This is a genomic window from Bradyrhizobium sp. Leaf396 (assembly GCF_001424605.1).
Lineage (GTDB): Bacteria > Pseudomonadota > Alphaproteobacteria > Rhizobiales > Xanthobacteraceae > Bradyrhizobium > Bradyrhizobium japonicum_C.
Map to the genome: position 1 here is coordinate 1 of NZ_LMQJ01000034.1, position 229,012 is coordinate 229,012.

General features: G+C 64.6%; 210 protein-coding genes, 2 tRNA genes, 1 other RNA gene, 1 pseudogene and 1 riboswitch (1 of these 215 cut by a window edge). Of the genes and pseudogenes, 104 read left to right on the top strand and 110 right to left on the bottom strand.

Going from position 1 to position 229,012, the window contains the following annotated elements; translation table 11 throughout:
• Window positions 1–888: 888 nt before the first annotated feature.
• From ASG57_RS24750 to ASG57_RS24780, 7 genes are all read right to left on the bottom strand, one after another.
• Window positions 889–1,824, bottom strand: a complete 936-nt coding sequence (locus tag ASG57_RS24750) for a DUF2493 domain-containing protein (protein ID WP_024336875.1) — start codon at window positions 1,822–1,824, stop codon at window positions 889–891.
• A 337-nt stretch (window positions 1,825–2,161) separates the two neighbouring features.
• Window positions 2,162–3,208 carry a DUF7146 domain-containing protein gene (locus ASG57_RS24755; RefSeq protein WP_024336876.1) on the bottom strand — a complete coding sequence of 349 codons (1,047 nt, stop codon included), beginning with the start codon at window positions 3,206–3,208 and terminating at the stop codon, window positions 2,162–2,164.
• A 68-nt stretch (window positions 3,209–3,276) separates the two neighbouring features.
• Window positions 3,277–5,400 carry a ParB/RepB/Spo0J family partition protein gene (locus tag ASG57_RS24760; protein ID WP_024336877.1) on the bottom strand — a complete coding sequence of 708 codons (2,124 nt, stop codon included), beginning with the start codon at window positions 5,398–5,400 and terminating at the stop codon, window positions 3,277–3,279.
• 152 nt (window positions 5,401–5,552) lie between these two features.
• A complete protein-coding gene (locus ASG57_RS24765; RefSeq protein WP_024336878.1) occupies window positions 5,553–6,749 on the bottom strand; it encodes a hypothetical protein in 1,197 nt (398 codons plus the stop codon).
• A 496-nt stretch (window positions 6,750–7,245) separates the two neighbouring features.
• Complete coding sequence (locus ASG57_RS24770; RefSeq protein ID WP_024336879.1) at window positions 7,246–8,829, bottom strand: hypothetical protein; 1,584 nt, start codon at window positions 8,827–8,829, stop codon at window positions 7,246–7,248.
• Between the two features lie 130 nt (window positions 8,830–8,959).
• Window positions 8,960–9,559: a hypothetical protein gene (locus ASG57_RS24775; protein ID WP_024336880.1), complete on the bottom strand. Its 600-nt coding sequence runs from the start codon at window positions 9,557–9,559 to the stop codon at window positions 8,960–8,962.
• Window positions 9,560–9,696: 137 nt separating this feature from the next.
• Window positions 9,697–10,551, bottom strand: coding sequence for a hypothetical protein (locus ASG57_RS24780; protein WP_024336881.1), 855 nt, complete (start codon window positions 10,549–10,551; stop codon window positions 9,697–9,699).
• A 354-nt stretch (window positions 10,552–10,905) separates the two neighbouring features.
• Between ASG57_RS24780 and ASG57_RS24785 the strand changes: the two genes are divergently transcribed.
• The 10 genes from ASG57_RS24785 to ASG57_RS24830 all read left to right on the top strand — a co-directional run bounded on the left by ASG57_RS24785 (window position 10,906) and on the right by ASG57_RS24830 (window position 19,035).
• Window positions 10,906–11,262 (top strand): glyoxalase superfamily protein, encoded by a 357-nt coding sequence (locus ASG57_RS24785; RefSeq protein WP_024336882.1) that lies wholly within the window; start codon window positions 10,906–10,908, stop codon window positions 11,260–11,262.
• Window positions 11,263–11,276: 14 nt separating this feature from the next.
• The gene (locus tag ASG57_RS24790) at window positions 11,277–11,708 is read left to right on the top strand and encodes a hypothetical protein (protein ID WP_024336883.1); all 432 of its coding nucleotides are present in this window, start codon (window positions 11,277–11,279) and stop codon (window positions 11,706–11,708) included.
• 15 nt (window positions 11,709–11,723) lie between these two features.
• Window positions 11,724–12,146 carry a hypothetical protein gene (locus ASG57_RS24795; RefSeq protein WP_024336884.1) on the top strand — a complete coding sequence of 141 codons (423 nt, stop codon included), beginning with the start codon at window positions 11,724–11,726 and terminating at the stop codon, window positions 12,144–12,146.
• Between the two features lie 37 nt (window positions 12,147–12,183).
• Window positions 12,184–12,747: a hypothetical protein gene (locus ASG57_RS24800; protein WP_155248203.1), complete on the top strand. Its 564-nt coding sequence runs from the start codon at window positions 12,184–12,186 to the stop codon at window positions 12,745–12,747.
• A gap of 58 nt (window positions 12,748–12,805) precedes the next feature.
• A complete protein-coding gene (locus tag ASG57_RS24805) occupies window positions 12,806–13,711 on the top strand; it encodes a hypothetical protein (protein ID WP_024336886.1) in 906 nt (301 codons plus the stop codon).
• Between the two features lie 212 nt (window positions 13,712–13,923).
• Window positions 13,924–14,502 carry a hypothetical protein gene (locus tag ASG57_RS24810; protein ID WP_230646547.1) on the top strand — a complete coding sequence of 193 codons (579 nt, stop codon included), beginning with the start codon at window positions 13,924–13,926 and terminating at the stop codon, window positions 14,500–14,502.
• Between the two features lie 68 nt (window positions 14,503–14,570).
• Complete coding sequence (locus tag ASG57_RS24815) at window positions 14,571–15,842, top strand: hypothetical protein (RefSeq protein WP_024336888.1); 1,272 nt, start codon at window positions 14,571–14,573, stop codon at window positions 15,840–15,842.
• Between the two features lie 139 nt (window positions 15,843–15,981).
• Entirely contained in the window at window positions 15,982–16,824 is an 843-nt protein-coding gene (locus ASG57_RS24820) for a hypothetical protein (RefSeq protein WP_024336889.1), read from the top strand.
• Window positions 16,817–17,188: a hypothetical protein gene (locus ASG57_RS24825; protein ID WP_024336890.1), complete on the top strand. Its 372-nt coding sequence runs from the start codon at window positions 16,817–16,819 to the stop codon at window positions 17,186–17,188. Before ASG57_RS24820 ends, ASG57_RS24825 begins: the two co-directional genes overlap by 8 nt.
• A 17-nt stretch (window positions 17,189–17,205) precedes the next feature.
• Window positions 17,206–19,035: a type IV secretion system DNA-binding domain-containing protein gene (locus ASG57_RS24830; protein WP_024336891.1), complete on the top strand. Its 1,830-nt coding sequence runs from the start codon at window positions 17,206–17,208 to the stop codon at window positions 19,033–19,035.
• A gap of 282 nt (window positions 19,036–19,317) precedes the next feature.
• Here the strand turns inward: ASG57_RS24830 and ASG57_RS24835 are convergent, their stop codons facing one another.
• Both ASG57_RS24835 and ASG57_RS37115 read right to left on the bottom strand, forming a co-directional pair.
• A complete protein-coding gene (locus ASG57_RS24835; RefSeq protein ID WP_024336892.1) occupies window positions 19,318–21,192 on the bottom strand; it encodes a phospholipase D-like domain-containing protein in 1,875 nt (624 codons plus the stop codon).
• Entirely contained in the window at window positions 21,189–24,761 is a 3,573-nt protein-coding gene (locus ASG57_RS37115) for an AAA domain-containing protein (RefSeq protein ID WP_024336893.1), read from the bottom strand. Before ASG57_RS37115 ends, ASG57_RS24835 begins: the two co-directional genes overlap by 4 nt.
• A 272-nt stretch (window positions 24,762–25,033) precedes the next feature.
• Between ASG57_RS37115 and ASG57_RS24845 the strand changes: the two genes are divergently transcribed.
• The 7 genes from ASG57_RS24845 (at window position 25,034) to ASG57_RS36315 (ending at window position 35,858) form a co-directional block, all read left to right on the top strand.
• Window positions 25,034–25,369, top strand: coding sequence for a helix-turn-helix domain-containing protein (locus ASG57_RS24845; protein ID WP_024336894.1), 336 nt, complete (start codon window positions 25,034–25,036; stop codon window positions 25,367–25,369).
• The gene (locus tag ASG57_RS24850) at window positions 25,362–26,609 is read left to right on the top strand and encodes a type II toxin-antitoxin system HipA family toxin (RefSeq protein ID WP_024336895.1); all 1,248 of its coding nucleotides are present in this window, start codon (window positions 25,362–25,364) and stop codon (window positions 26,607–26,609) included. Before ASG57_RS24845 ends, ASG57_RS24850 begins: the two co-directional genes overlap by 8 nt.
• On the top strand, window positions 26,606–27,730 hold the full coding sequence (locus tag ASG57_RS24855; RefSeq protein WP_024336896.1) for a hypothetical protein: 1,125 nt from the start codon (window positions 26,606–26,608) through the stop codon (window positions 27,728–27,730). Before ASG57_RS24850 ends, ASG57_RS24855 begins: the two co-directional genes overlap by 4 nt.
• A 67-nt stretch (window positions 27,731–27,797) precedes the next feature.
• Window positions 27,798–30,422, top strand: coding sequence for an AAA family ATPase (locus ASG57_RS24860; protein WP_024336897.1), 2,625 nt, complete (start codon window positions 27,798–27,800; stop codon window positions 30,420–30,422).
• Between the two features lie 129 nt (window positions 30,423–30,551).
• A complete protein-coding gene (locus tag ASG57_RS24865) occupies window positions 30,552–31,043 on the top strand; it encodes a hypothetical protein (RefSeq protein WP_024336898.1) in 492 nt (163 codons plus the stop codon).
• A 110-nt stretch (window positions 31,044–31,153) separates the two neighbouring features.
• Window positions 31,154–33,838, top strand: a complete 2,685-nt coding sequence (gene mobF, locus ASG57_RS24870; RefSeq protein WP_024336899.1) for a MobF family relaxase — start codon at window positions 31,154–31,156, stop codon at window positions 33,836–33,838.
• Between the two features lie 340 nt (window positions 33,839–34,178).
• Window positions 34,179–35,858 (top strand): recombinase family protein, encoded by a 1,680-nt coding sequence (locus ASG57_RS36315; protein WP_082529045.1) that lies wholly within the window; start codon window positions 34,179–34,181, stop codon window positions 35,856–35,858.
• On the opposite strand, the gene ASG57_RS24880 is transcribed toward ASG57_RS36315, so the two are convergent.
• Window positions 35,814–35,890: transfer RNA gene (locus ASG57_RS24880), tRNA-Arg, on the bottom strand. The genes ASG57_RS36315 and ASG57_RS24880 overlap by 45 nt on opposite strands.
• Window positions 35,891–36,199: 309 nt before the next feature.
• Complete coding sequence (locus ASG57_RS24885; RefSeq protein ID WP_024337182.1) at window positions 36,200–37,699, bottom strand: ATP-binding protein; 1,500 nt, start codon at window positions 37,697–37,699, stop codon at window positions 36,200–36,202.
• 350 nt (window positions 37,700–38,049) lie between these two features.
• Between ASG57_RS24885 and rpmH the strand changes: the two genes are divergently transcribed.
• The 10 genes from rpmH to dapE all read left to right on the top strand — a co-directional run bounded on the left by rpmH (window position 38,050) and on the right by dapE (window position 46,671).
• The gene (gene rpmH / locus ASG57_RS24890; RefSeq protein WP_008542748.1) at window positions 38,050–38,184 is read left to right on the top strand and encodes a 50S ribosomal protein L34; all 135 of its coding nucleotides are present in this window, start codon (window positions 38,050–38,052) and stop codon (window positions 38,182–38,184) included.
• A 27-nt stretch (window positions 38,185–38,211) separates the two neighbouring features.
• Entirely contained in the window at window positions 38,212–38,598 is a 387-nt protein-coding gene (gene rnpA / locus ASG57_RS24895; protein ID WP_057197904.1) for a ribonuclease P protein component, read from the top strand.
• A gap of 16 nt (window positions 38,599–38,614) precedes the next feature.
• On the top strand, window positions 38,615–40,468 hold the full coding sequence (gene yidC / locus ASG57_RS24900; RefSeq protein ID WP_024337180.1) for a membrane protein insertase YidC: 1,854 nt from the start codon (window positions 38,615–38,617) through the stop codon (window positions 40,466–40,468).
• A 117-nt stretch (window positions 40,469–40,585) separates the two neighbouring features.
• Window positions 40,586–41,239 (top strand): ribosome biogenesis GTP-binding protein YihA/YsxC, encoded by a 654-nt coding sequence (gene yihA, locus ASG57_RS24905; protein ID WP_057197906.1) that lies wholly within the window; start codon window positions 40,586–40,588, stop codon window positions 41,237–41,239.
• Entirely contained in the window at window positions 41,239–41,604 is a 366-nt protein-coding gene (locus tag ASG57_RS24910) for a DUF423 domain-containing protein (RefSeq protein ID WP_029673862.1), read from the top strand. Before yihA ends, ASG57_RS24910 begins: the two co-directional genes overlap by 1 nt.
• 97 nt (window positions 41,605–41,701) lie before the next feature.
• A complete protein-coding gene (argB, locus tag ASG57_RS24915) occupies window positions 41,702–42,589 on the top strand; it encodes an acetylglutamate kinase (protein ID WP_057197908.1) in 888 nt (295 codons plus the stop codon).
• Between the two features lie 218 nt (window positions 42,590–42,807).
• A complete protein-coding gene (locus ASG57_RS24920; protein ID WP_057197910.1) occupies window positions 42,808–43,794 on the top strand; it encodes a DUF1036 domain-containing protein in 987 nt (328 codons plus the stop codon).
• 13 nt (window positions 43,795–43,807) lie between these two features.
• Window positions 43,808–44,500 (top strand): pyrimidine 5'-nucleotidase, encoded by a 693-nt coding sequence (locus ASG57_RS24925; RefSeq protein ID WP_057197912.1) that lies wholly within the window; start codon window positions 43,808–43,810, stop codon window positions 44,498–44,500.
• A gap of 148 nt (window positions 44,501–44,648) precedes the next feature.
• Window positions 44,649–45,494: a 2,3,4,5-tetrahydropyridine-2,6-dicarboxylate N-succinyltransferase gene (gene dapD, locus ASG57_RS24930; RefSeq protein WP_024337174.1), complete on the top strand. Its 846-nt coding sequence runs from the start codon at window positions 44,649–44,651 to the stop codon at window positions 45,492–45,494.
• 10 nt (window positions 45,495–45,504) lie between these two features.
• Entirely contained in the window at window positions 45,505–46,671 is a 1,167-nt protein-coding gene (gene dapE, locus ASG57_RS24935; RefSeq protein ID WP_057197914.1) for a succinyl-diaminopimelate desuccinylase, read from the top strand.
• 75 nt (window positions 46,672–46,746) lie between these two features.
• Here dapE and truA read toward each other — a convergent pair whose 3' ends face one another.
• The 3 genes from truA to def form a co-directional block, all read right to left on the bottom strand.
• On the bottom strand, window positions 46,747–47,484 hold the full coding sequence (gene truA, locus ASG57_RS24940) for a tRNA pseudouridine(38-40) synthase TruA (RefSeq protein WP_057197916.1): 738 nt from the start codon (window positions 47,482–47,484) through the stop codon (window positions 46,747–46,749).
• 113 nt (window positions 47,485–47,597) lie between these two features.
• Window positions 47,598–48,533 carry a methionyl-tRNA formyltransferase gene (gene fmt, locus ASG57_RS24945; protein WP_057197918.1) on the bottom strand — a complete coding sequence of 312 codons (936 nt, stop codon included), beginning with the start codon at window positions 48,531–48,533 and terminating at the stop codon, window positions 47,598–47,600.
• 122 nt (window positions 48,534–48,655) lie between these two features.
• Entirely contained in the window at window positions 48,656–49,183 is a 528-nt protein-coding gene (gene def / locus ASG57_RS24950; RefSeq protein ID WP_024337170.1) for a peptide deformylase, read from the bottom strand.
• 170 nt (window positions 49,184–49,353) lie between these two features.
• Between def and ASG57_RS24955 the strand changes: the two genes are divergently transcribed.
• On the top strand, window positions 49,354–50,553 hold the full coding sequence (locus ASG57_RS24955) for a DNA recombination protein RmuC (RefSeq protein ID WP_024337169.1): 1,200 nt from the start codon (window positions 49,354–49,356) through the stop codon (window positions 50,551–50,553).
• Between the two features lie 193 nt (window positions 50,554–50,746).
• Entirely contained in the window at window positions 50,747–52,108 is a 1,362-nt protein-coding gene (locus ASG57_RS24960; RefSeq protein ID WP_024337168.1) for an AmpG family muropeptide MFS transporter, read from the top strand.
• Between the two features lie 127 nt (window positions 52,109–52,235).
• Here the strand turns inward: ASG57_RS24960 and ASG57_RS24965 are convergent, their stop codons facing one another.
• From ASG57_RS24965 to ffs, 5 genes are all read right to left on the bottom strand, one after another.
• Entirely contained in the window at window positions 52,236–52,670 is a 435-nt protein-coding gene (locus ASG57_RS24965) for a hypothetical protein (RefSeq protein WP_024337167.1), read from the bottom strand.
• Between the two features lie 28 nt (window positions 52,671–52,698).
• On the bottom strand, window positions 52,699–53,304 hold the full coding sequence (recR, locus tag ASG57_RS24970; protein ID WP_024337166.1) for a recombination mediator RecR: 606 nt from the start codon (window positions 53,302–53,304) through the stop codon (window positions 52,699–52,701).
• Window positions 53,304–53,624, bottom strand: coding sequence for a YbaB/EbfC family nucleoid-associated protein (locus ASG57_RS24975; protein ID WP_024337165.1), 321 nt, complete (start codon window positions 53,622–53,624; stop codon window positions 53,304–53,306). Before ASG57_RS24975 ends, recR begins: the two co-directional genes overlap by 1 nt.
• 24 nt (window positions 53,625–53,648) lie before the next feature.
• A complete protein-coding gene (locus ASG57_RS24980) occupies window positions 53,649–55,487 on the bottom strand; it encodes a DNA polymerase III subunit gamma/tau (protein WP_024337164.1) in 1,839 nt (612 codons plus the stop codon).
• A 95-nt stretch (window positions 55,488–55,582) separates the two neighbouring features.
• Window positions 55,583–55,679: signal recognition particle sRNA small type (gene ffs / locus ASG57_RS36320), an RNA gene on the bottom strand.
• A gap of 188 nt (window positions 55,680–55,867) precedes the next feature.
• On the opposite strand from ffs, the gene ASG57_RS24985 reads away from it, so the two are divergent.
• From ASG57_RS24985 to ASG57_RS24995, 3 genes are all read left to right on the top strand, one after another.
• The gene (locus ASG57_RS24985) at window positions 55,868–56,287 is read left to right on the top strand and encodes an HIT domain-containing protein (RefSeq protein WP_024337163.1); all 420 of its coding nucleotides are present in this window, start codon (window positions 55,868–55,870) and stop codon (window positions 56,285–56,287) included.
• Between the two features lie 10 nt (window positions 56,288–56,297).
• A complete protein-coding gene (nudC, locus tag ASG57_RS24990) occupies window positions 56,298–57,236 on the top strand; it encodes an NAD(+) diphosphatase (RefSeq protein WP_024337162.1) in 939 nt (312 codons plus the stop codon).
• Between the two features lie 258 nt (window positions 57,237–57,494).
• The gene (locus tag ASG57_RS24995) at window positions 57,495–58,004 is read left to right on the top strand and encodes an Lrp/AsnC family transcriptional regulator (protein WP_024337161.1); all 510 of its coding nucleotides are present in this window, start codon (window positions 57,495–57,497) and stop codon (window positions 58,002–58,004) included.
• 65 nt (window positions 58,005–58,069) lie between these two features.
• Here ASG57_RS24995 and ASG57_RS25000 read toward each other — a convergent pair whose 3' ends face one another.
• Window positions 58,070–59,419, bottom strand: a complete 1,350-nt coding sequence (locus tag ASG57_RS25000; protein ID WP_057197920.1) for a sensor histidine kinase — start codon at window positions 59,417–59,419, stop codon at window positions 58,070–58,072.
• Window positions 59,419–60,141 carry a response regulator gene (locus ASG57_RS25005; protein WP_024337159.1) on the bottom strand — a complete coding sequence of 241 codons (723 nt, stop codon included), beginning with the start codon at window positions 60,139–60,141 and terminating at the stop codon, window positions 59,419–59,421. The genes ASG57_RS25000 and ASG57_RS25005 overlap by 1 nt, the downstream gene beginning before the upstream one ends.
• Before the next feature lie 183 nt (window positions 60,142–60,324).
• Here ASG57_RS25005 and ASG57_RS25010 point away from each other — a divergent pair, with 183 nt between their 5' ends.
• The 3 genes from ASG57_RS25010 (at window position 60,325) to ASG57_RS25020 (ending at window position 61,786) form a co-directional block, all read left to right on the top strand.
• Complete coding sequence (locus ASG57_RS25010) at window positions 60,325–60,546, top strand: hypothetical protein (protein WP_024337158.1); 222 nt, start codon at window positions 60,325–60,327, stop codon at window positions 60,544–60,546.
• A 73-nt stretch (window positions 60,547–60,619) separates the two neighbouring features.
• Window positions 60,620–60,937 (top strand): cysteine rich repeat-containing protein, encoded by a 318-nt coding sequence (locus ASG57_RS25015; protein ID WP_024337157.1) that lies wholly within the window; start codon window positions 60,620–60,622, stop codon window positions 60,935–60,937.
• Window positions 60,938–60,946: 9 nt separating this feature from the next.
• Window positions 60,947–61,786 (top strand): sterol desaturase family protein, encoded by an 840-nt coding sequence (locus tag ASG57_RS25020; protein ID WP_024337156.1) that lies wholly within the window; start codon window positions 60,947–60,949, stop codon window positions 61,784–61,786.
• A 14-nt stretch (window positions 61,787–61,800) separates the two neighbouring features.
• Here the strand turns inward: ASG57_RS25020 and ASG57_RS25025 are convergent, their stop codons facing one another.
• The 4 genes from ASG57_RS25025 to ASG57_RS25040 form a co-directional block, all read right to left on the bottom strand.
• Entirely contained in the window at window positions 61,801–63,300 is a 1,500-nt protein-coding gene (locus ASG57_RS25025) for a phosphomannomutase/phosphoglucomutase (protein WP_024337155.1), read from the bottom strand.
• A 192-nt stretch (window positions 63,301–63,492) separates the two neighbouring features.
• A complete protein-coding gene (locus tag ASG57_RS25030; protein ID WP_029673858.1) occupies window positions 63,493–64,005 on the bottom strand; it encodes a TIGR02281 family clan AA aspartic protease in 513 nt (170 codons plus the stop codon).
• A gap of 128 nt (window positions 64,006–64,133) precedes the next feature.
• Window positions 64,134–66,608, bottom strand: a complete 2,475-nt coding sequence (hrpB, locus tag ASG57_RS25035; protein WP_057197923.1) for an ATP-dependent helicase HrpB — start codon at window positions 66,606–66,608, stop codon at window positions 64,134–64,136.
• A gap of 121 nt (window positions 66,609–66,729) precedes the next feature.
• A complete protein-coding gene (locus ASG57_RS25040; RefSeq protein ID WP_024337152.1) occupies window positions 66,730–68,046 on the bottom strand; it encodes a UDP-glucose dehydrogenase family protein in 1,317 nt (438 codons plus the stop codon).
• Window positions 68,047–68,248: 202 nt separating this feature from the next.
• Here ASG57_RS25040 and ASG57_RS25045 point away from each other — a divergent pair, with 202 nt between their 5' ends.
• The 3 genes from ASG57_RS25045 (at window position 68,249) to ASG57_RS25055 (ending at window position 73,382) form a co-directional block, all read left to right on the top strand.
• Window positions 68,249–69,313: an acyltransferase family protein gene (locus ASG57_RS25045; RefSeq protein ID WP_024337151.1), complete on the top strand. Its 1,065-nt coding sequence runs from the start codon at window positions 68,249–68,251 to the stop codon at window positions 69,311–69,313.
• Window positions 69,314–69,499: 186 nt separating this feature from the next.
• The gene (gene polA / locus ASG57_RS25050; protein WP_057197925.1) at window positions 69,500–72,601 is read left to right on the top strand and encodes a DNA polymerase I; all 3,102 of its coding nucleotides are present in this window, start codon (window positions 69,500–69,502) and stop codon (window positions 72,599–72,601) included.
• 145 nt (window positions 72,602–72,746) lie between these two features.
• Complete coding sequence (locus tag ASG57_RS25055; protein WP_057197926.1) at window positions 72,747–73,382, top strand: LysE family translocator; 636 nt, start codon at window positions 72,747–72,749, stop codon at window positions 73,380–73,382.
• Between the two features lie 136 nt (window positions 73,383–73,518).
• On the opposite strand, the gene ASG57_RS25060 is transcribed toward ASG57_RS25055, so the two are convergent.
• A complete protein-coding gene (locus tag ASG57_RS25060; protein WP_057197928.1) occupies window positions 73,519–74,145 on the bottom strand; it encodes a glutathione S-transferase family protein in 627 nt (208 codons plus the stop codon).
• 170 nt (window positions 74,146–74,315) lie between these two features.
• Here ASG57_RS25060 and pyrE point away from each other — a divergent pair, with 170 nt between their 5' ends.
• Both pyrE and ASG57_RS25070 read left to right on the top strand, forming a co-directional pair.
• A complete protein-coding gene (pyrE, locus tag ASG57_RS25065; protein ID WP_057197930.1) occupies window positions 74,316–74,879 on the top strand; it encodes an orotate phosphoribosyltransferase in 564 nt (187 codons plus the stop codon).
• Window positions 74,880–75,071: 192 nt separating this feature from the next.
• Window positions 75,072–75,848, top strand: a complete 777-nt coding sequence (locus ASG57_RS25070; protein WP_057197932.1) for a DUF2865 domain-containing protein — start codon at window positions 75,072–75,074, stop codon at window positions 75,846–75,848.
• 54 nt (window positions 75,849–75,902) lie between these two features.
• Here ASG57_RS25070 and ASG57_RS25075 read toward each other — a convergent pair whose 3' ends face one another.
• The 7 genes from ASG57_RS25075 to ASG57_RS25105 all read right to left on the bottom strand — a co-directional run bounded on the left by ASG57_RS25075 (window position 75,903) and on the right by ASG57_RS25105 (window position 83,681).
• Window positions 75,903–76,334, bottom strand: coding sequence for a hypothetical protein (locus ASG57_RS25075; RefSeq protein ID WP_057197934.1), 432 nt, complete (start codon window positions 76,332–76,334; stop codon window positions 75,903–75,905).
• Between the two features lie 295 nt (window positions 76,335–76,629).
• Entirely contained in the window at window positions 76,630–77,328 is a 699-nt protein-coding gene (gene pdeM / locus ASG57_RS25080) for a ligase-associated DNA damage response endonuclease PdeM (RefSeq protein WP_024337144.1), read from the bottom strand.
• Between the two features lie 119 nt (window positions 77,329–77,447).
• Window positions 77,448–80,024 (bottom strand): ligase-associated DNA damage response DEXH box helicase, encoded by a 2,577-nt coding sequence (locus ASG57_RS25085; RefSeq protein WP_024337143.1) that lies wholly within the window; start codon window positions 80,022–80,024, stop codon window positions 77,448–77,450.
• Window positions 80,025–80,102: 78 nt separating this feature from the next.
• Complete coding sequence (locus ASG57_RS25090; RefSeq protein ID WP_024337142.1) at window positions 80,103–80,468, bottom strand: nuclear transport factor 2 family protein; 366 nt, start codon at window positions 80,466–80,468, stop codon at window positions 80,103–80,105.
• A 150-nt stretch (window positions 80,469–80,618) separates the two neighbouring features.
• Window positions 80,619–80,969 (bottom strand): RidA family protein, encoded by a 351-nt coding sequence (locus ASG57_RS25095; protein WP_024337141.1) that lies wholly within the window; start codon window positions 80,967–80,969, stop codon window positions 80,619–80,621.
• A gap of 132 nt (window positions 80,970–81,101) precedes the next feature.
• Window positions 81,102–82,007, bottom strand: coding sequence for a CE1 family esterase (locus ASG57_RS25100; RefSeq protein ID WP_029673855.1), 906 nt, complete (start codon window positions 82,005–82,007; stop codon window positions 81,102–81,104).
• 15 nt (window positions 82,008–82,022) lie between these two features.
• Window positions 82,023–83,681, bottom strand: a complete 1,659-nt coding sequence (locus tag ASG57_RS25105; RefSeq protein WP_057197936.1) for an FAD-binding dehydrogenase — start codon at window positions 83,679–83,681, stop codon at window positions 82,023–82,025.
• 266 nt (window positions 83,682–83,947) lie between these two features.
• Between ASG57_RS25105 and ASG57_RS25110 the strand changes: the two genes are divergently transcribed.
• From ASG57_RS25110 to ASG57_RS25130, 5 genes are all read left to right on the top strand, one after another.
• Window positions 83,948–84,469, top strand: coding sequence for a Clp protease/crotonase-like domain-containing protein (locus ASG57_RS25110; protein ID WP_057197938.1), 522 nt, complete (start codon window positions 83,948–83,950; stop codon window positions 84,467–84,469).
• Window positions 84,470–84,577: 108 nt separating this feature from the next.
• Window positions 84,578–84,772, top strand: a complete 195-nt coding sequence (locus ASG57_RS25115) for a hypothetical protein (protein ID WP_024337137.1) — start codon at window positions 84,578–84,580, stop codon at window positions 84,770–84,772.
• 24 nt (window positions 84,773–84,796) lie between these two features.
• Window positions 84,797–85,387, top strand: a complete 591-nt coding sequence (locus ASG57_RS25120; RefSeq protein ID WP_024337136.1) for an SCO family protein — start codon at window positions 84,797–84,799, stop codon at window positions 85,385–85,387.
• Between the two features lie 165 nt (window positions 85,388–85,552).
• Complete coding sequence (locus ASG57_RS25125; RefSeq protein ID WP_024337135.1) at window positions 85,553–86,476, top strand: transporter substrate-binding domain-containing protein; 924 nt, start codon at window positions 85,553–85,555, stop codon at window positions 86,474–86,476.
• A gap of 218 nt (window positions 86,477–86,694) precedes the next feature.
• Window positions 86,695–88,335: a lysine--tRNA ligase gene (locus tag ASG57_RS25130; RefSeq protein ID WP_024337134.1), complete on the top strand. Its 1,641-nt coding sequence runs from the start codon at window positions 86,695–86,697 to the stop codon at window positions 88,333–88,335.
• A gap of 9 nt (window positions 88,336–88,344) precedes the next feature.
• Here ASG57_RS25130 and ASG57_RS25135 read toward each other — a convergent pair whose 3' ends face one another.
• Complete coding sequence (locus ASG57_RS25135) at window positions 88,345–89,001, bottom strand: S24 family peptidase (RefSeq protein ID WP_024337133.1); 657 nt, start codon at window positions 88,999–89,001, stop codon at window positions 88,345–88,347.
• 190 nt (window positions 89,002–89,191) lie between these two features.
• Between ASG57_RS25135 and ASG57_RS25140 the strand changes: the two genes are divergently transcribed.
• Together ASG57_RS25140 and ASG57_RS25145 are read left to right on the top strand one after the other, a co-directional pair.
• Window positions 89,192–89,536, top strand: coding sequence for a DUF952 domain-containing protein (locus ASG57_RS25140; protein WP_024337132.1), 345 nt, complete (start codon window positions 89,192–89,194; stop codon window positions 89,534–89,536).
• On the top strand, window positions 89,533–90,630 hold the full coding sequence (locus ASG57_RS25145) for a quinone-dependent dihydroorotate dehydrogenase (protein WP_024337131.1): 1,098 nt from the start codon (window positions 89,533–89,535) through the stop codon (window positions 90,628–90,630). The genes ASG57_RS25140 and ASG57_RS25145 overlap by 4 nt, the downstream gene beginning before the upstream one ends.
• Window positions 90,631–90,637: 7 nt before the next feature.
• Here ASG57_RS25145 and ASG57_RS25150 read toward each other — a convergent pair whose 3' ends face one another.
• From ASG57_RS25150 to ASG57_RS25170, 5 genes are all read right to left on the bottom strand, one after another.
• Window positions 90,638–91,963: an MATE family efflux transporter gene (locus ASG57_RS25150; RefSeq protein ID WP_057197940.1), complete on the bottom strand. Its 1,326-nt coding sequence runs from the start codon at window positions 91,961–91,963 to the stop codon at window positions 90,638–90,640.
• Window position 91,964: 1 nt separating this feature from the next.
• Window positions 91,965–92,699, bottom strand: coding sequence for an MBL fold metallo-hydrolase (locus tag ASG57_RS25155; protein ID WP_057197942.1), 735 nt, complete (start codon window positions 92,697–92,699; stop codon window positions 91,965–91,967).
• Between the two features lie 27 nt (window positions 92,700–92,726).
• The gene (locus tag ASG57_RS25160) at window positions 92,727–93,032 is read right to left on the bottom strand and encodes a DUF6460 domain-containing protein (RefSeq protein ID WP_024337128.1); all 306 of its coding nucleotides are present in this window, start codon (window positions 93,030–93,032) and stop codon (window positions 92,727–92,729) included.
• Between the two features lie 262 nt (window positions 93,033–93,294).
• The gene (locus tag ASG57_RS25165; RefSeq protein WP_057197944.1) at window positions 93,295–94,956 is read right to left on the bottom strand and encodes an ATP-dependent DNA ligase; all 1,662 of its coding nucleotides are present in this window, start codon (window positions 94,954–94,956) and stop codon (window positions 93,295–93,297) included.
• Window positions 94,953–95,990, bottom strand: a complete 1,038-nt coding sequence (locus ASG57_RS25170; protein WP_057197946.1) for a ligase-associated DNA damage response exonuclease — start codon at window positions 95,988–95,990, stop codon at window positions 94,953–94,955. The genes ASG57_RS25165 and ASG57_RS25170 overlap by 4 nt, the downstream gene beginning before the upstream one ends.
• A gap of 133 nt (window positions 95,991–96,123) precedes the next feature.
• Between ASG57_RS25170 and ASG57_RS25175 the strand changes: the two genes are divergently transcribed.
• Both ASG57_RS25175 and ASG57_RS25180 read left to right on the top strand, forming a co-directional pair.
• On the top strand, window positions 96,124–97,050 hold the full coding sequence (locus ASG57_RS25175) for a class I SAM-dependent DNA methyltransferase (RefSeq protein ID WP_057197948.1): 927 nt from the start codon (window positions 96,124–96,126) through the stop codon (window positions 97,048–97,050).
• A 115-nt stretch (window positions 97,051–97,165) separates the two neighbouring features.
• On the top strand, window positions 97,166–98,395 hold the full coding sequence (locus ASG57_RS25180) for an ABC transporter substrate-binding protein (RefSeq protein ID WP_024337124.1): 1,230 nt from the start codon (window positions 97,166–97,168) through the stop codon (window positions 98,393–98,395).
• Between the two features lie 67 nt (window positions 98,396–98,462).
• Here the strand turns inward: ASG57_RS25180 and ASG57_RS25185 are convergent, their stop codons facing one another.
• The 8 genes from ASG57_RS25185 to ASG57_RS25220 all read right to left on the bottom strand — a co-directional run bounded on the left by ASG57_RS25185 (window position 98,463) and on the right by ASG57_RS25220 (window position 107,207).
• Complete coding sequence (locus ASG57_RS25185; protein ID WP_057197949.1) at window positions 98,463–99,314, bottom strand: amidohydrolase family protein; 852 nt, start codon at window positions 99,312–99,314, stop codon at window positions 98,463–98,465.
• A gap of 3 nt (window positions 99,315–99,317) precedes the next feature.
• Complete coding sequence (locus ASG57_RS25190) at window positions 99,318–100,295, bottom strand: aldo/keto reductase (RefSeq protein ID WP_057197952.1); 978 nt, start codon at window positions 100,293–100,295, stop codon at window positions 99,318–99,320.
• Window positions 100,296–100,396: 101 nt separating this feature from the next.
• Entirely contained in the window at window positions 100,397–101,329 is a 933-nt protein-coding gene (locus tag ASG57_RS25195) for a sugar-binding protein (protein WP_057197954.1), read from the bottom strand.
• A gap of 93 nt (window positions 101,330–101,422) precedes the next feature.
• Window positions 101,423–102,505 (bottom strand): ABC transporter permease, encoded by a 1,083-nt coding sequence (locus ASG57_RS25200; protein ID WP_057197956.1) that lies wholly within the window; start codon window positions 102,503–102,505, stop codon window positions 101,423–101,425.
• Window positions 102,505–103,263, bottom strand: a complete 759-nt coding sequence (locus tag ASG57_RS25205; RefSeq protein ID WP_057198209.1) for an ATP-binding cassette domain-containing protein — start codon at window positions 103,261–103,263, stop codon at window positions 102,505–102,507. The genes ASG57_RS25200 and ASG57_RS25205 overlap by 1 nt, the downstream gene beginning before the upstream one ends.
• 13 nt (window positions 103,264–103,276) lie before the next feature.
• On the bottom strand, window positions 103,277–104,599 hold the full coding sequence (gene xylA / locus ASG57_RS25210; protein ID WP_057197958.1) for a xylose isomerase: 1,323 nt from the start codon (window positions 104,597–104,599) through the stop codon (window positions 103,277–103,279).
• On the bottom strand, window positions 104,600–106,054 hold the full coding sequence (xylB, locus tag ASG57_RS25215) for a xylulokinase (RefSeq protein ID WP_057197960.1): 1,455 nt from the start codon (window positions 106,052–106,054) through the stop codon (window positions 104,600–104,602).
• 82 nt (window positions 106,055–106,136) lie between these two features.
• On the bottom strand, window positions 106,137–107,207 hold the full coding sequence (locus tag ASG57_RS25220) for a LacI family DNA-binding transcriptional regulator (protein ID WP_057197962.1): 1,071 nt from the start codon (window positions 107,205–107,207) through the stop codon (window positions 106,137–106,139).
• A 225-nt stretch (window positions 107,208–107,432) separates the two neighbouring features.
• Here ASG57_RS25220 and ASG57_RS25225 point away from each other — a divergent pair, with 225 nt between their 5' ends.
• Window positions 107,433–107,960: a DUF1003 domain-containing protein gene (locus tag ASG57_RS25225; protein WP_024337115.1), complete on the top strand. Its 528-nt coding sequence runs from the start codon at window positions 107,433–107,435 to the stop codon at window positions 107,958–107,960.
• Between the two features lies 1 nt (window position 107,961).
• On the opposite strand, the gene ASG57_RS25230 is transcribed toward ASG57_RS25225, so the two are convergent.
• The 3 genes from ASG57_RS25230 to ASG57_RS25240 all read right to left on the bottom strand — a co-directional run bounded on the left by ASG57_RS25230 (window position 107,962) and on the right by ASG57_RS25240 (window position 109,291).
• Complete coding sequence (locus tag ASG57_RS25230; protein ID WP_024337114.1) at window positions 107,962–108,435, bottom strand: GNAT family N-acetyltransferase; 474 nt, start codon at window positions 108,433–108,435, stop codon at window positions 107,962–107,964.
• 18 nt (window positions 108,436–108,453) lie between these two features.
• Complete coding sequence (locus ASG57_RS25235; RefSeq protein WP_057198211.1) at window positions 108,454–109,035, bottom strand: helix-turn-helix domain-containing protein; 582 nt, start codon at window positions 109,033–109,035, stop codon at window positions 108,454–108,456.
• 182 nt (window positions 109,036–109,217) lie between these two features.
• A tRNA-Gly gene (locus ASG57_RS25240) sits at window positions 109,218–109,291 on the bottom strand.
• 170 nt (window positions 109,292–109,461) lie between these two features.
• Here ASG57_RS25240 and ASG57_RS25245 point away from each other — a divergent pair.
• From ASG57_RS25245 to ASG57_RS25255, 3 genes are read left to right on the top strand one after another with little or no spacing between them, the layout of a single operon-like run.
• Window positions 109,462–110,040 carry a methylated-DNA--[protein]-cysteine S-methyltransferase gene (locus tag ASG57_RS25245; protein ID WP_024337112.1) on the top strand — a complete coding sequence of 193 codons (579 nt, stop codon included), beginning with the start codon at window positions 109,462–109,464 and terminating at the stop codon, window positions 110,038–110,040.
• 9 nt (window positions 110,041–110,049) lie between these two features.
• Complete coding sequence (locus ASG57_RS25250) at window positions 110,050–110,889, top strand: helix-turn-helix transcriptional regulator (RefSeq protein ID WP_057197965.1); 840 nt, start codon at window positions 110,050–110,052, stop codon at window positions 110,887–110,889.
• 56 nt (window positions 110,890–110,945) lie between these two features.
• A complete protein-coding gene (locus ASG57_RS25255; protein ID WP_024337110.1) occupies window positions 110,946–111,305 on the top strand; it encodes a VOC family protein in 360 nt (119 codons plus the stop codon).
• Between the two features lie 150 nt (window positions 111,306–111,455).
• Here the strand turns inward: ASG57_RS25255 and ASG57_RS25260 are convergent, their stop codons facing one another.
• The 4 genes from ASG57_RS25260 to ASG57_RS25275 all read right to left on the bottom strand — a co-directional run bounded on the left by ASG57_RS25260 (window position 111,456) and on the right by ASG57_RS25275 (window position 115,870).
• Entirely contained in the window at window positions 111,456–112,901 is a 1,446-nt protein-coding gene (locus ASG57_RS25260) for an MATE family efflux transporter (protein WP_057197967.1), read from the bottom strand.
• A 157-nt stretch (window positions 112,902–113,058) separates the two neighbouring features.
• On the bottom strand, window positions 113,059–114,111 hold the full coding sequence (locus ASG57_RS25265) for a hypothetical protein (RefSeq protein WP_057197969.1): 1,053 nt from the start codon (window positions 114,109–114,111) through the stop codon (window positions 113,059–113,061).
• A 104-nt stretch (window positions 114,112–114,215) separates the two neighbouring features.
• Window positions 114,216–114,629 carry a PAS domain S-box protein gene (locus ASG57_RS25270; protein ID WP_057198212.1) on the bottom strand — a complete coding sequence of 138 codons (414 nt, stop codon included), beginning with the start codon at window positions 114,627–114,629 and terminating at the stop codon, window positions 114,216–114,218.
• Between the two features lie 104 nt (window positions 114,630–114,733).
• Complete coding sequence (locus ASG57_RS25275; protein WP_156402812.1) at window positions 114,734–115,870, bottom strand: 2'-deoxycytidine 5'-triphosphate deaminase; 1,137 nt, start codon at window positions 115,868–115,870, stop codon at window positions 114,734–114,736.
• Between the two features lie 80 nt (window positions 115,871–115,950).
• A riboswitch (SAM riboswitch) is annotated at window positions 115,951–116,030 on the top strand.
• Window positions 116,031–116,104: 74 nt separating this feature from the next.
• Between ASG57_RS25275 and ASG57_RS25280 the strand changes: the two genes are divergently transcribed.
• Window positions 116,105–117,292 (top strand): O-succinylhomoserine sulfhydrylase, encoded by a 1,188-nt coding sequence (locus ASG57_RS25280; protein ID WP_057197973.1) that lies wholly within the window; start codon window positions 116,105–116,107, stop codon window positions 117,290–117,292.
• A gap of 71 nt (window positions 117,293–117,363) precedes the next feature.
• Here ASG57_RS25280 and ASG57_RS25285 read toward each other — a convergent pair whose 3' ends face one another.
• From ASG57_RS25285 to ASG57_RS25295, 3 genes are read right to left on the bottom strand one after another with little or no spacing between them, the layout of a single operon-like run.
• Window positions 117,364–118,344: an SGNH/GDSL hydrolase family protein gene (locus tag ASG57_RS25285; protein WP_057197975.1), complete on the bottom strand. Its 981-nt coding sequence runs from the start codon at window positions 118,342–118,344 to the stop codon at window positions 117,364–117,366.
• 12 nt (window positions 118,345–118,356) lie between these two features.
• Complete coding sequence (locus tag ASG57_RS25290) at window positions 118,357–119,136, bottom strand: SGNH/GDSL hydrolase family protein (protein ID WP_057197977.1); 780 nt, start codon at window positions 119,134–119,136, stop codon at window positions 118,357–118,359.
• Complete coding sequence (locus tag ASG57_RS25295) at window positions 119,136–120,392, bottom strand: OpgC domain-containing protein (protein ID WP_057197978.1); 1,257 nt, start codon at window positions 120,390–120,392, stop codon at window positions 119,136–119,138. The genes ASG57_RS25290 and ASG57_RS25295 overlap by 1 nt, the downstream gene beginning before the upstream one ends.
• A gap of 193 nt (window positions 120,393–120,585) precedes the next feature.
• Between ASG57_RS25295 and apaG the strand changes: the two genes are divergently transcribed.
• Window positions 120,586–120,978, top strand: coding sequence for a Co2+/Mg2+ efflux facilitator ApaG/CorD (gene apaG / locus ASG57_RS25300; protein ID WP_024337101.1), 393 nt, complete (start codon window positions 120,586–120,588; stop codon window positions 120,976–120,978).
• Between the two features lie 121 nt (window positions 120,979–121,099).
• Here the strand turns inward: apaG and ASG57_RS25305 are convergent, their stop codons facing one another.
• From ASG57_RS25305 to ASG57_RS25315, 3 genes are all read right to left on the bottom strand, one after another.
• Window positions 121,100–122,107, bottom strand: a complete 1,008-nt coding sequence (locus ASG57_RS25305) for an Hsp33 family molecular chaperone (protein WP_057197980.1) — start codon at window positions 122,105–122,107, stop codon at window positions 121,100–121,102.
• Window positions 122,108–122,259: 152 nt separating this feature from the next.
• Window positions 122,260–123,195 carry an ornithine carbamoyltransferase gene (gene argF / locus ASG57_RS25310; protein ID WP_024337099.1) on the bottom strand — a complete coding sequence of 312 codons (936 nt, stop codon included), beginning with the start codon at window positions 123,193–123,195 and terminating at the stop codon, window positions 122,260–122,262.
• Window positions 123,195–124,403: an aspartate aminotransferase family protein gene (locus ASG57_RS25315; protein WP_057197982.1), complete on the bottom strand. Its 1,209-nt coding sequence runs from the start codon at window positions 124,401–124,403 to the stop codon at window positions 123,195–123,197. The genes argF and ASG57_RS25315 overlap by 1 nt, the downstream gene beginning before the upstream one ends.
• 457 nt (window positions 124,404–124,860) lie before the next feature.
• Between ASG57_RS25315 and ASG57_RS25320 the strand changes: the two genes are divergently transcribed.
• Complete coding sequence (locus ASG57_RS25320) at window positions 124,861–125,373, top strand: GcrA family cell cycle regulator (protein ID WP_024337097.1); 513 nt, start codon at window positions 124,861–124,863, stop codon at window positions 125,371–125,373.
• A 260-nt stretch (window positions 125,374–125,633) separates the two neighbouring features.
• On the opposite strand, the gene phoB is transcribed toward ASG57_RS25320, so the two are convergent.
• The 10 genes from phoB to ASG57_RS25370 all read right to left on the bottom strand — a co-directional run bounded on the left by phoB (window position 125,634) and on the right by ASG57_RS25370 (window position 135,552).
• Window positions 125,634–126,341 carry a phosphate regulon transcriptional regulator PhoB gene (gene phoB, locus ASG57_RS25325; protein ID WP_008143479.1) on the bottom strand — a complete coding sequence of 236 codons (708 nt, stop codon included), beginning with the start codon at window positions 126,339–126,341 and terminating at the stop codon, window positions 125,634–125,636.
• Between the two features lie 22 nt (window positions 126,342–126,363).
• Window positions 126,364–127,080: a phosphate signaling complex protein PhoU gene (phoU, locus tag ASG57_RS25330; RefSeq protein WP_024337096.1), complete on the bottom strand. Its 717-nt coding sequence runs from the start codon at window positions 127,078–127,080 to the stop codon at window positions 126,364–126,366.
• Between the two features lie 11 nt (window positions 127,081–127,091).
• Window positions 127,092–127,913: a phosphate ABC transporter ATP-binding protein PstB gene (pstB, locus tag ASG57_RS25335; protein WP_024337095.1), complete on the bottom strand. Its 822-nt coding sequence runs from the start codon at window positions 127,911–127,913 to the stop codon at window positions 127,092–127,094.
• Window positions 127,910–128,755: a phosphate ABC transporter permease PstA gene (pstA, locus tag ASG57_RS25340; protein ID WP_024337094.1), complete on the bottom strand. Its 846-nt coding sequence runs from the start codon at window positions 128,753–128,755 to the stop codon at window positions 127,910–127,912. The genes pstB and pstA overlap by 4 nt, the downstream gene beginning before the upstream one ends.
• 4 nt (window positions 128,756–128,759) lie before the next feature.
• Window positions 128,760–129,749 (bottom strand): phosphate ABC transporter permease subunit PstC, encoded by a 990-nt coding sequence (gene pstC / locus ASG57_RS25345; RefSeq protein ID WP_024337093.1) that lies wholly within the window; start codon window positions 129,747–129,749, stop codon window positions 128,760–128,762.
• Window positions 129,750–129,932: 183 nt separating this feature from the next.
• A complete protein-coding gene (gene pstS, locus ASG57_RS25350; protein ID WP_024337092.1) occupies window positions 129,933–130,946 on the bottom strand; it encodes a phosphate ABC transporter substrate-binding protein PstS in 1,014 nt (337 codons plus the stop codon).
• Between the two features lie 144 nt (window positions 130,947–131,090).
• Window positions 131,091–132,389, bottom strand: a complete 1,299-nt coding sequence (locus ASG57_RS25355) for an ATP-binding protein (RefSeq protein WP_057197984.1) — start codon at window positions 132,387–132,389, stop codon at window positions 131,091–131,093.
• 45 nt (window positions 132,390–132,434) lie between these two features.
• On the bottom strand, window positions 132,435–133,490 hold the full coding sequence (locus ASG57_RS25360) for a lysylphosphatidylglycerol synthase domain-containing protein (protein WP_024337090.1): 1,056 nt from the start codon (window positions 133,488–133,490) through the stop codon (window positions 132,435–132,437).
• A gap of 362 nt (window positions 133,491–133,852) precedes the next feature.
• Window positions 133,853–134,155: a hypothetical protein gene (locus tag ASG57_RS25365; protein ID WP_024337089.1), complete on the bottom strand. Its 303-nt coding sequence runs from the start codon at window positions 134,153–134,155 to the stop codon at window positions 133,853–133,855.
• 2 nt (window positions 134,156–134,157) lie between these two features.
• A complete protein-coding gene (locus ASG57_RS25370; protein ID WP_057197986.1) occupies window positions 134,158–135,552 on the bottom strand; it encodes an OmpA family protein in 1,395 nt (464 codons plus the stop codon).
• A gap of 164 nt (window positions 135,553–135,716) precedes the next feature.
• Between ASG57_RS25370 and ASG57_RS25375 the strand changes: the two genes are divergently transcribed.
• Together ASG57_RS25375 and ASG57_RS25380 are read left to right on the top strand one after the other, a co-directional pair.
• Entirely contained in the window at window positions 135,717–136,775 is a 1,059-nt protein-coding gene (locus ASG57_RS25375; RefSeq protein ID WP_057197988.1) for a polysaccharide deacetylase family protein, read from the top strand.
• A 78-nt stretch (window positions 136,776–136,853) separates the two neighbouring features.
• Window positions 136,854–137,666, top strand: coding sequence for an SDR family oxidoreductase (locus tag ASG57_RS25380; RefSeq protein ID WP_024337086.1), 813 nt, complete (start codon window positions 136,854–136,856; stop codon window positions 137,664–137,666).
• A 283-nt stretch (window positions 137,667–137,949) separates the two neighbouring features.
• Here the strand turns inward: ASG57_RS25380 and boxB are convergent, their stop codons facing one another.
• The 4 genes from boxB to ASG57_RS25400 all read right to left on the bottom strand — a co-directional run bounded on the left by boxB (window position 137,950) and on the right by ASG57_RS25400 (window position 143,806).
• Entirely contained in the window at window positions 137,950–139,401 is a 1,452-nt protein-coding gene (gene boxB / locus ASG57_RS25385) for a benzoyl-CoA 2,3-epoxidase subunit BoxB (protein ID WP_057197990.1), read from the bottom strand.
• Window positions 139,402–139,501: 100 nt separating this feature from the next.
• A complete protein-coding gene (gene boxC, locus ASG57_RS25390; protein ID WP_057197992.1) occupies window positions 139,502–141,190 on the bottom strand; it encodes a 2,3-epoxybenzoyl-CoA dihydrolase in 1,689 nt (562 codons plus the stop codon).
• A gap of 132 nt (window positions 141,191–141,322) precedes the next feature.
• Window positions 141,323–142,141 (bottom strand): alpha/beta fold hydrolase, encoded by an 819-nt coding sequence (locus tag ASG57_RS25395; RefSeq protein ID WP_057197993.1) that lies wholly within the window; start codon window positions 142,139–142,141, stop codon window positions 141,323–141,325.
• A gap of 123 nt (window positions 142,142–142,264) precedes the next feature.
• Window positions 142,265–143,806, bottom strand: coding sequence for a benzoate-CoA ligase family protein (locus ASG57_RS25400; protein ID WP_057198214.1), 1,542 nt, complete (start codon window positions 143,804–143,806; stop codon window positions 142,265–142,267).
• Window positions 143,807–143,927: 121 nt separating this feature from the next.
• On the opposite strand from ASG57_RS25400, the gene ASG57_RS25405 reads away from it, so the two are divergent.
• The 5 genes from ASG57_RS25405 (at window position 143,928) to ASG57_RS25425 (ending at window position 147,427) form a co-directional block, all read left to right on the top strand.
• Window positions 143,928–144,836 (top strand): helix-turn-helix transcriptional regulator, encoded by a 909-nt coding sequence (locus ASG57_RS25405; protein ID WP_057197995.1) that lies wholly within the window; start codon window positions 143,928–143,930, stop codon window positions 144,834–144,836.
• A gap of 13 nt (window positions 144,837–144,849) precedes the next feature.
• Window positions 144,850–145,245 (top strand): group II truncated hemoglobin, encoded by a 396-nt coding sequence (locus tag ASG57_RS25410; RefSeq protein WP_057197997.1) that lies wholly within the window; start codon window positions 144,850–144,852, stop codon window positions 145,243–145,245.
• 69 nt (window positions 145,246–145,314) lie between these two features.
• Window positions 145,315–146,148, top strand: coding sequence for a helix-turn-helix domain-containing protein (locus ASG57_RS25415; protein ID WP_057198216.1), 834 nt, complete (start codon window positions 145,315–145,317; stop codon window positions 146,146–146,148).
• 120 nt (window positions 146,149–146,268) lie between these two features.
• Entirely contained in the window at window positions 146,269–146,658 is a 390-nt protein-coding gene (locus tag ASG57_RS25420) for a VOC family protein (RefSeq protein ID WP_349510067.1), read from the top strand.
• Window positions 146,659–146,749: 91 nt separating this feature from the next.
• On the top strand, window positions 146,750–147,427 hold the full coding sequence (locus tag ASG57_RS25425) for a transglutaminase-like domain-containing protein (protein WP_057198219.1): 678 nt from the start codon (window positions 146,750–146,752) through the stop codon (window positions 147,425–147,427).
• A gap of 91 nt (window positions 147,428–147,518) precedes the next feature.
• Here the strand turns inward: ASG57_RS25425 and ASG57_RS25430 are convergent, their stop codons facing one another.
• The gene (locus ASG57_RS25430) at window positions 147,519–148,304 is read right to left on the bottom strand and encodes an IclR family transcriptional regulator domain-containing protein (RefSeq protein WP_024337076.1); all 786 of its coding nucleotides are present in this window, start codon (window positions 148,302–148,304) and stop codon (window positions 147,519–147,521) included.
• A 111-nt stretch (window positions 148,305–148,415) separates the two neighbouring features.
• Here ASG57_RS25430 and ASG57_RS25435 point away from each other — a divergent pair, with 111 nt between their 5' ends.
• The gene (locus ASG57_RS25435) at window positions 148,416–149,774 is read left to right on the top strand and encodes an aromatic ring-hydroxylating dioxygenase subunit alpha (RefSeq protein ID WP_057197998.1); all 1,359 of its coding nucleotides are present in this window, start codon (window positions 148,416–148,418) and stop codon (window positions 149,772–149,774) included.
• A 161-nt stretch (window positions 149,775–149,935) separates the two neighbouring features.
• Window positions 149,936–151,372: a glutamine synthetase family protein gene (locus ASG57_RS25440; RefSeq protein ID WP_057198000.1), complete on the top strand. Its 1,437-nt coding sequence runs from the start codon at window positions 149,936–149,938 to the stop codon at window positions 151,370–151,372.
• Between the two features lie 121 nt (window positions 151,373–151,493).
• On the opposite strand, the gene ASG57_RS25445 is transcribed toward ASG57_RS25440, so the two are convergent.
• The 7 genes from ASG57_RS25445 to ASG57_RS25480 form a co-directional block, all read right to left on the bottom strand.
• On the bottom strand, window positions 151,494–152,207 hold the full coding sequence (locus tag ASG57_RS25445) for an ABC transporter ATP-binding protein (RefSeq protein ID WP_024337073.1): 714 nt from the start codon (window positions 152,205–152,207) through the stop codon (window positions 151,494–151,496).
• The gene (locus ASG57_RS25450; protein WP_057198001.1) at window positions 152,200–152,967 is read right to left on the bottom strand and encodes an ABC transporter ATP-binding protein; all 768 of its coding nucleotides are present in this window, start codon (window positions 152,965–152,967) and stop codon (window positions 152,200–152,202) included. The genes ASG57_RS25445 and ASG57_RS25450 overlap by 8 nt, the downstream gene beginning before the upstream one ends.
• A complete protein-coding gene (locus tag ASG57_RS25455; RefSeq protein WP_024337071.1) occupies window positions 152,960–153,904 on the bottom strand; it encodes a branched-chain amino acid ABC transporter permease in 945 nt (314 codons plus the stop codon). Before ASG57_RS25455 ends, ASG57_RS25450 begins: the two co-directional genes overlap by 8 nt.
• The gene (locus ASG57_RS25460) at window positions 153,901–154,818 is read right to left on the bottom strand and encodes a branched-chain amino acid ABC transporter permease (protein WP_024337070.1); all 918 of its coding nucleotides are present in this window, start codon (window positions 154,816–154,818) and stop codon (window positions 153,901–153,903) included. The genes ASG57_RS25455 and ASG57_RS25460 overlap by 4 nt, the downstream gene beginning before the upstream one ends.
• A gap of 468 nt (window positions 154,819–155,286) precedes the next feature.
• The gene (locus ASG57_RS25470) at window positions 155,287–155,505 is read right to left on the bottom strand and encodes a hypothetical protein (RefSeq protein ID WP_024337068.1); all 219 of its coding nucleotides are present in this window, start codon (window positions 155,503–155,505) and stop codon (window positions 155,287–155,289) included.
• A gap of 1 nt (window position 155,506) precedes the next feature.
• Window positions 155,507–156,166, bottom strand: coding sequence for an acyl-homoserine-lactone synthase (locus ASG57_RS25475; protein WP_057198221.1), 660 nt, complete (start codon window positions 156,164–156,166; stop codon window positions 155,507–155,509).
• A gap of 82 nt (window positions 156,167–156,248) precedes the next feature.
• Window positions 156,249–156,980: a helix-turn-helix transcriptional regulator gene (locus tag ASG57_RS25480; protein WP_057198006.1), complete on the bottom strand. Its 732-nt coding sequence runs from the start codon at window positions 156,978–156,980 to the stop codon at window positions 156,249–156,251.
• A gap of 167 nt (window positions 156,981–157,147) precedes the next feature.
• On the opposite strand from ASG57_RS25480, the gene ASG57_RS38830 reads away from it, so the two are divergent.
• Window positions 157,148–157,324, top strand: coding sequence for a hypothetical protein (locus tag ASG57_RS38830; protein WP_035697786.1), 177 nt, complete (start codon window positions 157,148–157,150; stop codon window positions 157,322–157,324).
• Between the two features lie 154 nt (window positions 157,325–157,478).
• Here ASG57_RS38830 and ASG57_RS25485 read toward each other — a convergent pair whose 3' ends face one another.
• Window positions 157,479–157,691: a hypothetical protein gene (locus tag ASG57_RS25485; RefSeq protein ID WP_024337065.1), complete on the bottom strand. Its 213-nt coding sequence runs from the start codon at window positions 157,689–157,691 to the stop codon at window positions 157,479–157,481.
• A 319-nt stretch (window positions 157,692–158,010) separates the two neighbouring features.
• Here ASG57_RS25485 and kaiC point away from each other — a divergent pair, with 319 nt between their 5' ends.
• Genes kaiC through ASG57_RS25500 form a run of 3 tightly spaced genes read left to right on the top strand, consistent with a single transcriptional unit; the run spans window position 158,011 to window position 161,483 of the window.
• Window positions 158,011–159,708: a circadian clock protein KaiC gene (kaiC, locus tag ASG57_RS25490; RefSeq protein WP_024337064.1), complete on the top strand. Its 1,698-nt coding sequence runs from the start codon at window positions 158,011–158,013 to the stop codon at window positions 159,706–159,708.
• A gap of 3 nt (window positions 159,709–159,711) precedes the next feature.
• Window positions 159,712–159,999: a circadian clock KaiB family protein gene (locus ASG57_RS25495; protein ID WP_024337063.1), complete on the top strand. Its 288-nt coding sequence runs from the start codon at window positions 159,712–159,714 to the stop codon at window positions 159,997–159,999.
• Entirely contained in the window at window positions 159,999–161,483 is a 1,485-nt protein-coding gene (locus ASG57_RS25500; protein WP_063828462.1) for a sensor histidine kinase, read from the top strand. Before ASG57_RS25495 ends, ASG57_RS25500 begins: the two co-directional genes overlap by 1 nt.
• Before the next feature lie 360 nt (window positions 161,484–161,843).
• Here the strand turns inward: ASG57_RS25500 and ASG57_RS25505 are convergent, their stop codons facing one another.
• Window positions 161,844–163,016, bottom strand: coding sequence for an ABC transporter substrate-binding protein (locus ASG57_RS25505; protein ID WP_024337061.1), 1,173 nt, complete (start codon window positions 163,014–163,016; stop codon window positions 161,844–161,846).
• Between the two features lie 302 nt (window positions 163,017–163,318).
• On the opposite strand from ASG57_RS25505, the gene ASG57_RS25510 reads away from it, so the two are divergent.
• Window positions 163,319–164,581 (top strand): NAD(P)/FAD-dependent oxidoreductase, encoded by a 1,263-nt coding sequence (locus ASG57_RS25510; protein ID WP_024337060.1) that lies wholly within the window; start codon window positions 163,319–163,321, stop codon window positions 164,579–164,581.
• 51 nt (window positions 164,582–164,632) lie between these two features.
• On the opposite strand, the gene ASG57_RS25515 is transcribed toward ASG57_RS25510, so the two are convergent.
• Both ASG57_RS25515 and ASG57_RS40155 read right to left on the bottom strand, forming a co-directional pair.
• On the bottom strand, window positions 164,633–165,373 hold the full coding sequence (locus ASG57_RS25515) for an ABC transporter substrate-binding protein (RefSeq protein WP_502690816.1): 741 nt from the start codon (window positions 165,371–165,373) through the stop codon (window positions 164,633–164,635).
• A gap of 97 nt (window positions 165,374–165,470) precedes the next feature.
• Window positions 165,471–165,710: pseudogene (locus ASG57_RS40155) on the bottom strand (ABC transporter substrate-binding protein); the annotation flags it as partial.
• Between ASG57_RS40155 and ASG57_RS39440 the strand changes: the two are divergent.
• Window positions 165,646–165,897 (top strand): hypothetical protein, encoded by a 252-nt coding sequence (locus tag ASG57_RS39440; RefSeq protein ID WP_230646549.1) that lies wholly within the window; start codon window positions 165,646–165,648, stop codon window positions 165,895–165,897. The pseudogene ASG57_RS40155 and the gene ASG57_RS39440 overlap by 65 nt on opposite strands.
• A gap of 20 nt (window positions 165,898–165,917) precedes the next feature.
• Here ASG57_RS39440 and ASG57_RS25520 read toward each other — a convergent pair whose 3' ends face one another.
• Together ASG57_RS25520 and ASG57_RS25525 are read right to left on the bottom strand one after the other, a co-directional pair.
• Window positions 165,918–166,241: a 2Fe-2S iron-sulfur cluster-binding protein gene (locus tag ASG57_RS25520; RefSeq protein ID WP_024337058.1), complete on the bottom strand. Its 324-nt coding sequence runs from the start codon at window positions 166,239–166,241 to the stop codon at window positions 165,918–165,920.
• 12 nt (window positions 166,242–166,253) lie between these two features.
• Complete coding sequence (locus ASG57_RS25525; RefSeq protein ID WP_057198011.1) at window positions 166,254–167,462, bottom strand: cytochrome P450; 1,209 nt, start codon at window positions 167,460–167,462, stop codon at window positions 166,254–166,256.
• An 83-nt stretch (window positions 167,463–167,545) separates the two neighbouring features.
• Between ASG57_RS25525 and ASG57_RS25530 the strand changes: the two genes are divergently transcribed.
• Window positions 167,546–168,052: a MarR family winged helix-turn-helix transcriptional regulator gene (locus ASG57_RS25530; RefSeq protein WP_057198013.1), complete on the top strand. Its 507-nt coding sequence runs from the start codon at window positions 167,546–167,548 to the stop codon at window positions 168,050–168,052.
• Between the two features lie 378 nt (window positions 168,053–168,430).
• Here the strand turns inward: ASG57_RS25530 and ASG57_RS25535 are convergent, their stop codons facing one another.
• On the bottom strand, window positions 168,431–170,284 hold the full coding sequence (locus tag ASG57_RS25535; RefSeq protein WP_057198015.1) for a feruloyl-CoA synthase: 1,854 nt from the start codon (window positions 170,282–170,284) through the stop codon (window positions 168,431–168,433).
• 148 nt (window positions 170,285–170,432) lie between these two features.
• Between ASG57_RS25535 and ASG57_RS25540 the strand changes: the two genes are divergently transcribed.
• Together ASG57_RS25540 and atzF are read left to right on the top strand one after the other, a co-directional pair.
• On the top strand, window positions 170,433–170,939 hold the full coding sequence (locus ASG57_RS25540) for a MarR family winged helix-turn-helix transcriptional regulator (RefSeq protein ID WP_057198017.1): 507 nt from the start codon (window positions 170,433–170,435) through the stop codon (window positions 170,937–170,939).
• Window positions 170,940–171,121: 182 nt separating this feature from the next.
• Window positions 171,122–172,927, top strand: coding sequence for an allophanate hydrolase (atzF, locus tag ASG57_RS25545; protein ID WP_057198019.1), 1,806 nt, complete (start codon window positions 171,122–171,124; stop codon window positions 172,925–172,927).
• Between the two features lie 15 nt (window positions 172,928–172,942).
• Here the strand turns inward: atzF and ASG57_RS25550 are convergent, their stop codons facing one another.
• From ASG57_RS25550 to ugpB, 11 genes are all read right to left on the bottom strand, one after another.
• Complete coding sequence (locus ASG57_RS25550) at window positions 172,943–173,158, bottom strand: hypothetical protein (RefSeq protein ID WP_029673845.1); 216 nt, start codon at window positions 173,156–173,158, stop codon at window positions 172,943–172,945.
• Between the two features lie 101 nt (window positions 173,159–173,259).
• Entirely contained in the window at window positions 173,260–173,982 is a 723-nt protein-coding gene (locus tag ASG57_RS25555) for a GntR family transcriptional regulator (RefSeq protein WP_057198020.1), read from the bottom strand.
• Window positions 173,979–174,374: an oxalurate catabolism protein HpxZ gene (hpxZ, locus tag ASG57_RS25560; protein ID WP_024337050.1), complete on the bottom strand. Its 396-nt coding sequence runs from the start codon at window positions 174,372–174,374 to the stop codon at window positions 173,979–173,981. Before hpxZ ends, ASG57_RS25555 begins: the two co-directional genes overlap by 4 nt.
• A gap of 12 nt (window positions 174,375–174,386) precedes the next feature.
• Window positions 174,387–175,781: an AtzE family amidohydrolase gene (locus ASG57_RS25565; protein WP_057198022.1), complete on the bottom strand. Its 1,395-nt coding sequence runs from the start codon at window positions 175,779–175,781 to the stop codon at window positions 174,387–174,389.
• Window positions 175,782–175,788: 7 nt separating this feature from the next.
• Window positions 175,789–175,968: a DUF4089 domain-containing protein gene (locus tag ASG57_RS25570; protein WP_057198223.1), complete on the bottom strand. Its 180-nt coding sequence runs from the start codon at window positions 175,966–175,968 to the stop codon at window positions 175,789–175,791.
• Window positions 175,969–175,983: 15 nt separating this feature from the next.
• Window positions 175,984–177,750: a dipeptide ABC transporter ATP-binding protein gene (locus ASG57_RS25575; protein ID WP_057198024.1), complete on the bottom strand. Its 1,767-nt coding sequence runs from the start codon at window positions 177,748–177,750 to the stop codon at window positions 175,984–175,986.
• 94 nt (window positions 177,751–177,844) lie between these two features.
• Entirely contained in the window at window positions 177,845–178,744 is a 900-nt protein-coding gene (locus ASG57_RS25580) for an ABC transporter permease (RefSeq protein ID WP_057198025.1), read from the bottom strand.
• A 9-nt stretch (window positions 178,745–178,753) separates the two neighbouring features.
• Complete coding sequence (locus ASG57_RS25585; protein WP_057198027.1) at window positions 178,754–179,767, bottom strand: ABC transporter permease; 1,014 nt, start codon at window positions 179,765–179,767, stop codon at window positions 178,754–178,756.
• 194 nt (window positions 179,768–179,961) lie between these two features.
• Window positions 179,962–181,584 (bottom strand): ABC transporter substrate-binding protein, encoded by a 1,623-nt coding sequence (locus tag ASG57_RS25590; RefSeq protein ID WP_057198029.1) that lies wholly within the window; start codon window positions 181,582–181,584, stop codon window positions 179,962–179,964.
• 290 nt (window positions 181,585–181,874) lie between these two features.
• On the bottom strand, window positions 181,875–182,816 hold the full coding sequence (locus ASG57_RS25595) for an aminoglycoside phosphotransferase family protein (protein WP_057198031.1): 942 nt from the start codon (window positions 182,814–182,816) through the stop codon (window positions 181,875–181,877).
• A 185-nt stretch (window positions 182,817–183,001) separates the two neighbouring features.
• Window positions 183,002–184,324: a sn-glycerol-3-phosphate ABC transporter substrate-binding protein UgpB gene (gene ugpB, locus ASG57_RS25600; RefSeq protein WP_028145796.1), complete on the bottom strand. Its 1,323-nt coding sequence runs from the start codon at window positions 184,322–184,324 to the stop codon at window positions 183,002–183,004.
• Window positions 184,325–184,620: 296 nt separating this feature from the next.
• Here ugpB and ASG57_RS25605 point away from each other — a divergent pair, with 296 nt between their 5' ends.
• From ASG57_RS25605 to ASG57_RS25650, 10 genes are all read left to right on the top strand, one after another.
• Entirely contained in the window at window positions 184,621–185,616 is a 996-nt protein-coding gene (locus ASG57_RS25605; protein ID WP_057198034.1) for a TRAP transporter substrate-binding protein, read from the top strand.
• A gap of 6 nt (window positions 185,617–185,622) precedes the next feature.
• On the top strand, window positions 185,623–187,701 hold the full coding sequence (locus ASG57_RS25610) for a sensor histidine kinase (protein WP_024337040.1): 2,079 nt from the start codon (window positions 185,623–185,625) through the stop codon (window positions 187,699–187,701).
• Complete coding sequence (locus ASG57_RS25615) at window positions 187,671–189,416, top strand: ATP-binding response regulator (protein WP_024337039.1); 1,746 nt, start codon at window positions 187,671–187,673, stop codon at window positions 189,414–189,416. Before ASG57_RS25610 ends, ASG57_RS25615 begins: the two co-directional genes overlap by 31 nt.
• A gap of 10 nt (window positions 189,417–189,426) precedes the next feature.
• The gene (locus ASG57_RS25620) at window positions 189,427–190,164 is read left to right on the top strand and encodes a response regulator (protein ID WP_024337038.1); all 738 of its coding nucleotides are present in this window, start codon (window positions 189,427–189,429) and stop codon (window positions 190,162–190,164) included.
• A 377-nt stretch (window positions 190,165–190,541) separates the two neighbouring features.
• The gene (locus ASG57_RS25625; protein WP_024337037.1) at window positions 190,542–191,153 is read left to right on the top strand and encodes a sigma-70 family RNA polymerase sigma factor; all 612 of its coding nucleotides are present in this window, start codon (window positions 190,542–190,544) and stop codon (window positions 191,151–191,153) included.
• Window positions 191,154–191,446: 293 nt separating this feature from the next.
• Window positions 191,447–192,145, top strand: a complete 699-nt coding sequence (locus ASG57_RS25630) for a cytochrome c biogenesis CcdA family protein (RefSeq protein WP_057198036.1) — start codon at window positions 191,447–191,449, stop codon at window positions 192,143–192,145.
• A 29-nt stretch (window positions 192,146–192,174) separates the two neighbouring features.
• Window positions 192,175–192,738, top strand: a complete 564-nt coding sequence (locus tag ASG57_RS25635) for a thioredoxin family protein (protein ID WP_024337035.1) — start codon at window positions 192,175–192,177, stop codon at window positions 192,736–192,738.
• A 100-nt stretch (window positions 192,739–192,838) separates the two neighbouring features.
• On the top strand, window positions 192,839–193,813 hold the full coding sequence (locus tag ASG57_RS25640) for a hypothetical protein (RefSeq protein ID WP_024337034.1): 975 nt from the start codon (window positions 192,839–192,841) through the stop codon (window positions 193,811–193,813).
• Window positions 193,814–194,021: 208 nt separating this feature from the next.
• Window positions 194,022–194,615 carry a L,D-transpeptidase gene (locus ASG57_RS25645; RefSeq protein ID WP_024337033.1) on the top strand — a complete coding sequence of 198 codons (594 nt, stop codon included), beginning with the start codon at window positions 194,022–194,024 and terminating at the stop codon, window positions 194,613–194,615.
• A gap of 85 nt (window positions 194,616–194,700) precedes the next feature.
• A complete protein-coding gene (locus ASG57_RS25650; RefSeq protein ID WP_024337032.1) occupies window positions 194,701–195,738 on the top strand; it encodes an amino acid ABC transporter substrate-binding protein in 1,038 nt (345 codons plus the stop codon).
• A 21-nt stretch (window positions 195,739–195,759) separates the two neighbouring features.
• Here the strand turns inward: ASG57_RS25650 and ASG57_RS38130 are convergent, their stop codons facing one another.
• From ASG57_RS38130 to ASG57_RS25660, 3 genes are all read right to left on the bottom strand, one after another.
• Window positions 195,760–195,918 (bottom strand): hypothetical protein, encoded by a 159-nt coding sequence (locus tag ASG57_RS38130; protein WP_155248213.1) that lies wholly within the window; start codon window positions 195,916–195,918, stop codon window positions 195,760–195,762.
• Window positions 195,919–196,036: 118 nt separating this feature from the next.
• Window positions 196,037–197,176, bottom strand: coding sequence for an acyl-CoA dehydrogenase family protein (locus tag ASG57_RS25655; protein ID WP_024337031.1), 1,140 nt, complete (start codon window positions 197,174–197,176; stop codon window positions 196,037–196,039).
• Window positions 197,177–197,330: 154 nt separating this feature from the next.
• Window positions 197,331–198,530, bottom strand: a complete 1,200-nt coding sequence (locus ASG57_RS25660; RefSeq protein ID WP_024337030.1) for an acyl-CoA dehydrogenase family protein — start codon at window positions 198,528–198,530, stop codon at window positions 197,331–197,333.
• 138 nt (window positions 198,531–198,668) lie between these two features.
• On the opposite strand from ASG57_RS25660, the gene ASG57_RS25665 reads away from it, so the two are divergent.
• Window positions 198,669–199,214: a carboxymuconolactone decarboxylase family protein gene (locus ASG57_RS25665; protein ID WP_024337029.1), complete on the top strand. Its 546-nt coding sequence runs from the start codon at window positions 198,669–198,671 to the stop codon at window positions 199,212–199,214.
• Between the two features lie 90 nt (window positions 199,215–199,304).
• Entirely contained in the window at window positions 199,305–199,799 is a 495-nt protein-coding gene (locus ASG57_RS25670; RefSeq protein WP_024337028.1) for a VOC family protein, read from the top strand.
• 179 nt (window positions 199,800–199,978) lie between these two features.
• Here ASG57_RS25670 and ASG57_RS25675 read toward each other — a convergent pair whose 3' ends face one another.
• Both ASG57_RS25675 and ASG57_RS25680 read right to left on the bottom strand, forming a co-directional pair.
• Window positions 199,979–201,214, bottom strand: a complete 1,236-nt coding sequence (locus ASG57_RS25675; protein ID WP_024337027.1) for an MFS transporter — start codon at window positions 201,212–201,214, stop codon at window positions 199,979–199,981.
• Window positions 201,215–201,426: 212 nt separating this feature from the next.
• Entirely contained in the window at window positions 201,427–202,674 is a 1,248-nt protein-coding gene (locus ASG57_RS25680; protein ID WP_057198225.1) for an MFS transporter, read from the bottom strand.
• A 199-nt stretch (window positions 202,675–202,873) separates the two neighbouring features.
• On the opposite strand from ASG57_RS25680, the gene ASG57_RS25685 reads away from it, so the two are divergent.
• The gene (locus ASG57_RS25685) at window positions 202,874–204,940 is read left to right on the top strand and encodes a prolyl oligopeptidase family serine peptidase (RefSeq protein ID WP_057198038.1); all 2,067 of its coding nucleotides are present in this window, start codon (window positions 202,874–202,876) and stop codon (window positions 204,938–204,940) included.
• 106 nt (window positions 204,941–205,046) lie between these two features.
• Here the strand turns inward: ASG57_RS25685 and ASG57_RS25690 are convergent, their stop codons facing one another.
• Window positions 205,047–205,718 carry a DUF938 domain-containing protein gene (locus ASG57_RS25690; RefSeq protein ID WP_024337024.1) on the bottom strand — a complete coding sequence of 224 codons (672 nt, stop codon included), beginning with the start codon at window positions 205,716–205,718 and terminating at the stop codon, window positions 205,047–205,049.
• A gap of 231 nt (window positions 205,719–205,949) precedes the next feature.
• Between ASG57_RS25690 and soxX the strand changes: the two genes are divergently transcribed.
• The 11 genes from soxX (at window position 205,950) to ASG57_RS25745 (ending at window position 215,321) form a co-directional block, all read left to right on the top strand.
• Window positions 205,950–206,306, top strand: coding sequence for a sulfur oxidation c-type cytochrome SoxX (gene soxX, locus ASG57_RS25695; protein ID WP_024337023.1), 357 nt, complete (start codon window positions 205,950–205,952; stop codon window positions 206,304–206,306).
• A 25-nt stretch (window positions 206,307–206,331) separates the two neighbouring features.
• A complete protein-coding gene (gene soxY, locus ASG57_RS25700; RefSeq protein ID WP_057198040.1) occupies window positions 206,332–206,823 on the top strand; it encodes a thiosulfate oxidation carrier protein SoxY in 492 nt (163 codons plus the stop codon).
• Between the two features lie 16 nt (window positions 206,824–206,839).
• Complete coding sequence (gene soxZ / locus ASG57_RS25705) at window positions 206,840–207,151, top strand: thiosulfate oxidation carrier complex protein SoxZ (protein ID WP_024337021.1); 312 nt, start codon at window positions 206,840–206,842, stop codon at window positions 207,149–207,151.
• A gap of 2 nt (window positions 207,152–207,153) precedes the next feature.
• Window positions 207,154–208,017: a sulfur oxidation c-type cytochrome SoxA gene (gene soxA, locus ASG57_RS25710; RefSeq protein WP_024337020.1), complete on the top strand. Its 864-nt coding sequence runs from the start codon at window positions 207,154–207,156 to the stop codon at window positions 208,015–208,017.
• A complete protein-coding gene (locus ASG57_RS25715; protein WP_024337019.1) occupies window positions 208,014–208,319 on the top strand; it encodes a hypothetical protein in 306 nt (101 codons plus the stop codon). The genes soxA and ASG57_RS25715 overlap by 4 nt, the downstream gene beginning before the upstream one ends.
• Window positions 208,320–208,373: 54 nt before the next feature.
• Complete coding sequence (gene soxB, locus ASG57_RS25720) at window positions 208,374–210,125, top strand: thiosulfohydrolase SoxB (protein ID WP_024337018.1); 1,752 nt, start codon at window positions 208,374–208,376, stop codon at window positions 210,123–210,125.
• Window positions 210,122–210,580: a DsrE family protein gene (locus tag ASG57_RS25725; protein WP_024337017.1), complete on the top strand. Its 459-nt coding sequence runs from the start codon at window positions 210,122–210,124 to the stop codon at window positions 210,578–210,580. Before soxB ends, ASG57_RS25725 begins: the two co-directional genes overlap by 4 nt.
• 201 nt (window positions 210,581–210,781) lie before the next feature.
• Window positions 210,782–211,819, top strand: coding sequence for an MBL fold metallo-hydrolase (locus ASG57_RS25730; RefSeq protein ID WP_024337016.1), 1,038 nt, complete (start codon window positions 210,782–210,784; stop codon window positions 211,817–211,819).
• A 71-nt stretch (window positions 211,820–211,890) separates the two neighbouring features.
• Window positions 211,891–212,070, top strand: a complete 180-nt coding sequence (locus ASG57_RS25735) for a hypothetical protein (RefSeq protein ID WP_024337015.1) — start codon at window positions 211,891–211,893, stop codon at window positions 212,068–212,070.
• A 144-nt stretch (window positions 212,071–212,214) separates the two neighbouring features.
• Window positions 212,215–213,417 carry an MFS transporter gene (locus tag ASG57_RS25740; RefSeq protein WP_057198042.1) on the top strand — a complete coding sequence of 401 codons (1,203 nt, stop codon included), beginning with the start codon at window positions 212,215–212,217 and terminating at the stop codon, window positions 213,415–213,417.
• A gap of 185 nt (window positions 213,418–213,602) precedes the next feature.
• Complete coding sequence (locus tag ASG57_RS25745; RefSeq protein ID WP_057198044.1) at window positions 213,603–215,321, top strand: N-acyl-D-amino-acid deacylase family protein; 1,719 nt, start codon at window positions 213,603–213,605, stop codon at window positions 215,319–215,321.
• 216 nt (window positions 215,322–215,537) lie between these two features.
• Here the strand turns inward: ASG57_RS25745 and ASG57_RS25750 are convergent, their stop codons facing one another.
• Window positions 215,538–216,863 (bottom strand): MFS transporter, encoded by a 1,326-nt coding sequence (locus ASG57_RS25750; protein ID WP_057198046.1) that lies wholly within the window; start codon window positions 216,861–216,863, stop codon window positions 215,538–215,540.
• A gap of 144 nt (window positions 216,864–217,007) precedes the next feature.
• Between ASG57_RS25750 and ASG57_RS25755 the strand changes: the two genes are divergently transcribed.
• From ASG57_RS25755 to ASG57_RS25770, 4 genes are read left to right on the top strand one after another with little or no spacing between them, the layout of a single operon-like run.
• Window positions 217,008–217,661, top strand: coding sequence for an ABC transporter ATP-binding protein (locus ASG57_RS25755; RefSeq protein ID WP_024337011.1), 654 nt, complete (start codon window positions 217,008–217,010; stop codon window positions 217,659–217,661).
• Entirely contained in the window at window positions 217,658–220,120 is a 2,463-nt protein-coding gene (locus ASG57_RS25760) for an FtsX-like permease family protein (RefSeq protein WP_057198048.1), read from the top strand. Before ASG57_RS25755 ends, ASG57_RS25760 begins: the two co-directional genes overlap by 4 nt.
• Complete coding sequence (locus ASG57_RS25765) at window positions 220,110–221,192, top strand: lipocalin-like domain-containing protein (RefSeq protein ID WP_057198051.1); 1,083 nt, start codon at window positions 220,110–220,112, stop codon at window positions 221,190–221,192. The genes ASG57_RS25760 and ASG57_RS25765 overlap by 11 nt, the downstream gene beginning before the upstream one ends.
• 27 nt (window positions 221,193–221,219) lie before the next feature.
• On the top strand, window positions 221,220–221,606 hold the full coding sequence (locus tag ASG57_RS25770) for an MAPEG family protein (protein ID WP_024337008.1): 387 nt from the start codon (window positions 221,220–221,222) through the stop codon (window positions 221,604–221,606).
• A 66-nt stretch (window positions 221,607–221,672) separates the two neighbouring features.
• Here the strand turns inward: ASG57_RS25770 and ASG57_RS25775 are convergent, their stop codons facing one another.
• The 3 genes from ASG57_RS25775 to ASG57_RS25785 all read right to left on the bottom strand — a co-directional run bounded on the left by ASG57_RS25775 (window position 221,673) and on the right by ASG57_RS25785 (window position 227,518).
• Window positions 221,673–222,866 (bottom strand): ABC transporter substrate-binding protein, encoded by a 1,194-nt coding sequence (locus ASG57_RS25775; protein WP_024337007.1) that lies wholly within the window; start codon window positions 222,864–222,866, stop codon window positions 221,673–221,675.
• A gap of 297 nt (window positions 222,867–223,163) precedes the next feature.
• The gene (locus ASG57_RS25780; protein ID WP_057198053.1) at window positions 223,164–226,325 is read right to left on the bottom strand and encodes an efflux RND transporter permease subunit; all 3,162 of its coding nucleotides are present in this window, start codon (window positions 226,323–226,325) and stop codon (window positions 223,164–223,166) included.
• Complete coding sequence (locus ASG57_RS25785; protein WP_057198054.1) at window positions 226,322–227,518, bottom strand: efflux RND transporter periplasmic adaptor subunit; 1,197 nt, start codon at window positions 227,516–227,518, stop codon at window positions 226,322–226,324. The genes ASG57_RS25780 and ASG57_RS25785 overlap by 4 nt, the downstream gene beginning before the upstream one ends.
• Before the next feature lie 308 nt (window positions 227,519–227,826).
• Between ASG57_RS25785 and ASG57_RS25790 the strand changes: the two genes are divergently transcribed.
• Both ASG57_RS25790 and ASG57_RS25795 read left to right on the top strand, forming a co-directional pair.
• Entirely contained in the window at window positions 227,827–228,981 is a 1,155-nt protein-coding gene (locus tag ASG57_RS25790) for an iron-containing alcohol dehydrogenase (RefSeq protein WP_057198057.1), read from the top strand.
• 18 nt (window positions 228,982–228,999) lie between these two features.
• On the top strand, window positions 229,000–229,012 hold the 5' portion of the coding sequence (locus ASG57_RS25795) for an AMP-binding protein (protein ID WP_057198058.1). The gene runs 1,538 nt beyond the window's last position; 13 of the gene's 1,551 nt are visible here — the first part of the coding sequence; its start codon is at window positions 229,000–229,002; its stop codon lies beyond the right edge, outside the window.

A 229,012-nucleotide genomic window follows, 5' to 3' on the forward strand; every position in this document is an offset into this window, starting at 1 on the left:
GGGAACGCTTGACTCGGACGTCTGCGTGCCAAGCCCTCAGACAATGGCGCTAAAGGACACTTCTCAGCGCATGACCTAAATCGTTGCCGACCTTCTTGAACGAACCGATGGTAGCCATGTCACTTCTCCTTGTTGTTTCGGACCGCGACCACCGCGGCCTCGATGGCGATGACCAGGCCGAATGACGATCGGCGACGCACCCGCTTGCGGGCCGAAGCATCGCGGAGGACGCCATGGCTGAGACTTTCTTGTCTCGCGAGGAATGGGCTTTAGCCCAGGGGAAGAAAGTCGCAGGACTGGCGTTGCGGCTCAGACGATCGAGGCGCGGCCGGTCTTCGGCCAGATCAAGCCATCAAAGAGGCGAGGTGTTCGCGTGCTGAACAACGTTGGGAGGAGACATGACTGGCATCGGTCGTACGGTACAAGAGGTCGGTTTGTTTTCAGGTCGGAAAAGAGAGAGCACGTGCAGGAACGGCGATTCAATGCCGAAGATAAGCGCACCTGCAAGGAGGCTCCGATCCAGCACGTAGTGTGCCGAGGGTTGGGCAATGATGGTAACGAAGTGCTGTGAGGAAGGCGCACCTATCGAAAAGACCGAACCTCCAAGCGCCCAAAGACGAAGCAACAGTCGATGCGGAGGCGAAGGTTACACGCTGTTTTGGTCGCGGCCGTGGGCGCCTTTAAAGACTCGTTCGAACCCGCTTCTGTCTCGTCGGGCGGGTTTTGTGGAGATACCAAACGGAAGTCGCACAGTGGCGCCAATATAACCGCGTAGACACAGATGAAAGTCGCATTGTGACGGCGATGATCGGCACAGTTGGCAAATCGCCGTGATTTCTCCGAGCGTCGTTGCATGCATGGCGCGAGGCGGTAGGCTCGATCGCGGCGCTATGCGCCGCCGTCGCCAAATTTCCAGACCGGGATTCCCATCCGCCGTGCCTTGTCGGCGAGATTGTCCTGAATTCCCGTTCCCGGGAATACGATGACGCCGATCGGCATCATCGTCAGCATGAGGTCGTTGCGTTTGAATGGCGCAGACTTGGCGTGCTTCGACCAATCCGGCTTGAATGCGACTTGCGGAACCTTGCGGTTCGTCGCCCATTTGGCCGCAATCAGCTCGGCACCCTGTGGTGAGCCTCCATGCAACAGGACCATGTCGCTGTGTTTAGCGTGAACCTTGTCGAGGCGATCCCAGATCAGATGATGGTCGTCGAAGTCAAGACCTCCAGTCAGTGCGACCTTTGGTCCGACCGGAACAAGCACCTCGGTCTCGGCGCGGCGCTTTGCGGCGAGAAAGTCTTTGGAGTCGATCAGCGCAGAGGTGATCGATCGGTGGCCGACGAGCGATCCGGATCGTGGACGCCAGAGTGAGCCGGTGTTGGTTTCGAATTGAGCGATAGCTTGCTCGCGGAACAGCTCCATGCAGTTGCGGCGCTCGATCAGAGAGAGGCCTTCCGTGATGAGCCGCTCAAGTTCGACCGAGCGTACCTCGGAGCCATCCTGCTCGTGTTGGCTCCTACGCTGGGCCTGCTCGTTCTGGTCGAGCTGGCGCTCGATCCGGCCTGCGGCTCGATGGAATAGATTGACCGTCGACCAGAGCAGATCTTCCAGATCCGGCTCCATGCGGCTGTCGCTCAGGGTTGCCACGAAGGCATCGAAGATGTCGGCAACGGCACCAGCGATCATTTTCCCCTCGGGGAGCGGCCTCGGATCGGGCTCGTCGCTGAAAGGGCGGTAGCCGTAAAGTTGCAGTTCGGTCAAAACCTGATGAAGTGGGGATGAACCGTGCTGCGGTTCGAATGCCATGTCGTCACGATCGATCATGGGATGAGGCCCTCCGTGGATCGGCCGCGACCATCGCGGCCTTCGTGGCGATCACTCAGACGGCGAGCGGGCCGGACCAGAACCCGAAGCAATGCGGAGGGCCGAAGCGACAGCGGAGGATGGCTGGGCGCGGCTATTTTGCTTCGCGATGCAAAGGCGGATGAACCGATCGTTGTTGATTTAGGCGGTGACCACCGCCGGCGGAAAATAGCCGCGCCCTGCCATTGCCGGTGCGGCCCGCTTGCCGTCCGATCGCCCTCTAGAAGGCCGGGCGCGGCCCTCTCACGACGTGGCCTCGCCTGATTGGTCTACGACCCCGATTGCGAAGCGCAGGCGCTCATGCAGTGATCGCGACCGCCGACGGCAAGAAGCGGACGACATCAGCCGGCGCAAGCTGAATGCGAAGAGCCGCTCGGAGCTCATCGACGCCGCAGGTGCGCAGATCCTCGTTGAAATCGCCAAGCCGGGGCGATAGCGGGATCGCCTCGATACCGGCGCCTTCCGCCCGTTGCGCCAATGCGGTTGCGACCGCCTTTCCGGCTGCATCGGCGTCATGGGCGATGTAGAGCCGGCGCAGGCGCGGTGGCAGCAGCATGGCCGCGAGATGGCTGGCCGATAGCGCCGATGCCATGGGCAAGGTCGGGAGGGCGCAGCGCAGGGAGAGCAGGGTCTCGATGCCTTCGCCGGCGGCGAGAACATCATGTGCTCGTCCAAATCGAACCGCGTTGCCGAGCAGGAGGCCCATCGCCCGGCGCGGCGTGTCGATCGGCGCCTTGCTCCGACCGGACGGATCGAGCCAAGTGCGGTGCGCGCCGGTGATGACTCCATCGAACGTGGTGACAGCGGCGATCAGGGCCGGCCAGGTCTCGGTCGGCAGGTCATCATCCGGCCTGTAGTAGCAACGCGGGTGAAACCGGAGGCTGGTAAGCTCATGTAAGTCCAAAATACCGCGCGTCCGGAGGTACGTTTCGGCAAGCGTGCCATCAATAGGCTTTGACATCGCAAACAGCCGCCGAGCCGATTCCGGCGAACCGATGGGAACGGGTGGGAGCGGCGATTTGGATCCCGCCTCGGGCTGCGGCAGGCTGAGAAAACGCCGCGCCTCGGCAAGGACATCGCGGAATTCAACAAGGCCGCAGCTTTCCCTGATGACGTCGAGCAGATCGCCGTGTTCGGCGGTCGCGGCATCCGTCCACTTGCCAGCCGCTCCCTTACCCCCATGATGTGGACGCAGCCGAACGAACGTGGACCGGCCGCGCGTGTTGTGAATGTCACCGACGATCCAATAGCGTCCAACGCGCCGGCCGTTCGAAAGATAGTGCCGGCAGACGAATTCGGCCCGCTCGGCCAGCCGGCGGGCAAGATCGGATGCTTGAGCTGACATAGCTGATCCTTGTCAAAAAGAAGGCCCGCCGGTGACGGCGGGCCTTCGAGTTCGACGCTTCTGCTTATTTACTCGGCCGCGACAAGCGGCTCGTCGGGGAGAATTGCACTTTCGAGCGGATGCTCTGCATCCGGCATGGTCCCTTCGCGTTCGCTCACTGGCGTGTCCTCCTCCGACGCGGATGGGGAGATCAGGCCAGATTCAGACGCCGGTGATGTTGCGCTGGAGAGGCAACCAGCCGTCCGCAGCGGCTCGGGAAGCCAGCCTGAGCCAGTAAGGAGTTCTTGCGCCCTCTCCGCCATCTCGTCCTTCTTCAGGTGCTCGATAAGCTGAGCCGCAGTTTCTCCCTTGGCTTCACGGACGGCTTGCAGGATGCGCGCCTTGGTCACCCGGCCGAGATAGTTGTCGACGGTCGGCGACCAGCCGGCCGAAGCGACATCGAGCCCGATCGCCTCGGCGAGGCGATCGGCGTGGCTCAGCGCACGCGGGCGTCGATTCCAGGGCTCGTACACCGCATTCACGCTGAGGGCGACGCAGTGCGCGAACAGGGCGTCGCGGCTGTCACGATCGAAGGTCGTGAGCGCGTCCCAGAGCTCGGCCGATTCACGCGGCAACTGCTCCGACCACTGCCGGTGCCTCTCGTCGACTGCCTTTGCGATCGTGGTATCGCCGAGGCCCGGCGCCTGGCTGCCGAAGACGACGCTCTTCGCGTCAACGTCGAGGCAGGACTCGGGCGTGTAGCGGTAGAAAAGCTTCAGGCAAAGGGCGTGAAGCGCCGCCAGGAACGCAGTGTCCGAGTCCTGTGCCAGCGCGTCGCGCAAGGCCAGGGTGCGATACGCCGTGAGTTCGGTCATCAGCCGATCTGGGATCGGCTTGATGCTGTCTTCCTGATCGGGCTCCTCGGCATTTGCCGAGGCGCCTGTCAGCCCTTCGGTCGCATCTCCTGAGGCAGAGGTCGCCCCTGGTGTGGCACTCGACTCGATGTCCGCCTCTCCCTCCGGCTTCGAAATTGCCGGTTCATCCTCGGGTCGAACATAGCCGCGCTCGACCCGCAGCGCGCCCGACGCGTCGATGTTGGCGAAGGTACCCGCGCGCGCGATTTCGTCAGGATCGTACTGAACGGGCCGCTCATCGAGTTCGGCAAGGGCCGTCTCGATCTCGCCAAGGCGCTGATCGATCCCTTCGGGAAGGAGATCGGCGTCGGAATGCTCCTGCTCGAGACGCTCATACTCGGCGCGCAGGGCTTCAGCCGCGGCGACCTCCTCCTCGGTCATTGCGACCAATTCGCCGGAGATGCGACGCAAGCCGTAGGTGTGGCCATACGGAAAGTCGATCGCCACCTCGACCCACTTCCAGCCCTCGGCGCGGACGTAATCCGCCGCACGCTCCAGCTTGTCGGCGACGAGGCGATCCAGCAGCATCGGATCCTGGAGCCAACCGCCGTCGTCCTGCTGGAACAGATCCCGCATGACCTCCCCGCCGGCGGCCTCGTAGGCCTCGATTCCGACGAACTGGGCGCGTTTGTCGGAGGCACGCACGGCGCCTTCGGTCAGCAGACGCCGGATGTAATACGGCTCCTTGTTGTGCGAACGCTGCACCGCCTGCCATACCTGTTGCTGCCGCTCGTGGTCCGGATTGACCGCAAACGCCATCAATTGGTCGAGGCTCATGCCGTCTTCAGCATAGACGTCGAGCAGCGCTGGCGAGACGGCGGCGAGCCGCAGCCGCTGTTTGACGACCTGGATGCTAACGAAGAAGGCAGCAGCGATCTCGTCCTCACTCATGCCCTTCTCACTCATGTCACGGAACGCCCGGAACTGGTCGAGGGGGTGAAGCGGGGCACGCTGGACATTCTCGGCCAGCGAATCCTCCTCGGCTAGGCCATCGGTCCGGATGACGCAGGGAACCGGCGCGGTGCGTGCGAGCCGCTTCTGCTTGACCAGCAGTTCGAGCGCGCGATAGCGCCGGCCACCGGCCGGAACTTCGAACATGCCGGTCTCGGCGCCGCCGTCGTCGAGAACCGGACGGACGGTGAGGCTCTGAAGCAGTGTGCGCCGCGCGATGTCCTGCGCGAGCTCCTCGATCGAGACGCCCGCCTTGATACGGCGAACATTGGACTGGCTCAGCACCAAGCGGTTGAAAGGGATATCGCGAGACTGGCTTAGGGTGATCTTGCGAACGGATTTTGCCATTGACGTTTTTCTCCGCGACGAGCGATCCAGAGCCTCTCTCTGGACCTTCTGACCCGTCACGAAGCGAAGCGCCGCCCTCTTCCTCTGAGGGCGGCGTTGGGTCGAAGAAGACGGGGCGGAATCGGCTGCGGATAGGCCGGAGATAGGCCGCCTTAGTTGACGTGGTCGAGCAGCTTTTTCGCGCGCGCCTCGAGATCCAGCCGAGCATCCTGATGCAGCTTGTCCCGCGCAACAGCGGTAATGCCCTGCACGAAATCGAAGACGCTTTCGGGCTTGCGGCCTTCCTCAGCAAGCACGGTCTCGATGATCTTTGCTGTCTCCGCTTTGCCGAACCCACGCTTGCGCAGGAAATGGGTTCGCTCCTCGTCGCACCGTGCGACGACGCGCTTCCGCGCCGCCTTGATGCCGTTGACGAATGGCATCGGCGAGGAATCGGCAAAGCGCGTGAGCGCTGGCGCCGCCTCGTGGGCGAATCGCGACGCCGCGTATTTGGAATGGCGGATGGTGATCTCCTGGAAATCCTCCACGCCCCAAAGATTGCGATTCTGACAAACGGCGCGAAGGTAGAAGCTCGCGATACCCAGCGTTTTGGCACCGACCTCGGAATTCCAGCAATAAAAGCCGCGGAAGTAGAGGTCGGGCGAGCCGTCAGGCAGCTTGCCCGCCTCGATCGGGTTGAAGTCGTCGACCAGGAACAGGAACACGTCCCGGTCGGAAGCGTAGAGGGTCGTGGTCGCTTTCGTGATGTCAACCCGCGGATTGTAGATTCCGGTCGACCAGTCGAGCACCCCTGGCACTTTCCATCGCGTGTCGCCGGTGCCGTTACCGGCGATGCGCTGCACGGCGGCGACCAGCTCCTGGTCAAAGATGCGCCCATAGTCGGGGCTGGTGACCGCCCGCAGTTCGGTGCGGCCGTCTTCGACCTCGAGGGTCTTGATCTGCTCCGCGCGATTCGAGCTTAGCCCAAACTGCAGGTTGATGGCTGCAAGCGGCGCGGGAAGTTGGCGAAGGTAAGCCGATGGCGCGCCGACCATCGTAGCGAGCTGGCCGAAGCTCCAGTGCGTCGGCGCAAGAGGCGCTGACTCAGCCGGCAGCATCAACGTCAGCCGCTCCGTATCGTCACGACTCGCCTCCACCCGAATCGCCGCGCTCTCCACCGTCCGGGTCCGGCTTCGCTCGGCACGGCAGCGCACGGCAGCGTGAAGGTCGGAGAGTGACAAGTACCGCTCGTCCGCCGGCCGGGAAAACCATTCCGACGAGACGCGGCCGACGCGCTCACCACGGCTCACATCTACCTTATAGCCGCCACGCTCACCGCGCGCGGCGTCCAGAACATCCAGCTGGGTCATGAGATATCTCCATGACGGGTGCCGCGAGGCTCTCTCGCCGCCTCAACCCGTCACGGAAAATCCGGCCACACTCTGACTCTATGATAGCTGACGCGCTTAGATGCCCTTTGCATCTGCGCAATCCAGATCTGAACACTCCGTTGCGGACGCATGAGCGGCCTAACGCGCAGGCACTCGCGGCGCTCAAGGAATGTGGCGTAGCCCGCCACCTCTCGGGCCCGATTGTATCCCGAAAGTGGTCGGAGCCGGCCGGCGGCACGGAGAGCCCCGGGGTTGCTCGCCATTGTGAATGGCAAAACGTGATTGCCATCGCGTCGAGTTGCTACCGCTCCCGACGGCCTATGCCCCCTATGAGCCTATGGGTTCCTCCGGTGATCGAGCCTGAGATCCGCGATCTCGGATCATATGCCCCCTATGCTTCCTATGCCATTGGCGTAGGCACACGCTCTCAGCGAGCTTCTGCTCAGCGGGAATTGGCCGCGCTCGCCGAGCGCCGCTAATCGGTTTTCTGAAGGACATACGTGGACGTGCCCCATTTTCCGAGGGGCTTGTTGCGCAGCATGACGAAACCGCCCGCGCGCGTCCCCTCGAGGTTGGCAACAAAGCCCGCAAGGCTTTGCCGACTTCCGCGACCATGCGGATGAGCAAGCAGTGAAAGGCGCATGTCGAGCTCTTTGACCTTGATCGCGCGGTCGCCATAGAGCTCATGCCAAGTCGTAAAGAACTCGACGACCTGAACGCGGCGTGGATCGTCGCGCTTGATGTCGGAGATTCGTTGGACGGGGTCGGCGCAGCCGAGCGCAAGCAGCGGATCGCGGCACCAACTCGCCCACTGTTCAAAGCTACCAAGCGCCTGACCTTGCTTGAGGCTATTCTGGCGGCCCCACCGCCAGATCGTGAGCGCTGCGGCAAGAAGGTCGCGGCGCTTGCGCTGGATCAGGAGATCGAACTCCTCGCTGAATTCGCGCCGTTCGGGATCCTCGCAACCGGCGTCGAGCCCAACGATAAGGAAGCGCCGCGCCAGATCCTCGGACACGGCAATGGCGTTCCCGGTGATCGCGAGAAAAGCGTTCGTGGTGATCGACACCATCTTCGTGTTCTCCCGAAACGGTCGGATCGCACACGGGTTTTCGGTTGCGATTTGCGCCAGGAGGTTGGAACGCACAATCTCCGCATTGACGTTATCGAGAAAGACGACAGGGTCTGCAGCGACCAGCGACGCAGTCAAACGCTTATCGAGCTCCGCGCGATCACCCGTACTCGTGAACGCTTTGGGCGCGAAGTCGAATGCGATGCGCGCGGCGGCGCGAATGAGCTTCCCCTTTCCAGTGCCCGCGCCAGAGTATTGCGGCGAACGAATGATGAAGCCGGGAGCGAGCGGGAGACTGGGACGGCAGACGGCGGTCAGGATGGCGACCAAGTAGCTTGCCTCGTCGACCCTCGGCGGCTGCGAGAGGTCGACCATCAGCCTGCCGCCCGAAACAGCGGTCTTGAGCGCGTCAGCAAAGGGGAACGTTGCGAAGACCCTGCGAAGACTGTCGAGCGCCTTCTCAGCCTGCTTTCGCGTCGGGCGATCAGGAATGCGGGGCAGTTCCACCCCAATGCACCAGAAGTGCGTCTCCTTGTCGTACCCGTGCGTCGCGCGGATCGAGCCATCGTCTGAAAGGATCGGGGCCCGGCAAATGCCGTCCAGGTGACGGACACCCCAAGCGTCGTGCCGGTTGAGGTAGAGCTTGGCGACGCGCTCCGGAAGCGTCACCGGCTCGCGCATGAGCTCGCCACGCACGATCTTTTGCATCACGGGACGACATACCTGGTGGCTGTAATTGACAACGTCATGGACGTTGAGGAGAAGAGTTGAAGGGCCTTCGGTGGTATTCACCAGTTTCACGAGGGTAGAACCCCGCTGAAACAGGCTCGGCGAGCTCGCCAAACGCTCAGCCAGTTTGCCGGCCGCGGCGGGCAAATCGGCCTGGTCAATGATCAGATCGGGCCGCTCGTCGGCCTTGGATGACTGACGGGGCGCTGACGGATTCGGGTTCGGGCTATCTCCAACACGGCTCGAATTCTTGCGGGACATGTGCTTCCTTTCTTCGATCGAACCGACTGTTAGCCGATCGGCTCTTGGAAGCCCTAACCCGAAGCCGCGAAGAAACTAAGCAAGTGACCTCATCAGTTTGCGGCAGCCCGCACGGCCAATGCTGGCTAGACTACTTGCTCCTTGCTTGCTCCTGCGGTGGGTCCTCAAAGGACTTTCGCGGGATTGAATTCGCGACCTCGACCCGCACCCGCACGGGATCGCTGGTCAGCACTTTAAAGAAGTGCCTTATGCGTTGCTCGATATCGGGCAAGCGCGTCAAGCCTCGGAAATGCCTTTCGAGCGGTTGCCGGGCGTCCGCCAAGGCTTCGAGGTCTAGCGCGATGGGCGCAATCGATCCATTGCTTAGACGCTTGATCAGCTTCTCGGCGTATAGGCCGTCGTCCGTAAGATGCCAGCGGTTCGGGACAACGATCGTGCCCCAATCATTAAGCTCATCCAGAAGGGCGTTTAGTTCGGGACGTCCTTCGGTTTCCGTCTCGTAAACAATCCTAGCACTCCAGTCGATCTGGCGAGGGTCTTCACCCTCGTTCCTGGGATAAATTGCGCGGCATGTGACGCCAATGTCTTTGACCAACGGCCTCTGAAGGAGCTCGAAGAACGACTCGATATTCCTCTTGTTGTCCTCGTTGTAAGTGCCGTCACCCTTCTCTTGCTGATGTCTCCTGCCTTTCGCGGAGTGGTAACCATAGATCGGAACTGACAATCCCATAAGTCCTCCCCAAGCAACGCCTATGCCGCAACAGATCTGAAGTACAGTGGATCGCTAACAGGTACTATTCAATGAAAGATTAGTCGGTGAACGTCACATGTCCGATTGATGAAAGCTGACTAACCCGCCAGGCCTGCCTAAACCAGAAGCGCGAACTCCTCGTCCGTCAGCCGATTTGAGCTCAAGTCGCCGCTGTCTCCGTTATTCCCGACGAATGAATTTTGTAGCTCGGAGATGTCAAAGGACAATCGCAGCAAGAGACTAAGGATTTCATCTCGCTCCATGAAGACAATCGCGTCGGCGCATTCTTGCCTTAGAACGGGAAATGGAATGCCTTCTTGCGGGTAAATTTGTAGCCTCTCGTAGTATCTCAGTTTGTCGGCGGTTGCGCTCGGCAACAGACGATCATAAGGCAGAAGGCAGATGCAGGTGCTGGCATCGTAGGGACGCTGCGAGCCCATTCTGGTGACGACACCTAAGGCCAGATCCCGCAATTCGGTCAACGCGCGCGCATCAGCCAGCCGCTTCCAAGCTCTGGAATGGAGAGCGGTCATGACGCCCTTGATTGCAATCTCGCGATTACGATCCGCAAACATGTCGTGATCCTCGTTGCTTCTGGCGATGAAGGCTTCGCCTACTATCAACGCACCGCTGAATTGACCGCCAGCAAAGGAACGTTGGATCGTGATGGCGCGTCCCACGGTAACGGGTCGGCGTCGGCATTCAGTGCAACCGTTGTGTGGAATCAGTTGAGGCTCGGCCTCTTCGAAAGGTCCGATCGCCAATGGATAATGTCTGGTTACGTAAGACAGGCGCGATTTATGGATCGATTGAAGCCATGTTTCATGAACCCGCACCACGCCGGAATAGAAGTCCGCGCCGGCATGATCGATGTCATCGGTAACGCGCACGTCCCACGGGGTTCCGAAGATGGTCTGCGGGAGAGTTGCGCGTACCGCGCTTGCGAGTGCTTCGTCAGCGAGCCTGCTCATACGGGCCGTCCGAGATTGAATACGATCATCCGATAGCGCGGACATTCAAAGCGATCGTTGCGCAGATTGATAAAAGTCTATGTTGGGGATGAGATTCACCGCGCCGGCTAGGTCTGCGCGCTCGTCGGTCGTGCCATTCGCGTTTTGGTGCACGGGCGCTCGCACCACTGTAGGTGCGCGCGGTGCTGATCTACCGGCTCGAAGCCGGATCTGCATCTCGTCACCAACGGTCAGACGTCAAAACTCACGAAGTCACTTCCTTAGTTTCCCGGCCAGACCGACGTAACGTTAGGCCAGGGTAATGGCATTCGACCCGTCGTTCATTCGAGTGCCGCACGACTATGAGTAAGCATCATGCGTTTCTTTACCAGCGAAACGAGAATCAAGCGGGACGCCAAGCGCCTCATGAAGTCGTTGGCGCGGCATGGCCAGGAGTTGAAGTACACGAAGTGCCTGGAGTTGATGGCGCAGCTGCACGGCTTCTCGCACTTTCAGGAGTGGAAGAGAACGGTACTGGACGGTCCGTTGAGCACGTTCGACGAGGACGCCGATGACGAGACCGTCGAAGCCCGCTTCCAGCACCAGGAGAGCGTGATGGCAGAGGCCGGGTTCGCCGCCGTCGCGGGGGTGGTGCTCGACGAGGTGAACCCCACCGGGTGGCAGAAGCAGTCTTTTGGGAACGGCCAGCCGTTCACCCACGATGCGACATGAGGAGGAGTTAGTAGATGCGTATCAAGGTTAATAACGTCAACGCCATGCGGCTCGCGGCTGCGCTGAATGGCGCGAACGGCAAAGCGCACAAGCACACGGCTTCGCTGGCCGACGTCCTGGCCCTCGCGAACAGGGCCGAACGGTCGTTGATGGCGGCGGGGATTTCCGGGCGCGCGCGCGCCGGCGCCGAGGTGATCTGGCACGCGGCCGGGCCGGTGGCCAAGGCCTACGGCTATAAGATGACCCGCACCTGCGTCACGCTGACCAGGGGGACGCGCGACTGGTTCCTGACCGAGGCGAAGCGCGTCGGCGTCTACCCGCAGCAGAGCGAGCGCTACCGCATCAGCATCTCCACCGCCCAGCGCGACCGCATCGTCGCGATGGCGCTGCGCTGCTTCGAGGTGCGCAGCGCGGCCGCTGAGGTAAACGCCGAGCCGGCGGTCTAGACACGGGCTAGTCACATGGACATGAACTTCGACTCCGATCCCGAGCATAGCGAGCAGTCCGGCGAGCCGGAGCCGCGCATCTCTAAGGCCCGCCTGAAACGGGAGGGCTGGCGGGAGGTGCGCGCGTTCATCGAGCCGGGCGAGCAGGCGCCGGCTACGAAAAGCGAGCAGACGGAGGCTCGGACCGACGCCGAGCGTAAGGCTGATCAGCGCCAGCGTCAGCTGGCCGATGGCTTGCGGCAGGTCAATGTCGTCGCCCCCAAAGATGACGACGCCCGCGCTCTCGTCATGCAGGTCGCGAAAGCTATCAGGTCGAAGGCGGTTCGCCGCGACATCGCTGCGGTTCTCGCCGACCGCGACCTCGTGAAGATCGGTCGCAAGGTCAGGCGGCTCCGTGGCAACGTGGCCGACCAGGTCCGCGCGCTGCTGAAGCTTTAGACGCCATAGCATGAAAGGAGCCACACCGATGAGCAAAGTGTACCTCGCCCAGCCGCTGTTCGACCAAAACAGTCCCGATTTCGAGCACCTTCCGAGCCTGCCTGCCAAGTTCACGCTGGACACCCCCGGCGCGCGGCTGGCGTTGGCGCTCAACTACTACACGGTCGAGGCCTACGCGCGGAAAGCGGATCGGGATGCCGCATGCGGCATTACCGCTCACCCGGACATCATGTACGTGCCCACTGCTAAGGTCTCCGCAGAGGAGGCTGACATGATCGGCTGCGGCTATTCCATCGACCACCCGGATTTTGAGAAGGTGCTCGCTCCGATCTTCTCCCGGCTGGTCGACCGGTTGATCGCCAAGATGATGGCCGCGGGCCCGAACGCGGAAGGTCCGATCGCTATGGAAGCGCTGTCCATCGCGCGAACGCGCTACACGATCGAGGCCATCGCCGATCACGACATCATCCGTTTTGAAATCGATGGCTTGGCCGTGTTCGAGCAGCGCGATCGCGCGACGATCGACGCCACGTGCGCCTTTCTCGATGAACGGCTCCGCCTCCACCTCCTCCCGACGCCGCCGAAGCGGAAGGCTCATTAGATCCACAGCACGCGCAACGCGTCGTCATCGTAATGGCGAGCCAAACAGGGCAACAACAATGAGCGAACTCATCCTCGATCCGACAGTCATTCATGCAGAGCAGCGGGACTGCTGGCCGATCCAGGAGAGGGGCCGTCCTGCGCTGCCTCCCTGCTTCGACCTGGCGCTCGGATCGGGCCTTCTCAAATTGACCCATGCGGCGATGCCGGAATGGGTCACGGTGTCGACCGAGCACGTCCGCATCGCCATGCCCGATGCCGTCAACATCACCCTTCTCCGCAAGGCGTTGGGCACCGGGGGCGTTCTTCGCTCGGCCCTGGTCGACTTGCGCTGGGCTGCGATCTCCGACCGCGGAATCCTCACCGCGTGCGGTGAGGTCAAGAAACAGCTGCAGAGCCTTGCCGAGCAACCGGGCAGGCGTGGCACCGACCACGATGACGCCGAATTCCATGATCCGGTGATGCAGCCGTACGATCGCTGGTGGTACGGCGTCGAGCGCAACGGAAACGAGGCCTCCACCGACAAGCCGCAGGTGTTGGCCTTCCCGATCACGCACGTGAATCGTGCGAGGGAGCGCAATCCCAACCTCATCATCGAGGAACTGTATGAACTGCTGGCGGAGGGCCTCAGCCCGGTGATGGCCAAGATCGGCGTGCCCAGGCACAGCTCCGATTTTGCGGCGGTGCGCGCCGAATGGATCGAGATTGCGATCGAGTCGCTCATGGCGAACATCGAGGAGGCCGTGAAGGGCTGGTCGGTCCTGCCGGGCGAGCCGTTCCAGAACATCGTGATGATCGACGACGACATGTTCATTATTACCCTCGACACCATCGACGGCGTGACCGTGGCCTCGGCGACGGCCTCGAAGCAGGCACTGGAGGAGTTCAGCCTGGAGGTCCACAGGGTTGGGCACCTCCATCTGGCGCGCGGTCTCGCGATGCTGCACCGGGCTGTTGTGTCCTGAGTTGACGTAGCTCCCAGGTCTAAACCGCCCAACTCGAGCCGACGCTGTGGCTGGCGCGGACAAACACACAATATTCATTAGGAGCAGACAACATGGCAAAGCACAGCGATACGATGGGCTGGCGTGAATCGACGGCCAATTACGGGCAACTCGATCGATCTGAGGCCCGTGAGCGCGACCTCGCGACGCGGTACCGGCACATCCGCAGCCATATGGACGTGACGCAGGCGCTGGAAAGGCTTGGCGGGATCGAGAACGCTGGTTTCCAGGACCTGCTGGCGCAGCTCGCGGATATCGGTGTGATCATCGGTGCCGACGCCGTTCTCCCCAGGGACATGGCGCGCCGCAGTGACAGGTTTGGGCTGACGCTTGTTCTTGCCGGAAGCGGGCCCCTGATCTGGCTCAATCTGCTCAAGCACGACAGCGTCGCCGGTCTCGTCGACACCGTTGTCCACGAAGCTGTTCATTCCACGATCCGGCATCTCGGTCGTCTGCCGCGTACGCCGGAGCCCGACGAAGCGATTGCTTCCTATGGTGAGGAAGTCGTCGCCCTTGCCGGGGCGAACCTCATTCTGCGGAAGATCAAATTTTCCGCGCGTCGCGAAATCGCGCGGAACATGATTGCGCTGGCCAATTGCAAGACGGTCCTCGGCCAGCTCGGATGCAGTGAGGGGTTCCTGCGCGACCGGATTGCTGAGGCGGAGGTTGCCGCATCCTTCCTCACTGATTTCGGCATCGATGTCGCCGCTCCCACCCTGGAAGCGATTCAGTCGCGCGTCGGCCGCAAGTAGGCAGTCTGCGGACGGACGAACTGAGAACAATCGATACACAAGCAAGTACCTTTCAGGAGCAGCATCGCGTGAACAATCTCCCGAGGATCCTCCAAAAGATCGAGAGGTTGGCCGCCGCTTGCCGCGCGGAGGTCGAGGCCTCTGATCGTCCGATCGACGCTTTGCCCGTGCAATGGGTGTTGCCGTTCTTTTTCGTGCACCCCGACCATGCCGCGGAATGGTGGCAAAGCGTTCGTCCAGAGGTCTGGGAGCGGATTCATCGTCTAAAACAAGAGCCGGAGCGCCTGATCATTCCGGAAGCGGAGTTGCAGAGGACGCCGTTCGCGTTGTCGCACGCTGAAATGCAACAGTTCCGCACTGGGCCGCTGCTTCGGATGTTGTCACTGGTGGACTTGCGACTCGCTCGACATCGCGGCGGCCGGCTCAAGCGTGAGGTCGAGCTCGCCGTCCGCGAGGCGTTGGAATTCGAGGTCTTTCGGCGAGATCCGGAAATCGGCGCCCTGCTGTCCTGCATGCACGCGCAATTCGATGGCGCTGAGGTGTCGGTGGTCAAGGGCGCCGGCTTGAATACGCTTGCAGAGCTTGCCTGGGTGCCCGGGATCCCGACCAAAGGAAAGGCGGCAGACGACGACCTCAGCGAGGAAGATCGCCGTCTTGCGCTGTTCGAGACGCTGAGGTCGGAAGGCGAAAAGCTCGCAGTCCGCTGGCTCCCGGGCCTGACCGATCCAGCCCAGGCGGAGGCAGCCGTCGTCGGGCAGGTTCGCGATTGTGTTGACGGCGGCCGCTGGTCGCGAGCGGAGTTCGAGGATGCGATCAAGGCTGCGGCGAACTGGGTCCACACGCTGGCGAAGGCGTGCGTTCATACTAAAGAGGTCGCGGAAGAAAAGCACCAGCTCGCCAAGCGCGCGAAGGACGTTAAAGCGTTGAAGCGCCCGCGGAAAGGCAATGATCCCTTTCACCAGGAGCCGATGACGCGCCAACAGCACGAGCTGTTCACCAGAAACGAGTTTTCGGCGGTCGAGCTGGCGTTCATTGCCGTGGCCGCCGATGTTGATCCCAATCTGGTCACCGTCAACCACGTGCTGGCGACGGCGGAGTTCCGGCTGGCTCGCAAGCTGGGCCAAATCGGCCGCGGACATCAAGCGCTCTTCGACCCGAAAGAGGTCAAGGACCTGGACGAGCTGATCCTGGGCGAGAAGGGCCGTGCTGAAGGCGCGATTTACCGCGATGTTCACCGGTATCTGGCCAAGTGCGCCCTCGACATCCTGGTGCTGCCTGGGGGGAAGGATCGTCTGAACAAAGCGATCGCTCACGGGCAGGATTTTGCTCTTCCGGATTAGGCTCGGCTCTCAGGCTGCGACGGCGCAAGCTCGAATTCCTGGCCGCCCGCGCAATTAGGTCATTCATTTCCGAGACGGGTACCGGGCCGATGGGCTCCTCTAGGCGGTGGATCGCTCAAGATCCATCCGAGAGGAGAACATGTCGAAAAAGATGCGTAATGACGGCCCGGTGCTGCCGTTGAAGTTGCCCGCGGCCGCGATCATCACCCAGGACAAGGGCGGGGATGGAAAAAGCCTGCTCGGCCACGCGCTGTCGGAGCGCGCGCGGATCGCCGGCGTGCCGCTCGGTGTCGTCGAGGTCGATACCCAGGGACAGTCGCTGTCCATCCTGGGGCCGCATGTGGTCTCCATCGCGACCGACGCGAAGATGGCGCGGCGCGATCCGAGTGTCGCCTTGCGTGCCCTGACGCCCCTCTATGACACCCTCGAGACGATGGCCAAGACCAGTGGCCTCACCGTGGTGGAGTTCGGGGCCAATGAAGCCTCGCGTGGGGCATTGTGGGCAGGGATGGTGGATCTGCAGGAAGACCTCTCGACGCTCGGCGTCGAGGTCTTCGTGATCACCCCGTTCACCGCCCAGGCCGAATCGATGCGCCGCGGCGCGAAATCGGCCTCGAGCTTTCTCGAAGTGCTGCCCCACGCCCGCCTGGTTCTGATCGAGAACCAGCGCGACGGCGCGGTGAGCGATCTGCATCCGGCGAGCGATGCCGCCGAGGCGTATCGCACCTCCATCATGCCGCTCGCCAAGAACGCGGTCACGCTGCGGATGCCGATGATCGAGGCCGGCAGCTGGCGGCCCTTCGAGGCGCGCGGGGCGCGCCTCGTCGATGCGGTCACGATGCCGATCGACGAGATCATGAAGGTGACGGGGCTGCCGCGGCCGGAGGCCAAGATGATCCGCGGCGATGTCGCGGCCTGGTGCTCGGAGATGTTTTCCGAGTTCGACAAGCTGATCGCGTTCGAGGGTGACAACAATGGCTAATGAGGACTTCGAGGACGTGGTCGCCGCGGCCACGGCCGATGCTTCGGCCAGCCGCAAGGAGCTGGGCTGCAACTATGCAGCCGAGTTCCGGGGGGATCCCGAAAGCTTCGACCCGCGCAAGCTCATCCTTCTCGGCAAGGAGGGCCTGCTCTCCTTCGTCACGACCGTGAGCGTACCGACGCGCGGCATCGACACGACGAGCCAGCCCGAGGTCGAGGTCGAACTCGCCGAGCAGACGTCGGCCGATCTCGGCTGGCGCGACAAGCAGACCGTGCCGCTTCCCTTCGAGATCTCCGCCCTGCTGTTCGGCGCCTTGGCGGGGATCGGAATCGTGTTCGGGTCGGCAATCGCACTGACCATCTGACAGCGAGAAAATCTATCATGAACAATCCTATCTGCCTGTTTCGGTCCGCCCTCATCGTGGCGCTCGGCGCTGCCCTGATCACGCTCATTGCCGGGGTGATCTCGCTGTTCCTCGTCGCTCCGCCGACCGTCGACGTGCTGTTCCACGGCAACGTCAGCCTCGCCAGCGACGTCGCGTTTCACGAAATCGTTCAGAACCTTCGCGGCGAGAGGTGCGGCCATTCGAGCTGGCCGATCGTGTGCCGGTTGGACTGGATCCAGGCGATCACAGCGCAGTTGCTGGAGTCACCGATCGGAGCCCGGCGGCTTGCCACCATCGCTCTTGCGGTTCTGGCGGCAAGCGGCTTTGCCTTTTCCTTCGCTTACGCCGATACGCCGCCGATCGAGAACCTCACGGTCACGCGCGGCCGGCGCATCGAGACCGGCGCCTATGCCTCCCGCGCGCTGCGGCATGCGATCCATCGCCACGGGCCGCCGCAGACGCATGATCTGTGGCTGCTCCCAGAGGTGCAACTGAATGCGGCTTCGGCGGCGCGAAATCTCCTGCTGGTCGGCACGCAAGGCTCGGGCAAGACCGGCCTGCTGCGAGCGTTTGCCGAGCAGTACCTCAAAAGCCCGAGCGGTCGCACGTTCGTGTTCGACGCGAAGGGCGACATGCTGGCCGGCTTGCCGGTGGATTCGATGATCCTGGTGGCCCCTCAGGATGCGCGCGGCTGGGCGATCGACATCGGCCGCGAGATTACCAATCCGCTCGTCGCGCGGGAATTCGCCGCGAAATGCGTCCCGGTGTCCGAGCAGGACCCGATGTGGGCCCATGCGTCGCGGAGCCTTCTTGCGGACATCGTCATGGCGCTGCGCGTACGCTCGGGCGAGACGTGGGGCTGGAGCGATCTTGCCGAGGCGGGGCTCTCGTCCGTGGCGGAGATCCGCCGAATGTTGCTCGAGAGCGGCGGCAAGAGCGTTGCGCTGCTGAATTTCGGCGAAGACCCCGAGGAGAACCGCACCGTCATGTCAATCCTGATCACGCTCTGGGTGACGGTGTTGAGCGTGATCGAGCCGCTCGCGCGCGCCTGGTCGGAGGTCGACCCACCGCAGCGGTTCACCGTGCGCGACTGGCTGGCGCCAGGTTCACAGCTCCCGCGCACGCTGCTGCTGCAGAAGTCGGGTGAGTATGCCGAGCTCTCCTCTATGGTCGGCAGCTTCCTGGCGGAGCGGGTGGCCGCGGCGGCGCTCGTCTCCACTCGTCGTCGCGCCGGCACGGAGCACCTGACCATGCTGCTCGATGAATTTCCGGAGGTGCCGATCGAGCGTCTGCCGCGGCTTCTCGCACTTGGGCGCGAACTGCACGTCAACACCATCGCGACAGTGCAGGACCTCGGTCAGATCACCGCTATGTTCGGCCAAGAGAAAGGTTCCGTGGTTGAGGCGCGCTTCGGCATCCGACTGGTTCTTCGCCTTGAGCCCGGCGAAACCGCAGGTCGCATCTGCGAAGTCTGGGTCGGACGCCGTCAGATCCGCAGGCGCCGCGATGCGACCGTGGAGGAGTTGGCCCGAGGGATCACGAAGCCAATGGAGACCGTCTGGGAGGACACGATCACGACCGACTTCCTCTCGGATGCGCTTGGCGTGTTCGAGACGTCAGCCGGAAAAATGATCCGCGTCCTGGTGACGGGCTTTCCGACGCTGGCCATCGTCGAAGTTCCGCTAACGACCTGGGCAGATCGGCGCGAAGGCCACATCCCGGCGCCCTGGATTGGCGACGCCGGGATGCTGCATAGGCACGAAGCGGAACGCAGGGTGAAAATCTCGTCGAAGAACGCCAGCTCGACCACAAGGCTATTACCGTAAGGGAGTTTCGCGCGCTTTACCTCAATGATGGCAATCTGATGAAGGCCATCCCGGCGCCGCTGATCGTGCACGCGCTCCAGATGATCGCGCGCAACGTGCTGATCTTCGTCCATCATCTCCTGATCGGCGTCATGCTCAAAGCGACGCCGAACAGCAAGATGCTCTGCCTGGGGCGACAACGCCACCAAACCGAGCCGTCGCGGTTGCGAGCCAAGCGCGGCCTCGTGTTCTCCCGAATTTTGGGTGAGGCGCACAAAACATCGTCATCCCAGACTTCGTCGATTATTTTGTCGCATTCTGGTTCTCGCCCTTTGCACCTCTGCCACGACGACGACGTCTGCGGCGTTTCGGTAGCGTCAGCTCCTGATGAGGCGCGTTCGTGGGGGCATTGAGAGTCGGCCACCCGTCGGTTAGCCGGCGCCTGACGTTCGCTGCAAGACCAGGGCTCTTGATGTAGAGGCCGATTTCGCCCAATGGAGCATCGGCGCTTGTATCGGCCGACGACCAATTCAAGCTGGTGAGTACGAGATGGTCGTCGTCCCAAAGAAGAAACTTGCCGTGAAGTTCACGGTCCTGAATTTGAACTAGCCTGACGCCAGCCGAGCCTGCAAGTGCAGCTAAGTCCTTGGCATCTTGCTTTGTGACTGGTCCTGAGGGCTTCGAGTAGCAGAGAATTCCCTGCACCGAGCGCTTCGCGGCCGCCATCATGGGAATGATCGTTCGCGCTTCTGCCGCCAATCCGAGACGATCACCGCCGACCACAATCGATTTGGTGGCCGCTTCGCGAGCCAGCCGCATGAGATCCGCGTGTTCGTCTCCTCTGACCAGCTGTAACTCTGCTTCACCGTCTGGAGCAGGATGGGTGCGCAGTGTTCGGGCCAGCGACGTCAGGTCGGAGGCTGCGTCAGAGCTCGTCGCGATGTCAAAGATCAGTTCGGAAAATTCCTGCGCGACCCGCGCCACAGCGTGGGGATGGCGCAAGACGGCCGACGTTTCCACGCGATTGAACCCGCTATAGAGCCAGTTGCACGATCCGACTACAGCGACAAACTCTCCAGTGCCGCGGCCAGTGGCGTCCGCGATTAGGAGCTTGGCGTGGGAGCGCGTCGTGTAGAGATGAACTCTCGCACGTCCCCGCAAATTCTGGTCTGCTGTGATCCGGTGATTGATCGCAATGGCCGCCTCCAGGTTGGCTTTGCGATCGGTCTCATCGCTGTTCGCACCCCAGAAAATATCAATCTGAACACCGCGTTTTGCCGCCTTGCCAAATTCCTCCTGCAACTCAACGAAGGCGCTCTCGCGTAGAAACGTCGAGTGCATGATCAACCTGGAACGCGCTTGGCGGAGAATTTCGATCAGACGGTCGCGATGATCTTGTCCGCTGAGCACAATATCGTCTGGTCGAATCGGGGCCGTGCGCACGCCGTTTCGAGCCATCGCAGAAGCCGCCGATCGACGCGGCGTCTTGATCGTCATCGGCGCGCCCGGCTTCCGTTCTTTGGCTGCCTGGCGTATCGCGGCAACGAGTTGTTCGGCGGAGTCTTGCGGCAGGCCTTTGATGCTGTTGCCAATCACCGTGAATAAGGCGAATTGGTCCACGGTGTCGGAAGCGCTGTAGTCGACGCTGGAAAGCTCCTCGTCATCCGACAGCACCTGATCTGCGGCAGCGTAGAGATCTAGGCTCGACAAGCGCCCCCATCCGCCATCGATAACGAGCCGACGGACGTCATGCTCACGCTCAATCGCCTCGATTTCCGAGGGGCGATATGGTTTCAGATCGCGCAGACCATAGGCTCGCCAAGCGAAAGGCTCCATCGCGAACGATATTCTGCGCGCAACCCGTCGAGTGACGGGCGGTAAGGTCTCGAACGTTTCAACAACCTCGCGGCCGGCCTCGGTGGTGCGGAACGAGGCGCCCTTCGGGGCGGCGGCAAGCTCGACCCAACCAAATCGCATCATGCGCAGGATTATTTCCGTGATCAGCCGCGCCGGAATCCGTGCAACCTTCGCCAACTCACCGGCGGTGCTCGGCTCAACAGTCAAAGCCCACAGGATCAGGCGATCGACTCCGCTCCAATGGCGTCCCTTGTCGACCCAGACCCGCAGACGCGCCAGCTTGACCGGAACAGCGACACGCACCGCATTCTGACCGCTCATGATTTGGTGTCCGTCATGAGCGAAGCCGCCGACACCAACTTGAACTTCGGCGTCTTTCCATCGGGGAGCGTCTCTTTCGCTAACTGGTCGAACACCTCTGACATCTTCGCGAGGAATGCCGGCACGCTGCGGTTATCCGTGTTGTGACGACGATATCGCCGGCCTTGGACACGCAGGAAGTCCATGCTACCAACAATAATGAGTTTCCATTTGGCTCGGCTCAACAGCACGTTCATGCGCCGCCGGTCGCGCAAGATGCCAAGCGCACGTCGCCCGACATGGTCATTGTTTCGCACCAACGAGACAACCACGACGTCGGCCTCACTGCCTTGGAACGAGTCGACCGTGCTCTCGAATCCCGGCGCATTCGTCCCACGCTTGAAATCCACGATATTCGCGAGTTTGCCTTGCAGCGCATCTTCGATCGCACGGCCCAAGCGCTCGACCTGCTCGTTGTATGGGGATAGAACAGCCAACGTTGACGGTTCCTCCGGCTTTTTCGGAGCGGCTTTCAACATTCCGAGGACGGACAATACAGCCTGCAATTCCGCCGGATTGTGATAGGTGGGACGTTGTTCGCCAGCGTTGCCTTCACGCTGCACATACGGGAGATCAATGAAGACGATCGGCGAAGAGGGCAGGCGCTCGTCCGTGATCGTGAATGGTGGCTGCTCGGTATCGAATTCTGCTTTGCGTTCTTTCGGCGTATCGAGCGTTCTGTCGTAGAAGCACTCGGAAATCACGGTGGCAATCGCAGGGTGCATCCGATGCTGCTGCAGGAGTTCGGTCGCCACACGCCGCCGGCGCTGGTCAGATCGTTTCTGCCGGTCGAGCTCGCTGGTGACCAGGCTCTCGAACAGCAACAGCATGCGGCGCGCCGACGCACAAATCTCGCTCAAGACGCCATCATCTTCGATCGCTTCCTTGAGATCATCCAGTCCGAAATCACGAAAGATGTTGCCTATGAGTGGATCACTTTCGGCCAGCGCATCCTTGACTCGCGTTTGGTCTTCTAGAAATTCCGCGATCCGGTCGGTGTCAAACGGCGGCAATTGGTTATGATCCCCGATCAGAAGACGCCGCATCGATAGCAGTTGAGGAGCGAGCAGTTCCGATCCGGTTGCCTTTGCGGCCTCCTCGACGATAGTCCAGTCGAACAGCGCGCCATCGTCGATCAAGCGCTCCAGGTCGCCGGAGTTGGTCGTCGAGAACAGAACATTGGCCGATTGCAGCACGAGCGCTTCGAAGGAACGCCGCTGACGCAGGCTTGTCAGGGAAAGTCTTGCTCGCAGATTGCCGGTCACGTCTGCGGCCGTCGTCATGTCGCGCAAAGATTGCTGTATGGCCCTCGGTGCCCGGCGATAGAGCGAGCTATCCTTGAGTTCTTTGAGATAGGCCTTTGCCCGGTCTGGGGTCTGTGCGCCAGAAAGGCCGGCGCCGTTGTCTGCCTTGGATCGGACCAGGATGACATCGTCGTCCAGCCCGGTTTTCTTCAGCATTTTCTGAACTGAGGCTGCGAGATGATCCAGGGCCTGATGTGCCTGCGCGCTAAGCAGAAGCCGGATCGTTGAGTCACCCGCCAGCGCTCTGCGCACGATCTCGGTCACCAGTCTGGTCTTGCCAACGCCAGGCGGACCGACAACGAGCTGACCGGGACCGGTCGACCAAATCGAGCGCAACGCCTCCTGCTTGGACTCGTCGAGCTTGCCGAAATGATCATCCTCAACAAGCGGGTCGTCCTGATAGGTGCGCAGTCGTCCGCGGGGATCGGCAAGCATGTGAGCGAGTTCGGACTGGGTGGACAACGTCGTCAGCATGCGAAGTCGCCGCCGGAGGACTTGGTCGGTTCCTGTTTCGTCGACCTTGCGTAAATGAAGCTGTGCCTGCGGTGGGACGACGCCATCCAGAATCTCGAATTCGTAAAGCCGCCGGTTATTCTGTTGGACGGGACGAATAAAGCGCACGCTGGCTGCAGCCCGCACAGTCATGCCGAGCCCAGCTACTTCAGTAAGTTGCCATTCCGCATCGACGTCGGCTTCTTCGCGGTCGAAAAGTCTCCGCATCAGTTGGTGCGGCTCGCCCACGCCCAGTGCCTGCGAGAGCCGTATACGATGCTCGGAGTCGCTTGCCGCGATTTCAACGATCCGTTTGTCTCCTTGACGCCGCTGGTTGACCAATTCCACTGGCGCGATCTCGGCTGCCTTGAAGAGCGCTTCGGCAATCTGCGCAAGAAGCAGGCCGCGCCGAACGGTGAGCGTCGGATCGCCATCCGGCGTCATGTCGAAGGCCGCGCTCCAATCCAGTGCATCCGACCGCAATTCATTCAAGCGCCGCGACGCGGCAGCAAAACGGATGATCTCGATCCGGTGTGCGGGAAGGTCGGTTGTTTCCCGTCGTCCCAGGTGGACGTCGTCCCGAAACCGGGCGTTGTTGCAGGAGGCGACATTCCAGGTTTCATCGGACCCCGCGACACGCAGGGGCTGGAGATCATAGACTAGGCTTTCGGTCATCAGCAGGAGATCGCCCCTTGCTGTACGGGTAAGACTTACCCCTGTTTCCAGATCGGCGCGAATGAAGTCGAGCTGGCTTTCGGCGTCGTCGGTGTCGAATGTGTCGCCCGATGCCGCGTTCAGGATTGCAGAAAGACGGCTTGTCTGCCCGAGTCGAAGTGCCAGCACATAACGGTCGTTATCGGCGAATGCTTCCGCATCCAGCTCATTGAGAATAGCGTCAACTCGGTTCGTGACCGTTGCGGCGTCGAGGATACGATTGCGTTCTGGTTCAAATAGCAGCCGGATCAGGTCAATTTCTGAGGCACGCAAATCGATTTTCGCGCGCCCTTCAAAGAACGGAATGTCCTCTTCGTCGAGCTTGTTTGCATCAAGGCCGACGAGATCGGCGATGACCTTGCCCAGCGCGCGCCAGTCGTCGAGGAAGGAAAAGATGACCGAGCCGACGGGACGACTCTTGGCGATGACATGCAGCGGTGCCTTGTTGAGTTCTGCGACCCGCAGGCAAAACTCGAACCCGCCCAAGCGAAAATCCGGGGTTGTCGCAGCCCCGGTAGAATAGACGGCCCGGCCATCGATCCGGCCATGGACCAACCCCTGGCCGTGAACGGCACCGAGAGCTTCCGCCAAACGGCGCAAATTCTTCCAGAGGAGAACGCGCTGACGCGGTCCGTGTAGGCTGCGGAGCCAATGATCGGGGCGCACAAATCGGGAGGCGTGTTCCAGCGGAGCGACGTCGCTTGGCATGACAATGTAAAATGCATCGTCACTTTCTCCCGAGGCGAGAACCTCGACAACGACTTCATTACCGCGCGGGAAAGCACGCACGCGCTCGCTCTGGCGCATTTCATGCCGCCACAGTTCTCGGAAGTCCGCGTCGACCGCGGTTCCGGTCTTTGCCCAGTATTTAAGGACCACCGGATCGCCAGTACGGCGGTCGGTCGCACGGATCACTGCAGATTTCAGCGCGGCCGTGTTTGGGGATGACAGGAAGGTTTCATCGAGCTCGAAGCGTTGCTCAAGCGTATCGAGTTGCCGTTTGGCATTCCTTGATTGCATCAATCTCCCCAACGCCACCTTGAATGCAAACGTCGATATGGCGCTTGCGCGTTGTTCGAATCAGTCACGGCGGAGCCCTCACGATCCGTGTTTCCTGTTTTGTTCGCAAGGAGGGTCATGGTAGCCAGCTGCCCGAGTCTTACGAGGATCTCGCTGGCTGTCTCCATTCTGGGTTGGCACCGTTCTGGCGTAGCGCGGGTAGCCCCGAAGGACTAGCGAAATTGTTAGCTTCGTGCTACATATATCAAAATTTTGTAGTGCGAAGATGTCAAATGCCGACTCCTCACAATCCTCCCGCCGCTGTGCGGCGCACCCTGCGCAAGCTGGGCGCGGACATCCATGACGCCCGCCGCCGCCGCCGGCTGCCCATGGCGGTTGTGGCGGAACGCGCCTTCACGTCCCGCTCCACCCTCCAGAGAGTCGAAGCCGGCGACACCAACGTCAGCATCGGCATCTATGCCGGTGTTCTCCAAGCGCTCGGTCTCCTCGACGGCCTGAGCCAGATTGCCGACATCAGCAACGATAGCGTCGGGCGGGCTCTCGCCAGTGCCGAGCTGCCCAAGCGCGTCCATCTCAAGCGGCCGGCTGGACCGCCCCGTAATGGCTGATTTCGAGGTCCATATCGATCTCGAAGGTCGCACGCACCAGATCGGGCTGGCGCGGAGCAATCGCGTTCGCGGCGCCGAGACGATCCTCTTCGAATATGACGGCGCATGGCTGGAAGACCCCGACGCCTTCTCGCTTGAACCTGCCCTCGCTCTGGGCCGCGGCGCCTTCGCGCCGCCCGCCGGCCTTGCAACTTTCGGTTCCATTGGCGATTCGGCTCCTGACACCTGGGGGCGTCGCCTCATGCAGCGTGCCGCGCGCCGCCTCGCCGAACGCGAAGGCCGTGCGGTCCGCACGCTCGCGGAGAGCGATTATCTCCTCGGCGTCGCCGACGAGACCCGATTGGGCGCGCTGCGCTTTCGCTGGGCTGGCGACGATACCTTCCAGGCGCCGATTCGCGCGGGCGTGCCTGCCCTGGTCGAGCTTGGCCGCCTGCTTCAGATCACTGAACGTATCCTTCGCGACGAGGAAACCGACGAAGATATGCAACTCATCTTCGCCCCTGGCTCCTCCTTGGGCGGGGCGCGGCCCAAGGCGTCGGTGATCGACCAACACGGGCAACTCTCCATCGCCAAGTTCCCCAAGGAAACTGACGACTACAGCATGGAGACGTGGGAGGAGATCGCGCTGCGCCTTGCGAGCCAGGTCGGCATCGTCACCCCCAGACATGAATTGATCGACGTCGCCGGTAAGAAGGTCATGCTGTCGCGGCGCTTCGATCGGCGTGGCGCAATCCGCATTCCGTTCTTGTCAGCCATGGCGATGATGGGCGTCCGGGACGGCGAACGCGGCAGCTATCCCGAAATCGTTGATGCCCTCGCTGAATATGGCGCGCAGAGCAAGACCGACGCGCATGCTCTTTTTCGGCGCGTCGTCTTCAATGTGCTGATCTCCAATGTGGACGATCATCTGCGTAACCACGGTTTCCTGTGGCTCGGAAGGGCAGGATGGTCGCTCTCTCCGGCCTACGATCTCAATCCTGTCCCGACGGATCTCAAGGCGCGGGTTCTGACAACCAACATCGATCTCGACGAGGGCACCTGTTCGCTCGATCTGCTGGAGGCTGCTTCCGAGTTCTTCGCGCTGACGCTGGTGCAGGCCCGCGCGATCATCAAGGAAGTCGCCACCGTCACAGCGACCTGGCGCCACACCGCGAAGTCGGTGGGCGCGCGCGGGGCCGAGATCAACCGCATGGCCAGCGCATTCGAGCACGACGACCTGAACCGAGCGCTCGCCTTATGACGAGAACCTTTCTTCACAGCTTCGACCCGCCGACCGCCAATCCCGTCACTGGTCCCACCGTCGACCTTGATGTCGCAGCCATCGAGGACGCGGGTATCCGGGAAGTGCTGCAAACGCCGGGCGCTGCCTATGGCGCATGGTCCATTCTGGATGCGCTGCTCACCCCAACCGGCTCTGGAACGCCCTTCATTTTCAAGGAGCCACTTGGTCAGGCCCGCGAGGTGAAGGTGGCCCTATCTGGTCTGTTCGGGCGCTTCATCGCGCGCGCCTATCTTGAGCGGTACTTTAGCCTGTCGATCTTCGCGCATCTCGGCAGCCGCGTCATCGATCTCGACGGGCGCCGAAAGGTGAAGGTCAAGCGGTTGTCCCGAGGTGATCTGCCTGACTGGATCGCTTGTGCCTCCGACTTGGCCGCCCTGACCGTCGCGGAGGCCAAGGGCTGCCATGATGCAGGAGGTCCGGCATCGGCATTGGCCCGCGCCTGGAGGCAGGCCGCGCGAATTGATGTGACGGCCCGAGGCCGCAAAGTCACCGTGAAGCGCATTGCCGTCGCGACACGTTGGGGCATGGCCGTCTCAGGCCCGGCTGATGCCCATCTCTCGGTCAAGGACCCCGTGGACGAGGGCGAGCCCATCAAGCCAGAGGAGAAGGACGCACTCTTCATTGGGCTGCTCCGCCTCCACATCGCCAATCTGATTCGGCCGCTTGGTCATGTCGAACTGTCGGATGCCCTGAAACGCATGACCCATCAGCCCTTCGCCAACCGGCTCCAGGCTGACCTCCAGACGGCACGATCGCTGCTCGACGCCGCCCCGGTGGGCGATGTTGAAAAGGCAAGCGCGATCGGCGGGCTTGTCGGTGGATTCGTCACACGCGCCGGACCTGTCAACGATGCCGATATTTCCGTTGCCGATCAGGAAGCGCTCGCCCGCCTCAATCTCCGGCCGATCTTCGTGGGGATAGACCGGGATCTCATCCGCGCTGCCATCGACGCCGAGCCCGACGCGGTGCGCGTCCGGCTGACTGAGACCGCGCAGCCGGATGACTTTGCACGGCCTGATCGTGCGGGTGGCTGGATCGTGCCGCTCGGCCAGGAACGCCGCATCATCAGGGGGACCTGAGACGGTGATTGCGAGAACGAAACGTGGAAACGGGGCCTGTGGCAGCAGGTAAGGGTCGGGGGAAACCATGGACGGACAGGACGAGGATCTTTCGAACGAAGCAGCAGCTCTTGCCGACATTCTCAAATGGTCCGCAGATTTGCCGGCTTGGCAGCGCGATGCGCTGCGGCGGCTATGTAGTCAGCCCAAGCTGGAAAGCGCCGATATCATAACGCTTGTCGCCATCTGCAAGGCCGCCGAACAGGGAGTGCCCCTCGACGCCAGCCACGTCCGCGACCCGTCGGCCAGCCATGCCGTCGTCAGCCTTGCCGCCCTTTATGGCCTCTCGCACGTCAACGCCCTCGCGCCCGGCGAGCGGCTATCCTTTGGCAAAGCCGGCCTCACGGTCATCTATGGTGACAATGGCGCAGGTAAATCCGGATATGCTCGCGTTCTCAAGCAGCTTTGCCGCGCGCGTTCGCCGAAAGGCGATGCGATCCTGCCTAACATCTACGCGGCCAGCCCCGGCACTCCCGCTGCCTGCATCGACTTTTTTATCGGCGCACAGAAGCGAAGCGCGTCGTGGACCCAGGGCAGCGCGCCGGACGCCATGCTTTCCGCCGTGAGCGTGTTCGATTCCCGAACCGCCAACGTCCATGTCGAGAACACCAACGATCTCGCCTACACTCCGCTTCCGCTCCGCATTCTCGCCGGCCTCGCGCAGGCCTGTCAGGACGTAAAGGCCAAGCTGGCCGCGGAGATTAAGTCGCTCCAGGAGCAGACGCCGGCTGTCCTTTCCACACCCGAATGCAAGGAGGACACTGCAGTAGGCAAGCTGATCACCGGGCTGTCGGGCAAGACCAAACCGGAAGACATCGAGAACCTCGCCGGTCTATCGCCCGACGAGGAAGCACGCCTCCAAATGCTCACAACAGATCTCTCAAGTGATCCGACCCGGACTGTTCGTCAGCTCCAGGGCGAGGAAAACCGCATCAAGACCATTGTCAGCCAGCTCGAGCACCTGGCTGCGGTCGCCACGGATGAAACGTGGACAGAGCTCAGCGAAGCCCACACGCATTTGTCGAACGCGCGCTCCGCCGCCGCAGCCGCATCCGCAAATCTCTTCGCCGATGAACCGCTGCCCGACATTGGTGCTGACGTTTGGAAGGTCTTATGGGAGGCCGCTCGCGATTATTCGCGCGCATCTGCCTACCCGGATCGGCCGTTTCCGGTAACGGAAGGCCGCGCCCATTGTGTCCTCTGCCAACAGCCGCTCAGCGAGGAGGCCGCGCAGCGGCTCCGCAGTTTTGAGACCTTTGTTCAGGACGAGAGCAAGCGCCGCGAGCAGGAAGCCGCTGACGCCTACAGTGAGAAGTGCGAGGAGGTCTCGTCGAAAGCCATCTCGATGACGGATCTGCTGGCAATCGTCGCCCTGATGCGGGATGGCATCGGCCAGGAAGAACTGGCGGCCACTCTTCGCCGTGAAATCCTGCAACTGGCCTGGCGGCTGCGCGCGCTTCTCAGAACTCACCACTTGGCGGCGATGCCGGCCCTTCCGCCCGCAGCAGTCCCTTCCGTCGCGCCGTTGCGCACGGTGCTCGATGATATCGCCGCCCGCATTGCTGGCCTTCAGGCGGAGGCCAATTCTCCACAGCGGGCAGCGCTCATCGCGGAGCGTGATGGCCTCACCGACCGCAAATGGCTCGGTGTGGTGAAAGCCGATGCGCTGGCCCAGATCGAACGCCTCAAGGCTATCGAGGCGATCGAGAAGGCCAACAAGGACACGGCGACGAACAAGATCACGACCCAGAGCGCCCGTATCGCGCAGGCGCTCGTCACCAACCGCTTGCGCGGCCAGTTCGCCATCGAGGTAAACAAGCTCGGCGTCGCCGGTCTTGCCATCGAACTTCAGCAGGCGAAAACCAGTGCGGGGGTTCCCTTCTTCCAGGTCCGGCTCATCAACAGGCCGAGTGAGCCGGTCGGTAAGGTCCTGAGCGAAGGCGAGCATCGCTGCGTGGCGCTCGCCGCTTTCATGGCGGAGCTTTCGACCATCGACGCCCAGTCGGCGATCGTGTTCGACGACCCCGTCTCCTCACTCGACCATCTACACCGCGACAAGGTTGCCGCCCGACTGGCCGAGGCCGGGCAGACCCGGCAGGTGATCGTCTTCACCCACGATATGGCCTTCCTGCTCCTTCTTGATGAAGCCTCCCGGGCCACCAAAGAGCGGGAAGCGACACCGGTGGCCTATCGGCTGATCAGCCGCGGCGCCGACAACGCCGGCTATTGTCACCAGGAGCCGCCGGCCAGCGTGATGCCGCTCGACAAAGTGATCGAGGGGATGAAGGCGCATCTTGCGAACGTGAAAATCCATTACGAGCGCGGCGATCAGGCGAAGTGGCTTCGCGAGGTGACGTCCTTCCAGGATCAACTTCGCACCACATGGGAACGCGCCGTCGAGGAAGTGGTGGGGCCGGTGATCCGCCGCTTGTCGCGCAAGGTCGATACGACGGGCCTCATCAAACTGACGGTGCTTACCAACGCTGATTGTACCGTGATGCGCGAGGCCTTTGGGCGCTGCTCGGCGCTCCTACATAGTCAGCCCGGTGAGATCAATCCGCGCTTGCCAGCCCCGGCGCTTATCGAGGGCGAGATCGATGTGCTAGAAAAATGGATCGCCGACGTGCGGACCCGTCAGGATAAAGCGGCATGAAATGGTCCGAGCTGAAGCGGACGTCCGATACCATCCTCGCCGCCGGTCGGTACCGCTTACGCACCTCAAGAATGATAGCCGTGACGGACTCTCCTCTTCTCGTCGCCGCGCCGGCACGGAACACCGACCATGCTGCTACGGCTTCTCGCGCTGGGGCGCGAATTGCGCGTCAACACCATCGCAACCGCACAGGAGCTGGGTCAGATCACAGCTATGTTCGGCCAAGAGCAAGGCTCGGTTGTCGAAGCACGCTTCGGAATCCGACTAGTCCTTCGTCTGGAGCCGGGTGAAACCGCAAGGCGCATCTGCGAGGTCTGGATCGACCGGCGTCAGGTCCGCAGGCGCCGGGATGCGACCGTCGAGGAGCTGGCCCGAGGAATCACGAAGCCGATGGAGACCGTCTGGGAGGACACGATCACGACCGACTTCCTGTCGGATGCGCTTGGCGTGTTCGAGACATCGGCCGGGAAAATGATTCGTGTCCTGGTGACGGGGTTTCCCGCGCTCGCCGTCGTCGACGTCCCGCTGACGGCCTGGGCTGATCGGCGCGAAGCGCACGTCCCCGCGCCCTGGATTGCCGAATCCGGCATACTGCATCAGCACGGAGCGCAGCGGGCCTAAGGGGCGCCCCAGGGTCGAAACTAGGAGAATAGGCGAAAAGTTCATTCATTTCCGAGACCCCTACCAGCACGCGCTCTAATTGGAAGGCCTCCCATTCGGAGGTCTTCTTCGTGGTCGCGACGTGGAATCCTGCAGCAAGCGCGAGCTACTACACGCGCCAGACCGAGTATTACCTCGGCGACGGCGAGCCTGCGGGCCTCTGGTACGCCCCGGCGGGGGATTTTGGCGTTGTAGACGGCGCGCAAGTCGAGCGCCAGACCTTCGAGCAATTGTACAATGCCCTCGACGCGGATGGCCGCCCCCTCCTGGATAAGATTCGCCGCCATAGGGAGCGGACAAGCGCGTTCGACGTGACACTCAGCGCACCGCGCTCGGTATCCCTGGTCTGGGGGCTGGCGACGCCCGAGACGAAGCGCCTCATCGAAGTTGCGCAGCAGCGAGCTGTTAAAGCAACGCTGAACGTCCTGGAGCGAGAGGCCACCTGGGCGCGCCGGGGCCGCAACGGCATGTCGCTGGAGAAAGTCGCTCTCACAGCCGCCTTGTTTCAGCACGGCGAAAGCCGCCCTGCAAAACACGCCGACGGGCGCATATTCGCAGATGCAAATTTGCATACGCATTGCGTATGCATGAATATCTCGACCCGCCAGAGCGACGGCACAGTTGGAGGTCTTCACTCCAAGGTCATCCGCGATTGGAAGATGGCGGCCGGCGCGACCTATCACGCCGCCCTCGCACATGAGCTGACGAAGCTCGGCTTTGACATCGTCCGCGTCGGCAAGAACGGCATCTTCGAAATCGCCGGCGTGGATGATGCCACGATCAAGTACTTCAGCGCGCGTCGTCAGGAGATCGAAGACGAACTGGCCGAACACGGTGTCGCCAGTGCTCAGGCGCCGGCACTCGCCGCTGCCATCACCAAAGCGACGCGCACCGCCAAACGCGACAGCGAAACCGCTCGCCGCGAGGACACTTGGCGAGATGCCGCGGAATCGATCGGGATCGAAGTCGAGACGTTCACCGAACGTCTGCGAGATCCGTCGAGGATATTCGATCGCGCAGCGGCCGAACAACTCTTGTCGGAGCGACTGGACGCATTGCCGGCCGCCCTCACCGAGCAGGAGAGCGTGATCGAGCGCCGTGAGTTGTTGCGTTCCGTGACCGCCACGCTCGTTGGCACCGGGCTGCCGGCCGAGCGTGCGGAGGTCGAAGTCGATCGCCTGCTGAGGAATGGCGCAATCGTCGAGATCGGTCACGATGCCCTTGGCCTGCCCAACTATTCCACCCCCGAAATGCTCGCTATTGAACGGGAAGTCGTCGCGATGGCGCAGGACCTCGCGTCCCGCTCCTGGCACGCCGTCGATCTGACGCGAATCGCTGAGCGCTGCGTGGCCATCGGGCTGAGTACGGAGCAGACCGAAGCCGCCATTGCTGCGTGCGGCGGCAACGCGATCTCGATCATCGAAGGAGCGCCTGGCAGCGGGAAAACAACCACACTCTTCCAGATCGTTTCGGCCCACACCGCGATCGGCTCAGGTGATGTGACGTTCAAACAGGAGGGCCGACGAGCAGGTCCGCCGATCAGATGCATCGCCACGGCCACGGCCTGGCGTGTCGCAAATACCTTGGCTAGCGACCTCGGCATCGAGTCGCGCGCGACGGCGTCCTGGATCGCGATGCTCAAGGCCGGTCACAATGTCTTCGATGAACGCACGCTCCTGATCGTCGACGAAGCCGGCCTGCTGTCCTCGCGCGATATGCATGTGTTGCTCAGCGCTGTGAAGAAGGCCGGCGCCAAGGCCGTACTCGTCGGGGATCGCCGCCAGCTCCAGCCGATCGGGGGACCCGGGCTTGACCTGGTGTCCCGCGCCGTCGAAGCGACTCGGGTCGACAACATCGTTCGCCAACGCGAGGCGTGGGTCCGGGACGCCATTACCGCCTTCGGCAAGGGCGACGCTGCAGAAGGATTGAAGGCCTTCGCCGATCATGGCCTGCTGGTGGAATCCCAGGGCGCCAAGACTGCCATTGCAGCTACGCTTGATGCAGCCGAGGCGGCCAAGGTTCGCGATCCGGCCGGTTCAATCCTTATTCTTGCAAAGTCCAATGCCGCGGTTGCCGCGATCTCGCGCGTAGCGCGGGAACGCCGCAAGACCGCCGGCCTCATTAGGGGCGACGAGATCTCCTTCACGGCGGTCACTTCCTCGGGACACGCCACTCAATTGGCGCTGGCTGCAGGCGACAGGATCCGATTCCTCGTTCGCAATGACGATCTCGGCGTCATCAACGGCACGACCGCGACGGTCGTGACGGTCAGCGAGACGCAGGCGCCCTTCGGCGAGACGAGCCAGCTTCGGATCGAAGCCGACGTAGGTGATCGGCGCATCGTCTTCAATCCCACGTGTCTTGCCGACGCGCAGGGGCGCCCGCGCCTTGGCTGGGCCTACGCCTCAACGATCTATGGGAGCCAAGGCCTGACGGTCGACAACAGCATCGTCTATGTCGACCATACCCTCAGCCGGCACGATATCTTCGTGGCATCGAGCCGGGCGCGCGAGACGACGACCCTCGTGGTGGACTCACAGCGCATCGATCGACACCTCGCCTCCGAACTGCCGTTCGACCGGCAACATGACGGATCGGCCTTTTCCGAAACGCAGCGACGCGAGTGGCTCGCCGAGCGGCTCTCCCGCGCGGCACCTAAGATCTCCACGCTCGACGTGATCGAGGGCGTAAGTTTCCCTGATCGGAAAGCCGAACATTTGCGCGACCGGCGGCGGGAGCTCAACCATGAGCTCTAGACGCGCAAGCCTTCGCAAGCGAGCTGAGCTGAGGTCCCGCGATGCCGCACCAGGCGAGTCCTGTACTGCGTCAGCACAGTCCCCAAAGAAGCGCGGCCCGCGTCAGCTACAGCCGGGGGATTTCCGTGTGACGATCGAGATGCCGCATTCTGTTCCCATCCTGGAAAGAGAACTGCGCGCGATCGAAATTTTGCTCGGCGCTGAGCTTCAGAATGTGCTCAGGGGCAGTGCCAAAGAGCGCTAATTCCGTGCGCAGATTTTGATTGACAGAGCACCTTGTCTGCTGCGCAGATTCGATCCTGGCGACAAAGAAATGCATTGTGCAGCCGTAGATCTGACCATGAACAAGCACGTATTTCGCAACTCGGCCCAGAACCAAACAGATGCGCCGAGGCGCGTTGCCACCTATTATAGAGTTAGTACGGGACGACAGCTAAACCACGAAGCCTCAATCCCGAGCCAACGCAAGGTCACCGCAGCTTTCTGCGATCAGAATGGCTATGCCATTGTCGAAGAGTTCGTGGAGGCGAAGACAGCAACGGACGACCGCAGGCCCGTGCTACAGGACATGATCGATCGCGCCTGCGCTCCGGATCATCCCTACGATGCTATCGTGTTTTATGCGTTTAATCGCTTCTTCCGCAACGTCGCTGAAATGGAGTTGACCATCCGCAAGCTGCGGAAGCATGGCGTCGAGGTCGTGTCGGTCACTCAGCCGACGGGCGATGACCCTAGCCAGATTCTAGTTAGGCAGATCATCGGAGCATTTGATGAACATACATCTCGGGAAATCTCCAAGAACACTACGCGCGCAATGCGCGAGTCAGCGCGCCAGGGTTTTTGGAATGGCGCCACGCCGCCGCTTGGCTACAAGATTGTAGAGGCGGAACGACGCGGACAGAAGATCAAGAAAAAGCTCGGCATCGATCCCGTCGAGGCCGAAACGGTCCGGCTAATTTACAAGCTCTATATGGACGGCGATGGGACTACCGGTCCACTCGGCGTGAAGGAAACGACAAAGTGGCTGAACAGCCACGGCTACCGCACGCGACGGGGCGTGACCTTTGGCGTCGGGCCAGTGCACAAGATCCTGACCAACGCCTGCTATGCTACCGGTCAATGGCCCTATGGCGTGCGTAGCTCGCGGGATGGCCGCAAGCACGATCCATCCAGCGTCGTCAATATCACTGTTCCGATTCTGATCGAGAAGAGCGACTTCGACCGCGTGCAGGCGAAACTCACGCAGAACAATCCCAAGACGACGCCGCCACGCGTGGTCAACGGCCCCTCGCTGCTCACGGGCATCGCCGTCTGTGCGTCCTGCGGGGCGGGAATGACCCGTACGGGAACCACCAATCGGCAGGGCCGGTCGTATTCCTACTATTCCTGCGCGGGTTGCCAACAGAAGGGCAAGACGGTCTGCAACGGCCGGCATATCCCGGCGGCGACCCTGGACGATATCGTCCTGACCAACCTGAAGACGCGCGTGCTCGCTCCGGACCGGCTCGCCGACCTCCTGAAATCGCTGATCGAGCGCCAAGCCGCAAAGAGCGAATCCGCGGACCAGCGGCTGATAACGCTCCAGAAGGAGCTGACGGACGTCGACGAGCGCTTGAGGCGGCTCTACCGCTCAATCGAGGACGGCATCGTAGAACTCGACGAAATCTTGCGGGAACGCACCACGGCGCTGAAGTCCCAGCGGGAGCGCGCAAAAGCGGCTCTTGATCACGCTCGCGCTCAGTGCAGTACGGCGGCCGCAATCGACGCCGGGAAGATTGACGCTTTCGCGAGGCTCATGACCGAAAAGCTCGACGCAGGCGACACGAACACCCGCAAGGCGTACATCCGCTCGATCATTGACGCGGTCGAAGTCGACGATCGGGCGATCCGGATTGTTGGCAGCAAGGACATTCTCCAGGCTGCCGTTGCCGGCAAACAGACCGAGAACGGAAATGTTCGTGGTTTTGTACGCAAATGGCGCGCCCGGAACGATTCGAACGTCCGACCCTCAGATTCGTAGTCTGATGCTCTATCCAGCTGAGCTACGGGCGCGTGCTTCGCAAACAGCGCGGGCATGGACCCGCGACGCATCTCCCGAGGACCGGGAGGGGTGCGAAAGAGCGCTCTGACTAACCGCTCTTGTCCCGATTGGCAAGGTCTGGCTTGCCGGTATTTTGGGGCATTTCCGCAACTCTGTTCGTCATTCCGGGCGCGACGAGTCGCGAGCCATGGTGCGCAATGCGCATCTGAGAATCCATAACCACCAGCTGGGTTATGGATTCCGGCCCCGACCCTCAGGTCGTCGCGGAATGACGGAGGGAATGGAGATCGCCCCGCTCGTTCAGTCGGCCTCTGGCCGACTTACGCCCTGGCTCGCTCGTTGCGGACGGAGAGCAGTTCCACCGGGCGGTCGGGGATGACGATACGGAAGGTGGCGCCGATGGTGCCTTCGACCAGGTGGATGTCGCCGCCATGGGCGCGGACGAGTTCGGCCGCGATGGCGAGGCCAAGGCCGCTGCCGCCGGGCCGGCCGGAGGTCTGGAACGCCTCGAACAGGTGTTCCCGGGTTTTCTGGGGAACGCCGGGACCGGTGTCGGAGACCTCGAGAATGGCGACGGCGCCCTCGCGTTTTCCGGTGATCCGGATCTGCTGCACGCGGCCCTCGCCCGCCGCATGGCTTTCGAGTGCCTGGGCGGCGTTGCGGACGAGGTTGAGCAAGACGCGGAACAGCTGGTCTGGATCGGCATCGACCGCGAGCCCGCGCTCGATCGCAGCGACCCAGGCGATCGAGGCGTCGTTGGCGAGCCCGGCCGTCTCGCGCACCTCCATCACCACCGGCTCGATCAGGATCATGCGGCGATCGGGCGCGGCCTCCTGGGCGCGGCCGTAGGACAACGTCGACTGGCAGAAGGCGATGGCGCGTTCGAGCGAGCGCACGAGCTTGGGCGCGAAGCGCTGCACCCGCGGATCCGGCACGCTGGCGAGCTGGTCCGACAGGAGCTGGGCTGAGGCAAGCAGGTTGCGCAGATCGTGGTTGATCTTGGAGACGGCGAGGCCGAGGGCGGCGAGCCGGCTCTTCTGATTCAGCATCGACATGAGGTCGCGCTGCATGTCCGACAATTCGCGCTCGGCCACCCCGATCTCATCGCTGCGCTGGCTCGGCACGATGATCCCGGCCGAGCTCTCGGGATTCTCGTGGAAGCCGACCAGGCTCGCAGTCAGCCGCCGCATCGGCCGCACGAAGAGATAATGAAGCGCGAGATAGACGAGGCCTGCGGTCAGCACCGCGATGATCAGCGCGACCACCACGAGGTTGCGGGAGAAGCGGTACATCTGCTTGCGCAGCGGCAGTTCGTCGGTGACGATCTCGATGAACTGAGCATTGCCGACCCCGGGCCCGACGATGCGGATGGCCTGATTGCCGGTTTCGAGCATCATCCGGAACGAGCCGGTGATCGCCTCCCAGGCCGTCATGTCGCGCAGGTCAATGTCGTGCTCGATGGCGGTCGGAATGTTGTCGCTGGCGAGCAACCGGCGCTGCTGGCCCATCTTGATGGCGACGGCGCGGGCGTTGATGCTCTTCAGGATCTGGCGCGAGAGCGAATCAGGAACCATGCCGAGCGGCGCAGCGTCCAGCACCAGCGCCGCCGTATTGGCCGCCGCAACGCGGTCATTCAGCCGGTTGACCCAGAAATTGGCGATCGCGGGTACGTAGAGCAGCACGGCGGCGATCATCACGAGGGGGATGGTGAGCAGCAGCAGCTTGCCGGACAGCCCGAGCCCGCGCGACCCACGGGGCCCCATGGCCGGCTGCTCCGGCTGATCCAGATCCTGGATCGGCTGGCGATCTGTGGCTGCCACGAAATTCGCCCCTGTTGGCCTTGGCTGGTGGAGGATGCGACCCGCCCGATGTCCGGTCAAATTACGGATCGCTAATCTGCCGAGGTGGGATGTAGGCGCTGATATCGCGAGTCGCCACCTCAAGGGATAAAAACCCCGCACAAACAGCGATATTCACCGGAATCGCGCCCTTGTGCGGCGTTGACGAAAAGAAGGCGCTCCCTTATAAGCCGCGCAAATTGTCCGCGATGACCCGGTGCGACACCGGGAGCGGCTCTCTCGGGGCCGGAAAAGGGCCCGTTTTGGGCCGCATCTTCCGGACTTTACCATCAATTCTACAGGCAAATTGCCCGGTCAGCGGAGAAAAACCCGTGAAGCGGACTTATCAACCCAGCAAACTGGTGCGCAAGCGCCGTCACGGCTTCCGCGCCCGCCTCGCCACTGCTGGCGGCCGCAAGGTTCTCGCCGCCCGCCGCGCCCGCGGCCGCAAGCGTCTGAGCGCCTGAGCCGGACCCCCCTTTTGGGATTTCATCATGGATCGGCTGAGGCAGCGGGCGGATTTCGTCGCCGTTGCCAATGGCGCGCGGGTGAATAATCCCGCGTTCGTCCTGCAAAGCCGCCGCCGCGATGACCTTGGCCCGGTCCGCATCGGCTTCACCGTCACCAAGAAGAACGGCAACGCGCCCGAGCGCAATCGTATCCGGCGCCGGCTTCGCGAATTGGTGAAGCGGCTCGATCCGGTGTCGATGCAGCCCCATCATGATTATGTCCTGGTCGGACGAAGAGACGCGCTCTCGCGCGACTTCGCCACCATGCTCGACGATCTGCGCATAGCGTTCACGAAGCCCGCGCGGCATACGGCCAAAGCGCGCGGCCACAGGCCAGGTCCCGCCGCAGCGACCAGCCGCAAACCGGATTGATGACGAGACAATCGAGATGACCGACAATCGCAATACCATCCTCGCCGTCATTCTGTCGGGCCTGGTGCTGATCGCGTGGCAGTATTTCTACAACGTGCCGCAGATGGAGAAGCAGCGCGCCCAGCAGCAGACCCAGGCCGAGCTGCAAAAGGGCAGCACGCCGCAGCCGAGCGCGTCCACGACGCCCGGCAGCGCGCCGCAGCCCGGCGCTGCCCAGCCGTCGACGCCGGCCGTGAACCAGGCCCAGCCGGTCGTCGCCCGCGAGACCGCCATTGCAGCAAGCCCGCGCGTGAAGATCGAGACGCCGCGGATTGCCGGCAGCATCTCGCTGAAGGGCGGCCGCATCGACGACATCGCGCTGGTGCAATATCGCGAGACGGTCGATCCGAAGTCGCCGCCGATCATCCTCTATTCGCCCTCGGGCACGGCGGAGCCCTATTACGCCGAGTTCGGCTGGGTGGCGGCGACGGGCGTGACGGCAAAGATGCCGGATGCACAGACCGTCTGGCAGCAGGAGGGCAGCGGCAGCCTGACGCCGTCGACACCGGTGGTGCTGAAATGGGACAATGGCGACGGCCTGACCTTCCGCCGCACCATTGCCGTCGACGACCATTATCTCTTCACCATCAAGGACGAGGTGAGCAATGTCGGCAATGCGCCTGTCACGCTCTATCCGTTCGCGCTGATCTCGCGCCACGGCGCGCCGCACGTCTCGGGCTATTACATCCTGCATGAAGGCCTGATCGGCTATCTCGGCGACGAGAAGCTGAAGGAATATGGCTACAAGCAGGTCGACGAAGCCAAGCAGGTGAATTTCAACAATGTCACCAATGGCTGGCTCGGCATCACCGACAAGTACTGGGCCTCGGCGCTACTGCCCGACACCAATGCCCGGCTGCAGGCGCGGTTCTCGTCAAACCCCGTCGGCAAAGTTCACACCTATCAGACCGACTATCTGCTCGATCCCGTCACTGTCGCGATCGGCGGCACGGCGACCGCGAACGCGCGGCTGTTCGCGGGCGCAAAGGAAGCCGGCGTGGTCGGCATCAACTTCCCGCTCGCCGGCCTCGGCGGCTACAACAAGGAGCTCGGCCTCAACCATTTCGATCTGTTGATCGACTGGGGCTGGTTCCACTTCCTCACCAAGCCGATGTTCCTCGGCCTCGACTTCTTCTTCCGCTTCTTCGGCAATTTCGGCATCTCGATCCTGCTCGTCACCGTGATCGTGAAGCTGTTGTTCTTCCCGCTGGCGAGCAAATCCTACGCCTCGATGGCGAAGATGAAGTCGATCCAGCCGCAGCTTTTGGCGCTGAAGGAGCGCTATCCCGACGACAAGGTGAAGCAGCAGCAGGAGATGATGGAGATCTACCGCAAGGAGAAGATCAATCCGGTCGCCGGCTGTCTGCCCGTGCTGATCCAGATCCCGGTGTTCTTCGCGCTCTACAAGGTGCTGTTCGTCACCATCGAGATGCGGCACGCGCCGTTCTTCGGCTGGATCAAGGACCTCTCGGCGCCGGACCCGACCAATCTCTTCAACCTGTTCGGGTTGATCCCGTTCGATCCGACCACGATTCCGGTGTTCGGCTATTACCTCGCGCTCGGCATCTGGCCGATCATCATGGGCATCACGATGTGGTTCCAGATGAAGCTGAACCCGACGCCGCCGGATCCGACGCAGCAGCTCATATTCAACTGGATGCCGCTGATCTTCACCTTCATGCTGGCAGGCTTCCCGGCAGGGCTCGTGATCTACTGGGCCTGGAACAATCTGCTCTCGGTGGTCCAGCAGAGCTACATCATGCGCCGCAACGGCGTGAAGGTGGAGCTGTTCGACAATCTCAAGGCGACGTTCGTGAGGAAGGCGACGTAATCGTCGTTGCAAGGAGCGAAGCGACGAAGCAATCCAGAGTGCCTCCGCGGATGCATTTCTGGATTGCTACGCTTCGCTCGCAATGACGCGGAGAGACAGCGAGCAAAAGGCCTTCGCATGATCGACGACAAAGATGCGAAGCTGATCGAAGCGGGGCGAAAGCTGTTCGCTCGCGACTGGCAGTTCATCTGGGCTTCGCCCTCGATCGAAACACTGCCGCCGATGGCGGGGCTGGAGATCGCCTTTGCCGGCCGCTCCAATGTCGGCAAGTCCAGCCTCATCAACGCGCTCACCGGTCGCAACGCGCTGGCGCGCACCTCGCATACGCCGGGCCGCACCCAGGAGCTGATCTTTTTCGAAGTCCCCGGGAAGACCGACCTCCGCCTCGTCGACATGCCGGGCTACGGCTATGCCAAGGCACCCAAGAGCCAGGTCGCGTCCTGGACCGAGCTGATCCATAAATTCCTGCTCGGGCGCGCCAGCCTCGCGCGCGTCTACGTGCTGATCGACGCGCGGCATGGGATCAAGGACGTCGATCTCGAAGTCCTGAAGACGCTCGACCGCTCCGCCGTCAGCTACCAGATCGTGCTGACCAAGGCCGACCAGGTAAAGGCCGCCGAGCTGCAGGCGCGCATCGCCGAGACCGAAGCCGCGCTCGCCAAGCATCCGGCCGCGTTCCCTACCGTGCTCGCCACCTCGTCACGCAGCTCGACCGGCATGGCCGAGCTGCGGGCCGCGATGGCGCAGCTGCTGGAAGAGCGGGCCTCGTGATGGCCGCGCACCGCCTGATGCTTGGGCTTGCCGGCTTGATGGGCGCCGCCGGCGTCGCGCTCGCCGCCGCCTCCGCCCATGGCGCCGATGCCACCCGGCTCGCCTCGGCAAGCGCAATGCTGCTGTTTCACGCAACAGCCATACTTGCCACCGGCGCCTTGCTCGCGCGCGGCCTTCTGCATGGCGGAATTGGCCTCGTTGCGGCGTTCGGCTTCGTGATCGGCGCCGCGCTGTTCGCAGGCGACCTCGCCTTGCGGCAATATGCCGGGCACTCGCTGTTTCCGTACGCGGCGCCAACCGGCGGGACGGTGATGATCGCGAGCTGGCTGACGGTGACGTTGGCAGCATTGGTGGCGAAGAGCTAAATCCGTAGCCCATCCGGGCTACATGGCTGCCACGCTTTGCGCCTCGCGCGCCAATCGGATAGAACGCGGCTCACCGACCCGCCAGCGAGATCGCGACATGACCGACATCTCCCCGCTCGACCAGGCCCGCATCCTGTCCGAAGCGCTGCCGCACATGCAGCAGTACGACGAGGAAACCATCGTCATCAAGTATGGCGGCCATGCCATGGGCGACGAGGAGACCGCGAAGAACTTTGCCCGCGACATCGTGCTGCTCGAGCAGACCGCGATCAATCCCGTGGTGGTGCATGGCGGCGGTCCGCAGATCGCGACCATGCTCAAGCGCCTCGGCATCGTCTCGGAATTCGCGGCTGGCCTCCGCATCACCGATGCCGCGACCATCGAGATCGTCGAGATGGTGCTGGCCGGCTCCGTCAACAAGCAGATCGTCGGCTACATCAACGAAGCCGGCGGCAAGGCCGTGGGCCTGTCGGGCAAGGACGGCAACATGGTGAAGGCGTCGAAGACGACGCGCACCATCATCGATCCGGATTCGAACATCGAGAAGGCGATCGATCTCGGCTTCGTCGGTGATCCCGAGAAGGTCGACCTCACGCTGCTGAACCAGCTGATCGGCTACGAGCTGATTCCTGTGCTTGCGCCGCTCGCGACGTCCAAGGACGGCCAGACGCTGAACGTCAACGCCGACACCTTTGCCGGCGCTGTCGCCGGCGCGCTGAAGGCCAAGCGCCTGTTGCTGCTCACCGACGTGCCCGGCGTGCTCGACAAGTCGAAGAAGCTGATCCCGCAGCTCTCGGTGAAGGACGCGCGCAAGCTGATCGCCGACGGCACCATTTCCGGCGGCATGATCCCGAAGGTCGAGACCTGCATCTATGCCCTGGAACAGGGCGTCGAGGGCGTCGTCATCATCGACGGCAAGATGCAGCACGCGGTGCTGCTCGAGCTCTTCACCAACCAGGGCACGGGCACGCTGATCCACAAGTGATCCGGGAGCGCGAGCAGCGGAAGAAGATCGTCATGCCCTGGCTCGACCCGGGTATCCACGGCTCTCGCCTCGCGCAGTCATCCCGGAGCGCCCGCAGGGCGAACTACGGTGCGCAACTGCGCACCGGAGAATCTCGAGATTCCGGGTCCGGTCGTTCGGACCATCCCGGAACGAGGGGATCGCGTCCCCCGCACCGGTCCCCGCTCACACGCTTCCTGATGGCGCTACCGGCTGCGGTCGTCTCGTTCTTCTTTTCCTCCGCGCCCGCCATCGCAGACCTCAAGATCTGCAACCGCATGTCCTATGTCGTGGAGGCCGCGATCGGCATCGACGACAAGGCGGCAACCGCGACGCGCGGCTGGTTCAGGATCGACCCCGCCACCTGCCGCGTTGTGGTGCAGGGCACGCTTTCGGCGGACCGCATCCTGCTCAACGCCCGCGCGCTCGGCGTCTACGGCGCTTCTCCGATTCCGCAAACCGGCAGCGACATGCTTTGCGTCGCGCAGGACAATTTCGTCATCGCCGCGGCGCGGCAATGCCGTAGCGGTCAGACCCAAGTCTCGTTCACGCAGGTGACGCCGACACAAGGCGCCGACGGCAACCTCATTGCCTATCTCGCCGAGGATTCCGAATATGACGACGAGCAGGCGCGCCTCGCCGGCATCCAGCGGCTGCTGGTGATCGCGGGCTACGACGCGGCGCCGATCGACGGCGTCGACGGGCCGAAGACGCAAGCGGCGCTCGCCGCCTTCCTGAAGAGCCGCGGATTGTCGCCGGACATCGTGAACTCGCAGACCTTCTTCAAGACCATGGTCGATGCGGTGCAGACGCCGTCTGCCGCAGGCCTCACCTGGTGCAACGACACGCCGCACAAGGTGATGGCGGCGATCGCGACCGACGACGGCAAGTCGGTGACGAGCCGCGGCTGGTATCGCATCGACCCCAAGACCTGCCTGCACCCCGACGTATCAGGCCAGCCGAAGCAGATCTTCAGTTTCGCAGAGGCGGTCGACGCCGACAACCGCGTCGTGAAGCTCAGGGACCGGCCGCTGAATTGGGGCGGCGACAGGCAATTCTGCACGCGCGAGACCAAGTTCGAAACGAGCGAGCAGACCGATTGCGGCGCGCGCGGATTTGCGCCGACGGGGTTTGTCGCCGTGGACATGTCGAGCGGCGGCAAGACGCTGCGCTTTGCGGTGCCGTGATCAAGAGGATTCGATGAACTTGCCCCGCACTTTCGACCACGTGGACACCTGGGTGTTCGACCTCGACAACACGCTCTATCCGCATCACGTCAACCTGTGGCAGCAGGTCGATGCGCGGATCGGGGAGTTCGTCTGCAGCTGGCTGAATGTCGGCCGGGAGGAAGCGCGCAAGATCCAGAAGGATTATTACCTGCGCTTCGGCACCACCATGCGCGGCATGATGACTCTGCACGGCGTCTCCGCAGACGATTATCTCGCCTACGTCCACAAGATCGACCACTCCCCGCTCGAGCCGAACCCGGCGCTCGGCGCGGCCATCGCAAAGCTGCCGGGCCGCAAGCTGATCCTGACCAACGGCTCGGTCGATCATGTCGATGCCGTACTGGCGAGACTCGGCTTCGCCTCGCATTTCGACGGTGTGTTCGACATCATTGCCGCTGAGTTCGAGCCCAAGCCGGCTGAGCAGACGTACCGGAAGTTCCTGAGCGACCATGCCGTCGATCCGACCCGCGCCGCCATGTTCGAAGACCTTGCCCGCAACCTCACGGTGCCGCACCGGCTCGGCATGACCACGGTCCTGGTGGTGCCTGACGGGACGAAAGAAGTGGTGCGGGAAGATTGGGAGCTGGAAGGCCGGGACGCCGCCCATGTCGACCATGTCACGGATGATCTGGCGAGGTTCTTGGGTAAGCTGTCGCCAGGCTGACCCGTGTCGTCTCCTGGACAGGCGTCAGCGCAGATCCGGGGCGACAGCGGAGTGTAGGCAACGGCGGAGTACGCCTTGACTCCACCCCTGCAAATCCCGAAAAAGCGCCCCAATCCATCAAAATTCCCGCTCCCCAGAGGAAATCCCGATGTCCCTTGCAGCCCTCGAATCCACCATCAACAGCGCCTTCGACGCGCGCGACGGCATCTCGACCTCGACCAGGGGCGAGGTGCGCGAGGCCGTGGACCAGTCGCTGGAGATTCTGGACAAGGGCGAGGCGCGCGTTGCCGAGCGCGGCGCCGACGGCAAGTGGAAGGTCAATCAGTGGCTCAAGAAGGCGGTGCTGCTGTCCTTCCGTCTCAACGACATGGGCGTCATTCCCGGCGGTCCCGGCAAGGCGAATTGGTGGGACAAGGTGCCCTCGAAGTTCGAGGGCTGGGGCGAGAACCGGTTTCGGGATGCGGGCTTCCGCGCCGTGCCGGGCGCGGTGGTGCGCCGCTCGGCTTTCATCGCCAAGAACGTCGTCCTGATGCCCTCCTTCGTCAATCTCGGCGCCTATGTCGATGAGAGCACGATGGTCGATACCTGGGCCACCGTCGGCTCCTGCGCGCAGATCGGCAAGCGCGTCCACATCTCCGGCGGCGCCGGCATCGGCGGCGTGCTCGAACCGCTGCAGGCAGAGCCCGTGATCATCGAGGACGATTGCTTCATCGGCGCGCGCAGCGAGGTCGCCGAAGGCGTGATCGTGCGCAAGGGCGCGGTGCTGGCGATGGGCGTGTTCCTTGGCGCCTCCACAAAGATCGTCGACCGCGAGACCGGCGAGGTCTTCATGGGCGAAGTGCCCGAATATTCCGTGGTGGTGCCCGGCGCGCTGCCCGGCAAGCCGATGAAGAACGGCCAGATCGGCCCCAGCACCGCCTGCGCCGTCATCGTCAAGCGCGTCGACGAGCGCACGCGCTCCAAGACCAGCATCAACGAGCTGCTGCGGGATTGATCCGACGCGCATGACCGATGCTCTCTCGATCGCCCAGGACCTGATCCGCTGCCCCTCGGTAACCCCGGCCGATGCCGGCGCCCTCGGGGTGCTTGAAAAGATCCTGACCGCAGCCGGCTTCGCCTGCCACCGCGTCACCTTCAGCGAGCCCGGCACCGCCGACGTCGACAATCTCTATGCACGCATCGGCACCGAGGGGCCGCACATCACCTTTGCCGGCCACACCGACGTGGTGCCGCCGGGGGACGAGAGCGCCTGGAGCGTCGGCGCGTTCTCCGGAGAGGTGAAGGACGGTGTCCTGCATGGCCGGGGTGCGGTCGACATGAAGGGCGGCATCGCCTGCTCGGTCGCCGCGGTGCTGGAGCATCTCGCCGGCAATGGCGGCAAGCCGCGCGCGGACGGAAAGGGCTCGATCTCGTTCCTGATCACGGGCGACGAGGAAGACGTTTCCATCAACGGCACGATCAAGCTGTTGAAATGGGCCGCCGAGCGCGGCGAGAAATTCGACCATTGCGTGCTGGGCGAGCCCTCCAATGTCGAGACGCTCGGCGACACCATCAAGGTCGGCCGCCGCGGCTCGCAATCGGGCACGCTCGTCGTCGACGGCGTGCAGGGCCATGTCGCCTATCCGCACCGCGCCTCCAATCCGGTGCCGGACATCGCGCGCTTGATCGTTGCGATCTCCGACGAGCCTCTCGACCATGGCAGCGCGCAGTTCCAGGCCTCCAACCTCGAATTCACTTCGGTCGACGTCGGCAACAAGGCCAGCAACGTCATCCCCGGCGAGGCCCGTGCGAAATTCAACATCCGCTACAACGACAACCACACCCAGGCCAGCCTGCGCGAGCTGGTCGAAGCGCGCCTCGCCAAGGCCTGCGGCAACCGCATCAAGGCCCGCATCGTCTGGGAGCCGTCGAACTCCAACGTGTTCGTCACCAAGCCCGGCCCGTTCACCGATCTCGCGGTGGCAGCAATCGAGGAAGTGACGGGCCGCAAGCCGGAGCTGTCCACCTCAGGCGGCACCTCGGACGCGCGCTTCATCTCCAGCTATTGCCCGGTGATCGAGTTCGGTCTCGTCGGCCAGACCATGCACCAGGTCGACGAGCGCGTGCCGGTGGCTGATTTGGAGAGGCTGACGCGGGTGTATCGGGGGATACTGACGCGGTATTTTGGGTAGGGCTAACTCTCGCCCAACGCTCCGCCGTCATGCCCGAGACAAGCCCGGGCATGACGGCGGTGGCGGCATTAGGGGTTAATAATCCACCTTCATCAGGTACAAGCCCTCGGGCGGTGCGACGATGCCGCAGGCGGCGCGCTTGCGGGCGGCGAGTGCGGCCGACAGATCATCGGCGCTCCAGCGGCCCTCGCCGACCCAGACCAGCGAGCCCACCATCGAGCGCACCTGGCTGTGCAGGAAGGAGCGCGCCGAGGTGACGATCGTGATCTCGCGGCCGTCGCGCATCACGTCGAGCTGATCGAGCGTCTTCTCCGGCGACTTGGCCTGGCATTCGGTGTCGCGGAACGTGGTGAAATCGTGTTTGCCGAGCAAACGCTGCGCCGCCGCATGCATTGCATCGGCATCAAGCTTGCGCGGCACGCGCCAGGCGTGGCCGACGTCGAGCGCGAGATTGGCGCGGGTGTTGACGATGCGATAGCGGTAGTGGCGCTTGATGGCCGAGAAGCGCGCCTCGAAGCTGTCGGGCACGATCTCGGCCTCGAGCACCGCGATCGGATGCGGGCGCAGATGCGCGTTGAGCCCGTCGCGAAAACGGCCCGGCGGAAACTGCTTGTCGACGTCGACATGCGCGACCTGGCCGCGCGCATGGACGCCGGCATCGGTGCGCCCGGCGCCGTGCACGCGCAAATCCGCGCCTGTCATCGCCTTCACCGCCGCCTGCAGCGCGCCCTGCACCGACGGCAGCGTCTCCTGCACCTGCCAGCCGAAGAATGGCGCGCCGTCATATTCGATGGTGAGCTTGTAGCGGGGCATCTTTCCGGTGTCTTCGTCCGCGCAGGCGGACGATCCAGTACATCGTGACGGTTCGGTTCGATCTCAGGAGCCTCGGCATGCTGGATACCCCGCCTTCGCAGGGTATGACAGCATCAGTTGAACCTCGCGCCCGCCTTCAGCGGCATGCCGCGGAGAAAGTCGGCGGCCTGCACCCGGGCCTTGCCTTCGCGCTGGAGCTCCAGGATGCGGATCGCGCCCTCGCCGCAGGCGATGGTGAGCTGATCGTCGAGCACCTCGCCCGGCGCGCCGGTGCCCTTGGCGAGTTCGCAGCGCAGGATCTTGACGCGCGCGTTTTCGCTGATGTTCGCGAGCTCGCTCCAGGCGCCGGGAAACGGCGACAGGCCGTGGATGTGGCGCAGCACGGCACGGGCCGGCTTGCTCCAGTCGATCCGCGCCTCGGCCTTCTCGATCTTGGCAGCATAGGTGACACCCTCCTCGCTCTGCTTTCGGAGCTGGAGGCCGCCGCGTTCGAGCGCGGCCATCGCGCGCACCATCAGGTCGGCACCCAGCCGGGAGAGACGGTCGTGCAGGTCGCGTGCGGTCATGCTGTCTGATATCGCGATGCGCTCGGCCATCGCGACGTCGCCGGTGTCGAGGCCGACGTCCATCTTCATCACCATGACGCCGCTCTCGGCATCGCCTGCCATGATCGCCCGGTTGATCGGTGCCGCACCGCGCCAGCGCGGCAACAGCGACGCGTGCAGATTGTAACAGCCGAGCTTCGGCGCATCGAGGATCGCCTGCGGCAGGATCATGCCATAGGCGACGACGACGGCGGCGTCGGCATCCAAGGCGCGAAATTCGTCCAGCGCTTCCTGGGTCTTCAACGTCTTTGGCGTCAGGACGGGAACGCCGAGCTTTCGCGCGGCGTCCTCGACCGGGGTCGGCTGCAATTGCAGGCCGCGGCGGCCGCCGGGCTTCGGCGCGCGGGTGTAGACCGCCACGATCTCGTGGCCGTGTGCGACCAGCTCGAGCAGCGTGGGCACGGAGAAATCGGGCGTGCCCATGAAGATGAGGCGGAGGGGCATGTGACGAACCTGCGGAGGGACGCAATCAGTGACCGTCATTCCGGGCGGCTCGAAGAGCCGAGCCCGGAATCTCGAGGTTCCGGGTTGGATGCTTCGCATCGCCCCCGGAACGACAGAGAGTTTTACTCCGCCGCGCGCTTGGCGGCCTTCTCGAATTTCTTCATCACGCGGTCGCGCTTGAGCTTCGACAGATAGTCGACGAACAACACGCCGTTGAGGTGGTCGATCTCGTGCTGGATGCAGGTGGCGTAGAGGCCTTCGGCATCCTCCTCGTGCACCTTGCCGTCGAGGTCGGTGAAACGCACGCGCACCTTCGCGGGGCGCTCGACCTCCTCGTAATATTCGGGGATCGACAGGCAGCCTTCCTCATACACCGACAGTTCCTCGGACGAGGCGATGATCTCGGGATTGATGAAGACGCGCGGGAGCGGCTTGGTCTCGCCGTTCTCGTCGCGCTTGGCGAGATCCATGGTGATGAGCCGCAGCGGCTGCGCGACCTGGATCGCAGCGAGGCCGATGCCGGGCGCGTCGTACATGGTCTCTAACATGTCGTCGGCAAGCTTGCGGATCTCGGTCGTGACCTTCTCGATCGGCTTTGAGACCAGACGCAGCTGCTTGTCGGGCAGGATGATGATTTCTCTGAGGGCCATGGCGGCGATTTAAGCCCCATGCCGGATGCGGTCAATGCGGACCGGAACTCCGTCAATCCTCCACCAACCATGAAAGCTTCAGGGTTCGTTAACCATGGAAATCAGGGGATTGTCGCCCGACACGTTCCCTCTTCGTTCGCATCGACCCTGCGAATCGGCTACAAGGCTGCATGAACGAAATCATCTTCATGGTTGGCGACTGGCCGGTACGTACCGTTGACGTGCTGATCGGCTTCGGCACGCTCGTCCTCATTCTGCTGATTGTGATCGCGGTGGTGATCGCGCGCTCGGGGCGGCGCGGCGCGGAACTCGCCATGGCCAATGCAATCCGTGCCGACGAGCTCGAGGAACGGCTGAGCGAGGTGCTGCGGGCGCAGAGCGAGTCGTCGGGCCGGGTCGATGCCATGACCCAGGCGCTGGCCGGCCGCCAGGCCGAGATGGCTCGTGCGGTCAACGAGCGGCTGGATTCAGTGACCCATCGCGTCGGCGAGTCCATGGAACACACCACCCGCAACACGATGGAGAGCCTGCGCGCCCTGCATGAACGGCTCGGCATCATCGACAACGCGCACAAGAACCTCACGGACCTCACCACGCAGGTGACCACGTTGCGCGACGTGCTCGCCAACAAGCAGTCGCGCGGCGCCTTCGGCCAGGCACGGATGGAGGCGATCGTCCAGGACGGTCTCCCCAAAGGCTCCTACGAGTTCCAGTTCACGCTCTCGACCGGCAAGCGGCCCGACTGCGTCGTGTTCCTGCCCGACCAGCGCCCGCTTTGCATCGACGCCAAGTTTCCGCTGGAGGCGATGACCGCGCTGCACGACGCCCGCACCGACGAGGAGCGGCGGGTTGCCACGCAGCGGCTGCGCGGCGACGTGATGAAGCATGTCAGCGACATCGCCGAGAAATATCTCGTGGCCGGCGAGACCCAGGAGATGGCGCTGATGTTCGTGCCGTCGGAGTCGGTCTATGCCGAGATCCACGACGGTTTCGACGACGTGATCCAGAAGGCCTATCGCGCCCGCGTCGTGCTGGTGTCGCCCTCGCTGCTGATGCTCGCGATCCAGGTGATGCAGCAGATCATGAAGGACGCGCGCATGCGCGACGCCGCCGACCAGATCCGCACCGAAGTGATCAAGCTCGGCGACGACCTCGGCCGTCTGCGCGACCGTGTGCTGAAGCTGCAGAAGCATTTCGCCGACGTCAACGAGGACGTCCGCCAGGTGCTGATCTCCGCCGACAAGATCGAGAAGCGTGCCGGACGAATCGAGGAGCTCGATTTCAGCAAGAGCGACGCGCCGGAGGGTCCGCGGCTGGTGGCGACGGGAGCGGCAGAGCTGTTCCCGCGGAAGCTCCAGGCGGGGGAGTGAGATTGGGGCACGCCGTCATACCCCGCGAAGGCGGGGTATCCGGTACGCCGCAGCAATTGTGATTGAACCGAGCCGCTGGTGATTACTGGATCGACCGCCTTCGCGGACGATGACACCGATCGAGCCGGAAGCTCTCCCGTCTCACCAGCTACCGCGAGAGTCTTTTCCCCCGGAATCTGCTAACACCGCCGCCATGACCGCCCCCGACGCGACCTCTCCTGCCGCAAGCACTGCACCCGTCGCCTCCTGGCGCGAAAGCCTTTCCGTTTACCTGCAGCCGCGGGTGTTGATCGTGCTGTTCCTCGGCTTCTCCTCGGGGCTGCCGCTGGCGCTGTCGGGATCGACGCTGCTGGTGTGGATGGCCGAGGCGGGGGTCGATCTCGGAACGATCGGGCTCTTTGCGCTGGTCGGAACGCCATACACCTTGAAATTCCTGTGGGCGCCGCTGGTTGACGCGCTGCACGTGCCGTTCTTCACGCGTGCCTTCGGACGTCGCCGCGGGTGGCTGGTGTTCTCGCAATTGCTGCTGATCGGCGCGATTCTGCTGTTAGCGCTGACCGATCCGGCACGCTCACCCTTGTTCGTCGCGCTCGGTGCGCTGCTGGTCGCGACAATGTCCTCGACGCAGGACATCGTCGTCGATGCGTTCCGGGTCGAGAGCCTGCCCGAAAGCGAGCAGGCCGCCGGCATGGCCGCCTATGTCGCCGCCTACCGCATCGGCATGCTGATATCGACCGCGGGCGCCCTGTTCATCGTGACGGGTTTCGAGACGATCGTCCCGCGTGGCGCAGCCTGGATGTGGGGCTACGTGGTGATGGCCGCTCTGGTGCTGATCGGCACGGTGACTGCACTGGCCGCCACCGAGCCTCCACAATCCGAGCGCGCGGAGGCCGCCACACAGGACGAGGGCGCGATATCGCGGGTGCTTCATGCCGCGCTGGGCGCATTCTCGGAGTTCCTGCGGCGCAAGGAAGCATGGGTCGTGCTCGCCTTCGTCGTGCTGTTCAAATTCACCGACGCGTTCTCCGGCAACATGACGGTGCCGTTCGTGATCGATATCGGCTTCACGCGGAACGACTATGCCGTGATCGTCAAGGGCGTCGGCATTGTCGCGACGTTGGCCGGCGGCTTCGCCGGCGGCTTTGTGGCGCGGCGCTATTCGCTCGCAACGAGCCTTTGGATCGGCGGCATCGTCCAATCGATGTCCAACCTGTCGTTCACGTGGCTGGCACTGGTCGGCGTCAATGAATGGGCGCTGACTCTCGCGATCACGTCCGATAATTTCTGCAACGCCATCGGCACGGTGATTTTCGTCGCCTATCTCTCGGCGCTGTGCCAGAACCCGCTGCACACGGCGACCCAATATGCGCTGCTGACGGCGCTCGCCGCCGTGGGACGCACCTATCTGTCATCGGGTGCGGGTTATCTGGCGAAAGCGACGGGCTGGCCGATGTTCTTCGCGATCTCGGTGCTCGTCGCAATCCCGAGCTTGATGCTGCTGGCGTACTTGCAGAAGCGCGGGCATTTCGAAACCTTGGAGCCCGCGCGGGTGTAGAACTCACCTCTCTCTTTCGTCATTGCGAGCGAAGCGAAGCAATCCAGACTGTCACCGCTGAGGCAGTCTGGATTGCTTCGTCGCAAGGGCTCCTCGCAATGACGGCGGAGACAGCATCGCCGCCCTCCTACTGCTTCTTGATCAGGCTCCACTTGGTGATCACGGCCTCGCTCATCTGGCCGGGATCGCTGGCGCAGGCGATCTCGTCGACCTTCACGGAGATCTCCTTGCCGACGAACGACTTCAGCTGAGTGGCCTGCGCATCGCTGGAGGTGACGAGCTGGAAGGTTTCGGGGCCGGTCTCGAGATTGCACAGCCCGTTCGGCGGCGGCAGGCGGCGCGGCTCGGTGGTGATCTGGTAGGTCGCAACGCGTTTGCCGTTCTTGACGTCGCGCACCTTCATTGCATTCAATTCGCCCGACAGCACGTCGCCGGTGTTGATCGGCTTGCCGGGCTTGGACGGCGGCGGGACTCCATCGTCCTGCTGCGCGGAAACAGCCGGGGTCACCACCGCCATCATCATCGCAACCAGGGCCAGCCGTTTGGCGAATCGTGTCGTCATATCGTCCGTTCCGTAAAAGTCTGGATTGCTAGAACAGCGTACGCTGCCGCATCGCAGCCGATAGCGTACCTTCGTCGAGATAATCAAGCTCGCCGCCGACGGGAACTCCGTGGGCGAGCCGCGTCACCTTCACATTGGCGTCCTGAAGCAGGTCGGTGATGTAATGCGCCGTGGTCTGGCCGTCGACCGTCGCATTCAGCGCCAGGATGATCTCGTGCACCTGCGAATCATGCGCGCGCGCCACCAGCGCGTCGATGGTGAGGTCCTGGGGGCCGACGCCGTCGAGCGGCGACAATGTCGCGCCCAGCACATGATAGCGCCCCTGGGTGGCATTTGCCCGCTCCAGCGCCCATAGATCGGCAACGTCGGCGACGACGACGATGATCGAGGGATCGCGCTTCGGATCCGTGCAGACGGTGCAGGGATTTTGCGTGTCGATGTTGCCGCAGGTCTTGCAGACCTGGACCTTGTCCAGCGCCACCTGCATGGCCGAGGCCAGCGGCATCATCAGTGCTTCGCGCTTCTTGATCAGATGCAGCGCCGCGCGCCGCGCCGAGCGCGGACCGAGGCCCGGCAGCCGCGCGAGCAGCTGGACCAGCCGCTCGATCTCAGGACCTGCAACAGCGCTCATAATTACTGGCCGAACAACCCCGGTGGCAGGCCGAGCCCGCCGGTGAGGGCCTGCATCTTCTCCTGCATCGCGGTCTCCGCCTTGCGGCGGGCATCACCGAAGGCGGTGACGAGCAGGTCTTCCAGCACCTCGCGCTCCTCCGCCTTCATCAACGAGGGATCGATCCTGACACCCTTGACGTCCATCTTCGCCGTCATGCGCACGGCGACGAGGCCGCCGCCGGAGATGCCCTCGACCTCGACGTTGGCGAGCTGCTCCTGCATCTCCTGCATCTTGGATTGCAGCTGCGCCGCCTGCTTCATCATGCCGAGAAAATCAGCCATGGGTGCTCGTCCTTGAAAGAATGGTCAGAGATCGTCGCCATCGGAACCGTCGGGCGGATCGTCACTGCCGTAGTCCGCGTTAATATTGGATTCCGGCGCCTCGGGGGCAAGCCTGCGGACCTCGACGACCTTGGCGCCGGGGAAACGCGACAGCACCTCCTGCACGCGCGGATCGGCTTCCGCGGTACGGGCATGCTCCTGCTTGGCCGCTTGGTTCACCGAGCGCAGCGTCGGCTGGCCCTGCTCGTTGGAGACGATCACGGTCCAGCGCCGGCCGGTCCACAGCTCGAATTTCTTTGCGAGCTCCGAGATCATGGTCTTGGAGGCGTTGGGCTCGAGCGCGACTTCCAGCCGGCCTTCCTCGAAACGAACGAGGCGCATGTCGCCTTCGAGCGCGCTCTTGGTCATGATGTCGCGCTTCTGGCCTGCGAGGGCGACGAGCTGGGTGAAGCTGGTGACGCGCAGCACGGGCGCTGCGGCCTGCGGATCCGGCGCGGGGGCCGCCATCTGCGGCCGGGCACCGCCCCCGCCGAACGAGGAGGGCGAGGATGTCGGCATGCGAACCGGCGCTGCGGAAACCGGCGCTGCGGAGGACATCGGCGCGGACGGCGCACTGCTGCGCGCTGCGCTGCCGCCGTTCACGACCGGCGAGCCGCCGCCGTTCTGCTCGAGCATTTTGATGGCTTCGTCTGGCGTCGGCAGGTCGGCAACGTAGGCGATACGCACCAGCACCATCTCAGCGGCCGCGGCGGGGCGCGTCGCCGCCTGCACCTCGGCGATGCCCTTGAGCAGCATCTGCCACATCCGCGACAGCACGCGCATCGAGATCTTCGAAGCGAACTCCTTGGCGCGCACGCGCTCGGTTTCGCCATAGGCGACGTTGTCGGCAACCGCCGGAATGACCTTCACACGGGTGACGAAATTGACGAATTCGGCGAGGTCAGAGAGCACCACGACCGGATCGGCGCCGACGTCGTACTGGTCGCGGAACTCCTTGAAGGCGGCCGCGATGTCGCCGCGCGCCAGCGACTCGAAGAGATCGATGACGCGGGTGCGGTCGGCAAGCCCCAGCATCTGCCTGACGGCATCGGCCTTCACCTGGCCCGCCGCATGCGCGATGGCCTGATCGAGCAGCGACAGCGAATCACGCACCGAGCCTTCGGCGGCGCGGGCGATGATGCCGAGCGCCTCGGGCTCGATCTCGACGCCTTCCTTCGTCGCGATATTGGCGAGGTGCTTCATCAATACGTCCGCCTCGACCCGGCGCAGATCAAAGCGCTGACAGCGCGACAGCACGGTGACCGGGACCTTGCGGATCTCGGTCGTCGCGAACACGAACTTGGCGTGCTCCGGCGGCTCCTCCAGCGTCTTCAGGAAGGCGTTGAACGCCGCCGTCGACAACATGTGGACTTCGTCGATGATGTAGACCTTGTAGCGGGCGCTGGCGGGGGCATAGCGCACGCTGTCGTTGATCTGGCGGACGTCGTCGACGCCGGTATGCGAAGCGGCGTCCATCTCCAGCACGTCCATGTGCCGGCTTTCCATGATCGCCTGGCAATGCACGCCCAAGGTCGGCATGTGGATGGTCGGGCCCTTCACCGAGCCATCCGGCATCTCGTAGTTGAGCGCCCGGGCGAGGATGCGCGCCGTGGTGGTCTTGCCGACCCCTCGGACGCCGGTGAGAATCCAGGCCTGCGGAATGCGCCCGGTCTCGAACGCATTGGAGACGGTGCGGACCACGGCCTCCTGGCCGATCAGGTCATCGAATGAGGACGGGCGGTATTTGCGTGCCAGCACCCGGTAGGGTGCATTGCCGGCCTGGCCGGCGCTATCGGGATTGGGAGGGGCGCCAGCGTCGGTCATCGGTCGATCCGCAATGAAATCTCTCTCGGCCGGCTCTTGCGGAAAGGAGCGCGCCTGGCGGGGCGACCGCCGGCGCAATTCGCTCGAAAAAACAAGTAGGAGACTGACGAGCGACCCGATCCGGACCTCGTTAGGGCTGCTTCCTTCCGGACCTGACCCGGTTGGCGAGTGGCTCGTCCACCGCCAATCTCCCGGTCCCTATTTGGGGCCAAAGGGAGCGGAAAGCAAGCGGGCAGGATGACTGTTCCCAGGGTCCCGGGACACACGGGGCCGGCTGGCCCGACCGGATCGGCATGCCCGCCCCGATGCAACGGCGTATCACGGTTATTGTCCGGAACCGTGGTCTCTGCGACGGTGGGAATCATCACGAGAAGGTCTTCATGCCCGAACCTGCCTGGTCGCTGCACTCCCGCCTGAAAGAGGACACCATCGACATCGGCGACCTGCCCCTGTCGAAGGTGCTGGTCATCAAGGACGCGCATTATCCCTGGCTGCTGCTGGTGCCGCGGCGCCCCGACGCGGTCGAGATCATCGACCTCGACGAGGTGCAGCAGGCGCAGCTGATGACCGAGATCTCCCGCGTATCTCGCGCCCTCAAGGAGATCACCAAGTGCGACAAGCTCAACGTCGCCGCCCTCGGCAATCTCGTGCCGCAGCTTCACGTTCACATCATCGCACGCCGCACCAGCGACGCGGCCTGGCCGCGACCGGTTTGGGGCGTCATGCCGCCGCTGGCGCACGATGCCACTGAAGTGCAGAATTTCATCAGCGCGCTTCGCCGCAAGATCTGGTTGGGTTGAAAGAACAATAATGTCAGCATTCGACGCATTTCCGCTGGGACAGCCGGCCTTCGTCACCAACGTCCTCGACCGCGCCGCGCATCTGCGCCGAGACGACGAGAAGCTGTTCGCGATGGAGCAGAAGCCGTCCTCACGCGCCTACGTGGTCTATCGCGACTCGCTGCTGGTGAAGCGCGACGGCGACAAAGTGCGCGCGCTGCTCTCGATCGACGAGGCGCTGAAATGCGGCGCCAATCCCGGCACGGTCTTCCTGGGTCTGCGCGAGGGCGCGGCCGTGTTCGGAATGGGGATGCCGCAAGCCGCTGCCGAGAAGCTGGTCGGCCGCGAGGACTATACCGTGACCGAACTCCGCGGCATGGCGATGCAGGGTGCGCTTCCGCCACAGGAGCTGTCAGCCATCGCAATGGCGAAGTCGATGGTCGGCTGGCATCAGCGGCACGGCTATTGCGCCAATTGCGGTGCACGTACCGCGATGAAGGAAGGCGGCTGGAAGCGCGACTGCCCTGCTTGCAAGGCCGAACACTTTCCGCGCACCGACCCGGTCGTGATCATGCTGGTCGCCTCCGGCGAAAAATGCCTGCTCGGCCGCCAGAAGCAGTTTCCGCCGGGCATGTATTCCTGCCTCGCCGGCTTCGTCGAGGCGGCCGAGACCATCGAGGACGCCGTGCGCCGCGAGATCCTGGAAGAATCAGGCATTCGCTGCACCGACGTGCAGTACTACATGACCCAGCCCTGGCCCTATCCGTCGTCGCTGATGATCGGCTGCAGCGCGCGGGCGCTCAACGAGGACATCGTCGTCGATCGCATGGAGCTGGAAGATGCGCGCTGGTTCACGCGCGAAGAGGCGGCCAAGATGCTGACGCGGACGCATCCGGACGGGCTCGCCGGTCCGCATCCGTTCGCCATCGCTCATCACCTGCTCGGCCGCTGGGTGCACGACAAGAGCTGACCGCTGACGGCTATCCGGGGTGCGCCGTCGCCTCCGTATCGGCAACACGGTGCGATCGTCCGTTCTCCGGGCAGCCGTGGCGCTGAAACGCGGTGGCTGGCGCAGTGGCCTTGCTGGCCTGTAACCCTTTGATATGTCCAACTCTTTCCATGCGACACCTAGGCAACGCCATGTCCGCGCCAAGAATATTGGCTTGCCGGGGAAAGATTTTCTCTATATCAGGTAAATCAGCGCCCGAAATGGAACAAAGTTCTTCAAATGACCGATGCCGCTGTGCAGATCCCCGAGACCAGCCGCCGCCTCGATGCCATCGACCGCAAGATCCTGATGGTGCTCCAGGAGGATGCCTCCCTGTCCGTCGCCGAGATCGGCGACCGTGTCGGGCTGTCCTCGACCCCCTGCTGGAAGCGCATCCAGCGGCTGGAGGCCGACGGCGTGATCATCAAGCGGGTCGCCCTGGTCGACCAGAACAAGATCGGCCTCGGCATTTCCGTGTTCGTGTCGGTGGAGAGCTCCGACCATTCCGAGGCCTGGCTCAAGAAATTCGCCGAAGCCGTCAGCGCCATGCCCGAGGTGATGGAGTTCTACCGGATGGCCGGCGATGTCGACTACATGCTGCGGGTCGTGGTCGCGGACATGCAGGCCTATGACGTGTTCTACAAGAAGCTGATCAGCGCGGTGCCGCTGAAGAACGTCACCTCGCGCTTTGCGATGGAGAAGATCAAGTCGGTGACGGCATTGCCGATTCCGGCGGTGGTGGCGGCCTGACGGCCAATTGCTGGTTTGACGCGTTTGCTACACGCGAACCGGTATCCACTTCGCTCGAATACGCTTCAGGACAGCTGAAACACCGGTAGCGTGACGTTGACGCGCGTACCTCCGCTTGGCGCTGCGCCGATCTCGATCGTGCCGCCATGGGCTTCGACCAGGTTGCGGACCACCGCGAGGCCGAGACCGGCTCCGCCGGTCGCGCGGTTGCGCGACTTCTCCAGACGATGGAACGGCTCCAGCACAGTGTGGCGCTGATCGGCGGGAATGCCGGGTCCCTCATCGTCGATCGAGACGACGAGGGCTCCGTCCTTCATGGCAATCTCCACCTGCGCGGTGCGGCCGTAGGCCAGCGCGTTGTCTACGATGTTCGCAAAGATTCGTCGCAGCGCCAGCCTGTCACCGAGCACGATCACATTCCGCGTCCGCTCGTGGCAAACCAACTCGACTGCCGCGCCCTGAACGCGCCGATCGTGCACCTCGGCAGCGACCAGCGCAGGGAGCTCGATCATTTCCTGCGACAGGCCGCCGGCGCCCGCCCGCGTCGACAACAGCGCATCGTCGAGCAGCCGGATCATGTCGTCGATATCGGCCACTGCCCGCTGCCGCTCGGCATCGTCGGGAATGTGCTCGACGCGCAGCCGCAGCCGCGTCGCGAAGGTCCTGACATCATGCGCAATGCCGCCAACCAGCGTCATGCGCGCACGCAGCATTTCGGCAAGCCGCCCCTGCAGGCGGTTGAACGCGGCGATGACGGCGCGGATCTCCGGCGCGCTGCGCCGCGCATCCGGCAGCGGCAGCGGATCGGCCGACAGGTCGACACGATCGACGGCGGCGGCGAGCCGCGCCAGCGGCCGCGTCTCGCGCTGCATGACCAGCAGCGCCAGCAGCGCCACAATCGTGCCGAACAGGCCTGCGCCGAAGCCGACGGGAAGGCCGAACGGGCTCACCGGCAGGCGGGTATAGGCGTCGATGATCAGCAACTCTCCGCTGCGCAGGCCGATGCGGAATTCGATCGCGTTGGCCATCAACCGCGCGAGGCGGGGAAACACCCGGCTGCCCCGATGATTGGACGGCGGCACGATCTCAACGGGGCGGCCCGCAAGGCCCGCCGCATAGGTCTCGCGCAGTTCCTGCTGCTCCGGCGGCGTCTCGCCGCCGACCGGCGCGCCCGACGGCACGATGCGCACGGTGAACTGCGGCGAAGACACCGCATCGAGCACGGCCTGCCGTGAACCCGCGTCCGTTCGCTCCAGGAGCGTGGCCAGCGCATCGAGACGCGCGGGCGAAGGCCGGGTCAGCTCGTTTTCGCGGAGGGTCGTGCGGTAGAAGATCGCGACGACCACCGTGATCACCAGGGTAATCCCCACCAGCCCGATCAGAGCGAGCCGCGCGGCGAGCGTCACGCGCAGCATCACGACACCTGCTTGACTGTCGCGGTGAACAGATAGCCGCCGTTGCGCACCGTCGTGATCAGGTTGGAGCCGGGACTTGCACCATCGAGCTTGCGGCGCAGCCGCGAGATCAGCATATCGACGGTGCGGTCGAACGGCTCCGCCGAACGGCCACGGGTCCAGTCGAGGATCTGGTCGCGCGTGAGCACCCTTCGCGGCCGCTGCACGAAGCAGCCGAGCAGGTCGAACTCGGCGCTGGTCAATTGCAGTTCCGGCGTCTCGGCCTCGGTCGTCTCGACGCTGCGCGCATCGAGATCGATCACGAAGCGGTCGAAGGCATATCGCCGGACAAGCGGCTTGGCCGGAGTTCCGTTGGCGCGGCGCAGGATGGCGCGAACCCGCGCCAAGAGCTCGCGCGGACCGAACGGCTTTGTGAGATAATCGTCAGCGCCCATCTCAAGACCGACCACGCGATCGATCTCGTCACTCTTGGCGGTCAGCATCAGGATCGGGATGGCATCGTCGGCGCGCAAGCGGCGGCAGATCGAAAGCCCGTCCTCGCCCGGCAGCATCAAATCGAGGATGACGATGTCGGGCCGCAGGCGCTGGAGCATCGAATCCATGGACTTGCCGTCGGCGACGCAGGCGACCTCGAACCCCTCGCGCCGCATGAAGTCGGCAACGAGACGGCTGATCTCGGGATCATCCTCCACCATGAGGATCGTGGCCGAAGGCGCGTTCATCGCCCCATTGTGGACGACCGCGCTTGCCGCGCAAGGGCTGCGGCACCGTTGTTACATGGTGTTACATGAGGCCGACAAAGTCCCAACAATCGTTGCGTTTCGGCAATGCGGCGCACACGCAGCAGCCCCAGTCTCCTCCGCACGGCTCCCGCTCACGGCAGCCCCCAGAAGGAGACAACCACCATGACCAAGCTTTTCCTCACCTCCCTCGTCATCGGCACCCTGTCGGTCGCGGCGGCAGCCGACGCCAATGCCTGGACGCGGTCGGCGACGGCGAGCGGGCCGCGCGGCACCTCTCACGTCACCGCGACGGGAAGCTGCGCCTACGGAAGCTGCACGCGCACCGTGACGCGAACCGGTCCCGCCGGCAATACCTACACCCGCACCGGCACGGTCTCGCGCTGACGCATCGCCGCCGTCGCCGCGTCAGCCCCGCGCGGCGACGGCCGACCTCATATAGTCAGAAAGGATCCGCACCGTGCCGTCGATTTTCCGTTCTCTGCCGCAAGCCGCAACCGTCGTCGCCCTCGGCCTTGCAACCTCGACATCCGTGCTCGCCCAGACGCAATTGCAGACGCAGATCACGCCGCAGATGCGCAGCGAAGCAAGGACCATCGTGCAGGCGTGTCGCACCGACCTTGACCGCCTGTGCAGCAGCATTGCACCGGGTGGCGGGCGCATCATCGCCTGCCTTCAATCCCATGCCGGCCAGCTCTCCTCATCCTGTGCGCAAGCGCTGCCGCGCGCGCAGGCGCTGCGAAACAATGCCGCCAGCGCCGCCGCGGCACCGAAATAGGAGAATGCCGTGGGCTACGCTTCACTGCTGCTCGACCCGATGCTCAGGCAACTGATCCTCGCAACCGCGCTCGGCCTCATGCTGCTCGAATACGGCATCGGACGACTCGCACGTCACGATACCCACGACTGGCGCGAAAGCGCTGCCTCGTTCGGCGTGGCGTTGGGACAGAGCCTGCTCCGCGCCATCGAGGCCGGCCTTCTCGCCGTGCCCTTCGCGTTCCTGTACGAGCACCGCCTGTTCGACTTTGCGCAGACCACGCCGGTCGCGCTCGCAGGATTATTCCTGGGCAGCGAATTCCTGTACTATTGGCAGCATCGCGCGTCGCATCGCATTCGCTGGATGTGGGCGACGCATGCGGTGCATCACTCGACGACGCGGCTGAACCTGACTGCGGCGATCCGGCTCGGTTGGACCGGCAACATCTCGGGCAATTTCCTGTTCTTCCTGCCGCTCGCGCTGATCGGATTTCATCCGTTTGCGATCGTGGCAATGCTCGGCATCAACCTGCTCTATCAGTTCTTCATCCACAGCCAGTTCGGGCCGAAGCTCGGCGTCTTCGAATGGGTGCTCAACACGCCGAGCCACCATCGCGTGCACCATGCCTGCAATGAGCCGTGCCTCGACAAGAACTACGGCGGCATCCTGATCGTGTTCGACCGCCTGTTCGGGACCTTTGCCGAACATCCCTCCGACCAGCCGCTCCGGTTCGGCCTCGTCGGGGGCGTCCAATCCTTCAACCCGATCCGGATCGCGCTCGGCGAATGGATCGCGATGCTGGACGACGCCTGGAGGGCGCCGGGGGCGGGCGCGAAGCTCCGCGCCCTGTTCGGCCCGCCCGGAGGCTGAGCGCGCGCAGGCGCTCAAATCTTCTGATTGTACTCGCCGACTTCGGGATGCGTGCGCAGCACGCTGTTCACCATCTCGAACATGTCGTGCATGCGCTGCTCGGAGACCGGGCTCTCGACCACGACGACGAGCTCGGGCTTGTTGGAGGACGCTCGCACCAAGCCCCAGCTGCCGTCCTCCACCGTGACGCGTACGCCATTGACGGTGACGAGATCACGGATCGCCTGTCCCCCGATCTTGGCGCCGCTCTCCTGCAAGCCCTCGAAGTGCTTCACCACCTTGTCGATGACGCCGTATTTGACCTCGTCGGCGCAGTGCGGCGACATGGTCGGCGACGACCAGGTCTTCGGCAGCGCGTTCTTCAGGTCGGCCATCGACTTGCCGGGCGCGCGGTCGAGCATGTCGCAGATCGCGATCGCCGACACGAGGCCGTCGTCATAGCCGCGGCCATACGGCTTGTTGAAGAAGAAATGGCCGGATTTCTCGAACCCCGCGAGCGCGCCCGTCTCGTTGGTGCGGCGCTTCATGTAGGAATGGCCGGTCTTCCAGTAGGCGGTCCTGGCGCCCTGCTCCTGCAGCACGGGATCGGTGATGAAGAGGCCGGTCGACTTCACGTCGACGATGAACTGCGCATCCTTGTGAATCGCGGACATGTCTCGCGCCAGCATCACGCCGACCTTGTCGGCGAAGATCTCTTCGCCGGTGTTGTCGACGACGCCGCAGCGGTCGCCGTCGCCGTCGAAGCCGAGGCCGACATCGGCGTTGTGATGCAGCACCGCGTCGCGGATCGCGTGCAGCATCTCCATGTCCTCGGGGTTCGGATTGTATTTCGGGAAGGTGTGGTCGAGCTCGGTGTCGAGCGGGATCACCTCGCAGCCGATCGCTTCCAGCACCTGCGGGGCGAACGCGCCGGCGGTGCCGTTGCCGCAGGCCGCGACCACCTTGAGCTTGCGCGTCAGCTTGGGACGGGAGGTGAGATCGGCGATGTAGCGCGCCGGATAGTTCTCGTGGAATTGGTAGGAGCCGCCGGCCTTGTTCTTGAACTCGGCGTTGAGAACGATCTCCTTGAGCCGCGTCATCTCGTCGGGGCCGAAGGTCAGCGGGCGGTTGGCGCCCATCTTCACGCCGGTCCAGCCATTGTCGTTGTGCGAGGCCGTGACCATGGCGACGCAGGGCACGTCGAGGTCGAACTGCGCGAAATAGGCCATCGGAGTCACGGCGAGGCCGATATCGTGCACCTTGCACCCCGCCGCCATCAGGCCGGAGATCAGCGCATATTTGATCGACGCCGAATAGCCGCGGAAATCGTGCCCGGTGACGATCTCCTGACGGACGCCGAGCTCGGCGATCAGCGCGCCCAGCCCCATGCCGAGCGCCTGCACACCCATCAGGTTGATTTCCTTCTGGAACAACCAGCGCGCGTCGTATTCGCGAAAGCCCGTCGGCTTCACCATCGGCTCGGATTCGAAGGCGTAGGTGTTGGGCAACAATACGGATTTCGGCTTCGGGAACATTGAGACGTCTCGTGCAAAGGGGGCAGGATTTGCCGCAGCCTTAGCGAATGCCGGGCTGCAACGAAAGGCGGGAATGAAGGCTTATGGCCGATAATTGCGGCAGTTTGGTAACGGAGAAACGTTACCGGGAGGGCGGCCGGAGCAAAGATATCTTCTTGAAATGGGCGGGCCGCGTGACAGCGTGGACTACGCTTACTGCTCCAGCACCATCTGGCCGTTGGCGTATTCGAAGCGCTTCAGGCGGGACAGGAAGGAGAGACCGAGCAGGTTCTCCGACAGTGCTGCGTCAGGCAGCACCATGGCATCGACGTCGCGCACGACCAGGCCACCCACTTCGAGCATGGCGATGCGGGTGCGCGCGGCCTTGATGGTGCCGTTGGCGGTGGAGACGGTTGCGTTGTAGTCGCTGCGCGAGGGACGGAGGCCAAAGCGGGCTGCCGAACTCTCGTTCAATGCGACCACGGAAGCGCCGGTATCGATCATGAAGCCGATGCGCTGGCCGTCGACCCGGCCCTCCGTCTGGAAATGACCGCGGCCGTCGCGCGGGATGCTGATGCTGCGGCCGCCGGCGGGCTCTGTGGCTGCAACGGCGACTGTCGTGCGCGGCACCGAGGTGGCGGATGCCGAGCTCATCTTGTCCGCCATCTGCGCCATGAAGGTGCCGAGGCCGATCATGACGGCCGCGATGATCATAATGTTACGCATTACACCACTTCCGAGCCGGAAAGCTCGATTTCACCACGCGACAGGCTCGGCCGCGAGCGAAGCCACGGCTGGGCCGATGCCATTTTGACGAAAAGGATGAGCGGACGGTTAATTCCAGGTGAGAGTTCTTACGTCCCGCGCGGCTTTGCCCGCCGGGTCGGCAGCGCATTGGCGGGATCGTCCGGCCAGGGGTGACGCGGATAGCGGCCGCGCAGGTCGGACCGGACTGCGGCATAGCTGCCGCGCCAGAAGCCGGGGAGATCGCGCGTCACCTGCACCGGACGCTGCGCTGGCGAAAGCAATTCCAGCACCAGCGGCACCTTGCCGGCGGCGATCGAGGGATGCGTGTTGAGGCCGAACAATTCCTGGAGCCGTACCGCGATGGTCGGCCCCTGCTCGGCCTCATAGTCGATCGCGAGCACGCTGCCGGTCGGCGCCTCGAAATGTGTCGGCGCCTCGCGGTCCAGCCGCGCACGCATGTCCCAGGGCAACAGCGACATCAGCGCATCGGAGAGATCGCCCGCGGAAACATCCTTGAGCGCGATCTTGTCGTAGAGCGCCGGCACCAGCCAATCCTCGCGGCGCGCGATCAGCCCGGAGTCCGACACGTCGGGCCAGCTGTCGCCCTCGGCTTTGCGCAGGAACGTCACTCGGTCGCGCCACTGCTTGGCGGCCTTCGACCAGGGCAGCCGGTCGAGGCCGGCTGCGATCAGCCCGTCCGCGAAGATGCGTGCGGTATCTTCCGAAGGCGACACGGCAAGCGTCGCCTCGGACAGGGTGATGGCATGCAACACGCGCTTGCGCCGCGCGCGCAGCGCCATCGCGCCACGATCGAACGAGATCTCGTCGGTGGTCTCGATATGCTCGGCGAAATGGTTCTCGATCTCGTCCTGCGTGATCTGAGCCGCGAGCAGGATTCGCCCGCTCGCCGCCGTTCCCGTCATTTCGCCGATCGCGATGTAGGGCGCGCGGGCGAGCGAGGACGTCTGCTCGACCGAAGCGCCGCGGCCGTTGGCGAGCACGAAACTGCCATTGCCGCGATTGCGCGCGACGCGGTCGGGAAACGCATAAGCGAGCATCAACCCGGTCGAGAGATCCTCCTGCGGTCCTGCCTTCTCCGACACCGCAACCTGCGAGGCCCAGCGGCGCGCCAGATCGCGCGCGCTCGCGGCACGCGGCGAGCGGTCACGGCGAAACTGGTCGCGCCGGTGCTCGAGATCGACGCTGTCGCCGCCAAGTCCACGTTCGGTGATGATCGCGGCGATCTCGGCCGCGGCCTCGCCGCTTCCAGCGCGATGCGAATCCACGATCATGCGCGCCAGCCGCGGCGGCAGCGCGAGCGCACGCAGGCTCTTGCCTTCAGCGGTGATGCGGCCGTCAACATCGAGCGCGTTGAGCTCGGTGAGAAGGCTCTTCGCCTCCTTCCAGGCCGGCTGGGGTGGCGGATCGAGGAACGACAGCGTGGCGGGATCGCTCACGCCCCATTGCGCGAGATCGAGTACCAGCGAAGACAGATCGGCGCTGAGGATTTCCGGCTGGGTGTAGGGTGCGAGCGAGGCGGTCTGCGGCTCGTCCCAGAGCCGGTAGCAGACACCGGGTTCGGTGCGGCCGGCGCGGCCGCGGCGCTGGTCCACCGCCGCGCGCGAGGCGCGCACGGTCTCGAGCCGCGTCAGGCCGATGTCCGGCTCGTAGCGTGGGACACGGGCAAGACCTGAATCGACGACGATGCGCACGCCCTCGATGGTGAGCGAGGTCTCGGCGATCGAGGTCGCCAGCACCACCTTGCGCGTACCCGTCGGCGCCGGCGCGATGGCACGGTCCTGCACGGCGGCATCGAGAGCGCCGAACAGCGGCACGATCTCGATGGCAGCGTCCTGCACGCGCTCGCCGAGAAAGTTCTGGGTGCGGCGGATCTCGGCGGCGCCTGGCAGGAACGCCAGCACCGAGCCGCTATCGGCGCGCAGCGCGGATGCGATCGCGTCCGCCATCTGCCGCTCGATCGGCGCGTCCGCCTTGCGGCCGAGATAGCGCGTCTCGACCGGAAAGGCGCGGCCCTCGCTTTCAACGACGGGGGCATCACCGAGCAATCTTGCCACGCGCGCGCCATCGAGCGTCGCCGACATCACCAGGATGCGCAAGTCTTCGCGCAGGCCGGTTTGCGCATCGCGCGCCAGCGCGAGGCCGAGATCGGCGTCGAGCGAGCGCTCGTGAAATTCGTCAAACAGGATGGCGGCGACGCCTGTCAGTTCGGGATCGTCCAGGATCTGGCGGGTGAAGATCCCTTCGGTCACCACCTCGATGCGGGTCGCGCGCGAGATCCTCGAGCCGAAGCGAACGCAATAGCCGACGGTCTCGCCAGTGCGCTCGCCAAGCGACTTGGCCATGCGGTCGGCGCTGGCGCGCGCGGCGATGCGGCGCGGCTCCAGCACGATGATCTTCTTGTCCTTCGCCCAGTGCGCATCGAGCAGCGCCAGCGGCACCCGCGTGGTCTTGCCGGCGCCGGGCGGCGCCACCAGCACGGCAGCGTTGTTGGTTTCCAGCGTGCGCGACAGATCGTCGAGCACGGCATCGATCGGAAGGGGGGTGGCGAAGCTGCGGGGCAAGAAGTCATCCCGTCGTCATGCCCGACTCCGGGCATGACGTTCCTTCATCTGACAGCGAACATGACGTGGATGGCCGGGACAAACCCGGCCATGACCCATCTAGCGGATAACCCGTCTGCAATCAGCCCTGCACAGGGGGCCGGCCGACGCTCTCGTACGTGAACCCGGCGGCTTCCATGTCTTCGGGGCGGTAGATGTTGCGGAGGTCGACGATGACGGGCTGCGCCATGGTCGCCTTCAGCCGGTCGAGGTCCAACGCACGGAACTGCACCCATTCGGTAACGATGACGAGCGCGTCGGCACCTTGCGCACAGGAATAGGCATCCTCGCAATAGGTGATGTTGGGCAGTTCGCCCTTGGCCTGCTCCATGCCGACGGGATCGAACGCCTTCACCTTCGCACCCATGTCGATCAGGCCGGTCACCAGCGGGATCGACGGCGCGTCGCGCATGTCGTCGGTGTCGGGCTTGAAGGTGAGGCCGAGCACCGCGATGGTCTTGCCGCGCAGCGAGCCGCCGAGCGCCTGGCTGACTTTCCGCGCCATCGCACGCTTGCGGTTCTCGTTGACCGCCAGAACGGATTCCACGATGCGCAGGTTGACGTCGTAGTCCTGCGCGATCTTGATCAGCGCCTTGGTGTCCTTCGGGAAGCACGAGCCGCCGAAGCCGGGACCGGCATGCAGGAACTTGGTGCCGATGCGGTTGTCGAGACCGATGCCGCGCGCGACCTCCTGCACGTTGGCGCCGGCCTTTTCGGAGAGATCGGCGATCTCGTTGATGAAGGTGATCTTGGTCGCCAGGAACGCGTTGGCGGCGTATTTGATCATCTCGGCGGTGCGGCGCGCGGTGAACATCAGCGGCGCCTGATTCAGCGACAGCGGGCGGTAGATGTCGCCCATCACCTTGCGGCCGCGCTCGTCCGAAGTGCCGACCACGATGCGGTCGGGGAACTTGAAATCGCGGATCGCCGCGCCCTCGCGCAGGAATTCGGGGTTGGAGGCGACGACCACGTCAGCCTTGGGATTGGCTTCGCGGATGATCCGCTCGACCTCGTCGCCGGTGCCGACCGGGACAGTCGACTTCGTCACCACGACGGTGAAGCCTTGAAGCGACTGCGCGATCTCTTTTGCCGCGGCGTAGACGTAGGAGAGATCGGCATGGCCGTCGCCGCGGCGCGAGGGCGTGCCGACCGCGATGAACACAGCATCGGCATCCGCCACCGGCTTGGTCAGGTCGGTGGTGAAATCGAGCCGCTTGGCTCTGACATTGTTCGCCACCAGCTCGTCGAGGCCGGGCTCGTAGATCGGGATCTCGCCGCGATGGAGCGCCGCGATCTTCTTCTCGTCCTTGTCGACGCAGATGACGTCGTGGCCGAAATCCGCAAAGCAGGCCCCGGACACCAGCCCCACATAACCCGTGCCGATCATCGCAATGCGCATGAAAAATCCAGTTCCAGCTTGGTTAACGAAAGCCCAACTCGGCCAATTCGGGGCGGTTTAGCATTTTCCAGAGCTCATGGAACAGTCCGCATGCAAAAACCGGCCCGCGATTTGAACCGGTAAAGAAGTCGGAAACCACTGGGCTCCAAACTGCCCCGCGACCACACAGGGACGGGCGGGCGGCGCCTCAAATAGGGACACCATGACACGATCGGGCACAATCGGCGGCGCCGGGCTCACAGCCTCTTCTGCCGCGCGTGTCGACTGGGTCGACTACGCCAAGGGCATCTGCATCGTCATGGTGGTGATGATGCATTCGGTGCTGGGGGTCGAGCTTGCCGCCGGGCAGACCGGCTTCATGCATGTCGCCGTGGCCTTCGCAAAGCCGTTCCGGATGCCGGACTTCTTCCTGATTTCGGGGCTGTTCCTGTCTCTGGTGATCAATCGGGACTGGCGAACCTATCTCGACCGCAAGGTAGTGCATTTCGCCTATTTCTATGTCGTCTGGGTGACAATTCAGTTCGGCTTCAAGGCGCCGGCCTTTGCCGCGGAGACCGGCTGGCCCGCCGTTGGCGTCCTGTACCTTGAATCCTTCATCGAGCCGTTCGGCACGCTGTGGTTCATCTATCTGCTGCCGATCTTCTTCGTCGTCACGAAACTGACACGAAAAGCTCCGCCGCTCGCGATCTGGCTTCTCGCCGCCGCGCTGGAGACCGCCCGCATCAACACCGGCTGGACCGTCATCGACGAATTCTGCTCGCGCTTCGTCTATTTCTATTCAGGTTATCTGTTCGCGCCTTACGTGTTCGCCCTGTCGGATCGCGCGCGCAGCCATCCGGGTCTCGCACTTGCGGCGCTCGCGATCTGGGCGCTGGTCAATGCCGGCCTGGTCGCGTGGGGCGCCAGCGAGTGGGCGATCGTCTCTCTCGTGCTCGGCTTCGCCGGCGCATGTGCCATCATCGCGACCGGCACGCTCCTGGCGCGCGCGCAATGGCTGAGCTTCCTCCGCTTCTGCGGCGAGCATTCGATCGTGATCTATCTCGCCTTCTTCCTGCCGATGGCGGCGACGCGGACGCTGCTGCTGCGCACGGGCGTCATCCCTGACATCGGCACGGTGTCGCTGATCGTCACCATCGCAGGCGTGCTCGGAGCGCTGGCGATCTGGCGCGTGGCGCTGCGTTTCAATGTGCGCTTCCTGTTCGAGCGGCCCGATGCGTTCTGGATCGCGCCGAAGAAGGTCGGCGTGCGGTTGCAGCCGGCGGAGTAGCCGGTGTCGTCGCCCGGCTTGACCGGGGCGACCAGTCCGCCGAGACGTCAGTGGTTGGGCCAGGAAGCCGCGGCGTACTGGATTCCCTGCTTTCGCGGGAATGACAGTGGGGATAGTCGCGCAACCGACCCAAAATTCGCGCTTCCCAGGCTGTCAATGCCCGCAAAAATTCATACATTGCGGCCCATGCCCAAGACCTCGCCCGAGACCTCGCCGAAGACATCCCCGAAGACCAGCGCCAAAGCTGACACCAAGGCCGCGTCCAAAGTCGCCGCCGATACCAAGCCCGCCGCGACAGCCCCTGCCAAACCGGTGGCCTCGAAGGCGGCAGGCAAGGGCGACCACGTCTTCCTCGTCGACGGTTCCTCCTACATCTTCCGCGCCTATCACGCGCTGCCGCCGCTGAACCGCAAATCCGACGGCCTTCAGGTCAACGCCGTGCTGGGCTTCTGCAACATGCTGTGGAAGCTGCTCCGCGAGATGCCGGAGGACAATCGGCCGACGCATCTGGCGATCGTTTTCGACAAGTCGGAGATCACGTTCCGCAACAAGATCTATCCGGACTACAAGGCGCACCGGCCGCCGGCCCCTGACGATCTCATCCCGCAATTCGCGCTGATCCGCGAGGCTGTGCGCGCCTTCGATCTGCCCTGCCTGGAACAGACCGGCTTCGAGGCCGACGATCTCATCGCGACCTATGTGCGACAGGCCTGCGAGCGCGGCGCCAGCGCCACCATCGTCTCGTCAGACAAGGATCTGATGCAGCTCGTCACCGACTGCGTCACCATGTACGACACCATGAAGGACCGTCGCATCGGCATCCCCGAGGTGATCGAGAAATTCGGCGTGCCGCCGAACAAGGTCGTCGAGGTGCAGGCGCTCGCGGGCGATTCCACTGACAACGTGCCCGGCGTGCCCGGCATCGGCATCAAGACCGCGGCGCAGCTGATCACCGAATACGGCGATCTCGATCAATTGTTGTTCCGCGCCGGCGAGATCAAGCAGCCCAAGCGACGCGAGGCGCTGCTGGAGAATGCGGAGAAGGCGCGGATCTCGCGACAGCTCGTGCTGCTCGACGACAAGGTCGATCTCGAGGTGCCGCTGGACGACCTCGCGGTGCACGAGCCCGATGCGCGCAAGCTGATCGCCTTCCTCAAGGCGATGGAATTCACGACGCTGACGCGGCGCGTCGCGGAGTATGCGCAGATCGATCCCGCCAATGTCGACGCCGACCCCGGCTATGCCAGCGGCGCCAGCGTGTTCACAACGCTGCCGCCCTCGGACGTCGTGCCCGCACCAGGCACGGGAACCCCGGCGCGGGCCCGACCGAATGAACCAAACAAATCGGCCGGCAAGGAGGACAAGGCTGCGAGCCTGAAGGGTGCACCGATCTCGCTCGCCGCCGCGCGCGAGGAAGCGCTGCGCAAGCTTCCGGTCGATCGCAGCAAATACCAGACCATCAAGACGCTCAAGGAGCTCAACGCCTTCATCGCGCGCGTCCATGATGCCGGGCAAGTCGCGATCGAGACGAGAGCGAACTCGATCGATCCGATGCAGGCCGATCTTTGCGGCATCGCGCTGGCGCTGGCGCCGAACGATGCCTGCTATGTGCCGCTGGCGCACAAGCAGTCCGGCGGCGGCGCCGGCCTGTTCGATGCGGGCCTTGCGCCGGACCAGATCAGGCACACTGATGCCATCGAAGCGCTGCGGCCGGTGCTGGAATCATCAGGCATCCTCAAGATCGGCTTCGACGTCAAGTTCACGGCCGTGATGCTGGCACAGCACGGCATCACGCTGCGCAACATCGACGATGCGCTGCTGATCTCCTACGTGCTCGATGCCGGCCGCGGCTCGCACGCACTGGTATCGCTGTCCGAGCGCTGGTTCGGCCATGCCATGCTGAAGGAAAGCGAGCTGCTCGGCAGCGGCAAGGGCAAGATCACCTTCGACCAGGTTCCGATCGACAAGGCCGCACCGCTTTCGGCCGAAGGCGTCGACGTCGCCTTGCGCGTCTGGCGCGTGCTGAAGCCGCGGCTGGTCGCCGAGCACATGACCGCCGTCTACGAGACCCTGGAACGGCCGCTGGTGTCGGTGCTCGCCCGCATGGAGCGCCGCGGCATCTCGATCGACCGCCAGGTGCTGTCGCGCCTGTCGGGCGACTTTGCCCAGACCGCGGCCCGTGTCGAAGCCGAGATCCAGGAGATCGCGGGCGAGCCGGTGAATGTCGGCAGCCCCAAGCAGATCGGCGATATCCTGTTCGGGAAGATGAGCCTGCCAGGGGGCACCAAGACCAAGACCGGCGCATGGTCAACCACCGCGCAGGTGCTCGACGAACTCGCCGAGCAGGGCCACGACTTCCCGAAGAAGATCTTGGAGTGGCGCCAGGTCTCGAAGCTGAAATCGACCTACACCGACGCGCTGCCCACTTACGTCAATCCGCAGACACATCGCGTGCATACGACCTACGCGCTGGCCGCGACCACGACGGGACGATTGTCGTCGAATGAGCCGAATTTGCAGAACATCCCGGTGCGCACCGAGGATGGCAGGAAGATCCGCAGGGCCTTCATCGCGACGCCCGGGCACAAACTCGTGTCCGCGGATTATTCGCAGATCGAGCTGCGTCTGCTCGCGGAGATCGCCGATATTCCCGTGCTGAAACAGGCGTTCCGCGACGGGCTCGACATTCATGCCATGACGGCATCGGAAATGTTCGGCGTTCCGATCAAGGGCATGCCGAGCGAAATCCGGCGCCGCGCCAAGGCGATCAATTTCGGCATCATCTACGGCATCTCGGCCTTCGGTCTCGCCAACCAGCTCGGCATCGCGCGCGAGGAAGCCTCGGCCTATATCAAGAAGTATTTCGAACGCTTCCCAGGCATCCGCGCCTACATGGACGAGACGCGCGACTTCTGCCGCAGCCACGGCTACGTCACCACGCTGTTCGGCCGCAAGTGCCACTACCCCGACATCAAGGCCTCCAACGCCTCGGTGCGTGCCTTCAACGAGCGCGCCGCAATCAACGCACGGCTCCAGGGCACCGCGGCCGACATCATCCGCCGCGCCATGACCCGCGTGGAGGACGCGCTCGCCGAGAAGAGGCTGTCGGCGCAGATGCTCTTGCAGGTGCACGATGAACTGATCTTCGAGGTGCCAGACGCCGAGGTCGAGGCGACGCTCCCTGTCGTGCAGCGCGTGATGCAGGACGCGCCGTTCCCGGCCGTGCTGCTCTCGGTGCCGTTGCATGTCGACGCGCGCGCCGCCAACAATTGGGACGAGGCGCACTAGCGCTCTCTCTTCACCTCTCCACGCTGCGGGGAGAGGGAGCGCAGCGAGCGCATGGCGAGAACCCGATTGTCCTCCGAGCAATTGCGAGGTGGTGTCACCGTTCCGCGCATATTAGAGCTGGTGCATCTCGCGCACCGGTTCACCCATGCCCCACACCCACTCGCTGCTCGGCTTCGCCCTCGTCTGCCTTGGCCTCGTTCTCACGCCCGGGCCGAACATGATCTATCTGATCTCGCGCTCGATCACGCAAGGCGCCGCGGCGGGCATCGTCTCGCTCGGCGGCGTCGCGCTCGGCTTCGTGTTCTACATGCTGTGCGCCGCGTTCGGCATCACGGCGCTGCTGCTCGCCATTCCCTTCGCCTATGACGCGCTGCGCTTTGCCGGTGCCGCCTATCTGCTGTGGCTCGCTTGGCAGGCGGTGAAGCCGGGCGGGCGTTCGCCGTTCCAGGTCAGAAAGCTCGCGGTCGACAGCCCGCGCAAATTGTTCGCCATGGGCTTCGTCACCAACCTGCTCAACCCAAAGATCGCGATGCTGTATCTGGCGCTGCTGCCGCAATTCATCGATCCCTCCGCCGGCAGCGTGCTGGCGCAGTCGCTGGTGCTCGGGGCCATCCAGATCGCGATCAGCGTCAGCGTGAATGCGATGATCGCGCTCGCGGCAGGATCAATCGCACTGTTCCTGGCGACGCGGCCGAGCTGGATGCTGGTGCAGCGCTGGCTGATGGGCACGGTGCTGGCCGGGCTCGCGGTGCGGATGGCGGTCGAAGCGAAGAAGGTGTAGCGGAGGCCGCGATCACACCCGTGCCCCGGACGCGCTGCTGCGCAGAGCCGCGACCCATCGCTACATGCGCCCCGGTTTTGCAGCGCACCGCTTGCGCGCTGTACCGCGTCCGGGGCACGAAAGCGCGTCAGCAGCCTCAATCCAGCTTCGCTTCCATCCCGCGCTTGACCGCCGGGCGCGCCATCAGCGCCTCGTACCAGCGCTTGACGTTGGGGAAGTCGGCCAGATCAACCTTGTGGCGAGGGTGACGCCAAGCCCAGCCCAGGATGGCAAAATCGGCAACCGAGAGCTCGCCGGCCACGAACTCCCGACCCTCGAGCTGCCGGTCCAGGACGCCATAGAGCCGGCGCGTCTCGGCCATGTAGCGCTTCAGGCCGTAGGCGCGATCCTGCTCGTTCTCCAGCGCGATGAAATGGTGAACCTGGCCCGGCATCGGGCCGAAGCCGCCCATCTGCCACATCAGCCATTCGTAAACCGGGATGCGGCCGCCAAGCGATTTCGGCAGGAATTTGCCGGTCTTCTCGCCGAGATAGAGCAGGATGGCGCCGGATTCGAAGATGCTGACAGGCTTGCCATCGGGGCCCTCGGGGTCGACGATCGCGGGGATCTTGTTGTTGGGCGAGAGCTTGAGGAACTCGGGCGCCATCTGCTCGCCCTTGGTGATGTTGACCGGGATCACCTTGTAAGGCAGCCCCATCTCCTCCAACGCGACCGAGATCTTGCGGCCGTTCGGCGTGTTCCAGGTGTAGAGCTCGATGGTCATTCCGTTTCCTTCCCAAGAAGCCTGCCCCTTAACTACTCCGGAAGGTTGCGCCCTCACAACCGGCAGCCCGGGGTGACCGATCCCTGTTGACGGGAGATGCCCCCTCTGGAATGTCGCGTCCGTCGCGGATAAATTCCGCCCCCACCTAAAACGCTGTTCGAGGGACCGCCGTGTCGAAATCCGCCTCCCGCGCCCGCCTGTTCGAAATCATCCGCCGGCGCTCATTCGGCCGCGGCGAGGTGACGCTCGCGTCGGGCCGCAAGAGCGATTTCTACTTCAACCTCAAGCCGACCATGCTCGACCCCGAGGGCGCAACGCTGCTCGCCGAACTCACGTACGAGGCACTGAAGGATGAGCAGCTCGATTTCATCGGCGGGCTCGAGATGGGCGCCGTGCCGCTCGCCGGCGCGCTGGCGCAGATCTCCTGGATCAAGGGCCATCCGATCGCGGCCTTCTTCGTGCGCAAGAAACCGAAGGAGCACGGCGCCAAGCTCGCGATCGAGGGCCTGCCCAAGGGCGAGACGCTGGCGGGCAAGCGCGTCGTGATCGTCGAGGACGTCACGACCACTGGCGGCTCGGCGATGAAGGCGGTGGAATCGGTGCGCGAGGCCGGCGCCAAGGTGGTGCTGGTGCTGACGATGGTCGACCGCGAGGAAGGCGCCACCGACACGTTCGGTGCGGCCGGCCTGCCGTTCCGCTCACTGTACAAGGCGTCGGAGTTCTTGAAGGGGTAGCGGGTGTCCCCGGGCGCGGCGCGCTGTGCAGCCTCCAGAGCACGAAACCGGCCCCCTCAACCGCTCGTTTACCATCCGCTCTTATGGTGAATCATGTGCTGAGACCCAAGGGGTTCCAGCCGGTTCAGTAGCGTCGGGTGGAGTAGGCGTTTGCGTACAATCTCGTCCCATGCGCGCCGGCAGCGTCGCGCGATGCTTGTAGCCGCCACGCTGGCAGCGCCGCTGCTTGCAGTCCCGGCCCCAGTCTCGGCCGAAGGCCTGTTCGACTTCCTCTTCGGCGGCATGCCGCAGCAGCGGCCGCAGCGCGAGGTGCCGCAGCAGGCAAACTCCTACGCCGATCCCTTCACCGGCCAGCAGAATGGGGCGACACCGCAATATGTGCCGCCAACCCGCTCGGCGGCGGCCGGCGGCTCGGGGCCGGCCTTCTGCGTGCGCAGCTGCGACGGCAAATATTTCCCGCTGATGCGCGGCCTCGTCTCACCGGCGCAGATGTGCCAGGCGTTCTGTCCTGCCAGCGCGACAAAAGTCTATTTCGGCTCCAGCATCGAGGGCGCTTATTCGCAGACCGGCGAGCGCTATGCAGACAGCGAGAACGCGTTCGCCTATCGCAAGGCGCTCCGCGCCGACTGCACCTGCAACGGCCGCGAGCCGGTCGGCCTGGCTCCGGTTGACCTTGCGCTGGATTCCTCGCTGAAGGCGGGCGACGTGATCGCCACCACCGACGGGCTCGTCGCCTATACCGGCATTCGCGTCGGCAACGACCAGGCTGCCGACTTCACCCCGGTTGCTTCCTATCCCGGCCTCACCGCCCAGGTCCGCGCGCGGCTTGGCGAGATGAAGGTGGCGCCGGTGCGCGCCGAGACGGTGTCGGCCGATGCGCCGGCCGCAGCCGAGATCGTGCGCGAGCCGCTGCCGGATGTGTCGGTGCCGAAGACCCAGAAGCCTGCCAAGCGGGCGGGATTGGATTAAAGGCCAATCTGTCACAACATCGTCATTGCGCTCGCAATGACGGCGGTTGCAGCGTCACCTTCCGATGATCACCCCGATCACGTTCGGCGCTGCCAGATATTTCTCCTCGATCGCCACCCGCGCAGCGGCGCGGTTTTCCGGGGTCAGGAGGCCGCGCTTCTCGGCCAGGATCATCCAGCAAAAGCCCCACCAGTCGGTCAGCATGCCCTGATCGCCGACGAGATCATAACCCTGCTCGGCCGCGAAGATGCGCGCATGCGCCTCGTCGAGCGTGTCGAGAAACAGATGGTCCTCCGTCGAGAACAGATCGTCGCTGATGTCGTCGATGGTGTAGCCCCAGATCGACTGGCACACTGCGTTGAACTCGCGGTCGAACTGGTCGTCATCGACGGCATGGCGCCGTGCCGCCTGATGCAGCCGCGACAGCGAGCGCGCGAAATCGGCGATCCGGGTGAGGGCAAACTGATCGAAGGCGATGGTGGACATCTAGTTCTCGCAAGGTCTGTCAGACGCTAGATATTGTGTCGGCAATGCGCCGAATCATAATGATATATCAAAGACTTGCTAAAGTGTTCTTAATTCGTTCACGGCACCGGCGCTGCCGGTCCAGGCGAATGCCGGGAATCGAAAGGGGCCGCCTCGCAGCGACCCCCTGCCGGTTACAATCTTGTTCGGGATGAGAAATTCCAGCCCCGGCAAGCGTGAGGTTAGAACCGGCGGCAGGCTTGTGCGATTCCGGAAAAGTACTGGCTGGAGTGCTGTCCTAATTTGGGCCCGGATCTCAATAACAGCGGGAGGCCGCGATGGCATGGACCCGGCGATCGCCGAGGAGATGGGCGACAAAGCCGTTCTTCGGGAAGATCTTTGCGAAGGCGGCGTCGCGGATGCTGAGGCCACCGGCATAGGCGCCGAACGCCGGCATCACGGCGCGCATCCCGTCGCTCGCAAAGCACCGGCGCTCCAGCGAGCGGCCGCGCGCGGAGACACGCGCCTTCGGGTGCAGATGACCGGCGATCTCGCCATCCGAGCCGGTCGGCTCGTGGCGGAAGGTGATCGGGCCGATCGCGACCTCGTCCGCGACGGTGCCGCCGAGATCGGGCGGCAACATGGGATCGTGATTGCCTGAGATCCATATCCAGTCGCGGCCGGCCTGGAGCGCGGCGACCGTGTCGCGGTCTTCCGCCGATAGGCGCCCATGCGCGCTGCGGTCGTGAAAACTGTCGCCCAGCGCAACGATGACTTGCGGATTGTGGCGGGAGATGACAGCAGCGAGCCGGCTCAGCGTCGCAATGGTATCGTAAGGCGGCAACAGCACGCCGCGCGTGGCAAAGCTCGAGCCCTTCTCCAAATGCAGGTCCGAGACGACGAGCAGGCGCTGCTCTTCCCAGAACAGCGCGCCGGAGAGATCGGCTTGGAGCGATACACCTGCGATATCGAGCGCAAGCGCCGAAGAGAGCGATAGCGCAACGTTGTCCGTCATGGCCGGGCGCGTCCCGGCCGTCCACGTTCTTGCCGCTGCAGGAAAGACGTGGATGCCCGGGTCAAGCCCGGGGGCGACATGGAGAGAGTTGGGCCGCGGAAAGACATTGCTGCAGCAGTTTACGACATCGCCTCTTTGACGAGTTCGTCGGCGGCTTCCGCCAACAGTTCGTCTGCAGCTTCGCCATAAACTGACTCGCGGCCGATTTCCAGCATCACGGGCACCGCCAGCGGGGAGACGCGGTCGAGTTCCCGGTGCGTGATGCGACCGTGGATGCGCATCAACATGTCGCTCAGTCGGCGCAGGTCGAGCAGACCGGTGGCGGCATCGGCCCGCGCGGCGCGCAAAAGCACGTGATCCGCCTGGTGCTTGCGCAACACGTCGTAGACGAGATCGGTCGAGAACAGCACCTGGCGGCGGCTCTTCTCCTCACCGGTGTGGCGGCGCGCGATCAAGCCGGAGATGATCGCGCAGTTGCGGAACGTGCGCTTCATCAGCGCTGATTCGGCGAGCCAGGCTTCCAGATCGTCGCCGAGCATGTCGGGGTCGAACAGCGCGTCGAGGTCGATCCTGCCGTCACGAATCATGAACGACATGTCGCCGAGCGCCCAGATCGCCACGGCATATTCGTTGGCGACGAAGCCGAGCGGCCGCGCACGGGCGCGCTCGAGGCGGCGCGTCAGCAGCATGCCGAGGGTCTGATGCGCAAGACGGCCCTCGAATGGATAGCAGACCAGGTAGTGCTTGTTGGCGCGCGGAAAGCTCTCGACCAGAAGCTCGCGCACCGCGGGCACGCGCGAGACGTCCTTCTGCAGTGACAGCCAGTCGCGCACCTGCTCCGGCAGGCCGCCCCATGCGCGGCCGTCGTCGAGCAGTCGGCGCACGCGCTCGGCAAGATAGGTCGAGAGCGGGAATTTGCCGCCCATATAGGACGGCACCTTCGGATCCTTGTCGTGTGCGCGCGAGACATAGACCTGATCCTCGACCAGTGTCTCGTAGCGCACCACCTCGCCCGAAAACACGAAGGTATCGCCGGGGCTCAGGCCCTCGATGAAGGCTTCCTCGATCTCGCCGAGCAGCCGGCCGCCACGCGCAATCACTCCAGTAGAACCTGCACCGCCGCCGCGGGAGCGCACCAGGCGCACCTTCAGCATGTCGTCCTCGACGATGGTGCCGACGTTCATCCGATAGCTCTGCCGCACCTTGGGATTGGCGACACGCCAATGCCCCTCCTTGTCCTGCTTGATGCGGGCGAAGCGCTCATAGGTCTTCAGCGCGTAACCGCCGGAGGCGACAAAATCGATGACGTCGTCGAAATCCTGCCGCGACAGGCCGGCGTAGGGCGCGGCTGTGCGCACCTCGGCATACAGTTTGTCAGAAAGGAACGGCTCGCCGCAGGCACAGCCCAGCACGTGCTGAGCCAGCACGTCGAGGGCACCGGTGCGCAAGGGAGGCGTATCCTGGGCGTTCTCGGCAATGGCGTCGATGGCGACGCGGCACTCCAGCACCTCGAATCGGTTGGCCGGCACCAGTACCGCGCGCGAGGCCTCGTCGAGGCGGTGGTTGGCGCGGCCGATGCGCTGCATCAGGCGCGAGGAGCCCTTGGGAGCACCGATATTGACGACGAGATCGACGTCACCCCAGTCGACACCGAGGTCGAGCGAGGAGGTGCAGACCACGCCGCGCAGCCGGCCCGCCGACATCGCGTCCTCGACCTTGCGGCGCTGCGCGACGTCGAGCGAGCCGTGATGCAGCGCGATGGCGAGGCCGTCGTCGTTCATGCTCCAGAGATTCTGGAACAGCATTTCGGCCTGGCTGCGGGTATTGACGAAGACAAGCGTGGTCTTGTTCGCCTTGATCAGCTCGTAGATCTCGGGAAGCGCGTGGCGCGCGCTGTGGCCGGCCCAGGGCAGCCGCTCGCGGGTATCGAGCATCTCGACCACGGGCGGCGCAGCGCCGCCGGCGACGACGATGTCGGCCGCGGCTTCCGTGCCGTCGGGCTGCGGTACCAGGAAGCGCGCAAGCTGATCCGGCTCGGCCACGGTCGCCGACAGGCCGATCGCGCGCATCTGCGGCGCAAGACGCCACAGTCGGGCCAGCCCGAGCGAGAGCAGATCGCCGCGCTTGGACGTCACCAGCGCATGCAGCTCGTCGAGCACGATGCGCTTCAGCGAGGAAAACAGGAACGGCGCATCGTCCGAGGAGAGCAACAGCGCGAGCTGCTCGGGCGTCGTCAGCAGAACATCCGGCGGATATCGCCGCTGCCGCTGGCGCCGCGACACCGGCGTGTCGCCGGTGCGGGTCTCGACCTTGATCGGCAGGCCCATCTCGGCGATGGGACGCTCGAGGTTGCGCGCGATGTCGACGGCGAGCGCCTTGAGGGGCGAGATGTACAGCGTGTGCAAGCCGCCGGTCCGTTGCAGGCCGCGGCCGGTGGAGACGAGGCTTTGCTTCGTGCTTGCCTCGCGTTCGATGGGATCGATCGACAGCTCCACCAACGTCGGCAGAAATCCGGCCAGCGTCTTGCCCGCGCCGGTCGGCGCGATCAGCAGCGCGCTGGCATCCTCGCGCGCCTTCTCGAGCAGCGCCAATTGATGTGCGCGCGGCGACCAGCCGCGGGCTGCAAACCATCGCTGGAAGCGATCGGGCAGAAGGGCAGGCGTCTCGACCGATTTTTGTAGAATCCGGGGCGGCACGGCATGACAGGTAAGCCGTGAGGATGGCTTCGTCGAGGGGCTGCGCCCTCCCCGGCTTCACAAGAAGACCCAGAGCTCTCACACCTCCGCCGGCACCTGGTCCAGGAATCCGATCACGCTCTTGATCCGCCCGTCCCTCAGCACCGCGAAATCAGTGCCTTTGATCGGGCTGTCGGCGCCGTCAGGACCAAGTCCCCACGAAAAGCGGATGTGATCGCCGTAGCCGTTGGGTTCGCCGATCAGCTTGAACTTGAAATCGGGGAAGCGCTGCTGCACGCCTGCGATCAGCGCCTCGATGCCGTCCCGGCCGTCACCCTTCATGACGGGATCGACATAGCTGGCATCCGCCGTCCAGGTTTCGCTCAGCAGCTCGCGGCGGCGGCTCGCCATGCGCTCGTTCCAGACATCGATATAGCAAAGGGCGATGGCGGTGTGGTCGGTCATGTTGCTCTCCTTCGATGAAGCCGTCTCCGGCTGACCGTCACTATCGAAGGTTTGCGCACCGGGATCGATTACCTCGGACGTCATCGATGCGCGAAAAAAGAAGCGCGATGATGGGTCTCATCGCGCTTCATTTCGGATCGTCGGCGAAAATCACTTCGCCGCGGTGACCATGATCTCGACCGTGTATTGCGGCGCCGCCAGCTTGGCTTCGACGGTGGCGCGCGCCGGCGTGTTGCCGGGCGAGACCCAGGCGTCCCACACCGCGTTCATCTCGCCGAAGGTCTTCATGTCGGTGATGTAGATCGTTGCCGAGAGCAGCTTCGACTTGTCGGTGCCGGCCTTGGCGAGGTGGGCGTCGATGGTCGCCAGGATATCCTGGGTCTGCTTCGTCACGCTCTCGCCGGCCGCCTTGTTGGCGACGACGCCGGCGAGATAGACGGTGTTGCCGTGCACGACGACCTGGCTCATGCGCGGGCCGGTTTCGAAACGCTGAATGCTCATTGGGGGTCTCCTGGTGAAATGGCGGCTCTGTCTAGCCCAGCACCTCGCACTCCGCCACCCCGGGGCGCGCATGCGCCGCCGGGCCCGCATGTGTCGCCTGCGACGGACGGAGTCTCGGCCGATTGCGTCGCCTCAGGGAAAACTGCTGAAGAACGTCCAGATCGTCTCGGCACCGTCGATGTCGATGTTCTGCGGCCCCAGCAGGCCGGCTGCGATCTTCGGAAAGCGGGCATCCGGAACAAATCCGGGCACGCGGTGGCCGCCACTATTGACGCGATAGAGCACCACGTCGTGTCCTTGGGGGCAACGCGAGGAGATCCGCGTCACCGTGGAATGGTCTGCGGGCGCCCTGTCGGGCAAATCGGTCGTCTCCGCGTCTTCAACCTCGCAGCCATTGAGCCTGCGCCAGAACGCCAGCGTCTCGTCGGTCGACCAGAATCCATCCGCGGCGAAATAGCTCGTTCCGCGTCCACCGGCGTAGGGGACCAGCAGGTCGGCGGTGCCGTTCATGAGCAGCATCGGGAGCGGCCGCGACGGATGGCACGTGACGGCGGCCTCGTCGGTGAGATTCATGATCACACTCGCAGCTGCCGCAAACAGATCGGCGCGCGCGCAGGCCATGGTCATTGCCATGGCGCCGCCGTTGGAGACGCCCGCGATGAAGACGCGCTTTGCGTCAGCCGTGCCGTCGGCCACCAGCTTGTCGACGATTTTCGCGATGAACGCGACGTCGTCGGTACCCGCTGGCGGTCCGCGCAGGGCAGGCCCGGCCTTCGTTCGCGCGTCTGCCCACGCATTGTTGAGCCCGTCCGGAAAGACCACAGCAAGGCCCTCGCGCTTCGCAACCTGAGGCCAGGTCGTCCGCGCGATCATGTCGGCACCGCGCCGGGACTTGCCATGCAGCACGACCACGAGCGGTACCAGCCTCTTGCCCGGCAGCTGCGCCGTGTAGGAGCGCTTCACGCCGTTGACGTCGATCGTCTCGGCGGATGCAGCCGAGGCGGCGATCAACGCCGCAAGAAACACCCCAACCTGCATCCGTCGTCCCACGATCTAACCCACCGCTTTCGACGCGGCGCGGCCCGCCTTGCGGCCCGAGAACAGACACCCGCCAAGAAAAGTGCCTTCCAGCGAGCGATAGCCATGCATGCCGCCGCCGCCGAAGCCGGCGGCTTCGCCGACGGCATAGAGGCCGGGGATCACGCTGCCCTCTTCGCCGAACACGCGCGAATCGAGATCGGTCTCGAAGCCGCCCAGCGTCTTGCGGGTGAGGATGTTGAGCTTCACCGCGATCAGCGGCCCATGCGCAGGATCCAGGATGCGGTGCGGGGGAGCGGTGCGGATCAGCCTGTCGCCGATATAGCGGCGCGCATTGTGGATGTTCATCACTTGCGCGTCCTTGACGTAGGGGTTGGCGATCTCGCGGTCACGCGCCTCGATCTGCATCTTGATGTGCTCGAGCTTGAGGAGATCGCTGCCGGCGAGCTTGTTCATGGCCGCAACGAGTTCGTCGAGCTTGTCGCGCACGATGAAGTCGACACCATGGCTTTTGAACGCCTCCACCGGAGCCGGCGCCCCCTTGTTGGTGGCGCGGCGCAACGTCATGCGCCAGCTCTTGCCCGTGAGGTCGGGATTCTGCTCCGAGCCCGACAGTGCAAACTCCTTCTTGATGATGCTCTGGGTCAGGATGAACCAGGAATAGTCATAGCCGGTGGACATGATGTATTTGAGCTGGCCGAGCGTGTCGGACCCCGGGAGCAGCGGCGCCGGCAGCCGCTTGCCTGTGGCGTCGAACCACATTGAGGAGGGGCCGGGCAGGATCCGGATACCATGGCGCGGCCAGATCGGCGACCAGTTCTGGATGCCCTCGACGTAATGCCACATGCGATCGCGATTAATCAGCCGCGCGCCCGATTTTTCCGTAATGCCGATCATGCGGCCGTCAACATGCTCGGGCACGCCGGAGATCATGAATTTCGGGGGATCGCCGAGCCGCTTCGGCCAGTTCTGCCGGACCAGTTCGTGGTTGCCGCCGATGCCGCCGGAGGCGACGATCACGGCCTGCGCCTTCAGGGCAAACTCGCCGGTCGCGTTGCGGGAGGAACTCTTACCACGGTCGATAGGGTCCGGAGCGAGGACGGTGCCGCTGACGCCATCCACAGTGCCGTTGGTAATGGACAGTGCGTCGACGCGATGGCGGAATCTGAAGAGCAACCGGCCGCTGTTCATTGCCTCGCGCGCGCGGCGCGCGAACGGCTCGACGATGCCGGGCCCGGTTCCCCAGGTGACGTGAAAGCGCGGCACCGAATTGCCATGGCCCATCGCGTCGTAGCCGCCGCGTTCGGCCCATCCGACCACGGGGAAGATGCGATGGCCCATGGCCCGCAGCCAGTCACGCTTCTCGCCTGCTGCGAACGCCACATAGGCCTCGGCCCATTTGCGCGGCCAGAAGTCCTCGTCGCGGTCGAAGCCGGCCGTGCCGAGCCAATCCTGCATCGCGAGCTCGATCGAGTCTTTGATGCCGAGCCGGCGCTGCTCCGGCGAATCGACCAGGAACAATCCGCCGAACGACCAGAACGCCTGGCCGCCGATCGACTGCTCGCCTTCCTGGTCCACAACGATCACGCGCTTGCCCGCATCCGCAATCTCGGTCGCGGCGACGAGGCCCGACAGTCCCGCGCCAACGACGATGACATCAGTCTCTTCAGCCATCCGTGTTTTCCCCTCCACGAGTTCCCCCTGTAATTGCCCGGATTGAAGCCAGCGGTTGTAGCTGAGATCAAGGGTTGGCGCGGTAAGACCTCGTTAACTTGTTCCACTTTGGGATTGAGACCGCCGGAGTGCAGCGCGAACGCAACACTGGATTTGAATTTCTTTTGAGTCAGCCCGCCTGCCTAGACAAAACCTTGGTTACGACGGACGCTGGCTGCGCATCACCACCTGACACGCAGATTCGAATACGACTGGGGCGGGGGACAATGAAGTTTCTGACGGGGTTGCTTGCGTCGGTTCTCCTGATGGCGGGCATGGGGGCTTCTCACGCAGTGGTTCGTATCGCGGACGACCGCGGCGGCCGGATCGGAACCTACGTCGACAAATACCAGGACCTCAGGCAATCGGGCGAAACCGTCATCATCGACGGCCTTTGCGCCTCCGCTTGCACCATTGTCCTTGGCGCCATCCCGCACGACCGCATCTGCGTGACCTCGCATGCGACGCTCGGCTTCCACGCTGCCTGGGATTTCGGCGCCAACGGCCGCGCCGTCACCAATCCCGAAGCAACGCAGATGCTGTATGCGATGTATCCCTCTCAGGTGAGGCGGTGGATCGGCCAGCGGGGCGGGCTCACTCATCGCATGCTTTTCCTGAAGGGCAAGCAGCTCGAGGCCATGTACAAGCCCTGCTACCTGGACGCGCAGGCCTCGACGGCCAAGCCGTCGCGCCGGTCGCTGCCACAGACGGAGCCACTTGAATCCGCTCGGGGCCAGCTCCTCCGCTGATCCTCGCAGCCTGACGGGTTGTTTTACGCCCAAGCGGCGGCTTGCCCGCAGGCTGCGCAGAGCCTATCTGAGAGCCAGGGAACCGGGGCCTTCGTCCCGCTCGTTGTCATGGCTCAACCACTGCATCCAGCGCATCGGCTATCGGACAATTCGCCCAATCCCGGCCGGATGCCATCCGTGCTGGTCTGGGGCGGCACGGCCGTTGGCGGTCTTGTGGTGATCGGTGCGCTGGCACTTTGGTTCCACTATGGCAGCCACGTGTTCTTCGAAATGATCAGGACTGGCCTTGCCGCCTGTTTCTGAGCTGCGACAGGAAGTTATCCGCCCATGAGCTCCGCCACCCGTGCGCTGGTGATTGCGACCGCCTTCGCCGCAAGCCTGATTGTCGGGCTCCTGATCATGTTCTGGGCGATGGGCGGGGTCGGCAAAATGGCGCAACCGGCCGCGATCGGCGGCCCATTCCAGCTGACCGACCAGAACGGCAAGGCCGTGACCGACAAGAGCCTGAAAGGCAAGCCGACCCTGATCTTCTTCGGCTACACCCATTGCCCCGACGTCTGCCCAACCTCGTTGTTCGAAATCTCGGAAGTGCTGCGCGTCATGGGCAAGGATGCCGACAAGATCAACGCCGTCTTCATCTCGGTCGATCCCGAGCGCGATAAGCCTGCAACGATGAAGGATTATCTTTCGAGCTTCGATCCCCACCTCCAGGGCCTGTCCGGCGATCCAGCCGAGACCGCCAAGGTCATCAGCTCCTACCGGGTCTACGCCAAGAAGGTCCCGACCAAGGACGGCGACTACACTATGGACCACACCGCGCTGATCTATCTGATGGACCGCGAGGGGAGGTTCGTGTCTCCGTTCAATCTGAAGCGGACGCCCGAGGAAGCCGCGGCGGATTTGAAGAAGTATCTCTGATCCAGCCGTCACGGCCGGGCTTGCCATCCACGGCTCGGCGCGCGCAGAACGTGGGTGCCCGGGACAAGGCCGGCCTAACGATCCAGCCCATAATCGGCACTCGCGTTCCCGCTGGGATGGTCTATAAGCCCTCCGATCCCAACGAAGTTCGTTCATTCCCGGCCGATGGCACCATCGCAACAGGCGAAATCGTCCAAATCTGCCCGTGGCTTGCTGACCGGGCTGGCCGTGGCCGCATGCTTGCTCGCGAGCCTGCCTGCCGCCGAGGCCCAGGCGCCCGCCAAGCGGCCTCCAGCCGCGCCGCAAGCCGCGCCCCAAGCAGCCCCGCAGGCCGTGCCCGGCTTCTGGGACCCGCGCCGACGACCGGAGCGGCCGGACCTGTCGCGCCTCACCGTCATCCGATTCCTGACGGAGACCGACTATCCGCCATTCAATTTCACCGGTGCCGACGGCAATCCGGCCGGCTTCAATGTCGATTTCGCCCGCGCGCTTTGCGAGGAGATCAAGGTCACCTGCACCGTCCAGATGCGCCGCTTCGAGACGCTGGTCGATGCCCTCACCTCCAACCGGGGCGATGCCATCATCGCCTCGATGGCGGTGAGCCCGCAGCTCCGCGCCCGCGTCGATTTCACCGATCCCTATTACCGCGTGCCGGCGCGCTTCGTCTCGCGCAAGGATGCCGTGATGCCGGAGATCCGGCCCGAATATCTCGAGGGCAAGAAGGTCGGCGTGATCGCGGGCTCGGCGCATGAGGCTTATCTCAAGGCGATGTTCACCGACGCCGAGTTGCACGCCTATCCCGGCGACGACGCGGTGCGCGCAGCTTTGCGCAGGGGCGAGGTCGATTTCATCTTCGGCGACGCCATCTCGCTCGCATTCTGGATCAACGGTACGGATTCCGGCGATTGCTGCGCCTTCTCCGGCGGCCCCTTCGTCGAGAGCCGTTTCTTCGGCGAGGGCATCGGCATTGCCGTGCGCAAGGGCAACGACGTGCTGCGTCAGGCCCTCAACTGGGCGATGTTCCGCGTCTGGGAGAAAGGCCGCTATACCGATCTGTGGCTACGCTATTTCTCGGTGAGCCCGTTCTAAGGCGAACGCCTCTCCCTCCGTCGTCGTTGCGAGGAGCGCAGCGACGAAGCAATCCAGACTGTTTCCGCGGAAAGATTCCGGATTGCTTCGCGGAGCCTGTCATCGGGCCGCGCTCTGCGCGGACCCGTTGGCTCGCAACGACGGTGCGAGAGGCAACACCGCTCACAAAATTGCATTTGGCCCGGAAATCGCTATTTTCCGCGGCCCGGAGGCCCCTGATGTCCGTTATCGATCTCGCCGCGAACCCGAGCGACTTGCGTGCGCTCGCCGAACAATCCAACGCCTGGCCGTTCGAGCAGGCGAAGGCCATTGTCGCGCGGCTGAAGAAAAGCCCGAAGGACGAGGTGCTGTTCGAAACAGGCTACGGTCCCTCCGGCCTGCCGCATATCGGCACGTTCGGCGAGGTCGCGCGGACCTCGATGGTGCGCCATGCCTTCCGCGTGCTGACCGAGGACAAGGTCAAGACGCGCCTGCTCGCCTTCTCGGACGACATGGACGGCCTGCGCAAGGTGCCCGACAACGTGCAGAACCGGGCGCCGCTGGAAGCCAATCTCGGCAAGCCGCTGACGCGCGTGCCCGATCCCTTCGGTACGCATGACAGCTTCGGCGCGCACAACAATGCGCGCCTGCGCGCCTTCCTGGATCATTTCGGCTTCGACTACGAATTCGCGAGCTCGACCGACTATTATACGTCAGGCCGCTTCGATGCGACGCTGCTGAAGATGCTCGCGGCCTACGACAAGATCATGGCGATCATCCTGCCGACGCTGGGGCCCGACCGGCGCGCCACCTATTCGCCGTTCCTGCCGATCAGCAAGACCACAGGTGTCGTGCTGCAGGTGCCAATGATCCGTCGCGACGTCGCGGCCGGCACCGTGACCTATGTCGACCCCGATACGAACCAGGAAGTCGAGACTCCCGTCACCGGCGGCAACGTCAAGTGCCAGTGGAAGGCCGACTGGGCGATGCGATGGGTCGCGCTCGGCGTCGACTACGAGATGGCAGGCAAGGACCTGATCGACTCGGTGAAGCTGTCCGGCGCAATCGCCAGGGCGCTCGGCGGCACGCCGCCCGAAGGCTTCAACTACGAGCTCTTCCTCGATGAGAAGGGCCAGAAGATCTCGAAGTCGAAGGGCAACGGCCTGACCATCGACGAATGGCTGCGCTACGCCTCGCCGGAATCGCTGTCGCTGTTCATGTACCGCGAGCCGAAGGCGGCCAAGCGGCTGTATTTCGACGTCATCCCGCGCAATGTCGACGACTATCAGCAATTCATCGACGGTTTTGCCAAGCAGGATGCCAAGCAGCAGCTCGGCAATCCGGTCTGGCACATCCACAACGGCAGGCCACCGAAGGGCGACATGCCCGTCACCTTCCAGCTGCTGCTGACGCTGGTGTCGTCGTCGAATGCGGAGAATGCCGAGACGCTGTGGGGCTTCATCGGTCGCTATCGACCCGGCGTGAGCCCGCAGACGCATCCGAAGCTCGATGCGATGGTGGGTTATGCCATCAACTATTATCGCGACTTCGTCGCGCCGACGAAGCAGTTTCGTGTGCCCACGGATACCGAGCGCGCCGCGCTGCAGGATCTGCGCGATGCACTGTCGCAGCTCGCGCCAAACGCATCCGCCGAGGACATCCAGAACGTCGTCTACGAGGTCGGCCGCCGCGAGCCGTTTCTCGACCAGGTCAAGAAGGGCAAGGACGGCCGTCCGGGCGTCACGCTGGACTGGTTCAACATGCTCTACCAGGTCCTGCTCGGCCAGGAGAAAGGGCCGCGCTTCGGCTCGTTCGTCGCGGTGTACGGCATTCAGAACGCGATCAACATGATCGACGGCGCGCTGGCAAGGAGCGCGTGAGCGGCGCAATCACTGGCTCGCCCAGAGGATCCGCGCAATCCAGGCGACATCGCTCGACGCGACCCTTCGCGCCGCCTGCGACGCATCGAAGGGCGCCAAGTCCAGGGCCTTTGCCGTGCGCCGCTTCAGGGTCGCGATCGTGATCTCGCCCGTCTTGATCTTTACCACCACGCGATCACCCTTGCGGATCGGCGCCGCAGGCGAGACCAGGATGATGTCGCCGTTGCGATAAGCAGGCAGTAGCGCTGCGCCGGAAATCTCCAGCGCAAAGACCTGACCGTCCTCGGCGATCGGAAGCGCGATCTCGGTCCAGCCCCTGCCGGATGGAAGGCCGGCCCCATCGAAGGCCCCGCCGGTCCCGGCCTGCGCGAGGCCGAGCAGCGGCACCGAGCCGCGGTCGCTTACACCGCCGTCATCGATCAGCTTCGCAAAGCTGTCGATCGAGGCGTCGGCCGCGGCCAGCGCCTTTGCGATCGATTCTGTCGATGGCCAGCGCTCGCGGCCATCGACAGTGACACGTTTGGACCTGTTGAACGTGGTGGGGTCGAGCCCGGCACGCTTGGCAAGGCCGGACGGCGACAGCCCGGCGCGCGCCGCCAGCCGATCCAGCGCGGCCCAGATCTGGTGGTGAGTCAGCATCCTCTGTGCTTTGGCCTGCCTGACCATGGAAGGTCCAGCCCGTCGCAACTCAGGAAAACTGTCCTCAAATCAACCGGTTTTCCGTTTTTCGCGCAAGGGCGGCGGCTAACTCTTGAGTTCGGCAGAGGCGGCCTTTACGGTCGCGGCCGGGTTTTGAGGACCCGCACGAGACGAAAAAATCCAAAAGACTCAAAGAACAAACAAGGCTGCGGTAGCGGTGGTCAAGATCTACAAAATCTGTCCGGCCTCGGCTTGGCGCGAGGCGGAACGGCAGGGTGTCTACCGGGGCAGCGCAGACGACGCGCGCGACGGATTCATCCATTTCTCGACCGCCGGCCAGGTTCCCGAGACCCTGCGCAAGCACTATTTCGGACAGCGCGCGCTGTTCCTGGTCGAGGTCGACGGCGATGCACTCGGCAGCGAGCTGCGCTGGGAGCGCTCGCGCAATGACGAGCTGTTCCCGCATCTTTACGGCGAGCTCGATCTCGGCACGGTGGTCACGGTGATCAACCTCACCATGCGTTCCGACGGCAGCCACGACGTTCCGGAGCTGCTGCCGTGATCCGCGCGTTCGACGCCTTCTCGCTGCCGGTGCTGCGCTGGTTCGATCCCGAGGACGCCCATCGCCTCGCGATCCAGGGCCTGCGCTTCCTGCCGCCGATCAAGCCCCGCCCCGACGACCCCAAGCTCGCCGTGCGCGCCTTCGGACTCAATTTCCCCAATCCGGTCGGGATGGCCGCGGGGTTCGACAAGAGCGCCGAGGTGCCGGACGCGCTGCTGCGGCTCGGCTTCGGCTTCGTCGAGATCGGCTCGGTGACGCCGAAGCCGCAAGAAGGCAATCCGCGGCCGCGGCTGTTCCGGCTCGAGCGAGACGAGGCGATCATCAACCGCATGGGGTTCAACAATGACGGAGCAGAGGCAGCTCTGCGCCGCCTTGCCGCGCGCGCACAGCATGGCGGCATCGTCGGCGTCAATGTCGGTGCCAACAAGGATTCGCCGGATCGCGTCGCCGATTACGTCAAGCTGATCGAGACCTTTGCGCCGGTGGCGAGCTATTTCACCGTCAACGTGTCCTCGCCGAACACGCCGGGCCTGCGCAACCTCCAGGAAGGCGCACTGCTCGACGAGCTCCTCGCCCGCGTGATCGACGCGCGCGAGCGGGTGCGCCAGAAGGCCGGCGACACGCCGGTGCTGCTCAAGATCGCGCCGGATTTGAGCCTTGCCCAGCTCGACGACGTCGTGCAGGTCGCGCGCTCGCGCCGGGTCGACGGCATGATCGTATCGAACACCACGATCGCGCGGCCGAGCACGTTGCGCGAGCAGGCGCGCGCCAAAGAGCAAGGCGGCCTGTCCGGCCGCCCGCTGTTCCGTCTGTCGACGCGGATGGTCGCAGAAACCTATGTGCGCGTCGAAGGCGCGTTCCCCCTGATCGGCGTCGGCGGTGTGGATTCCGGCGGCGCCGCGCTGACGAAGATCCGCGCCGGAGCCAGCCTGATTCAGCTCTATTCGTCGCTGGTCTACAAGGGGCTCGGCCTCGTCGACGAGATCAAGCGCGACCTGACCTCGACGCTGCTGCGGACAGGGCGCGATTCGCTGTCGGAGATCGTCGGCGCAGATGCCGCGACGCTCACGGCGGAAGACTGGCCAGGGATGTGAGCTACGCCTACGATTTCGGAAACGTCGCCCTATACAGCGCCGGATACCTTGCGCCCTGCAGCCCACCGCGCGCCACATAGAACGCGATCAGCGCGCTCCACAGCCCGGCATTGCCGAGAGATTGCAGCGCCAGCCAGACGCCGAAGAAGATCGCGAGCGAAACCAGCATCAGATTGCGCATCTCGCGTGCCCAGGTTGCGCCGACATAGATGCCGTCGAAGCCGAAGGCGAATACGCCCGGCAACGGCGCAAGCACGATGAACGGCAGGAACTCGCGCGCTGCGCGGCGGACGTCTTCACTGGCGGTCATGAAATTGATCAGCCCCGGCCCGAACAGCGCGAACAGCAAGGCAACGACCAGCGCGAAGCCGAGCCCCCACAGCAGCACCAGCCGGGTGGAATCCAGGAAACCCTTGGCGTCGCGCGCGCCCAACGTGCGGCCGCAGAGTTGCTGGGCCGCGTTGCCGATGCCGTCCAGAAAGAAGGCGCTGACCAGGAGGAAATTGTTGAGGACAGAGTTCGCCGCCAGCGTCACGTCACCGGCACGTGCGCCCTTTGCGGTGAAGAACAGGAATACGACGATCAGCGCCGCGGTGCGGATCATGATGTCGGAATTCACCGCCAGCAGGCGCATCAGCTTGACCCGGTCGAACAGGCGGGCGCGGGGAACGGCAAAGCCGCCCACCGCATAGCGACGGCAGACGATGACGCCAAGCACGAAGCCGGTCGTCTCCGACAGCAGTGCGGCGATGGCCGCGCCGGCAATGCCGGTGTCATAGACCAACACCAGCAGGATCGTCGCCGCCATGTTGATGAGGTTGATGACGACCTGGAGCGCAAGCGCGGGATTGGCGCGGGCCTGCCCGATCAGCCAGCCGAGCACGACGTAATTGGCGAAGGCGAACGGCGATGACCAGATCCGGATCATGAAATAGGTCTTCGCCGCGCGCGTCACGCCTTCGCTGCCGCCCATCAGGTCGAATAGCACCGAGGTCAGCGGCAATTGCAGCGCGATCAGCCCGGTGCCGATCAGGCCGGCGACGATGAAGCCACGCACGAGGATGGCATTCAGTTCCTCAGTCACGCCCGCGCCGAGTGCCTGTGCGGTGAAGGCGAGCGTGCTCATGCGCAGGAAGCCGAACAGCCAGAACAGGCAGTCGAAGATGATGGAGGCCATCGCGACGCCGCCAAGCAGCGCGGCGTCGTCGAGCCGTCCGATCGCGGTGGTCGAAACCACCCCGATCAGCGGCGTGGTGAGGTTCGCGACCATGGCCGGTCCCGCGATGGCGAACACCTGTCGGGAGCTGATCCTGGGATGAACCGGTGCGTGCATGTCAGAACACGAGCACCATGCCATCCTCTGCAGCCAGATGCGGCACGTCGCCCAGACGCGACAGCATGTCGTCGCTCATATGGGTGAGGACGAGCCGCTTGGCGCCGATCGCGGGCAGATGCTGTTCCAAGGTCTTCAAGCTGAGATGGTTCTTGACAACCTTCTCGTACATGTAGGCTTCGGCGATGAAAAGGTCCGCGCCATGCGCCAGCGGAATGAGCGTCTCCGTCCATTCGGTGTCGGCGCTGTAGGCCAGCGTCCGGCCCTCAGCCTCGACGCGATAGGCGAGGAAAGGCCCGCCGGATTCGCCGTGCACGACCGGATACGGTGTCACCGTTATTGCCCCGAAGGCTCGACGCTGCTCTGGGGCGAGCTCGACCAGGTTGAGCTCGAAGCGCTGCCTGGTTTTGGAGGAGTGCTCGAACAGCGCTTCCATCACCTCTCGCAGCCGCGTCTCGATGCCTTGCGGGCCCGCAACCGTCAGCGGCCGCGTCCGCCGCGAAAACTGCGCGTCGAGCAGCAGGAACGGTAGCCCTGCGAAATGATCGCCATGGAAATGCGTGATGAGAATGAGGTCGATGTCCTCGCGCACGATCTCGAGCCGCTTCAGCGCCGGCAGTGCCGACGCGCCGCAATCGATCAGGAAATTCGCGGCGCGCCCCGAGACATGGAAGCAGGTGTTGAGCCTGCCCCCGGAGCCGAAGGCGTCACCGCAGCCGACGAAACGCAATTGCATCGGCTGCGTACTCCCTCGCCCAGGTCCTTACCGGCCGCGCGGCGCGCCGAACACGCGCGAGAGCAGCCAGATCGGGATCACGATGACCGCGCCGAGCAGGAAGTAGCGCCACAGCCAATTGATCGTGTCGAATCCGAGATCCCACAGACGCTGGAACAGCAGCTGGATGCTGTAGATGATGTTCCAGGGATCGAAGCCGATCGCCGCCAGCACGACGCCGACCAGGATCGAGAGCATGACCAGCCGGAACGCGACCGTCAGCGGGGAGCCGCCGAGAAAGCGGTGCAGGCCGTCGCTGCGGCCGGCCGGCAAATCTCTGACGTCTTGGACCATCGCAAACTCCTCAGGGGGATTCGACCCCAGTATAGGGCACGGCGAGGCACATGGGGAACCCGTAACGGCGCGTCAATCAGCTTACCGGAGTTTAATTCGGGCAGCGCCGGAGCTTCGACTGTGGCGCGCGGCTGGCCGCGGGCTCCTTAACCTCTCTTGTTTGCGACAGAAGTCGGCGCGCAGCGCGGAGTAAGGGCGCTCTCCTCTCGGCCGATCCCACCCTGGATATCCCGGGAGGGAGCGCATTGCTCGTGAGGACAGTTCATAGATCAATCTCCGCCGGTTCGGCCTTCAACATTCCCTCCAGCGTTTCCAGCCGGTCGGCCTCTCGCGGCGGCTTGTCCCAGCGCAGGCGGCTGATCCGGGGAAAGCGCATGGCAACCCCGGATTTGTGCCGCGGCGAGCGTTGCAGCCCTTCGAAGGCGACCTCGAGCACCAGGCCCTTGTCCGGCTCATGCACGACATGGCGGACCGGGCCGAACTTCTCGGTGGTGTTGCGGCGGACGAAGCGGTCGATCTGCAGGAGCTCCTCGTCGGTGAAGCCGAAATAGGCTTTTCCCACCGGCACCAGTTCGTCGCCGCCATTGCCGCCGGTCCAGACGCCGAACGTGTAGTCCGAGTAATAGGACGAGCGCTTGCCGTGTCCGCGCTGTGCGTACATCAGCACGGCATCGATGATGTGCGGATCGCGCTTCCACTTCCACCATTGGCCCTTCGGCCGCCCCGGCAGATAAGGCGCATCGCGGCGCTTCAGCATCACGCCTTCGACGGCGTCGGCGTCCTCGCCCGCACCGGCGCTCGCGGGATCGGCGCGCGCGGCAGTCAGCGCCTCCCAGCTCGCGAAGCGGACGGTGGGCGACAGATCGATACGGGGATCGTCAAGCTTCGCAATGAAGGTCTCCAGCCGTTCCCGCCGCTCCGCGAAGGGCAGCTCGCGCAGATCGTTCTCGTCGTCGCCGAGCAGGTCGTAGGCGCGCAGGTGGATGGGGAATTCCTTGATCAGCTTCGGCGAGACCACCTTGCGGTTCAGCCGCTGCTGCAGGACGTTGAAGCTCTGCACGCGGCCCTCGCGCAGGATCAGAAGCTCGCCGTCGATGGCCCCGGGCAGCCGCAGCGACGGCACGAGATCCGGAAAGCTGCCGGTGATGTCCTCGCCGGTGCGCGAATAGAGCCGGCCCGTGATGTGGCCGCGGTCGTCGCGGCCCGCCACTGCCTGCACGCGGATGCCGTCCCATTTCCATTCCGCGATGTAGTCGGCGGGGTCGAGCGCCGCGAAGTCCGTGTCCTCGATGGCATGCGCCAGCATCACGGGGCGGAACGGCGCAGGGTCGCGGTTGACCGGCTTTTCGGCGCGGCCTTCCAGCCAGGCGAACAGGTCGAGATAGGGCGGCGCAAGGCCCGGCCAGATCAGCTCGACCTCATGCGGGTCCTTGTCGCCGAGCGCGGCCGCCGCGGTCTTGGCCAATCGCGCAGAGATGCCGATGCGCAAGCTCCCGGTGACGAGCTTCAGCAGCGCCCAGCGTCCGGTTTCGTCGAGCTCGTCGAGCCAGCGTTCGAGCTGCTTTGGCAGCTCGGTCTTGCCGAGCGTGCGCAACGTGGTGACGACTTCGGTGAGCGTTGGTGGCGGCGGGTTGTTGTGGGCGGCCGATGGCGCCTTCGGCCACATCAGCGCCACGGTTTCCGAGAGATCGCCGACATAGTCGTAGCTCAGCCCGAACAGCACCTCATCCGTGCGCGCCGCGATCAGGTCGCGGATCAGCGCAGGCTTGGCGTGCTTGAAGCTGAGCGCGCCAGTGAGCGCGGCGAGCGCGTAGCCGCGATCGGGATCGCTGACCTCGCGGAAATACCCGGTGATCAGCCGCAGCTTGTTGTTGCGGCCGGGCTCATAAGCGAGACGGTCAAGCAGCTCGGCGAAGCGGTTCATGCCTCGGCCTCGCCTGGAATAGGCACTTCGCTCTCCTCCTCGTCGCCATAGCCGACGAGGTCGAGCGGCTGCGCTTTGAGGCCCCTGCTCCGGCACCAATGCACCAGCGCGTCTTCCTGGCCGTGAGTGACCCAGACCTCGCCGGCGCCGGTCGCCCCGATCGTGGCGGTGAGGCCGTCCCAATCGGCATGGTCGGAGATCACCAGCGGCAGCTCGACCCCGCGCTGCCGTGCGCGGGCACGCACGCGCATCCATCCGGACGCAAAGGCGGTGACGGGATCGGGAAAGCGGCGCGTCCAGATATCCGAGGTCGCCGAGGGCGGCGCCAGCGTGATGGTACCGGCGAGCGCCGCCTTCTTCATGCCCTTCACCGGCCTGAGCTCGCCGAGTTCGATGCCGCGGCTCTGATAGTATTCGGTGATCTTCTCCATGGCGCCATGCAGGTAAATCGGTGCGTCGTAGCCGCTCCGGCGCAGCAACGCGATCACGCGCTGGGCCTTGCCGAGCGAATAGGCGCCGACCAGATGCGCGCGCTCCGGAAACAGCGCGACCGAAGCCAGCAGCTTCTTCACCTCGTCCGCGGCATCGCCATGCCGGAACACCGGCAGTCCGAACGTCGCCTCGGTGATGAAGACGTCGCAGGGCACGAGCTCGAACGGCGTGCAGGTCGGGTCGGGCGCGTCCTTGTAGTCGCCGGAGGCGACGATGCAGGTGTCCTTGCAGATCACCGCGATTTGCGCCGAGCCGAGCACATGGCCTGCCGGGTGAAACTTCACGCAGACATCGCCGAGCCGGATTTCCTCGCCATAGCGGATCGCTTGGGTCGATCCGGCAAAATTCTCGCCGTAGCGCAACCGCATCATGTCGAGCGTTTCCTGCGTCGCCAGTACGGCGCCATGGCCGGCGCGAGCATGGTCGGAATGGCCGTGGGTGATCACGGCCCGGTTGACCGGGCGCACAGGATCGATGTGGAAGCCGCCAGGCTTGCAGCACAGGCCGGCAGCATTTGGCAACAGGATGTCTTGCGGGCGCATGTGAGACATATAGGAAGCAGCCGCTCCAAATTAAGCCATCATGCGCGGGCTTGACCCGCGCATCCATCCTCTTAAAGAGTCCTCGTTTTGATGGATTGCCGGGTCGGGCCCGGCAATGGCGAGATAGTTCCGAATGCCCCTGCGCCTGTTCCAGTCCTCCGGCGATCTCATGGCGGACCGCCGCTTCGAGTTCGCGCGCGACCTCCAGCTCAAGGGCGATCTGCCCGCGGCCGCCGATGTGCTGGAGCAGGCCATCGAGCTCGCGCCCGATTTCACCTCGGCATGGTTCACGCTCGGCGAAATCCGAATGCAGCTTGGCGAACGCGACAAGGCCATCGCGGCGTTCCAGGAATCGCGGCGGTGCGACCCGGAGGACCAGCACGGCGCCGGCCTGCATCTGATCCGGCTCGGCGATGCGCCGCTATCTGAAATGCCGAAAGCCTATGTGCAGGCCCTGTTCGACCAATACGCGCCGCGCTTCGAGCACGTGCTGGTCAACGATCTCGGCTATCGCGCCCCTGCGCTGATCTTCAAGGCGGTGCTGGCCGCGCGCGTTGCGGCGAAGAAGCCGGCTTACTTCAAGCGCACCATCGATCTCGGCTGCGGCACCGGCCTTGCGGCGGCCGCCTTCGCCAAACAGGTCGATCATTTCATCGGCATCGATCTGTCCCCCGGCATGATCAAGGAGGCGCGTGCGACGAACCTCTATGCCGAGCTCGAGGTGGCCGACATGATCGACGGTCTGCGTGCCAAGGCTGACGCCAGCGCGAACCTCGTCGTCGCCGCGGATGCATTCGTCTATCTGTCCGATCTCGCACCGGTGCTGAACGAAGCGAGGCGCGTGCTCGTACCAGGCGGCGTGATCGCCTTCACGCTGGAGACGCATGACGGCAGTGGGATCGTGCTCGGCGCGGGGTTGCGCTATGCCCACTCCGCGGAATATGTCCGCGACGCCATTGCCAGGGCGGATCTCAAATTGCTGACACTGGAGCCGGCTTCCCCGCGCAACGAGAACAACGAGCCGGTGCGCGGCCTCGTCGTCGTCGCCGAGAAAACTTGAGTCTAGGCGCTGAATCTGCAGCATTTAAGCGTCATTGCGTCGCAAAGCCGCGACTTCCCACTTGCGAGCAGAGCTGCGATGCCAGCACAATGCACTCGCTAGGGAGAAACAAATAATGACGAAGAATCCATCGCGGCGCGATTTCAGCGCCGCTGCGCTCGCTACCATCGCTGCCTCCACCTTGCCTGCACCTTATGTCTGGGCCGCCGAGAAGAAATACGATGCGGGCGCCAGCGACACCGAGATCAAGATCGGGCAGACCGTGCCGCATTCCGGCCCCGGCTCGCTTTATGGCGTGCTCGGCCGGATCGGCGAGGCCTATTTCCAGATGCTCAATGAGAAGGGCGGCATCAACGGGCGGAAAATCAAGTTCCTCACCATGGACGATGCCTACAGCGCGCCGAAATGCGTCGAAGCGACTCGGCGTCTGGTCGAGCAGGAAGAAGTGCTGGCGCTCTACGGCTCGCTCGGCACCGCGCCGCAGACTGCCGTGCACAAATACCTGAACTCCAAGGGCGTGCCGCAGCTTCTGCTCAACACCGGCGCCTCGAAGTGGAACAATCCGAAAGAGTTCAAATGGACCATGGCGGGCCTGCCGCTCTATCCGACCGAGGCGCGCATTCTCGCGAGGCACGTCGTCAGCGTGAAGCCGAACGCCAAGATCGGCATCCTCTACCAGAACGACGATTTCGGCCGCGACTTCCTGGCGCCGTTCAAGAAGGTGCTGGCCGATGCCGGCGGCACCGCTCAGGTGATCATGGAGCAGACCTACGATCTCACCGAGCCGACTGTCGACTCCCAGCTGATCAATCTGTCGAAGTCGGGCGCCGACGTCTTCTACAACATCTCCACCGGCAAAGCCTCGTCGCAGTCGATCCGCAAAGTGGCCGAGCTCGGCTGGAAGCCTCTGCAGCTGCTGTCGGCGGGGTCGACCGGCCGCTCCATCCTCAGCGCCGCCGGCCTCGAGAATGCCGCGGGCATCGTCGCCATCCGCTACAACAAGGAGGTCGGCCTTCCCAAATGGGAGAAGGACCCCGACGTGATGGCGTTCGAGGAGCTGCGCAAGAAGTACACGCCGGCGATCGATCCCGACAATACCATCGCTTTCGCCGGGTATGGCCAGGCTGCGACCATGGCCGAGATCCTGCGCCGCTGCGGCGACGAGCTGACCCGCGCCAACGTGCTGAAGCATGCCTCGACGCTCGCGGGCTTCCATTCGCCGTACTTCCTCGACGGCGTCACCTACAGCTACACGCCCGAGAACTATACGCCGATGAAGACGCTGTTCATCTCCACCTTCACCGGCAAGGACTGGGACATCTCCGACAAACCGATGTCGGAATAGTCTTGCAGCACCGCGCGCTGCTGTCTCTCCTGCTCGCCAGGAGAGACAGCACGGGCGGCGCCTTGCGCTAACCTGCGATCGCCAGCCGATAAGCCCGCGTCGCATTCACGCCGAAAGCCTTGTCCCGCACACGCGGGCCAAGGCCCATCAAGCAATCCTCCAACGCGGTCTTGATCCTGCCGTAGCTTCCCGCAAGCAGGCACACCGGCCAGTCGGAGCCGAAGATCAGCCTGTCCTCGCCAAAGCATTCTGCGGCGTGCGCGACGAATGGAAGCAGCCGTTCCGCGTCCCAGTCAGTCCAGACCGCCTCGGTCGCGAGCCCAGAGATCTTGCACCAGACATTGCCGCAGGCCGCCAACGCCCTGATGAGGTCGGCCCATTCGGCGCTCCCGCCGGCGGCGATCGGCGGCTTGGCGGCATGGTCGAGCACGAAGCGCGCTTCCGGAAAGGCTTGCGCGGTTGCGATCGCCGACGGCAGTTCGCGGGTGCGGACGAGGAAATCATAGGCGAGATCGTGGGCGAAGACTGCCGTGAGGCCGCGCTGAACGTCCTCGCGGAGCAACCACTCGGGATCGGCCTCGTCATGGACCTGGTGGCGGACTCCGGCCAGCTTGCCGCCGCCCGGCAAAGCACGCAGCCGGTCGAGCGTTTCGTCGAGCGCCCCATCCGTCAGATCGGCCCAGCCGACGACCCCGATGACGGAGGGCGTCGCATGCGCGATGCGCAGGAATTCCTCGGTCTCCTCCAGCGCGGAGCGGCACTGCACCAGGATGCTGGCGTCGAGGCCGTTTGCCTTCAGCAATGGCGCGAGATCGGCGGGCCCGAAGGCGCGACGGATCGGGGCGAGCTCGGGCGCGTCCATCCACGGATAGTCGGCGCGCGCCGGATCCCAGAAATGCTGGTGAGCGTCGATGATCATGCCCTACGCTCCGCCCGGGAGCGGCGCGCGCACATCGACGAGCTTTCGAGCGCGCAGCTCCTGCCAGAACGCGGCAGGCACCGCCTTCTCCGTCATCGCCATGTTGTCGGCGACCTCACCGGCATTGCGCGCGCCCATGACCGCGACCGTCACGGCCGGATGAGCCATGCAGAACTGCAGCGCGGCGGCTTTGAGCTCGGTGCCATGCTTGCGGCAGAGCGCATCGAGCTCCAGCGCACGTGCGACCAGCGCCGCGTCGGCATCCTGATAGTTGAACTTCGCGCTCGTGGTGGGATTGGCCAGGATACCGCTGTTGTAGAGGCCGCCGAGCAGGATGCCTATATGCTTGGCCTGACATAGCGGAAACAGTGCATCAAGCGCGCCCTGGTCGAGCAGCGTGTAGCGCCCGGCGAGCAGGAAGCAGTCGACCGGCACGGCTTCCGCGAAGCGAACCAGCATCTCCGACTGGTTCATGCCGGCGCCGATGGCCTTGACCGTGCCGTTCTCGCGCAGCCGCTGCAGCGCGCGGAAGGCGCCGGTGACGGCATCGTCATAGTGGTCGTCGGGATCATGCACGAGCAGAACGTCGATGCGGTCGAGGCCAAGACGCTCAAGGCTCTCCTCGACCGATCGCATCACGCCGTCATGGCTGAAATCGAACACCGGCCGCTCGCGCGGCGTGCCCTTGTAGTGCTCGTCCTCGGCGGGAGCGCCATCCGGTGCTCGCAGCAGGCGACCGACCTTCGTCGAGATGACATAGGATTCGCGCGGTTGTTGCCGAAGGAACGCGCCGAGCCGCCGCTCCGCGAGGCCAAAGCCGTAGAGCGGCGCGGTGTCGAAGAAGCGGACGCCGAGCGACCAGGCCCGCTCGATCGTCGCTTGCGCGTCAGCATCGCTGACGGGCGAGAACAATCCGCCGAGCGGGGCGGAACCGAGACCGATTGAGGTGACATCGAGAGCGCCGAGCCGCGACCATTTCATTCCCATTGCCTTCCAGCAGTCGTCCTTCGAACAATCATCTCCCCCACTCGCGGAAACCGCAAGCGGGGGAGATACGCAGGAACGCGGGGCTGGCGGCGCTCCTACTTCAGCATCTGCGCGACGTTGTCCTTGGTCACGAGGTCGAGGCCGGTATAGACGATCTCCGGCACCTTCTCGCCTTTCTTGATGGCGAGTAGCGCATCCATCGCCTTCTCGCCCATCTCGAAGGGACGCTGACCGATCAGCGCATTCGCATAGCCGTCGCGCAGCAGCTCGAGCTGCATCTTCAGCGTATCGGCCACGACCAGCGTGAACTTCCCGGAATCGATGTCCTTCTTGTTTCGGGAGGCAAAGGCCTTGAAGCCTTCGGGGGCGAACATCGGCCAGCCGCCGATGGGAACGATCGCGGCGAGATCGGGCGTTGCGGTGCGCATGTCCGTCATCTGCTGGACCGCGAGCGCGGGATCGTCGTTGCAGAAGGTCGGGGAACCCGCGACCTCGGTCCACTTCGATCCCTTCAGCGCCTCGCGCACGCCGTCGACGCGCTCGGCGAGGTTCTTGGCGCCGGGACCGCCGGACACCATGGCGTATTTGCCGCCGTCGGGCCGCATCTTCAGCAATTGCTTGCCGAGCGCGACACCGAACTCCTTGTTGTTGGTGCCGATATAGGCGATGCGCTTGGAGCCGGGGGCATCCGCATCGAAGGTGATGACGGGAATGCCGGCGGCAGTCGCGGCCTCGATCGACTTGGTCATCGCTGCGACATCCGCGACGGAGATAGCCAGACCATCGACCTTCTGCGTGATGAAGTCCTGGATGATCTGGGCCTGCGTCGCCGGCTCGTGCTCGACCGGTCCCTTGTAGATGCACTCGATATTGCCGAGCTCCTTGGCACGCTTCAGGCAGCCGTCGCGCGCGAAGTCGAAGAACGGATTGTTCATCGCCTTGGGCACGATGACGAAGCGGTAGTTCGCGGCGAACGTCGGCGTCGCCATCATCGCAACCGCGATGCCTGCAAGAAGAAGCTTCCTCATTATCTCCTCCACCCTTGTTTGGTGCCCGTCCTTTCGAATCGTCCGGGAAGCGAACGGGCGGCGTTTTGTCTGCCTTCCCGAGACGACGTTAGTTCAGCTCACCCGCGAGCGGATGCGGTCGACCAGCACGGCGAGGATGATGATCACGCCCACCAGCGTCTGCTGCCAGTAGGAGCTGACCTGGGCGAGCACGAGGCCGTTGCGGATCACCTCCAGCAGCACGCAGCCGACGATGGCCCCGAGCGGACCACCGATGCCCCCCGCAAGGTTCGCGCCGCCGATGACGGCCGCCGCGATCACGTTGAGCTCGTAGGATGTCGCCATGTTGGCCGGCGCCGATCCGAGCCAGCCGGAGATGATGATGCCCTGCAGGCCCGCAGCAAGCGCACAGATCACGTAGACCTCGATCTTCACCCGGACCACCGGGATGCCGGTCAGCTCCGCCGCCTTCTCATTGCCGCCGAGTGCGAAGACGTGGCGGCCGAACGAAGTGTGGTGCAGCACCACCGCCATCGCCAGCGCGAGCATCACGAGATAGATGAACGGCGCCGGTACGCCGAACACGTCACCCGAAGTAGCTGCGTAGAAGTAGTCGGCGTCCGGCCCACCTGGGAAACTGCCGCGTCCGTTGGAAACGACATAACCGAGCCCGCGCACGATCGAGAGCATGCCGAGCGTGGTAACGAAGGGCGAGAGGCCCAGCACGGCGATGCAGAAACCGTTGACGAGACCGACGACCAACGCTGCGCCGAGGCCGGCGAGGAAAGAGACCAGCAGGATCAAGCCGGGTGCGTTGGCGAGCACGGTCTTGCCGTCCGACGCCATGTGCACGAACAGCGATCCTGCAGGCGAGCCGGGCATCGACAGCTCGGTCATCACCATCGAGGTGATCATGGCCGAGAAGCACATCATCGAGCCGATCGAGAGGTCGATGCCGCCGGTGATGATCACGAAGGTGACGCCGAGCGTCGCGATGGCGATGAAGGAGAAGTTCTTCGCCACATTCTGCATGTTGCCCTGGGTGAAGAAGTAGGGGCTGGCGAAATGCATGACCAACAGCAGCACCGCTAGCGCGAGCAGGACATAGCCGGTCTGCGACGCGAAGAGACCACGCTGCCACCATTTGATCTTGCCGACATTGGTGAAGGTGATCGGGGATTCCATGGGCATGGCCATCACGCCGCCTCCTTCGCGCCGGTGATGAGGGCGGTGACTTCCTCGGGCGACGTCTGATGGATCGGCTTGTCGGCCCGCTTCTCGCCGCGGCGCATGACGATGACGCGGTCGCACACCGCAAACACGTCGGGCATGCGGTGCGAGATCAGCATCACCGCAACGCCCTGCTCCTTGAGCCGACGGATCAGGCTGAGCACCTGCTCGACCTGGCGCACCGAGATGGCTGCGGTCGGCTCGTCCATCATGACCAGCCGCGCATTGGAGAGCCGGGTCCGCGCGATCGCGACGGCCTGGCGCTGGCCGCCGGACATCTGCTTGACGAGATCGTCGGGACGCGTCTCCGAGCGCAGCTCGCCGAACAGCTCCAGCGCGCGCGCCGCCATGGCTTTGTGGTCGAGCAAGGCGAACGGTCCGAACCTGCGCTTCAACTCGCGGCCGAGGAAGACGTTGGCGGCCGCGGTCAGATTGTCGGCGAGCGCGAGGTCCTGGTAGACGACCTCGATGCCGACGGCACGGGCATCGACCGGTCGATTGAAGTGGACTGCATTGCCGGCCAAGCGGATCTCGCCATGGCTGGGCCGGAAGTTGCCGGCGATGATCTTGACCAGCGTCGACTTGCCCGCACCGTTGTCACCCATCAGGCCGACGACCTCGCCAGACCGGATCTGCATGTCGACGTCATGCAGCGCGCGGATGGCGCCGAACTCCTTGCCGATGCCGGTGAGCTCGAGCGCCGGTGTTGCGTCAGGCTTTGTCATCAGCGGGCGTTCCTCAGACATAACGGTTGACCAGGGATTCCATGTATTCCTGCCGGCCCGAGCGCGGCTGCGGATCGAAGCCGGGGCTAAGCGCGCGGTCGGCGAGATCGGCCAGCGAACGCTGGCCGGCGAGAATGGCCCTGCCCTCGGGGCAGGCCCATCCGGCGTAGCGTGTTGCAAGCGGCGCGGTGAGCGTACCGGCGTCGAGCATGTCGGCAGCGGCAAGGAAGGCGCGCGCGCAGGCATCCATCGAGCCGACATGGGCATAGATGAGATCATCAGGGTCGATCGACTGGCGGCGGATCTTGGCATCGAAATTGAGCCCGCCCGTGGTGAAGCCGCCGCGATTCAGGATCTCGTGGAACACCAGCGCCAGCTCCGGCACGTTCATTGCGAACTGGTCGGTGTCCCAGCCGAGCAGATCGTCGCCGCGGTTGATATCGAGCGAGCCGAACACGCCGAGCGCCTCTGCCAGCGCGACCTCGTGGTGGAAGGAATGGCCGGCGAGAATGGCGTGGTTCTGCTCGATGTTGAGCTTGACGTCCTTGAGCAGGTCGTAGCGTTCGAGGAAGCCGTAGCAGGTCGCGGCGTCGAAATCATACTGATGCTTGGTCGGCTCCTTCGGCTTCGGCTCGATCAGGATCGGCCCCTTGAAACCGATCTTGTGCTTGTGCTCGACGACCAGCGAGATGAAGCGGCCGAGCTGGTCGAGTTCGCGCTTGAGATCGGTATTGAGCAGCGTCTCGTAGCCCTCTCGGCCGCCCCAGAGCACGTAGTTCTGGCCGCCGAGCCGGTGCGTCACCTCCAGCGCGGCGCGAACTTGGCCGGCGGCATAGGTGAATATCTCGGGGTCCGGGTTGGTCGCCGCGCCTGCCATGTAGCGGCGGTGCGTGAACAAGTTTGCGGTGCCCCAGAGCAGCCGGACCTTGCTCGATGCCATCTTCTGCTCAAACAGGTCGGCGATGGCATTGAGATTGGCGACGGACTCGGCGAGCGAAGCGCCTTCCGGCGCCGCATCGACATCGTGGAAGGTGAAGAACGGCACATCCAGCAGGCGGAACAGTTCGAAGGCGACATCGGCCTTGGCGCGTGCCATTGCCATCGGATCAGTGCCGTGCTGCCAAGGCCGGAGGAAGGTCTCGCCACCGAAGGGATCGCCGCCCGGCCAGCACAGGGAATGCCAATAGCAGACCGCGAAACGCATATGGTCCTCCAGCCGGCGGCCATGCACGAGGCGGTCCTTGTCATACCAGCGGAAGGCAGGCGCGCCTTCCGCGTCCTTGCCTCCGAAGGCGACGGGCGCACTTACATCGAAGAATTTGGCTGGCGCGTTCACTTAAGAAGACTCCTTCAACGCGGGATAAAGCGCACGCCAGCGACGATAGGCCTCGTCATAGGCCGCAGCGACGAACGGGCGGGGCGTGAAACTCGCGAGGCGGCGCGGACGGGTGCAGACGTCTGCTGGGTCTTCCCCCGTCGCGGCGAGCCGGCCGAGCCGCGCAGCGCCGAGCGCGGCACCCACCTCGCCTTCCTCGACCCGATGGACGGGAATGCCGAGCACGTCGGCGCAGATCTGCGCCCACAGCGGCGAGCGCGAGCCGCCACCGACGAGATCGAGCTCGGCGATCGGCCCGCTGGCCGCGCTCAGCGCCGCCAGATTGTCGCGCGCGGCAAAGGCAACGCCTTCGAGCACGGCTTGCACGATCTGGCCGCGCCCGGTCGCGCCTCGCAGGCCGACGAATGCGCCGCTTGCGGCCGCGTCATTGTGCGGCGTGCGTTCGCCATCGAGATAGGGCAGGAATTTGACCGGGCTTGGTCCATCGACGCGCTCACCGAGCCGCGTCAACAGCGCAGCAGGCTGAGTCTCCATCACGCCGGCAAGCCATGCCAGCGAGGCGGCCGCCGACAGCATCACGCCCATCTGATGCCAGAGGCCGGGCAGCGCGTGGCAGAAGGCATGCACGGCCAGGGCCGGCGCTGGGGCGAAGCGATCGGTAACGCGGAACAGGACGCCCGACGTTCCCAGCGAGAAGAAGGCGTCGCCCGGCGCAATGGCGCCGAGCCCGATCGCACTGGCGGCATTGTCGCCGGCCCCGCCCGCGACTGCCACATTTTTCTGCATGCCCCAGCGCTGCACGTAATCCGGCGCGAGCACCGCGCTGGCCGCGCTGCCTTCGACCAGGCGCGGCATGTGATGCAGGTCGAGCCCGGTGGCATGCAGCAGCAGGGCCGACCAGCGGCGCAGGCCGACGTCGAGCCACAACGTGCCAGCCGCGTCCGACATATCCTCGACCATCTCACCGGTGAGGCGATAGCGGACATAGGCTTTCGGCAGCAGCACCTTTGCCAGGCGGTCGAAGATCTTTGGCTCATGCCGCGCGACCCAGAGCAGTTTTGGTGCGGTGAAGCCGGGCATCGCCAGATTGCCGGCGATCGCGTGCAACGAGGGACAGCGCCGCTCCAGCGCGACACATTCGGCCTGCGAGCGGCCGTCGTTCCAGAGGATGGCCGGACGCAGCGGCCTGCCATCCTGGCCGAGCAACGTCGCGCCATGCATCTGACCTGACAGCCCGATACCGCGGACCTGCGCAACATCGTGCGGATGGTGCGCGGCGAGATCGTCGACTGCGCCAACGGCCGCCTCGACCCATGCGTCGGGATCCTGCTCGGACCACAGCGGCGCCGGATGCGACAGCGCAAGCTCGCGCGAGGCGGTCGCAACGACTGCGCCGGCTTCGCTCACGAGCACCGCCTTCACACCGGACGTGCCAATGTCGATCCCGAGATACACGTCATCCTCCCTTTGGCCGGCTGCGGTGCGCGATCTTGCGTCGCTTTCGCCCGGAACGGCCTGTATCCAAGTTCACCTGCCGCTAAGGCAGATTGTCCCGCATCACGATGTCGATCCTGATCTTCTCCTGTTCGCTCAAGATCGGCTCGCCGCGGGCGAGCGCGAGCAGCACGCGGACGGCCGCGCGCGCTTCATGTCCGGGATTCTGCGAGATCGCGGCATCCATCAAGCCTTGGAGCAGCAATCGGCGCGTCAACGCAGTGACGTCGTGTCCGACGAACACGACCTTGTCGCGACCGGTCTCGCTCAACGCCTTGTCGTTCAGCGCCTTGTCGTTCAGCGCCTTGGCGACGCCCTGCGTGCCCGCACCGACATTATAAAGGCCGACAATGTCGGCATGTCCGCCGAACAGCCGTGCCAGCATTTGCTCCGAGCGTTCGTCCTCGTCGCGCCCTTCCAGCACGGGCAGCACGCTGAGATCGGGGAATTCCGTCGCCATCACCTGGTTGAAGCCGAAGATGCGCTCGGCGTGGTCGCGCAGGCCCTGCGAGCCCGCGACGATCGCGACCTTGCCGGACCTCTGGCCGACCAGCCGCCCGATCAGCGCGCCTGCGGTGCGCCCGGCAGCGATGTTGTCGATCCCGACATAATGATGCCTGCGCGAGGACGGCACGTCCGAGACCAGCGTCACCACCTTGGTGCCGGCGTCGACGAGATCGTTGATGGCGGCACGAACACTGGGGTGGTCCAGAGCCACCACGGCAACGCCATCGTAGTCGCCCGACAGCGCCTCCAGTGAGGCCGCCAGCGCGGCGGGCTCGAACACGTCAGTTGCGACCATCTCGACCTTGAGGCGGCGGGCCGACAGCCAGGCCGCCATCTCGCCGAGATAGGCCTCGATCTGCTGCATGAACGGGTTCGGCCCCGACGGCATCACGAACGCGAAGCGGCGGGCGCGGCCGCGCGCGAGCTCGGCGGCGGCCACATGGGGCTGGAAGGAGTTGCGAGCGATGGCTTCCTTGACGCGCCGGACCGTATCCGGGCGTACCCCCGGCCTGTTGTGCAGCACGCGGTCGACGGTCGCGAGACTGACCCCCGCCTCGCGGGCGATGTCCTTCAGCGTCAGCGCAGTCGGTGTGAGCGTGTCGGCCATAGCTGAAGGCTAGCAGAGGTGTTTTGAGGTACGCAACTCATTTTGAGGGTACTGACCGGCTTGAACCTGACCTGCCCTCGGACGATTTCCAGGAGGAGACAGCCCTCACCCGGCGCTTGCGCCGACGTTCCCGCAAGCTGGGAGAGGTCAATGGCCCGCGACACTCGAATCAACCTAAGCCATTCCGCTCTAGGAACAGCTTCCCCCGGGGACCGTTGCCGCCAAGTGCGCAGCGACATCACCCATCATTCCAGCGAGGGCCTGAGCCCGACGCTCGAACGCAACATCCAGGCGCTGGTCAAGCGGCGGCGCCGGGAGCAGCAGGCGGCAAGAGGCCAGGACAAGGTCGCAGACGCCGTCACGACCTTCACCGGCAGCATGACGTTCGTCTGCCTCCACCTCGCCGTGTTCGGGTTCTGGATCATCGCCAACCTGCACTGGATCCCCGGCCTTCCGGCTTGGGACGAGAGCTTCGTCGTGCTGGCGATGATCGCCTCGGTGGAGGCGATCTTCCTCTCCACCTTCGTGCTGATCTCGCAGAACCGCATGACCGCGGCCGCCGACAAGCGCGCCGACCTCGACCTCCAGATCAGCCTGCTCGCCGAGCACGAGCTGACCAAGGTTGCCCGCCTGCTCACGCAGATCGCCGAGCGGCTCGACGTCAAGCCGGAGTCTGAGCGCGATATGGAGGAAGCGGCGCGGGACATTGCGCCGGAGCGCGTGCTCGACAAGATCGAGGAGACGCGCTCCTGAGCTACCGGTGCGCCGGCGCCGACAGGTCCAGGGTCAGGAACAGGCTGTTCGGATCCTCGACGTAGCCCTCGAATGGCCCGCAGATGACGAAGCCGTGCGCCTGATAGAGCGCGTGCGCCGGCTTGAAGTAGTCCCACGAGCCGGTCTCGAGGCTGAGGCGGGTCATCCCGCGCGCACGAGCCTCCGTGATGATGTGGCGCAGCATCTGGCTGCCGAAGCCGCGCCGGCGCGTGGTCTGCAGCGTGTGCATCGATTTCACCTCGCCGTGGTCGGACGAAAGCGTCTTCAACGCGCCGGTGGCGACCAGCGCTTCGCCGTCCCAGCCGGTCCAGAAGGCGATATCGGGTGCACGCAGGCCCGCGAGATCGAGCGCATGTGCGCTGCCCGGCGCTGTCTGCGCCCGCGCTGCCGTGACGTGATGATCGAGCAGCGCGATCACGCGGGGATCATAGGTGTCACCGGTGCGGATCTGCATCGTCAGGTCTCCAGGATCTCACATCTTTCCATAGGCGGCGCCGCGCCGCGTGATGATGATGTAGCGCGCGTCCTGCCTGGTTTCGTTCTCGAAGATCACGGCACGCATCACGTCGAAATCCAGACAATCGCCCTCGCGCAGCCGCACCGCCTTGGCATCGATGTGCACGGCGATCGCGCCCTGCAGCATCAGGAGCTGCTGGGTGAAGGCGTTGCGGCCCCAGGGGCTGTACGGCACCCGCGCGCCGGCCGGCAGGTCGACGACGATGATCTCGATGCCGCTCGCCGCATCCGTCGGGGAAGCATGCCGTCTGCGATAGCCGCTTTCGGGATCGCGCCAGTGCGGCTGGTCGGCCAGCCGCACCAGCCGCTCGGGCGGCTTCTCGGCCAGCGCGACCACATCGCTCAGCGACACGTCGAGCGCGGCGCAGAGCTTTCCAAGCAGCGCCGCCGTCGCACTGCTCTGCGCCCGCTCCACCCGGCCGATCATGGCCCGGCTGACGCCGGAGCGGCCCGCGAGCTCGTTCAACGTCATGCCGGCCTGCGTCCGCAGCGTCTTCAGGCGCCGGCCGATCGCGCGGTCGAGTTTCTGCTGGTCCAAGGCTTTCATCCGAACAGCGACCAATACGAAGACAGCACCATCAGGGCGGGAGCAGCTTAGCCCGCACGCATGCAAACGCCGGCAGCCACAGTCCAATATATTAGAAACTTGGCGTCGCACGGGAGCTGATCCGTTTGCACCAACGGACTTGGACCCTGGAAGCTTGGATTCTTCGGGCAGCTTGGAGCGGGCGAAGGGAATCGAACCCTCGTATGCAGCTTGGGAAGCTGCCGTTCTACCATTGAACTACGCCCGCTTGCGCGCGCCTTGCGCCCCTCCTGATTAGCCGAGACGGCGCGTCTCGCCAAGCGCCTTGGCGCCGCGGGCGGGACGCTTGTTAACGTCCTGGAAAGATTCCAGGTGCGCCGGATTGTGGCGGTGTTATGATTTGCTCTTGGGAGGACGTGCACTGAGTGGGGCGTGTGCATGGTGGAGCGGGCTTACGCGATATTCGACACGGCGTTGGGGCGCTGCGGCATCATCTGGAGCAGCACCGGCGTGATCGCGGTGCAGCTGCCGGAGGCGCGGGAAATCGACACCCGCCGCCGGATTTTCCAGGTCCATCCCGAGGCGCGGGAGCAGCGGCCGTCCGAGAACGCCGAGCTTGCGATCGAGGGCATCACGGGCCTGCTGCAGGGCAGCGATCCCGATTTCTCCGATGTCAGCCTGGACGCCGGCGGCGTGCCGGGCTTCAACCAGCGCGTCTACGAGTTCGTCTGCACCATTCCGCGCGGGGAGACGCGCACCTATGCCGAAGTCGCCAAGGCGCTGGGTGCCTCCGGAGCGGTGTATTCGGTGGCGCAAGCCATCGCGAAGAATCCCTTCATGCTGATCGTGCCCTGTCACCGGGTGCTGGAAGCCGGCAATTACACCGACCGGCTCTCGCCCTATGGCGGCGTGATCTCGAAGCGGCGGCTGCTGGCGCTCGAAGGCGCCCATCCCCTCGCCAGCAAGACTCTGTTCGATGTTCTGCTGCCCGTTGCCCCGCCGCGCGCCTCGACCTAGATAGGCGGGATGGACGCCACCGCGCTGCTGACGACGCCATCGATGACTGTCTTCGAGTTTCGCTGCGATGCGGGACCGGACGACACGCCCTTTGAGGAATGCCGCACCGGCCATTCCATCGCCTATGTCCGTTCCGGCAGCTTCGGCTGCCATTGCCGCGCCGGCTTCTTCGAGCTGGTGGCGGGCTCGATGCTGATCGGCGCACCGGGCCAGGAATATACCTGCACGCATGAGCACGTGTCCGGTGACGTCTGCCTGTCGTTCTTCCTGAGCGAACACCTCGTCGATTCGCTCGGCGGACAGCGCAAGGTCTGGCAGGTCGGCGCGACGCCGCCGCTGCCCGAGCTGATGGTGTTGGGCGAGCTCGCCCAGACGGCAGCAGATGGCAACAGCGACATCGGGCTCGACGAGGTCGGCCAGATCCTCGCCGGCCGTTTTGTTGACGTCGCCTCGGGCAAGACCCGCAAGCCAGCCACGCCCACCGCCCGCGATCGCCGCCGCGCCGTGGAGGCCGCGCTGTGGATCGACGACAACTCGCATGCCGAGCTTGATCTCGAGCAGGCAGCAAAACAGGCCGGCCTCAGCCCGTTTCATTTCCTCCGGCTGTTCTCGAGCGTGCTCGGCGTCACCCCGCATCAATATCTGGTGCGCTCGCGGCTGCGGCACGCGGCGCGGTTGCTCACCGACGGCGACATCGCGGTCACAGACATCGCCTATGACGTCGGCTTCGGCGATCTCTCCAACTTCGTCCGTACGTTTCATCGCGCTGCCGGCGTGTCCCCGACGAAATTCCGCCAGGCCTCGAAAGGGGAGCGCAAGATTCTCCAAGAGCGGCTTGCCCTCAACTGACTAGCTTCGTCTCCGGCTTGCGCCGCCGTCGGCGCGCTGAATCGATGGAGACAATCATGTACGACCACATCGGACTTCGCGTTGCCGACCTCGACGCCGCGACGCGCTTCTACACCGCAGTGCTGGCGCCGCTCGGCTATGTCCTGTGCTCGAGCGGCGACGGTTATGCCGGCTTCGGGCCGAAGGGCGAGCCGGCGCTGTGGCTGCACCTGAACAAGGGCCGCAAGGCCGACGGTGCCCACATCGCTTTCCGTGCCAAAAACCAAGACGAGGTGAAGGCGTTTCACAGCGAAGGGCTGAAGAGCGGCGGCCGCGACAACGGCGGGGCCGGGCCGCGCAAGGACTACAGTCCGACCTATTACGCGGCGTTCCTGATCGATCCTGACGGCAACAATGTCGAGGCGGTTTGTACGTAAAGGCCGCAGGGGCACGCGCATTCACCAGGTGATCTGCCAAGCAGCCGCCGAGCTGCTTGGCGGCAGCAATGGCAGCGACATGATGGCGATGATCCCGCAATATCGACGCGGCTCGCCATACCGGCGGCCCCATCGCCGCGACAAGTCCCGCTAGTCGGCTGCGCCCGACAGTGCAGGTCTGATCCCCGGCTTGCCCTTGCGCGGTCCCCAGCGCGTCAGCACCACGCTGGAGCATGACAGAAGGCCGAGCACCACCATCGAGCTTGCGGCGAGCCAGAAGAAGCTCTGCGCGCTCGCGTCGTGCGTCGACAGCCACCAGCCGACGCCCGCGATGTAGACCAGCCGCGCCGTCTGCGCCAGCACCGGCCCGATCACCTTGGCTGCGCCTTGCGAGGAGAAATACATCGTCGTGGCAAGGCCGAAGAAGGCGTAGAACGGCCCGACCGTGGACAGATATTGATGGCTCGCCGCGCGCACCGCCTGGCTGTCCGTGAACATGTTGACCCAGAGGTCGGGGAAGATCGCAACGAGGCAGGCCGGCGCGCCGACCGCCACGAATGCGGCAGCACTGGCGGTCCAGGCGATGCGCCGGGCGCGCGCGATACGGCCCGCGCCAATCGCCATGCCAACCATCGGCACACAGGCGATGCCGAACGCGAACGCGATCGAGGTCAGCAAAAATTCGAGCCGCGCCCCGATGCCGTAGCCGGCGAGGACCGCGGTGCCGAACTTCGCCAGCATGTGGGTGAAGATCGAGATCGTCAGAACCGATTGCAGCGGCGAGAAGCAGGCGATGGCGCCGACCTTGAGGATGTCGAAGAACATCGCCCATTGAATGCGCAGGCCGCGCAGCCTCATTACGATCCGCGCCCGGCCAGAGAAAAGGTACCAGCCCATGATGCAGATGTTCATGGAATAGGCGATCAGCGCCCCGGCGGCGACGCCGTGCATGCCGAGGCGCGGCACAGGTCCGAGCCCGAGGCCCAGCGTGCCGCCGAGCACGATTTGCCAAGCCGCCGAATTGAGGATGAGGAAGGACGGCAGCTTCATGTTGCCGGTGCCGCGCAAGACGCCGGCCATGGTGTTGAGCAGCCAGGGCAGAACGGCGCCGCCGAAAAACACCTGCGTGTAGGCGATCGCATGCGTCAGCACATCGCCGCGGCCGCCAAGCATTTCGAGCACCTTGGGTCCGAAGATCAGCATGCCGAGCATGAAGACGAGGCCGAAGCTGACGCCGATCAGCAGCGCATGGACCGCGAGCGTGCCGGCGCGCTCGCGGTTCCCGGCGCCGAGCGCGCGCGCGATGGCCGAGGCCACCGCACCGCCCATGGCCCCGCCCGACATGGTCATGGTCAGAATGATGGTCGGAAACACCAGCGCCATCGCCGCCAGCGCCTCGACGCCGAGCCGGCCGACATAGGAGGTTTCCGCAATCACCACGCAGATGCCGGCGGACAGGCCGATCACGTTCGGCCAGGCGAGTGAGAGCAGCGTGCGCAGGATCGGGCCGTCGGTCAGCGCGCTCCTGATCGGCGGCGGAGGTGGCGGCAACGGGCGTTCTTGCTCATCGACCGGGATCTCGGCGATGTCGGACATGTCCTCTCCCGGGCACCACTTGCGGCGCAGTAATGAACAGGTGTGCCAATAATCTGCTTGCGCGCGGTGCGCGGCACGGGCTTGTTAGCACGGCTCGCCAAGATTCCTCCTGCGCAGTGCGCAAGCATGCCCTGCGACAGTGCATTTCCATGTGAGATTACTGGATCGTCCACACCAGCGGCGGACGCCCGCCGACGGAAGGCCGCAGGTGCACGCCGATGTGCCGCCCGCATCCCGCAGCCAGCCCCTCGAACAATCCTTCAAGCACTTCCGCGCAGGCGGGGTGATAGTCGGCGACGTCGTCCATCAGCTTCCAGCTCTGCTGGCGGATTTCGAACGTACCCTCGGACTGTGTGGTCTCGGCCACGTCATCCTGCGCAGCGAACAGCGCATTCAGGAACGATGCGAACTCGTGTGCGCCACCGCGGCGCATCGTCAGAGCTGCTGCGACCTCATCGAAATATTGCATGCCGACCAGCTTCCCCGTGAGGTGCAGGAGATACCCGCCATCTTCCGGACCAAACAGCTGCACCAGCACGGGCGCCGCCGTGCGGACGTATTCCATTGCATAGTTGCGATAGGCCTTCTCCAGACGCGGCTTCGGCCAGCTCGCGACAGGCAGCGCCGGGGCACTGTTCGCGTCGAACAGCGGCGCTTCGAGGTGACGCGCGAAGACGAGCCGCTGGTCGACCTCGAGCGGATGGTCGTATTGATGATAATAACCTTCGAGCCCGTCCTGTCCGTCGACGCTCTGCTTGGTGCAGACGAAGCCCAGACGCAGATCGCCGAGGGCGACGCCGTTGTTGGCGTGCCAGCCGCGCAACATCGCCCGCGACACCTCGCCGGGGATGCCGCAGATCGCAGTGCCTTTCCAGATCCAGCGTGGCGGCGGGTAGCGGATCCAGGCTTTGGTGTCGCTCTCATACATGTACTCGACATGCACGCCGCCGATCCAGTTGGAGAGATAGTGATATTGCGCAGCGGCCACCGCCGGCGGCAGATGGTCGAGGCCGAGCTTCTCGAGACCCGGCAGGAAGCGTTCCTGCTGCTGACGGCGGAACACGCGGAAGACGAATTCAGCTGCATCCGCGGTGCCGCGCCGCGTGACCACGGTGAGGATCAGACCGGTAAAGTAAGCGTGGTAGAGATCGGCGATCGCGCGCCAGCGCTTCCATTGGGTTTCCTGCGCTGTATCTGATGCGGCGGTCATGTTCACTCCCGATCCTGGTTTTGATCGAGTGTGTCACCGCGCCCGGTGGCAGGCAACATGAGGCGCATGCAGGCCGCCCTGCACTGCACGCCGCCAATTCCGCATCACGAATTTTGTGCAGCCTTGGCCGCTCGCTCGCGCTCGGTGCGTTCGGTGACGTCCCGCGCCATCGCCGCTGATCCCAGCACGTTGCCGCCGGAATCACGCACCAGCGCGAAGGTCATCTCGATGTAGAGCTTGCGCCCGCTCTTGTGCAGCGCGCGGGTCAGGGTCGGCTTGCCTGCAAGCTTCGTGGTGCCGCTCGCAAGCGCGGCCTCGAAACCCTTCCAGTGCGCGGCTCGAAGATGTTCGGGAATGATCAGATCGAGATTCTGGCCGAGCGCTTCGGCGGCGGAGAAGCCAAACAGCACGGTCGAAGCACGATTCCAGCGCGTGATCGTGCCGGAGCGATCCGAATAGATCAGCGCGTCCGCAACGTCTTCGATGATACGTATGTCGAGATCGGATGGATTGCTCATCTCGTCACCTCGCATGCAGCCTGGATGGAGCGCAGCGCAATCTGGGTTTTCTCGGCGAGAGTTCCCGGATCACACGAGCGCTCCATCCGGGCGACAGGATGCAGCTACGCCCGAAAATGCTTCGATAGTTTAAGGCCCTGAGCCTGGTAGTTCGAGCCGATGCGCTGGCCGTACATGGCGTCCGGACGGGCCAGCATCTTCTCATAGACGAGGCGGCCGACGATCTGGCCGTGCTCGAGGATGAACGGAACTTCGCGCGAGCGAACCTCCAGCACGGCGCGTGCGCCCTGTCCGCCTGCGCCGGCATAGCCGAAGCCGGGATCGAAGAATCCGGCATAGTGCACGCGGAACTCGCCTACCAAGGGATCGAACGGCACCATCTCCGCGGCGTAATCGGGCGGCACCTGCACCGCCTCTTTCGAGGCCAGAATGTAGAACTCGCCAGGGTCGAGGATCAGGCTGCCGTCGGGACGCGCCGAGATCGGCTCCCAGAATTCTTCCACCGCATAACCGGAGCGACGATCGACGTCGACGACGCCGGTATGGCGCTTGGCGCGGTAGCCGACGAAGCCGCCGCCCTTCTCGCCGGAGAGATCGACGGAGACGGCGACGCCGCCCGAGAGATCGGCATCGTCGACGTCGACGAGACGCTCGGCGGCATGCAGCGCATCGAGTTCGTCGGCGTTGAGGATGGCGTCACCGGTGCGGAAGCGCACTTGGCTCAGGCGCGAGCCCTCGCGCACCAACACCGGAAACGTCTTGGGGCTGATCTCGGCATAGAGCGGACCATGATAGCCGGCGCCGATCATGTCGAAACGGCGGGTGCCGTCGGCGATCACGCGAGTGAAGACGTCGAGCCGGCCGGTGGAGCTCTTTGGGTTGGCGGCCGCGACGATCTCCGGCGGCAGCGCCAGGCTCTCCAGCAGCGGCACGATGTAGACGCAGTTGGTCTCAAGCACTGCGCCGTCGGCGAGGCTGAACTCGTGCAGCTTCAACTCGTCGATGCGTTCGGCAACCGTGGCACCAGGGCCCGGCAGGAAGCTGGCGCGAACGCGATAAGCGATATCACCAAGGCGCAGATCGAGGCTCGCCGGCTGGATCTGGCTTTCGACGAAGTCGTACGCCGGCAAAATGAGCCCCGCTTCCGCCATCGCCGCGATCATGCGGTCGGGCAGGATACCATTGGCGTCGGCGGCGACCGTGAACGTCAACCGGGGGTCCTCATCAGGGGTCTGTCGCATCCCGACATGCGGGACATGCCGGCCGTTTACGGCTAGCCGATGGACGCCTTGACGGAAAGGGCGTTGCGGAATATGAGCATCACTTATCCCGTGGTGATTTGAGCCGGCCGGCTTGCAGCCACGTTAAATAAGTCGCTAAACAGGCCGGGGACCTCTGTGATCCCGGCCCGTGGAGATATCCAGGCCGGTTTTTTTGTGACCATTTGCGCGTCGATGGTCATGTCGGAGGGTCCAATGTCAAAGTCGCCTGCTGCCTACCGTCCCGAAACCCGCCTGGTCCATTCCGGGACCCTGCGCTCGCAATATGGCGAGACGTCCGAGGCGCTGTTCCTGACACAAGGCTACGTCTACAACAGCGCTGAGGAGTGCGAGGCGCGGTTCAAGGGCGAGGATCCCGGCTTCATCTATTCGCGCTACTCCAACCCCACCGTCGCGATGTTCGAGCGCCGCATGATCGAGCTCGAGGGCGCCGAGGCTGCCCGCTCGGCGGCGACCGGCATGGCCGCGGTGACGACCGCGATCCTGGCGCCGCTGAGGGCGGGCGATCACGTGGTGGCCTCGCGCGCGCTGTTCGGCTCGTGCCTCTACGTCATCCAGGACCTGTTGCCGCGCTACGGGATCGAGACCACGCTGGTCGATGGGCTCGACCTCGACCAATGGCAGCGTGCACTTCGGCCGAACACCAAGACGTTCTTCCTTGAGAGCCCGACCAATCCGACGCTCGACGTGCTCGACATTCCCTCCATCGCCGAGATCGCACACGGAGGCGGCGCACGGCTCGTGGTCGACAACGTGTTCGCGACCCCGATCTGGCAGAGTCCGCTGGCGCTGGGCGCCGACGTCGTCGTCTATTCCGCGACCAAGCATATCGACGGCCAGGGCCGCTGCCTCGGCGGCATCATCCTGTCCTCGGAGGCCTTCATCGCCGAGCACATCCACAACTTCATGCGCCAGACCGGCCCGTCGATCTCGCCGTTCAACGCCTGGGTCCTGCTCAAGGGTCTCGAGACGCTCGGCGTGCGCGTGCGCGCGCAGACCGATACCGCTGCGCGCATCGCGGAGGTGCTGGCGAGCCATCCGAAGATTTCGCGGCTCGTCTATCCCGGCCGCTCCGATCATCCGCAGGCAGCACTGGTCAAGAAGCAAATGCGCGGCGGCTCGACGCTGGTCGGCTTCGAGGTCAAGGGCGGCAAGGCGGCTGCCTTCCGCGTCCTCAATGAACTGAGGCTTGCGAAGATCTCCAACAATCTCGGCGACGCCAAGAGCCTCGTCACGCATCCGGCGACGACGACACACCAACGCCTGAAGCCGGAAGACCGCGCCGCTCTCGGCATCAGCGAAGGCTTCATCCGCTTCTCGGCCGGGCTGGAGCATCCCGACGATCTGATCGAGGATCTGACGGCGGCGCTGGCGAAGGCGTGAATAGCGAATGGCGGAGAGTGATTGGCGAATAGGTCGATCTATTCGCTACTCGCCATTCCCTATTCGCCTTCTCACATCGGCCGGTATGTCCTCACGTCCGCGGGCACGTTCACACCGAGCTTGATCTGGTCGACGGACCGGATGATGTCGTCACCCAATAGCTGGGCGAAGCAGGCATAGCCCCAATCGTTCATGTGCAGGCCGTCGGCGATGACGAAGCCCTCGACCGGAATCGCCTGCTTCTCGTGCCAATCGCGCATCACCTCGAAGCGCGGGAAGATGCCCACGTGACGGAGCTCGGCGGCCTTGCCGAGCAGCTTCACCATCTTGCCGGCGCTCTCGGCGCGCTGATTGACGGCCGGCGAATATTGCGGATCGACCAGCACGATGTCGGTGCCGCCGGCGGCCTGGATGCGGCTGATGCCCTCCTCGACCAGCTTCACGGTGTCGCCGGGATCGAGATTGCGCAGCACGGCGTTGGTGCCGACCTGCCAGATCACGAGATCCGGATGCACGTCGATCACCTGCGTCTGGAGGCGCTTCATCATCTCGGGGGCATCCTCGCCGCCGACGCCGGCATTGATGACCGTGATGTCGGCGGTCGGGTAGTGCCGGCGCAGCTGCGCGGCGAGACGATTGGGATAGTTGAACTCCGGCGAGCTCGCGCCGAACCCTTGGGTCGACGACGAGCCGAACGCGACGATAACGACGGACTGGCCGGCGGCGAGCTTGCCCGCAACGTGCGGCAGCGAGCCCATCGTCTTCGAACCGCCCTTCGGCGGCAGGCATGGCACACGGTTGAAGATGTCGGCGGCCGACTTTGCGACCTCCTTCACCTTGTCGATGGCACGCGAGGTGACGCCGCGCTGCTCGGACGACCTCGCGGCAACGGTGGTCTGGGCAGGCGAAGCGGAAGTCGGATCAGCCGGCTGCGCCGGTGTCGGCTGTGCGGCTGGCGTCTGAGCGTATGCGGCCGGCGCCAGCAGCAACAGCGCTGCGGCTGCGGGCGCGGCCAGCCATGTCGTCAGGCAAAAAGGGCGGAGAGAACTCATTAACGCTAGACCTCAATTTTGCTGCTGGGCCGGCTCGCGGTGAGCTGCGTCGATCACGAATTGTGCCAACGCCCGGCCAAGGCAATCATGGACCTGTTTCGCCAGTTCGGGCCCGCGGGACGGGCTGAACAGGTCGAACTGACCCTGATCATTCCACTGCCGCATGATTGCGAAACGATCGAACAGCGGGATGTCGTGCTCCTGTGCCACGACCCGCATATTATCGAGAAAAGGCTGGGCCGAAATCATGGTTTCGGTCCGTGGACTGTACTGCAAGTTCATCAAGACGACGTCAGTCCCCGCACTTTGCAATGCAACAACGCCTTCGGTGACGGCGCTGCGAAAGTCGTCGGGATCGATGGCTCGAATAGCATCCACGGTCCCGGTCTGCCAGATCACCAAGGTAGGCGTTTTTGCTTCCATCAGCTTAACGAAGGTGGCGGCGGTCTCCTCTGCCGTTTTCTTGCTCTGTATTTCTACGGAGACATGCACCACTTCCGACGGCGGCAGCTTCTCCTTGAGGATCGCCTCCATGCGCGCGGGGTACGAGCTGTTCTCCGAAGATGGAATGGTCGTCGAGCGGCTGCCTATGACGAGGATCTCGAGCGGCTTGCCAGCCTTGACGGCGGCGGCGACCTTGGGCAGCGGGCTTTCGCTGGTCAGCAGATAGGCCGGCAAATCACACGAAGCGGGCGCAACGGAAGCCGTGGGCGCAGCATCGCTCGCTCGCGCCGTCGGCGCGGTGAGGCTACCGCAAAGCAGGATCAGGCTCAGGAGAACCTTCGCCTTCATCAGCCCCCTCCCGCCAGATCGGCGTTGCCGACGGCGTTTTTGCTTTTCGCACCGCTCTTGTCAGCCACGCGCTTATACCACGAAATCACCCACGCCACGCCCCACATGATCAGGACACCGCAGAGACTAATCAAAGCATGCATGACTGCGCCACCGGAGACTTCCGCCAGGATGAAGTGGCCGGCGAAGGCCAGGAAGACGCCGAGGCAGAAGATCTCGAGCGAATGCTGACCGCACAGGATCAGCGGCCGCAGCCAAGGCGACTTCAGGCCCGGCCAATCCCGCGGCAGGAAACGCACGGTGAGCGCGGCCAGCGCCAGGAAATGCGTGAAGCGCAAAACGTCGAGATCTGTCTTGTTGATCGGATACATCCATTGCTCGATCAGCTTCGGCATGAACTGGGAGAGCTGCGGCACATACCAGGTCAACGTCACGTAGAACGACGCGACGAGATAGGCGATCGCCATCCACATCGTGACGCGTGACGACAGAATGCGCGACATGCGGCGCGCACCTCCGAGCGCACACCATGCACCGAAGACGAACAGCAATTGCCAGGCAAAGGGATTGAAGGCCCAGAATCCGTTCGGATAGGCCGACAGATAAAGATCGAACTCCCAGGTCACTGCGTAGAGCACGACCGAGAGGCCGAGCGTGACGTCGGGCCGCCACTTCATCGACCAGAGGATAAAGGGCAGCGCCAGCATCAGTACGATGTAGAGCGGCAGCACGTCCATGTTGACGGGACGGAAACGCAAAAGCAGCGCCTGCACGATGGTGACGTCGGGCTGCTTGAGGAAGTCCATGATGCCCATCTCTTCGGTATAGAGCGGGTTCTCGAAGCGGGTCGCCACATAGGAGATTTCGGCGAGGAAGATCGTGAACAGGAAGACGTGGGCGACGTAGATCTGCCAGACGCGGCGCAGGATACGCGCGGTGGCGATGACGACGCCGCTCTCCAGCATCGCCCGGCCGTAGACGAAGGCGGCGGTATAGCCGGAAATGAAGATGAAGATCTCGGTAGCGTCGCTGAATCCGTAATTGCGGATCGTGAACCAGGTCAGCAGACTGGGCGGCAGGTGGTCGACGAAGATCAGCCACAAGGCGAGTCCGCGAAACAGATCGAGCCGGAGCTCGCGCTCGCCGATGGCCGGCAGCGTAATGGCGGGTACGGCGGTGCGTGGCTTGGCCGCCGCGGGCTTGGGGCCAGCGGCGCCCGCGATCGTCGGTCCCGTCACTTGGTCGGCAATGGTCATCGGGGGCAAAAAACCCTTCCCGCAAATCGCGACGTTGACGGAATGTAGCGGTCCGGCGGCCGTCTCGCAAAGCGGCCGGACCCACATCAGGAGGTCACTGTGGGTGTCCTTCCCTTCCAAATCTGGCCGGACGATGTCGCCGAAGCCGCCTGGGGCGTTTGGTTCCCGGGACGGATTTCGGTATGATGCAGCCATGTACCGCGCCGTGACCCGCCAGATCGAAGTGACCGTCGAGCCGAACTTTGTTCCGGAGCAGTCGTCGGCGGACCGCTCACGCTATTTCTGGTCCTACACCATCGTGATCACCAATTCGGGCGAGGAGACGGTGCAGCTCAAGACGCGGCACTGGATCATCACCGATGCCTCCGGCCGCCAACAGGAGGTAAAGGGGGAGGGCGTGGTCGGCGAGCAACCGATCCTGGCCCCCGGCGAGCGCTTCGAATACACCTCCGGCGTGCCGCTCTCGACCGCCTCCGGTTTCATGACCGGTCGGTACCAGATGGTCAGCGAAACCGGCGAGCGCTTCGAAATCGACGTACCGACATTTTCGCTGGACAGCCCCGACAACAAGCGGGTGTTGAACTGAGGACGGGCGCAGCGAAGCCGTCCAGACCGCCACCGCGCAAAGACGCGGGATTGCTTCGCGGAGCCTGTCACCAGGCCGCGCTTCGCGCGGACCGGTTGGCGCGCAATGACGGAGGATAGGATTAAGCGTCCTCGACGCCCGCCTCGTGCGGCGTGAACTGGTAGACCGACGAGCAGAACTCGCAGGTGACGACGACCCTGTCGTCCTTCACCATCGCGGCGCGGTCGTCGGGCGAGAAGCTCTTCAGCATCGAGGCAACCGCATCGCGCGAGCAGGAGCACCGGGCCTGAAGGACCTGCGGATTGAACACGCGCACGCCGCGCTCGTGGAAGAGACGGTAGAGCAACCGCTCGCCGGAGAGCTCGGGATCGATCAACTCGATGTCTTCGACGGTTTCGATCAGCGAGCGCGCCTCGACCCAGGCGTCGTCTTCGGCGACGCTGTGCACCTCGGTACCGTCAGGGGCATCGCCGGGATGCAGATCGGCCTGCCGGGCACGCTCGGGGGCCTTGGGCAGAAACTGCATCAACATGCCGCCGGCGCGCCAGCGATGCTTGCCGCCGTCGCTCGAGCGCCACTCCTCGCCGACTGCGAGGCGGACGCGCGTCGGGATCTGCTCGGAGCGCAGGAAATATTCATGCGCGGCGTCTTCCAGGCTGCCGCCGTCGAGCGCGACCAGTCCCTGGTAGCGGCTCATGTCGGGGCCCTGGTCGATGGTCATGGCGAGATGGCCGCGGCCAAGCAGCGTGCCGGAATCCTTGGCTTCGCCGAGACGCGCGGCATCGAAGCGCGCATAGGCGCGCAGGCGATCCGGCGCCACGTAATCGACGACCAGGAACGAGACCGGACCATCGGTCTGGGCCTGCAGGATGAAGCGGCCCTCGAATTTAAGCGCGCTGCCGAGCAGCGTCGTCAGCATGATGGCCTCGCCGAGCAGCTTGCCGACCGGCGCCGGATAATCGTGCTTGGTGAGAATGTCGTCGAGCGCCGGGCCGAGCCGTACCAGCCGCCCGCGCACGTCGAGCGCGTCGACCTCGTAAGGCAGCACCGCGTCGTCGATCGGAACGGCCGATGGTGCGCGAACCGGACCTTCCGGCCCGGTTTTCATGTCAGGGGATTGGGAAACCATGGCGCACTATTTGGGGTCGGAGGCGGAAAATGGAAGGGGAACGCCGGCATTCCGTCGTCCTCACGGGCCGCGTAGCCCGGGTATCCGGGGAGATCGTTTCACGAGTTGAGAACCCCGGATTTCGCTGCGCTTCATCCGGACTCCAAGCAAGCTTATTTCACCGCGTCAAAGCACCAGGCCAGAATGCCCTTCTGCGCATGCAGGCGGTTTTCGGCCTCGTCGAACACGACCGATTGCGGGCCGTCGATCACTTCATCGGTGACCTCCTCGCCGCGATGGGCAGGCAGGCAGTGCATGAACAGCGCGTCCGGCTTGGCCAGCGACATCAGCTTGGCGTTGACCTGGTACGGCTTCAGCACGTTGTGGCGGTGCTCGCCTTCCTTGTCGCCCATCGACACCCAGGTGTCGGTGACGACGCAGTCGGCGCCGCGCACGGCGGCTTCCGGATCGGTGCCGAGCACGATCGGCGCGCCGGTCGCCTTGATCCAGTCCCGCATCGCCTTCTTCGGTGCGAGCTCGGAAGGTGTTGCGACGTTGAGCTGGAACTTGAAGCGTTCTGCGGCATGCGCCCAGGACGCCAGCACGTTGTTGTCGTCACCGGTCCAGGCCACCGTCCTGCCCTCGATCGGGCCGCGATGCTCCTCATAGGTCATGAGGTCGGCCATCACCTGGCAAGGATGCGAGCGCCGCGTCAGGCCGTTGATGACGGGCACGGTGGCGTTGGCCGCAAGCTCCAGCAGCGCATCGTGATTGAGGATGCGGATCATGATCGCATCGACATAGCGCGACAGCACGCGCGCGGTGTCGGCGATGGTCTCGCCGCGGCCGAGCTGCATCTCGGCGCCGGTGAGCATGATCGCTTCGCCGCCGAGCTGGCGCATGCCGACGTCGAACGAGACGCGCGTGCGGGTCGAGGGACGCTCGAAGATCATCGCCAGCGTCTTGCCTTCGAGCGGCCTGACCGGCTGATGCGCCTTCTGCTTGGCCTTCATGGCGGAGGATGCGGCGAGCATGCGCTTGAGCTCCGACAACGGCAGCTCGTTGATGTCCAAGAAGTGCTTAGGAGCTTTGTCGGGCGTCTTGCTCATCAGCTTGCCGCCCGCTTGGTCTGGCTGGACGAGATCGCAGCGCAGGCGCGTTCGAGCCGCCCGACACTGTCCTCGATCTCGGCCTCGGTGACGATCAGCGGAGGCAGGAAGCGCACTACGTTGTCGCCGGCCCCGACGGTGAGCAATTTTTCAGCACGCAGCGCCGCGACGAGATCGCCCGAAGGCACCACGGCCTTGATGCCGACCAAAAGGCCCTCGCCGCGTACCTCGCTGACGACATCGGGGTGCCGGTCGATCACGGAGGCGAGCTTCTGCTTGAGCAGCAGCGACATCTTCTGCACGTGGTCGAAGAAGCCGGGCTTGAGCATGACATCGAGCACGGCATTGGCCGCGGCGATCGCGAGCGGATTGCCGCCGAAGGTCGAACCGTGCGAGCCGGGCCCCATGCCGGCGGCCGCGTCCGCGGTCGCGAGCACCGCGCCGATCGGGAAGCCGCCGCCCAGCGCCTTCGCCAGCGACATTACGTCGGGCACGACACCGGTGCGCTTGTAGGCGAAGAGCTCGCCGGTGCGGCCCATGCCGGTCTGCACTTCGTCGAAGGCGAGCAGCAGGCCGTGCTCGTTGCAGAGCTCGCGCAGCGCCTTGAGGAAGGCGGGAGACGACGAACGAACGCCACCCTCGCCCTGGATCGGCTCGATCAGGATGCCCGCGGTGTGTGGGCCGATCGCCTTCTTCACGGCTTCCAGGTCGCCATGCGGCACCTGGTCGAAGCCTTCCATCGGCGGACCGAAGCCCTCCAGATATTTTGCAGATCCGGTGGCGGCGAGCGTCGCCAGCGTGCGGCCATGGAAGGCGCCCTCGAAGGTGATCATGCGATAACGATCAGGATGCCCCTTGGAGAAGTGATGGTGGCGCACCAGCTTGATCACGCCTTCCAGCGCCTCGGCGCCGGAATTGCAGAAGAACACGAAGTCCGCAAAGCTCTCGTTGCAGAGCCGGCTTGCGAGCTTCTCGCCGTCCGGGCTCTGGAACAGGTTCGACATGTGCCAGAGCTTCGTCGCCTGCTCCTGCAACGCCTTGACCAGCGCCGGATGAACATGGCCGAGCGCATTCACCGCCACGCCCGAGGTGAAATCGAGATAGCGATCTCCGTTGGTCGCGATCAGCCAGCAGCCTTCACCGCGCTCGAAACCGAGGTCGGCCCTGGCGAAAACGGGGAGCAAATGCGGCGCGGCGCTGTTAGTCATGACGTCACTTGAATGTTGCGGACGGTGTGACGCATGCATTGCGCAACGCACCATTGACCGGCCCGGAAAACGAAACGTGCCGCCTTTTAAGGGCGGCACGTGGGACTATCTTATGCTTGGCAAGACGTGTGTCAATGCCGCCCGAAAGCCCCGCGAAACGCTGAATCCGTAGTCTTGCGGTGCCGATTTTGCGGGATTTTCACCACGGAACATGTGGACGCGAGTCGGCGGACTCTTGCGCGGGAGTCACGCCATATTGTAGCGTTTGGACTGTCAGATACGACATCTCGTGCAACAGTTCTGATCCCAAGAGTCCTCATGTACCGGCGTAAACGTTCGGGCGTCTTGAGCGCGCCCGGCGAGCCTTAAGGGATTCTGGCGGCACGGGTTTTTCAAGGCTTAAGCATTCGCTGTGAAGGCCCCAGGACGGCAGGCGCGCAGCGAGGGAAAGGGTGCAATGACGGTTTTGACCTGGTCCGATGATCGCGTCGAGCAGCTGAAGAAGCTCTGGGAGGCCGGACTTTCGGCCAGCCAGATCGCGGCGGAGCTCGGCAATGTGACCCGCAATGCCGTGATCGGCAAAGTGCACCGGCTCGGCCTGTCCGGCCGCGCCAAGAGCCCTTCATCGGCAGCGCCCCGGCCGCGCAAGGCACGGCCCGCGCAGCACATGATGCGAGTCACTCGCCCCGTCGCGCGCGGCAACACCGCGCTGGCGCAGGCCTTCGAGGTCGAGGTTGAGGCTGAACCTGTTACCTACGACAACGTGGTGCCGATGAGCCAACGGCTGTCGCTACTGGAATTGAACGAGGCGACCTGTCACTGGCCGGTCGGCGATCCCTCGAGCCCGGATTTCTTCTTCTGCGGCGGCAAGGCGCTTTCCGGCCTGCCCTACTGCGCCCAGCATTCGCGCGTGGCGTATCAGCCCGCAGCAGACCGCCGGCGCGCGCCGGCGAAGCCGGGCACGCGCTGAGTTTGTCGATCTACCTGATGGCAGCCGCGACGCGATCACGGCTCCAGTAACTCGGTGTCATCCCCGCCTGGTGCGCGATTGCGCGCGAGGGGCGGGGATCCGTAGCCACAGCGCGCAATTGTCGCGCGAGATGGTCACTCCGAGTCTTCGTCAAAGCACGTTCTGTGGTTATGGACCCGGGCTCGCGCTGCGCGCGTCCCGGGATGGCGGCCAAGATCATTGCCGCATCTCGCGAAACCAACACTCGCCAGTTTAGAGCTTTACGTCTGCTCCGCCTTGGCGAACCGATCATCCAGCGCGTAGCCGGCGCCGCGGACCGTGCGGATCGGGTCCTGCTCGCGACCCAGATTGAGCAGCTTGCGCAGGCGCCCGATATGGACGTCGACGGTGCGCTCGTCGATGTAGATGTCGCGGCCCCAGACGCTGTCGAGCAGCTGTTCGCGCGAGAACACGCGGCCGGGATGCTCCAGGAAGAACTCAAGCAGGCGATATTCTGTCGGGCCGAGATCGATCGGCCGGCCCGAGCGCGCCACGCGGCGCTTGTCGCGGTCGAGCTCGATGTCGCCATAGGCGAGCACCGTCGCGAGCCGCTCGGGGCTCGCGCGCCGCAGAAGCCCCTTCACGCGCGCGAGCAGCTCCGGCACCGAGAACGGCTTGACGATGTAGTCGTCGGCGCCGGTCGCAAGCCCCCGCACCCGCTCGCTCTCCTCGCCGCGCGCGGTGAGCATGATGATCGGGAGCTGCTTGGTCTCGGGCCGCGTGCGCAGCCGCCGGCACAGCTCGATGCCCGATAGCCCAGGCAGCATCCAGTCGAGCACGATCAGATCGGGAATGTGCTCCTTGAGGCGGGTATCGGCATCGTCGCCGCGCATCACCGTCTCGACGTCATAGCCGTCGCCTTCGAGGTTGTAGCGGAGAAGCTCGGTGAGAGCTTCCTCGTCCTCAACCACCATAATGCGTGCGCCCATGGTGTCGTCGCTCCTTACGTCTTCAGGTATTCGGTATCGTGGTGGCGAAATTGGTCATGTCGCCCTTCGGCCGCTTGTCGGTGATCGCCTGCCCCTCGATCATGTAGAACACGGTCTCGGCGATGTTGGTGGCGTGGTCGCCGATCCGCTCGATGTTCTTGGCGCAGAACATCAGATGGATGCAGAACGAGATGTTGCGCGGATCCTCCATCATATAGGTGAGGAGCTCGCGGAACAGCGAGGTGCAGATCGCGTCGACCTCCTCGTCGCCCTTCCACACCGCCATTGCCGCCGGCAGATCGTGCGCGGCGTAGGCGTCCAGCACCGACTTGACCTGCTGCTGCACCAGGTCGGTCATGTGTTCCAGGCCGCGGAACAGCTTCAGCGGATGGAAATCCGTCTCCAGCGCCGCGACGCGCTTGCCCATGTTCTTGGCGAGATCGCCGATGCGCTCGAGATCGGTCGCGACGCGCATGGCGCCGACGATCTCGCGCAGGTCAACCGCCATCGGCTGGCGGCGCGCGATGGTGAGCACCGCGCGCTCCTCGATGCGCTTCTGCAGCGCATCGAGCTCGGTGTCGGTGGCGACGACGCGCTGGCCGAGCGCGACGTCGCGGCGGATCAGCGCGTCGACGGAATCGACGATCATGCGCTCGGCGATGCCGCCCATTTCGGCAACCAGGCGCGTGAGCTCCTGGAGGTCGCTGTCGAAGGCCTTTGCGGTATGTTCAGAACCCATGTTCCGTCTCCTCAGCCGAACCGGCCGGTGATGTAATCCTGCGTGCGCCGGTCGCTCGGCGACGTGAAGATCTTGCTGGTATCGTCGAACTCGATCAGCTCGCCGAGATACATGAACGCGGTCTTGTCCGAGACGCGCGCCGCTTGCTGCATGTTGTGGGTGACGATCGCGATCGTGTAGTTCTCGGACAATTCCTGGATCAGTTCCTCAACCTTCGCCGTCGAGATCGGATCGAGCGCCGAGCAGGGCTCGTCGAACAGGATCACCTCGGGCCGGACCGCGACGGTGCGAGCGATGCAGAGGCGCTGCTGCTGGCCGCCGGAAAGCGACAGGCCGGAAGCATTGAGCTTGTCCTTGACCTCGTTCCACAGCGCGCCGCCACGCAACGCCTTCTCGACGCGGTCGTCCATCTCGGACTTCGAGATCTTCTCGTACAGACGAATGCCGAACGCGATGTTCTCGTAGATCGTCATCGGGAACGGGGTCGGCTTCTGGAACACCATGCCGACCCGGGCGCGCAGCAGATTGAGATCAAGCTTGGGGTCGAGAATGTTGGTGTGGTCGAGCAGCAGCTGACCGGTGGCGCGCTGGCCCGGATAGAGATCGTACATCCGGTTGAAGATGCGCAGCAGGGTCGACTTGCCGCAGCCGGACGGGCCGATGAAGGCCGTGACGCGGTTGGTGCCGAGCGCCAGATTGATGTTCTTCAATGCATGGTGCTCACCGTAGTAGAAGTTGAGGTTGCGCGCCGTAACCTTGGCGGGCGCCTCGGGCAGGGGCTGCGAGCCGGGATGGACGGTCGGCGCGCTGACGGAAACAGACATTTCACTCATTTTGCAGTCCTCTCGGCGCCGATGATGCGCGCGCCAATGTTCAGGGCAAGCACGGTCAGGGTGATCAGCAGCGCGCCGCTCCAGGCGAGCTGCTTCCAGTAGGCGTAGGGGCTCTGCACGAAATTGTTGATGGTCACCGGCAGGTTGGCCATGGTCTTGTCCAGGCCCAGGCTGAAGAACTGGTTCGAGAGCGCGGTGAACAGCAGCGGCGCCGTCTCGCCGGCAACGCGGGCGGTGGCGAGCAGCACGCCGGTGATGAGGCCGGAACGCGCGGCGCGATAGGCGATCCGCTTGATCACCAGCGAGCGCGGCAGGCCCAGTGCGCTGGCGGCCTCACGCAGCGGGTTGGGAACCAGCAGCAGCATGTCTTCCGTGGTGCGCACCACGACCGGGATCACGATGACGGCGAGCGCCAGCGCGCCCGCGATCGCCGAGAAGCCTCGCATCGGCACCACCACCGCGCCGTAGATGAACAGACCAATGATGATCGAGGGCGCCGACAACAAAATGTCGTTGATGAAGCGGATCACCGAGGTCAGCTTGTCGTTGCGGCCGTACTCGGCGAGATAGGTGCCGGCGAATAGGCCGAGCGGCGCGCCGATGCCGACGCCGATCGCGGTCATGATCAGCGAGCCGACGATAGCGTTGCGCAGGCCGCCCTCGGTCGATCCGGGCGGCGGGGTGTCAGCGGTGAAGACCTGGAAGTTGAGCCCGGCCAGGCCGTTGTAGAACAGCGTGATCAGGATCAGCGCGAGCCAGGTGACGCCAAACGCGGCAGCAGCGATGCAGAGCCCGCGGATGACGATGTCCCAGCGGCGGCGACGTGCATAGATCGGGTTCATGGCTTTACTTCCCGGCCTTGGTTTCCAGGCGCATCAGCATCAGCCGCGCGGCTGCGAGCACGAAGAACGTCAACACGAACAGGAGCAGACCGAGAAGGATCAGGCCGGACTGGTGCAGGCCGTCGCTCTCGGCGAACTCCGACGCGATCGCCGCCGAGATCGTGGTGCCCGGGGCGAAGATCGACGATGAGATGCGGAACGAATTGCCTATGATGAAGGTCACCGCCATGGTTTCGCCGAGCGCGCGGCCCAGCGCCAGCATGACGCCGCCAATGATGCCGACGCGGGTGTAGGGGATCACCACGCTGCGGACGACTTCCCAGGTGGTGCAGCCGACGCCATAGGCGGCTTCCTTCAAGACCGGCGGCACCGTCTTGAACACGTCGACCGAGATCGAGGTGATGAAGGGCAGCACCATGATCGCGAGGATCAGCGCGGCGTTGAACAGGCTGAGATAGGAGGGGGGCCCGGCAAAGATCGCGCCCAGCACAGGGACGCCGTCGAAGACCTTGATCATGAAGGGCTGGAAGGTGTTGGCCAGGAACGGCCCGAGCACGAAGAAGCCCCACATGCCGTAGATGATCGAGGGAATGCCGGCGAGCAGCTCGACCGCCATGCCGATCGGGCGGCGCAGCCATTGCGGACAGAGCTCGGTGAGGAAGATCGCAATGCCGAGGCCGACCGGAATGGCGATCAGCATGGCGATGAAGGAGGTGATGAGCGTTCCGTAGATCGGCCCGAGCGCGCCCAGCACCGGAGGATCGGCGGACGGTGCCCAGCGCTGCGTCCACAGGAAGGAGAGGCCGTACTCCTTCATCGCGGGAAAGGCGCCGACGACCAGCGAAAGGATGATGCCGCCGAGGATCAGCAGCACCGAGATCGCGGAAAGCCGCGTGATCCAATAGAAAGTGACGTCGCCGAGCTTGAACGCGCCCAAGGCCTTGGCGCGATCATACGGTCCGGCATCGTCGATTACATCGCTCTGAACGGCCATCTCTGCCACGCCGATCCCCTGTTTTGCTCACGCCAGCTGCATGCCGCCAAAGGCGGTCGTTTTCGACAGCTTGCCCGCGTCGTTCCGGGATTGTCTTGAAGGGGACCCGGAATCCTGAAGATTCCGGGCCGCTCGTCCACTCGCGCCCGCCGCGAGGCGGAGCGCGAGTTCAGTACGCTGCAATCAGCTCTTGATCTCGGCAGCCCACGTCTTCTCGATCTGCTTCACGACAGTGTCGGGCATCGGGATGTAGTCGAGCTCCTCGGCCATCTTGTCGCCCTTCTCGAACGCCCACTTGAAGAACTTGAGGGCTTCCTGGGAGGCCGCCTTGTCGGTCGCATCCTTGTGCATCAGGATGAAGGTCGCGCCGGTAATCGGCCAAGACGCTTCACCCGGCTGGTCGGTCAGGATCACATAGTAGTTCTTGGAGCCGGCCCAGTCGGCGTTGGCGGCTGCAGCCTGGAAGGCCGCAACGGTCGGCTGCACGGTCTTTCCGGACTTGTTGATCAGGGCACCGTAGGTCAGCTTGTTTTGCTTGGCATAGGCATACTCGACATAGCCGATCGAGTTCTTGGTCTGGCTGACATTGCCCGCGACGCCTTCATTGCCTTTGGCGCCAACGCCCGTCGGCCATTCGACCGCGGTACCGGCACCGACCTTCGTCTTCCACTCGGCATTGGTCTTGGAAAGGAAATCGGTCCAGATGAACGTGGTGCCGGAACCGTCCGACCGACGCACGACGGTGATGGCGTCCGAGGGGAGCTTCACCTTGGGATTAAGCTTGGCGATCGCCGGGTCATTCCAAGTCTTGACCTTGCCCAGATAGATGTCGCCCAGCAGCTCGCCGGAAAACACCAGCTCGCCCGACTTGATCCCTTCGAGATTGACGACCGGCACCAGGGCACCCATCGCCTGCGGCCATTGGATCATTCCGTCCTTTTCAAGCTGCTCGGGCTTGAGAGGCATATCGCTCGCGCCGAAGGTCACGGTCTTGGCCTGGATCTGCTTGATGCCGCCGCCCGAACCGATCGACTGGTAGTTCAGACCGTTGCCGGTCTCCTTTTTGTAGGCGTCAGCCCACTTGGAATAGAGCGGGAACGGGAACGTCGCGCCGGCGCCGGTGATGTCGGCCGCGAAGGCGGCCGTCGTCGATGCGGCTACCAAGCCAGCAGCGACCATAGTTTTGAGGAAATTCATGCTGGTCTCCATACAGGGGAGCGAAGCGCCATCCGCGCCCGATCGCGCTCCCCGCGCCGCCCGTTTAGGAGCGGTCGGCTGTGCTTTTACGAAGGTTTCATGACAGTTGGATGACGCAACCAAGCATTTGGATTCGCTTGGTTTTTAGGCCGCGGCCGAAATCTTCGCCTGGGGAAAACACGCCGTGAAAGTTGCACCCTGCTTGGGCACGCTTTCGATCAAAAGCCGGCCGCGATGGCGGTTAAGAATATGTTTCACCAGCGATAATCCGAGCCCGGTACCGCCTTGCGAGCGGCTGTCGCCGACGTCCACCCGATAGAAGCGCTCGGTCAGCCGCGGCAGGTGCTCGGGCGCGATACCGGGGCCGAAATCGCGTACCATGATCCGGATTTCCTGAGTTCCATCAGAGGCGGCGCCTGATGTCAGCGACACGATGACGCGCCCGCCGGAGGCGCCGTATTTGAGCGCGTTCTCGATCAGGTTCTCAAACAGGCGGAGCAGCTCCTCGCGGTCGCCGGCGATCATCACCGGCGGATCCGGCAGCTGGATTTCCACCACGACCTGGCGCTCGCGGGCCAGCGGCTCGAGCCCGTCGGCGACCTGGCGGATGATCGGCACGAGGTCGACCAGGGTGTCGGGCCGGACATGGGCCGACAGCTCGACCCGCGACAGCGACAGCAAATCGTCGATCAGGCGCGCCATGCGGGTGGCCTGGTTGTGCATGATGCCGAGGAAGCGCTCGCGCGCCTTGGGGTCGTCCTTGGCCTGGCCCTGCAGCGTGTCGATGAAGCCCGACAATGCGGCCAGCGGCGTACGCAGCTCGTGGCTCGCATTGGCGACGAAGTCGGCGCGCATCTCCTCCACCCGGCGCAGCGGCGTCTGGTCGTGGAAGGTCATCAGCATGCATTTGTCGGTACCGCCGAAGCTGGTCGGAACCGGCACCGGCGTGATCATGAGCTCCATCCAGCGATCGACCGGAACATGGTCGAGATAGGTCGCGCGCCGCGGCTCGGTGGTCGCGATCGCCTCGCGCAGTGCCGTGATGATCTCCGGCGAGCGCAGCGCGAACTGGGCGAGCTCGTTCCGACGCAGCGCCGGGGCGAGCTGAGCGGCGGCGGCATTGAGGTGGATGACGCGACCGGCGCGGTCGAGCAGCACAGCCGGATCCGGCATGCCGGCGACCACCGCGGCCACCGCCGCGCTCTCGACCGGGTTGATGCGCCTGACGTCGTCCCGGGAAGCGGCGGGATCGTGCAGCCGCCAGGGGATCAGGGCAGCCGCCGCGATGCAGAGGAACACGATCGCGGCGTGCAGTGCCGACAATTCGCCGAGCGAGACCACGACTGACAGCGCCAGCGCCGCGGCGATGAGGATGATGGTCGAGTGCCGCAGCCGGTCCGACCATGGCTGAACGTTGGGAGAAGATGGGGCGTCGATCGCCATCGGGACGGGCTTCTCCTGGAGGACTTGTCCTGGGGCTTGCGCCGGTCAGGCACCGCTGTCGCTACGCTCTCTCACATAGGCGGCTTCACGCGCCGGGCCGGGGTCGAGCTTGAGTGCCGCCTGCTGCAAGCGCTTCGAACGTGTGCCGATTATAACTTCGCGAAACGTCAGCAAGATTACAGATATGACGAAGGGCGACACATAATAGAGGAGGCGGAACAGCAGCATTCCGCCCAGCAGCTCCTCCCGGTCCATCTGCCAGAGGCCGACCAGCATGGCGGCGTCGAACACGCCAAGGCCTCCCGGCGAATGGCTGGCAAAGCCGAGCAGGGTCGCCGAGACGAAGATCACCGCGACCACGACGAAACCGAGATTGGGCTCGTCCGGGACCAGCACGTACATGGCGAGCGCACAAAAGCCGAGATCGATGATGCCGATTGCGATCTGGAGCAGCGTCAGGGGGCCGCCCGGCAGCACCACGGTCCAGGGGCCGCGGCCGACCACCCGCGGCTGGGTCCAGACCCAGACCACGTAGCAGACCAGCGCCGCGATGATCATCAGCGCCAGCGTCCGATTCAGCCAGGGCGGAAGCTGGTCGATCGAGGCTGCAGCCTCCGGATGGTAGGCGATGCCGAGCCCGAGCACGGCGGCGTTGCCGAGCCAGAAGGTGAGGCCGGCGAGGAAGCAGATCTTGGCGACGTCGATCGCGTTCAGTCCATAGGCCGAATAGATGCGATAGCGCACCGCGCCGCCGGTGAAGACGGATGCGCCGACATTGTGACCGATCGAGTAGCTGGTGAAGGCCGCGAGCGCGGTGATCCGGTAGGGCACCTGGGCGTGGCCGATCGCGCGCGTGGCGAACAGGTCGTAGAAGGTCAGGGTGAAATAGCCCGCAGCGACGAACAGCGCCGCCATCGCAATCTGGCTCGGCTCGGTGCTCTTGATCGCTTCGAGGACCTCGTTGAAATCGATGCCCCGCAGCATGTGGTAGAGCACATAGCAAGCGATCCCGATGACCGCGATGCTGATCACAACGCCAAGCTTATGCAGGACTTGCTTCTCGCGCAGAAACGACGTCGCCCTGCGTATGGCTTCCAGCATCTAGACCTCGAACAACGCTTCAGCGGCCAGGGTGGCCGGCGGACGGGCGGACGACTCACAGGCACTCAACGAACCTTCGCCGCCGGCACCGGCATCGCGCATGCCCCCTGCCCCTCCACTAGCGCGTTTTCGGGCGGAGTGGAATTCGCCAGTTCGAACAAAAACACGTGCCTTCAGTATTTTAGGCAGGGTCATGGCTCCTGATGCACGGTTTGGCGCCTTCGGCGGCACGGTTGACGCGAATCTCCGTGGCAATCCTGCGCAGACGCCATGAAGTTTTGATGATTTCGGCCGCACAATGTTCCGTCACGACTTAAGCCAACTTCAATCTATCGGCCGCGCGGTCAGGGTGCACGGCAACATCACGGAGCCGCCGGCGGTGCGGTGCGCGAGACGACGCGGTCGCGCAGCCATGCACCAATGGTGCAACCGACGAGATAGCAGGCGAACATGATCAGCCCAAGGTCGAGCCAGTAGCCGAAGCGGCCGGGGACAACATGGGCGACCGAGGCCGCGATCAGAGCCACAGCAAGCGCGGCGAGCCAGCGCGCCGTCACCTTCGAGGTGCCGTTGCCGCGCTGGACCACCGAGATCCAGCCCATGCAAAAGCCCAGCAGCAACGAGCCGATCAGCCAGCCCAGGTGGAAAGAGACGAGATAGGGCATCGTCACCTCACCAGAAATTCGATGCGGCGGTTCCGCGCCTTGCCTTCATCGGTGTCGTTGCTGGCAACGGGCTGCGTGCTGCCATGGCCGACCGCCGTGAACCGGCTGGCCGGCAAACCGGCCTTGACAAGATAGTCGATCACCGCCTGTGCGCGCTTTTCCGAGAGAGCCTGGTTGAAGGAATCCTCACCGTCCGCGTCGGTATGCCCGACGACCACGATATTGGTGGTGGGGCAGCGCAGTGCGGTCTCGATGAGACGATCAAGGATGGCCGCGGAGTCGGGATCGATATCCGCGCGCCTGTTTGCGAAGCGGATTTTGCCCTTGGTCAGAAGCTCTGTGAACAATTGCTGGCACACGGTGCCGTCGACGGGGCCTGCCGCGGGCTTCACCGTGATCTCCGGCTTGTATTGCCAGGTTTTCGGGAAGTCCCTGCCGAGGCCAGCGCGAATGTCGTTGGCGGCGCCCTCGTAGAGCGCATCACCGGACAGCTTCACCTCGCGATCGGAGACGACGAGCGTGCCGGTCGATAGCCGCGACAGCGCGCCAAGCGCTGCGACGACCGCCATGCTGAAGGAGCCGGGCGCGCCGACGCTGGCCTTGAGATTGTCCACGACCTTTTCGGTGAAGAACTTTCGCGAGGCGCTGGTGGCGATTGCCGCATGGACATTGTTGTCGGGAACGTAGCCGGTCAGCGTCACCTTCGCCGCCACCGGGTCCTTGTAGGCCTGGAAGATATAAGGGGGCGCCTTGATGTCGTTGGCGGCGATTGAAAAGCCCTCGGGCAGGTTCTTCAGCGCTGCTGCGATCGCCTCGCGGCCGCCGAGCTCGCGCGCCATGCCCGACAGATTGACCTTGGTGTCCGTTATCGTGATCTTGCCGTCCTTGAGCTTGCCGATCTGGTCCAGCAGGAGCATCGCGGCCGCCTCGAACCGCGGCGGCGCGCCGCGTGCCAGACCCATTTGGTCGGCCACCTCGGCGCCGCCGACCTCCTTGCGGGCCGCCTCGGTCAGCCGGGCCTTCATCGACGGCAAGGACGCAGAGCCCGACAGCGTCACCCGCACCACGTCACGCTCGGCATTCCAGACGAAAGGCTTGGCCTCGGGAACAAGTCGGGTCCGGTCGTCGACCAGTCGCACGCCGGGCACGGTCTCGACCGCCATCACGGCGTCGCGGCGCCCTTCCTCGGAGAAGGCGTCCGCGGCCAGGCTGACGTCGCGGCCATCGACCGCGATGCGGGTTTTGTCCAGGACGGTATTCTTCAGCACCGCCGAGCTTCGGGCAGACAGGTCGGCCTCAACCGGTAAGGTGTTATTCCAGGCCGCAAATCCCCACATGATGGCCAGGGGGATCAGCCCCGGCCACCATTTGCTGGCCCACGAGAAAAGCTTTTGCATTCGACGACCCGAACTCTGGAAACGGAGACAAAACAAACCCTTGGCAGGCTGTCAAACCGGAAATGGTGCCGTTCCGAAGGCCCTGCCTGGACAATCCAAATAACTTTTTCTTCAAGGGTTCTTCCGTAAGTTGAAGGCGGAATGCCAGAGTCCCTCAGCCGGTCATGAAACAACTGCGTAACAACGTCATCCGCGCCGGGCTGGGAGCACTTTATTTCAGCGGGGCGCACCACCTGTTGCGCCCGCTCTTGTCGGGCGTCGGCGCCATTTTCATGCTGCACCGGGTGCGGCCGGCCCGTGAGGCCGCGTTTCAGCCGAACCGGCATCTCGAAGTCACCCCCGAATTCCTTCGCGCGACACTGTGCCATTTGCGCTCGCGCGACATCGACATCGTCACCATGGACGAGCTGCACGAGCGATTGGCGCAGGGACGGTTCGACCGCCGCTTCGCCGCCTTTACCCTCGACGACGGCTATCGCGACAATCTGGACCATGCACTGCCGGTGCTGCGCGAATTTGACGCGCCTCTGACCGTCTATGTCGCGAGCGACTTTGCCGACGGCACCGGACGCCTGTGGTGGGCGGCGCTGGAGGCCGTCATCGCGAAGGCCGAGCAGATCGACATTACAATCGGCAATTCCGCATTGCGGCTCGATGCGACGACGCCTGCGGCCAAGCAGGCAACGTTCGACCGCCTGCACGACTGGCTGCGCGCGCTGCCGGGCGAGCACGACCTCAAGCGCGAGATCGAGGCACTGTGCACGACGTACGACGTCGACATGGGAGCGCTGTGCCGCAGCCTCTGCCTGTCCTGGACCGAGTTGAAGACATTCGCCGCCGATCCGCTGGTCACGATCGGCGCGCACAGCGTCAGTCATTGCAACCTCGCCAAGCAGGCGGAAGACGTTGCCGCGCAGGAGATGACGGTGAGCCGCGAGCGGATCGAGCAGGCGCTGGAGCGCCCCGTGCTGCATCTTGCCTACCCCTATGGCGACCGCGAGGCCGCGGGGATGCGCGAATTCACCCTTGCTGCAGCCGCCGGCTTCAAGACCGCGGTGACGACGCGGCCCGGCATGCTGTTCGCCGACAATGCCGCCCACATGACGGCGCTGCCGCGCGTCTCGCTCAACGGCAACTACCAGGACGCGCGCATCCTGCCGGTGCTGACCTCGGGCGCTGCGACCGCGATGTGGAACGGCCTCCGCCGGATCGCGGCGGCATAGCCCCTCGATGTCCGCGGCCGCGGAGATTGACTCCCCTCCCCGCCCCGCTCACAACAAGCGCCAATCAAGGGAGGCACCATGTTCAACGATCTGTTCTCGCTCAAAGGCCGCATCGCGCTGGTGACCGGCGGCTCGCGCGGCATTGGCAAGATGATTGCGGCGGGATTCCTCAGCGCCGGCGCGGCGAAGGTCTACATCACCGCGCGCAAGGCGGGACCCTGCGAAGCCACCGCGAAAGAGCTCAGCGCCCAATACGACGGCGAGTGCATCGCGCTGCCGATCGACATCTCCACGGTCGCCGGCTGCGAGCTGCTGGCGAATGAGTACGGCAAGCGCGAGGCCAGGCTGGACATCCTGGTCAACAATGCCGGCGCGGCCTGGGGCGCGGAGTTCGACGAATTCCCCGAGAGCGGCTGGGACAAGGTGATGAACCTCAACGTCAAGGCGCCGTTCTTCCTGACCAAGGCGCTGGCGCCGACGCTGCGCGCGTCGGGAAGCGCGGAGCGGCCCGCGAAGGTGATCAACATCGCCTCGATCGACGGCATCTTCGTCAATCCGGGCGAGACCTATTCCTATGCCGCGAGCAAGGCCGGGCTGATCCATCTGACGCGCCGCATGGCGGTGAAGCTCGTCCCGGACCACATCGTGGTCACCGCGATCGCGCCGGGCCCGTTCAAGTCCGACATGAACCGCGCCGCGCGCGACCACGCCGACGAGGTCGCAACGCGCGTACCCGTCGGCCGCATCGGCACCGACGAGGACATGGCGGGCGCCGCGATCTATCTCGCCTCGCGCGCGGGCGATTACGTCGTCGGGGCGACCATCGCGGTCGACGGCGGCATCGTCTATGCGAACCCGGGGATCAAGGGCAGCGGGTGGGACAGCGATTGATCCGGCGATCTCTGGTCACACGCAATGGGGCCCAAAACCGAAACGTCGAAAACAACCCCATGCACAGTAGAATGCCCCTTGATCAGCAAGGGATTTTCTTGAGCCGCCCAGAATCGACGATTCAGCCGCGACGCGGTTGACACGTCGGGCAAAACACTGCCCGTCCGGAATCCAGTGCGCTTGCGACTTCTCTGTGAAGCCACAAGCGCCCCTGCAATAGTGCATCACCCGCTTCGCGGGTGATGACGCCATTCGTGTTTGCGGGAGCGCCGAGTCCCGATGCTTACGACTCGATCTTCACATATTCGAAATCGCCGGGCTTGTTGTCGATGCCGACCTTGGGCGGGGAGATCCAGGACGCGAACTGGCCGATCTCGGTGACGGGCTGCATCAGGGAGGTGATGAAGTCGCCGTCGCTGGCGGACGGCAGCCACTCGTCCTTGCGCTTGGCCCAGGTGGCATCGTCGATCAGGATGCCGTCGGGCGTCGCGTGCACGTCCTTGAACTCGCCGATGTGGCGGTGGAAGGCAACGTTGGGCAGCTTGAGCTGGAAATCGTAGCCCGCGGTCGAGATCACTTTGTTCCAGCGCAGCATGCCCTTGACGCAGTCCTGGCTGTAATCGTCGCGCAGGCGCATGTTGAGCGCGGTCAGCGCCGGCTCGTCGACCAGCTTGATCTCGCCGTTGATCAGCTTGAGCACCGGATAGGTGGAGTTCTTGAGCTGGTGATCGTCTTCGATCTGGGTCTCGTGGTAGCGGCCCTTGATGCCGGCGTTGAAGGCGTTGGCCGCGTTGGTCGAGACCTCCGAGCCGAACAGGTCGAGCGACAGCGTATAGTGCAGGTTCAGCTTCTTCTGGATGGTCGGAAGATCGATCACCCCGAGCGCGCGGACCTTGGCGATGTCGGTGGGATCGGTGATGCCGGCCGCCTTCATCGCATCGCAGGTGCGCTGCACGACGCGGGTGATGCCGGTCTCGCCGACGAACATGTGGTGCGCCTCTTCCGTCAGCATGAAGCGGCAGGTGCGCGACAGGGGATCGAAGCCGGACTGCGCGAGGCTGTGCAGCTGCATCTTGCCGTCGCGATCGGTGAAGTAGGTGAACATGAAGAACGACAGCCAGTCCGGCGTCGCCTCGTTGAAGGCGCCCAGCATGCGCGGCGCATCGGCATCGCCGGAGCGGCGGCGCAGCAGATCATCGGCTTCCTCGCGGCCGTCGCGGCCGAAATATTTCTGCAGCAGATAGACCATCGCCCAGAGGTGGCGGCCTTCCTCGACGTTGACCTGGAACAGGTTGCGCATGTCGTAGAGCGAGGGCGCGGTCTTGCCGAGATGGCGCTGCTGCTCGACCGAGGCCGGCTCGGTGTCGCCCTGGATCACGATCAGGCGGCGCAGCATGGCGCGATGCTCGCCCGGAACCTCCTGCCAGGCCGGCTCGCCGTAGTGCTCGCCGAACGGCACGACGCGGTTTTCCTCCTGCGGCGCGAGCAGGATGCCCCAGCGATATTCGGGCATGCGGACATAGTCGAACTTGGCCCAGCCGCGCGGATCGACCGAATAGGCCGTGCGCAAATAGACCAGCGATTCCTGGAAACCTTCCGGCCCCATGTCGCTCCACCAGTCCATGTAGCCGGGATGCCAGCCTTCCAGCGCCTTGAGCACCTGGCGGTCTTCGGCAAGATTGACGTTGTTGGGAATCTTGGTCGAGTAGTCGACGTTCATGATGTTGACGTTCATGGGGACCTCCCGTGTGGGACTAGCTCGTTTGAAGGGGCGAATGGCGAATGGCGGGTAGCGAATGGGCATCCCCTATTCGCCATTCGCCACTCCCTACCCGCTAGACTCGCGTCATATCGAATTTCGGCTTCTGGCCGCTGCCGTAGCGGCGCAGCGCGCCTTCCTCACCGACGGCATTCGGACGCTGGAAGATCCAGTTCTGCCAGGCGGTGAGGCGCGCGAAGATCTTTGATTCCATCGTCTCGGGGCCGACGAAGCGCAGGCTCGCTTCCATGCCGGTGAGGCTGTCGGGCGAGAAGCTGGCGCGCTCCTCGAGGAACACGCGGACCTCGTCGTCCCAGTCGATGTCGTCGAGCGCAAAGGTGACGAGGCCGAGCTCTTCCGCCTGCTCCGCATCGAGCGCGGTGCCGAGCGTGGCTTCCGCGCGGTCGACGTCGGACGGATCGGCCTGGAAGCGCGATTGCAGCCGCGTCAGGCCATGGCTCATCGGATACGGGCCGAAGTTCATCGCAGACAGTTCGATCGACGGCGGCGGACGGTTGTCGCCCTGGCGCGTGCCGATCAGCATGTAGGAGCGGTCGGCGGCGAACACGAGCTCGGCCAGCGTGCCGGCAAAGCAGGAGCCCGGTTCGACCAGCGTCACCAGCGTGCGCGAGGTGACGTCGATGCGCTTCAGCACGCGCTTCCAGTAGTGCCTGATCTCGTTGACGAGCCAGTGCGCCTTGTTGGCTTCGAGGAAGGCGTCGCAGGCGAGAACATGGGCGCGGTCGCCATGGCTCTTGAACACCAGCATGGCGATCTCGAGCTCGTTGATGCGAAGATGCAGGATGGCATCGTCGAGCTCGCGCGCGACCTGGAGCGGCCAGAACGACGCTCCTTGCGCCATCATTCCGTCGATGTCGGCGGGCGGTGCAGCCTCCGGCGCCTTGATCGAGATGGTGGCGATGCGGGCCGCGCGATCGATGTCCACGGTGACGAAGCCATAACGGATGCCGGTCTCGTCAATGACGCGGTTGAGCGGCGTCAGCGCAATGCCCTTGCCGCTGCCCTGCCGCTTCGAAGCGGCGGCGAATTCCCTGGCGCGCTCGGCGATCCTGGCTTCCAGCTTGGAGTTCGGCGCGATCTCGTCCACGAGACGCCACTGCACCGCGCGCTTTCCCTTCACACCCTCCTCGATGGTGCAGAAAAAATCGGCATGGTCGCGGCGCACTTTTCGCTTGTCGACGACGCGCGTCAGACCGCCGGTGCCGGGCAGCACGGCGAGCAGCGGCACTTCAGGCAAGGCCACCGCGGACGAGCCGTCATCGGCAAGGATGATGTGATCCGTCGCAAGCGCCAGTTCATAGCCGCCGCCGGCGGCCGAGCCGTTCACCACGGTGATGAAGCGCTGGCCGGAATTTTCCGACGAATCCTCCATGCCATTGCGGGTCTCGTTGGTGAATTTGCAGAAATTCACCTTGTGCGCGTGGGTCGATCCCGCGAGCATGCGGATGTTCGCGCCGGCGCAGAACACGCGGTTCTTGGCCGAGCGCATCACCACGACCTTCACCTCGGGATGCTCGAAGCGCAGTCGCTGAAGCGCGTCAGCCAGCTCGATATCGACGCCGAGGTCGTAGGAATTGAGCTTGAGCAGGTAGCCCTCGAACAGGCCGCCGTTCTCATCGACATCCATGGTCAGCGTCGCGACGTCGCCGTCGACCGTGAGCTTCCAGTGCTTGTAGCGGGACGGTTCGGTCTGGAAATCGATGAATGTCGCGCCGCCTGCGAGGCGCCGATCTTCCCCGGCCATGGGTCATCCCTGAGCTTGAATTATGCGTTCTGGCTTGTCCGTTAGATGCACAATAGTGCATCTTTTCGAACGCGTCTAGCCCTCAACTGCCGTAGCATGCACTTTGTTTCATGAGGAGTCGTTCTGCTGCCATCACGCGGCGCGCCCTTGCAGACCCTGATCGTCGCGCAGGGCCGCTCCTGCGAACTGCTCGATCGCCTCCAGCGTCGCCGCCGGCGCCTCGCGATGCGGAGAATGCCCCGCGCCGGAAACGATCTTCACGTCGACCGGGCAGTAGCACTCCTCCTGCGCGATCTCGACCTGACGCAGCGTCCCGTATTGATCGTCCGCACCCTGCACGACCAGAACGGGGACGCGGATGTAGGCGAGGTAGTCTGAAATGTCCCAATCGCGGAACTTCGGGTCGAGCCAGGCGCCGTTCCAACCGTAGAACGCGTTGTCGACGTCCTTGTGCCAGCGCGCGAGCTTCGTCTTGAGGTCGGTGGTCTCAAACGTCGTCTTGATCGCGGCGATGGATTTGATCGAGATATCCTCGACGATGAAATGCGGCGCGATCAGCACGAGGCCGCTGAGACGATGATCCTGATGCGCTCCGGCATAGATCGTGGCGATCGAGGCCCCGTCGGAATGGCCGAGCAGAAGGCCACGCTTGAAGCCGATCAAGTCGAGCAGCTTCGGCAGCACGTCCAGCGCCTCGCGTTGCATGTAGTCGAGTGGCCGCGGCAGCGCGACCGGACTGGATTGACCATAGCCCGCGCGCGAATAGACGAAGATGCCGGCGCCGGAGGCTTGCTGCAGCTTCTCCGGGAAGTCGCTCCAGAGCCCGACGGAGCCGAGGCCTTCGTGCAGCATCACGATGGTCGGCGCATCCGCGGCCGGTGGCGCGAGCCATTTGTATTCGAGGCTGGCGGTGCCGATGCTGAGGAAACCGGTGGGGGTGAGATTGGTCATGGTGTCACTCTGCTTCGCTGGATGAGCGCGAGATATTTACGCGCACTCCGTCGTTCCCTCCCCCTTGTGGGGAAGGGAACGCGACGGAGGTCTCGGTGACGGCAGTGCGCGGCATCAGCAAACTCAATTCGCGCCTTCCCGCAGTTTGAACCGCTGGATCTTCCCCGTCGCGGTCTTGGGCAGGGACTCCACCACGTCGATCCAGCGCGGATATTTCCAAGGGCCGATCTTTTGCTTGACGTGTTCCTTCAGCATCTCCTGCAAGTCCGTCGTCGTCGCGCCCGGGCGCAGCACCACGAACGCCTTCGGCTTCAGGAGGCCTTCCGGATCGGCCTCGGGCACGACGGCGGCTTCCAGCACCGCCGGATGGGTGATCAGCGCGCTCTCGACCTCGAACGGCGAGACCCAGATGCCGGAGACCTTGAACATGTCGTCGGCACGGCCGCAGAAGGTGTAGCGGCCCTCGCCGTCGCGAACATACTTATCTCCGGTGCGAGTCCACGGCCCCTCGAAGGTGCGGCGGCTTTTGTGACGCTGATTCCAATAGCCCTCGCCGGCGGAAGGCGCATCGACCAGGAGCTCGCCGACCTCGCCGTCGGCGACGTCCTGGCCGGCCTCGTTCACAAGCCGCACCGCGTAGCCCGGCACCGGCTTGCCGGAGGAGCCGTACTTGATATCGCCGGGCGCATTCGAGAGAAAAATGTGCAAGAGCTCGGTCGAGCCGACGCCGTCGAGGATGTCGACGCCGAACCGCGCTTTCCAGCTGTTGCCGACGGATTCCGGCAGCGCCTCGCCGGCGGAGGTGCAAATGCGCAACGCCTCGCCGCAGCGCTCGCCCTTCATCGTCTCGTCGTTGAGCATCGCCGCGAACAGCGTCGGCACGCCGTAGAAGATTGACGGATTGTAGCGGTTCATCAGGTCGAACATGCGTGCCGGCGTCGGACGCTCGCTGTTGAGGATGACGCTCGCGCCGACCGACATCGGGAACGTCAACGCATTGCCGAGGCCGTAGGCGAAGAACAGTTTTGCGGCCGACAGGCAGACATCGCTCTCGCGAATGCCGAGCACCTGCTTGGCGTAGGTGTCGGCGGTTGCCTGCATGTTCGAATGCAGATGGCGCACGCCCTTGGGCATGCCGGTCGAGCCCGACGAATAGAGCCAGAACGCCGGCTCATCCGGATGGGTCACGGCGGTGGTGAACTGGTCGCTCTCGCCGGCCATCTCTTCGGCCAGCTGCTTGTGGCCGTTCTGCTTGGCACCGGAGACGACTACATGCTCGAGATCAGGCATGCGGCCGACGACGTCCTTGATGACGGGATAGAGCGCCTCGGACACGAACAGCACGCGGGCACGACAATCGGCGAGGATGTAGGCGTATTGGTCGGCGGTCAAAAGCGTGTTCAGCGGCACCGGCACGATGCCGGCGCGGATTGCGCCCAGGAACACGACCGGGAAGTCGATCGTATCCAGCATGATCATCGCGACGCGTTCCTCGCGGCGGACGCCGAGCCGGCGCAGCATGTTGGCGACGCGCCGGGTCTGGCGCTGGAGCTCGCCATAGGTGATGCGCGAGACGGTGTCGTCGAAGGCGAGCTTGCTGCCGCGGTCCTCCTCGACGTTACGGTCGAGCAGCCAGGTCACCGCGTTATAGGATCCCTCGCTCACAGACATCTCCCCCGAATTTAGAATTATAATTCATAGAAAGACATCGCATTGGCTTGCTGTCAATGCCAGCAGGCACTATGTTTCATTAAAACGCGCCGCAGGACCCCTGTAAAGAAGGCTCATGAGCGAAAGTCCCGACGCCGAATCCCGCTTCCTCGAACAGCTCGGCCAGCGCGTGCGCACCATGCGCGCGCTGCGCGGCATGTCGCGCAAGGTGCTCGCCAAGGTATCAGGAATATCGGAGCGCTACATCGCGCAGCTCGAGAGCGGCAAGGGCAATGTCTCGATCGTGCTGCTGCGCCGCGTCTCGGACGCGATGGGCGCGCATCTCGAAGACCTGCTCCCTTCGGCCGATCCAACGCCGGACTGGCAGATGTTTCGCGATCTCTTGCGCAAGGCAACCCCGGCGCAGATCGCTCAGGCCAAGGAGCTGCTCTCCGGCGGCAGCGCCTCCGCCCCGCGACGCGCGCCATTCTGCGGCATCGCGCTGATCGGCCTGCGCGGCGCCGGCAAATCCACCCTCGGCAAGATCCTGGCGAAGAAGATCGGCTGGAGCTTCGTCGAGCTCAACAAGGAGGTCGAGCAGCAGAACGGGCTCTCGGTCGCCGAGATCATCGCGCTCTACGGCCAGGAAGGCTTTCGCCGCATGGAACAGGCGGCGCTGCAACAGTTGCTCGCGCGCAACGAGCTGATGGTGCTGGCAACCGGCGGCGGCATCGTCTCCGAGCCGCTCACCTTCGACCAGGTGCTATCCTCGTTCTACACGATCTGGCTGAAGGCCGAGCCCGAGGAGCATATGGCGCGCGTGCGCCGCCAGGGCGATCTGCGCCCCATGGCCGATGACCGCTCCGCCATGGCGGAGCTGCGCAACATCCTGCTCAGCCGCGAGCCGCTGTATTCGCGCGCGGCGGCGGTGGTGGATACCGCGGGGCTGTCCGTCGATGCCGCCGCCGTGCGGCTGATCGATGCGGTGCGGCCCGTGCTGCAGAACGAGGCGCGCAGCTTCGGCCTGCGCAGCGTGGCGCTGTGAGCTCGGTTTTCGCATGACCAATATCGACGCCTCGGTCTCGCTGTTCGATCGGATCGGCGGCAGCGCAACGATCGACGCCCTCGTCGACCGCTTCTACGACCGCATGGACACGCTACCGGAGGCGAAGATCATCCGCGCGATGCACGCGGAGGACCTCGGTCCGATCCGCGACGTCCTGAAGCGCTATCTCACCGAATGGACGGGTGGCCCGAAGCTCTATTCCCCCGAGAAAGGTCATCCGAGATTGCGGCAGCGGCACTTCGGCTTTGCCATCGGCGATGCCGAGCGCGATGCGTGGATGCTCTGCATGCGCGGGGCGCTGGCGGAGACGATCACCGATGCCGCCGCGCGGCAGCATCTCGATCGCGCAATGTCGGGCCTCGCCGACTGGATGCGCAACCGGCCTTAGTTCCGGACGCCGTCTCTTGGTGCGATCCCGTCGTCCGGCTAAGCTGTGCAGGACAACGGAGGCTTCTCCATGGACGCAAGCATCGCGCCGGAAGTCATCAGACGTCCTGTTCCCGCGCATATGACGCACATCGTCTCGTCGATCTCCTGCTATCGCGAGCGCGGGGCCGGCCTGACCAATTTTCGCCACGCCGCGCCGCTGTCGCTGCCGTTTCTGATCAACCTTGGCAGCCCGTTCCGCATCGCGCTCGGGCGTGAGCCCGATCGGTCGGATATCCAGCCGAGCTTCGTTGCCGGCTTGTTTCCCGGACCCGTGCAGATCGAATCCGATGGCCGCGCCATGTGTGTCCAGATCGACTTCACGCCGCTCGGCGCTTACCGGTTCTACGGCGGCGCCGTACCTGACCTCACCGCGCGCATGGTCGATATCGGAGATTTGCTCGGCCGCGACGGTCGAGAACTGGGCGAGCGGGTGGCGGAAGCAGACAATTGGCAGCGACGCCTCGACATCATCGAGACCTTCGTGCTTGAGCGGACGGTGCACGAGCCCTCCCCCGCAATCGCTGCGGCGCTCAGCCGGCTCTGGCGCAGCGCTGGCGCGGCGCGCATATCGGACATCGCATCGGACATCGGCTGGAGCCGTAAACATCTCGCGCGCCGGTTTCACAACGAGATCGGCGTTTCACCGAAGACATTGGCGCGGATGCTGCGCTTTCACCGCGCCTGCGAACTGGCGCGCAACGGGGATAGGCGAGGCTGGGCCGGTATTGCGATCGAGGCCGGCTTTGCCGACCAGGCGCATCTCGCCCGCGATTTCAAGGAGTTCAGCGGCGAGAAGCCGACCATCTGGGCCGCGCGGCTGGAGCAGCTTGATCCACGCCTGATCCGCGAAGCCGGCGGATAGTTTCAGGTCCCATTTGTTCAAGCCGCGAGACGACGGCTCGCCTAGGCTGAGCGCACAATCCAAGTGGAGAATGCCATGTCCAGTCCAACCGGAAACGAACCCCCTCGCCTCTATCACACGATGCGCTGCAAGGACGCGGAGGCGATGATCGTGTGGCTGAAGGACGTCCTGGGATTCACCGAGCGGGTGGTCTACCGGCGCGAGAACATCGTCGCGCATGCGGAGTTGTCGTTCGGGTCATCCATTCTGATGCTCGGAGCGCATCGGCAGGATAGCTATGGCAAGAGCGTCGGCGAACTCGACGGGCGCCGAACCGACGCGGTGTACATGGCCGTTGACGATCCCGACGCGCTTTATGCCAGGGTGAAGGCATCCGGAGCTCGAATCGAAACGGAATTGCAAGACACCGACTACGGCAGCCGGGACTTCTCGGCGCGGGACCCCGAAGGCGGCCTCTGGAGCTTCGGCACCTACTGGCCGAAAGCCGGCGAAGATCCGTTGCCGGCCTGACCTCGAGCCAAACGGAATGCGCAAGCCTGATATCGGGGCGGAGCAAGCGCGCAGCGTGGACAACCGGCGCGCCCGCATTAGACTGGCGGGCATGACCGACACCCTCCCCGATACCATCCGTCGCCTCTACACCGATCCCGGCGAATACATCGACAGCGATCATCCCGCGGTGCAGCGTTTCGCCGAAACCAGCGTACGCCCGGAGGCGGACGCACGCGAGAAGGCGAGCGTGCTCTACAAGGCGGTGCGCGACGGTATCCGCTACAATCCCTATGTCAGCATGCGCGTCGCCGAGACGTTTCGCGCATCGAGCGTCCTCGCTGCGGGGCAGGGCTATTGCGTCGGCAAGGCCGCGCTCTATGCCGCCGCCTGCCGCGTCCACGGCATTCCGGCCCGCGTCGGCTTTGCCGACGTGAAGAACCATCTCACCACCGAGAAGCTCCGCGCCAGCATGGGCACCGACATCTTCACCTGGCACGGTTTCACCGAGGTGCATGTCGACGGCGCCTGGCGCAAGGCGACGCCGACGTTCAACGATACGCTCTGTGCGAAGGTCGGCGTGGCGCCGCTCGATTTCGACGGCCACAGCGATGCGTTGCTGCATCCGTTCGACGGCGAAGGCCGCGCCTACATGCAGTATGTCAACGACCGCGGCACCTATCACGACGTGCCCGCGAAGTTCTTGATGCGCGAGATGGCGCGCGTCTACGCCGACATGCAGGGCGAGGATCTCACGGGACGCGATATGGAGCGCGAAGCGGAGCAGTGAGACCGGGAGGGTGGGTCAGCGAGGCGCAATCCACCGCGTCTCGTGACAGGACACGATGGTGGATGACGCCTTCGGCCAATCCACCCGACGATCACAACAATAGCGAGCGCACAGAGCCTGCCCCCTCCCGCAGCAGCGGCAGGAAGCGATCGACCAATTCCTGCGCCGGCACCCGGTCGATATGCGCGCCCATGTTGATGGCGGCGACGATCACGCCGTCATAGCGGCGGACCGGGACCGAGATCGAGCGGAAATGGGGTTCAGCCTCGCGGTCGACGAGCGAGTAGCCTTGCGCGCGATCGGCTGCGATGCGCGCGAGCAGCGCCCTCGGGTCCGTCACCGTCTGCGGCGTCAGGGGCTCGCGTTTCATCATCTTCAGGCGCGCGGTGAGCTCAGCATCATCGAACTGGCCGAGCATGGCGCGGCCGACCGAAGTGCAGAAGGCCGGCAGCCGGTAGCCGATTTCGAGCCCGCCGGAAAACACCCGCGCCGGACTGCCGCGAGCGATGAACACGACCTCATCGCCATCGAGCACCGCGAGCGAGGAGATTTCCTGCGCCGCGGTCGCGATGCGATCGAGCACGGGTTGAAGAACCGCGACGAGCTGGTTGGATCGCAGATATGAGGCCGCCAAGGTCAGCACATGCGGCGTCAGCGAGAACAGTTTTCCATCGCCAATGACGAAGCCGCCACGCTGCAGCGTGAACAGCATGCGCCGCGCGGTGGCGCGCGGAAGCTCCGCGGCGCGGGCGAGATCGCTCAGCGTCGTGGGACCTGCCGTGGTGCCGAAGCATTGCAGCAGGCGCAGCCCGCGATCGAGGCTCTCGACGAAATCCGTGGCTCGTTCCTCGCGCTCGTCTCGCTTCAGCTTGGGCATGAGTGTGGGACAATCCTGCAAAATAGTGCTTGCTGCCGCTCCAAGGCATGTCATAATTCGCCCATTCGTTCAATAGACGAACAAACGCTACTCCACGAGGATGCACGCGCCATGATGAGCCAGGAGCAGAACGACCTGATCACCCGCACCGGGCCCAAGGATCCCTGCGGCAAGCTGATGCGAAGCTACTGGCAGCCGGCGGCGCTGGTGGACGAGCTGGAGGGCGCGCGGCCGATCCGCCCCGTCAGGCTGCTCGGCGAGAACCTGGTGCTGTTTCGCGACGAGACCGGACGCTACGGCCTGATCGACCGCCATTGCGCGCATCGCGGCGCCGACCTCGCCTTCGGGCGGCTCGAGCATGGCGGCCTGCGCTGCTCCTTCCATGGCTGGCTGTTCGACGCGACCGGGCAGTGCATCGAGACCCCGGCAGAGCCGAAGGATTCGAAGCTCTGCCAGAACATCCGCCAGCGCTCCTATCCCGTCGTGGAGAAGAGCGGCATCCTCTGGGCCTATCTCGGCGAGGGCGAGCCGCCGGCATTTCCGGAGATCGACTGCTTCGTTGCGCCGGGCACGCATACGTTCGCTTTCAAGGGGCACATGGCCTGCAACTGGCTGCAGGCGCTCGAAGTCGGCATCGATCCCGCGCACGCTTCCTATCTGCACCGCTTCTTCGAGGACGAGGACACCTCGACCGCCTACGGCAAGCAATTCCGCGGCGCCTCCGCCGGCTCCGATCTGCCGATGACGAAGATCCTGCGGGAATACGACCGCCCGATCATCAACGTCGAGCACACCGAATACGGCCTGCGCCTCATCGCCCTGCGCGAGATCGACGAGGAGCGCACGCATGTGCGCGTCACCAACCAGCTCTTCCCGCACGGCTTCGTCATCCCCATGAGCACGGAGATGACGATCACGCAGTGGCACGTGCCGGTCGACGACGAGAACTGCTACTGGTACGCGATCTTCACCAGCTACACGAACCCGGTCGACAAGCAGAAAATGCGCGACCAGCGGCTCGAGCTCTACGAGCTGCCCGATTACATCTCGCGCAAGAACCGCAGCAACGATTACGGCTTCGATCCGCACGAGCAGCAGACCGCGACCTATACCGGCATGGGCAACGACATCAACGTTCACGACCAGTGGGCGGTGGAATCGATGGGGGCGATCCAGGACCGCACCAAGGAGCATCTCGGCCAGAGCGACAAGGCGATCGTGCAATATCGCCGCCTGCTGCGGCAGGAGATCGAGAAGGTCTCGGGCGGCGAGAAGCCGATGCTGTTCCTGGACGAGGCCAACGCGCGCAGCATCCAGGGTCCCGCGACCATGGACGGAATCGGGCCGACGCGGGGCTGGGAGACCTACTGGATGGAGGTCGACGTCAAGCGCCGCCGCGGCGCGCCATGGACGGCACCGGTGCCGAAGGAGATCGCCGCCAAGGTGCATCGGCTGACGGCGGCTGAATAGCGCGAAACTCTCTCCATCGTCATTGCGAGCGAAGCGAAGCAAGCCAGAAATGTATCTGCGGGCAGACTCTGGATTGCTACGTCGCTACGATCCTCGCAATGACGGCGGATGTGGCAGATATCTTGCACGAGTTGAGCAGCGGTGATTGAGGAGTTGATGAAGTGACTTTCGTCGCGCGTCATGCGCTGTGGTCGGATGAGCAAAGGGACGCCGCCTCGCGCATGCGTCGTCTCGCCGAGGAGAAGAACCTCGAAGTCATCCGCCTCGCCTTCCCCGACCAGCACGGCATCCTGCGCGGCAAGACCATCATCGCAGCGGAGGCGCTCGCCTCGCTCGAGAGCGGCTGCTCCATCACCACGACCATGCTCGCCAAGGACACCTCGCACCGCACGGTGTTTCCGGTGTTCACCGCGGGCGGCGGCTTCGGCATGAAGGAGATGGAGGGCGCCGCGGACGTGCTGATGGTCGCCGATCCCACCACGTTTCGCGTCTTGCCGTGGGCGCCGACGACGGGGTGGGTGCTGTGCGATCTGTATTTCAACGACGGCCGTCCCGTGCCGTTCGCGACGCGCGGGCTCTACAGGCGCGTGCTCGATGAACTCGGCACGCGCGGTTACGATTTCGTCGCGGGCCTCGAAGTGGAATTCCACATCTTCAGGCTCGAGGATGCGCATATGCGCGCCGAAGATGCCGGCCAGCCCGGCACGCCGCCATCGGTCAGCCTGCTCAGCCACGGCTATCAATATCTCACCGAGCAGCGCTTCGATCAGATGGAGCCGGTGCTCGAGATCCTGCGCCGCGACATCGTCGCGCTCGGCCTGCCCCTGCGCTCGGTCGAGGTCGAATTCGGGCCGAGCCAGTGCGAGTTCACCTTCGCGCCGAAGAAAGGCCTCGCGCCCGCCGACAACATGGTGCTGTTCCGCAGCGCCGTGAAGCAGATCGCGCGCCGCCACGGCTATCACGCCACCTTCATGTGCCGGCCGAAACTGCCGAACGTGTTCGCAAGCGGCTGGCACCTGCATCAATCGGTCGTCTCGCGCGCGAGCGGCGACAATCTGTTCATGGCGAAAGACGGCGCCGAACCGCTCAGCGCGTTCGGCCAGGCCTATCTCGCCGGACTGCTTGATCACGCCCGGGCGTCCACCGTGTTCACCACCCCGACCCTCAACGGCTACAAGCGCTACCGCTCCTATTCGCTGGCGCCGGACCGTGCGATCTGGGGCCGCGACAATCGCGGCGTGATGATCCGCGTGCTTGGCGGCGCGGGCGATGCCGCCACGCGGCTGGAGAACCGGATCGGCGAGCCTGCCGCCAATCCCTATCTCTACATGGCCTCGCAGATCCTCTCCGGCCTCGACGGCGTCGAGCGCAAGCTCGATCCCGGCCCGTCGGCGGACACGCCCTACGAGACCAAGGCGCCGCTGCTGCCGAAGAGCCTCCGCGATGCCGTCGCCGCGCTGAAGGACGATCCGTTCTTCCGCGAGAAGCTCGGAGCCGAGTTCGTCGACTACTACACCCACATCAAGGACGCCGAGATCGACCGCTTCCTGTCCGAAGTGACCGACTGGGAGCACCGCGAATATTTCGAGATGTTTTGAGCTGACGCAGCGCTCTCCCCGTCATTGCGAGCGCAGCGAAGCAGGCCAGAATCTTTGCGCGGAGGGATTCTGGATTGCTTCGTCACAAGGGCTCCTCGCGATGACGGGGAGACAGCGGGGGCTAGATCCCCAGATACTTATGCTGCAGATCCGGCTCGGCCATCAGCTCGTCGGAGCTGCCGCTCCACACCGTCTTGCCGCGCTCGATGATGTAGTGGCGGTCGCAGATGCGGGCGAGGTGATCGACGTTCTTGTCGACGACCAGGATCGATTGTCCGCGGCTCTTGAGCAGCGACAGGCAGCTCCAGATCTCCTCGCGGATCAGCGGCGCGAGGCCCTCGGTGGCTTCGTCCAGAATGAGCAGCTTCGGGTTGGTCATCAGCGCACGGCCGATGGCGAGCATCTGCTGCTCGCCGCCGGAGAGCTGGTTGCCCATGTTGGACGCGCGTTCGGCGAGGCGCGGGAACATCACGTAGATCGCGGCCAGCGTCCAGGGATTGCCGCTGCCGAAGCGGTCGGCGGCGGCAGCAACGAGGTTCTCGCGCACGGTGAGGTTCGGGAAGATCTGCCGGCCCTCCGGGACGAGGCCGACGCCGAGCTTTGCGATCCTGTAGGACGGAAGCTGCCGCACCTCGGTGCCCGCGAAGCGGATGTTGCCGGCGCGCGCCGGCGTCAGGCCCATGATGGAGCGGATGGTGGTGGTCTTGCCCATGCCGTTGCGGCCCATCAGCGAGACCATCTCGCCGGGCTTGATCGACAGCGACAGGCCGAACAGCACCTGGGACAGGCCGTAGCAGGTCTCGATGCCGTCGACCTCGAGCAGCGTGTCAGCCATGGTGCGTCACCACATGCTGATCGCCGAGATAGGCGCGCTTGACGTCCTCATTCTGGCGGATCGCGGCAGGATCGCCCGAGGCAATGACGCGGCCATAGACCAGCACCGTGATGCGGTCGGCGAGCGCGAACACCGCCGGCATGTCGTGCTCGACCAGCACGATCGAGACTTCCTTGCGTAGCTCCTGGAGCAGCTTCACCATGCGCTGGGATTCGGTGACCCCGAGGCCCGCCATCGGCTCGTCGAGCAGCAACAGCTTCGGCTTGCTTGCGAGCGCAACCGCGAGCTCGAGCTCCCGGCGTTCGCCATGGCTCAGCCTGGACACCACGACGTCGGCGCGATGCAACAGGCCGACACGATCGAGCGCGGCATGCGCGGCATCCCGCAGGCCCTTCTCCTTGCGGGCATTGGCAAAGAAGCGGAACGAGGTGCCCGCATGCGCCTGCGCCGCCAGCGCCACGTTGTCGGCAGCGGTGAAATCGAGCAGCAGCGAGGTGATCTGGAACGAACGCGCAAGGCCCAGCGCGCAGCGGCGATAGGCCGGCAGAAAGGTGATGTCGCGTCCCGCCAGCGAGACGCTGCCGGAATGCGGCGCGAGATGTCCGGTGAGCTGGCTGATCAGCGTGGTCTTGCCGGCGCCGTTCGGACCGATGATGGCATGCAGCTCGCCGCTGGCGACGTCGAGCGATATGTTGTCCGTCGCGATGATGCCGCCGAAGCGGCGCACCAGCTTCTCGACGCGGAGCAGGGGTTCAGCCACGGTTGGCCCTCCCCAGCGCACCCATGATGCCGCCGCGGCCGAACAGCACGATCAGCAGCAGCAGCGGGCCCAGGATCAGCGCCCAGTATTCGGTGATCTGCGACAGCAGCTCTTCCAGCAGCAGGAACACCACCGCGCCCATGACCGGGCCGAACAGCGTGCCCATGCCGCCCAGGATCACCATCACCATGAGGTCGCCGGAACGCGTCCAGTACATCACGGCCGGGCTGACGAAATCGGTGTTGTTGGCGAGCAGCGCGCCTGCGAGGCCGCACATCGTGCCCGAGATGACGAAGCAGACCAGCTGGTAGCGCTTGGCCGGGAAGCCGATCGCCTGCATGCGCTGCTCGTTGGAGCGCAGGCCCTGCACGACGAGGCCGAAGCGGGAGTTGACGATGCGCCAGATCAGGAAGATGACGCCGAACAGGCAGGCGAGGCAGAGATAGTAGAACTGGGTGCGGTTGCCGAGATCGATCAGGCCGGAGAAGTCGCTGCGCTTGTAGATCGTGAGGCCGTCATCGCCGCCGTAGCGGGCCAGCCCCGAGGCGACATAATAGGCCATCTGGGCGAAGGCGAGCGTGATCATGATGAAGTAGACGCCGCGGGTGCGCAGCGACAGCGCGCCGATCACCAGCGCGAAAATCGCGGAAGCGGCGAGGGCGACCGGAAACTGGATGAACCCGCTTCCCACGCCTTCCTGCGCGAGCATGCCGACGGCGTAGCCGCCGATGCCGAGATAGGCGGCGTGGCCAAAGCTCATCAGGCCGGCAAATCCCATGATGAGGTTGAGGCTCGCCGCCGCCAGCGCCAGGATGATGATGCGGGTGAACAGCGTCAGGATGAAGATGTTGCCGGACAAGTGCGAATAGAGCGGCAGCAGCACGAGGCCCGCCAGCATCAGGGCCGTGACGGCCTTGCTCACCGTGAAAGCCTTCATCGACGATTGGCCGGAAACAGCCCCTCCGGCCGCACCACCAGCACGATCGCCATCACGAGATAGATAAGCATGGACGACAGCGCGGGCGCGGCGGTGGAGGCGGCGGCGCCGCTCAGCACCTGCCGGAGCAGGTTCGGCAGGAAGGCACGACCGAGCGTATCGATCATGCCGACGAAGATCGCGGCGAGGAACGCGCCGCGGATCGATCCGATGCCGCCGATCACGATGATGACGAAGGCGAGGATCAGGATGTTCTCGCCCATGCCGATCTGCACGGTGAGGATCGGCGCCTGCATCAGGCCGGCAAGGCCGGCGAGCGCGGCGCCCAAACCGAACACCAGCGTGTAGAGCAACTTGATGTTGATTCCGAGCGCACCGATCATCTCGCGATTGGAGGCGCCGGCCCGGATCAGCATGCCGATGCGGGTACGCATCACGCCGAGATAGAGCAACAGCGCGACCAGCAGCGCCACAGCGATGATGGCGAGGCGGTAGGCGGGATAGTGAATGCCGGGCAGGATCGGCACCGGCACGGTGAGCCAGGCTGGCAGCGGCAGCGCAAGGCCCGCCGGGCCCCAGATCAGCCGCACCGCTTCGTTGAAGAACAGGATCAGGCCGAAGGTTGCGAGCACATGGTCGAGATGGTCGCGGCCATAGAGGTGCCGCAGCGCCGTCACCTCCAGCACGATGCCGAGCACCAGCGTGGCCCCTAACGCCATCAGCGCGCCGAGCAGGAAGCTGCCGGTCCAGGCCGCGAACGTCGCGGCGAAATAGGCACCCATCATGTAGAGCGAGCCGTGCGCGAGATTGACGAGATCCATGATCCCGAACACCAGCGTCAGGCCGGCGGCGAGCAGGAACAGCAGCAGGCCGAACTGCAACCCATTCAAGAATTGTTCGACGACGAGCAGCATCAAGACTCTCTCAGGCGCACGCAGCGTCACGCCGATGTTCGAACACAGTCGCCATCAGTGAAAGAGCTCCCCCTGCCTCTTCAAGGCCGAAAAATGGGTAATGGCAGTATCGTTCCGAGGCAAGAGCGATTCGACACCAAAGATGCACTTTGTTGCATGCGGGTGCATGCGGTCGAAACGGCCCTGCAAGAAGGCTGCCGGAACGGCTGGGGCAACCTGCCGCAGCCAAGGGATCACCCTCCCGCGCTTGCCCAAGCGGATCTCATGTGAGGTGCCAGTTGGAGCACCCCACAGGATCACAGCGTCACGGCCGGGCCTGTCGGGGCCATCCAACCTTGCCTGCAGCACGAAGAACGTGGATGCCCGGGACGAGCCCGGGCATGACGACCTCTTGTGAACGTTGAATGCGAGCACCCTCCCCCATTGCCGGGGCGAGGGCGCTCCGATTGTCGGATCGAGTGGCTGCGTCTAGTGCGACGTCACCTGCCGGGGAAGCTGGTCCGGCTCGGCGAGCACGCTGCTGGCCGTCGAGGCCTCCAGCGCGGCCATCCGGAACAGATAAGCGAGCGTCATCAGTCCGGAATCCTCCGCCATCTGAGCAAGCTCCAATGCCATGTCGGACATGTAGCCGAGATTCTCGTCCTTGATTTGCACCATGAGCTGGCTGTCCCGCATCATGTTCGACATCTCAGGCACTCTTTCGTTGCGCGGCAGCGAGGCCGCAGAGGTTGGCACGGGCGACGGCATCCAGACGCGGGCCGTCCTGGCGAACGACCGAGGCCATGCCGATCCGATCACGCAGGGCATCGAGCGTCTGCCGACGAATGTCGATGGTCGCCGCCATGGTCCATGCGTTCTCCACCAGAGCCGGCAGGCCAAGCGGCGTCACGACGAACCCGGCTTCGTGAAAGCGCGGCAACCACCAGGTTTCCATGATCGCGCTGACCTGCGCGATCCCCTGATTGAGGCAGAACTCCTGCACCGCCGCCATCAGTTGCGCGTTGAGTGCGCCGTCGCGGCGATCACGAACGACGAAGAAGCGCGACCATTCCCAAATCAGCGGATCGGCGGGGCACCCGCGCATCGACGCCAGATGCGGGAACACCTCGCTCATCATCGACGGCTTGGTCGTCGGGTAGAGCCGGTGACCGCCGACGACGCGGCGCCCTTCCAGCGCCAGCAGATAGACGGTGTCCTCGTCGTCATAGGAATCGATCTCGCGGCCATCCGGCCTGCGCAGAGTCTCCCAGCGACGCTCCTCGACGAAGATGTCGTGACGCAGCCGGAAATGCTGCTCGATCACGTCTTCGTAAAGGTGGCGGTTGATCGCGGAAATTGCGTGAATCATGAAAGCCCCCATTGATCCTCAACGGAGACAGGGTCTGCGAAAAGGCGCAGGTCCGGTATTGGGAAATTTCCCAGTACGGCGCTTAGGGATTGATGATCTTGTTCCGAATCGCCAGCGCCACCGCATGCGTACGGTTGACGGCACCGAGCTTGCGCGCAGCACTAGCAAGATGCTCTTCGGCTGTGCGCTGCGTGATATGCAGGATCTCGCCGATTTCCCAGGCTGACTTCCCCTGCGAGGCCCAGGCGATCACCTCGCGCTCGCGTGGGGTGAGGCGCGCCGGCGAATGCGGCACCGGCTGGAGCAGACGGCGAATGTGGTCGAAGCCATACATCGCCATCAGGTGCAGCGCTGGCTTGCTGCGGGGATTGAGGTCGAGGTGGACGCCGCCGAGCGACACTGCGGCCTCATAGCCGGTGAGCCCGTGGATTGGCACGATGAAGCCGCGCGACATGCGAAACTCGCTGGCGCGATTCATCACCTCGGCCGCGTACGGCTCGAGTTCGGCATCATACGGCGCTTCCGACCATTCGAACGGGTTGATCGATTGCCGGCACAGCCGCACCACCGGATCGAAGCGGTCGTAATTGTTCTGGGTGTAGAGGCTGAACCATCCAGCCGGCCAGCGCTTGGCGAGCACCATTTGTGCAAACTGCTGGTCAGGGTTTGGCAATCCCGTCACGATGATGGTTTCGAAGCCGAAGCGACCGAACGCTGTTTCGAGCGCATTCATGGCGTCAGGTACCTTGCGATAGGTCTCCAGGCCTTCGATGAAGTCGAGCGCCTCCCGGCCATAATCCACGACGGCAGACATCAGTGCGTTTCCTGACCCTCGCTGTCCGCTATAGCACGTATGTGGCAGCTGCCTCAATTCGCTGCACCCGTAGTTTGCCGGTGTTCCTCTGCTCCGAAAGTTTAATCTACTTGTGGAAGAAACGACGTCAGGTTACACCTGAACGTGTCCGAAGCGGGAAAGCCACGATGCAAGACGAGGACATCGCCCTCAACAGCGTGCTCGGCCTGGAATTGAACCGCGTGTTTTTTGCTGTCCACGCAACGGCAAACAAGCAGAAGATCATCGAGTTTGCGCGCGAGGTGCTGCGAGGCGAGCGCGCAGAGCTGGCCGAAAGCATATTGCCCGAGGGGCCGGCAAGTTAAGCTGCGCTATGCTGTGACGATTGCCGTCAGCGTGAGCGACTCCGCACGTCGATTCAATCGTCGTGCATATATCCGGTCCATCTCACCGGACGACGTCAGTCACGCGCTTTGGGCAAGTGCCAGCTGAACGAACTGGACGGCGGGTCGCCTTCCGTCAATCAGACGAACTGTTTGTGAGATCGATCAGCGCACGGCGGCCGACTGACGTCAGTTCCTCCAAAGCCGTCGTCCCGGAACGGGCTGCTTCCATCAGCCGCGCGGCAATCAGCTTCCTGCTCTCATGATCGCCGCCATGCCTGACGTGACTGAAGGCCGCATCGAGTGCCGCATCCAGCATGGTTTGCATGCGGCCTTCGAACTCGCTCATCCTGTCCCGTCCCGCCTCAGCACTCCGCCTGAGCGCACTTATGGACCTGCGCGGTAAAATCGTATGTTCACAAGTGAACGTACGGCGATTGATTGGGCTTGGTCGCGACCAGCGGAGGAGATCAGCGCGACCGCGCTGCCCCAAAACGGCAGCGAGACGAATAGCTGACCTCAGCTGCTGATAGCTGCACGAAGAAGAGGCAATACAACCGATATCAGCGAGGTTTGTTCCGAGGGTGAGGCGGCAAAATTGCATAAGCTCCCCTCTATGCGGCCCGCCATTCTTTGCTTAGAAAAAATGCCCGGAACCAGGACAGGGCATGACTGAAGGCATCACGAAATCTGCAACCGGCATCGAAGGCTTCGACGATCTCACACTTGGAGGCCTTCCCACCGGACGGCCAACTCTGGTCTGCGGTTCGGCCGGCTGCGGCAAGACATTGTTCGCGTCGACATTCCTCTTCAACGGCGCGCGGCTCCACGACGAGCCTGGGGTCTTCGTAACCTTCGAGGAGCGCCCCGTCGACATCGTGGCCAACGTTGACTCGCTTGGCTTTGATCTACAGGGACTGATCGATCAGTCGCGGATTCACATCGAGCACATCGAGATCGATCCAGCGGAAGTCGCGGAGATCGGCGACTATGATCTCGAGGCCCTTTTCCTGCGGCTTGAATTCGCCGTCGACCAGATCGGCGCCAAGCGCATCGTGCTCGACACGATCGAAAGCCTGTTCTCCGCATTTTCCAACCCAGCGATCCTGCGTGCCGAGATCCGCCGCCTGTTCGACTGGCTCAAGCAGAAGGGCCTGACCGCGGTCATCACCGGCGAGCGCGGCGACGGCAGCCTGACACGTCAGGGCCTGGAGGAATATGTGTCCGACTGCGTGATCCTGCTCGATCACCGTGTCGACAACCAGATCTCGACGCGCCGCCTGCGCATCGTCAAATATCGCGGGACCGCCCACGGCACCAACGAATATCCGTTCCTGATCGACGAGGACGGTTTCAGCGTGCTGCCGGTTTCCTCGCTCGGCCTCGGCCACAAGGTATTCGACGATCGCATCTCGACCGGCGTGCCTGACCTCGACGCCATGCTGACCGGCGGCGGCTTCTATCGCGGCAGCAGCATCCTGCTCACCGGCGTCGCCGGCTCGGGCAAGAGCTCGCTGGCCTGCATGATGGCCAACGCTGCCTGCGAACGTGGCGAGCGCGCACTCTATTTGTCGTTCGAGGAGTCCGAGGCTCAGACCGTTCGCAACATGAAGTCGATCGGCACCGACCTCGGCAAATGGCTGAAGGACGGGCAGTTGCGTTACATCGCGACACGCCCGACGTTCTATTCTCTCGAGATGCATCTCGCGATCATGTTGCGCGAGATCGGCAGGTTCAAGCCGCAGCTCGTCGTGCTCGATCCGATCTCCGCATTTACCGGGTCGGCTGACATCAGCGAGGTTCAGACGATGCTTTTGCGCATCGTCGACTACCTCAAATCCAATGGCGTCACGGCCGTCTTCACCCATCTTGCCAACGTCCAGCAGGCGGAAACCGATGCCGGCCTGTCGTCACTGATGGACGGATGGATCCTGTTGCTAAACCGCGAGGCGAACGGCGAGTTCAACAGAGAGCTCTATCTGCTGAAGGCGCGAGGCATCGCCCATTCCAACCAGGTTCGCGAGTTCGTGATGTCGAGCAGCGGCATTCACCTGCTGGAGCCCTACCTCGGCGAAGGCGGCGCATTGACCGGTTCGGCCCGCCGAAACGAGGAAGCGCGGGCCCGGCGGACAGAAGCGACGAGGCGGTCCGAGGTCGCGCGCCTGCAGGACCAGGTGACGCAGCGGCGGCGGCGTGCCCTCGCGCAGATCGAGGCCCTCAAGGCCGATATTGATGCCGACGAGGCTGAACTCAACCGCCTCGTTTCGGCCGAGACGCATTACCTTCAGCAGAGCCGGGACGACGCCGCAGCACTTGCGCGGGGACGGGGAATGGAAGCCCCCTCCGGCAAGACAAGACAGGACTGAACCATGTCCCAAGCAAGCAACGAGCCCGTGAAGCTCGTCCTCTACGTCGCCGGCGAGACACCCAAATCGCTCGCCGCGATCCGCAATCTCGAAAAGATCTGCTCCGAACATCTGGCAGGCAAGTACAAGGTCGAGGTGGTCGATCTCAAGAAGCAGCCGCAGCTGGCGCGCGAGCACGGCATCGTCGCCATCCCGACCCTGGTGAAGGAGCTTCCGGTCCCCATTCGCAAGATCATCGGGGACCTTTCGGACACCCAGAAGGTTCTAGTTCATCTGTCGGTTGAGGGATGATGACGGTGGTGTCGCTCGTATCCGCGTTGACCCGGGATGAGCTCGAAGCTCGGCTTTATGAAGCCGAGGAGACGCTCCGGGCCATCCGCGAGGGCGAGATCGATGCCGTGGTCATCAAGGGCGGAGCCACCGAACAGGTCTTCACGCTCGAAGGCGGCAGCCAGTCCTACCGCACCTTCATGGAGGCGATGGACATCGGCGCCGCGGCCTTCGACGCCGAGGGCCAGCTGCTCTATGCCAACCAGGCGCTGTGCAAATTGCTGGACCGGCCGGCCGGCGCATTGTCGGGGCAGGCGCTGCTGGACATCCTCGATGCCGTCAATCAGACCACGTTCCGCCGCCTGCTGACACAGGCGTTGAAGGAACGCCAATCCGCCGAAATCCACGTTCGCGTGGGTGACAGCGAGCGCAGCTTTCTCCTCACGGGAGCCCCGATCGATTTCGGCATCGTGAGCGGGGTCGCGATTACCTTCACAGACATCAGCGAACGGGAGCAGATCGCCGCCGCCAAGGAATCGGAGCGGTTGGCACGGTCGGTGCTCGCCTCAGCCAACGAGGCCGTCATCGTTTGCGACCGCTCCGGCAGGGTCACTCACATCAATGCTGCCGCCGAGCGGATCTGCGCCGAGGCTCCGATCGGAAAGCCGTTCGAGGAGGCGATCGAGCTGACCTTCGCCGATGCGTCCGAGCTGATGTCAGGCGCCGATATCGTCGCGATGGCGACCAGCGGCACGCCGGTTCAGGGACTCGAAGCCGCCGTGAAGACATCGGCGATCGACGTCACGGACGTCATGATCAGCGCAGCGCCGCTCATCGTATCCGGCGACCGGACACAGGGCTGCGTGGTCACGCTGATCAACCTGTCGCAGCGCAAGGCCGCCGAGCGCCGCCAGGCTCTTCTGATGGGCGAGCTCGACCACCGCGTCAAGAACACGCTTGCCATGGTGCTGGCGATCTCGGCCCGCACCGCAGCTCACGAACGTACGATCGAGGACTTCCAGAAATCCTTTTCCGGCCGCATCCAGGCCTTGGCGGCCACCCACACGCTGCTGTCCAACGCGTCCTGGGAGAACCTGCAGATCAAGGATGTGCTTCGCGTCGAGCTTGCGCCCTATGCAACGCTATCCAGCGGACGCATCACCATGGAAGGACTGGACATTTCCGTGGATTCCAAGACGGCCGTCTCCCTTGGGCTCGTCTTCCACGAGCTGACGACCAACGCGGTGAAATACGGCGCGCTTTCGACCCGATCCGGCAAGCTGTCGGTTCGGCGCCTTGGCCTGCTCGAGGACGGCGCCCTGCAGATCGAATGGGAAGAACGCGATGGCCCCCTGGTGACGCCGCCGACGACCTCAGGCTTCGGACAGACCTTGATCTCGCGCAGCCTGGGTAGCGGTCCCAACGGCGGCACGAAGCTCGAATACCGTCCGAGCGGCGTGGTTTGCCAGATCGTGATTCCGAAATACGGCCACTTCCTTTCCTGATACCGCCGCTGACTGCGCCGTTGTCCAGCACTCGCACTGACGGCGTGGGCTTATCACATCCCCCCGGCCGTCCGGCAGAGCCCCGTCACCCCGCCCCTCTCCCCACGAGCGGCAGGGCTATCGCGTATGACGTTCGGAAGAGCATGAGCAAGCGCCTCATCCTTCGAGACGACCGCTTCGCGGTCTCCTCAGGATGAGGCGAAGTGGCACCGCGGCCGCTGAACTGCTGCCGCGCGCGTGGTCCTCATCCTGAGGGCCCGCCGAAGGCGGGCGTCTCGAAGGATGGCCGCAGGCGAGTATCCCGCCGCGTGTCCTGTGCGATTGCCCTGCCGCAAGCGGGACGAGGCGCAGAGTTCGAGCTCACTTCATCTTGCACTTCTCGTGGAACCGATCCTGGTTGTTCTCGACGATGGTGGCGACGGTCTTCAGGGCGAGCTGGCCTTCGGCGTCCTTGACGACGTCCTGAAGATAGAAGCTCTGAATCGGAATGTGGTTGTTGCCGAACTTGAAGGCGCCGCGCAGCGACTTGAAGTTGGCCTTCTCCATCTCGGCCTTCATCGCATCTTTCTTGCTGGTGTCGCCCTTCACCGCGACCACCGCACTATTGATCAGCTGCGCCGCGTCGTAGGATTGCGCGCCGTAATAGGTCGGGCGCAGGCCGGGATATTTCTTGCGGTAGTCGGCGACGAAACGCTTGTTCTGCTCGTTGGGGAGATCGTTGACCCATTCCTGCGCGCCGGGAACGCCGAGTGCGTTCTCCTTCTGGAGCGGCAGCGACAGCTCGTCGATGGTGAAAGCGGTGTAGAGCGGCATCGTGCTCTTCAAGCCCGCCTGGGCATATTGATTGAGGAACTGCACGCCGGCAGCTCCCGGGTAGAACACGAAGATCGATTCGGCGCCGGAGGCGCGGGCCTTGGAGAGCTCGGCGGAGAAGTCGAGCTGGCTCGGCCAGACCGTGTACTCCTCGCCCTTGACCTCACCCTTGAACGTGCTCTTGAGGCCGGCGAGCATGTCCTTGCCGGCCGCATAGTTCGGCCCGATCAGGAACACGCTCTTGACCCCCTTCTGGTTCATATAGAGGCCCATGGCGGCCGGCGTCTGATCGTTTTGCCACGAGGTCGAGAACACGTAGGGCGAGCACAGCTCGCCGGCGAGCTGCGACGGGCCGGCATTGGCGGAGATCAGGAATGTCTGCGAGTCCACTGCAGTCTTCAGCGAGGCGAGCAGCACGTTCGACCAGATATAGCCCACGATGAAGTCGACCTTGTCGGACTGCACCAGCTTCTCGGTCTTCTGCTTGCCGACGTCCGGCTTCTGGCCGTCGTCCTCGTAGATCACCTCGACCGGCTTGCCGTCCATCTTGCGGCCGAGATGGTCGAGCGCGAGCTCGAAGGAATTGCGCATATCGTTGCCGATCACGGCGGTCGGGCCGCTGAACGTCGAAACGAAACCGATCTTGATGGTGTCGCCGGCGAATGCCTGATTTGCCAGCACCAGCGCCGCTGCGCCCGCCAGCCAAAATGCCGTCCTCATAACCAACTTCCTCCTTATTATCGGTCCCGGAAACGGAGTGATCGCCGCTCCAAGCCTGTCTCTATTGAACGTAAAATCCGTGGAGCCGCCAATGGCTCAGCGCCCGCCCCTGCACCATATTTCGCCTCAATCGACGATGGCAAGAAATATAATTCTACCCACCTCTGGGACGGCTGCGGCCCTTTTTCGCGCCGGATCGATACAGCAAGCCTATGCGGTCATTGATGACGGCTATTGGACCGCGGCGCCCGATCCGCACTTAAATGAAGGCGTAGAGCAGCAGCGAGATCAAAGGGTGCATCATGGCCGCAACTCCCCATCGCGTCGTCATCGTCGGCGCCGGCTTCGGCGGGCTGGAGGCGACCTACCGGCTTGCGGGCGCACCGGTGCAGATCACGCTGATCGACCGCCGCAACCATCATCTGTTCCAGCCGCTGCTCTACCAGGTCGCGACCGCCTCGCTCGCGACCAGCGAGATCGCCTGGCCGATCCGCCATCTCATGCGGGACCGCCGCGATGTGACGACGCTGTTTGCCACTGTAAGCGGGGTGGATACGGCACGTCGTTGCGTGCTGATCGACGACGGCAGCGAGGTGCCCTACGACACGCTGGTGCTCGCCACCGGCGCGCGGCACGCCTATTTCGGCCACGACGAATGGGAGCAATTTGCGCCCGGTCTGAAGACGCTGGAGGATGCCACCACTCTGCGCCGGCACATCCTGGTGGCGTTCGAGCGCGCCGAGCGCGAGATTGATCCCGCCAAGCGCGCCGCGCAGCTGACCTTCGTCATCGTCGGCGGCGGCCCGACCGGCGTCGAGCTTGCGGGCACCATCGCCGAGATGGCGCATCACACCCTGCCCGGCGATTTCCGCAGCATCGACACGCGCAAGGCGCGCGTGGTGCTGATCGAGGCAGGCCCCCGCGTGCTCGCAGGCTTCCCCGACGATCTCTCGGCCTATGCCCAGGCCTCGCTGGAAAAGATCGGCGTCGAGGTCGTGCTCGGGCAGGCCGTCACCGAGATCAATCGTGACGGGGTCGTATTCGGCGGCAAGCTGCTCGAGGCAAGGACCAGGATCTGGGCCGCCGGCGTGCGCGCTTCCCCCGCGGCCGAATGGCTGGGCGCGCCGAGCGACCGCGCCGGCCGCGTGCAGGTGGAGGCCGATCTCACCATTCCCGGCCATCCCGAGATCTTTGCGATCGGCGATACCGTCAGCATCAACGCCTGGAATGGCAAGCCGGTGCCGGGCATTGCCCCTGCCGCCAAGCAGCAGGGCCGCCATGTCGCCGAGACCATCAGAGCGCGCCTGCGCCGTGCTGCGACCGGCCCCTTCCGCTACAAGCACGCCGGCAGCCTCGCCCAGATCGGCAAGCGTCTCGCCGTGATCGATTTCGGCCGCGTCAAGCTGCGCGGCGCCATCGCATGGTGGATCTGGGGCATCGCCCACATCTACTTCCTGATCGGCCTCCGCCACCGCCTGAGCGTTGCGCTCAGCTGGCTCTGGATCTACGCCCGGGATCAGCGCGCCGCGCGACTGATCACGCAGGGGAGCAGCAAGGTGGTGTAGCCCTCTTCCCTTTCTCCCTTGCGGGAGAAGGTGCAGGAGCGCTCGCTGACCCTACTTCACCAATTCACACCCGCCCTCCGCCAGCGGGCGGAACGCCTGTTCTGCGGGAATGGTCGAGACCAGCTTGTAATAGTCGTAGGGATATTTCGACTCCTCCGGCTTCTTCACCTCGAACAGGTACATAGGATGCACGACGCGGCCGTCCTGGCGGATGGTGGTGTCGCCGAACAACTTGTCCCTGCCTTTGAACTTCTTCATCTCGGGCACGACGTTCCTGGCGTTGTCGCTGCCGGTCGCCGCAACCGCGTTGAGATAGGCCAGGGTGGAGGCATAGACGCCGGCCTGGTTGCCGCTCGGCATCTTGCCGTTCATGCCGGGACGCGCGGCGAAGCGCCTGGCGAACGCACGGGTGTCCTCGTTCATGTCCCAATAGAAGGCCTCCATCAGCTGCAGGCCCTGCGCGACCTTGATTCCCATGCCGTGAATGTCGTTGATGAAGAGCAGGAAGGCGACGAGCTTCTGCCCGTTCTGCTGGATGCCGAATTCGGCGGCCTGCTTCACGGCGTTGATGGTGTCGCCGCCGGCGTTGGCAAGGCCGATCACCTGCGCCTTCGAGCCCTGCGCCTGCAGCAGGAAGGAGGCGAAGTCGGAGGTGCCGAGCGGATGCTTGGAGGAGCCCACCACCTTGCCGCCGTGGCCCTCGATGTATTTCTGCGCCTCCGCCTCGATGCCCTTGCCGAGCGCATAATCGACCGTGAGGAAGTACCAGTCCTTGCCGCCGCGCGACATCATCGCCGCGGCGGTGGTGTTGCCGGTTGCCCAGGCGTCGTTGACCCATTGGATGGTGTTTGGCGAAACAGGCCTTGCCGGTGAGATCCGAGCTTGCAGTCGAGGACGCCAGGAAGGTCATGCGGCTGTCGCGCAGGAGCGCATTGATGGAGAGGCCGACGGCCGAGTTCGGCACGTCGACGATGGCATCGACGCCTTCGACGTCGAGCCATTTGCGCGCGATGGCGTTGCCGACATCGGCCTTGTTCTGGTGATCGGCGTAGACGATCTCCACCTTGATGCCCTTGCCGCCGCCTTTGAAGTCTTCGGCCGCCATGCGCGCGGCCTCGACCGAGCCCATGCCGTTGGTGTCCTGGAAGATGCCCGAGATGTCGTTGAGCACGCCGATGCGAACGACATTGTCGGAAATCTCGGCGCTCGCCGCGCCGGACAACAGGCTCGCGGCCAGCGCAAGCGTCCACTTCAGATGTTTCATTCTTCCCTCCCTGTTGGATATCTTGCAGCGCCGGTCGTTGCCGGCATCTTGAAAATCAGACGGAGCGGCAGGTCAGACCTGCCGCTCCGGCAGCTTGACGACGAGCCCATCGAGATCGGGCGTGATCGTGATCTGGCAGGACAGCCGGCTGGTCGGTCGCCGCTCAGCGGCGGTGCCGTCGAGCAGTGCGTCCTCGTCGCCGGCCATCGCAGGCAGTCGCGCGAGCCAGCTCTCGTCGACATAGACATGGCAGGTCGCGCACATCGCGTTGCCGCCGCATTCGGCCAGAATGCCGTCGAGGCCGTGACGGGTCGCGGCCTGCATGACGCTCTCGCCGCCCGCGGTCTCGACGCGGTCGGACTTGCCGTCGGGATGGATGAAGGTGATGGCAGGCATCAAAGCTCCTCGTCAGGCCGGGGTGATCGTCACAGGCAGGCTGTCGAGCCCGCGCAGCGTGTTGTTGAAGCGGCGCTTCGGCTCACCCGTGATCTCGACCTTCGCGATGCGCCTGGCCAGCGCCGTCAGCATCACCTCGCCTTCGAGGCGCGCGACGAGCTGCCCGACACACATGTGAATGCCGGAGCCGAAGCCGACATGGCCAGAGGTGCGGCGCGTGATGTCGTAGCTGTCCGGCCTGTCCCAGCGGCGGGGATCGCGGTTGGCGGCGGCAAGGAACATCAGCACCTTCTCGCCCTCGCCGATTTTCGCACCTGACAGCTCGACCTCCCGCGTGGTGGTGCGAAAGAAGGTCTGCACCGGGCTTTCGAACCGCACGGCTTCTTCGAACGCGCCGCGCGCGAGCGACGGGTCGTCGCGCAGCCGACTCCATTGGTCCGGGAAGCGGGCGAGGCAGTACACGGCAGCGCCGATGCCGTTGACGGTGGTATCGAGGCCGGCCGACAGCAGCGAGCGCACCAGCAGCGGCGCTTCGTTGGCCGTGATGGCGCCCTCGTCGACCTGCGCATGGATGCAGGCGCCGAAGCCGCCGGGCGCCAGATTCTCGCGCTGGCACTGCTCGGCGACGTAGGCCTGATGCGGCGCCGACCGTTCGATCGCCTCCTGGCGCAGCCGGTTGGGCGGGCCGAACGCGTTGAACACCACACTGGCATAGGGAATCAGGTGCTCGCGCCCCTCCGGTTTCAGGCCGAGCGCATCCGGGAAGATCGAGAGCGGGTAGGCCTCCGCGAGATCCGCGATCGCATCGAAGTTGCGCATCTGCAGCAGGGCATCGACACGCGCCTCGGCCGCCTCGGCAAAGCGGTCACGGACCTGCTTCATCACGGTCGGCGACAACACTTTTGACAGGACGGCGCGGGTGCGGGTGTGCGCGGGCGGATCGGCCTCGAGGATCAGGCTCGGCGGCCGCCAGGGCGTCTCCTTCTTGAAGTCGGACAGGCCGACACCGCGGCCGGAGCAGAAGGTCGCGGGGTCGTTCAAGACGGCATGGACCTCGGCATAGCGCGCCACGCCGTAGACGTTCCATTTGTCGAGATACACCACGGGCCCGGCTTCCCGCAGCAGCTCATGTGCCGGATAGGGGTCGGCAAGAAACCTCATGTCGAAAGGATCGACGTCGAGATGCGGGACGCCCGATCCCGCGGCGCCGGATGCGGTCATGGAAGGTCTCCCTCATTTTGATCTTGTGAAAGGGTGGTGCATGCCCTTAGGTCTTTGCGCCCGCCGCGAGTCAGAAACCCGATATGCCGCCGTCTTCGACCAGAGCCCGCCACAAGCCCACGCCCACAGATGCGGGACCGACGCTCGATCTCGACCGCTACGTGCCAGCGTTCATCACCTTCATCGCCAACAAGCTTTCGAACAGCGCGACGGCGTTCTATCAGAAGCAATTCGGCGTCAACGTCACGGAATGGCGGATCATGTCGCTGCTTGCGATCGAGCCCGGCATTCCCGCCTCGCGCATCTGCCACGTCATCGGCTTCGACAAGGGACCGGTGAGCAGGACGCTCACGGGGCTCGAGAAGCGCGGGCTGGTCTCGATCCGCACCGATCCGAACGACGGCCGCACCCATTCGATCTCGCTCACCGCGAAGGGCCGCACCACGCATGACAGGGTGATCGTCGCCGCGCTCGAACGTGAGCGCCGCCTGTTGTCCTGCCTCAGCAAGGACGAGCGCGAGGTGCTGATCGATCTCTTGCGGCGGCTGCACGAAAATCTCGGCGCGGTCACCGGCGGCACTGGGCCCTGACGGGCCGCGCATCGGGCGCCACCTTCGGTCACATCCAGGCATGCGCCGGCGCTTGCCGACGGCACCATGCGGGCCGAGCATCGTTTCCTCCAGGATCGGGATGCGGCAGTTTCCCCGCCGTCATCGCTGGCTGGAACGGTTCGCACAAATTAGTTGCTTAGGCAACAAAAGAAATGAGATATATTGCGGCAGGGTGGCTGGCGTATTTTGCGAGCCGCTTGCCCTATCTTCCGTCATTGCGAGCCAACGGGTCCGCGCGAAGCGCGGCCCGATGACAGGCTCCGCGAAGCAATCCAGAATCCTTCCGCGGGGACGAATCTGCTTCGTCGCAGGAGCCCCTCGCAATGACGGCGTGGAAGGAGCTTTGCCCGAAGTGACTTAGCTGCAGCCGATCCACTCGCCCGATGCGTCGTCATTCAACCGCACCACCGCATCGGCGCGCCGCGTCAGCACGGCGCGCTGGTTGATATAGCCTTTGTCGGTGATCTCGCCGCCATCGACGGATGGCGGCTCGGCGAGCAACAGAGCGCGCGTGGCGTGGCCGGAGGAGTTGGGGCCCCGCTGCTGCAGTTTCGCCAGGCCTTGCGCGACTGCATCCCTGACCCGGTCATGCGCCAGTACGTCACTCACATCAGCCGTCTCCGGCAGCCCGGCATGGGCGCGGCACGCCGCGATATTCGGAAACACCAGAAAGCGCACCTCGTCGCCGCCGTGGCCGGACACCACAATGTCCTGCGCCAGCGGCGCCAGCGCGGCGATGCCTGCGATGCGCAGCGTGCCGACGCTGACCCAGGTGCCCGAATTGAGCTTGAAGTCCTCCGCGACGCGGCCGTCGAAGAACAGGCCGCGCTCGGGCCGCGCGCTATCGGCAAGTTTCACGGCATCGCCGATGAGATAAAAGCCTTCGTCATCGAACGCCTGCTTCGTCAACTCCGGCGCCTTCCAATAGCCAGGCGTGACGTTGGGACCGCGCACCCGCACCTCCAGCTTGTCGCCGGAGGTGACCAGCTTCAGCTCGGTGCCGGGAATCGGCACGCCGATATTGCCGGAACGCTCGGCCAGGAAATGGCAGTCCGTCGCGAGCGGCGAGGTCTCCGTCGAGCCCCAGGCCGAAACCATCGGCAACGCACGGCCGACGGTCTCGATGGAAAGCTGCTCAAGAGCATCCCAGAGATTTTGCGGCAGCGCCGCGCCGGCATAGAAGGCGAATTTCACCTCGCCGAAGAAGCGGCGGCGCAATTCCTCGTCGCTTCGCAGCGAGGCGATCAGCATGTCGAAGCCGCGCGGCACGTTGAAATAGACCGTCGGCATCACGCTCTTCAGATTGGCGAGTGACATCGCGAACAGGCCAGGAGCAGGCTTGCCGCCGTCGATATAGAGTGAGCCGCCGTTGCGCAGCACGAGATTGAAATTGTGGTTGGCGCCGAAGGTGTGACTCCAGGGCAGCCAGTCGAGAATGACGAGATTGCCGCGGCTCTCTTCGAGGAAGGTCCAGGTCTGCGCCTTGGCCTGCTGGCTGGAGGTCAGCATGCGCTGGGTGTTGATGACCGCCTTGGGCGTGCCGGTCGAACCCGAGGTGAACAGGAACTTTGCGATCGTGTCCGGCGTCACCGCGGCAAGGGCCTTTGCGACCTCGGACGTCTCTGGCGATTCCACAATGGTGCGGAAGGGCAGCGAATCGGCGTCCTTGTCATGGCCGCTGATGATCTGGGCCGTGTGCAGCGGCCTGATCGCGGCCAGCGCCGCTGCGAAAGGCTTGGTTGCGGAAACATAGATCGCGCCCGGCTCGAGCAATGCGATCATGCTCTTGAGCTTGTCGAAGTCTTTCGACATCAGCGAATAGGCGGGCGAGATCGCGGCCGAGGGAACGCCCACGTGCTGGGCGGCAAGCGCGAGCAACGCGTGGTCGATACTGTTGTCGGAGAGGATCACGAGCGGGCGTTCGGCGCTGAGGCCCTGCGCCAGCATCCACGACGCCGCCGCGCGCACCTGCCGCAGCGCCTGCGCGTAGGTGACGGTGGTCCAGGGCGCCTCGACACCGCCACGTTCGGCCAGGAAGATCGTATCCGGCGTTTGCCGCGCCCACTGCTCCAGCCAGTCGCCGATGCAACGCGCGATCGCGCGCAGTGGCTCGGGCGAGCGCAGCACGATACTGCCGTCGGCGCGATGCTCTGCAACGGTCCTTGGTGTTGCGAACAGGCCTGCAACGTCACCGTCTGGGACGACCGTCATGTGTTTCCTCCTCCGCCCGGATACGGGTCCGGCCGCAGCCTCGTTCGGGCCGCTTTCCATAATGTTGGGCACGGCAATTGTTGTCGTCAACAACAATCTTTCTCTCGGGACCACGAGGCGTTAGCATCGCGCGACAGGAGACACCGACGTGACAGCCAGCGTAGCCCGGGCGGACAATCGCCCTTCCCCTCGCAAGCGTGCCGGCAATGGTGCGGCGGCTCGCGATGCCGCCGACGGCGTCGGCCTCGACGCGCTGGCCGGCCACGCCGGCTATGCGGTGCGGCGCTTCCAGATCTGGATCTTCCAGGACTTCATCAAGACGCTCGGCGAGGTGGACATCCGGCCGACGCAATATTCGGTGCTGACGATCATCGGCGCCAATCCAGGACTGTCGCAGATGGCCGTGGCAAAGCGGCTCGGCATCGAGCGCGCCCGACTGGTGCATCTGCTCGACAGCCTCGAACAGCGGAAGCTGGTGAAGCGGATCAAGTCGAAGACGAACCGGCGCTCCCACGCCTTGCACCTCACCGCGCAGGGCGAGACCGCGCTGGCGAAGTTCAAGCGGCTCGCGGCCGAGCACGAGCGCCACGTCGAGGCGAAGATCGGCCGGGAGAACCGACAACACCTGCTCAGGATCCTCGCCGACTTTACCTGACCCAATCTGCTCATAATTTAAGCAGATGCGCATGGCCGCGGGTTGACGCGCGCTCTCCAAGCGAGACGCAAGCTACTCGGAAAACTACAGTTTTGGGATCGCGCGGCCGTCGTTGATCCTGTACACAATGGCACATCGCTTGCTTCCCTCGGGCGAGGACAGATTGCCGGAGTTTTGTCGCCATGGGGGCTGAGCAGCCTGAAACGATTGCCGCGATTGTGGCCGCGCATCGCGCGGGGACGCGGACGCCGGCAGAGACGGTAGCGCGGACCTATCAGCGCATCCGCGACCACGGCGACCCAGCAATCTTCATCAGCCTGCGCGACGAGAAGGACGCGATCGCGGACGCCGAGAGACTGGCCACGGCGGATGCTGCGCGTCTGCCGCTCTACGGCGTGCCGGTCGCGGTGAAGGACAATATCGACGCGCTGGGCTTTCCGACCACAGCGGCCTGCCCGGCCTTCTCCTACTCGCCGGCACGCGACTCGACCGCCGTGGCGCGCCTGCGTGCCGCCGGCGCCATCATCATCGGCAAGACCAATCTCGACCAGTTCGCGACCGGGCTTGTCGGGGTGCGCTCACCCTACGGCATCCCGAGAAACCCGATCCGTGACGATCTCGTTCCCGGCGGCTCGAGCTCGGGCTCCGCAGTCGCCGTCGGCGCCGGGCTCGTGCCGCTTTCGCTCGGCACCGACACCGCCGGCTCGGGCCGCGTGCCGGCAATGCTCAACAACATCGTCGGGCTGAAGCCGAGCCTCGGCATGATCTCCAATGCGGGCCTGGTGCCGGCCTGCCGCACGCTCGACTGCATCTCGGTGTTCGCACTGACGGTGGACGACGCTGCCCTCGCGCTGTCGGTGATGGCCGGACCTGACCCGGCGGATCCGTTCTCGCGCGACCGGCCGCTCGGTGCCCTCACGCCGTTGCCTGCGAGCTTGCGTCTGGGCGTGCCGCGCAACGGACAGCTGATCTTCTTCGGCGACAAGGAATCGGAAGCCGCTTACGCCGATGCGCTGAAGCGATGCACTGCGCTTGGCGCCACGCTGGTCGAATTCGACCTCGAGCCGTTCTACGAGACCGCGCGGCTGCTCTATGAGGGACCGTGGGTCGCGGAGCGCTATCTCGTGATCAAGGATCTGCTCGCCTCCGCGCCCGATGCCATCCATCCCGTGACGCGCGAGATCACCGCGGCCGGCGCGCGACTGACCGCGGCGGAGACCTTTTCCGCGCTATACCGCCTGCAAGGCTTGCGCAAGATCGCCGAGCGGACGTTTGCAGGCATCGACGCGCTGGTGCTGCCGACCGCGCCGACGGCCTATACGACCGCGCAGGTCCTGGCCAATCCGATCGAGCTCAACAGCCGGCTCGGCACCTACACCAATTTCGTCAACCTGCTCGACCTCTGCGGCCTCGCGGTGCCGGCGGCGATGCGCGCGGACGGCATCCCGTTCGGCGTCACGCTGCTCGCGCCCGCAGGACGCGATGCGATGCTGGCGAGCATCGGCCGCGTGTTCCATGCCGATACGAAGCTGACCATCGGCGCAAAGGGTACGGCGCAGCCCCCGCTCGCAGCGCTCGCCACCAGCACCGGCGACGACATACCGATCGCAGTCGTCGGCGCGCATCTGTCCGGCATGGCGCTCAACGGCGAATTGACCGCACTGAACGGACGCCTGATCGAGGCGACGAAGACGGCCCCCGACTACAAGCTCTACGCACTCAAGACCACACCGCCAAAACCGGGCATGCTGCGCGTCGCAGCCGGCAAGGGCGCCGCCATCGAGCTGGAGATCTGGTCGCTGTCGCCGTCCGCCTTCGGCAGGTTCGTCAGCGCGATCCCCGCACCGATGGCGATCGGCACGGTGCGCCTTGCGGATGGGCGCCCGGTGAAGGGGTTTCTCGTCGAGCCCGAAGCGCTGGGCGACGCCCGCGAAATCACCGCTTACGGCGGCTGGCGCGCCTATATGGCGGAAGCCGCGACGGCGTAGACGACAGTTGCGATCTCACGCCGATTTGCGCCAGGCGGCTTCGTTCTTCTTCTCGTAATCGTCGAATGCCTTGACGAGGCCCGACAGCACCTCGGCCGACGTCTCGAACATGGCAGTGAGCTGCGGCTCGTCGACCTTGCGGATGTCTTCGCGCAGATGCGTCACGGTCTCCTGCAGACGTTGCTTCATTTTCTGGGTGTGATGCCGGGGATCTTTCTCGGACGACGCCATGATGCTTCTCCTCATCGGATCGATGGGAGCAAACGATCGCCGCAAAGCCGGGTTCCCGACGGGAGACCTCGCTCCTTCACCTCCTGGTGAACGCATAACAATCAAACCGAAACGGCGTAGATCTCATACTCGCCGCGCACCAGTTCGATATGCGCGCGCATCGCGGCGGCCGCACCCTGCTTGTCGCCGCGCATGATGGCGACGACGACGCGGTCGTGCTCGGCCTGCGATTTCGCCAATCGACCGAGATTGCGAAATTGGGCGCGGCGGAACGGCTGCACGCGCACGCGTGTCGCCAACGTGATCTCGGCGATGTAGCCGTTCTGCGATCCCGCATAGATCGCGTTGTGGAAGCGTTCGTTGACCTCGTGGAAGCGATCGGGATTGCCGGCGTAGCTCAGCACCCGCAGCTCCTCGTGGATGGCTTCCAGGCCGTGGCGCTCGGCCGCCGACATGCGTTCGGCGGCAAGGCCTGCGCACAATGCCTCGAGCTCGGCCATCGCCTCGAACATGCTCTTGAGCCGCGCGATGGATGGCCGCGCCACCACCGCGCCGCGATGGGGCCGCGCCTCGACCAGCCCGCTCGCCACCAGCTGGCGCAGCGCCTCGCGCACCGGCGTGCGCGAGACGTTGAAGCGGCGTGCGATGTCGGTCTCGTCCAGCGGCGCGCCCGGCGCCAGCGTTCCCCGCACGATCTCGTCGGCAAGCTGCAGGCGCAGTTCCTCGGCGCGCGTGACCTTCTGCAGCGACGGCAACGCCCGGTCGACGCGCGGCACTACCGGCTCCGACGGTAGTGTTCCCCGCGGAAGATCATCAAGCGTCATGCGGTCTCTTTCGGCTCGTCGATCATGCTGACATGGGCGGCGACGACGCGCCATCCTTCCGGAAAGCGTATCCAGGTCTGCATCTGCCGGCCGACCTTGCCGGGCGCCGTGTCGCGATAGAACAGGGTGGAGGCCACGGCCGTGTCGCGGCCATAGCTGCTGATGACGGTCTTTGCGGTGCGCCGATTCAGCCCGACGGGGGAGCGGGCGGCGCGGAAGCCTGAGATCGCCTCGTAGCCATAAAGGTTCTCGCCGATGCCATAGCGCAGCGTGCGGGGATCGTTGCGGAAGAGCTCACCGAGCACAGCGACGTCGTTGCTGACGAGGGCCTGCTCATAGCGTTCGAACGCGGCTTTGACTTCCGCGATCACGTCGGGGAGATCAATCTCCATCTCAAAATCCTCTCAAAGTCCCCTCGGCGCGGGCGCGGCGGCTACGCCCATCTTTTCCAGCGTGTGGGCGACGCGCAACGCGATGTCCTCTCGCCAGGGCGCGGCGATGATCTGCACGCCGATCGGCAGCGGCTCGAGCGGCACCGGCACGGCGACGACAGGGAGGCCGACGAACGAGATCGGCTGCGTGTGGATGCCGATATTGGCACGCACCGGCAGCTCGACGCCGTCGAGATTGAAATTGACCTGGCCGAGCTTCGGCGCGGTGCAGGGCGTCGCCGGCGCAAGCAGCACGTCGACGGACTTGAAGATCTCGGCAAGCTGCGCGCGATACCAGCGGCGAAACTTTTGCGCGCGATCGACCATTGGGGCGGGCACCATGGCGCCCGCGATCAGCCGGTCACGTACCGCCGGATCGAAATCGTTCGGACGCTTGCGGAGGCGATCGAGATGCAGCGAAGCACCTTCGGTCGTGGTGATGACATAGGCCGCCGCGCGGGCACGCGAAGCTTCCGGGATATCGACCACCTGCGTTGCGCCAAGCGCCTTGGCAACGCGGCCGATCGCCTCCACCGCTTCCGGAAACACGTTCTTCTGGAAGTGGCCGCCGGCGATGGCAATGCGCAAGTCCGAGATGGGATTGGCGATCAAAGGCAGCGTCGGCTCGAGGCCGCGCGTCGTGCAGGCGCTGTCCTCCGCGTCCGGCCCTTGCATCGCATCATAGGCGAGCGCGAGATCGGCGGCCGAGCGCGCGAACGGGCCGAGATGATCGAGGCTCGCCACGAACGGGAACGAGCGCGCCCGCGACAGCCGGCCATAGGTCGGCTTCAGGCCAAAGATGCCGCAGAAGGAGGACGGCACGCGGATCGAGCCGTTGGTGTCCGATCCGAGCGCGATCGGCACCAGCGCGCCACCGACGGCGCTGCCCGAACCGCCGGAGGAGCCGCCGCTCATCCGCGTCGTGTCGTGCGGGTTGCGCGAGGGCCCGTCGTGGATGTTCTCGCCGGTGAAGTCGTAGGCATATTCGCCCATGTTGAGGGCGCCGACGAGAACAGCGCCGGCCGCTTCCATGCGCTCGATCAGCGTGGCATCGCGCTTGGCGGGCGCGAGGTCGCGGTTGATCTTGGAGCCGGCCCTCGTCGGCAGACCAGCGACGTCGAACAGGTTCTTCACCGCGAACGGCACGCCGGCAAGCGGGCCGACTTCCTTGCCGGCAGCCAGGTCGGCATCGATCGCGCGGGCCTTCGCGCGGGCGCGATCGGCAGTGACGTCGGTGAAGGAATTAAGGACACCATCATGCTGCTTGATGCGCGCAAGCGCGGCTTCGGTGGCGTCGAGCGCCGACATCTTGCCGCCGGCAACCGCGCTGGCGATCTCGGAGGCTGTCATTTCCGGCTTTGTGGTCATGGCAGCATCAGGCCGTGAAGATCGGTGCCGGCTCGGTCTCGTCCGGCAGCGCGAATTCGTCGACGAGGCGGGCGAGCCGCAGCGAGACGTCGAGATTGGCGCGCACCGAAGGCCGCCAGGCCTCCTCGATCGGAAGCGCCAGAGCTTTCGATACGGCGTCGATATAGTCGTCCAGGGGTTCGGCCATCACGCTCTCAAGCAATCAGTGCACCGGCAACGGCGGATGCGGGATCGCCGTCAGCAGCTCCTTGGTGTAATCGTCCTTGGGATCGCTGAGCACCTGCTCGGAAGAGCCCTCCTCGACGATCCGTCCCGTCCGCATCACAATGACACGATCGCACAACAAGCGCACCACATTCAAATCATGCGAGACGAACAGATAGCTCATACCTAGGCGCTGCTTCAGGTCCTGGAGCAGATTGAGCACCACGGCCTGTACCGAGACGTCGAGCGCTGCGGTCGGCTCGTCCAGGATGACGAGTTTTGGATGCAGCGCGATGGCGCGGGCGATGCCGACGCGGGCCTTCTGGCCGCCCGACAATTGATGCGGGAAGCGGTCGAGCAGATTGTGCGGCAGGCCGACCATGGTGGCCAGTTCCTCGCAGCGCGCTCGCAGCGCGTCGCGGCCCTTGATGTCGCCGAGCTGCATAATGGGATCGGCAATTGCGCGCGCGGCGGTGAAGCGGGGGTTGAGGCTGTCGGTGGGGTCCTGGAACACCATCTGGATGCGGCTGCGCTGCGGCATCCGGGCAAAGGCCGATGGTGCGATGGCGGATATGTCCTCGCCGTCGAACTGGATCAGGCCGGAGGTCTGGTCCAGGAGCCGCATCACCATCATCGACGTCGTCGATTTGCCGCAGCCGGATTCGCCGACCAGGCCGACGCTCTCGCCATGGCCGACGGCAAAGGAGATGCCGTCGACGGCGCGGAACACGTCAGGCTCGACCGGCGGCCTGCGGCTGAACAATTTGCCCAGTACGGCGGTCGCGCCCTGGCGGGGGTATTCCTTCACGAGCTTGTCGACGAAGAGGAGGGGCCTTGCACTCTCGTCACCCCCCATCGAGGGAGAGGCGTCTTTCGAAGTTCGATCGATGGCCGGTTCGGGCCCGGCCATGACAGACGGAGATTGCGCCGCTACGCCCTCCTCCTCCGGCAGCAAGTCTCGCAAGGACACGCCGAGCCGCGGCGTCGCACGCATCAGCTTCCTGGTGTAGGGGTGCTGCGGGTTGGCAAAGATGTCGACGGCCTTGGCGGTCTCGACCACGCGGCCCTTCTCCATCACCACGACGCGGTCGCAATAGGCGGCGGCGAGGCCCAGGTCGTGGGTGATCAGGATTGTCGACATCGCACGTCGCTTGGTCAGCTCGACGATCAGGTCCATCACCGCCTTCTGGGTGGTGACGTCGAGGCCGGTGGTCGGCTCGTCGGCGATCAGCAGCTGCGGATTGCAGGCGAGCGCGAGCGCGATGACGACGCGCTGGCACATGCCCCCCGAAAGCTCGAACGGATAGGCGTGGTAGCGCTCGCGCGGACGGGCTATCTTGACCTGCTCCAGCGCCTCGATGGCCTTCTCGCCGCGATCGGAAACCATCGCCTGCTGCACATGGGTGCGCAGCACATCCTCGATCTGGTCGCCGACCTTCCGGATCGGATTGAGCGCGGCGCGCGGGTTCTGGAAGATCATCGAGACTTCGCGCCCGCGCAGGTCACGCATCTGGTCTTCGGTCGCCGCCTTGACGTCGATGCCCGAAAACATCACCGAGCCCTCGGCGATCCGCCCGGCGCGGTCGAGGATGCGCATCACTGCATAGGACGTCACCGACTTGCCGGAGCCGGACTCGCCGACGATGGCCAGCGTCTCGCCCTTGGCGACGGAAATGTTGACGTGCTGCACCGCCTTGACGATGCCGCGGCGGGTGCTGAACTCGACCGTGAGATCCTGGACGTCGAGCAGAGGCGGGGCGGTCATGAACGCCTCCCGTCGCTCGAGAGTTCGAAAACAACCCCATGCACAGTAGAGGCGCGACTGAAATCGTTGGAGAATTTGCGACAGGCGTTTGCCATCACGTCCTCCGCTGCGGGTCGACGATGTCGCGCAGGCCGTCGCCGAGAAGGTTGAAGCAGAACACGGCGATCATCAGGGCAAGGCCCGGAAACAGCGCGATCCACCATTCGCCTGAGACCATGAAGCCGGCGCCTTCGGCGACCATGATACCCCATTCGGCAGTCGGCGGACGCACGCCAAGGCCGATGAAGGACAGGCCCGCGGCGTTGAGGATGGCGTAGCCCATGGTCAGCGACATCTGCACGATCATGATCGGCATGATGTTCGGGAGGATGTGCACCAGGAGGATGCGGAATTCGCCGTTGCCGGACAGCCGCGCGGCCTGCACGAAGCCGGCGTTGCGGCGGACATTGGCCTCGGCGCGCGCGACGCGGGCATAGAGCGGAAAATTCACGATCGCGGTGGCAAGGATGATGTTCTGCACGGTGTTGCCGAGCGCCGCGACGATGCCCATCGCCAGCACGAACAGCGGGAAGGCCATGATGGTATCGGCGATGCGGCCGACGATGCGATCGGTCCAGCCGCCGAAATAGCCGGCCGCGATGCCGGCGAGGCCCCCCATCAGGAACACCAGCGCGACCGAGGCGACCGCGATGAAGAGATCGAGGCGTGTCGCGACGATGACGCGGCTGAAAATGTCGCGCCCAAGCTGATCGGTGCCGAACCAATGCGCCGCCGATGGCGGCTTCAAGGCGGCGGCGGTGTCGGAGGCGAGCGGATCGTAGGGGACCACGTAGGGGCCGAGGATCGCGGCGGCGAGGATCAGGACCAGTAGCGCGAAGGCAAAGCCGGTGACCTTGTTCTCGCTCAGCACGTAGCGGGTCTGATCGAGGATCGCGACCCATCCCGAGGTCCGCGCGGGACCGACAGGTTCAACGGCAGGCGAAACGGTGCTCATCGAATCCCCCTACCCTTCCAGTCGCACACGCGGATCAATCACGCCGTAGAGAATGTCGATCACGAGATTGAGCAGCACGTACATGACGGCCATGGTCAGCACGAAGCCCTGCACCGGCGCGAAATCCGACGAGATCAACGCTTCGACGGCGTAGGAGCCGATGCCAGGCCAGGCGAACACCTTCTCGACCAGCACATTGGCGCCGAGCAGGAACGAGAACACCATGCTGAGCGTGGTGATCACGGGCAGCATCGCATTGCGGAAGGCGTAGGTGACGATGACGGTCGATGGCGACAGGCCGCTGGCGCGGGCGGTGCGCACGAACTCCGAAGCCAGCACCGCCAGCATCGAGGCGCGCGTCATGCGCGCGATCGGCGCCAGGGAGAAGATCGCGAGCGTGGTTGCAGGCAGGATGAGCTGGCTCAGCGCGGAGCGAAACGCCTCGACATCGCGCGCGACCAGAGTGTCGATCAGATAGAAGCCGGTGACGGTCGGCGGCGCGCTGTAGAACACGTCGAGGCGCCCGAGCGGCGCCGGCGACCAGCCGAGGCGGAAGTAGAACACATAGACCAGCACGAGGCCGGTGAAGAACACCGGCAGCGACACGCCGGCCGTGGTCGTGACACGGCAGAGATGATCGATCCATGACCCCGGCCGCGTCGCGGCGAGCACGCCGAGCGGGATCGCGATCGCGACCGAGACGAACAGGCCGAGCAGCGTGAGTTCAGCAGAGGCCGGCAGGCGGTTGCGGATCTCGGCCGCGACCGGTTGTCCCGTGGTGAGCGAGTTGCCGAAATCGCCGTGCGCGAGATCATTGGTGTAGCGGAAGAACTGCTCGATCAGCGGCTTGTCGAGGCCGAGTTTCTTGCGGATCTGCTCGACGGCTTCCTTCGTTGCGGCGGGACCGGCGAAATAGGCGGCGGGGTCACCGGGCAGCGCCCGCGTCAGCAGGAAGGTGACGATGACGACGCCGATCAGCGAGGGTATCGCGAACATCAGGCGCTTGGCGATCATGGTCAGCATGAGGGCGTCTCGCGCTTTGCTTTGAAACGAGATCGCGCTCCGTGCGCCGCTGCGTTCCCTCCCCCCTTGTGGGGGAGGGCTAGGGAGGGGGGTGGCTCCGGGAGAGGTCGGAGTTCGTGGCTACCCCTCTCCCCACCCCTCCCCCACAAGGGGGGAGGGAGCCTGAAGAGCGTGCTCACCTCACCCATATCCCCTCACCCCTTCGCCATCGCGCGATAGTCGAGCCTCCGATGGAACCAGTATTGATAGCCGCTGATGTTCTTCTGCATCGCGACGTTGACGTAGGGCTGGTACAGCGGGATGCGCGGCATGTCGGCGTAGGCGAGGTCGACGAAGCCCTTGACGTCGGCATCGTAGGCGGCCTTGTCGCCGGCAGCCGCCGCGGTGCGCGCACCGTCGATGAGCTTGTCCATCGCGGCCGACTTGTAGCTCATGGTGTTGAACACGGAATTGTTGCCGTGATAGCACCAGTAGAAGAAGTATTCGGGGTAATCGAGCCAGCCCGAGAACACGTTGGTGAAGAGCGGCATCTCCTTCTTGTTCAGTTCGGTGCGCCAGTTGGCGCCGGGCACCTTGTTGATGGTGGTCTTGATGCCGAGCTGCGCGAGGCTCTCCTGCACCAGCACGCAGAGCGGCTCGTTGACGCCGGCGAAGTTGAGGTCGAACGAGATCGTGGTCTCGAAGCCGTTGGCGTAACCGGCCTCGGCCAGCAGCGCCTTCGCCTTCTCCATGTCCGTGTTGAACCTGTGCGGCTGCGGCCAGGCGACCTCGGTCGGCTTGTCCTTGGCCGCACCGAACATGGGATTGCCGAGGCCGAACAGCACGGCGTCCATGATCTTCTGATACGGCATCGCATAGGCCATGGCCTGCCGCACCTTCGGATTGTCGAACGGCGGCTTGGTCACGTTCATGCCGATATACTGAATACCGTTGGAGAACGGCAGCGACACCACGTTGAGCTTGCCGTTGGCCTTCATCTCCTGGAAATCCTTGAAGGGCAGCTCATAGGAGATGTCGGCATCGCCGCGCTCGAGCAGCGCCCGGCGGTTGCCGGCCTGCGGCACCATGCGCCAGATCACGCGCTTGATCTTCGGCAGGGGACCGCCGACCCAGGCGTCGTTGCGCTCCATCACCACTTCGGTGCCGGCCGTCCACTTCACCACCTTGTAGGCGCCGGAGCCCGCGGTCTGCTGCTTGGTGAATTCGAGGCCCCAGGGGTCCTTCTCGCTGGCGTTCTTCTTCACCAGCTCGGAATTGACGATGCAGGGCACGATGACGGCAAGATCTGGGATCGTCAGCCTGTCCTTCTTCAGGAAGTCGACGCGCACCGTGTGGTCGTCGATGACGACGAACTGCTCGGCCTTGGTGAGCGATCCCGCGCTCATCTGGAAGGTCGGGAAGCCGCCGACGCTGACCGCGCGATCGAGCGACCATTTCACGTCTCTCGCGGTAACCGGCGTGCCGTCGTGGAATTTGGCGTTCTTCTTCAGCTTGAAGGTGACCGACATGTCGTCGATCTTCATGTCGTCGGCGAGCTCGCCCTTGAACTTGTCGCGGTCGTAATAGGGCACCCCGCCGGGGCCGCTCTTCATCTCGTGGCTGATCAGGCGGTCGTAGCAGTTCCAGGACACCTCATAGCCGGGCACGTTGGTGCCGACGCCGTGGATGTCGAGATTGTTGGGGCCGCCCTCCGAGACGATCAGGAGTGTCTCCGAACGCGCGTCGGCCTTGGCCGAGGAGATCACCGAGGGCATGGCCGGAAGCGCCGCTCCGGCGGCCAGTCCGGAAACGGATTTGAGGAAATCGCGGCGCTTCATGAAAGGCTCCAAAACAATGTTTCGTTGGAACCGGATTCGCAAGGTTCGTGCCAGAGCTTAACGAGGCGTTACATAGCCCATAAGCCACTGACATTGCTCATATCTAGCCGCCAAAGCCGCAAACTGCGACGTGGGGAGGGCAGCTTAGATTGCATACAATGATCGGCATATTGCACACAATATATGCAAACTAACACGACCGCTCATTCGAAAGGCGGCAGCAGAATGATCCTTCGCGAACGTCGCGATACAGCGGCACCATCGGCGTCATTCCGAGGCGCGTCGAGTCATCAGCCCGCCCAGATCAGCTCCTGCAGCTCGACCAAATCCTTCGCCCTCCCCTGCCAGCCCTCGACGCAGATGTGCGCGTTGAGGTCGCTGGCGCGGTGCAGCAGCATCAGGGCCATCAGGCGCCGCTTGAGGACGAAGTCGAGCTTCTCATAGCCAAAACCCTCGAGCAGGCTTTTGACCCTCCCCGGCCGGCCCGCCGCCATGGAGGCGCTGGGGCCGAGCAGGTCGTAATCGCGCCATCCCGCCAGCACGTCGCCGAAGTCGAACAGCCCGGCGAGCGACCACTGGCCGTCATCGCAGGCGAGCAAGAAGTTCTCGGGAATGTATTCGCCGATCAGGATCACCGGCGGCGCATCCATCGGGATGAGCTCGGCGGCATCGCGCAGGAGATCGTCGAGGCCCCTCAGGAATTTGGGCGCGAGGCCAAGACGCGTATGCCGTGCCTCGCAGCCCTGCATCTGGGCGCGCATGAATTCGTCCCAGCGCGGCTCGAGATGCGCGAGCGCGCCGAGCGGGGCGCGCTGCACGCTCGCGATGGTCTCCCCGATCTGGCGCAGCAGGCGCTCCTTCTGGTCTTCCGGCAGCTGCGGCCAGACTTCCGAACCGAGCGTGCCGGCAAGGCGCGTCATGATCAGATAGCGCCAGCCGTCTCGCACGCCCTCGGCGACGATCTCCGGGATCGGCAGATCGAGGCGACCCTTGAGCTGTGCCAGCGAGGCGCGCTCGGAGACGAATTGCGCACGCAAGAGCGGGGGGAAGATCTTGAGGATCAGCCCGTCGCCGAGCCCGACGACGAGGTTGGTCCCGGTTGGAAACACATGCGGCGCGCTGGCGTCGAGCCCGTGGCTGCGCGCGATGTCGAGCGCGACCGGCAACCAACGCGCCGCATCGGAGCGGAAGGCGCGGAAGCTTTCGGCGTCGGTGAGGTCTGGCAATCTCATCGGGCTTGCATTCTGCAAACAGTGTCCTTGCGGGCCGTCCTTCGAGACGCCCGCTTTGCGGGCTCCTCAGATGAGGAGCTGTTGCGCGGCAGCATTGTCACCGGCACCGGCGCTGCCTAGCCTCATCCTGAGGAGCCCGCCGGAGGCGGGCGTCTCGAAGGACGAGGCGCGCGCTCAGATCGTCCCTAGCGCTCCGGACTTGCACGCTCGAACTGGCGCAGGATCTTGTTGCCGCGCTCGACAGCGGAACTAAGCGCTTCCTGCGCGCTCTTCTGGCCGGCGAAGGCGCGCTCGAGCTCGTCCTCGATCGCGCCGCGGATCAGGACGAAGGAGCCGAGCCGGATGCCCTTGGAATTCTCCGTCGGCGGATTGAGCGTGATCTGCTCGAACGAGATCGCCGAGCCCGGATTGCGCTCGTAGAAGCCTTGCGAGCGCGTCAGCTCGAAGGCGGCGCGGGTCACAGGCAGATAGCCGGTGTTCTGATGCCAGGCAGCCTGCACGCCGGGCTGCGACAGGTAGGCGAAGAACCGCGCCACACCCTTGTATTCCTCGCGAGGACGGTCGCGCAGCACCCACAAGGTGGCACCGCCGATGATCGAGTTCTGCGGCGCGCCCTTCACGTCGGGCCAGTACGGCATCATGCCGTAGCCGATCTCGAACTTCGAATTGGCCTTGATGTCGGCGCGGGTCGCCGAGGAGCCGATGAAGATGCCGCATTCGCCCTTCTGGAAGCGCGGCTCGGCCGATTGCCCGCGGCCGCTGTAGTCGAACACCTTCGTCTTCTGCCACTCGCTGAGCGCCGCGACATGATGGACGAGCACCGGATTGTCGATGGTCAGTCCCGCATCCAATCCGGCAAAGCCGTTCGCCCGCGTCGCCAGCGGCAAATTGTGGAAGGCGGAGAAATTCTCGACATGGATCCAGGACGGCCAGGACGTGGTGAAGCCGCACGCAGCGCCACGGTCGCGCAGGCGCTTCGCGGCCGCCCCCAAGTCCGGCCAGGTTTTCGGCGGCTTGTCCGGATCGAGGCCCGCGTCGCGGAACATGGTCTTGTTGTAGTAGAGAATCGGCGTCGAGGAATTGAACGGGAAGGACAGGAGATTGCCGGCGGCATCGGTGTAGTAGCCGGAAACCGCGGGCAGGTAATCGCCCAGCGAGAACGGCTCGCCCTGGTCCCGCATCAGGCTGAACACCGGATAGATCGCGCCCTTGGCCGCGGTCATGGTCGCGGTGGCGACCTCGTTGACCTGGACGATCGCGGGCTGGCTGCGCGAGCGGAAGGCAAAGATCGCCGCTGTGACCGTCTCGGTGTAATTGCCCTTGTAGACGGGCACGATGCGGTAATCGGACTGCGAAGCGTTGAAGTCCGAGGCCAGCTTCTCGAGCTGCCGCCCGAGTTCGCCGGACATGGCGTGCCACCACGCGATCTCGGTCGCGGCACGCGCGGGGGCGGCCAATGAAAGCGCCGCAAGGACGGCAACGAGCTGCAAGAGGCGTAAGGCTGACATCAGGATGGCTCTTTCCGGCCCGCGGTCGAAAAAACGCCGCTGCCCTGCTTAAGGCGCGACATACCCAGTTTCAACCGGGAATGAACGCCGGCCGCGCCGCACAATCGGCCTGCGGAATCACGCGGAATGGCCGTCCCTCGACCATCTGCCGGGGGCCGTTCCGATCGGACCGGGCTCCCGATTCCTATTCTGACGCGTTTTGCTGACGACAACCGGTCTCCACTTCGCTTGAAAACGCTTTAGATTGCATTGAACCTTTTCCATCTGCCATAGACTCCACCACTGAGGGGTTGAGTGTGCCAGTGCTGAGCCGTGCCGAACTCTCGCGGACCGGGGTGATCTTCGTCGCGCTTGTGCTTGCCGTCTGGACGACGGGCGCCGTTGCGCGCGAATTTCGCGCCGCCGACACCCAGGCCGAGGATTACCCGACCGTCCAGGCGCTGCGCTACATGGGCGCCCTGATCGCCGAGCGCTCCAGTGGCCGGCATGAGATCAAGGTGTTCCATTCCCGCCAGCTCGGCGAGGAAAAGGAGACCATCGAGCAGACCCGGGCCGGCGCGATCGACCTCAACCGGACCAACGTGGCGCTGATCGGCAATTTCGTTCCGGCGATGAACGTGCTCGCGATGCCGTTCCTGTTCCGGTCCATCGAGCACATGCAGAAGGTGCTGGACGGACCCATCGGCAGCGAGATCCTGAACAGCTTCGAGCCCTACGGCTTCGTCGGGCTCACCTTCTACGATTCCGGCGCGCGGTCGATCTACAATGGCGTTCGCCCGGTGAAGACTGTCGCCGATCTCAAGGGATTGCGGATCCGGGTGCAGCAGTCGGAGTTGATGAGCCAGATGATGCGCGCGCTCGGCGCCGAACCGGTCGAGCTGCCATACGGACAGGTGCTCACCGGGCTCGCCAACCAGCTGATCGACGGCGCCGAGAACAACTGGCCATCTTTCGTGACGACGGACCATTACAAGCATGCCGGCCACTACACGCTCACCGAGCACACGATGAGCCCGGAGGTGCTGGTGATCTCGCTCAAGGCCTGGAAAAGCCTCTCGGCGGAGGAGCAGACGATCTTCAAGGAGGCGGCGCAACGCTCCAGCCGGTTCATGCGCGAGAAGTGGCGCGACCTCGAGGAGCAGTCGCAGCGCAAGGCGCAGGACGCGGGCGTGACCATCATCAAGGAGATCGACCGCAGGCCGTTCGAGGAGGCGATGACGGCGATCTACGACAAGGCCGGGCGCGATCCGGCCGCGGCCGCGCTGATCGAACGTATTCGCAAGGTGGAGTAGAGCTTCTTGCCCGGGCTCGGACATAGCGAACACGCGGACAGGCCGCCCGGCTCGATCGGGCAGCTGCGCGCGCGACTCGTCGGCGTCCTGCGGGCAGTGCCGATCCGCTGGCGCATCCTGTCGATCGCCGGGCTGAACTCCGCCGTTGTCGTCGTCCTGGTGGCGATGATCTGGAACGGCGCGCAGGTGCTGGGGTCGGCCTGGGACGATGTGCGCCAGGTGCGCGAGTCCGACCGTATCCTCGCGCTGCTCGAAAGCGAGACCGGGCGGCTGCAAAACCTGATTCACCGCTACATCAATCAGCCGAGCCCGGACCTGTTCGCCGAGATCCTCCTGCTGCGCGAGGCGGTGCTGGGCACCCTGACAAACCGCGCCGCCAAGGACCCGATGCTCGCAGGCTCGGTCGAGGAGCTGGAGCGCACCACCGACCGCTTCCTCAACGGTTTCGGCGAGCTGCGCAGCGTGCAGGCCACCATCGCCAAGACCTACGAGGAGCAGGTGCAGGGCCCGGCCAGGGACATGGCCGGCCTCTACTCCATCATCGAGGGCGCCACGGGCCATCGCGACGCGCTGATCTGGCCCTCGCTGGGGAAATCCCGGGAGGCCTTCACCGCGATGCTGGTGGCGGCCAATTCCTACTATCTTTCGCTGTCGTCAGGCGCGGCCGACGACGCGCGCCGCAACACCGAGACGATCGAGAAGACCATCCCCGTGATGATCGATCTCGCCGACAACGACCTCCAGAGGATGGCCCTGCGGCGGCTCGCGTCCCGCACTGCAGCGCTGCGCGAGGGATTTGCCAAGCTGTCCGAGCAGCTTGCCAGCCGCACCGAGCTCCTGCGCAACACCATCGACGCCAGCCAGGCCGAGGCGATCGGCGCCATCGACGATCTCTCGACCAAGATGCGCCAGCGCGAGCAGAAGGCGCAGGAGACGTTTGACCGCACGCTTGCCGACATTTCCCGCCGCGTGCTGTCGATCGCGGTGATCTTCCTCGGCATCATCCTCACCGCCGGCGTGCTGATCGCGCTGTCGATTCGCCTGCCTCTGCAGCAGATCATGGCAGCGATGCGCGCGATCACGCTCGGCGATCTCGACCGCGAGGTACAGGGCACCAAGGCACGCGATGAGGTCGGCGCCATGGCGCGCGCGGTGGAAGTGTTCCGCGAGAACGCGATCGCCAAGCGCCAGACCGAGGACGAGCTGCGTGCGTCCAAGGAAAAGGCCGAGAGCGCGCTGCTCGAGCTCAACGCCGCCCAGCAGAACCTGATCGACGCGGAGCGGCTCGCCGCGCTCGGCGGACTGGTCGCCGGCGTGGCCCACGAGGTCAACAATCCGATCGGGATCAGCCTGACCGTTGCTTCGAGTCTTGCCCGGCGCACCGAGATCTTCGAGGCCCAGCTCAAGGGCGAGGGCGGCTTGCGCCGCTCGCAGCTGGAGGAGTTCGTGCAATCCTCGCGCGACGCCTCGCAGCAGCTGGTCGCCAACCTCCAGCGCGCCGGCGAGCTGATCCAGTCCTTCAAGCAGGTCGCGGTCGACCGCTCGCACGCCGAGCGGCGGCAGTTCAGCCTGAGCGAAGCCACCGACCAGATCATCGCCAGCCTGCGCCCGGTGCTGAAGCGCTCGCCGATCACGCTGGAGGTCGACGTGCCCGAAGGGCTGCTGCTGGACGGCTATCCCGGCTCCTACGGCCAGATCCTGACCAATTTGTTCCTCAACGCCGCCAACCACGCCTTCGCCGACGGGCGCGCCGGCACAATCACGATCTCGGCGCGGCCGCGCGGGACGGAGGACATCGAGATCATCTTCAGCGATGACGGGGCCGGCATGACCCCGGACGTGCAGCGCCAGGCCTTTGACCCTTTCTTTACCACCCGGCGCAATGAAGGCGGCACGGGACTCGGCCTGCATATCGTCTATAACCTCGTCACCCAGCAGCTCGGCGGCCGCATGATGCTGGAATCCAAGCTGGGACAAGGCACTACTTTTCGCATTATCATGCCCCGCATCGCCAAGGGCGGCGCGCAAAGCACAGAGACCGACGGGACTTCTCAATGGCCGAACAGGACGATGTCCTCCACCTGATCGACGATACCGGTATCGCGCCGGAGGATGCCAACGCCCGGAAATGGAAAATCGCCGTCATCGACGACGATCCGGCCGTGCATGACGGCACGCGCTTTGCCCTCTCGGACTACAGCCTGAACGGCCAGAGCCTGGAGATTCTGTCGGCCTATTCCGCGGCGGAAGGCCGCAAGCTGATGGCCGAGCACAGCGACATCGCCGCCGTGCTGCTCGACGTCATCATGGAGACCGACGTCGCCGGGCTCGAACTGGTCGAGTACATCCGCAACGAGATCAGGAACGAGACCGTCCGCATCATCCTGCGTACCGGCCAGCCGGGTCAGGCGCCGGAGCGGCGCGTGATCGTGCAGTACGACATCAACGACTACAAGGCCAAGACCGAGCTCACCGCAGACAAGCTGTTCACCTCGCTGACCGCCGCGCTGCGCTCCTATCAGCAGCTCGAGCGCATGGTGCAGACCCGGCGCGGGCTGGAGATCATCATCGACGCCGCCTCGACGCTGTACGACTTCAAGTCGATGCAGCGCCTCGCCGAGGGCGTGCTGACCCAGCTCGCCTCGCTGCTCAACGTCGATTGCGCCGGCATCCTGGTCTTGCGCGACAACGGCGGCATCGATCCCGAGCTCTCGGTGCTCGCCGGCAGCGGCTGCTACAGCCGCTTCATCGGCTTCACCTCGTCGAAGGCGCTCGACCCCGAACTGCGCGAGATGGTGGAGGCGGCGTTCCAGCGCCGCAAGAACGAATTCGCCGACCACCGCAGCGTGATCTACCTGCGCACCGGAAGCGGACGCGAGGTCGTGGTGCTGCTGCAGGCCGAGCGCGAGCTCTCCGAGACCGACCGCTCGCTGGTCGAGATCTTCTCCAGCCGGCTCTCGATCGCCTTCGACAACGTGATCCTCTACCAGCAGCTCCAGGACGCCAACGCGCAGCTGGAAGACCGCGTCGCCCAGCGCACCCGCGCGCTGATGCAGGCCAACCGCCGCCTCTCGGCGCAATGGCTGCGGCTGCAGCGCGCCAACGGCTTCAAGAACGAGATCCTGGGCACCGTTGCCCACGACTTGAAGAATCCGCTCGGCGTCATCCTCGGCCGCACCGAGATGCTGAAGGAGCTGATCTCGACCGGCGCATCGGAAGCCGGCGTGGTCGCCCAGGTCGATCACATCCGCGACGCCACCAAGCGACTGACCACGATGGTTGACCATCTGATCTCGGATGCGATGGCCGATGCCTTCGACATCACCATCCGCCGCGAGCCGGTCGATGTCGCCACCCTGGTCAAGGAGGTCGCCGAGGCCAACCAGCCGCTCGCGGTCAACAAGCAGCAGACGATCAGCGTCACCGCCCCGCCCAATATCGTCACAATGTGCGACATCGACCGCATCCGCGAAGCGATCGACAACCTCATCAGCAACGCCATCAAGTACTCTCCGATCGGCGGCAGGATCGACGTGACCGTCACCCATGAAGGCAGCGACACGATCGTGCGCGTCAGCGACGAGGGCGCCGGCCTGTCGCCCGAGGATCTCGGCCGCCTGTTCGGCCGGTTCCAGCGGCTGTCGGCAAAGCCGACCGCCGGCGAGAGTTCGACGGGGCTCGGGCTCTCCATCGTCAAGCGCATCATCGACATGCACGGCGGCGAGGTGACCGCCGACAGCGACGGCCCCGGCAAGGGCTCGACCTTCACCATGACCCTCCCCGCGACCGAAATGCCGTGATGCAAAGACCATGACCCAAAGCCAGCACATCATGATCGTCGACGACGAGGCCCCGGCCCGGGAGATGGTCGGCGATTACCTCAAGATGCACGGCTTCACCGTGACGCTGTGCGACGGCGGCAAGTCGCTGCGGGCAGCGATCCAGGGCAGCATGCCCGATCTCGTGGTGCTCGACCTCAACATGCCCGAGGAAGACGGGCTCTCGATCATTCGCGACCTCAAGAGCCGCATCAACGTGCCGGTCATCATGCTGACGGCGACCGCGAGCCCGATCGACCGCGTGGTCGGGCTCGAACTCGGCGCCGACGATTACGTGGCAAAGCCGTGCGAGCTGCGCGAGCTGATGGCGCGCATCCGCTCCGTGCTGCGGCGGAGCGTGCCGGCCAAGGCCGCCGCGCCCGACGCGGCGGCGGCGAAATCGGACAAGGAGCAGCTGGTGCGCTTCGGCACCAAATGGCTCGACCTCGAAGCCCAGGCCTTGCGCGACGACGAGGGCAACGAGCATCCGCTGACGGCCTCCGAGTTCGGGCTGCTCAAGGTGTTCGCGGCCAACCCGAAGCGCGTGCTGTCGCGCGAGCGCCTGCTCGAGCTCGCCAATGCGCGCGATGCCGAAGCCTTCGACCGCGCCGTGGACCTGCGCATCATGCGCATCCGCCGCAAGATCGAGCCCGATCCGGCAAAGCCCGCCGTGATCCGCACCATCCGCGGCGGCGGCTACCTGTTCTCGCCGCAGGGCGAGAAGGCGTAGGGCTTTAACGTCATTCCGGGGCGCCCCAAGGGCGGACCCGGACTCTCGAGATTCTCAGATGCGCAATTGCGCACCCTGGCTCGACGCCGTGCATCGTCCCGGAATGAAGGGGTAAACGGCTCGGCCGAACGCAAATCCCCGAAATACGTTCCGCGGCGGCCCCGTCCGCCTCCAGATCCCTAACCCCGTATTTTCCGCACATTGAAATTGCACGTCTTTTTGCCTCGAATGTTTCGTCCCGGCTGTTCTGACGAAACAATTTGGCGGCGCACGAAACCATTTTTCCCTTTTCGTGCAGACGTCCCGAAACGTTGGCTCATTAACACATCGGCTCAAGGAAACGCCGCTCGGTTGCGGCGCTACGGGGAGCCAAGTCCATGCCGAACGTCATCGCCATCAACGCCCAGGCCAGCCAGAGCATCGTTGCCGCTCAGGCGACTTCGGACGACATGCTTCTCGAAAGCATTGCCGACGGCAATCGGACGGCCATGCACATCCTCTATTGCCGGCACAATGTGCGGGTGTACCGCTTCATCCTGCGCATCGTGCGCGATGCGACCACGGCGGAAGACCTGGTCAGCCAGGTTTTTCTGGACGTGTGGCGCACCGCCGGCCAATTCCAGGGCCGCTCGCAGGTCTCGACCTGGCTGCTCTCGATCGCCCGCTTCAAGGCACTCACCGCAATGCGCCAGCGCCGCTTCGAGGACATCGACCAGGAAGACGTGCGCCAGATTCCCGATGGTAACGATACGCCGGAGACGTCGCTCGACCGCAGCGACACCAGCGCCATCCTGCGCGCCTGCGTGCAGAAGCTGTCGCCCGCACATCGCGAGATCATCAACCTCGTCTACTACCACGAGAAGTCGGTGGAGGAGGTCGGCCAGATCATCGGCATTCCCCAGAGCACGGTGAAGACCCGGATGTTCTATGCCCGCAAGCAATTGGCCGATTTGCTTAAGGGCGCCGGCGTCGACCGCTTCGCCGCCTAAATTCAACGAATTCAATTGGATAGGGGCATCGATCTGCCCCTCTCCAGGGACACGGAAGCGTTACCGCCGACGAAACAATTGAAACAAAGCACAACATCAGCCGGAAAAACTTCCGCCCTATAAACCTCGCAAACGGTTTTGCTTAGACCTCCAAGACCTCCAACGACCCGGACGGGATGCCCCCCTCCGGGTCGTCTTGTATTTGGGTGCCCGCGGGTCACGAACGTGTGACGCCAGGTAACGCCCGACGCATCGCGCCCGAATTGCTCGTGACTTCCCTCACGAGTGCCCCGATGCTCGAACTCAGCCTCGCCGTCCTTGCCGGCATCTTCACCGTCGCGGCGCCCTGCACGCTGCCGATGCTGCCGATTTTGCTCGGCGCTTCGATCGGACGCGCAGGACATTTGCGGCCGGCGATGATCGCGCTCGGCTTCGTCATGTCGTTCTCAGCGACCGCGCTGCTGCTCGGCGCGATCACACAATTGTTCGACTTCGATCCGACCGTTTTGCGCGAGGCCGCATCGATCCTGCTGTTGGGCTTCGGCCTGTTGATGCTGTGGCCGGCGCCGTTCGAGTGGCTCTCGATCCGGCTCAACGGCTGGCTCGATCTCGGCGCATCCAGCGGAGTGCAACGCGAGGGCGCGCTCGGCGGTCTCGTGCTCGGCACCACGCTGGGCCTGGTATGGACACCCTGCGCCGGGCCCGTGCTCGGCTCGATCCTGACGCTGGTTGCAAGCTCGAAGAACCTTGCCTGGGCCAGCACGCTGCTGGTCGCCTATGCCATGGGCGCGGCGATCCCGTTGCTCGCGATCGCTTATGGCGGACAGGCCGCGACCACGCGTGTGCGCAGCCTCGCGCGGATATCGCCGCGGCTGCAGCAGGGCTTTGGCGTCGTCGTGATCGGCTTCGCCCTCTCCGCCTACTTCCAATACGACACGCTGATCGTGGCCTGGCTTACCAGCTTCTATCCCACCGGCCAGATCGGCCTGTGATCATCGCCTCATTCACCGGAGAACCCTTCATGACTTTCAAACTGCTCGCCATGGCCGCCGCACTGACCGGCTTCACCGTCACCGGGGCCGTTATCCCCGGCGTCTGCGACGAGGTGTCCGGCGCGGCACCCTTGCGCGTCGCTGCCGCGAGCCAGGAGAACGCGCCCGATTTCACCGGAATCACCAACTGGTTCAATTCGAAACCGCTGACCATGGCCGACCTCCGCGGCAAGGTCGTGATGGTTGATTTCTGGACCTATGGCTGCGTCAACTGCGTCAACACGCTGCCGCACGTCAACGACCTCTACGCCAAGTACAAGGACAAGGGCCTCGTCGTGGTCGGCGTGCACACGCCGGAGTTCCCGTTCGAGCGCTCGGCTTCGAACGTGCAGGCCGCGCTGAAGCGCCACGGCATCGCCTATCCGGTGGCTCAGGACAATAATTCCAAGACCTGGAACGCCTACCGCAACCAATATTGGCCGGCGCAATACATCATCGACCAGAGCGGCAAGATCGTATTCCGGCACGCCGGCGAAGGCAGTTACGACCAGATCGAGCGCACCGTGGCAAAGCTGCTGAACGTCGCCAGCTGACGCGCGCAGCCATCGCGCGGCGGGTCTCCGCTGTCCCTTGTTGCTTGACACCGCGGACCCGCCCGTAGAGTTTCGCGGGCGACGGAATCAGCCGCCCGCGATGGACGACTCGACCACCAGCACCGACATCCGCCTTCGTGAAGGCTCCTCGATCGCGCAACGGCTGATCATGGCCGGCTGTGCGGCCGCGGTGGCGCTGTGCTTCACGCCCGGCCTGCTCACGCACGATACGCTGGAGATCATCGTCTCGGCGGTGGCGCTCCTGGTGGGGGCGGGATTCGTCGTCGGCATCATGATGGCGCCGGCGGTGGTGTGGATCATCACGCCCAACGAGATCCTGATCGGGCAGCAGCGTCCGTTCGGAAAGCTCCGCACGCGTGTCGTCCCGAAGCACGACATCAGCGGATTGCAGGTTCCCGGCAGCAAGAGGGTGAAAGCCCGTTTCCAGCTGGTCTTCACGCTGGCATCGGGAGAACGCCTGACGTCGCCGCCGATCTCGGACGTGACCCATGTTCGCGACACCGTGGACAGGATCGTCACACAGTTCGAGGTCCCCAATGTCGAGGCACCCAGCAATCCGCTCGACGCCCGCAATCCCGAGATGCATCTCGGCGAGCCGGCCGAGCCTTTTCCTGTGAGGGACGTCCGCATCGTCGCGTTGATCGCGATCGCCTTGTGCGCTGGTCCCTATGCCTACAAGCTCTGGCGAGGCCTGCCGCCCAGCCATGTCGATATCCTGTTGCTGCCGCTCGGCGTGATCGCCGGGCTGGCCGTCTACCGCTACGCCAACCTCGCGATCGGCGCATTCTGGATCATCCGGCAGGACCATATTCGCGTCGAGCGATTGTGGGGCGACGGCACGCCCCGCGCGGACCACATCGAAGGGCCCGACGTGAAGACGATCACGGTGGAGCGCCGCGGCCGCTCCGAGGACGAGCACTGCATCGTGGTGATCCGTCTGCACTCGGGACGACGGTTTCGCAGCCCGCGGATCGGTTCGCGGGTCGAGGCCCGCGCCGTGGGCACGGAGATCGTGCGCCGGCTGGGAATCGCGGCGGAGAGCAACAAGATCTAGCTTGTGCAGGGGAGGGAGGCACCGGACCCATGGCGACAAGCACTGCTTTTCGCGCCATCCCCCGTTTGTGGCATTGCCAGGACCGCCTCAAAAAGCCAAAGCATTCTCGTGACATGCCAAGGGCCCGCGCCATCAACTTGCCATGAACTTGCCCCTCAGGTTTGATGGTTCCGAATGATTTGCGCTGTGGCAGCGGGGAGAGCTTGAAATGACGGATTTTCGTCGCCTGACCGGGGTTTTCATGGCTGCGATGGGGCTGATCCTGTCCGCGCCGCAGGCCCTCGCGCAGCAACCTGACCGCGGCGACGAGCCGGGCTTGATTGCTGATGACGGCTATCAGCTCGAGCCGGAATGGCAGAAGCAGGTGGTCTACTTCCGCACCACCGAGCCCCCGGGCACGATCATCGTCTCGACGGCCGAACGTCACCTTTATCTTGTGCAGCCCGGCGGCCGCGCGATTCGCTACGGCATCGGGGTGGGGCGCGACGGCTTCCAGTGGCAAGGGCTGGTGACCATCACCAACAAGAAGGAGTGGCCGGACTGGACGCCGCCGCCGGAGATGATCCAGCGCCAGCCCTATCTCCCGCGCTTCATGGCCGGCGGCCCGGGCAATCCGCTGGGCGCCCGCGCCATGTATCTCGGCACCACGGTCTACCGCATCCACGGCACCAACCGACCCGACACGATCGGCACCAAGGTGTCCTCGGGCTGCTTCCGCCTGGTCAACGCCGACGTCGCCGATCTCTACGATCGCGTCCCGATCGGCACCAAGGTGGTCATCCGGCAGAAGCCCGAACTCTGAGGGCTATGGATAGGAGCATGATCTCCAGGATCATGCTCCGCCCCTCCTGCAATTCCCATTTTCCGATTTTCGAGAGAGCAACATGATGCGCACTTTTCGTGGCGGCCTGCTGATCGGGCTCGCCCTCGCCGTGGTGGTCGCCGTCGCGGCGATCATCTATGAATTCTACGACACCCGCACCTTGAAGCGCACAGTGCGCCGCGGCGAGGTGCTGTGCGGCGTCAACAAGGGACTGCCGGGCTTCTCATATTCGGAAGACAACAAGAATTGGACCGGCTTCGACGTCGATTTCTGCCGCGCGGTGGCGGCGGCGATCTTCGACGACCCGGGCAAGGCGAAGTTCATCCCGCTCGACGCCAACGAGCGCTTCAAGGAATTGCAGAGCCGGAAGGTCGACATTCTCTCGCGCAACACGACCTGGAGCATGGCGCGCGAGCTCGACTACGATCTCTATTTCCCCGCCGTCGCCTATTACGACGGCGCAGGCTTCATGCTGCCGCGCTCGCGCAACAAGGAGACATCGCTGGATCTGACCGGCAGCAAGGTTTGCGTGCAGGCCAACACGACGACGGCGCTCAACATCGCCGACTACTTCCGCATCAACAACATGAAATACGAAGAGGTGAAGTTCGAAAACCTCGCCGACGTGGTGAAGGCCTACGACACCGGCAAGTGCGACACGTTCAGCGCCGACGTCTCGCAGCTCTATGCGCTCAGGCTCAACCTCTCCAAGCCCGGCGACCACATGATCCTGCCGGACATGATCTCCAAGGAGCCGCTGGCGCCCGTCGTGCGCCAGCGCGACGACGACTGGATGATGATCGTGAAGTGGACGCTGTACGCGATGATCAACGCCGAGGAGCTGGGAGTCACCTCGGAGAACATCGACGAAGCGCTGAAGTCGAAGAAGCCGGAAGTGATGCGCCTCGTCGGCACCGAAGGCAATTACGGCGAGAAGCTCGGCCTGACCAAGGACTGGGCGGCGCGCATCATCCGCCACGTCGGCAATTACGGCGAGATGTACGACCGCAACATCGGCGAGAAGTCAAAGCTGAAGATTCCGCGCGGCATGAACCAGCTGTGGAACGCGGGCGGGGTGCAGTACGCACCGCCGATGAGATAACGGCGGCTCTCGCCGCCGTCGTCATTGCGCGCCAACGGGTCCGCGCGAAGCGCGGCCCGGTGACAGGCTCCGCGAGGCAGTCCAGAATGCCTCCCCGGCAACAGCCTGGATTGCGTCGTCGCAAGCGCTCCTCGCAATGACGATGTTGACGTAGACGCGCACCACACTCTTGGTCGTCATGCCCGGGCTTGTCCCGGGCATCCGCGCTCTTGCAGCACTTGAGAACGTGAATGGCCGGGACGAGCCTGGCCATGACGGCTCGCGCTGGTCCTCTCTAGCCTCGTCTCTGCCGCTTGCCTCAATACCCGCGCGCCCTGGCCAGCTGCTCGGTGTGGTAATTCGCATCGCCGAACAGCTCCTCGCAGACTCTCGCACGCTTCATGAAGAAGCCGATGTCGAACTGGTCGGTCATGCCCATGCCGCCGTGCATCTGCACGCCCTCCTGCACCGCGCGCGTGGCGGTGGTGCCGGCGCGGGCCTTTGCGACGGCGACGCTCGATGCGGCCTTGGCAACATCGGCGTCCAGTGCCTGCAGCGCCTTCATGGTGGCGGCGCGGGTTATCTCGATGTCGATGTAGAGTTCGGCGGCGCGATGCTGCAGCGCCTGGAATTCGCCGATCAGCTTGCCGAATTGTTTGCGGCTCTTCAGATATTCGACGGTGCGGCCAAAGACCTCCTCGCTGAGGCCGACCATCTCGGCAGCGACGGCGCCGCGGCCGATGTCGAGAACGCCATCGAGCAGGTTGGCGGCCTGGTCGACTTCGCCGAGCACGCTGTCGGCATCGACCTCGACATTGGCGAAGTCGATCCGCGCCGCGTTGTGCGCATCGACCATGATGGTGCGCTCGATCGCAACACCCTTGGCCTTCGGGTCGACCAGGAACAAGGTCAGGCCCTCGCGCTCGCCGGCGGCCCCCGCCGTGCGCGCGGCGACGATCAGGAGGTCGACGACATGGCCGTCGACCACCAGAGCCTTGGCGCCCGAGAGCCTGAAGCCGTTGCCCGCGCGAACGGCCTGGAGACTGGTCTGCAGCGGGCGATGTTTTGCACCCTCGTCGATCGCGAGCGTCGCGAGCAGCGAACCGCTTGCAATCTTCGGCAGGTATTCCGACTTCTGCGCGGCATTGCCGCCGCGATTCAGCGCCGAGGCCGCAACCACGCTGGTGGCAAGAAAGGGCGAGGGCATCAGCGTGCGGCCGATCTCCTCCATGACGACGCCCGCCTCGACATAGCCGAGGCCGCTGCCGCCGAAGTCCTCCGGCACCAGGAGGCCGGCAAAGCCCATCTCGGCGAAGGCGTGCCAGAGCTCTTTCGAGAACCCGACGCGATCCTTGCTGTCGCGCAGATGGCGCAGGTGCGACACCGGCGCCTTGCCGCTGATCAGTCCGCGCGCGGAGTCGCGGAGCATGGATTGTTCTTCGGTGAGGACGAGGGCCATGTACGTGTTTCCCGTTCGAAATCTATTCGTTGTCGTCATTCCGGGATGGCCCTAAGGGCCAGGCCCGGAATCCATCAGACGGCATTTCCGCGGGCAGATGGATTGCGGGCTCGCGCTACGCGCGCCCCGGAGTGACATTTGGTGAGAGCGCCGCTCACGCCCCCGGCAGATCCAGGATGCGCTTGGCGACGATGCCGAGCATGACCTCGGACGTGCCGCCCTCGATCGAGTTGGCCTTGGTGCGCAGCCAGGCGCGCGGCTTCGCGCCCTGCTTGGAGCGCTCGCTCTCCCATTCCAGCGCATCGACGCCGCCGGCCGACATCAGGATCTCGTGGCGACGCTTGTTGAGCTCGGTGCCGTAATATTTCATGGCCGAGGAAAACGCCGGATGCGCCTGCCCTGCCTTGGCGAGATCGACGGCGCGCTCGGCGCAGGCCGCGAGCGCGGCTTCGTCAACGTCGAAGCGCGCGATCTGGCCGCGCAGCATGACATCGTCGAGCCGACCCTGCGCATCGGTGCCGACGGTGTCAGCCGCGATCTGACCGAGCGGACGGCCGACGCCGCGCTCGCCCATGCCCGAGATCATCGCGCGCTCGTGCTGGAGCAGATATTTCGCGACGTCCCAGCCGCGGTTGATGGTGCCGACCACGTGCGACTTCGGCACCCGGACATTGTCGAAGAAGGTTTCGCAGAACGGCGAATAGCCCGAGATCAGCAGGATCGGCTTGGTCGAAACACCCTTGGAGGTCATGTCGAACAGGATGAAGCTGATGCCGTCATGCTTCTTCGCGGCGGGATCGGTGCGCACCAGGCAGAAGATCCAGTCGGCGTAGTTGGCGTAGGAGGTCCAGATCTTCTGGCCGTTGATGATGAAGTCGTCGCCGTCGCTCTCGGCGCGGGTCTGGAGCGAGGCGAGATCGGATCCGGCGTTCGGCTCGGAATAGCCCTGGCACCAGCGGATCTCGCCCGCTGCGATCTTCGGCAGATGCTCCTTCTTCTGGGCTTCGTTGCCGTACTTCAGGAGCGCCGGCCCGAGCATCCAGATGCCGAAGCTCGACAGCGGCGGACGGGCGCCGATCCGCGCCATCTCCGCGCGCAGCACCTTGTGCTCGGCGGCGCTGAGGCCGCCGCCGCCATACTCCTTCGGCCAGTCGGGCACGGTCCAGCCCTTGTCGCGCATGCGCTCGAACCAGATGCGCTGCGGCTCCGACGAGAACTTCGCGTTGCGACCGCCCCAGAACACATCCGCATCCGATGTTGCGGGCTTGCGCATTTCGGGCGGACAATTGGCTTCCAGCCAGGCGCGCGTCTCGTTGCGGAAGGTCTCGAGATCGGTGGTTTCTGTATCGCTCATGGTCGTTTCCATCGCATCGGAATTCAGCTTGTTGCCGGCGACTCTGGGCCAACGCTCCGCGGAATTCAACCACTTCCGCAGCCCGCATTCGGCTATAGTCGCCGTTACGGCGAGCTTGAAAACAAAGAGGAAACGAGAATGCGCCTGAAGCTTCTTTCGCCTGGCGAAATGAACGAGAGCCAGCGCCAGACCTATGACGAATCGATCGCCGGCAAGCGCGGCAAGCCGCCGCCGCCGATGATGGCCTGGTTGAACAGCCCCGACATGGCCCGTCACGCCACACGGCTCGGCGAGGTCCTTCGATTCGATACGGTATTCCCGGCCAAGCTCTCGGAGATCGCGATCCTGGTGACGGCGCGGCACTGGACCGCGCATTACGAATGGTATGCGCACAAGCGCCTCGCACTTGCCGGCGGGATGGCCCCTGAGATCATCGAGGCGATCCGCGACCGCCGCACGCCCGACTTCGACGACCCCAAGGCCAGGATGATCTACGACCTCGCGAAGTCGCTGCACGAAGGCCACGGCGTCGAGAAGGGCCTGTATGATGAGGCGGTGAAGCTGCTCGGCGAGCGCGGCGTGGTCGAGGTGATCGGACTCTGCGGCTATTACACGCTGGTGTCGATGACGCTGAATACGTTCGAGTTCGAGCTGCCGGAAGGTGAGGTGTCGGAGCTGGCTTAACCGCCCATTCGGAAACGATGAGTTTCAGGACGGGCGAGTAGCACTCGCCTCGGGCCTTGCCTATTTGGAGTTCAGCAAGGGAGCATTCACATGTCGCAAAGCCCAGCCGTTCCTGCCGGCACCCGAATCGGCCACGTTCATCTCAAGGTCGCCGATCTCGATCGTGCGCTCGGCTTCTATTGCGGCGTGCTCGGTTTCGAGCTGATGCAGCGCATGGGCTCGGGCGCGGCCTTCATCGCGGCCGGCGGCTATCATCACCACATCGGCCTCAACACCTGGGAGAGCAAGGGCGGCTCGCCGCCGCCCCCGGGCACGACGGGGCTCTTCCACACCGCGATCCTCTATCCGACGCGCCCCGCGCTGGCGAATGCGCTGCACCGTGTGCTCTCGGCCGGCATTGCGCTCGATGGCGCGAGCGACCACGGCGTCAGCGAAGCGCTGTACTTGCGCGATCCCGACCAGAACGGCGTCGAACTGTACTGGGACAAGCCGAGGGAACAATGGCCGTTCGGACCGGATGGAAAGCTCGCAATGTTCACCAAGCGGCTGGATGTGGAGGCATTGTTGCGGCAGCGTGAATTGTGAACTCTGCTCTCTCCTCCCGTCATTGCGAGGAGCGTAGCGACGAAGCAATCCAGACTGTCTCTGAGGAACAATTCTGGATTGCTTCGCTACGCTCGCAATGACGGAGTGTGATGAGGGGACATCGAAACATCAAGCGCGATGCCGAAGGGTGGGCACGGCGCAACGCGTCTCTGCCCATGCTACGATAGCCTTGCTCCTGGCTTGCCTCGCACCATGATCAGTGCAGCTGCCATCACCTCCAGCACGATGCAGAGATAGAACGGCAGCGAATAGCCGCCGGACCAATCGCGCAAGGCCCCGACCACGCCGGGGCCGAATGCGTAGGTGACCTGGTTGATCGCGGTGTTGAGGCTGATCAGCACACCGAAGGCGGCCGACTCGAACTCCTGCTGCACGATCAGCGAAGGCAGCGTTATGAGGTTGCCAACCGAGAAGCCGAACACCGCGCAGGCCGCGATCAGCACGTAGTCGTCGTGCAGATTGATGACGACGAGAAGCGCCGCAGCCTGGCTGAGGAACGACAGCGCGGAGGCGAGCCGCTGGTCGAGGCGGTCGATCACCAGTGAGAACAGTACACGGCCGACCACGGCCATCGCCGTCAGCACGGCGACGGCAAGAGCTGCCCGCTCCCGGCCGATCACGGGATCGAGGAACGAGATCAGGTGCACGATGAAGCCGACCTGCGCGAACAGCACGAGGGCGAAGGCTGTCGTCACCGTGAGGAAGCCGACGTCACGCAATGCCCATGCGCGGATCTGCGTCGAGGATTGCGGTCTTGCCTTCGCGGTCGCGTGCCGGCCGTGGCGGTCGGGCGGTCGGCCGACGAGAAGGAGAATGACGGGCAGCAGCAGCACCAGCATGGCTCCGGCAGCGGCGTACATCGCGCTGGCAAAGCCGACATGGCCGATCAGCATCACCAGCAGCGGAACGCCGGCGATGCCGCCGAAGCTCGCACCGTTCAGCGCAAGGCTGATCGCCATGCCGCGCCTGTGGTCGAACCACAGGCTGATCGTGTTCGTGATCATGCCGAGGCTGGTGCCGGCCCAGCCGAAGGCGAGCACGGCATTGGCAAGATAGAGCTGCCAGGGTTCGCGCACCGCGCCGATCGCAACGGCCGCGGCCGCCATCGCCAGCGTGCCAGCGATCAGGCAGAGCCGCGGCCCGTACTTTCGCACGGCTTCGCCGACGAAGACGACGAGCAGCGCGCCGAAGAGATAGAAGAACGTGGTGCCGGAGGAGATCAACGACGTCGGCCAGCCGCGCGCGCGCTGGAGCTCGGCGACGTAGACGCTCTGGCCGTAGAAGCCGAGACCCCAGCCGAAGGTGGCGAGCAGGAAACAGACCGCGACGATGCGCCAGCCTTCGTAACGGAGGGAGGATTCGTCAATTCGGGGCTGTTGGGGATTATCGAGCATGGCCGCCTACTCCGTCATGCCGGGCATAGCCGTTCGAAGGACGGCGTCGCTTCACGCTCGCCTATGCCCGGGACATCCACGCTCTTCCTTCGACGTAGCAGGACGTGGATGGCCGGGACAAGCCCGGCCATGACGACATCTAACCGACCCTCACCCGAAAATCACTTCGAGCGGGATCGAAGTATCAACGCTGCTGACAGGCTCCCGCCAGCCTAGACCGCGTCCGGAAACTCGCCCATGGCCGCGTCCAGCCGCGCCTTGCGGCGACGAGCCCAAGAGACGAGCGAGAGAATGACAAGGCCCAGCACGACCGGTGGGAACACCACGAGGTTGACCGCAGACCAGCCGTAATTGGCCAGCAACTGGCCCGAGGAGAACGAGCCGATCGCCATCATGCCGAACACCAGGAAATCGTTGAACGCCTGCACCTTGTTGCGCTCCTGCGGCTGGTGCGTCTCCAGCACCAGCGCGGAAGCGCCGATGAAGGAGAAATTCCAGCCCACGCCGAGGACAACCAGCGTGGCCCAGAAATGCATGGCGGTGAGGCCGGAGAGGCCGATACCGGCGGCGGCGGCTTCCAGCAGGAGGCCGGCGGCCACGATCTTCGGCGCACCGAAGCGGGCGATCAGCGAGCCGGTGAAGAAGCTCGGCCCATACATCGCGACGATGTGCCATTGCAGGCCGAAATTGGAATCGGACACGCTGAGGCCGCACATCTGCATCGCGAGCGGCGCCGAGGTCATCACCAGATTCATCATGGGATAGGAGATCGCACCGCAGAGCGCCGCCGCGATGAAGCGCGGCTGGGTCACGATGGTGAGCAGCGGCCGTCCGCCGTGCAGATCGGCCGGCGCGGGCTTGGGCATGTCGACGCCGGCGACGATGCCCATCGCGACCAGCGCGACGGCCGCCTGCACCAGGAAGCTGAAGGCGAACAGATAGGGCTGCCAGACGTCCATGGTCCATTGCACGAGCTGCGGGCCGAGCACGCCAGCGAACACGCCGCCGGCCATCACCCACGACACCGCCTTGGGACGGTAAGCCGCGCTGGCGCCATCCGCGGCGGCGAAGCGATAGGATTGCGCCACGGCGCCGTAGAGGCCGCCGAGGAAGGTTGCGAAGCAGAACAGCGCGAACGAACCGCGCAGGATCGCGAACGAGCCGAGCAGGCCGGTGAGCGTGCCGAGGCCCGTGCCGATGATGAAAGCCGCGCGACGACCGAAGCGCCGCGAAATCGTGCCGGTCGGCAGCGTGCCCGCAGCAAGCCCGACCACATACATCGAGATCGGCACCGTCGCGAACGACATGTCCGGCGCAAGCGTCGCGCCGACGATCGCGCCGGTTGCGAAGATCACCGCCGAGTTGGCGCCGGTCAATGCCTGCGCGGCGGCAAGGCGCACCACATTGGCACGCACGCGGGCGTCGTCGGCGATTTCGGCAGTAGACGTCACATCGATCATCGGCATTCCCGCCCGAAGGGCTCGTCAGGGGCTCTCGTTGATTCCCGGGACTATGGTGGGGCGCAAGAGGGTAAGCAACCGGCGCAAATGGGCGCAGGCCATGCCTCCGACGCAATCGAACGGATGATACCGGGCGGCACCCTTGACGGCTTGAGTTCGATCAAATCCTATCCGCCGCGACTTCCGGGAGTTTCATTTCATGTCGGTCGACGACAGGCCCACGCTCACCGCCCCCGACGACGATCCCTGGCTGTGGCTGGAGGAGATCGAAGGCACCCAGGCGCTCGATTTCGTCGAGCGGCAGAACAGCCTGACGCTCGCCGCGTTCGGCGGCAAAACCTTCGAGCACGACCGCGACATCCTCGCCGCGATCTACGACCGGCCGGACAACATCCCCTATGTGAGCCGGCGCGGCAACGATCTGCACAACCTCTGGAAGGACGCGAGCCATCCGCGCGGCCTGTGGCGGCGGACGACAATGGCGGAATTTCGCAAGGCCAGCCCGGACTGGGAGACCATGCTGGACATCGACCAGCTCGCAGCAAGCGAAGGCGAGGACTGGCTGTTGAGCCAGATCGCCACCATGCCGGGAAGCTCGCGCGCCATGCTGAGCCTGTCGCGCGGCGGCAGCGATGCCGTCACGCTTCGCGAGTTCGACCTCGCCACGAAGAGATTCGTTGCGGACGGCTTCACGCTGCCGGAAGCCAAGGGCGGCGTCGACTGGCTCGATGCCGACACGCTGCTGCTGTCGAGCGCGCATGGCGAGGGCATGACGACGAGCTCGGGATATGCTCGGACCGTTCGGCTGTGGCGACGCGGCCAGCCTGTCGATGAGGCGCAGGTGATCATCGAGACAACGCCCGATCACATGATGATTTATGGCAGCGTCGACGACACCGGCACTGCGCCGCGAACCTGGATCATAGACCAGATCGACTTCTTCAATCATGCGATCTGGCTGCGCGATGCCGCTGGCGTGACGACCAGGCTCGATCTGCCGACCGGGATCTGGATGCAGGCGCATGGCGACTGGTTCGCGATGAAGCTGCGCAAGGACTGGACGGTCGAGGGGCGGACCTACGCCACCGATACCGTGCTCGGCATTTCGCTTTCGGCGTTCCTCGCCGGCAGCCGCGATTTCGCAATCCTGTTCGAACCCGCACCACGGCGGGCGCTGCAAGGCCTGTTCTGGGTCGCCGGCAAGCTGGTCCTCTCGATTCTCGACGAGCTGAAGCCGCGCTTCGAGATCCGCACGCCGTCCACAACCGGCTGGAGCCGCGAGATGCTTCCCGGCCTGCCGGGAATCGGGGTCGTCGACGTCTGGCCGCTGGATCGCCATCCGTCCGAGAGCAACGGCGATCTGCTCGCCAATGTGCAGGACCCGCTGACACCGCCATCGCTGCTGCTGATCGAGCGTGGCGTCGCCAGCCCAACCGTGCTGAAGCAGGCACCGAAGACGTTCACCCCAGACGGGCTCGTGGTGACCCAGCACGAGGCGATCTCGATCGACGGCGAGCGCATTCCCTATGTCCAGACCGGCCCCGCCGCAGAGATCGGCGACGCGCCGGTCTATATGAGCGCCTATGGCGGTTTCGGACTTTCCGTGAAGCCGTATTACAACGCCTCGCTCGGCAAGCTGTGGCTGGAGCGCGGCGGCACGACGGTGCAGGCCAATTTGCGCGGCGGCGGCGAGTTCGGCACGCGCTGGCACGATGCCGGCCGGCTCGCAGGCAAGAAGCTGTCGCATGACGATTTCGCCGCGGTCGCTGCCGATCTCGTCCGCCGCGGCGTGACGCAGCCGAAGCGCATCGCGGCGCAGGGCGGATCGAACGGCGGCATCCTCATCACCAACATGCTGGTGCGCTACCCCGAGCGCTTCGGTGCGCTGTTCTGCACCATCCCGCTGATCGACATGCGCCGCTACACCAAGCTGCTCGCGGGCGCGAGCTGGATCGCCGAATATGGCGATCCCGACAAGCCCGACGAATGGGAGTGGCTGCAGACCTACTCGGCCTATCACAATGTGAAGGCCGGCCAGCCCTATCCGCCGATCCTGATCGCCACCACGCGACGCGACGACCGCGTTCATCCCGGCCATGCCCGCAAGATGGCGGCGAAGCTCCAGGCGATGGGCTATGAGGCCTGGCTCTACGAACCGGCAGCCGGCGGCCACGGCTACGGCAAGGACAACAAGGAGCGCGCCGGCTTCGAGGTGCTGGGCTATCGGTTTTTGAAGGAGAGGATCGGGTGGCGGGATGGCGACTAGCGCTAGGGGCGCGGACGTCTCCACATCGTCATGGCCGGGCTTGACCCGGCCATCCACGACTTGACGTGTCGAACGGCGAACGTGGAAGCCCGGGCACGACGACCTTCTAGCGCGCGAACACCAGCGTGAGGTTGTTCGCGGGCATATCGATCGTATCGACGAGACGAAGGTCCGCGCCCCGCGCGAGACTCTCGACGTCGCCGATGTCGCGCACGCCCCATTCGGGATTGCCTTCGCGCAATGAGGTGTCGAACACCGCATTGCTGAGCGCAGTGTGCTTGCCGTCGCGCTTGAAGGGGCCGTAGAGGAACAGCTTGCCGTCGGCGCGCAAGTATCGACCCGCGCCGGCGAACAGGCCTTCGGCGACGACCCAGGGCGCGATGTGGATGACATTGGCGCAGAACACGGCTGCAAGGCTCGTCGGGCCCTGCCCGCTCTTCATCTCCGGACACCAATGGGGATCGATGAGGTCGATCCGCAGGGGCGGGCGGATGTTCGGCAGAGCCGCATATACCCGCCAGGCTTCGATGCTCTTGAGGTGGCGCTGGTTGAGGTCGCTCGGCCACCAGATCAGGCCGGGCGTGTGGCGCGCGAAATGAACCACGTGCTGACCTGTTCCGCTGCCGAGTTCCACCACGTTTCCGGTCGCGCCGGCGAGATGCTTTTCCAGCGCAGCCCAGATCGGCTCGTGATTGCGATGGAAGGCCGGCGCATCGAGCCGCCCATCCGGCTCGACCCTTCCGCCGTCCCTGCCAAATTCGACGACATATTCAGCCAAGTGACGTCCCCAAAAAATGCGAAACAGAAAAGATGGCCATGCTGGCCGAACGTCCGAGAATAATCTGCCAATCCCGACCCGGCTGATGAACGAACTATCTCATCAGTTGCAATGCCGAGGATATTAACCCCATTTTGCCGTATGCATAGTCTTGATTGTCAGGCTCTGCCCTTTGTGCTTTTGAACCATTCCGCAAATGAGATCATCGACATACCGCTTCAGGACGATGCCTTGACCGTCTTTCCTCGCAAGCCCGCCTTGCTTGTTGCGCTGGCCCTGTTCGCCGGCGCTGCGGTGGCGACGGCGGAGGCGCAGTCCACCGTGATCGAGGGCCGGAAGCTCGCTTTCGACCGCAGCAAGGGCAATTGCCTGACCTGCCACGCCATGCAAGGCGGCGACCTGCCGGGAACGATCGGGCCGGAACTGAAGGATATCAAGGCCAGGTACCCCGATCGCAACGAGCTGGTCGCAATCATCTTCGACGAGACCAAGCGCAATCCGCTGACCATGATGCCGCCATTTGGCCGGAACCGGATTTTGACCGAACAGGAGATCAACGCGATCGTTGATTTCCTGCAGACCCTGTGACGGCCGGCTGCCCAGGAGACTTGAGATGACCACCACCACCGGCCCTCATCCGACGCGACGCCTGATCCTGCAGGGCGCAGCTTCCGTCGCGCTGCTCGGCCTCGGCAATCTGCCGTTCGGCGCCGCTCCCGCGCGCGCTGCGGCCAACGACAAATATCCGGAAGAGGCCTTCAAGCAGAAGAACGAGGCCGACGCGATCAAGGCGCTTTATGGCAAGACTGCCGAGCCGTCCGACAAGGTCAAGCTCGACGCGCCGGAGATCGCCGAGAATGGCGGCGTGGTGCCGATCTCGGTGACGACGTCACTCGAGAAGGTGACATCGATCTCGTTCTTCGTGGCCGAGAACCCGAATGCGCTCGCGGCAAGCTACAAGATCCCGGACGGCACGATCCCTGCCGTCGCCAACCGTCTGAAGATGGCCAAGACCACCAGATTGACCGCGGTCGTGGAAGCGGACGGCAAGCTCTACAGCGCGACCAAAGAGGTCAAGGTCACCGTCGGCGGCTGCGGCGGTTGAGCGAAGGGAGTTCGAGATGGCATCCAGCATTCGCGTCCGCGCAACGTCCAACGGCGACATCACCGAGGTGCAGGCGCTGATCCAGCACCCCATGGACACCGGCCTCGTCAAGAACCCCAACGGCGAACTGGTTCCGGCGCACTTCATCCAGGAGCTGAAGTTCGAATGTAACGGCAAGGACGTCTTCGTCGCCAATTGGGGCACTGCGGTCTCGAAGGACCCATACGTCAAGTTCAGCTTCAAGGGCGCCAAGAAGGGCGACGAGCTCAAGATCTCCTGGATCGACAACAAGGGTGCGTCGGACACGACGACCGCGAAGATCGCGTGACGATGAAGGTCCGCCTCTCACTTCTGCTCGGCTCCGTGTGCGCCGCACTTGTCGCGCTCGCGGCCGCGCCTCCGCGCGTGGCCGCGGCCGACAAGGTCGATCCCGTTGCCGATGCCAAGGCGTTCCAGAACTTCTTCTTCCAGAAGTTTCCGAACGTGAAGCGCGAGGATTTCGTCAACGGTCCTTATTCCATGAACGAGGACATGAAGCGGCAGTGGCGCGAGAAGGAGGAATTCCCGCCTTACGAGTTCGCGCTCGAAGCCGGCAAGGAGATGTTCGCGACGCCGTTCAAGAACGGCAAGACCTATGCCGACTGCTTCCCCAACGGCGGCATCGGCATCCGGCAGAACTATCCCTATTTCGACGAGAAGGAAGGCAAGGTCGTCACGCTGGAGCTCGCGCTCAACCGCTGCCGCGAGGCCAACGGCGAAGCGCCCTATTCCTATGTCAAGGACGAGATGGCCTCGCTGACCGCCTACATGGCCTATACCTCGCGCGGCAAGCCGATGGACATCAGGATCCCCGACGATCCCCGTGCGCTTGCGGCGTTCGAGAACGGCAAGCGGTATTTCTACACGCGACGCGGCCAGATGAACTTCTCCTGCGCAAGCTGTCATGTGCAGAGCCCGGGCGAGCGCATCCGCGCCGAAACCCTGGCGCCGGCGCTCGGCATCCTCAACGCGATGCCGATCTACCGCTCCGAATGGAGCGGCATGGGCACCACCAGCCGCCGCTTCGTGACCTGCAACAGCCAGACCCGCGCGGTTCCGCTGGAGCCGCAATCGGACGAATATCGCGACGTCGAGTACTTCCTGTCCTACGTCGCCAATGGCCTGCCGATCTCGGGACCGGGAGCACGGCCATGAAGCGGTCACTTGCTCTCGCCATGCTGCTTGCCTTGAGCCTTGCGCCATCCGCGCGCGCGGCGAACGAGGCGGATTACAAGGCGGCCTATGCCGCCGCCGAAGCGGCCTCCAGGGAGGCGGCCGGCATGCGCAACCAGTGGACCGTCACCGTCTCGGCATTGGCCGCGGCCAAGAAGGCGGCCGACGGCGGCGATTTCGATCGTGCTGTTGCCGCCGCCAGGGAGGCCGAGGCGCTGGCGAAGGCCTCGATTTTCCAGGCCACATCGGAAAAAGAAGCCTGGAAGGCGATGGAAATCCGCTAGACTGTTTGGGACAGTAGCCGTTTAGCGATCCCGAGAGGCGCGGAGAATTCTTGGATGGCGATCCGCCGCCGCGATGTTTTGAAAAGTGCAGGCCTCGCCGCCGCAACGCTCGCCCTGCCGCGGCTGGCCCGCGGCACTGAGACCGCCGGCATCTACGACCTCGAGCGGTTCGGCAACGCAAGAATCCTGCACATCACCGACACGCATGCGCAGCTCAACCCGGTCTATTTTCGCGAGCCCAGCGTCAATATCGGCATCGGCGAGATGGCGGGGCGGCCGCCGCATCTGGTCGGCCGCGCCTTCCTGGAGCGGTTCGGCATCCGGCCAGATAGCGCCGATGCCTATGCCTTCACCTGCGTCGAGTTCGAGAAGTCCGCCGGCCGCTTCGGCAAGCTCGGCGGCTTCGCCTATCTGAAGACGCTGGTCGATCGCTTGCGCGGCGAAGTCGGCGAGCGGCGTTCGCTCCTCCTCGATGGCGGCGATCTCTGGCAGGGCACCGGGCTTGCCAACGTCATGCAGGGCCGCGACATGGTCGAGGTTGCCAATTTGCTCGGCATCGATGCGATGACCGGGCATTGGGAATTCACCTATGGCGAGCAGGCGCTGCGCGACAATCTCGAGCGATTCAAGGGCGAGTTCCTGGCGCAGAACGTGTTCCTGACCGAGGAAGCCGCGTTCAACGACGCGCCCGCCTTCGACAAGGCCAGCGGGCGGGTGTTCAAGCCGTCGATGATCAAGGAGATGGGCGGGCATCGTATTGCGATCGTCGGGCAGGCCTTCCCCTACGTCCCGATCGCGCATCCCAAGAGATTTACGCCGGACTGGAGCTTCGGCATCCGCGAGGAGGAGCTGCAGAAGCATGTCGATGCGTTGCGCGGCGCCGACAAGGTCGACGCCGTCGTCCTGCTGTCGCACAACGGCATGGATGTCGACCTCAAGCTCGCAGGCCGGGTCACCGGGATCGACGTCATCCTCGGTGGCCACACCCATGATGCCGTGCCGCAGCCGATGGCCGTGAGGAATGCGGGCGGCACGACGCTCGTCACCAATGCCGGCTCCAACGGGAAATTCCTGGCCGTGCTGGATCTCGCGCTCGACAGGGGCAAGGTCAGCGATGTCAGGTATCATCTGCTGCCGGTCTATTCGGAGCTGCTGAAGCCCGATCCGGCGATGGCCGAGCTGATCGGTCGGGTCCGTGCGCAGCACGTGGCCGATTGGTCGGAAAAGATCGCAACGCCCGACCGGCTGCTCTATCGCCGCGGCAATTTCTCGGGATCCATGGACGAATTGATCTGCACTGCGCTCCGCACCGAGCTCGATGCCGAGATCGCGCTGTCTCCCGGCTTTCGCTGGGGCGTCACCGTGCTGTCGGGACAGGCGATGACCATGGAGGATCTGCTGGCGGAGACCGCGATCAGCTATCCCGAGACCTATGTTCAGGAGATGACGGGCGCCGAGATCAAGGATGTGCTCGAAGACGTCTGCGACAATCTCTTCAACGCCGACCCGTATTACCAGCAGGGCGGCGACATGGTGCGCGCCGGCGGTCTCAGCTACACCTGCACGCCGGAGGCTGCGATCGGGGCTCGCATCTCCGAGCTGAAGCTCGGCAACGGCAAGCCGCTCAGCGCCAGCCACCGCTACAAGGTGGCGGGTTGGGCTTCGGTCAACACCCGGCAGGGCGCGCCGGTGTGGGACGTCGTCGGCAAATATCTGCGCTCAGGCCGGATGTTGCAGGAGCGACTCGGCTCCGGCGTGACGTTGAAGGGGGTCGAGGGCAATCCAGGGATTGCGGGACGCGGATGATGCGGCTGCAGCTCAAATTCGCGATGATGCTGGCGCTGCTCGTCTGGGCAGCGGTGCCGCCTGCTCTTGCACAACAGGTGCCGCTGCAGGACAAGCCGTTCGCCGAGCACAGGATCGTGCTGCAGCTCTCCGATGGCGATGCGAAGAAGCAGTCCCTGGTGCTGAGCGTCGCCAACAACCTGCTGAAAGCCTACGGTCCCGACAAGATCGCGATCGAAGTGGTGGCGTTCGGTCCTGGCATCGACCTGCTTCTCGCCGGCGGCGAGCGCCGCAAGCAGGTCGAGAGCCTGATCGCACAGGGCGTGCGCTTCGACATCTGCCTCAATACGGTCGATACGATCGAACGGGAAACGGGCAAGCGGCCTGACTTCATCCAAGCGGCGACGCCAGTGCAGGTGGGCGTCGGGCAAATCCTGTTCCTGGCGGAGAACGGGTACACATTGGTGCGGCCGTAGGCACCTCGCCGTCATTCCGGGCGGCTCGCAGAGCCGAATCCGAATCTCGAGACTCCGCTACGAAGCTGCGCATCACCCGGAATGACGGGTCAGATCGCAATGAAAATCTTCCGATTGTTTTCTCATGGCAGTGAATTAATTCTCCTTTTGGCCTCCGCCGTAGTAAAATCCTCGAAACCAGTTCCACTGCCGGGTCCTGCCATGATCTTCCGCCAACTCTTCGACAGCGTTTCGGGCACCTACAGCTACCTGTTGGCCAGCCGCCACGGCGGCGAGGCGCTCATCCTCGATCCCGTTCTGGAGAAGGTCGACCGCTACTGCCAATTGCTGCGCGAGCTCGACCTCAAGCTGGTGAAGGCGGTGGACACCCATCTGCATGCCGACCACGTCACCGGGCTTGGCGAGTTGCGCGACCGAACCCATTGCATGACCGTGATGGGCGATCAGACCAAGGCCGACGTGGTGGCGATGCGGGTTGCCGACGGCGACAAGGTGACGATCGAGGGCCTGTCGCTCGACGTGATGTACACGCCGGGCCATACCGACGATTCCTACTCCTACCTGATGGGCGACCGCGTCTTCACCGGCGACACGCTGCTGATCCGCGGCACCGGCCGCACCGATTTCCAGAACGGCTCGGCGCGCGCGCAATATGACTCGATCTTCAACCGCCTCTTGAAGCTGCCGGACGAGACGATGGTGTTTCCGGCACACGACTACAAGGGCGACACCGTCTCCACCATCGGCGAGGAGAAGCGCTACAATCCGCGGCTGCAGGTGCGCTCGGTCGACGAATATATCGAGCTGATGGCGAACCTGAAGCTGCCCAATCCCAAGATGATGGACGTGGCGGTGCCCGCCAACATGCATGTCGGTCTGCATCAGGAAGAACTCGAGAAGGAAGGGCGCGCGCTCAGCGCAACCGAGGCGATCCGCATCCTCGGCCGGCCCGACATCCTGCTGGTGGACTTGCGCGAAACCAACGAGCGGCTGAAGCACGGCATGCTCGAAGGCGCACTGCACACGCCCTATCCCTCAGTCGAGGAGAGCCTCAAGCCCGGCGGCATGCTGCGCGAGGTCGCCGCCGCTACCGGCCGCCGCGTCGTCTTCTTCTGCGCCTTCGGCGAACGCTCGGCAATGGCGGTGGCGGCTGCAAAGGAGGCAGGGCTTCTCAACACCGCCCATATCGCCGGCGGCATCGACGCCTGGAAGAAGGCCGGCGGACCGGTGTTGCACTGACTTGCGATAGGTCAGGACCTGCACATATGTTCCGGATAGGAGCGGATGCAGCATCACCATCCGGAAAAACCATGGCCATTGGCAAGCTGAGCGAGCCGCCCAAATTCGTCGACGACAAGACCGCCGAGAAGCAGCAGGCGGACAACAATCCGAAGGTGCCACCGCCGGCCCTCGATGACGACGATTACGAGGATGGCGACATCGCAACGCCGAAACGCGATCGATACGGCCCCGATGACGAGCCGTTGTGAGGGTCTAGGCCGGCACCCCGCGCTTTGCTGTCGTCCCCTGCCCTCGCTACCTGCCCTCGCTACCTGCCATGCGCCTGCGTTCATGGACAAATAACCGCTCTCCCCGATAGTTTGCGCCTCCATCGGGAGTGAAACGGAACTGCAATGGTCGACGTTCTCGCCGCACCGCAGCAAGGCAAGGCGGACAGCGCACTGCGTACGCTGACGGGAATCTCGATCGCGCATTGGGTCAGCCATTTCCATCTGCTGGTGCTCCCGATGCTGTTCCCGTTCCTCAAGGGCCAGCTCGGGGTCGGCTATATCGAGCTCGGCTTCGCGCTCACCGTGTTCGCGGTGGTATCGGGGTTGACCCAGGCGCCGACCGGCTATCTCGTCGACCATTTTGGCGCGCGGCGCATTCTCTTGGCCGGGCTCGCGCTCGGCGGCGCCGCGCTGATCCTGCTCGGCCTGCATCTCAGCTACGCCTCGCTGATCGCGTGCGCAGTGCTGCTCGGCCTCGCCAACAGCGTCTATCATCCCGCCGACTATGCGATCCTGGCCGAGCACATGGACGAGGCGCGAATGGGCCGCGCCTTCTCGATCCATACCTTTGCCGGCTTTCTCGGCGGCGCCGTCGCACCGGCGATCGTGGCCGCGCTCGTCACACTGTCCGGCGGCACCGGCGCGCTGATCGCCTCCGGCGCGATCGGCATTGCGGTGGCGCTGCTGCTGATCGTCATGAACATTCCCGATGCCGGTGCGCACAAGAAGAAGCCCGGCAGCGAGAGCGCGCCAAAGCAGGCCGTCATCACGCCGGTGCTTATCACGCTGACTGCGCTGTTCATGCTGCTGAGCCTGTCGGTCGCCGGCATCAACAATTTCGGCGTGGTGGCGCTGATGAGCGGCTACGGCGCCTCCTACTCCGCCGCCAACATCGCGCTGACGGCTTTCCTTGGCGCCAGCGCCATTGGGGTGCTCGCAGGCGGCTTCCTCGCCGACCGGACCGAGCGTCACGGCCAGGTCGCCGCGGCCTGCTTTGCCGCCAATGCCGCGATCGTGCTGCTGATCGCGCTGGTCACGCTGCCGGGCTGGGCTCTGACCGCCACAATGACGGCGGCGGGCTTCCTCTCCGGCGTCATCGCCCCTTCGCGCGACATGCTGGTGCGCAACGCAGCGCCCGCCGGCGCTGCAGGACGGGCCTTCGGCATCGTCTCCACCGGCTTCAATCTCGGCGGCATCGTCAGTCCGCTGCTGTTCGGCTGGATCATGGACCAGAATGCACCGCACTGGGTGTTCGGCGCGTCCGTGATCTTCATGCTGGCGACGGTGCTGCTGTCGCCGTTCACGGAACGGAAGCGGCAAGGGTAACCAGGAGCTGAGCTGTCGTCGCCGCGCAGGGACCCATAACGACAGGGAGTAGTGGCGCGCGAAGCCGATCTCTCCGAGTCTTCACCAAACTTCGCCCCTCGTTTGCGGGGCTCGGATCGGTGTGCGCTTTGACGCGCTTGTCCGGGACGACAAAATAGACAACACAACAAGACGGGAAGAAACACATGAGCACCACCCCTGATCTCGTGATCCGCGGCGGCAATGTCGCGGACGGAAGTGGCGGAGAGCTGTTCGAGGCCGACGTTGCGATCACCGGCGGGAAGATAAGCGAGGTCGGCAAGGTCTCCGCGAGGGGCCGCGAAGAGATCGACGCGCGCGGCAAGCTCGTCACGCCGGGCTTCGTCGACGTGCACACGCATTATGACGGCCAGGTCACCTGGAGCCAGGACATCACGCCGTCGTCGCAGAACGGCGTCACCACTGCAATCATGGGCAATTGCGGCGTCGGCTTTGCCCCGTGCAAGCCCGATGATCACACCCGCCTGATCCAGCTCATGGAGGGCGTCGAGGATATTCCGGAGCCGGTGCTGAGCGCCGGCATTCCCTGGGCCTGGGAAAGCTTTCCCGATTACATGGACTGGCTCGCCAAGCGCGATTTCGACATCGATGTCGGCGCACAGCTGCCGCATGCGGCGCTGCGCGTCTATGTCATGGGCGAGCGCGGCGCCCGCCGCGATCCGTCGACTGCCGAGGACAATGCGACGATGGCAAAGCTCGCGGGCGAGGCGGTGCGCTCCGGCGCGCTCGGCTTCTCGACCTCGCGCACGCTCAACCATCGGACCTCGACCGGCGACTTCACGCCGACCCTGAAGGCGGGCGAAGACGAGCTCACGGCCATCGCCGGCGCAATGCATCGCGAGGGCCGCAGCGTGCTGCAGTTCGTGCTGGACCTCTCGACCATCCACGAGGACCTGCCGATGATGCTGAGGGTGGCCGATAGCACGAACTGCCCGATCTCCTTCTCGATCACGCAGAACGACAAGGCGCCGCAGCGTTGGCGCCAGACCCTGGACGAGATCAATGCGGCGTCGCGGCGCGGCCTCTCCGTCACGGCACAGATCGCGGCGCGTCCCGTCGGCCTCCTGCTCGGGCTCGAGCTGTCGCGCAATCCGTTCCAGACCCATCCGAGCTACAGGGCGATCGCGCATCTGCCGCTGCAGGAACGATTGGCGCTGCTGCGTCAGAGCGACGTACGCAAGGCGATCCTGAGCGAGACGGCGACGGCGACCGACGATCCGCTGTTCTTCCGTCCCAACTACGACAAGATGTTCCTGCTCGGTGATCCCCCCGATTACGAGCAGCCGCCGGAGAACGCGCTGGGGCCGCAAGCGCGCAGGCAAGGCCGTCAGCCGGAGGAACTCGCCTATGACGCCATGCTGTCGGACGAGGGCCGCGGCATGCTCTACGTGCCTTTCCTGAACTATTCCGACGGCAATCTCGATGCGACGCGCGAGATGCTGCTCGATCCCCGGTCGGTGCCGGGCCTCTCGGATGGCGGCGCACATTGCGGCATCATCTGCGATGCCAGCTTCCCGACCTATCTGCTGACCCACTGGACGCGCGACCGCAAGCGCGGCGAGAAGCTCACGATCCCGTTCGTGGTGGCGGCGCAGTCACGCAAGACCGCGCTCTCGGTAGGCCTGAGGGACCGCGGGCTTATCGCTCCGGGCTACAAGGCCGACGTCAACGTGATCGATTACGACCGCCTGCATCTGCATCCGCCCAAGGTGCATTACGACCTGCCTGTCGGCGGACGGCGGCTGTTGCAGGATGTCGACGGCTATGAGGCGACCATCGTCTCGGGCGTGGTGACGCGGCGGCACGGCGAGGCCACGGGACGGCGGCCGGGCAAGCTGATTCGTGGCGCGCAGGGAGTGAATTAGCGAGGCTGCCTGCTGGCCCTTCCCTGGAAGGCATGGCACTCGCATATGAGCTTTCGGAAGAGGCTGAGCGAGCGCCGCGTCCGCTGACACTGCTGAGCACGTGGTCCTCATCCTGAGGGTCCGCCGGAGGCGGGCGTCTCGAGGGATGGCCGCAGGCGAGCTTCCCGCCGCGTTTCCCCGTGTGTGCTATCGCACCTTCCCCTGGAGCGGAGCATCCTAAGTCGGCGAGATAGCACCTTTCAGCGCCGCCCTTTGCGCCGACGCACCACGCGTCAGTCTCGTCTTTTCCGTGTTCGGCCAGAGCAGCACCAGACCGATGACGCCGGAGGCCATCATGACCGCCGCATTGATCGTGAAGCCGGTCAAGTAGCCGTCGAGCATGCTGCCTGCGCGCTGGATCACGGTGCCCATCACGCTGGGCGCGATGATGCCCGAGAGCGTGTAGAGCGCCCCGTAGATCGCGATGACGGCGCCGCGCTGCGAGGCCGGGGTGAACTCGCCGAGCATCGGCGGGCAGACCACGTAGATCGCGCCGCACAGGCCGGAGCCGACGACGAGCAACGCGATCTGCAGGCCGGCGCCCTGCACATGCGGCATCATGGCGAGGATCAGGCCGCCGATGATCAGCGGCACCGAGCCGAGCACGCCGCGCGAGATGCGCGTGGTGTAACCGCGGGCCATCATCACTTGCGAGATCCAGCCGGTGAGCATGACGATGGTGGCACCGAACACCCAGGGCAGGACCGAGATGAAGCCCGCCTGACTCTGCGAGAAGCCGAGCCCCTTGACGATAAAGGGCGTGAACCAGGTGAGCCCGAGCGACAGCGCCCAATAGGCGCCAAAGGTTGCAAACACGCAGCCGAGGAAGGTGCGCGAGGTCAGAAGCTGCACATACGGGATCTTCGGCTCGGCAACGGCGAGGACCTCCGTGTCCTCGAGCGGTCCCTCCTTGCCGAGGGCGAGCCAGGCCGCGACCCAGATCAGGCCGACGACCCCAAGCGCGCCGAAGGCGTAGTGCCAGGAATGGTTGACAATGATCCAATTCAGCGCCGGCACCGCCAGGATCACGCCGAAGGCGGAGCCCTGCGACAGGATCGCGGTCGGCAGCGTACGCTTCTCGTCGGGGAACCATTTGTAGATGGCGTGGGCGGCGACCGAGAAGGCCGGACCTTCGCCGGCGCCCAGCACGATGCGGCAGATCAAAAGCGTGGTGAAGGAGACGGTGCCGACCATCGGGAACTGCGCCAGCGCCCAGATCACCGCCATCACCAGCAGGACCCAGCGCGTCGGCACCTTGTTGACGACGAAGCCGACCACGATGGCCGAGATCGAGAACAGGAAGAAGAAGGAGGAGCCCAGCAGGCCGAATTGCTCTGCGCTGAGCTTCATGTCGGTCATGATCGGCACGCCGGCGAGACCGACGACGATCTTGTCGGCGAAGTTCACCACCATGAAGAGGAACAGGAGAAAGGTGATGGTCCAGGCGCCTCTTGGCGTCCTGGCCGACTTGCCCGCCACCGCCGACGTTCCCTGAGCGCTCATGATTCTCCCCGAATGGTTTTTCGGCACTTTTTTGATTTGGCCGCCTTGAAAGCTAACAACGGCTCCACAACCAACGCAACCCGGCATTTCCGCAGCAGGTGTGCTACGCAGCAATTCCGTCAATTCCGTCTGGCGCCATTCATCGTGCTGAGCATCCGAAATCTCTCCAAGACCTTCTCCTCCGCCGGCGAGCCGGTCCACGTGCTGCGCGGCGTCGATCTCGATCTCAGGCACGGCGAGCGCGTCGCGCTGACCGGCGAGTCCGGCAGCGGCAAGAGCACATTGTTGCACCTGATCGCGGGGCTCGATGCCGCCGATGGCGGCACGATCAGGCTGGAGGAAATCGAAGTCACCAGGCTGTCGGATGCGGGGCGTGCCAGCCTGCGGCGCGACCGCATCGGGCTGGTCTTTCAGCAATTCAATCTCATCCCGAGCCTCTCGGTGGCGGACAATCTCGCCTTCCAGGCCCGGATCGCGGGCCGGCACGATGCGGCCTGGACAAAAGAGCTCGTCGAGCGACTCGGGCTCGGCAGCCTGCTCAAACGTTATCCAGAACAAATATCAGGCGGCCAGCAACAGCGGGTCGCGATCGGCCGGGCGCTGGCGACAAAGCCTTCGCTGCTGCTGGCGGACGAGCCGACCGGCAATCTGGACGAAACCACCGCCGAGGACGTGCTGGCGCTGACGCGCGACCTCGTCGCGCGCACCGGCTGCGGCTTCCTGATGGTGACGCACAGCCTGCATCTGGCTGCCACCCTCGACCGTCACCTCACCTTGCATGCCGGGCGTATCGCATGAGACGCGCGCTGTGGATTCTCGCCGTGCTGCTCAGCCATTGGCGGCGCCACAAGATGCAGTTCGCCACGCTGCTGGTCGGACTGATCGCAGCGACGGCGCTGTGGAGCGGCGTGCAGGCGATCAACCAGCAAGCCCGCAATGCCTATGACCGCGCTGCGGCGACGTTCGGCGGCGCCCGCACGGCGATGCTGGTCGCGCCCAATGCGGCGACTTTTCCGCAGGAGCTGTTCGTCAAACTCCGCCGGGCGGGCTGGCCGGTGTCACCGGCGCTGGAGGGACGGGTGCAGATCAACGGACGCTCGCTCCGGCTGCTCGGCATTGAGCCGGTGACATTGCCGACTGATGTCGGCAACGCGCCGCGCCTTGGCGCTGCGGATCTGAGCAGCTTCGTTGCCGCGCCGGGCCAGACGCTACTGGCACGGGAGACGCTGAGCGGCCTGGGGGAGTCGGAAGGCGCGGCGCCGGCGATCAGCAACGGCGCAAAACTGCCACCGCTGCGCGTGCTGCCGCAGCTCGTGCCGGACGTACTGGTGGTCGATATCGGCGTGGCGCAGCGCCTTCTCAACAAGCCGGGCCAAGTGTCGCGGCTGCTGATCGGTAAGCCCAGGGGCAAACCGGCGCCGCTGGCCAGCGTCGTCGGCGATCAACTGCAGCGGGTCGAGCCGGATGCCGAAACGGAGCTTGAGCGCCTCACCGACAGCTTTCATCTCAACCTGACTGCATTCGGCCTGTTGTCTTTCTTCGTCGGCCTCTTCATCGTCAACTCGGCGGTCGGCCTCGCTTTCGAGCAGCGGCTGCCGATGCTGCGGACGCTGCGGGCCTGCGGTGCCTCGGCGCGGCTGGTCAACACCGTCCTGGTGATCGAGCTGGTCGCGCTGGCGCTGGTCGCCGGACTGATCGGGCTTGCATGCGGCTATTTCATCGCTGCGGCGCTCCTGCCGGACGTCGCGGCGTCGTTGCGCGGGCTCTATGGCGCGCAGATCCCGGGGCAGCTCACGTTGCGCCCCGAATGGTGGCTTGCCGGGGTCGGCATCAGCGTCGCGGGCGCACTGGTGGCGGCCGCGACGAGCCTGATCAAGGCCATCAGGATGCCGGTGCTGGCGACCGCGCAGCCGCGCGCCTGGCAGCAGCGGCAGCGGCGCTGGCTGCTGCTGCAGAGCCTCGCCGCCTGCGCCGTATTCGCCGTTGCGCTGCTGCTGCTCCACTACGGACAATCGCTGATCGCAGGGTTCGGCGTACTGGCCGCGCTGATGCTGGGCGCGGCGCTGATCCTGCCGGCCTTCCTCGAGATCATCCTGTTCGCCGGCCAGCGCGCCGCGCGAGGGCCGCTCGCGCTGTGGTTCTGGGCGGACAGCCGGCAGCAGCTCTCCGGCCTTTCGCTCGCGCTGATGGCGCTGCTGCTCGCGCTCGCCGTCAATGTCGGGGTGTCCACCATGGTGGAAACTTTCAGCCGTACCTTCATCGGCTGGCTCGAGGGGCGGCTCGCCGCCGACGTCTACATCAGCGCGTCCGACAATGCGCAAGGCACCGCGATTCGAAACTGGCTGAAGGAGCGCGGCGACGTCCAGGCGGTCCTCTCGGGCGGACGCGCCGAGACGCAGATCCGGGGCCAATCGGTCGAAGTGCTGGGCCTGCCCGATCACGCGCTCTATCGCGAGCGCTGGCCGCTGCTGGACAGCGTGCCGCGCGCCTGGACCCGGCTGGTGCCGGGCAACGCCGCCTTCGTCAGCGAGCAATTGAGCCGCCAGCTGAATGTGCGGATCGGCGACGTGATCGAAGTGCCGGCGCCGGGCGGCGCCTGGGCGCTCGACGTCGTCGGCATCTATGCCGACTACGGCAACCCAAAGGGGCAGCTCACGGTGAATGTCGCGGCGCTGATCCGGCAGTTTCCGCAGACGCCGCAGACGCGGATGGGCCTCATCGTCGCGAAGGACCATATCCCTGGCCTGATCGCAGCCTTGCAGAAGCAGTTCGCGCTCGATGACCGCAGTGTCGCCGACCAGGCGACGGTGAAAGCGGAATCGATTCGCATCTTCAACCGCACCTTCGCGGTAACCTCGGCGCTGAACGCCTTCACGCTCGGCGTTGCCGGCATTGCGCTTTTCACGAGCCTGCTCACGCTGGCCAACTCCCGTCTGCCGCAGCTCGCGCCGCTTTGGGCGATCGGCATCACGCGGCCGCGCCTTGCCGCGATCGAATTGACCAAGACGCTTTCGGTCGCACTCTTCACGGCGCTGCTGGCCGTGCCGCTCGGCCTCCTGGTGGCGTGGTGCCTGATCGCCATCGTCAATGTGAAGGCGTTCGGCTGGCGACTGCCGTTCCACGTGTTTCCGTTACAATTGATCGAGCTCGTCGCGGTGGCGTTGCTCGCTTCGCTGGTTGCGGCGCTGCTGCCGGTGGCGCGGCTGGCGCGAATGCGGCCGGCCAGCCTCGTCAAGGTGTTCGCCAATGAGCGCTGACAGGATCTCGCGACGTACCTTCGCCGCCAGCATCGCCGCCCTGGCATTCGTACGGCGCGCCAGCGCGCAAGGCTATGCCGGCCTCGGCGAGGCCGCCGACGGCTTCGCCAAGGTCACGCCGGGACGGACATTCACATTTCCCGCCGATCACGGGCCGCATCCCGAGTTTCGGATCGAGTGGTGGTATCTCACGGCAAACCTCGTCGACGGCAGCGGCGCAGCATGCGGGCTGCAATGGACGCTGTTCCGCCAGGCCGCGCAGCCGGGTCCGCAAGGCGAAGGCTGGGCCAATCAACAGGTGTGGATGGCGCATGCCGCGGCGACGCGCGCAGACACCCACCGCTTCTCCGAAACGTTTTCACGCGGCGGCGTGGGGCAGGCCGGCGTCACGGCCAAGCCGTTCGATGCCTGGATCGACGATTGGGAGATGAAGGGCTTGGAGCGCACCGACGATCGCACACTGGCGCCGCTGACGCTGAAGGCATCCGGCACCGATTTCAGCTATGCGCTGACGCTGGAGGCCGACCGGCCGGTGGTCTTGCAAGGCGACGGCGGCTACAGCCGCAAGTCGGAGCGCGGACAGGCGTCCTACTATTACAGCCAGCCGTTCTACCGGGCCCGAGGCACGCTCATCATCGGCGACAAGCCGATCGATGTCTCGGGCCAGGCCTGGATGGACAGGGAATGGAGCAGCCAGCCGCTCGACGCCGACCAGACCGGCTGGGACTGGCTATCGCTGCATCTCGCATCCGGCGACAAGCTGATGCTGTACCGGCTGCGGCAGAAGGACGGCAGGGACTATCCGTTCGGCAACTGGATCAGCGCCACGGGCGAGACACAGATGATTGCAGGTAGTGATATTCAGATGATGCCGAAAGGCACGGCGGATATCGCGGGACGCAAGGTGCCCGTGGAATGGCAAATCGCGATCCCCTCGCGCTCGCTCTCGATCGCCTGCAAGCCGCTCAACCCGAAGGCCTGGATGGGGACCGGCTTCTCCTATTGGGAGGGACCGATCAGCTTTGCCGGCACGCATGACGGCGTTGGCTATCTCGAGCTGACCGGCTATTGAAGCGCACTCGCTTCAAGGGGATTTACGATGTATCATCTCACCGCTCTCGTCACGCTGCTGGCGATCGCGTTTTATTTCTTCACTGCCATCAACGTGTCGCGCTCGCGCACCGCGACCGGTGTCAAGGTGCCTGCGATGTCGGGCCATCCCGATTTCGAACGTGCCTTCCGCATCCAGATGAACACGCTGGAATGGATGCCGATCTTCCTGCCGGCGCTGTGGCTGTTCGCGGTCTATATCAGCGATGCCATTGCGGCTGGTATCGGCGTGGTCTGGATCATCGGCCGCATCGTCTACTTCGTCGGTTATTCGAAGGCTGCGGCCAAGCGTGGCCCGGGATTCGCGATCCAGAGCATCGCCGCCATGGCGTTGTGGGCAGGAGCGCTGGGCGCGGTGGTGTTGCGGCTGGTGTGAGGGGTGAGACACAAGCCGGCATTCCGGGGCGGCGCGCTAGCGCCGAACCCGGAATGACGCTGCGCGTCACTTCGTCAGCGGGCAGCCGCTTTCCTTGGCGGTGAAGAAGGCCTTGTCGCCGGGGACGGTGGCGAGCAGCTTGTAATAGTCCCACGGCTTCTTCGATTCCGAGGGCTTCTTGACCTCGAACAGATACATGTCGTGGACCATGCGGCCGTTCTCCAGCACCTTGCCGCCCTGCGCGAAGTCGTCGTCGACCGGCAGCTCCTTCAGCTTCTTGGCGACGGCATCCGGATCCTTGGTGCCGGCGGCCTTGACCGCTTTCAGATAGCTCAGCGTCGCCGAATAGGTGCCGGCCTGGATCATGTTCGGCATCCGCCCGGTACGCTTGAGGAATCGCTCGCCGAGATTGCGGCTCTTGTCATTGACGTCCCAATAATAGCCTTCCGTCAGCACCAGGCCCTGCGCGGCCTGCAGGCCGAGGCCATGCACTTCGGCAAGCGTCATCAACAGGCCGGCGAGCTTCTGGCCGCCGGAGACGATGCCGAACTCGGACGCCTGCTTGATCGAGTTGGTGGTGTCGAGGCCGGCATTGGCCAGGCCGACGATCTTGGCCTTGGAACTCTGCGCCTGCAGCAGAAAGGAGGAGAAGTCCGAGGAATTGAGCGGCACGCGCACCGATCCGACCACCTTGCCGCCATTGGCGGTGACGATCTCGCTGGTGTCCTTCTCCAGCGCGTAGCCGAAGGCGTAGTCCGCGGTGAGGAAGAACCAGGTATCACCGCCGGCCTTGGTCAGCGCGCCGCCGGTGCCGACACCGAGCGCCCGGGTGTCGTAGGCCCAATGGAAGCCGTAGGGCTGGCAGGCATCGCCTGTCAGGCGCGAGGTCGCAGCCCCGACGACGATGTCGATCTTCTTCTTTTCCTTCGAGAGTTCGTGGATCGCGAGCGCAACCGAGGAGGTCGTCAGCTCCGTGATCATGTCGACATTCTCGACATCGTACCAGCGCCGCGCGATCGAGGTTGCAAGGTCCGGCTTGTTCTGGTGGTCGGCGGTGACGAGCTCGATCTTCTGGCCCAGCACCTCGCCGCCGAAATCCTCGATCGCCATCCTGGCTGCCTCGACCGACCATTTGCCGCCGTAGTCGGCATAGACGCCGGATTGGTCGTTGAGAATGCCGATCTTGACGCCTTGCGCGGCGGCCGGTGCGGCGAGCAATACGGCAGAGGTTGCGACGGCGGCCAAAAGGGCTGATTTCATGTGTTAGCTCCCGACAGTCTTCTGTTGTGAAATCGCGCGAATACTAGTGAAGAACCGCGCGCGTGCCCATCCGTTTCACGTTGGTCATTAGTATGGAGGGTACGCGCCAACAACCGGTGTCGCCCCGGACAAGCACAGCGCAGATCCGGACCTGGCCGCAGGGAGAGATTTGGCGAAGAGTCGAAGTTGCTCCTTCGCTCAAAACGTCTCCCTGTGGTTATGGGTCCCCATGCGCGATTGCGCAGGAGGCGGGGACGACAGCGTGAATGCGGGTGCGCTGTTGGCAATGGCCGGCACCTAGGAGGCCACGATCTTCGGCTTCTTGTCTCTGCGTCCCTCCGCCAGGTTCCGCACTACCACGTAGAAGATCGGCGTGAACAGAAGCCCGAACAGCGTGACGCCGATCATGCCGAAAAACACGGCGACGCCGACGGCCTGACGCATCTCAGAGCCGGAGCCGCTCGAGATCACCAGCGGCAGCACGCCGAGGATGAAGGCGAACGACGTCATCAGGATCGGCCGCAGGCGCAGGCGGCAGGCCTCGATCACCGCCTCCAGCCGCGACTTGCCCTCATTCTCGATGTCGCGCGCGAACTCGACGATCAGGATCGCATTCTTCGCCGCCAGTCCCACCAGCACGACGAAGCCGATCTGGGTGAGAATGTTGACGTCCTGTCCCATGATCCGCACGCCGAGGGTGGCCGCGAGCAGGCACATCGGCACGATCAGGATCACAGCGAACGGCAGCGTCCAGCTGCCATATTGCGCGGCGAGCACGAGATAGACGAACAGCACGCAGATCGGGAACACATAGAGACCTGCATTGCCGCCGGTGACCTGCTGATAGGACAGATCTGTCCATTCGAAGGTGAAGCCGCTCGGCAGCGTGTCGTTCGCGAGCTGCTTGATGGTGTCGAGCGCAGTGGTCGAGCTGATGCCCGGCGCCGGCTCGCCCTGGAGCTCGGAGGCTGCATAGAGATTGTAGCGCGCGACGCGGTCAGGGCCCGAGGCGTCCTTGAATTCGACGACGCTGCCGAGCATCACCATGTCGCCGGACGCATTGCGCGTGCGCAGGCGCGCAAGGTCGCTCTGCTCCTTGCGGTACGGGAAGTCCGCCTGCGCGGTGACGTGGTAGGTGCGGCCGAACAGGTTGAAGTCGTTGACGTAGGTCGATCCGAAATAGGTCTGGATCGTGTCGTTGATGTTGGCGATGGGAACGCCCAGCTTCTGCGCCTTGGTGCGGTCGATGTCGACGAAGAGTTGCGGCGTATTGGCCGTAAACGGCGAGAACACCGAGGTGAGGCTCGGCGCCTTGCGCGCGGCAGCGACCAGCTCGTCGGTCGCGGCTGCGAGCATTTCGGGCCCGCGGCCCTGTCGGTCCTGGATACGGATGGTGAAGCCGCCTCCGGTGCCGATGCCGGGCACGGCCGGCGGCGGAATCACGATGATGAACGCGCCCTGGATCGCGGACAGGCGCTTGCGCAGCTCGGCCGTGATTGCGTTCGCGGACAGCCCCTTCTTCAGCCGGGTCTCCGGCTCGTCGAACACGGGGAATAGCGCCGCGGCATTGCCGGCTTGCGTGCGCGTGGCGCCGGAGAAGCCGGCGAAAGCGGCGACGCGGACGATGCCGGGCGTGTCCAGCGAGATCCGCTCGATCTCGCGCACGACCTCCGTGGTGCGCGCCAGCGAGGCCGCGCCGGGCAGTTGCACGGAGATGATGACGTAGCCTCGATCCTGCGAGGGAATGAAGCCCTGCGGCGTGGTCACGATCAGCCAGCCGGCGCTGCCGATCAGCACGACATAGAACAGCAGCATCACCACCGCATGGCGGATCACGAAGTTTGCGAGGCTCGCATAGCCATGCGCGAGACGATCGAACACGCGGTTGAACACGCCCGTGAAGGCGTTCCAGCCGCGCGCGACGACGTTCCACGCGGCGGGCGGCTTCTTGTCCTCATGCGGGGTGAGGATCAGCGAAGCCAGTGCCGGAGACAGCGTCAGCGAGCAGAAGCAGGAGATCGCGGTCGCGACCGCGATCGTGACGGCGAACTGCTGGAAGAACTGCCCGGAAATTCCGCCGAGGAAGGCGGTCGGGACGAACACCGCGCACAACACCAGCGCGATCGAGACCAGCGCGCTGCCGACCTCCTCCATGGTCTTCAGCGCGGCGTCGCGCCGGCCCATGCCGTGCTCGAGATGACGCTCGACATTCTCGACCACCACGATGGCGTCGTCGACCACGATCCCGACGGCGAGGACGAGCCCGAACAGCGTGAGATTGTTGATGGAGAAGCCGAGCGCCGCCATGACCGCGAAAGTGCCAACCAGCGAGACCGGGATGGCGATGATCGGAATGATCGCCGGCCGCCAGCCCTGCAGGAACACCAGCACCACGACGACCACGAGCAGCATGGCCTCGTAGATCGTCTTGATCAGTTCGTGCACGGACTGCGCGATGAACTCGGTCGGATTATAGCCGATGTTGTAGTCGAGCCCCTTAGGAAAGTTCTCCTTCAGCCTTGTCATGGTGTCGGAGATGTTCTTCGCCGTTGCGAGCGCGTTCGATCCGGGCCGCTGCGTCACCAGCATGGCGACCGCCGATTTCCGCAGCAGGAAGCTGTTGGTGGAGTAGGACAAGGCACCGAGCTCGATGCGGGCAACGTCGCGCAAGCGGACGATCCGGCCGTCGGATCCCGCCTTGATCAAAATGTCCTCGAACTGCTTCTGGTCCTTCAGCCGGCCCGTGAAAGTCAGGTTCGGCTGGAAGGCACGGTCCGCGATCGGCGGCTCGGCGATCTGGCCGCCCGCGATCTGCACGTTCTGGGCGCGGATCGCCGCCAGCACCTCGGCCGAGGTCAGGCCGAGATTGGCGATCCGATCGGGATCGAGCCACAGCCGCATCGAATAGTCGCGCGCGCCAAAGATCTGGATGTCGCCGACGCCGTCGAGGCGCAGCAGCTGGTCGCGGACCTGGAGCAGCGCATAGTTGGAGATGTAGAGCTGGTCGAAGGTGTCGTCCGGCGACAGCATGAACACGACCATCAGGATGTCGGGCGAGTTCTTGCGTGTGGTGACCCCGTTGCGCTGCACTTCCTCGGGAAGGCGCGGCTGCGCGATCGCGACGCGGTTCTGCACCAGCACCTGGGCCTTGTCGAGATCGGTTCCGAGCTTGAAGGTGACCGTGATGGTGAGCTGGCCGTTCGAGGTCGCCTGGCTGTAGAGATACAGCATGTCCTCGACGCCGTTGATCTCCTGCTCGATCGGAGCCGCGACCGTGTCGGACACGATCTGCGCGGAGGCGCCGGGATATTGCGTCGTGACGACGACGGTCGGCGGCACCACTTGCGGATATTCGGAGACTGGCAGCGTGGTGTAGGCAAGTGCACCGACGATCAAGAGCACGATCGACAGCACCATCGCCAGGATGGGCTGGTTGATGGAGAGGCGACCGAGGTTCATGACTTGCCACCGGTCGGGGCTTGCGCAGTCTGCGGAGCGACCTTGGCGCCGACGCGGGCGCGCTGGATGCCGTTGACGATGACGCGATCGTCGGCCTTGAGCCCGTCACGGATCACGCGCAGGCCGTCGTCAAGCGGCCCGAGCACGACCGGGCGCGCCTCGACGGTGTCGTCGGGCTTGACCACGAACACGATCTTGCGGGACTGGTCGGTCGCGATGGCGGCATCCGGGATCAGCAGCGCCTCGTAGGGCGCACTGGCGATCAGGCGGACGCGGCCGAACTGGCCGGGCAGGATCGACTGATCGGTGTTCTTGACGACGGCGCGGCTGCGCAGCGTTCCCGTGGAGACGTCGAGGCGGTTGTCGAGGAAGTTGATGGTGCCTTCACGCGATTGCTTGGTCTCGCCGACGAGAGACACCTGCACCGGGTTCGCCGTATCGCGCGAGCTCGGGCGCCGGCCTTCGAACCACAGCTTGCTGTATTTGATGAAGGTCGCCTCATCCATGTCGAAATAGATGTAGATCGGATCGAGTGTCACGATGGATGTCAGCAAGGTCGACGATCCGCTGTCGCTGCCCTGCACGAGATTGCCGGGGCTGACGAGATGGCGGCTGACACGGCCCGTCAGCGGCGCCGTGACATGCGTGAACTCGATGTTGAGCTTGGCGGCCTTCAATGCGCCATCGGCCTGCGTTTCGGCCGCATGCGCGGCCTGCAAGGCCTGGCGGCGCTGATCGACGACTTGCTCGGAGACTGCACTGGTCTGCACCAGGCTCAAGGCGCGGTCCAGCTCGCGCTTTGCGAGCTCGACCCTGGCGCGCGCGTCGGCCAGCTGGCCTTCCGCCTGCGTGGCCACCGCCTCGAACGGACGCGGGTCGATCACGTAGAGCAGATCGCCCTGACGCACGATGGCGCCATCCTGGAAGTTGACGGAGTTGACGACGCGCGGCCGCACTTGCACCTCCTCCATGGCCTCGAAGCGGCCGGTGAATTCGTCCCAGTCGGTGACGGTGCGCTTGACCGGCTGCGCGACCGTCACTGACGCGGGCGCTGGCGCGGCGGCCTGCGACGCCGGCTTGTCGCAACCGGTGATGGCGAACGCTGCGGCGACAAGTCCAGCGATTGCGCTGCGACGAGGCTGAACGAAATCGTGTCTTTTGACAAACTGCTCGCTTCCGTCCGGTCCACCCATCCCAGGTCCTCACATCAAAGCCGCAGAAAAGCATGGTACGCTTCTACCTGCGGGCGCCACAAGATGGGTTGCGATGATGATCTCTTCAAGACGCCGGCTGCCGCAATGGCTGGAAGGCCGCCTTGCCCGGACGGCGGATTGACAGGCGAAAATGGCCGCGACCTTGAGGTCGGCGCGTCACAAGACCGAGCGAGTTAGCCATCTCTTCGGGGGGAGGGTCGGTGCGGGCCAGCGTCTTCACACATGACGGGCGCAGACTCCTCGGCTAGATTGCCAATCACAACAATAAGATGTCCGGGAGGACAGGCGTGCACCAGGGACGTGTCGTTTTCGGCGCGATCGAGGAGGTCGTGTTCGGCCATCCTGCGGCCGGAGCCATCGTCGCACAGATGGACCGGCTCGGAGCCAGCCGGGCCTTCCTGATGGTTTCCGGCACGCTGAACCGGCAGACCGACGAGATTACGAAGATCAGGCAAGCACTTGGCCCGCGCTGCGCCGGCTTGTTCGATGCCATGCCGGCGCATACGCCGCGGGAGGCGGTGATCGCGGCAACCCGAGCGGCGCGTGAGGCGGACGCCGACCTCATCGTCACTGTCGGGGGCGGCTCCATCACCGACGGCGCCAAGGCGGTGCAGCTCTGCCTCGCCAACGGCATCGACGATATCGAGGGCATCGAGCGCATCCGCGTGCACAAGGGCGTCGCGCCCGAGATGATCGCGCCGACCGTGCGGCAGATCAGCGTACCGACCACGATCGCCGGCGGCGAGTTCAGCGCGATTGCCGGCGTCACCGACCGGGCTGCGCATGTGAAGCAGATGCTGCGGCATCCGCTGGCGGTGCCGCGCGCGACCATCCTCGACCCTGCCATCACCGTGCACACGCCGGAATGGCTGTTCATCTCGACCGGCATCCGCGCCGTCGACCATTGCGTCGAGGCGATCTGCTCGCATGAGACCCACCCTTATGCCGACGCGCAATCGGTGAAGAGCCTCGCCATGCTTGCCGACGCATTGCCGCGGGTGAAGGCGAACCCTGCCGATCTCGATGCCCGGATGGATGCGCAGATCGGCACCTGGCTGTCGATGGGCGCGCTCGCAGCCGGCGTTCCCATGGGGGCGAGCCATGGCATCGGCTACGTCCTGGGAGCGGCCTTAGACGTGCCGCACGGCTACACATCCTGCATCATGCTGCCAGCGGTGATGCGTTGGAACGCGCGCGACAATGCCGAGCGCCAGACGATCGTCGCGGCCGCCATGGGCTATCCCGGCCACGACGCCGCCGACGTGCTCGATGCCTTCATCCGCTCGCTCGGCATGCCGCGCAGCCTCGCCGACGTTCGGGTTTCGCCGGAACATTTCGACTCCATCGCCGAGCAGGCAATGCGCACGAACTGGATCCCGCGTAATCCGCGCAAGATCGAGGGTCCCGCCGACGTGCGCGAAATCCTGCTTCTTGCCGCATGAACCAAAGCCGGAGGATTGATGTACACTGGTC

Bases quoted from the DNA above. Each gene is read 5' to 3' on its own strand.
- pstA (WP_024337094.1), bottom strand. From the start codon at position 128,755: ATGAACCCGATCTATGCACGTCGCCGCCGCTGGGACATCGTCATCCGC.
- ASG57_RS25550 (WP_029673845.1), bottom strand. From the start codon at position 173,158: ATGGCGTCGTCCGAGAAAGATCCCCGGCATCACACCCAGAAAATGAAG.
- polA (WP_057197925.1), top strand. From the start codon at position 69,500: ATGCCCAAGACCTCGCCCGAGACCTCGCCGAAGACATCCCCGAAGACC.
- ASG57_RS25130 (WP_024337134.1), top strand. From the start codon at position 86,695: ATGTCCGTTATCGATCTCGCCGCGAACCCGAGCGACTTGCGTGCGCTC.
- argF (WP_024337099.1), bottom strand. From the start codon at position 123,195: ATGAGCAAGACGCCCGACAAAGCTCCTAAGCACTTCTTGGACATCAAC.
- ASG57_RS25220 (WP_057197962.1), bottom strand. From the start codon at position 107,207: ATGGCCGACACGCTCACACCGACTGCGCTGACGCTGAAGGACATCGCC.
- ASG57_RS25680 (WP_057198225.1), bottom strand. From the start codon at position 202,674: ATGATCGATGTGACGTCTACTGCCGAAATCGCCGACGACGCCCGCGTG.
- ASG57_RS25595 (WP_057198031.1), bottom strand. From the start codon at position 182,816: ATGAGATTGCCAGACCTCACCGACGCCGAAAGCTTCCGCGCCTTCCGC.
- ASG57_RS25520 (WP_024337058.1), bottom strand. From the start codon at position 166,241: ATGCCTGCCATCACCTTCATCCATCCCGACGGCAAGTCCGACCGCGTC.
- ASG57_RS24830 (WP_024336891.1), top strand. From the start codon at position 17,206: ATGAACAATCCTATCTGCCTGTTTCGGTCCGCCCTCATCGTGGCGCTC.
- ASG57_RS25165 (WP_057197944.1), bottom strand. From the start codon at position 94,956: ATGAACCGCTTCGCCGAGCTGCTTGACCGTCTCGCTTATGAGCCCGGC.
- ASG57_RS25640 (WP_024337034.1), top strand. From the start codon at position 192,839: ATGGACGACTCGACCACCAGCACCGACATCCGCCTTCGTGAAGGCTCC.
- ASG57_RS24980 (WP_024337164.1), bottom strand. From the start codon at position 55,487: ATGACCGACGCTGGCGCCCCTCCCAATCCCGATAGCGCCGGCCAGGCC.
- ASG57_RS25480 (WP_057198006.1), bottom strand. From the start codon at position 156,980: ATGTCTGCCGTCGTGGATTATGGCCGGGAGGCGCTCGACTTCATCGAA.
- dapE (WP_057197914.1), top strand. From the start codon at position 45,505: ATGACCGATGCTCTCTCGATCGCCCAGGACCTGATCCGCTGCCCCTCG.
- ASG57_RS25620 (WP_024337038.1), top strand. From the start codon at position 189,427: ATGACCCAAAGCCAGCACATCATGATCGTCGACGACGAGGCCCCGGCC.
- ASG57_RS25290 (WP_057197977.1), bottom strand. From the start codon at position 119,136: ATGAAGGCGAAGGTTCTCCTGAGCCTGATCCTGCTTTGCGGTAGCCTC.
- ASG57_RS25030 (WP_029673858.1), bottom strand. From the start codon at position 64,005: ATGCGTAACATTATGATCATCGCGGCCGTCATGATCGGCCTCGGCACC.
- ASG57_RS25760 (WP_057198048.1), top strand. From the start codon at position 217,658: ATGAGACGCGCGCTGTGGATTCTCGCCGTGCTGCTCAGCCATTGGCGG.
- ASG57_RS37115 (WP_024336893.1), bottom strand. From the start codon at position 24,761: ATGCAATCAAGGAATGCCAAACGGCAACTCGATACGCTTGAGCAACGC.
- ASG57_RS25105 (WP_057197936.1), bottom strand. From the start codon at position 83,681: ATGGCTGAAGAGACTGATGTCATCGTCGTTGGCGCGGGACTGTCGGGC.
- rnpA (WP_057197904.1), top strand. From the start codon at position 38,212: ATGGATCGGCTGAGGCAGCGGGCGGATTTCGTCGCCGTTGCCAATGGC.
- ASG57_RS25040 (WP_024337152.1), bottom strand. From the start codon at position 68,046: ATGCGCATTGCGATGATCGGCACGGGTTATGTGGGGCTGGTGTCCGGG.
- ASG57_RS25650 (WP_024337032.1), top strand. From the start codon at position 194,701: ATGCGCACTTTTCGTGGCGGCCTGCTGATCGGGCTCGCCCTCGCCGTG.
- pstS (WP_024337092.1), bottom strand. From the start codon at position 130,946: ATGAATTTCCTCAAAACTATGGTCGCTGCTGGCTTGGTAGCCGCATCG.
- ASG57_RS24850 (WP_024336895.1), top strand. From the start codon at position 25,362: ATGGCTGATTTCGAGGTCCATATCGATCTCGAAGGTCGCACGCACCAG.
- apaG (WP_024337101.1), top strand. From the start codon at position 120,586: ATGTACCGCGCCGTGACCCGCCAGATCGAAGTGACCGTCGAGCCGAAC.
- ASG57_RS24765 (WP_024336878.1), bottom strand. From the start codon at position 6,749: ATGACCCAGCTGGATGTTCTGGACGCCGCGCGCGGTGAGCGTGGCGGC.
- soxZ (WP_024337021.1), top strand. From the start codon at position 206,840: ATGGCATCCAGCATTCGCGTCCGCGCAACGTCCAACGGCGACATCACC.
- ASG57_RS38830 (WP_035697786.1), top strand. From the start codon at position 157,148: ATGCAAGACGAGGACATCGCCCTCAACAGCGTGCTCGGCCTGGAATTG.
- ASG57_RS25445 (WP_024337073.1), bottom strand. From the start codon at position 152,207: ATGGCTGACACGCTGCTCGAGGTCGACGGCATCGAGACCTGCTACGGC.
- ASG57_RS24855 (WP_024336896.1), top strand. From the start codon at position 26,606: ATGACGAGAACCTTTCTTCACAGCTTCGACCCGCCGACCGCCAATCCC.
- ASG57_RS25190 (WP_057197952.1), bottom strand. From the start codon at position 100,295: ATGAAATGGTCGCGGCTCGGCGCTCTCGATGTCACCTCAATCGGTCTC.
- ASG57_RS25205 (WP_057198209.1), bottom strand. From the start codon at position 103,263: ATGACAAAGCCTGACGCAACACCGGCGCTCGAGCTCACCGGCATCGGC.
- ASG57_RS25275 (WP_156402812.1), bottom strand. From the start codon at position 115,870: ATGCGACAGACCCCTGATGAGGACCCCCGGTTGACGTTCACGGTCGCC.
- ASG57_RS25380 (WP_024337086.1), top strand. From the start codon at position 136,854: ATGTTCAACGATCTGTTCTCGCTCAAAGGCCGCATCGCGCTGGTGACC.
- ASG57_RS25740 (WP_057198042.1), top strand. From the start codon at position 212,215: ATGGTCGACGTTCTCGCCGCACCGCAGCAAGGCAAGGCGGACAGCGCA.
- ASG57_RS25565 (WP_057198022.1), bottom strand. From the start codon at position 175,781: ATGACCACAAAGCCGGAAATGACAGCCTCCGAGATCGCCAGCGCGGTT.
- ASG57_RS25185 (WP_057197949.1), bottom strand. From the start codon at position 99,314: ATGATCATCGACGCTCACCAGCATTTCTGGGATCCGGCGCGCGCCGAC.
- ASG57_RS25365 (WP_024337089.1), bottom strand. From the start codon at position 134,155: ATGCCCTATCTCGTCTCTTTCCACCTGGGCTGGCTGATCGGCTCGTTG.
- ASG57_RS25315 (WP_057197982.1), bottom strand. From the start codon at position 124,403: ATGACTAACAGCGCCGCGCCGCATTTGCTCCCCGTTTTCGCCAGGGCC.
- ASG57_RS25765 (WP_057198051.1), top strand. From the start codon at position 220,110: ATGAGCGCTGACAGGATCTCGCGACGTACCTTCGCCGCCAGCATCGCC.
- hpxZ (WP_024337050.1), bottom strand. From the start codon at position 174,374: ATGGAGATTGATCTCCCCGACGTGATCGCGGAAGTCAAAGCCGCGTTC.
- ASG57_RS25175 (WP_057197948.1), top strand. From the start codon at position 96,124: ATGCCCCTGCGCCTGTTCCAGTCCTCCGGCGATCTCATGGCGGACCGC.
- ASG57_RS25180 (WP_024337124.1), top strand. From the start codon at position 97,166: ATGACGAAGAATCCATCGCGGCGCGATTTCAGCGCCGCTGCGCTCGCT.
- def (WP_024337170.1), bottom strand. From the start codon at position 49,183: ATGGCCCTCAGAGAAATCATCATCCTGCCCGACAAGCAGCTGCGTCTG.
- ASG57_RS25405 (WP_057197995.1), top strand. From the start codon at position 143,928: ATGAGCGAAAGTCCCGACGCCGAATCCCGCTTCCTCGAACAGCTCGGC.
- ASG57_RS24805 (WP_024336886.1), top strand. From the start codon at position 12,806: ATGAGCGAACTCATCCTCGATCCGACAGTCATTCATGCAGAGCAGCGG.
- ASG57_RS25155 (WP_057197942.1), bottom strand. From the start codon at position 92,699: ATGCAATTGCGTTTCGTCGGCTGCGGTGACGCCTTCGGCTCCGGGGGC.
- ASG57_RS25075 (WP_057197934.1), bottom strand. From the start codon at position 76,334: ATGTCCACCATCGCCTTCGATCAGTTTGCCCTCACCCGGATCGCCGAT.
- ASG57_RS25255 (WP_024337110.1), top strand. From the start codon at position 110,946: ATGTACGACCACATCGGACTTCGCGTTGCCGACCTCGACGCCGCGACG.
- fmt (WP_057197918.1), bottom strand. From the start codon at position 48,533: ATGCCCCTCCGCCTCATCTTCATGGGCACGCCCGATTTCTCCGTGCCC.
- ASG57_RS25585 (WP_057198027.1), bottom strand. From the start codon at position 179,767: ATGCTGACCATGATCGCCAAGCGCCTGATGTTCGCGATACCCTCGCTG.
- ASG57_RS25265 (WP_057197969.1), bottom strand. From the start codon at position 114,111: ATGACCGCCGCATCAGATACAGCGCAGGAAACCCAATGGAAGCGCTGG.
- ASG57_RS25500 (WP_063828462.1), top strand. From the start codon at position 159,999: ATGACGGTGGTGTCGCTCGTATCCGCGTTGACCCGGGATGAGCTCGAA.
- ASG57_RS38130 (WP_155248213.1), bottom strand. From the start codon at position 195,918: ATGACGACCAAGAGTGTGGTGCGCGTCTACGTCAACATCGTCATTGCG.
- ASG57_RS24865 (WP_024336898.1), top strand. From the start codon at position 30,552: ATGCTGCTACGGCTTCTCGCGCTGGGGCGCGAATTGCGCGTCAACACC.
- ASG57_RS25470 (WP_024337068.1), bottom strand. From the start codon at position 155,505: ATGTCGAACATGATGCGGGACAGCCAGCTCATGGTGCAAATCAAGGAC.
- ASG57_RS25270 (WP_057198212.1), bottom strand. From the start codon at position 114,629: ATGAGCAATCCATCCGATCTCGACATACGTATCATCGAAGACGTTGCG.
- ASG57_RS25375 (WP_057197988.1), top strand. From the start codon at position 135,717: ATGAAACAACTGCGTAACAACGTCATCCGCGCCGGGCTGGGAGCACTT.
- ASG57_RS25530 (WP_057198013.1), top strand. From the start codon at position 167,546: ATGCCGCCGTCTTCGACCAGAGCCCGCCACAAGCCCACGCCCACAGAT.
- atzF (WP_057198019.1), top strand. From the start codon at position 171,122: ATGGGGGCTGAGCAGCCTGAAACGATTGCCGCGATTGTGGCCGCGCAT.
- ASG57_RS25785 (WP_057198054.1), bottom strand. From the start codon at position 227,518: ATGGGTGGACCGGACGGAAGCGAGCAGTTTGTCAAAAGACACGATTTC.
- ASG57_RS25745 (WP_057198044.1), top strand. From the start codon at position 213,603: ATGAGCACCACCCCTGATCTCGTGATCCGCGGCGGCAATGTCGCGGAC.
- ASG57_RS25070 (WP_057197932.1), top strand. From the start codon at position 75,072: ATGCTTGTAGCCGCCACGCTGGCAGCGCCGCTGCTTGCAGTCCCGGCC.
- ASG57_RS25515 (WP_502690816.1), bottom strand. From the start codon at position 165,373: ATGATGTCGCGCGGCGGCAAGGACTGGTACTTCCTCACGGTCGATTAT.
- ASG57_RS24965 (WP_024337167.1), bottom strand. From the start codon at position 52,670: ATGACGACACGATTCGCCAAACGGCTGGCCCTGGTTGCGATGATGATG.
- ASG57_RS25285 (WP_057197975.1), bottom strand. From the start codon at position 118,344: ATGAGTTCTCTCCGCCCTTTTTGCCTGACGACATGGCTGGCCGCGCCC.
- ASG57_RS24780 (WP_024336881.1), bottom strand. From the start codon at position 10,551: ATGAGCAGGCTCGCTGACGAAGCACTCGCAAGCGCGGTACGCGCAACT.
- ASG57_RS25160 (WP_024337128.1), bottom strand. From the start codon at position 93,032: ATGGTCCAAGACGTCAGAGATTTGCCGGCCGGCCGCAGCGACGGCCTG.
- pstB (WP_024337095.1), bottom strand. From the start codon at position 127,913: ATGAGTGAAATGTCTGTTTCCGTCAGCGCGCCGACCGTCCATCCCGGC.
- ASG57_RS24860 (WP_024336897.1), top strand. From the start codon at position 27,798: ATGGACGGACAGGACGAGGATCTTTCGAACGAAGCAGCAGCTCTTGCC.
- yihA (WP_057197906.1), top strand. From the start codon at position 40,586: ATGATCGACGACAAAGATGCGAAGCTGATCGAAGCGGGGCGAAAGCTG.
- ASG57_RS25230 (WP_024337114.1), bottom strand. From the start codon at position 108,435: ATGCAGATCCGCACCGGTGACACCTATGATCCCCGCGTGATCGCGCTG.
- ASG57_RS25250 (WP_057197965.1), top strand. From the start codon at position 110,050: ATGGACGCCACCGCGCTGCTGACGACGCCATCGATGACTGTCTTCGAG.
- ASG57_RS25045 (WP_024337151.1), top strand. From the start codon at position 68,249: ATGACACGATCGGGCACAATCGGCGGCGCCGGGCTCACAGCCTCTTCT.
- ASG57_RS25125 (WP_024337135.1), top strand. From the start codon at position 85,553: ATGGCACCATCGCAACAGGCGAAATCGTCCAAATCTGCCCGTGGCTTG.
- ASG57_RS24835 (WP_024336892.1), bottom strand. From the start codon at position 21,192: ATGAGCGGTCAGAATGCGGTGCGTGTCGCTGTTCCGGTCAAGCTGGCG.
- ASG57_RS25195 (WP_057197954.1), bottom strand. From the start codon at position 101,329: ATGAGGAAGCTTCTTCTTGCAGGCATCGCGGTTGCGATGATGGCGACG.
- ASG57_RS25505 (WP_024337061.1), bottom strand. From the start codon at position 163,016: ATGAGGACGGCATTTTGGCTGGCGGGCGCAGCGGCGCTGGTGCTGGCA.
- ASG57_RS25000 (WP_057197920.1), bottom strand. From the start codon at position 59,419: ATGCTGCGCGTGACGCTCGCCGCGCGGCTCGCTCTGATCGGGCTGGTG.
- ASG57_RS25770 (WP_024337008.1), top strand. From the start codon at position 221,220: ATGTATCATCTCACCGCTCTCGTCACGCTGCTGGCGATCGCGTTTTAT.
- ASG57_RS25635 (WP_024337035.1), top strand. From the start codon at position 192,175: ATGACTTTCAAACTGCTCGCCATGGCCGCCGCACTGACCGGCTTCACC.
- ASG57_RS25725 (WP_024337017.1), top strand. From the start codon at position 210,122: ATGATGCGGCTGCAGCTCAAATTCGCGATGATGCTGGCGCTGCTCGTC.
- ASG57_RS24775 (WP_024336880.1), bottom strand. From the start codon at position 9,559: ATGGGATTGTCAGTTCCGATCTATGGTTACCACTCCGCGAAAGGCAGG.
- ASG57_RS24755 (WP_024336876.1), bottom strand. From the start codon at position 3,208: ATGTCAGCTCAAGCATCCGATCTTGCCCGCCGGCTGGCCGAGCGGGCC.
- ASG57_RS25120 (WP_024337136.1), top strand. From the start codon at position 84,797: ATGAGCTCCGCCACCCGTGCGCTGGTGATTGCGACCGCCTTCGCCGCA.
- ASG57_RS24820 (WP_024336889.1), top strand. From the start codon at position 15,982: ATGTCGAAAAAGATGCGTAATGACGGCCCGGTGCTGCCGTTGAAGTTG.
- ASG57_RS24825 (WP_024336890.1), top strand. From the start codon at position 16,817: ATGGCTAATGAGGACTTCGAGGACGTGGTCGCCGCGGCCACGGCCGAT.
- ASG57_RS24810 (WP_230646547.1), top strand. From the start codon at position 13,924: ATGGACGTGACGCAGGCGCTGGAAAGGCTTGGCGGGATCGAGAACGCT.
- ASG57_RS25320 (WP_024337097.1), top strand. From the start codon at position 124,861: ATGACGGTTTTGACCTGGTCCGATGATCGCGTCGAGCAGCTGAAGAAG.
- ASG57_RS25460 (WP_024337070.1), bottom strand. From the start codon at position 154,818: ATGCTGCTCGTCGTCGAACAATTCTTGAATGGGTTGCAGTTCGGCCTG.
- ASG57_RS25295 (WP_057197978.1), bottom strand. From the start codon at position 120,392: ATGACCATTGCCGACCAAGTGACGGGACCGACGATCGCGGGCGCCGCT.
- ASG57_RS25455 (WP_024337071.1), bottom strand. From the start codon at position 153,904: ATGAAGGCTTTCACGGTGAGCAAGGCCGTCACGGCCCTGATGCTGGCG.
- ASG57_RS25025 (WP_024337155.1), bottom strand. From the start codon at position 63,300: ATGTTCCCGAAGCCGAAATCCGTATTGTTGCCCAACACCTACGCCTTC.
- ASG57_RS24995 (WP_024337161.1), top strand. From the start codon at position 57,495: ATGACCGATGCCGCTGTGCAGATCCCCGAGACCAGCCGCCGCCTCGAT.
- ASG57_RS24955 (WP_024337169.1), top strand. From the start codon at position 49,354: ATGAACGAAATCATCTTCATGGTTGGCGACTGGCCGGTACGTACCGTT.
- ASG57_RS25110 (WP_057197938.1), top strand. From the start codon at position 83,948: ATGAAGTTTCTGACGGGGTTGCTTGCGTCGGTTCTCCTGATGGCGGGC.
- ASG57_RS25685 (WP_057198038.1), top strand. From the start codon at position 202,874: ATGTCGGTCGACGACAGGCCCACGCTCACCGCCCCCGACGACGATCCC.
- ASG57_RS24910 (WP_029673862.1), top strand. From the start codon at position 41,239: ATGGCCGCGCACCGCCTGATGCTTGGGCTTGCCGGCTTGATGGGCGCC.
- ASG57_RS25435 (WP_057197998.1), top strand. From the start codon at position 148,416: ATGATGAGCCAGGAGCAGAACGACCTGATCACCCGCACCGGGCCCAAG.
- truA (WP_057197916.1), bottom strand. From the start codon at position 47,484: ATGCCCCGCTACAAGCTCACCATCGAATATGACGGCGCGCCATTCTTC.
- ASG57_RS25280 (WP_057197973.1), top strand. From the start codon at position 116,105: ATGTCAAAGTCGCCTGCTGCCTACCGTCCCGAAACCCGCCTGGTCCAT.
- ASG57_RS25730 (WP_024337016.1), top strand. From the start codon at position 210,782: ATGATCTTCCGCCAACTCTTCGACAGCGTTTCGGGCACCTACAGCTAC.
- ASG57_RS25010 (WP_024337158.1), top strand. From the start codon at position 60,325: ATGACCAAGCTTTTCCTCACCTCCCTCGTCATCGGCACCCTGTCGGTC.
- ASG57_RS25570 (WP_057198223.1), bottom strand. From the start codon at position 175,968: ATGGCCGAACCCCTGGACGACTATATCGACGCCGTATCGAAAGCTCTG.
- ASG57_RS24795 (WP_024336884.1), top strand. From the start codon at position 11,724: ATGGACATGAACTTCGACTCCGATCCCGAGCATAGCGAGCAGTCCGGC.
- ASG57_RS25360 (WP_024337090.1), bottom strand. From the start codon at position 133,490: ATGCTGGAAGCCATACGCAGGGCGACGTCGTTTCTGCGCGAGAAGCAA.
- boxC (WP_057197992.1), bottom strand. From the start codon at position 141,190: ATGGCCGGGGAAGATCGGCGCCTCGCAGGCGGCGCGACATTCATCGAT.
- ASG57_RS25135 (WP_024337133.1), bottom strand. From the start codon at position 89,001: ATGGTCAGGCAGGCCAAAGCACAGAGGATGCTGACTCACCACCAGATC.
- ASG57_RS25150 (WP_057197940.1), bottom strand. From the start codon at position 91,963: ATGCACGCACCGGTTCATCCCAGGATCAGCTCCCGACAGGTGTTCGCC.
- ASG57_RS25410 (WP_057197997.1), top strand. From the start codon at position 144,850: ATGACCAATATCGACGCCTCGGTCTCGCTGTTCGATCGGATCGGCGGC.
- ASG57_RS24960 (WP_024337168.1), top strand. From the start codon at position 50,747: ATGACCGCCCCCGACGCGACCTCTCCTGCCGCAAGCACTGCACCCGTC.
- ASG57_RS25670 (WP_024337028.1), top strand. From the start codon at position 199,305: ATGTCGCAAAGCCCAGCCGTTCCTGCCGGCACCCGAATCGGCCACGTT.
- soxA (WP_024337020.1), top strand. From the start codon at position 207,154: ATGAAGGTCCGCCTCTCACTTCTGCTCGGCTCCGTGTGCGCCGCACTT.
- ASG57_RS25660 (WP_024337030.1), bottom strand. From the start codon at position 198,530: ATGAGCGATACAGAAACCACCGATCTCGAGACCTTCCGCAACGAGACG.
- ASG57_RS25735 (WP_024337015.1), top strand. From the start codon at position 211,891: ATGGCCATTGGCAAGCTGAGCGAGCCGCCCAAATTCGTCGACGACAAG.
- ASG57_RS25170 (WP_057197946.1), bottom strand. From the start codon at position 95,990: ATGCGCCCGCAAGACATCCTGTTGCCAAATGCTGCCGGCCTGTGCTGC.
- ASG57_RS24785 (WP_024336882.1), top strand. From the start codon at position 10,906: ATGCGTTTCTTTACCAGCGAAACGAGAATCAAGCGGGACGCCAAGCGC.
- ASG57_RS25645 (WP_024337033.1), top strand. From the start codon at position 194,022: ATGACGGATTTTCGTCGCCTGACCGGGGTTTTCATGGCTGCGATGGGG.
- pdeM (WP_024337144.1), bottom strand. From the start codon at position 77,328: ATGACGGACAACGTTGCGCTATCGCTCTCTTCGGCGCTTGCGCTCGAT.
- ugpB (WP_028145796.1), bottom strand. From the start codon at position 184,324: ATGTCAGCCTTACGCCTCTTGCAGCTCGTTGCCGTCCTTGCGGCGCTT.
- ASG57_RS25245 (WP_024337112.1), top strand. From the start codon at position 109,462: ATGGTGGAGCGGGCTTACGCGATATTCGACACGGCGTTGGGGCGCTGC.
- ASG57_RS25510 (WP_024337060.1), top strand. From the start codon at position 163,319: ATGGCCGCAACTCCCCATCGCGTCGTCATCGTCGGCGCCGGCTTCGGC.
- ASG57_RS36315 (WP_082529045.1), top strand. From the start codon at position 34,179: ATGAACAAGCACGTATTTCGCAACTCGGCCCAGAACCAAACAGATGCG.
- ASG57_RS24790 (WP_024336883.1), top strand. From the start codon at position 11,277: ATGCGTATCAAGGTTAATAACGTCAACGCCATGCGGCTCGCGGCTGCG.
- ASG57_RS25750 (WP_057198046.1), bottom strand. From the start codon at position 216,863: ATGAGCGCTCAGGGAACGTCGGCGGTGGCGGGCAAGTCGGCCAGGACG.
- ASG57_RS25615 (WP_024337039.1), top strand. From the start codon at position 187,671: ATGGCCGAACAGGACGATGTCCTCCACCTGATCGACGATACCGGTATC.
- ASG57_RS25775 (WP_024337007.1), bottom strand. From the start codon at position 222,866: ATGAAATCAGCCCTTTTGGCCGCCGTCGCAACCTCTGCCGTATTGCTC.
- ASG57_RS25625 (WP_024337037.1), top strand. From the start codon at position 190,542: ATGCCGAACGTCATCGCCATCAACGCCCAGGCCAGCCAGAGCATCGTT.
- ASG57_RS25055 (WP_057197926.1), top strand. From the start codon at position 72,747: ATGCCCCACACCCACTCGCTGCTCGGCTTCGCCCTCGTCTGCCTTGGC.
- ASG57_RS25095 (WP_024337141.1), bottom strand. From the start codon at position 80,969: ATGAGCATTCAGCGTTTCGAAACCGGCCCGCGCATGAGCCAGGTCGTC.
- ASG57_RS25370 (WP_057197986.1), bottom strand. From the start codon at position 135,552: ATGCAAAAGCTTTTCTCGTGGGCCAGCAAATGGTGGCCGGGGCTGATC.
- phoU (WP_024337096.1), bottom strand. From the start codon at position 127,080: ATGGGTTCTGAACATACCGCAAAGGCCTTCGACAGCGACCTCCAGGAG.
- dapD (WP_024337174.1), top strand. From the start codon at position 44,649: ATGTCCCTTGCAGCCCTCGAATCCACCATCAACAGCGCCTTCGACGCG.
- ASG57_RS25395 (WP_057197993.1), bottom strand. From the start codon at position 142,141: ATGACCAATCTCACCCCCACCGGTTTCCTCAGCATCGGCACCGCCAGC.
- ASG57_RS25630 (WP_057198036.1), top strand. From the start codon at position 191,447: ATGCTCGAACTCAGCCTCGCCGTCCTTGCCGGCATCTTCACCGTCGCG.
- ASG57_RS25780 (WP_057198053.1), bottom strand. From the start codon at position 226,325: ATGAACCTCGGTCGCCTCTCCATCAACCAGCCCATCCTGGCGATGGTG.
- nudC (WP_024337162.1), top strand. From the start codon at position 56,298: ATGTCAGCATTCGACGCATTTCCGCTGGGACAGCCGGCCTTCGTCACC.
- ASG57_RS24920 (WP_057197910.1), top strand. From the start codon at position 42,808: ATGGCGCTACCGGCTGCGGTCGTCTCGTTCTTCTTTTCCTCCGCGCCC.
- ASG57_RS24925 (WP_057197912.1), top strand. From the start codon at position 43,808: ATGAACTTGCCCCGCACTTTCGACCACGTGGACACCTGGGTGTTCGAC.
- ASG57_RS24845 (WP_024336894.1), top strand. From the start codon at position 25,034: ATGCCGACTCCTCACAATCCTCCCGCCGCTGTGCGGCGCACCCTGCGC.
- kaiC (WP_024337064.1), top strand. From the start codon at position 158,011: ATGACTGAAGGCATCACGAAATCTGCAACCGGCATCGAAGGCTTCGAC.
- ASG57_RS25420 (WP_349510067.1), top strand. From the start codon at position 146,269: ATGCGCTGCAAGGACGCGGAGGCGATGATCGTGTGGCTGAAGGACGTC.
- ASG57_RS25200 (WP_057197956.1), bottom strand. From the start codon at position 102,505: ATGGCCATGCCCATGGAATCCCCGATCACCTTCACCAATGTCGGCAAG.
- ASG57_RS24760 (WP_024336877.1), bottom strand. From the start codon at position 5,400: ATGGCAAAATCCGTTCGCAAGATCACCCTAAGCCAGTCTCGCGATATC.
- ASG57_RS24750 (WP_024336875.1), bottom strand. From the start codon at position 1,824: ATGATCGATCGTGACGACATGGCATTCGAACCGCAGCACGGTTCATCC.
- ASG57_RS24770 (WP_024336879.1), bottom strand. From the start codon at position 8,829: ATGTCCCGCAAGAATTCGAGCCGTGTTGGAGATAGCCCGAACCCGAAT.
- ASG57_RS25715 (WP_024337019.1), top strand. From the start codon at position 208,014: ATGAAGCGGTCACTTGCTCTCGCCATGCTGCTTGCCTTGAGCCTTGCG.
- ASG57_RS25575 (WP_057198024.1), bottom strand. From the start codon at position 177,750: ATGACCGCCCCGCCTCTGCTCGACGTCCAGGATCTCACGGTCGAGTTC.
- ASG57_RS25485 (WP_024337065.1), bottom strand. From the start codon at position 157,691: ATGAGCGAGTTCGAAGGCCGCATGCAAACCATGCTGGATGCGGCACTC.
- yidC (WP_024337180.1), top strand. From the start codon at position 38,615: ATGACCGACAATCGCAATACCATCCTCGCCGTCATTCTGTCGGGCCTG.
- ASG57_RS25005 (WP_024337159.1), bottom strand. From the start codon at position 60,141: ATGAACGCGCCTTCGGCCACGATCCTCATGGTGGAGGATGATCCCGAG.
- ASG57_RS25590 (WP_057198029.1), bottom strand. From the start codon at position 181,584: ATGAAGCGCCGCGATTTCCTCAAATCCGTTTCCGGACTGGCCGCCGGA.
- ASG57_RS25555 (WP_057198020.1), bottom strand. From the start codon at position 173,982: ATGACGCTTGATGATCTTCCGCGGGGAACACTACCGTCGGAGCCGGTA.
- ASG57_RS25535 (WP_057198015.1), bottom strand. From the start codon at position 170,284: ATGACGGTCGTCCCAGACGGTGACGTTGCAGGCCTGTTCGCAACACCA.
- ASG57_RS25665 (WP_024337029.1), top strand. From the start codon at position 198,669: ATGCGCCTGAAGCTTCTTTCGCCTGGCGAAATGAACGAGAGCCAGCGC.
- ASG57_RS25305 (WP_057197980.1), bottom strand. From the start codon at position 122,107: ATGGTTTCCCAATCCCCTGACATGAAAACCGGGCCGGAAGGTCCGGTT.
- boxB (WP_057197990.1), bottom strand. From the start codon at position 139,401: ATGAACGTCAACATCATGAACGTCGACTACTCGACCAAGATTCCCAAC.
- ASG57_RS24985 (WP_024337163.1), top strand. From the start codon at position 55,868: ATGCCCGAACCTGCCTGGTCGCTGCACTCCCGCCTGAAAGAGGACACC.
- ASG57_RS25090 (WP_024337142.1), bottom strand. From the start codon at position 80,468: ATGACCGACCACACCGCCATCGCCCTTTGCTATATCGATGTCTGGAAC.
- ASG57_RS24975 (WP_024337165.1), bottom strand. From the start codon at position 53,624: ATGGCTGATTTTCTCGGCATGATGAAGCAGGCGGCGCAGCTGCAATCC.
- ASG57_RS25580 (WP_057198025.1), bottom strand. From the start codon at position 178,744: ATGAGCACCGTTTCGCCTGCCGTTGAACCTGTCGGTCCCGCGCGGACC.
- ASG57_RS25260 (WP_057197967.1), bottom strand. From the start codon at position 112,901: ATGTCCGACATCGCCGAGATCCCGGTCGATGAGCAAGAACGCCCGTTG.
- ASG57_RS25475 (WP_057198221.1), bottom strand. From the start codon at position 156,166: ATGATTCACGCAATTTCCGCGATCAACCGCCACCTTTACGAAGACGTG.
- ASG57_RS25060 (WP_057197928.1), bottom strand. From the start codon at position 74,145: ATGACCATCGAGCTCTACACCTGGAACACGCCGAACGGCCGCAAGATC.
- phoB (WP_008143479.1), bottom strand. From the start codon at position 126,341: ATGGGCGCACGCATTATGGTGGTTGAGGACGAGGAAGCTCTCACCGAG.
- ASG57_RS25655 (WP_024337031.1), bottom strand. From the start codon at position 197,176: ATGGCCCTCGTCCTCACCGAAGAACAATCCATGCTCCGCGACTCCGCG.
- ASG57_RS25100 (WP_029673855.1), bottom strand. From the start codon at position 82,007: ATGCAGGTTGGGGTGTTTCTTGCGGCGTTGATCGCCGCCTCGGCTGCA.
- ASG57_RS25430 (WP_024337076.1), bottom strand. From the start codon at position 148,304: ATGCCCAAGCTGAAGCGAGACGAGCGCGAGGAACGAGCCACGGATTTC.
- ASG57_RS25115 (WP_024337137.1), top strand. From the start codon at position 84,578: ATGGCTCAACCACTGCATCCAGCGCATCGGCTATCGGACAATTCGCCC.
- ASG57_RS25415 (WP_057198216.1), top strand. From the start codon at position 145,315: ATGGACGCAAGCATCGCGCCGGAAGTCATCAGACGTCCTGTTCCCGCG.
- ASG57_RS25675 (WP_024337027.1), bottom strand. From the start codon at position 201,214: ATGCTCGATAATCCCCAACAGCCCCGAATTGACGAATCCTCCCTCCGT.
- ASG57_RS25525 (WP_057198011.1), bottom strand. From the start codon at position 167,462: ATGACCGCATCCGGCGCCGCGGGATCGGGCGTCCCGCATCTCGACGTC.
- pstC (WP_024337093.1), bottom strand. From the start codon at position 129,749: ATGGCCGTTCAGAGCGATGTAATCGACGATGCCGGACCGTATGATCGC.
- ASG57_RS25425 (WP_057198219.1), top strand. From the start codon at position 146,750: ATGACCGACACCCTCCCCGATACCATCCGTCGCCTCTACACCGATCCC.
- soxB (WP_024337018.1), top strand. From the start codon at position 208,374: ATGGCGATCCGCCGCCGCGATGTTTTGAAAAGTGCAGGCCTCGCCGCC.
- soxY (WP_057198040.1), top strand. From the start codon at position 206,332: ATGACCACCACCACCGGCCCTCATCCGACGCGACGCCTGATCCTGCAG.
- ASG57_RS25495 (WP_024337063.1), top strand. From the start codon at position 159,712: ATGTCCCAAGCAAGCAACGAGCCCGTGAAGCTCGTCCTCTACGTCGCC.
- argB (WP_057197908.1), top strand. From the start codon at position 41,702: ATGACCGACATCTCCCCGCTCGACCAGGCCCGCATCCTGTCCGAAGCG.
- ASG57_RS25355 (WP_057197984.1), bottom strand. From the start codon at position 132,389: ATGGCGATCGACGCCCCATCTTCTCCCAACGTTCAGCCATGGTCGGAC.